The sequence below is a fragment of the Sphingobacteriaceae bacterium genome, assembly GCA_002319075.1.
Classification (GTDB): domain Bacteria; phylum Bacteroidota; class Bacteroidia; order B-17B0; family Aurantibacillaceae; genus Aurantibacillus.
The window spans coordinates 2,879,805-3,110,490 of sequence record NVQB01000001.1; the positions used below are offsets into that span (position 1 = coordinate 2,879,805).

Sequence of the window (230,686 nt, forward strand, 5' to 3'; positions counted from 1 at the left end):
CCAGGCTTATTTTTTTATCCTTGCTTATTTTGCTGGCAAGACTTCGAATTTTTCGCACGTACTCTAATCGCGAAAGTGTTCCTCCAGCTTCATCATATAAAATATACTCCCATTGAATGGGTAAGTTTTTTATGAGTGATAAGATTGTGTGTTGTTCTTTTTCGAGCCTGTCCTTTTTTTCGCATGATAGAATATGGATGTAAAAACCTTGAGAGGCAATTCCACATAAATACGGTAAAATCTGCGATTGCCCAAGTGGATCGCTGAGTCCGTCGAATGTGATATAGAGAGTGTTTTTGTGCAATGGCTTTAATTCGTTAAATTTATCAGAGAAAATGGACATTTTTGACCTTATATTACCACCGCTCTACTTAATTCTTGTTCTGTATTTCGCTCATAAATTTACATTAAAACGCATTAGAAAAGAGCCGATTTACAAATATTTTATGCGCGGTTTGTTGCTCAAAATCTTTGGTGCAATTTGTCTGGGGCTGGTTTATTTTTTCTATTACACCGGTGGCGACACTGTAAATTATCACTATACGGCCTCAGCTCTTATTACTCTTCTTTTTGAGCGGCCTTATGACTTTATGTACATCTATTTTGACGAGCCATTAGTTTCGGAGTTTTACCTGATGAATTCGAATTATGATTTTACGTATTGGGTAAATGATTCTTATGCGTTCTTTGTTTCCAAGTGTTTTGTTCCTGTTATTTTGCTCTGTGGAAAAAGCTATATGGCTAGTGCTATTGTCATCGCGTCGCTTTGTTATCTTGGAGTCTGGCGGTTGTTCCTGGTGTTTGTAAGAGAGTTTCCCCATCTTGAGAAGCAATTAACCTGGTCTGTATTATACGTGCCTTCTGTTATTTTTTGGGGAAGCGGAATTATGAAAGACAGCGTAACGTTCTCTGCAACTTGTTTCTACGTACATGGATTTTACTGGTTTTTCACACAGCGTAGATGGAGAATTAAATACCTGGTTTCTCTCATTATGGGAGTTTATTTTTTATTATCTATTAAGCCCTATATACTTTTTGCCTTACTGCCGGGGTCAATTCTGTGGTTTGTGTCTCTTAGGGTAACACGTATAAAAAATAATTTTGTGAGGATTATGATTACGCCTACGCTCCTGGCTTTGGGTATAGGAATTGCCTTGTATACCCTGGAGCAACTGGGAGATTCATTGGGCGTTTATTCCCTTGAAAAAGTTATTAAAACGGCTTCCGGCGCCCAGCAGGATCTTAAGCAAAGTTATTATGGAGGAAACACTTTTAATATAGGAGACTATGAACCTACTGTAGCCGGCATGCTTTCTGTTGCGCATAAAGCGATTTTTGCAACGCTCTTCCGTCCTACACTTATCGATGTGAGAAATTTTGTGATGGGTGTTTGTGCAATTGAAAATACGTTTATTCTTGTCTTTACCGTTTACCTTATTATCCGGTTAAGAGTTTTTCGTTTTTTCAGTCTTATTACTTCACATCCTTTGTTGATGTTCTCTTTTATTTTTTCGATCTTTTTCGCATTTTCCGTGGGTGTATCCATTTCAAATTTTGGAACGCTGGTAAGGCTTAAGATCCCCTGTATTCCTTTCTATCTTTCTAGTCTGGTTATTTTGAATAGCATGGTGGAAAGTAAAATTCAGCAAAAAGTTAAGCGCATAAAGATGCTGCCAACCTAGATCAATTCATCCACTTTTTATACCACATCTGGAACATCAATAAGTACCAGATTTTTTGCCCTAATTCTTTTTTTCCGTCGTAAAAATTCTTAAGTAGTTGAGAAACGTAAGATGCATGAAAAACTCCGGACCGGTTTATTTGTTCGGGACTTAAATATTCTGTGACCAAAGGTTTAAGCTCTTTACAAAGCCAATTCTCAAGCGGAATAGCAAAGCCCATTTTTGGTCTGTCGAGCATTTTTTTCGGAACGTATTTGTGGGTTATTTCCCGGAGAATATATTTCTTAATGCCTTTGTGGTATTTGAAATCATCAGGCAACTGTGCAGCATACTCTATGATGCGATGATCAAGAAAGGGCTCTCTTCCTTCTAGTCCAAATGCCATGGTAGCACGATCCACTTTCTGAAGAATATCATCCAGCATGTAAGTCTGATAATCGATAGCCATCATATAAGAAAGATCAGTGTAAAATTCTTTTTTAAGTTCCTGTGCATGGTAGGCTGTGTTTAACGCTTGGTAAGGATGAGAGATCAAATTCTTAAACTCCTTTTCAGAATATTGCGTACTCATGCTAAACATAAATTTTTCAGCAGAAGGATCTCTGAGAAGCATTTTAAGTTTCTCGTACCGGTTTGCAAAATTATAGCGTTTACCTACCACAGGTAATTTTTCAGCAGATATTTTTGACATAATTCCTGCAGATAAATTTCTGAGTGGAGCGGGAATCTGGTTTAGAAATTTTCCCTGCTTTAATAAAAAGTCGTATCGGTTGTAGCCTGCAAAAACTTCGTCGCCCCCGTCTGCACTTAATACCACTTTTACTTTGTCACGCGAAAGTTTGCTCACCAACATTGTAGGAATGGCGCTTTGATCGCCAAAAGGCTCGTCGTAAATAGAAGTCAGGTAAGGAATTAAGTCAAGCGCATCTTTTTCTTCGCAATAAATTTCCGTATGATCTGTGCCCAGGTAGTTTGCTGTTTCTTTAGCGTAGGGTGCTTCATTAAGGGAAGAATCTTTAATGCCAATTGTAAAGGTTTGTAATTTTTTGGAACTCCCAGCCATCAATAGTGCTGTTAAACAAGTACTGTCATAACCTCCACTTAAAAATACGCCCACTGGAACGTCACTTACCATGCGGTACCTGAAGGCTGACATTAAAATATCTTCTGTTTGGGTTTTTGCGTCTTCGAAAGATATGTTAAGTTTCGGTTTATTATAAGCGTTGTAAACATTCCAATACTGGTGTTCGCTGATGGTTATTTTTTCAGGATTTATTTTTAAATAATGTCCGGCTTTTAATTTATAACAATGATTAAAAATGCAATAAGGAGTTGGTACGTTCCCATGCTGAGCAAATGCTGCAACGGCGTCGAGATTTAGTTCTTTCTTGAAGCCGGGGTGTTGATGAAAAGCTTTGAGCTCTGAAGCAAAAAGAAATAAATTATTTGCAAAATAATAGAAGAAAGGTTTTACACCAGCCCGGTCGCGCGCGCAATAAATTTCATTTTTTGCAGAATCATAAATCACAAATACAAACATGCCAATGAATTTTTCCAGGCAGTTTATTCCCCAAGCGTCAAAAGCCTGGAGTATGACTTCAGTATCTGAATCGCTTTGAAAAAAATTTCCGTTTTGCTGAAGTTCTTTTTTTATCTCCTTGTAGTTATATATTTCGCCGTTAAAAGTGATGTGCAGGTTTTTATGCTGCATGGGTTGGCTCCCGTTATTACTTAGATCGATGATTGAAAGACGGCGGTGAGCTAAACCCAGCTGGAAATTACCTTTTTCCTGCAGGAAAGTTCCTGACCCATCTGGACCTCTGTGTGCGAGCGTATCAGACATTTTAGTGAGAATGTCTGGTGTAGATTTTTTATTAAAATCTATAAATCCTGCAATGCCGCACATACTATAAATTCAGAATTTTGGAATTGTTTTTAATGGCTACCAATGGCTATTTTGCTAAAATAAGGGTATCTTCTTTTTCTTCCTGAAACTCCTTTTGTTTCGTGCCAAAGTGAGCTTTTGCATAGAGGGAAATTAGTAGCAAGCCCAAACAAACAGGCAATAAGTAGGTGCAAACATTCATTGTTTGATGCAAAAGTTTCATGTTTTTTGCAGGAAGTTTATTCACTTCGCCATAGGAATGTCTTTCTAAAATTTTATCAAATAACGGTCTTGGTAAACGTTTTTCGTAAGCCTTATAGAGCAAATCCTTTTTTGTGAGATAATAATCAAGGCTCATGTGACTATCTTCGATTACTCCCCAATCTGGTTCAATGCTAACATCGTAAAGGTGCCAGCCTCCCTGGTAATGTACCTCACACAAATAGTGACCCGGACCCTCGTCAAATCCAAGTCCAACACTCCGCACGTTAATACCTTTCTTTTTAAGTATTTCCATAAAGACAGAGGTTTGCTGACTGCAAATGGCTTCAGAATGATTCAGGATATCATCAGATATCACTATAAAAGAAATGTGCGACCAAAGCGTTTTTCCAACTAACCAGGCTATCCAGTTTTCAGAAAATGAATATTTGAGATCTTCGTGGTAAAAACGTTTTTTAATAATTTCGCTTAAATTCAACGCGTACTCTGTTGTATCAAATGAAACAGTTGTTTTATTTTTTTCATAAGTGGCATCAGCGTAGGCAATCAGTTGATTTAAAGTAGAAAATTTTTTCAGCTCCGCCGAATATTTTTCATTTTTAGATCTGTTGGGTTCGGCAGGCGTCCATAATTTAGCAAGAAGTGGAATCAGGCTTAGGGCAAATAAAACAAGGACTAATCTTTGTTTATGAGATCTTGAAAGTTGTAACATGTGTCTAGATAGTTCAACAAATAGCACTAAGGTTTCTTATGAAATAACAAGGTGCAATATACTACAATTATTTGACTTACAGGGTCTTAATTTGCATTTAAGCATGTTGGCAAAAACAAAAGAATCTGAAAAATTGGCGATTAACCCTTTAAAAGTACCTGCGAAATAACCTTAATTGCCAGACGAAAATTTTTTATCAATAAAGACTCTGTGAAACTAATACGAAATGTTTTGAGCTTTAACGCTAATGCGTAACGTGATGGTACAAGTTTGTTTTCTACAACAAGTGCGTAAAAAAGCACAAGGTCTCTTATGTTTTTCGGACTTATATTTTTAGACATGCTTTTTGAGTGGATGCGGTATTTCAATTTACAATTGCCGTTAACCTGAATTCCTTTTCCAAGTTTATTTAATTGTAATAGAAAAAAGCGATCTGCAGAATTCGATAATTTTTCCTCGAACAGAATTCCCCGCTCTTTAAACTCCTTTCGGATGAGGTAATTTGAGGGACAAGAGCAATAATTTGACTTATAGGTGCAAATCTCAAGTTCAACATCGTCGCAAACGGGTGCATACTCTATCCCAAGCTCTTCTCCTTTTTCATTGATTAAACTTGCGGCCGAACAAGCAAATAGAATTTCTTTATTTTTATCAAGCTCCTCAACCCGTTGCTTAATAAAATCTTTGTCGAGCACATCATCGGCATCCACAAATAAATAATAATCGCCTGAAGCTACCGCGCAACCTTTATTGCGGGCTGCAGACACGCCCTTATTTTTTTGGAACAGGTAAGTTAAGTTTTCAGCTTTAAATTCATTTACAAGTTCTTTGCTGGCATCTGTACTTCCATCATCTACTACAATAATTTCATAATTACTATACGACTGTTCTTGTATTGACTTTAACGTATCAACGATAAAAGAGGAGGCATTATAACAAGGTATGATAATGCTTACTTTACCTTGCATATTGCGAAGAAGGTTTTACATGTTTTAATTTCAGACAGATCAGAAACGAGTTCGTAATCTTCTTCTGTTGGATACATAGGAATGCCTGATAGCGCCCTCATAACGTAGTCCTGAAATGCCAGGGGAAGTTTTCTTATACCCCTCAGGTAAAAAAACCTTTCTGTAAGTTGCGCAAGTTTTGCTCCCAGACTTTTACGGTGTTTGTAGCGCGTGTATTGTTGTCCCAGTATAGTTACCTGAGGATAAACAGAATTAAGAACGGCTTGTAATTCTTCGTAGTTCCACTCCTGTGTATGAAAAGGATTTTTGGCCGAGCCTTCGGGAGTATTGATAGTTCTGTTAGGCGTTGATAAAAAAATAATTCCCCCGGTTTTAATAGTGCGTTTGAATTCTTTCAGAACCTCCAGGTAGTGGGTTGTGTGCTCAATCGTTTCAAAAGAAACGATGGTGTCAAAATAAGTATCCTCAAAAGGAAGAGCCGTAGCATCTGCCTGAATAAAATTTAAATTATTGCGCTTAAAGCTTTTTTTACATTGCTTAATAGCTTCTTCAGAAATATCTGCTCCCGTAACCTGCAATCCATGGGAAGCCATTCTGTCTGCTCCAAATCCCGATCCACAAGCGATGTCCAATGCCACAACTGGGGTTCGAATATATTCGAAAACCATATTGTAACGGTGAACATGTTCACCCCACCAGGGATTGTCTACGCTATTTTCTTGTCTCTCTGAAGACATTATTGTAATAATAAGTTTAAGTGTTTATTTATAGTTTCGGGCGATTTATTGAATCGGTTAAAAACAGTCTCTTTTAATTTATCTCCCATCAACGGGGAACTTTTTCCGTCGTAAATTTCTTCAAGGCAGGTAATCATGCCAGGCAGAGGATTTTCACGATTAACCATGTATCCGTTTTCTGTGTTCACTATATAATCTGAAAAATCACCCACGCCTTCGCAAACAATTACTTTTTTAGAGAAAATTGCCGCCTCTTTCACGGTATTACTGCTGGCTTCCGTGTAGGATGGATGAATTAAAATATCACAAGCGGAAACATAATTCATAACGTTTGTGGTATAACCGATAAAAAAAACATTTTTTTCAAGCTTTTCATCTGCTACTATTTGTTTGCAGAAGTCTAGTTCAGGTCCCGCATCCAAGGCTAATAATTTTACATCTTTCCCTTGTTTTACCAATGCACCAACGGCTTTGATAGCAAGATCGTTTCTTTTTAAGTTTACAAATCTGCCACATAACAACACTAGCAGTTTTGAAGGGAATTTGGTCTTTATTTCGTTTGATTGTATTGTAGTAGTGGCAAATTTAGTAAAATCATAAACATAAGGAACAAGCTTCACTTTTTCCGGCTTCACTTTTTCTTCAAACACCATATGGTTATAAATAACAGACGAAGGAACAACAATTTTCTTTGCTAAAAAATTTATGACCCTGTCGAAAAAATTAGACATTTTATTTTGCTCTATCAGATGATGCCGGTATGCCACCACTTTAGATTTCATAAAATATTGCGCTACTACCGCAATGATATTAGCCTGCTGCAAATGCGATTGCACAGCGGTAATATTATGCGAGTTACAAAATCTGATGAGGTAACGGACATGTTTTAAATAATACAAAAAGGGTCTCTTCTTTTCGATGTTGTAGGAATGAACTTCCACATTATTTTTTTCAAGAAGCTGGTGAAGATCACCTTTTTTGTCATGCGTCAACAAGAACACCTTATGTCCACGAGAGGCGAATTCACAGGCCAGCGTTTCGGTGGCATTACTGCGATTGTTGGATGGATAATATATCAGTAGAGTTTCAGGCATTTTCTTTTTTGCACCAATGTCTTTGTAAACCAAATTCGTATTCAGATTCCAGTACCGAGAATCCACAGGTTTTTATCAGGGCTTTCATCTCTACCCTGTCAAACTCGGTAATGTGATCAGCATCTGTGTAGATGAGATCCAGGTGAAGATCCTGGCGGTAATGATTCATATACGTTTTATCGAAATCGGGAACTTCAATATACATATAATTGATAAAAGGTTTGATACACAAGATCATTTTTTCAGGATCTTCAATGTGCTCGAGAATATGAGAGAGAATTAAAACGTCAAATGATACAGAATTTTTGGCTAAATAACTTTCTATGTCGCTATGAATAAATACAAGATTGTCTTTTTTAAATCTTTTATTAGCGCTTTCTATTGCCTCCCTGTCATAATCAATTCCCACTACATTTTTTGCTTTCGTGGCGATGGTTGCAGTAATCTGACCTGCGTGGCACCCCATATCAAGTACCGAATCGCTTTCTTTTATCAAACCTAATATGTGAGCATTCGATATTTTCCGGAGAGGATGATTTTCTGTGCTGTAGTAGTCAAAAGATTTTTCATGCGCCAGTCTCTCGAAGATCCATTCCAGATTTAAAAACAATTTAAATTTTGAAGTACTGCTTAAGAATGGAAGTTTGCTCAACCTGTAAATAAAGGAGAGCAACAGATTACTGTTTTTCTTTCTGGCTAGTTTTATTCCCATTTTTAATTTTTTGGTAAAAGCTGCACGTCAAATAAGTCGGCCTGGGAACAGAATTCTTCCTTACTCATGTGTTTTGATTTAAAGAGAATGTCATAATTTATGGCCCTTACAAAATCATAGATTTCCTGTAAAGATGAATTAAAGTTTGATAAAGCATTAGGATGTAAAGCAAGGTTTACTATTGGCCTGTCCTTTTTAAGTGTTTCCGCGGAGCCTAATAATACAAAGTATTCGGCACCCTCAGCGTCAATTTTTAAGAAATTTACTTTTTGTATAGAATTTTCACTCACAAAAGTATCTACGGAAGTTACATCTACCTCGATTCCCGAAATAGTATGGTCGCGTTGTACGGCTGATAAACTATTAGCAGCATCAATGTCTACATCTGACACGTTAAAAGTAGCTTTTCCTTTTTTATCTGATACGGCTGCCTGAACAGGCTTTGCAATATGCCCAATTGAATTGAGTGCAATGGTTTTCTGAAGAATGCTAAACGTAAATGGAGTTGGTTCAAAAGAAAATACCTTACCGCCAGGGCCTGTGAGATCTGAAAAAAGTTTTGTCATTAAACCAATTTGCGCACCAATGTCAAATATCACGTCATTTTTCTTTATCGTTTTTTTGAAAAATGAAACATTGTCGGTTTCATAATCTTTTTCGTAATACCTGTAAAAACGAAAGGGAAGTTTAACGGTAATTCCGGAAATTACTGTCTGCACGCCGTTTCGGTAGATAACTTCCAGAAGTTTGTAAATTAATTTTTTCATTTTACCAGTTCGTCAAATGTTTTCCTGTAATGTTCAATGGCATTCACTTCAGTAAATTTTTCCGCAGCTTGTTTTTCTTTAACAGAAATTTCTTGTTTCTCAAGCAAAGATAATCCAAAGAACCAGATAATTTTTTTAGCTAAGTCTTCAGAGGATAAATTTATTATTAAATCCGGATTTACTCCTTTTAAAATTTGTTTGGTGCCGGTGTAATTTGATACTATAATGGGAAGTCCCGCATGCATCGCTTCAATCGTAGAGGTTGGAAAAGCGTCTCCACGGGCAACGTGAATATTCAGATCGCTGTTTTTTATGTAACTGTCTATATCAGATTGATGACCTAAAAAGAATATGGTTTTCAGATCTTCGGGGTTAAATTTTCTGGTTAAACTCTTTATGTCCTCTTCACTCCAATCGCCTACAATGTAATACTTTAAACCGGGAAGGGTTTTTTTTGCCTGTAAGAAGGCTTCTACCATTATATCAAGACCCTTGTAGTAAATGCGTGCCGCACTTGGTCCGGAAGCGATGCTGATAAGGTTAAAACCTTTAAACTCAGGTTCAATTGCACGTAAACTATGAACTCTGCCAGTTGATGGGCCGAGAAAAGTGCAAAGTAATTTTGTTTTAATGTCAGGTCTCAGTGTCTGAATAATTTCGCGGATCATTTCACCTTCACAAAAAATAGCGTCGTAATTATTTAACAACCACTTGTGCATTATTCTACTGTAAAAAGGAATTTGTTTCGCCAGCATAAAATAAGGAAGCTGGTTTCCCATGTGTGAGATTATTTTTAAATGCTTTGGAAGGACACCGAGTTTCCGTGCTATAATTGGACTAAAATGCAGACCGTCGACAAGAATAAATTCAAAGCCGGAATATTTTTTGTAGTTCAGTGCGTTTTTAATCCAGGCGTACAAGTTCTTAAGTGCGCCAAAGCCTTGATCTTGCCATCGTAAGTCATCATCCACGGGCTTTGAAATAACGCCTAAAGAATGTGCCAAAGTCTTGTGCATGAAGTGCGGTCCAGGACGACCGTGAAGATATAGTATGCGTGTGTTCAAATTAATTTAAAATTTTGTTGTAAACAGACTCCAGTTTTTTCAGACTCTCTGAAAAATTATATTCCGAAACTACTGTCTTTCTTGCCTCTTGACCCAGTGCGTTTGAAATTGCGGGATTCGTGACGAGGTAACGGATTTTATCAGCAAGGTCGGAAGAATTACTTTTTTTAAATACAAGTCCGTTTTTTGCATCAGTAATAATTGAGGTTAGTTCTGGAATATCCGACACAATAACCGGTAACGCCATGGCCATTTTTTCTAACAGTGAAAGAGGAAGGCCTTCTTTATGGGAAGGAAAAACTGCAAGGTTTGCTTTTTGTAAGAGAATTCGCGGATCTGAGATCGCGCCGGTAAATTCTATGTCTTCCATGCAATCAAGTTGCCGGGCAAGTTTTTGAATTTTACCATTTAAACCATCAGGTCCCGCTATGTAAAGTTTTTTGTCGGTAATATCTGATAAGGAAGCCCATGATTTAACTAAAGTTTCATGCCCTTTTATTTCTTCGATGCGCGATATATAGACTACTACAAGGCCCTCAGGTTTAGTTGTGTTTTCCTTCCTCTGGAAAAAATCAACATTCACGCCATTTAAAATAGTGTGAATAGGTGTTTTTTTGGAGATGATGCTTCTTTGATAAAGCGATTTTTTAATTTCCTCTGAAACAGCAATAATATGAAAGCCCTTGTATAATTTTCGAAAAACCACCGATAATACAGTGCTTTTTATAATGCCTAAATCTTTTTTTCCAATTCTTAGGAGATGATCTGTAAAGAGACAAGGAACTTTGAGATCAAGAAAGTTGCGGAGAATTAATTCACGGGGACTGGTATGAAAATGAATTAGCTTCGGATTTATTTTCGTGATTAACTCGTTGATGGATTGAAAATGTTTAAAGCTTTCTTTTTTTCTTGTGATAAAACGCAGGTATCCCGTGATAGAATAGTCGTTGTCAAATTCAAAATTAAAATAGTAAAGTTCTATTTTTGGATTTAGCGGCACCACTTTAAAAATAGATTTTTCGGGATCAAAGAGATTCAGAGAAATAAAAGAAACGGAATACTTTTCCGGATCAAGTGCGTTTGCGCAATCCACGGCAACCTTTTCACTTCCTCCAATGTTAAGTGAATTAATTATATAAAGTATTTTGATTTTAGTTTCCAGTGTAAAAGTTATTTTTCAAAAATACCAATGATCGTATGTCCTTTGATCCTTTTTCTGAACTTTTTTACTAAAGGTCTGAACAAAACTTGTATTCCCGTTTTCCAGATCAGCTTCATTAAAAATTCATTTTTAAAAACAAATTTTCCAAGAGTATTATAAATAACTACGTCAATATGATTATCCTGCAAAGGTTCCGTCATAATCTTACGAAGCTTTAAGTCGTAGAGCCTCGAAATACCCAGCAAAGACTTTTCATCAAAAAGATTGACGTGATGCGGCGGCATATTCAAGTATTTACTGGGGTGAATATTAGATTTAAACAAGGCGCCGTTATTGGGAACAGCGATGATCAGCAATCCTCCTTTTTTTAATGCTTTTACAGAATCGGTCATTGCAGAATGAATGGCAGAAATGTGTTCCATCACCTGAAAAGAACAAACAACGTCGTAACTGTTTGCTTTGTTAGCCACATGATGTTCTAATAATTCATTTGTCAAATGAATCCCTCGTAGTTTGGCTTTTTCAATGGCTAAAGGATTTAGCTCCAAACCTACATAGGAAATATTTTTTAAAGCTTTAAGCTTTTGAAGGAACACACCGTCTCCAGGGCCAATTTCAAGCAAGGATTTGCCGGATTCTATCCATCCCGCCACCGCCAGATGTTCCCAGCGGTCGACACTATAGTACCAATCTTTTAATGAAAGCTTTTCATAAAATGCAGCATCGCCGTCAAGATTAAAAGGATAGTAGAAGCGGAGACTGGTTAAAGGGCATTCACATAAATAAATAGTCTCAATATCTCTAAAACTGGAAGAAATATCGAGGTCATAAATCTTTTTGTAGGCAACAACTATCTCCGAAGTTTTAACGGTGGAAATAATTGTTGCTTCACTAGAAGTATCAAATGGAGAATAAGCCTGCATATATTTAATCGATGGCTGTTACTTTCCAGCCTACGTTTTTATAAAACACTTTGTTCAGTTCGGGTTTTGGAAATTCGGGCGCATGCGATTCGGCTCCGCGGTCTACGCGAATAACGCAACATTCTTTTAGCACCTCAAAATCGTTGTGCTCGTTTCCTAGATAGAGATCAACAAGATAATCACCAGCCATTAAATTTATTTCGGGAAAACTTATTTCAAACATGCCTGAGTTAAGGCTTTCAGAAATCACATTTCCAACGTAATGCTTATTATTTACTGCAATAAGGGATGTGCCGGTGTAGTCCTTAATTACAATACCCAATACCGGATAATGCAAAGGTTCTTTTGTTTTGAAGTAAGCTCTGAATTTCAGATCATCTCCCATATGAACCGAATCACTCAAAACATTATTACTGGTTAATTCGAGCTTATAAATATTTTTATTTTTTATGTGCAATTGTCCGTTTTGAAAGTGCGCTAGCTCCGCAAGTTCGGAAGTATAGTGTTTGATGGTTTCATCCATGGTATCATCTGCGCCAACCTTGCCTTTACTTAAAAATATGCCGCGCCTGCAAAGTTCTTTCACCGCGCTCATATTATGACTCACAAATAAAATCGTACGCCCATCCCTACTCACATCTTCCATTTTATTGAGACATTTTTTCTGAAATTCAGCATCCCCAACGGCTAGCACTTCATCAATAATTAATATCTCTGGCTCCAGGAAAGCGGCAACTGCAAAAGCAAGTCTTAGCTGCATTCCGCTACTATAATGCTTTAGCGGCGTATTTAAAAATCTTTCTACACCCGAAAAGTCAACTATAGCGTCGAGCTGTTTTTCTATTTCGACGCGTTTCATCCCAAGAATACTTCCGTTTAAAAAAATATTTTCGCGACCGCTAAGTTCCGGATGAAATCCTGTTCCAACCTCTAATAACGATGCAATACGCCCTCTTGAGATAATGCTTCCGGAAGTAGGAGGAGTGATTTTACTGAGTATTTTCAGCAAGGTGGATTTACCGGCGCCGTTTTTTCCAATAATGCCGATAGTGTCGCCGGGCATCACATCGAAACTCACATCGTCTAAGGCCCAAAATTCTTCTTTGTTCGAGGAAGGTTTTAAAAAAGAAAAAAGATTTTCTCTTAAGCTCAAATAAGGCTTTGTATTCCCATGAATCTGGTATTTTTTACTGATCCTTTTTATTTCGAGAATTGGTTTCAACGCGGTAAATATACATAAAAGAAGGGATTTTGCAGTAAAGATCTTCGGTAGTTGGGCGGTCTTAAGTCCTTAACTAACAAGGCTTACGAAGCGGCACTAAATTTTAGAATACTGAAACTTATTTTTAAGCCGTAAAATTGGCTTTTCAATGAAATACCACGAAACTACTGCCATCAGGTAGGTTATAAGCAGTTCGAAAAGGAATAATGGTATGGCATTGACCTGTAGTTTAAAATGATAAACGCAAGACGCGGTAATTCCGAAAACAAGTGCGTGATAGAGGTAAATACCGTAACTGATTTTTCCGGTAAATTGCAGAAAACGCATCCTGAAGACCAGATGGATAAAGCTAGTGGAGTTTTCCCGGGAAACAAACCAGATTAAGAAATAAGAAACAACGACTGCCACAACAGATAAAGTTGCCTTCGCGATCGCGAGAAATTTTGAATTCACAAAATCTATGTTGTTTGTTATAACTACAGCCACAAGTAAACATATAGAAGGGATGAAGATTTTCCACGGGAAATATTTCTGGTCAAAAAACGCTTTCTCTAAGCTTAAAAATCCAAGAAAAGATCCAGCCATTAAGGCATCCAGATTGCCAGCCAACGAGAGTTGTAATAGTTGACTCGTAAATTCATTATAAAAAAAGGAAAGTAAAATGATTTTATAAAGCAAGCAGGCAACACCAATGAAAATGATGAGCCATCTTATTTTTTGTGTCGGGATTATTAAGATAAGCAGGGGCCAGAACACATAAAAAATTTCTTCCGAGGAGAGAGACCAGGTATGATTCATAATGCCGTTGCAATAGTCTGGTAACACATTATTGGAAATTGTAAAATTTTGAAGGTAAATTAAAAAGAGGGGTAGTTTGCTGAGGTCGGCATTTACAAGCATGCCCCAGACCACCGAAATAAGTAAAGCGAGATAGTAGATAGGAAAAATGCGTAAAGCCCTTTTCAGATAAAATGTTTTTAGAAAATCCGGAGAGTTTTTTTCCTGGATAAGGATGCGGGTGATTAAAAAGCCAGATAGTACAAAAAACATAGGAACTCCAATCCACAAAGCGCTAAAGATTGGAAACATGGAATGAAAACACAAAATAAAAATGGCGGCTAATCCCCTGAAACCATCTAAGGTGCTAAAATACTCAGACTTTAGTGTATGGTTCTGTTCAGAATGACTCATTTATGCGGATGAAAATTATTGCGTTTGTTTGTCGAGAAAATCTTTTAGTTCGCTTTTGGTTTGATTGTAAGAGAAAACTTCAGCCACATTCATAAACGTTGATTTTTCAACACAATTAAAATAAAGCAGTTTTGCGGCATCGAGTTTTTCGCGGTCATGAATAAATTTGCTAAGAATTAAAGTTACCTGGCCCGTAGAATAACAAAGATCAGCATAGCCTTTTTTTAAGGCTTCAAACCTTTCAGAGTCTGTATTGTAACTGGCTAAACGTTCAACATAGCGGGTGATAAGCATTTCAGATGCAGCCACGCTGCACTTGTTGTTACCTGATTGTTTCATTTCCCCGGGATTATTGAGAAAATCGTTTAGGGTTTTTATCGAAGACTCGAACCTGAAACTTTTTTCGAGGTTTTTTTTATTTGCCGGATCAGTTATATGAGGATAGGCAATGCGGATCAGTTTCAGTTTTTCAATCTCATAATCGATATAATTTAAAAACGAGCCCAGTTGAGCAACACTCATGCAATTATTTCGGCAAACTGTTTCAACAACGTTAAATTTTTGATCCTGAACCTGAGCTTTCGCTACCAGCAAAGCGGTGTACCCTATGTAACTGTCTGGCATTGCACTAGTGCAGCCGCCCGATTTTGGCACGTTATTAAAGTAAATTGCTTTACCATCTTTAATCTCGCAAAAATGTTCGTAGATGCCTTTTTTAAGAACAGGCATGGTGTCTACAATTGGCTTGGCTGGAACGATCGGATTAGGTAAAGGAATAATATCGTACACACCTGCAAAATTCATTTTAAGCGTTACATCATTAAATTCAACTTTGTAATTAAATTCTTTGTTTTTACACGCAACTCCCTGCTCAAGCAGGTAAAGTGTGGACGATATTTTTTTCTTGTTTTCAAATTCGAGCTCAATAACCAAAGTATCTTTGGTAATTTTCTCCATGTAGAGATTGGCTTGCGGCACCGTATTCCATGTTTTTCCAGCGCTTGTTACTTTAAAGGTCTTACCGTTAATGGAAGTTAGATTTACGTTATTTTGAGCGCACAAAAAGCCGGCTACTAATAAAAAAGTAAATAGAAAATAAGGTTTACGCATGAGATATACTGTCCTGTGAGTTTTCTGCAGGCTTATGAAAAAAATCATAAACCAATTTTGCTTTTGAGTTACCTATAACTTTTTCTAACTCTTCAAGCGTAGCTTCTTTTATGAATTTTACGCTTTTCAATTCTACTAAAAGTCGTTCAGCTGTTTTATCGCTGATCCCTCTGATCTCATTGAGCTCAGTTTTAAAAGTTTCGCGGCTTCGTTTATTCCTGTGATGCGTGATTCCGAAACGGTGAGCTTCGTCTCTGATTTGTTGAATGATGCGTAAAGTTTCGCTGCGTTTATCGAGGTACAAAGGAAGAGGATCACCTGGAAAATATATTTCTTCCAGGCGTTTGGCAATACCTATTACCGCTACTTTTCCCATGAGATTTAATTTTCTTAAACTATGAATCGCAGCGCCAAGCTGGCCTTTACCACCGTCGATAACTATTAACTGGGGCATGGGCAAATTTTCTTCCAGCACACGTGAGTATCTTCTGAAAATGACTTCTTCCATAGTAGCGAAATCGTCGGGACCCACAACCGTTTTTACATTAAAATGGCGGTATTCTTTTTTGGCTGGTTTGCCGTCAATAAAAACAGGCATTGCGCTTACTGCGTGTTCACCACCGATATTACTATTGTCAAATCCTTCAATACGACGCGGCTGTTCTCTCATGCGTAAATCTTTCATCATCTGGTTCATGATGCGATCGGTATGCCTGTCGGGATCTGTTAATGCCAGTTGATTTTCACGCTCTTGTTTATACATTAAGGCGTTTTTGTAGCAAAGGTCTAACAATTGTTTTTTATCCCCGATTTTTGGAATAACATATTCGCAGCCCGGAAGTTCGATAGCCGGTGCAAATGGCACAAGTATTTCTTTGCTGTTGCTGTTAAATCGGGTTCTGAATTCAACCATCGCAAACAAAAGCATGTCCTCATCGCTTTCTTCAATTTTCTTCTTTAATTCGAGTGTCTGCGCATGAATGATGGCACCACTGATGATTTTAAAATAATGTACATAAGCGTTTTTTTCATCACTTATAATATTGATTACGTCGGTATTTGTTATCGAAGGATGTACAATGGTAGATTTACTTTGGTAAGCGCTTAAAATATCAATCTTGTTTTTTAAGATGTCTGCTTTTTCAAATTCGTATTTTTCCGCAGCGCTGTTCATTTTTTCTTTCAGATCGCGCAATGCAAAACCAATGTCGCCCTTAATAATCTGGCGAATCTCCGTAATATTTTGGTCGTACTCGGCAACATCTTGTTTGTTCACGCAGGGTGCTTTGCATCGGCCGATGTGAAATTCCAAACAAGCACGAAATTTCCCTTTGTCTATATTCTCCTGCGTAAGCTGGTAGCTGCATGTGCGCAAGGGATAAGTCTGACGAATGAGATCGAGTAAAGTGTGCATAAGTTTAACGGAAGCATACGGTCCGAAATATTCACTGCCGTCTTTAATTTGTTTACGTGTATAAAACAAACGTGGAAAACGCTCATTCTTAAGGATAATCCAGGGATAAGTTTTATCGTCACGTAAATTAATGTTGTAACGCGGTTTTAAACTTTTAATGAGATTGTTTTCCAGTAACAACGCATCCAGCTCATTATTAACTTTAACTGTTTTGATCTCATGAATTTTACTTACCATCACACGAAGCCTGCTGCTATCGTGGTCTTTAGTGAAATAAGAAGTAACCCTTTTTTTAAGGTTTTTTGCCTTACCAACATAGAGAAGCACATTTTCGTGGTCGTAGTATTGATAAACTCCCGGCGAATCGGGTAAGGTTTTTATCACGTTGCGAATATGCTCTGAAAAGTCCTCTGACATGGTGCAAAGTTAGGGTTAATAAAGGGAAAAATATACAAATAAATGTTGACCATTTTTAACTCAGCGCTCCTCAGATGCCCTCGCAAGGCATCTTTTAAAAGACTAGTTTCCACGCATGTGTTCCATTTTCCGTCGAACCTCTTACATTTTACATTTTCAGGAATATCTTCGTATCTTTCTCAAACACAACCCCAAAAAATAGACACATGAAAAATTTAGGTTTAATGTTTGCCTGCTTTTTAATGAGCAGCAGCTTGCTATCACAAGTTTCTTTAAAACCAACGGATGCTCTGCCACTTGATCCAACGGTACGAACAGGTGTATTGGCCAATGGCATGAAGTATTACATTAAATACAACGCGCGACCCGAAAAACGTGCAGAGTTACGCCTGGCAGTAAACGCCGGGAGTACAATGGAAAATGATGATCAGCAGGGTTTGGCACATTTTGTAGAGCACATGGCTTTTAACGGTTCTAAAAATTTCAAAAAAAATGATCTTGTAAATTACCTTGAAGGAATTGGTACCAAATTTGGACCGGATCTCAATGCTTATACGAGTTTCGATGAAACAGTTTATATGTTGCAAATTCCTACCGACAACCAGGAAATTTATAAAAAAGGATTTTTAATTCTGGAAGACTGGGCACACAACTTAAGTTTTGATAGTGTTGAAGTTGAAAAAGAAAGAGGTGTGGTCATGGAAGAATGGCGCCTTGGTCAGGGGGCGTTTGAACGCATGAGCAGAAAATACTGGCCGGTGATGTTCAAAGATTCGCGTTACGCAGAGCGGTTCCCGATTGGTAAACCAGAGATTCTCAAGAATTGTAAACAAAGCTTATTGAGAGATTTTTACCAGCAATGGTACCGTCCGGATTTACAGGCTATTATAGTTGTGGGAGACATAGATTTAGATGCGACAGAGAAATTAGTAAAAGAACAATTCTCTAAAATTCCTGCATCAAAAAATCCTAAACCAATTCAGTCATGGCAAGTGCCTGATCAAAAAGATTTACGTGTAAGTGTAGTAAGCGATAAAGAGTCGCCCTACAATGTTTTACAAATGATGTACTTCGATAAAGCAAAAAAAATACATAGTTACGACGACTACCGTGAACACTTAAAACGAGAGCTGTTCAATGGTATGATATCGGCCCGTTTAAACGAGCTTACAAAGAAACCGAATGCCAGTATTTTGTATGCGGGAGCAGGCTATTATGGCTCTGTAAGAAATAAAGATGCCTATACCTCTTTCGCTTTATTTCCGAATGGCAAAGTGGAAGAAGCGATCTTAACAGTTACACTTGAAAATGAACGGGTTAAACGTTATGGCTTTACATCAACGGAGTTCGAGCGGAGAAAAAAACAAATGCTAACGGAGTTTGAACAAAACTATAATGAGCGCGACAAGACAGAATCAAAAGAATTGGTTTCTGAATTCGTACAATTGTTTTTAGAGACTGAAGCAGCGCCAGGAATAGACAATGAATACCAATATGTAAAAACCTTGCTTCCCACAATAACGCTGGAGGAAGTGAACATACAGGGACAGCAGTGGATTCGCCCTAATGGGGAAAACGCCATGCTCGTGTTGATGATGACTGAAAATGAAAAAAATCCAATCATATCAGATGAGTCTGCTAAGACTGCATTTAGCAAGGCTGAGAAACAAACGTCCATTGGGAAGTATGAAGACAAAGTGATAACAACCCCGTTCATCACATCCAACCCGTCTCCGCAAAGAGTTTTTAAAACGGTAGATAAAGGTCAGGGTATTACAGAATGGACCCTGGGTAACGGTGCGCGTATTTTATTGAAGCCTACAAATTTTAAGGCAGATGAAGTACTATTTTCGGCGCATAGCTGGGGAGGAACAAATTTGTATTCAGATAAAGATTACAGATCGGCCGATGCCAGTAACGCTGTTCAGGAACAAATGGGCTTTGGTAAGTTTGATGCCACGGCACTTGAAAAATATTTGCAGGATAAAACAGCTTCCCTTTACGCAGGCGTGGGACCTTATAATGAGGTTTTAAACGGAAGAAGTAGTAAGAAAGATATTGAAACATTGTTGCAGTTGGTTTATGCTGACTTTACCATGGCAAGAAAAGATTCATCTGCTTTTGTCGCCTGGATCCAGCAACAAAAAGGATTTATTCAAAACGCTTCAGCCGATCCAGGTAAAATCTTCGGCGACTCAGTCAATTATATCATGTCAGGCTACCACCCGCGTGCAAAACCAGAAACAGAGCAAACTGTCAGCGAAGTAGATCTTGACCGTACTTTTCAAATTTATAAGGAGAGATTTTTAGATCCAAGTGATTTTGTATTTACCATGGTTGGAAATTTCAGCTTAGATTCTTTAAAACCTTTAGTAGAAAAATATATCGGTGGAATTTCTGCGCCTATAAAACACGAAGCCCGTAAAGACCTTCAAATGAAAGCTCCAAAAGGAAACTTAACCAAAACTTTCTATAAGGGACACGAGCCACGCACCAGTGTGCGCCTTATGTGGAACGGGGAAAGTCCTTACAGCAGAAAGAACCGTTTTGAAGCTCGTGCTTTAACCAACTTGCTGAACATTACTCTGCGCGAAAACTTGAGAGAAGATAAAGGTGGAGTTTATGGCGTAGGCATCTATGCGCAGTTAGAAGATTTTCCTAAGGGAACGTACAAAATTACTTGTCAGTTTTCATGCGCTCCCGACAATACAGAAAAATTAATTGCCGCAGCAAAAGAGGAAATAGAAAATGCAAAGAAAAACGGTTGCAACGAGATCAATCTTGGAAAAATTAAGGAAACACTTTTAAAAGAACGGGAAGTGCAACTCAAAGAAAACAATTTTTGGTTAGGCTATATTTCAAGTGCGGATATCTACAATGAGCAGCTCAGTGATATAGATCAATATAATAACTGGGTGAATGCACTGAAAAGCGATGATTTTAAAAGACTTGCGAATCTTTATTTCAATGAGAGTAGCTTTAAACGTTTTGTTTTAAATCCTGAAAAATAAATTTCTGATGAAAAAAACCGCATGGATCCTGTTAATCCTTTTTGTCAACGCCAGTGTGGATGCACAAAATGGAACAGACATACTTAAATCTGCTCACAAGAAGTATTACCAGGGTCCTTGTAAAATTTATACTTTCTCCCAAAAGAATACGCACTATAAAAACGATAGCATTTCCGGGCATTCAGAATGGCATGAAGCCATTGAATTTCCCGATAAATTTAGAATCGATTTTGGGGATCGTAAAAGCGGAAACTTTGTGATTTTTAAAAACGACAGCGTATTTAATTACAAGAAAGGAAATTTGATTAGTACAAGAGCAGACTCCAGCACCCTTCTATTGTTGCTTGGCGGAATGTTTTACAGAAAGCCTGACGATGTTTTCGCTCGAATTCGTGCGGCCAATTACAATACAAAAGTCCTTTCTGTGCAAAAATGGAACGGCCAGGACACCTATGTTATTGGTGCTAAAGAAAAGGACTTAAGGTCTAACCAGGTTTGGATCGATAAAAAAACTTTACGGGTGATGCGCATTATCGAAAAGATGAACGAGGAAGATACGATGGATATGCGTTTCGAAGCCCATCAGGATTGGTGCAAAGGCTATGTGGAGACCAAAGTATCTTTCCGCCGCAACGGCGTCTTAGAACAAGTAGAAGAGTATTTTGATATTAAGGTTGCAGATAAATTTCCTGAGTAACCAGTACTGCCGACATTTTGCATAATTAAACATTTAAATTCCTGATAATAGCAATTGGCATAGTACCTTTGCCCAAATGCGTTTTAAACCCATAAAGCAATTCAATGCCATCCTCACACAGGAATACTTTGAACCTACTATCAGCTGGGCTTTCAGAGTGGTACTTGCTTTAAACGTGCCTTTGATTGTACTCTCTCTGTGGAAAGGTTTTTCGTTCGAAGTAACATGGGCAGCCTTTGGTGGCTATATGATTTCACTCACAGACTACAGAGGGCTGCATTATAAAAAAATTGTGATCCAAAGTCTTGAAACTGTTTTAATTTTTATAAGTGCCATGCTGGGCATGTACGTGGCAGATTCTATGGTGCTATCGCTGCTCTGTATGTTTTTTGTTGGCATGTTTGCGGCTTTGGTTCGCAATTGGAGCGATTATGGTTCGAGCATAGGAGTAGCAGTTGGTTTTTTCTTTTTATTCGGACTCTCCTTTCCTGCACCGTTCCAGGAGTCATTACTTTCGGGCTTGTATCTTCTGGCAGGAGCAGGCTGGGCGATCATCATTACTTTGTTTTCTTTCCCCTTTCGTCCTTTAAATCCGGTAAAGCGTTCAGTTGCTAAGATCTGGAAGGCCAATACAGAATTGCTGGATGTCATCATTGAAGAACTGTCTTCGAAAGAAAATTTAGCGGGAGAAATTACCAAGAAGGAAATGGCTGTTAGATCTTCCATCAACGAGTCGATGGATCTTTTCGCAAGACGTGAGAAAGAAGCAAAAGTTAAGGCACAGCATTACGATATTATGATTGATCTGCGCCGGAGTTCTGCTTTATACAGTGCCGCGCTCATTTCACTTTATGAAGAACTAAGCAGCATTCATAAATCTACGTTCCAAAACATTAAAGACAGTACTTTGTATAAAACGCTTTCGGCTTTTGCGCAGGCGAGCGCGCGGCTTTCAATTCTAATATATACTTCTCGTCCCGAAGATCTTACGCTTGCTAAAGTGCGCATTAAAAGGTGCGAAATTGCTATTGAACTTTTTAAGGAAGCCATTAAAGATTTAAATACAAATCCTGCTGAACAAAGAGCTCTTAAGCACTTTACCGACACACTCGACAAAGCGTACAACGATATGCAGGTTACTATTGCATTGATTGAAACGAAATTAAATTTAAAGAAAAGTGACTACTTCGAAAGTTATAAATTGAGTTACACCAATTTTATGGCAGGGGTAGATAAATGGATCTTTCTTGATTTTTTAAAGAGCCTTGTCAATTTTAATTCCGATCAGTTTAAATACGCTTTGAGGGTTTCAATCGGACTTTGTATTGCCGTTTTCATTTTTAAATTCTTTCACATCGATCATGGATATTGGATTGCGCTGACGATGATTATAGTGATTCAGCCGTATTACGGAGCCACACGGAAAAAAGGTACCGAAAGAATTATTGGGACACTGGCTGGCGTGATTTTAGGGGGACTTATCATGCTTCTTCCTCTACCACATGAAGCTTTCGTTATTTTGCTGGTTTTTGTTTCTTTTTTTGTTGCTTATTTTTTACGTAACAATTATAAAGTAGGTGTGTTTTTTGTAACAATCATGATGGTAGTGCTGATGCAAATTTCTCAGCGCGGATCTTTGGAACTTATTGGGTGGAGAATTATCTCTACTTTGGTGGGCGCTGTTATGGCGGTGATTGCTGGATATGCTTTCTGGCCTGTGTGGGAGAAGAAACGTTTCCCGCCATTAATGAAAGACGCTTTGCTTCAAACAAAAAATTATTTACGCCAGGTAATCCGTTATTATCAAAAAGACTTGGCTGCGAATGAGAATTGGTTTCTTAACCGGCGTCTCGCTGAAGCTGCCAACAATCTTGTTTTTTCGAGTGTGGAAAGAATGTATGAAGAGCCAAAGCACATACAAGATAAAGTAGATATTTATTTTGCAATGGTAGGTGTAAATGTGCGTATGACCAGGGAGATCACATCAGTGGCACTTTCCATTCACGAAACTAAAAATCTTATTACTGTAAAATCTTTGTCAGAATTTTACGGGGAAACAGAAAAAATAATAGATCAAATCATTACTTATTTTTCCGGGGAAGAAATTCAAGTGCAACATCTCGATTTTGCGGCATTGAAAAAAAGTCTCGATTCGCATGAATTTCAATCTACCGAGCAGCTTCAATTTATAAAAATGGAATTTGAAAAAATTATTTTTGAGTTAGAAGCCATCGCAAAACTACTGCCCGTTAGAAAAGCGATTTCTTAAACCACAGGAAAGTAAAGGTTAAAAACAGAACCCACGTTCACTTCGCCTTCAGCAGTAATGTGACCACTGTGATTTTCCATTATTTTTTTACAGATCGCGAGACCAATGCCGGTACCCGTGTATTTTTTCGCACTATGAAGGCGTTTAAACACGTTAAAAATTGTTTGCGAATGATCGTTGTTAAATCCAATTCCATTGTCGCTGAAACTTACTTTATAATAGGTTCTACCCATCTCAAGACCTTGTATGTCTGATTCTACCTGTTCCTGGGTGGAAGTAATTTTTATATGCGGCCGAATGTCTGCTTTTGAAAACTTTAAAGAATTACGTATTAAATTCAGAAAAAGCTGGTGCAGTTGAAAGGAGATACCATTCACTTCGGGTAAGTCAGAAAACTCTACTTCCGCTGTTATTTCTTGTAATTCTTCTTTCAATTCATCCTGAACATTTTTTAGTAAACCATTAAGATCTACTTTAGAGAAAGCATCACTGGTGTCTCTTAGCTGCGAATAAGACATCAGATCATTTAAGAGTGTTTGCATGCGGCTGGCAGCATCATTCATTTTTTGCACAGACCCCATGGCAAATTCAGAAAGATTATGATTGTCGTCTTCAAGTATTTTGGAAGCGAAAACCTGAATTTTTCTAAGAGGCTCTTTTAAATCATGGTTACTGATCCAGTTAATATTTTCAAGTTCAGAGTTTGCTTTCTGAAGCTTTTCACTGAGCTCACGGTATTTGGTTTCTTCCCTGGTAAGATAAAGAACATAAGTTTGTTTTTGAAGGGCATGCGCAAATTTGGAAGCAGCAACTAATTCAGGTTCTTCCCACTCCTCACTTTGATGTTTTGTTCTTTCCTTCCACAATTCAAAAGATTTACGGGGCGATAATCCTTTTTCATTTTTAATAATAGCCTTGTTTGGATCACCCGCCCAGTTTACGGTTTTCTGAACCTCTTGCCTGAACCAAATAATACTATCATTTATAGGATTACCAAGGGCGTGAAATAAAACTCCTGAGGCGCATTCACGTATTTTTTCAGCACGCGGATATTCTTCAATTAATTTAGACGTAATATAAACTCCCGTTTCATGCTTAGCGGCGATCCATTTTACAAGGCTACTTATCTCTTTTTCCGCAGGAATCTGTCCAAAAGAGCGGAGCATTCCTTCACTAATCAAAACCGCTCCCGAAGAATTTGTAATCTTAAGCAGGTCCTCATTCATCACGTGATGAAAATTACCAGAAGATACCTCCGGTATATTTCGCATAAGGTTCTCAAGACTATTTGCAATAGATTGAGAAAGGTCAAATTCTTCAGCGACTTCACGCACGTTTATTTGCGAAGTCAGAAAGTGACCTTGCAGTTGCGCCGCAAGGCGGGTATAATGCGGTAAATTTTTTGGCGAATAATGATGACAGGCAATCAAACCCCACAATTTTTTATTGTGCATAAGCGAAATGGTCAGGGTAGCTCCAACACCAATGTTATGAAGGTATTCTATATGGATAGGAGAAACGCTTCGCAACACGGAATTACTCAGGTCAAGATTTTTATCTTTAACGTCATCAATCGTAAAAATCGGAACCGGCGTGTAATTTACATCCACAATAATACGCATGAGATTACGCATGTAAAGTTCTCGTGCCTGCACAGGAATATCGGTATGCGGATAATGTAATCCAAAAAAAGACTCTAGGTCGTCGCGTTTACTTTCTGCAAATACTTCGCCGTTATATTCTTTATCGAAACGATAAACCATTACACGGTCGTAGCCTGTAATACTTCTTGTTTCCTCGGCAATAATTTTACAAAGATCCTGCAAGGTTACCGATCTTTCGAGATGTGATACAAAACGTTTTGTCTGACTGTAAAGATCAGGCAGGGTTAAACTTCCATCTGGAAATGGTTCGAGATCAAGAATAAAATTTTCGCCACTTTTATGAATCAAAGTGTTGTAGGGAATGCCATTCCAATTAAAAACATGGGGTTTAGAGGCGTCAGACAGAGGATCTGCAACATAATCTTTAAGTTTTTTTCCTTCATCGTCTCCGAAAACTTCTTCAAAAGATTTTCCTAAAAGATCAGTGTGTTTTATTCCCGTGAAATCGAAGCTGTTTGCGGTACAAAAATCTATTTGGTAATTACTTTGTTTTACCGCTAATAAAAAACCATGTGGCTGTATGCTCCCTGGAATATGTATTGGCTCACTTTCGCAGTTTTGAAGGTTAACGAGATCGCGGTTAACAATATCTTTTATCTTCATATAAATGTTAAGCGTTTAAAAGATCAAATAAGAGTTTAAATGTGTCGTCTGCCCCCTGAATTATTTCTTTTTGGTTCGAGGTCTTAAGCGCATAGTTGCAAAATTGCTCCATAAAAGCAGACCATAATTTACCGGTTTCTGCACCGTAACCATTAAAGTACGAAGCTCCTGATTCAGCCGTTAAACCTAAAGTGGAGCTGATGTTTTTATAGATAAATTTCCCACCTAAAGTAGATCCTTCTAACACATAAAATGCACCCATTAAATAAGAAGTAGAACGGGTCGCAACAAATCTGTTGAAGAGAGATTGTTTTTCCGGAACTTTTACGCCCAGAAATTTCAAATCTTTTTCGAGTAAGTTTGTTTTAATGCGTTGATCAAGGTCTGAAAAATGCGGGTTGAGGATAGGAAAAATTTTTTTTTCAAAAGAAACCATTGCCAGGTACATTTTTTCAAGGTAGAGAGCATAGTCGCCAACAAGCAAGGTTTCACTCACAATAACTTTTGAAAGAGACGTCTCTTCTAATTTTTTATGAGCGGGTGATGTAACGGAGCGCAGATCCTTCAGAAAAGTATCCTTTTCGGTTGCCAGCGGCGTTTGCGTTGCATGAGGTTGCATATCAGGAAGCTTTTAGAAAGAAATTTTCTTTGGCAGGCCTTTCATAAGTTTTCCAATCTATGCGAAGACAAGTTGCAAGTAGTTTTTTTAGATCCGAATATTTTCTGGGCTTATTTACATATAAACTAGCTCCATAGTGGTATGTGAGATCAATGTCTTCTTTGCTGGAAGATGTAGACAAAATAATTACTGGGAATCTTTTTAATTCATCGTGCGACTTTATTTCTTTGAGTGTTTCCCGGCCATCTTTGCCAGGCATATTCAAATCTAAAAAAATAACATTTGGGGTAGGTGGAGGGTTATTCAGAGAGTCGATGAGTTCCTGCCCGTCTTCCACTGCTTTTAAATTATAATTATTATCACCTACCTCTTTCAGCGCTTGTTCAAAGATCATGATATCGTCTGCATCATCATCGGTATAAAAAATAGTACTCATTTTGTTGGATTTTACTACAGCAAGTTAAGACTATTTTGTTAAATAAGACGCGTATGATTTGGACGATTAGAATTAATTAACTCCGAATGGCCCGACAGTAAAGGACCTTGAAATTTAAAAGAATAGAGTGGGGAAATAAATGGACATGTTTAAATTGAAGTGGGCTCTTTCAAAAATGATGCCACGCCGTTTAATCTTGTTTTTAATTGGTGAGCAGTAAGATCTATTCAATTCTAAGATGAAAATTTTTCGTGTAGTTTTCAGAAGTCACCACGCACTGGTATAAACCAGTAGTTAACAGGCGGTTAGTATTGATTTTAACGAGACTTGATTCTTTATCCGAATTTTGCTGTTCTGAATGTACAACTTTTCCAAAACGGTCTATGATAGAAATGTCAACCCTTCTGGGACTTCCCAAATCGATGGTAAACTCACCATTATTAGGATTCGGAAATAATTTAGAAACATCTTCTTGTTTTTTATTCATGGAAACAACAATCACTTTACTGTAAGAAACGGTATTGTCATAATCAACTTGTTTTAAACGGTAGTAGTTATCTCCTTCCTGTGGAAAAAGATCATCGGTTTGATAAGTAAGTTTAGTGGAACTATTTCCGCCAATAGCTTTTGAATCTATTTTTCCAAGGCTTGTAAACAATGAACCATCTGTACTTCTTTCAATCTCAAAAAAACTATTATTCTTTTCACTTGCAGTAGCCCAATTAAATACAACCTGATTGTCTTGAAGTTGCCCCTCGAAGGTCAAAAGTTTTATTGAAAGTGGACTTGCCGTTATAGAGATGTTATCGATGATCATTCCTGAATTAATAGTTAAACCACTGCCAGGTGAAAAACTTATAGTGTGAAGAGTGCTTGTGGCTACGAATACAAATCCGCTTGAAACCCAACCAAAGGATGTATTTGTGCGGGTCACAGTACTTGAAAATGTGCCACCACTTACAACAACATCAACATTTGTAACACTCGGACTTCCGGCTACTGCCGTGGTGCGGCGGCTCGCATCGAAGGTTACGTAATAAGCGTCACCTATGGTTAAAGAAGACATTGACTGGCAAAGTCCTGCTGAAGCATCAACTTCTGAAACCGTGTTAAAAAGGTTAGATCCTCCATAAAATACTTCAGTCCCAGTTTCGGCGCTGCAGTTCCAATAAAGAGTGCCCCAGAAAAAAGTTCCATTGTTAATCATTTGTGCCTTTGTAATGGTTGTCAGAAAAGCTGATAGAATTACGAGGAAGAATAATTTTGTTTTCATGTTACTTAAACTACGAGGTAAAAGTAAAATGAAGTCAATGGATTTATTTTACATAACCCAGTCCTTTCTTACATATGTAAGGGGTTTATACTGATTACAGGTGTAAAACACGCAGGTTTTAGCGGATGATTAAGGGGAAGTTATGGGCTGTAGAGTGTGTGGACACTAGGCAATGGTAATATCCAGGTGCTAATTTGTCCTGAAGATCTATTTTAACATTTTCTGCCTCTGAGGAGATGAATTGCGTTTCAGAATGCACTAGCTCCTGTAGGGTAGTGTAGATGGATATACTGATTTTTCCGCTGATTTTAGCTGCGATGCTAAACGCGCCTGCATTTGGATTGGGGTAAAGAGCCTTCTCTTTTGTCAAAGGTGCGCCAATGCTTATAATTTTACCGTTGGAAAAAGCCCCGTCAAAATCTACCTGCTTTAAACGGTAATAACTAACACCGGTAAGCGGATTAAGATCTGTACTTGTGTAATGAAGCTTGGTAGCGCTGTTGCCATTACTGGCTTTTGTAGGAATTTGCTGCACATCAGAAAAGTCGCTACCGTTGGGGCTTTTTTCAATTATAAAATGAGAGTTGTTTTTTTCGGAGGCGGTAGACCAGGTAAAATCAACTTGTCCTTCTGAATAATAAGCATCAAAATGCAACAGTTCAATAGGTAAAGGACTGAAAGTAACAACAAAATTGTCCATGATCATACCGCATGTACTTCCTCCAAAACCAGAGCCGGCCGAAAAAGTAAGGGTGTGTGTAGCAGAGTTAGCTGTGAACAAAAAATAGTCACTGGTAAATCCAAAAGTGGTATTAGTGCGCGTAATAGTTGTTGAAAGAGCGCCACCACTAACATTTACGTCAATATTTGTAACCGAAGGACTGGGACAGCCTCCTGTTCTGCGGGAAGAACTAAAAGAAACAAGATAGGCGTTTCCTATAGTGAGGCCCGTTATAGTCTGACATAGTCCCGCCCCAGCATCCACTTCCACCACAGCATTAGAAGAGGAGCCACCATAGGTCGATTCTGTATTTACCTCTACACCGCATGCCCAGCCACTTGTGCCGGATGAAAAATCGCCGTTTGAAAGCACTTGCGAAAAACAGGTGTTTGAAAACAGACAACTTAGAACTGATAATAAAAGAAATTTTAGGTACATGGACGTTTGGGTGAGCTGTAAAGATAGACATTTCCAGGAGGAATATCCGGAGAGAGTCAGGAAATAGAGCATAAAAAAAGGCAAACCTGAAGTTTGCCTTTTAATGTATTGAAAATGTAAGTTACAAAGTCCCTCTGAGAGCCTGTTCTCTTTCGATGGATTCGAATAAAGCTTTAAAGTTTCCTGCTCCAAACCCTTTAGCACCCATGCGTTGAATGATCTCGTAAAATAAAGTAGGACGATCCTCCACTGGTTTAGTGAAAATCTGAAGCAAATAGCCTTCTTCATCAGCATCTACCAGGATAGACAATTTTTGAAGTTCTTTAATATCTTCCTTCATAATATCCATATGTACACCTAAACGTCTTGGAATATCATCGTAGTATGCTTGCGGTGGCGGTGGTAAAAATTCAACACCACGCGCTTTTAATTCATGCACAGTTTTAATAATGTCGTCGGTAGCAAGCGCTAAATGCTGCACTCCCGGACCTTCATAAAAATCGATGTATTCTTCGATTTGTGATTTTTTCTTTCCTTCGGCAGGTTCGTTGATTGGAAATTTAATACGTCCGTTACCATTGCTCATTACTTTGCTCATAAGGGCAGAGTATTCGGTTGTAATTTGTTTGTCGTCGAAGCTAAGGAAGTTTACAAACCCCATTACTTTTTCATACCATTCAACTGTAGCATTCATTTGATTCCAGCCCACATTGCCAACCATGTGATCAATAAATTTTAATCCTACCGGCGTTGGGTTGTAATCACTTTTCCACTCTTTGTATCCTGGTAAAAATGCTCCCTTATAATTTTTACGTTCCACGAACATGTGTACGGTTTCGCCGTAAGTATAAATGCCAGAACGTACAACTTCGCCATGTTCATCTGTTTCTACAGTAGGCTCCATAAATGGTCTTGCACCACGCTTTACGGTTTCTTCAAACGATTTGCGTGCATCTTCAACCCATAACGCTGTTACTTTAACGCCATCACCGTGTTTTTTTACATGTTCTCCGATAGGAGATTCACTGTTTAACGCGGTAGTAAATACCAAACGAATTTTATCTTGTTTTAACACGTAAGAAGCTCGGTCTTTTAAACCCGTTTCCAATCCAGCATAAGCGTGTGATTGATATCCAAAAGCAGTTTTGTAATAGTGAGCTGCTTGTTTAGCATTTCCCACATAAAACTCTACGTAATCTGTTCCTAAAAGCGGAAGAAAATCCTGAGCGCCTTCAAATATTTTTTCTAAACCGTATTCTACGTTTTTTATTTCTCTAGTTGCCATTTTTTAATTTTTTAGAATGAATAAATTTTATCTGATCTGCTGAAAACAGGATCAGAATTTTGTAAATAAGAAACATCTTATTTACTCCACATGGCCATAGATTGCGCCCTTAATATTTTTCTTCTCGACATCAATGAATGTCAAAAATAACGATTTTAACAGAGAGTATCAATGCAATTGAAGGCAATTGGGCAAATAATGCGTTAAAAAATCTAGTGTCAAAAACCAGCATACTTATTTTGATATCTTCAACCCCAAACGAGATGAGATTTTTCTAAAGATTATGCCAAAACATACCAAATAGTTAATCTTCCGGGGCAGGAAGTTCTTAAAGGAACTATTACTGGAAGAGAAACTCAAATTAATTTGGAGAATTTTCCCTATGGAATTTATATTCTAAAAGTATCTAATGAGAACTCAGAACGCTTCTTACGAATTATAAAAGAAACGCGTTAAACCAGCTTCCCGTACAAATCGAAATCGCTTGCTTCGTAAATTTTTACGGTTGCGAAATCGCCAACGCGTAAGTAAGTATCGTTGTCAGCTTTTACCAGTACTTCGTTGTCAACATCAGGACTATCAAACTCTGTACGACCTATAAAAAAGTCACCTTCTTTACGATCTACTAAAATTTTATAAGTCTGGTTTATTTTTTCCTGGTTAAGTTTATAAGAGATTTCTTGCTGAACAGCCATTACAGCATCTGCGCGTTTGCGTTTCACTTTTTCAGAAACATCGTCTTTTAATAGATGCGCATGTGTATTTTCTTCGTGCGAGTAAGTGAAAATTCCAAGGCGTTCAAATTTTGTTTCTTCTACCCAGCGCAGCATTTCTTCGTGATCTTTTTCTGTTTCCCCCGGATAGCCCGCAATAAGAGTAGTTCTGATTGCAATGCCCGGAACTTTATCGCGGATTTTATTTACAACGTCGATTGTTTTTTGCTTGGTAATACCACGACGCATGCTTGTAAGCATGTTGTCACTGATGTGTTGCAAAGGCATATCGAGGTACTTGTTTACGTTGCTTTTTGCATTCATTACATCTAAAACCTCCATTGGAAAACCACTCGGAAAAGCATAGTGCAAACGGATCCAATCAATACCTTCTACTTCACTCACTTTATCAATCAATTGAGCGAGCTCGCGTTTTTTGTAAATATCTAATCCGTAATAAGTAAGATCCTGTGCGATAAATAAAAGTTCTTTGGTGCCTTTGCTGGCGAGATTTTTTGCTCTTAATACCAGTTCTTCAACAGGAACGCTAATGTGTTTTCCACGCATCAAGGGAATAGCACAAAAACTACAGGGTCTGTCGCAACCTTCACTTATTTTAAAATAAGCATAGTGCTGAGGTGTAGTTAACAAACGTTCTCCAACCAGTTCATGTTTGTAGTCAGCCTTAAGTGTTTTTAAAATCTTCGGTAATTCCCTCGTTCCAAAGTAAGCGTCTACTTCAGGGATTTCAATTTCCAGATCTTTTTTATAGCGTTCGCTCAAACAACCGGTCACATACACTTTTTCAACCGCCCCTTGCTTTTTTGCTTCTACATAACGTAAAATAGTATCAATACTTTCTTGTTTTGCATTGTCAACAAAGCCACAGGTGTTAATGATCACGATTTGGTGATCGTCACTTGTGCCTTCGTGTTCTACGTCAAACTTGTTGGCTTTGAGTTGACCCATTAGTACTTCACTGTCTACAAGATTTTTACTGCAGCCCAGTGTTACTACATTTACTTTGTTCTTTTTAAGCGTTTTGGTTTTCATGAAGGGGGCAAAGATACTGAATTTTTGTGTTATTAAAGCCGGAATAGATGAGATAAGGGGCACCCGCACCCGGCGTTGCTTTCGGGGTAGCCTTGTTGGTAAGAAAATAGTGTTAAAAACAGCATTTATGCTCGTAAACAGCGGAAGAGGCACGAGTGTAATTATTGGAGCTACTGTTTGATTTCTAGGGCAGATAGTTTAAATACAGACCATTCTCTGTAAATAAACTATCATATGAAATTTTTAATGTGTCTTTACCCAAAATAGAAAGTAAGTAGGGATATTTTTCTTTTAAAGGAAACAGGGTTTCATTATTTAAGAGGATATACCGTGCCAGTGGCAAGTCGTGTTTAAAATATGCCGATGCGGATTCATTAAGGATAATATTTCCCCTATCGCGCAAAGCGATGCATAATTTATCTTTTTTTATTTTTCTTGACAAATGATTATGCAGCTGAATTACACAAGCTTTGCAGGAAATATCGCCCGTTATAATAACATATTGTTTGTTTCTGTTTGTTGTAACCAGCGACAGTATCATTGTAACTAATATAAGTTTGATCGCTGTCATTACCTGATTTTAAAGTAAAGAACTCTTAAGCTTAGAGCCTTGCTGTTATGCTGGCTCATATCAGCAAATTTCTGCAATGTTTGTGGAAACACGATTGACGAGCCACTCCAGAAAGTGTAAATGAGCTTCCCGTTTTCACAGCTGTATTTGCTTCCTGGGAAAAAATAAGGCCAGAGTTCTTCTTGGTTTATTGGTTCATCAAGTTTAAAATCAGATAGATCTTTTATCTGCGAAAGATGCCAGCCATCTTCTTTTTTTGTCCAGAGGTGATCAAAGAAGATCTGTCCCTTTTTTCCTGGAGCGCGGATGGAATTCCTTGTTAATCTTACAAATAAAGTGTTTTCGTCGATGTAATCAACCATCCATATGCGATCGAGTGTATCGAGATAAGAGCGCATACTGTCGAGATACTCAACTACATGTATACCCATATTCTCTGGATTAAAACGTTTGGAAAAAACCGCTGGATCAATCCCTCTGAACGATCCTTCCTTTAAATTAATGCTATCTTTTTGCTCATTGGAGTAAGAGTAAATCCGTAGTCGGTAACGGAAAGGATCGCAAATAACATAACCCTCATTTATGAAATCTATAAATTTATTCGGAGCAAGATGAGTTACGGCAATACCATCAAACGGAAGGGTAAAACACGTTTCTTCATTTGTTTCTATATTGAAAGTAGAATACCCCGACGCCAGCTCTTCGTCAATTTTTAAGTGGTCATATATGCTGTAAAAATATAAAGTCTTTTCTCTCATGAAAATATTTTTGCCGTACTTCTCCTTTAAAACAAGATGTCTTTCAAAAATAAATTTCCCGTCCGTATAAGAGAACAGGAAAACATTGAATCGGTTGCGAACAACAAGTTTACTACCTGAGAAATAATAGCCGCATTTATACGCGCTATTTAAATACCCTCTTTGGGTTTTATTTAAGAGTTTAAAAAGGTCGTATTCTACAGGCCCAGTTTTTTTTTGTGTAAACATTTTCACTTGCAACTGGTTAAACATAAATACCGTATCTCCACTAACAAAAGGATCGGTTGAAGATGAAAAGTATTCAGAAAAACCAATACCTGCGTAGGCAGCGATTTTTTCACAAATCAGATTTTGGCCGCGTACGGAAAAGCCATAAACTAGAATTGAAAGTGTAAATAATTGTCTAAGCATAATGAAAAAACCGGCCTCTCTATTTTGAGGCCGGAGTCGACGTTAGTTCGCAGTAATAGTGACGTTAAAATTGGTAGACCCAGGATTGGATTTACCCGTAGTACAGGTAAGAGTAATATAAATGGCGATAGTGCTATTGTCCGATAAAGTGGCCTGATAGTGTCTGATAGTCGAACCGTAAGGCTGACCATTCGGGATGTTGTTAGCCTCAACATCAATCATTAAGTCACTTAGTTTTGTGTCCTCAATGTTTTCAATTTCTAATTCACGGGCTGTTTTTCCTGCCGTAGCACGCAGCCTACAGGAAACAAATCCCGGATTTTCGCAAGTCAAATTCCATGCCTCGGCGCCATTAGGATAGTAACCAAGAAAATCCTGTCTGATATCGGAATAAAAACCGAATAGCCCGTTACTTCGGGAGACATTAACGATCCGTGGAACGTGGGCACAAGATGCGTACGCTAGCCCGATAATACAAAATAATAACAAAGCTGTTTTTTTCATAAGTGTTTGTTTTAATTATACATATTTCTTTAAATTTATATGTAGACAAATTTTGCGCAATAAGCTCTACAGGCACAAAATTAATTTATAAGGAACAAATGTCAACTACCTGATAGGGTAATTTTATATAATTCATTTGAAATGATGCAACAAAATTTTATATTTATGTATTATAAAATGATACACTTTTTATATGTCCAGTAGCCCATCATCTGCAATAAAAATTATGCTCGCTGATGACCATGAAAAATTCAGGAGGAGTATGATAGAGGAACTCAGCCAACAAAGCGATCGTTTTAATTTTATTGGAGAAGCTTCACATGGCCTTGAACTATTAAGTCTCATGGAAAAAAATATTCCCGATGTAGTTCTTCTCGACCTGGAAATGCCTGTGCTCGATGGTTATAAAACAATGGGCCTTATAAAAGAAAGATTTCCTACAGTAAGAACAATCATTTTAAGTTCGCACTATAATGAATTTTATATAGCCAGGCTTATCATTTCAGGAGCTTCAGGCTATTTATCGAAACTGGCATCTATCGAAGATATTCTTAAAACGCTAAGGAGAGTATATGAAGACGGATTTTATATTAGCGAAAAAATTTCGAGGATAATTTTTATGACCTTGCTGGACTCGAAAAAGCTCGCATACAGTGCGTCAGAAAAAATTTTAAAAGACCGCGAGGTAGAAGTCCTGAGAGAAATTTGCAATGGAAAAACCTACAAGGAGGCCGCAGGAAAATTGAATTTAAGTACTGATACAATTAAATTTTATATAAAAAATATTTATAAAAAAACGCAAACCAATTCAATTGCGGCGCTTGTAAAGTATGCAGTAAAGACAGGTATAACCAATGTTTATTAACATTCATGGCCTTATTTTATTAAACTTTGCCCCGTGCCAAAACAAAATACCTAAACCGGATCTACATCAATAGAAACCCTATACCGCCAGTTCTTGTAGTTATTCTGAAGATCATTCAATGCGTTATAAATAGTTTGGCGAATAGAAATCGCAGCTTGTTGCCGCGATGTTTTTATAAGAATGTGTTTGTGGTACTGGTTTTTAATTTTCGAAATCAAAGGAAACTCCGGACCTAAAAGCTGATCTCCAAAAGCCGGACGTAACAAGGCGAATAGCTCGTTAGATAAATGATTGACTTCATTCACATCTTTTGAAATCAGGGTCACTTCAAATAATCGGGTATAGGGCGGATAATTGAATTGTTTTCTTTCCGCTAAGGTCTCCTCAAAAAAAGAATGAATTCTGTTTTCTGTAATGTACTTAATAACATGATGTTCAACTTGAGTAGTTTGGATAAACACTTTTCCTTTTTCGTTGTTTCTTCCCGCACGTCCTTTTACTTGCGTTAAAAGTTGAAAAGCTTTTTCGAAAGAACGAAAATCGGGAAAATTTAAAATAGAGTCGGCATTTAAAACACCAACCACAGAAACGTTATTAAAGTCTAAGCCTTTAGTCACCATCTGAGTTCCAATCAGAATATCAATGTTGCCACCTTCAAAATCGTCAATCAATTGTTTGTAAGCGTATTTACTCCGGGTACTATCCAGATCCATACGTGCAATCTTCGCGCTCGGGAAAAGGATTTCGATATCTTCCTCAATCTTCTCCGTGCCCATACCTTTGTAGTGTAACTGATTGCTTCCGCAGGCGGAACAGGTTTTTGGAGGCGTAACGGAATAACCACAATAATGACAGGTTAGTTTCTGACTGTGTTTATGATAGATAAGCGAAACATCACATTGCACGCAGTGCGGTACGTGTCCGCATTGTTTACATTCAGTATAAGGAGCAAAGCCTCTTCGGTTTTGAAATAAAATGATTTGTTGTTTTTTTGCAAGAGCTGCCTCAATAGCCTCAAACAAAGGAGGTGTCAGGCTCGCCTTCATTTGATTAGTGGTTGTGTAATGGTTTACATCACACACTTCAATGTTGGTTCCACCACCCGAAACGAATTGATTATCCAATTTTACCAATTCATATTTACCCTGCTGGGCATTAAAAAAACTTTCCACAGAAGGCGTAGCGCTTCCTAACAGTACGTGCGCTTTGTGAAGCGTAGCCAGGTATAAGGCTGCATCTCTTGCCTGGTAACGGGGAGCGGGGTCGTATTGTTTAAAAGAATTATCGTGTTCTTCATCTACAATGATCAGCCCTAAATTTGAATAAGGCAGAAACAGAGAAGATCTTGCTCCTAAAATTATTTTGTATTCTTTAGAGATCTTTTGCACCCCATCTGGTAAATTGGATCCGGGATTTTTATTTTGTTTTCCCGATAAAACCGTATTCCAGATTTCTACACGCTCGTTTTCGCTGAAGCGGGAGTGGTATACACCAACAATTTCTCCAAACACGGCACGCAAGCGGGTGATAAGCTGTGTAGTTAAAGCTATTTCAGGAATTAGAAAAAGTACGGTTTGATTTTTTTCTAAAGCGTCTTTAACCAATTGAATATAAATTTCTGTCTTACCGCTTCCTGTTACGCCGTGCAACAATACGGTTTTATTTTTTTCAAAAGCAGCTTGTGTTTCTTCGTAAGCTTTATGTTGAGCCGCACTTAAACGCTTGTCAGTGTTGTTTCCTTTTTCAAATAAAAGTCGTCCAACTTCAAATTCCTGTTCCAGTAATATGTTTTTTTTGACCAAAGCGGCAATCGCACTGGTTTCTGCTTTTTTGCTTAAATCTGATTTTTTGACCCAGCCATTTAAACTGTTACCGCCACTTTTTTGTAGCATCAGAAAGCCCATCAATGCTTCGGCTTGTTTAAACGCTTTTTTTTCGAGGCCGTTTAAAGTTTCATGAAGTTTAGATTCAGCTTTGTATTCTTCACTGAGTCTTAAAAAAGACTGAAGCTTTGGTTTGTATTTATCCTTAACATCTTCATAAACAACAACCGCATTTTTTTTAAGCAGGTTATTTATAATAGGTTGTACAGATTTTATTTCGAGTATTTCTGAAAGATTCTCGAAACTTAAATTTGGAGTGGCATGCAGAGCATCAATAACTTTATGTTCGCGTTCTGTGAAAAAACGGTGCTCGGTTTCTTCGAAGTTAAATTCAGGATTTAATTGTATATGAGAAGTGCTGCTTAGTTTTAATCCTGATGGCAATGCGGCATTCATCACATCACCTGGGTTGGCACAATAATAAAAGGCAATCCAGTCCCAAAAAGTCAGCTGTAACTCCGTCACTACAGGTTCATCGTCAAGAATCCCTTCTACATATTTTGCCGAGTAGTCTTTAGGAGCAGTCTCATGAATTTTATAAATGATGCCTGTGTAGATTTTTGTTTTGCCAAACTGAACAAGAACACGCTTGCCTGTTTTTAGCTGCTCATTTAATTCAACGGGAACGCGGTAAGTGTATTTGTTTGGCACACTTAGTGGAACGATAACGTCTACAAAATATGTAGGACCTTGCATTAACTAATGAAATATGCTAAAATAATTCCACAGGCCATCACTATCACTTTTTTAATATTGTAACGGTGTTGATCGCTTGTTTCAAATAAAATGGCTGTCGAAATATGAAGGAAGATCCCGATAACTAAAGCAAATGCAGCCTGACTATACAGCTCATAATTTTGAAGTCCGAAGGATTGTAAAACGTAACTGCTTATAAAACCAATAGGTGTCATAATAGAAAATAAGCCTAATAGCAGCCAGTTTTTTCCGGTGCCCTGGTGTTCTTTTAAAAGAGATACAAAAGCTATAGTGATAGGCAAATTATGAATGGCAAGTCCAAGAACAAGTTGGTAGTTGACGTAAGAATTTTCCGGAGAGTTAGGATCATAAATAGGCAATCCTTCTAAAAAGGAGTGAAGTAAAAGTCCGATAATAATACCGTAGGGTAAATGTTTGGTGCAAGTGTGACTGTGAAGGTGAACATGGCCATGCTCTATACCGGTGCTGAAGGTATCAATCAACAATTGAAGTACAAATCCTAAAACAATAAATAAGCCGACAAATTTAGGATTTGAATTTTCAAAAGCTTCGGGCAGCATATGCATGATAGCGATCGCAAAAAGATAGGCTGCGCTAAAGGCAAGAATTAAGCGCAAACGTTTTTGATCAATTGAAATATTAAAAGCCACAATTCCTGTGATCAGAATCGGAGCTACTAAAAATACAATGGCTAATAATGGATTCATTATTTTTTAAAAATTAAAATAAGACGTTCTGAGTTTTTCTCGTCAAAGGGCTCCAATTGGTAGTTGCCAAAACAATTCTTTAGAGTCAATCCTGCCTGTTTTGCAAAGTCTTCAAAGTCGCTCTTGTGAAGCAGAGACACATACTCTTCAAAGTAATATTTTTTTCCTTTGTCACTAAATTCTATGCGTTTGATAATGATGTTATGAATGACTTTCTTTTTTATTTCAAAAGTAATATCTCCTCTTTGTTCGGTATATACCGTTTTAAAGGAACTCATAATTTTATTCGAATTAAAAAAGTCAATAACGAAAACACCTTCTTTTTTCAAAGCAAGTTCTACGTTTTTAAATACAGAGTAGTTATCGTTGAAATCTTTAAAGTAACCTATGCTGGTAAACAGATTAAAAACCGCATTAAAATAATTCACTTTAAACGGCTGACGCATATCATGAACAAAAAACTCGAGACGTGAATTTATGCATTGTGAAGCTTCGGTAATACTGTTTACAGAAAGATCTGTACCGATTACATGGAAGCCTTTGTTATTGAGTGCAATGGAGTGCCTGCCTTTTCCACAAGCCAGGTCCCAGATAGCAGAGTCTGAATCTAATTTCAAATGACCGCAAAGATTGTCAATGAAAAAATTGGCTTCCTTATAATTGCGGTTGTTATAAAGTAAATGGTAGTAAGGAGAATTAAACCAATCAACATACCATTCTGCATTTTCCATGCGCGAATTTACTAAAACTCAGAGAATAGTGCCACAGATTGCACTGATTTCACAGATTTTATATCCAGTATAAGTTTAATTAAGCTTGATAAGTTCGCAAGGGGTTACCGTTCAAAGAATACGGCTCGCAGGGCAGTCATTACTTGGCACGGGCCTTAACATACTGATGCTTCTCATATTTTTTACGCCCCACTTTCCAGTCACCACGGTATTTTGGCCCTCCTACCGTTGAGGTTCTTGCAAACTTGTATTTTGTTTTGTCAATACCTTTAGCTTCAAGCGAACTGCGAATAAGGTTTTCAAGGTTTTTACCTCGTATGGAAGCCAATCCGGCATTACCGCCTTTTGCACGACAAGGCACACGCGATGCACTTGATCTTAATGTAATTACCACAATTGGTTTTTTGGTGGTTAGGTCAACAATATTGTCAATAAAATTTATCCAGGTCTGATCGTTTTCATTAATCACTTTGCGACCATACTTGTAGTAAAATTCATAATCCGTAGCAGGAAGAACTTTTACAGTTTCAGAGGTGTGTGAGATAGCAGTTCTGGTGGCTACTGAAGTTGCTGTGTTTGTGGCCACTGAATCTTCAAAAGCAACGTAAAGAGTTTTAGAAATTGTTTTTCCGTCAGAGATAGCCCCGGTTGAGAAAGTTTCTACTTCGGAAATAAATCCATCTTTATATGCAACTACAAAATATTTGGTTTTTGGAGTTAACTCAATGCCTTTAGCAATGCCTTTAGCATCTGTTACAGTTTCGTATTTTACACCGTCGGCATCTGTAAGAGTGATGTTTGCATTAGGCGCTGGTTTTTTGCTTTTAGGATGTTTTACAGCAAGTTCGAGAAGTAATTCTTTAGAGGTAAATTTTTCAGCCTTGCCATCAAGGTAAATTACCTGGCTAATGACCTTTGCCGACTTTGTCCCCACAGTGCTAATCTCAACGGTTGCCGATTTTTTGCTTTCTGCTTCTGCAAATACTATGTAAGTCTTTTCAGGTTGTAAAGCTATTCCATCATATTTTCCTTCCGCGTTTGCATCGAATAATTGTGTACCGGCCCCCTGTTCAACGAGAGTGATTTTAGCGGCAGGAATGGGTTTTTTGCTCCGGCTATCTTTAAGAATAATGGTATTTAAAGTGATTGCTTTTGAGCTTACTTTTATTTTCCCCACTAACCTTACAGGCTCCAGAGCTACTTCACGTTTTATCTCCTGGTAAGAAACATCATTGGTTACAAAAACATCTTCATTATAAAACTCCTCCGCATTATCGGTTTGATAAGAAAAATTATATTCTCTGCCTGGAGGCAGAATTGTAGAAAATGTCCCATTTACAAGTTTCGGACGGTAAGTTCCAATAATCTCATTGCTCTGTTTGTCTGTTACAATAATCTGAATATTGTCTGGCAATGTTTCTCCTTCAGCGGGAATGATCTGCCCTTTAAATAATGCAAGGAAAGTTTCTTTCGATTCTGCAATGGAAATCCTGTAAATATCATTGTCGCCATATCCGCCCGCTTTTGCAGAAGAAAAGTAGCCGCGCTTCCCATCAGGGGAAGTCACATAAAAAATATCATCTTCCGTTGTATTAATCGGATATCCGATATTGGTAACATTTGTAAATTTATTATCTTCATTATTTAAAGTGGCAAACATAATATCGTAACCGCCAATAGATTTTGGGCCATTGGATGCAAAGAAAAAAGTCTGGCCATCAGGATGAATAAAACCACCATCTTCATCATATTCTGTATTGATGATTGGGCCCATGTTTAAAGCTTTACTCCATTTTAAATTGGGAAGTTTTATACAGCGGTAAATGTCCTTACCACCATATCCTCCGGGCCTTTCAGAAGAAAAGAAAAGAACGTTTCCGTCTGCGCTCAAACAAGCATGCGACTCCATGTAAATAGTATTTACATTAGATCCGAATTCTTTTAAAGGACTCCAGTCTTTACCATCAAAAGTGGTATAATAAATATTCCCATCACCTTCCGGATTTTTACTAGTCTTGGCTTCATTGCGGTAAACAATAAGTGTTTGTCCGTCGGGAGTTAAGTTAATAGAAGCCTCGTGACCTATTGTGTTTACATTTTGACTCAAGGGCACAGGCTTGCTCCAGTTACCCTTATCATCCATATACGCAATTACAATGTCCTCAAAATAACTTCCATTTTCAGTTTTTAAACCACCGGTGGTTGTCGGACGTTTTGTGGTATAAATAATGGTTCTTTCATCTGCGCTCAATACTGCGCTATATTCCGGGAACGGACCATTGATGCTGTCTCCAAGATTTGCTATCTGAACATTAAGAGGTTGGGCCGCCACATCTTTCGCAAGTTTTGTAGTAGTAACGCCCTTCTCCAGCATCTTTAAATATTCTTTATCCTTCGGATCAACGAACGTTTTAAATTTTTCGTAGCTGGCAAGAGCTTCATCAAACTTATAATTGATGTGCAACGCTTCTCCATAATAGAAAAGTGCCAGGGGAGGAGCTGCCTTTTCAGACGCGTCATCCGTTTTATAATTCGGGGAAATGTTTTTAACAGCTGCAGCTAAATAGGGTTCTGCCTTTGTTTTAAAAAGAGGATTTTGCAAATAACAAACGCCCACCATATAATTGATATTAGAAGAGCTGGAATCTAACTGGTACGCCAGTTCAAAATTCGTTTGTGCTTTGTCGGCATCCCCTTCTAATAACTGATACGATCCTTCTAAAAAATAGTCTTTATAAGTGCCTGGTTTAGTCTGGGAAGACAGGGAAAAACTGAGGGCAATGAAAATAAGACTATAAATAATTTTCATATGTTGTTGTTTAAGTATTTTAATTGTCATGTGCTATAGCCTGTTTAGTTGAGTGCTACCTGCTAAGGTAAAACAAGGCTATGTCAAGTTTTGATTAGTTTTTAGTAAATGGTAAGTGCTTATTCTTGTTAGTCAGGCTATTAGAGCGTTAAACCATTGATCTTAGCAAATATAAAATTTTATGCTACAAAACAAAATGGCCTTCTCAGAAAGTACTTTACAATGTTATGAACATTATAATTAGGTGTTTTAAGTCGTTCTGTATGCAGTATAATGGCGCTATTGCTTGTAACTGGCGGGAATTCACAGTTAGCGTTTAAATTTTTATCTTTGCGCCCATTAATTTTTGAAATGACATTTACTGAAGAAATAAAAAGACGCAGAACTTTCGCGATCATTGCTCACCCCGATGCTGGAAAAACAACTTTAACGGAAAAGTTATTGCTTTTTGGTGGAGCTATTCAAACTGCCGGCGCAGTAAAATCAAATAAGATTAAAAAGTCAACTACTTCCGATTTTATGGAGATTGAGAAACAACGTGGTATCTCAGTTTCAACTTCGGTAATGGCTTTTGATTACAAAGATTATAAAGTAAATATTCTCGATACACCTGGTCACGAAGATTTTGCTGAGGATACCTATCGTACACTTAGCGCCGTAGATAGTGTTATCATGGTAATTGATTGTGTTAAAGGTGTTGAACCCCAAACGCGCAAATTACTGGAAGTATGCCGCATGCGTAACACTCCCGTAATTGTTTTTATTAATAAAATGGACCGTGAAGGACAAAATCCTTTCGACCTTCTCGATGAAATAGAAAAAGAATTAAAAATAAAGGTGCGGCCTCTTACCTGGCCAATAGGCATTGGTAAGTCTTTTAAAGGCGTTTATAATTTAACGGAACATTCTCTCAATCTCTTTGAAGGAGAAAGTAAAACCACCCTGGGCGAAGTTCTCACCATCAAAGACATTAATGATCCTCTTATTGATAAACGCATTACACCTGATTTCGCAGCCCAGTTACGTGAAGATGTGGATTTAATTGATGGTGTTTACGACGAATTAAACGTGCAAAAATATTTGGATGGCCAAATTAGTCCGGTGTTTTTTGGAAGCGCTGTAAACAATTTCGGTATTCACGAATTGTTGGACTGCTTTGTAGAGATTGCGCCATTTCCTAAGGATAGGGAAACAGATGCCGGTATAGTGCATCCCGACGATGCAAAATTCAGTGGATTTATTTTTAAGATACACGCGAACTTAGATCCAAAACACCGCGACCGTATTGCCTTTCTACGTATTTGTTCCGGCAAATTTGAACGCAATAAATACTATTATAATGTGCGTGAGAAAAAGGATTTACGTTTCAGTAATCCAACCGCTTTTATGGCCCAACAAAAATCTGTTATTGATGAGGCTTTTCCGGGCGACGTAATTGGTTTGTACGACGCAGGTAATTTTAAAATCGGCGATTCACTTACTGAAGGAGCAAGTTTTCAGTTTAAAGGAATTCCGAGTTTTTCGCCGGAATTATTCCGTTATGTAACAAACATGGATCCTATGAAAACCAAACAACTTCAAAAAGGTCTTGAGCAATTAACCGATGAGGGAGTTGCACAATTATTCACTAAAAAAGTGGACGGGAGAAAAGTTATTGGAACTGTGGGAGCTCTGCAATTCGAGGTTATTCAACACCGTTTAAAATCCGAATATAATGCCAGCGCAAGTTTCGATCAGATCAATTTGTATAAAGCACTTTGGATCAGCAGCGATGATAAGAAAAAACTAGATGCTTTTATGCAGGATCGTAATGCGCACATCGCGTATGATAAAGAGGATCGTCCTGTCTTTTTAGCGGAGAGTCCCTGGTTATTACAAATGGCTCAGGAGAAATTTCCGGATATCAAATTTCACTTAAAGAGTGAGTTTTAAATTACAGCTAAAACCCAATAAAAAGTAAACCCCGGAAGTTTTATCCCGGGGTTTATTTTTTGACTTCATTATTTTTACGTCCTTAATGACCCTGCGTAAATAAACGTAATCATTAGGCCCATACTTGCAGTCAGTCTTTGAAGAACTTTCTTAGGACGGATAGCTGCATGATTATTTATTAGCAACAACCATTCTTTTAGAATCAACAATTTTATTGTCGGCAATAATAGAATAAATATAAATTCCAGCTGCCAGTTTTTCGGAAGTAATGGTAAGTGAAGATGTTTCTCTATCTGTGATTGGAAAAGTAGTAATCTGTTTGCCTGAGAGATCGTATACGATAAGGCTTGCTGTTTTCACCTGCTTTGGTAAAACATAGTTAACTACGGTTTCGCCATTAAACGGATTAGGTTCATTTTGTGACATGTTAAATCCGCCGGCGGCATTTATTTCGTTTAATCCCGTTGTATTCGCCATTTTCTGGGTAAGATCGTTAATCATTTCCCTTTGTTCGGCAATTTGCTTTTGTTGCTCCTGAACTGCCGATATCAAAACGGGAATGAGGCTTACATAATTAATAGTCTTAAATGTTTTACCACTTGCTATCACAGTTCCGTCTTCCGACCTTTCAGGCATAGCAGTCTCCTTTACAAGATCAGGAAATACCTCTTCCAGTTCTTGCGCAATTAAGCCCATTTGCTGAACGCGCGGAAGACTTAGCCCTTTAAAATCCTGGTATTTATAAACGTATGTACTTGGTTTTAACGACATAATTTTATCGAGAGCATTTTGTAAGGGTTTAATATCATTTTTAAGTTGTCTGTCAGATGGATAAAAGTTTGTGGTACTATACACGTCTCCTACAAAAAAGCCACCCCAGTTTGGACCTGCGCCGCCCGAACCTCCTGTGCTCCAGTCATCGCCGTAAACTCCGGTACATATGCCCGCTGAGTTAGCACCTGTAATAGGATTTAATTTTCCGTAGCATCCAATAGTTACACCGCCACTTCCAAAGGCATTGCCTGCGGTGAAAGCGCCTCCAAAATTGTTGGACCCGTTAAAGCCCTCATCTCTTACTCCAATAAGGTAATTTGCCATTCCATTAGGATCTTCAGCCCTACCGGTTAAAGTAATGTAGTCATTACCGCTCTGAGATGCCGTAAGTATAAAATAGCCACAGGTTGTATCGCTGGTTTCTATTACGTGAAAGGGATGCGACGGGAGCCAACTTGCCGGACCTCCGAAATTAATACCAACTCTGTCTTTAACGGTTGTTAGTTTGTTTACTGCAGGTGTAGTCCATTGCGCACTGGCAATAACAGTGAGTGCTAGAAAGCACATTAAAATTAATTTTGTTTTCATAATCGTTAGGGTTTTAGGTTTGTTATTTTTTTGAATTATACTTAAAGTCATATTAGGGTGATAAGCCCTGGCGCGTATCTGTCATTTTTTTTGTTACGTTTCGGGAACAAATATAGAGCGGCTTTTAACGGAATTATTGAAACCTAATCATTCGGTAGGCTACAACAGACTTGGCAACCAGCAAGTAAACCCCACCATCGGGTAAGTAAGAAAACCCTACTATTTAGTCAGGTTTATATATTGGTCAGGCTATTAATCGACTTAGTGCTTTTTTCAGGAGGGTTTATCTAATTTAACTTGATACGCGTCATCAAACCGATACCTTTAGTCTGGAAGTACGTATAAATATTATTTTCTACTACTTATGTCAAAGAAAATCAAAATAATTATCGCGGATAACAACTCTTTAATGAGACGCTCGCTCACGGCCTTTTTGTCGGACTATGAAGAGTTTGATGTAATAGGTGAATGCGCAAACGGGCGGGAATTACTCGATATGCTCAAGCGAATAGAAACAGATATTGTTTTACTTGATTTGGAAATGCCTGTGATGAGTGGATTTGAAGCGCTCAAAATTATGCAGGTTCGGTTCAGAAGTGTTAAAGCTGTAGTTTTATCCATGCATAATGATCTTCGGAGAATTCGCGAATGCTTGTCAGTGGGTGTTTGTGGCTATCTTTCAAAAGATTGTGTTCCGGAGCAACTTATCCAGACGCTCATAAACGTTCAATTGAAAGGCTTTTACATAGAGGACGATATTTATAAAAATCTCTTGCAGAATTTCGCGAATGACTCTCTTGACAAGCAAAAACTCAGTCGCAGGGAAAATGAAATTCTGAAAGAACTTCATGATGGCAAAACGGAAAAGGAAATTGCGGGACTACTTAATATTTCAAGGGGTACAGTACATTTTCATCGGATGAATATTTACAACAAAACAAATACTCATAATTTGGCCGAACTCCTTAAATACATTCATCACAATAATTTGATCTAACTCTGGCTCCCAAACCTAAAATATCAACTCGGGGCCGGTTTGCAGGAGGTTAATAGCACACTAGGCTTAAAATATCCAAAAACCCACATTTTCATTTGAATATATACCTTTTTTGTGGTATGTTTGTACTCTAATTAGATTTAGTCTAATTAACTTTATTCTATAATTCATTTAAAAACAAATAGTTATGATAACTGTAAGTGAAAATGCAAAGAATCATGCCATAGATCTAATTCAAAGAGAAAATCATCCTGAGAATACTTTTATTCGCGTGGGTGTTGATGGTGGTGGTTGTTCTGGTTTGTCCTATAAATTAGAGTTCGATCACAATTTAAAAGAAGGCGATCAGATGTTTGAAGACAAGGGAATTAAAATAGTGGTAGACAGAAAAAGCTTTTTATACCTCGTTGGAACTGAACTTGAATATACAGGTGGATTAAACGGAAAGGGTTTTGTATTTAATAATCCTAACGCGAGCCGCACTTGTGGTTGCGGGGAAAGCTTCTCTGTATAGGCATATGTTGGCAGTAGGCAGAGTTTAGTCTGCAGAGACTGGACCCCACTGCTTAAACTATCGACTACAAATATCAACTATTGACTTAAAAAATGGCAGAACAAAACGAAGTTCTAGAAGAACATATAAATAGCGAATACAAATACGGTTTTACAACGGATGTAGAGACCGATACCTTTGCACCTGGGTTAAACGAAGACGTAGTAAGAGCTTTAAGTAAGAAAAAGAATGAACCGGAATGGCTATTGGATTTTCGTTTAAAGGCTTACCGTTATTGGTTAACTATGAAGGCTCCCGATAACTGGGCGCATTTGCATTATCCGAAAATCGACTTCAACGATATTATCTATTATTCCGCTCCAAAACAAACGGCTCTTTTAAAGAGTCTGGATGAAGTGGATCCTGAACTTTTAAAAACCTTTGAAAAATTAGGTATTTCATTAGAAGAACAAAAACGTTTAAGTGGAGTAGAATCGAACATTGCAGTAGACGCAGTGTTTGACAGTGTTTCAGTGAAAACAACTTTCCGTGAAACGCTTTCTGAGAAAGGAATTATTTTTTGCTCGTTTAGTGAGGCTGTTCAGGAATTTCCTGACCTGATTAAAAAATACATGGGAATGGTTGTTCCTTATACGGACAATTATTACGCAGCTTTAAATTCTGCAGTATTCAGCGATGGGTCGTTTTGTTATATTCCAAAAGGCGTTCGTTGTCCGATGGAATTATCCACTTACTTCCGTATCAACGCAAAAGGTACCGGTCAGTTTGAAAGAACTTTAATTGTTGCCGATGAAGCAAGTTACGTTTCTTATCTCGAAGGTTGCACAGCTCCTGTTCGTGATGAGAATCAATTACACGCTGCAATCGTTGAAATCATTGCACATAAAGATGCTGAAGTAAAATACAGTACCGTTCAAAACTGGTACCCGGGCGATAAAGATGGTAAAGGTGGTATTTTTAATTTCGTTACCAAACGTGGTATTTGTCTGGAAGATAATTCTAAAATCAGCTGGACGCAGGTGGAGACAGGTTCTGCCATTACCTGGAAATACCCTTCTGTGATTTTAAAAGGGAATAATAGCACTGGTGAATTTTATTCTGTGGCTGTGACAAACAATAAACAAGAAGCCGATACCGGCACTAAAATGATCCACATTGGTAAAAATACGCGTAGTACAATTATTTCAAAAGGAATCAGCGCGGGCTTTAGTAACAACAGCTATCGCGGATTAGTTCAGGTGCGCAAAGGCGCAACCAATGCAAGGAATTTTTCGCAGTGCGATAGCTTGTTAATGGGCGATAAATGCGGAGCACATACTTTTCCCTATATTGAAATAAAAGATAAAACAGCAACTGTTGAGCACGAGGCTACAACCAGCAAAATTGGTGAAGATCAATTGTTCTATTGCAAACAACGGGGCATCGATATGGAAAAAGCAATTGCCTTAATTGTAAATGGCTATTGTAAGGAAGTTTTAAATAAATTGCCGATGGAGTTTGCCGTGGAAGCTCAAAAGCTACTGGCGGTGAGTTTGGAGGGAAGTGTCGGGTAAATTCAAATGTCAGAACTTTTCCTGAAATATAAATTCTCAAACTATTCGATTTTTTGCACGGTATTTTTAGCGATTGCAATCAGCTGGATATTTAAATGGAATTATTCGGATGAGGTGCCTGATTTTATGGGTGGCGATGCGAAAGATTATTATTCAGGCCTGGTTTCTACTTTTATAACCCACGATCTTACAAATCAAACTGGAAATGATTGGTTTTTATTAAGGACCGAAAGTGGAACTATCAATGTTCATTCGATTGGTGTATCCGTTTTACTCTTGCCGTTTTTTGCGTTAGCCTGCTTGTTTGCTTTTCTTTTTAATTTTCCTGTTGATGGTTTTAGTCTTCCTTTTCAGTTTTCAGTAGCCTCTGCTGCTTTATTTTACGTGGTTATCGGATTAATCTATCTCAAAAAATTATTTCAACTGCATACTATTGGCGATAAAACAAGCGCTTTAATACTTCTCCTTTTATTTTTTGGAACGAACCTGTTGCATTACACAGTATCTGAGGCAGGCATGTCACACATTTACTCCTTTAGCCTAATATCTGTTTTTCTTTACCACAGCTCTAAATTTGTTTTGCGTAGAGAAAATAAAAATCTGATTTCAACGTTTGCGATTCTTGGTCTAATAACCCTGGTTAGACCAAATAATGTTTTGATCTTATTTTCTGTTTTTATCTGGTTTAGAAGTCTGAATGAGTGCAAAGTATTTTTTAAAGATCTTTTCAGAAACAAAATTTTTTACAAAGCCCTTGCTCTTTCTCTGTTTATAGTGTTACTGCAAAGTGTGGTTTGGTTTATTCAAAGCAAAACCTTATTCCATAATACCTATAAGGCAGATGGATTCTACTGGTCAAATCCTCAGCTCTTAAAAATGCTTTTTGGCTTTGATGGGGGGTTCTTTATTTATACGCCTTTGTGTTTAATTTTTGTTTTGGGCCTTGGAGTGTTATTTAAGGAAAATAAATTTTCATTCCTGGCGTCGGTATTTTTTATTTTAGGGTTATTGTATTTTTTCGCAAGCTATTGGGCTTATACCTATTTTGACGGACTTGGCATTCGCGTGTTAGTAGATTATTATGCTTTGTTTTCTTTTCTCGGAGCAAAGCTTTTTGCGAATCTTTTAGGCAAAGCTGTTTTGTATAATTCTCTTGTATTTGTGGCTGGACTTTTTGTTTTCGTAAATCTTATTTATACTTACCAGGCCAATCGCGGCATTATGCTTCGTGCAGGCATGACATACGCAAAATGGAAATATATTTTCATGAGAACAGCTCCCGAATATCAAAACGTTTTGGGTGGAAGTAATGAACTCTTGCCATATTCATCAACCAAACAAGGTGTGGTTTTAAAAAAAGAAATTAAATTAGATCAGCCTTTTGATTACTCTCAAAAAGATTACGGACTATCAATAAATTTTGATTCGATCGGATTCCAGTCCAACCGCGTGCATGTAAAAATTTCATGCAGACGAACGGAACTGGAAACAAACAGTAGCTACGATGCCCTTGTAGTGCTTGCTCTGGAAGATGGCACAACACATCAAAATAAATCCCTCAATTCATTTCGATTAAATGAGGCGCCTTCTACAGAGTGTTGCGGTACAAGGGAATATGACTACACAGCCAATATAAGCGCGGACTTTAAACCAAATGATAAGTTTTCGATTTATTTATGGAACAAAAAAGTTAAAGCATTTTTAGTAGATAAATTTTCGGTACAAGTTTACAATTACGGATTTCAAATAAATTAAGCTCGAACCTATCGGGACACACATAGTTAAAAATAAAATAAGATGATCACAATTAAAAACCTCCATGCATCTGTTGATGGAAAAGAAATTTTAAAAGGAATAAATCTAGAAGTTAAGGCGGGAGAAGTACACGCTATCATGGGCCCCAACGGTTCGGGTAAGTCTACTCTATCAAGCGTTTTGGCAGGACGTGAAGATTATGAAGTAACAGAAGGAGAAGTAACTTTTCATGGAAAAGATCTTTTAGATATGCCTGCTGAAGACCGTGCGCGTGAAGGACTGTTCCTTGCTTTCCAGTATCCAATTGAAATTCCGGGAGTAAGTAATATCAACTTTTTAAAAACCGCTATCAACGAAATTCGCGCTTATAAAGGTCAGGAAGCTATTCCGGCAAAAGACTTTCTTGCACTGGTAAAAGAAAAGCAAAAGCTTGTAGAGCTTGATGGTAAACTTGCAAATCGCAGTGTAAATGAAGGTTTTAGCGGTGGTGAAAAAAAGAGGAATGAGATTTTCCAAATGGCTATGTTAGAACCAACACTTGCGATCTTAGATGAAACCGATAGCGGACTGGATATCGACGCTTTAAAGATCGTTGCGGGTGGCGTAAATACTTTAAAAAATGAGAACAGGGCGTTTATCGTCATCACCCACTACCAAAGACTCTTAGATTATATTGTTCCTGATTTTGTACATATTTTATACAACGGTAAAATTGTAAAATCTGGCGGCAAAGAATTAGCTCTTGAGCTTGAAGCAAAGGGATACGACGAAATTAAAAAACAATTCGAGAAGGAATCTGTTTAAGAAGGAGACGCCAATCGCACTAATTTGCACGAATTAAGTGTGTAAGTGGTCCCAATGAAGTTAGAAGAGAGTAAATAAAACCTTAGTGCTAATTCGTGTAATTAGTGTTAGATAGCATAAAAAAATGATCGCAGAAAAATCACATACAGCTCAGGATATCATCGAAAAGATTTCGTCTACAGCTGCAAAAGTCGGATTTATTCAGGATGACACGCTTACCAAAGCATTGATGTATCTTGAAAATACTGGCATACCAAATAACAAGCACGAAGATTACAAGTACTGTAATATGGATGCCATTCTTAAAAAAGAATTTAAGAATGTAGAACAAAAATTTATTAGTCTTGCGGATCTTAAACCTTATAAGTTAGAAGATACTGTAACTTTAGTAGTGTTAAACGGAACTTATTCAGAAAGTTTAAGCGACAAGATAATTCTGAATGGTTTGCACATTACTGCACTATCTAATTTGGATGCAGAGTCTAAAAAACTAATTGCTTCAGAAGCAAAAGTAGAAAGTGACGCATTCATTGCTCTTAATACAGTTTTTAGTTCTAACGGATTTCATTTGAAAGTAGAGAAAAATGCTGCTATCCAAATTCCGATTCACATTTTATACATTTCAGGTGCTGATTCAGAGGCGATTGTTAACACCCGTAATTTAATTCAGCTGGAGGAAAGTTCAGAGCTTACCATTATTGAAGAACAGATTGTTTTCGGTAAAGGAAAGATTTTCAGTAATTATTTGAGTGAAAAATTTGTTGCAGAGAACGCAAAATTAAATTGTGCCTTGTTTCAAAACGAAGGTCCCCAAGGATTTTCAGTAAACACAAACCAGGTTAAAGTAGCGCGTTCTGGTTATTACGACAATACAACTATCACTTTAAGCGGTCAAGTCGTAAGAAATAATCATAACGTTATTTTGGCGGGAGAAAATTCGGAAGCTCATCTAAATGGATTATTTTCTTCGAAGGGAAATCAGCTAATAGACAATCATACACTAATGGATCACCAGGTGCCGCATTGCGAAAGCAACGAACTTTACAAAGGCGTTATCAACGATAAAAGTACCGGCGTTTTTAATGGTAAAATTTTTGTAAGAAAAGACGCGCAAAAAACAAATGCTTACCAGAGCAGTAAAAACATTTTGTTGAGTGACGATGCAACTATCAATACAAAACCGCAATTAGAAATTTATGCCGACGATGTAAAATGTTCGCACGGAACTTCGACCGGTAAGATCGATGAAAGCGCTATGTTTTACTTAAATGCCCGTGGTATTGGAAAAGACAGCGCCAGAAAATTATTATTGAGCTCTTTTGCTTTGGAAGTGATTAATAAGATTGAGGTGGATAGTTTAAGAGAAAAAGTAACACAACTTTTTGAGAACGAAATTTAATTGTGCCAGATCTAACTAAAATACACGAACAATTTCCCATCCTGGATCAAAAAATAAATGGTTCAAAACTTATTTATTTTGACAATGGTGCAACCACGCAGAAGCCAGTTCGTGTTATTGACTGTGAAGCAAATTTTTATAGAACTACCAATGCTAATATTCACAGGGGTGTACACACTCTAAGTCGTCTTGCAACAGATCAATTTGAAGCTGCAAGAAAAACAGTTGCAAAGCACTTTCATGTTGCCAACGATCAACAGATTATTTTCACTGCAGGCACAACCGATGCTATAAATATTGTAGCAGAAGGGCTTTCGAAAAAATATTTACAAGAGGGCGACGAAATAATTTTGTCATCCTACGAACATCACTCTAATATTTTGCCCTGGCAGTTGTGGGCGCAAAATAATAAAGGACTATTAAAAGTTATTCCTCTAAAGGCCAATCACAGTCTCGATTACGAAGCTTTCGAAAAACTTATTACGCCAAAAACAAAATTAATTGCTATTGGACATGTTTCCAATACTCTTGGTGTTATTACAGATCTTGAAAGAGTAACCACAATTGCAAAAAAACATAACCTGATTGTTTTGGTAGATGGAGCTCAGGCAGTTCCTCACATGGCAGTGGATGTCGAAAAATTAGAAGTTGATTTTTATGTTTGTAGCGCTCATAAACTATATGGTCCTACAGGTGTTGGTGTTTTATGGATGTCTGAAAAATGGCTGAAAGATCTTCCCCAAACACGTGCTGGAGGCGGCACTATTAAAACAGTTTCTTTCGATAAAACAGAATATGTTGAAGGAGCTTTGCGTTTTGAACCTGGAACTCCAAATATTGCTGGAGTGATTTCTTTTGCTGAGGCTATTAAATTTGCAGATGAAATTGGCATGCAAACCATTTTTGATCATGAACACAACTTGGTTCAACACGCGCAAAAATTGCTGTTGGAAATTCCGGAGATCGAAATTTACGGTGTAGATAACCATAAGGCCGGAGTTATTTCTTTCAATGTCACGGGGCAACATCCTTTTGATGTTGGAACCTTACTTGATAAATACGGAATAGCAGTACGAACCGGACACCATTGCACCCAGCCGCTTATGCAGTGTTTAAATATTTTGGGAACCGTTAGAATTTCATTTGCAATTTATAATACGATTGAAGAAGTAGATTTTTTTGTCGAGAAATTGAAAAAAGTGATACGAATGCTTTCTTAGATTTTTAGTTGATCAATAAATTTAACAGCCGTCATTACGAACGTAGTCGGGAAAGACAGATAACCAAAAACAATGTCCATTCAGGAAATAGAAAAAGAAATAATAGAAGAGTTTGAGTTCTTCGGAGAAGATTGGGAATCGAAATACGAACATCTGATCGATCTTGGAAAATCTTTACCTCTTATTAAATCTGAATTAAAAACAGACGACCGAATTATCCAGGGTTGTCAGAGCAGGGTTTGGTTGAACGCTGAGGTTAAGGACGATAAAATTATTTTTACGGCCGATAGTGATGCTATTATTACCAAGGGAATGGTTGCTTTAATGATTCGTGTATTATCAGATCAAAAACCGGAAGATGTTGTAAAAGCAACTATGGGCTTTGTAGATAAAATCGGTTTGAAAGAGCATTTAAGTCCCACGCGGGCAAACGGACTTGTGAGTATGATCAACCAAATGAAAAAAGAAGCATTAAAAAGAATTTAAGATGAGCGCAATTATTATAACAAAAGACACGGAGTTAATGCAGCGTGTTATCGACGAAATTAAAACCTGCTTTGATCCGGAAATTCCCGTTGATATTTGGGAACTTGGCCTGATTTACGAATTAAACCTTGACGACGATCATAATCTCAGTATCGTTATGACACTTACATCTCCAAATTGTCCGGTAGCGGAAAGTTTGCCCGCAGAAGTAGAAAATAAATTGAAATTGGTTCCAGGGATAAAATCTGCCGCCTTAAAACTCACTTTTGAACCACCTTGGGAAAAAGATATGATGAGCGAGGTAGCCCAGTTGGAGCTTGGGTTTATGTAAGATTTTAAGCTTATTTAGACAAATTCTGAATTGATTTATTTGTATATTTGGTATCCCAGTAAGTAACATGGCAAAAGACACTACAATACGTTGCTCCCTTTGTGGACGTGACAAAAAGGAATCAAAAATTTTAATAGCCGGAATCAACGGGCATGTTTGCGATAATTGCGTAACACAGGCTTATGGCATTATTAAGGAAGAATCTGTTGGTGAACAAAAACAGCAGGTGCAACACGCCATCAATTTACTGAAACCAAAAATGATTAAAGAGAAGTTGGATGAGTACGTGATTGGTCAGGACGATGCAAAAAAAGTGCTGAGCGTTGCTGTTTACAATCATTTTAAACGTATAGCGCACGTTGCAAAAAATAACAAAGACGAAGTAGAGATAGATAAATCCAACCTGATTTTAGTTGGAGAAACCGGTACTGGTAAAACATTATTAGCGAGAACAATTGCTACGATGTTGAATGTGCCTTTTTGTATTGCCGATGCAACCGTTTTAACCGAAGCCGGTTATGTGGGTGAGGACGTTGAAAGTATTTTAACACGTTTACTGCAGGCAGCAGACTATGATGTAGCTGCCGCTGAAAAAGGAATAGTATTTATTGATGAGGTGGATAAAATTGCGCGTAAAAGCGACAATCCCTCTATAACACGCGATGTAAGTGGCGAAGGGGTGCAACAGGCTCTCCTGAAATTATTAGAAGGTACTGTGGTGAATGTTCCACCGCAAGGAGGACGTAAACATCCGGATGCAAAAATGATTGCGGTAAATACTAAAAATATTTTATTTATCTGCGGAGGTGCTTTTGATGGCATTGAAAAGAAAATCGCTAAACGTTTAAATACAACGGCAGTGGGTTATTCAGCAAGTGTTGATGAAGTTGAAATCGATAAAAGCCATTTACTCCAATATATTTCTCCGCAAGATTTAAAAGCATTTGGATTAATTCCCGAATTAATTGGACGTCTTCCTGTTCTTACATATTTAAAACCATTAGATAGAAGCGCTTTACGTCAGATCTTAACCGATCCAAAAAATGCTTTGATGAAACAATACAAACAATTGTTTAAAATGGAAGGCACCAAGTTAGAGATTGACGATGATGTTTTAAATTTAATAGTGGATAAAGCTATTGAATTTAAATTAGGAGCCCGTGGTCTTCGCGGTATCTGTGAAGCGATCATGACAGACATTATGTATTCCTTGCCAAGTGAAGAAAAACCAGTAAAACAATTTACGGTAACTTTAGATTACGCTTTGGATAAATTGAAAAATGCGCGATTGAGCCAGTTGAAAGTGGCTTAACCATTTAAATTATATCAGGCAAATCGTTTTTCATTTCACGCGTATATTCTCCAAAAAGTTCGTTCTGTATTAAATGAAATTCATTTTTTTCGTAAGTACGAAAAAGTGTTTTTTCTTTTAGATAATGAATTTGGTGACTAACGGTTAAAAGTGGGTCAAGTATATGAGAAGAAATGAAAACCGTTTTTCCTCTTTCATTCAGTATGCCAATAATAACTTCGAGTATTTTGTTGGTTTCAAGGTCTAATCCGTTAAAGGGTTCGTCGAGAATATAAAGCTGTTTATCTTGCTTAATCTGGCTCTGGAGAAATAATTTTTTCTTCATCCCCGTAGAGAAATCTTCCATAAAGCCAGCCAGTGGTAATTTAAAAAGAGCTGCAAGCTTCTCCTCGTTGTAAGTAGGATTAGTATTGGGAAAGACACTCAGAAATTCTTTTGCGGTCAGTTTTGGATAAAAAAATACATCTGCATCTATAAAAGCAATGTCTTTCTTATAAATTTTTTTGTTATCCTTTAAAAATACACAGGAATTATCTTTTATAAAACCGGCCAGAAGATTAAAAAAAGTTGTTTTGCCAGTTCCGTTTAAGCCAACAATACCATGGGTTTTTTTACTTTCAAATGTTTTATCCAGGTCTTTTAAAATAATTTCTTCCTTGTACCTAAACAAGGGAATTTTAGCTGTTATCATCTATGTAAGTTGAGAGGTTCTCTAATGCTTTTTGTTTATACGACCGGGCAAGTAGCAAAGAAAGAGGTAACAAAAAAGGAATGATGGTTGATGCGAAAAGCAAAAGCGAATCAATTTGAAAACTGAGCTCCGTGTTAGGTTTGTAATTGGCATATTTTAAATAAATAAAACAAGATGCAAGTACTAAAAAACCAGTCAGAAAACATGCGTTAAACCAGGTAACGTCCGGATGTAAAATAGAATTAAAAAGTAATAAAGGAGCATTTACGATCAAGAGAATTTTATGTGAAAATAATACTTTTCGTTTAAGGAACATCTCTGCATCAAGACCTTCAGGATTTAACATCGTGAGAGGTTCAAAGAAATTATAAAAACCAAGAAGAATACTATTAAGAAGAAACAAAGCAAGAACTCCAAAAAACTTTACCGGACTTAAAAATAATGCGATGAATAAAAGAAGAATAATCGCATAGAGGTTTTTTCTTGTACCAGCAATCCATTCAAATTGGTCGGGTGGAAGATATCTGCTTATAAACAAGAATTTTGGTCCACTGGCCTTAAATTTCGTAAAAGGTAGTAAACTCACCAGTAAGTGGATCGCCAGAGACAGGTAAAAGTAGGAGTTCAGTAACAAAGCTACTGTAATGGGTAAAGAGAGTAAATTGTAAGTTACAAGAAAATTTTTTTCAGCATGTTTAAAGTATTTTCCGATAAAATTAAAATCTTTGCGGTTGTTATGATAATTGAACAATAAGAAAATAAAAATACCAGCTATTGAGATAGCGTATGTTAAATGGTTTTCGGAAATTTCTTTTACAAGATAAAAAACAGCACCGGTTATTATAAATATCCAGTAGCTGAAGTCGCGTTTTAATTGCAAGTAGCGTAGCCTCAATAATTGCACGAATCAAAGGAAATAAAATAATGGATTGCAAGCCAGCAAATGATTGTTAAATGTATATTTTTCCTACATTTAATCTTCTATAATTCTTACATGTGAAAAAGCTGCCGCAACTGAAATTAAAAACTTCGTCACTTATCAAACAGGCGTTAGAATTGGTAAGCGCATCGCGTGGTCACGTGGTCCGGCAAACGAATGGGCTAATGGTATTTACTTATTTTCAATTAGGCCGTTTAATTGTAGAGCATGAGCAGCAAGGTACCAAGCGCGCTGCATATGGAAAGGAGGTTATCGTTCAAACGAGTGATAGATTAACCAGTCGATTTGGAAAAGGTTTTTCGGTAGATAATTTAGAAAACATGAGGAACTTTTATGAGGTGTTCAGATATAAGTTTACGGATAGTGTAATTTCCGAGACAGTGTCTCGGAAATCTCCTTCGATTGGAAAAGTGCGGGGAATGCCGGCAAAAATTTTAATTTCCGAGACACTGTCTCGGAAATCGTTTACCGAGATATTTCCATTGTCATGGTCGCATTATGTTCTTCTTTGTAAGATTAAAAACCAGCAAGAGCGGTCATTTTATGAAATAGAAACTATACAGGGCCATTGGAGTGTACGAGAGCTACAGAGGCAGTTTGACGGGTCGTTGTTTGAACGCTTAGCTTTAAGTAAGAATAAGAAAAAAGTTAGAGAGCTTGCAAAAAAAGGTCAGATCATCGAAAAACCTGAAGATATTTTAAAATCATCTTATGTGCTTGAATTCCTTGGCCTGGAATCTAAAAGTAGTTACACAGAAACAGATCTTGAAACGGCGATCATCAATAAAATAGAAACTTTTCTGATTGAAATGGGTAAGGGCTTTTTGTTTCAGGGAAGGCAGATTCGTTTTTTATTTGACGGCGACGAGTTTATTGTAGATCTTGTGTTATATAACAGGTTACTGCAATGTTTTGTTTTAGTAGACTTAAAAATCGGAAAATTAAGACATGAAGATATTGGACAAATGCAGATGTATGTGAATTACTATGATCGCTATGTTAAAACTGAAAAGGAGAAACCTACGATTGGTATTATCATCTGCAAAAACAAGAGTGATGCGGTTATAGAAATTACATTGCCAAAAAATAACAAAACAATTTTTGCCAAGGAATATAAATTATATCTTCCAAGTAAAGCAGATTTAGTAAACTTAGTAAACGAACCAACTGAATATTATACCAATAAAACAACTTAAATTTTATGAACTTTAAAGACTATAATTTTACTGTTACAGAGCGCTTCGTGCGTTATGCAAAAATTGATACACAATCAAATCCTGAATCTCCTACTTGCCCTAGTACAGAAAAACAGAAAGATCTTTCGCGTGTACTCATTGAAGAGTTAAAAGAGATGGGTATTAAGGACGCCGAGTTGGATGAACATGGTTACGTTTATGCCACCATCGAAAGCAACACTGCAAAAAAAGTTCCGGTGCTTTGTTTTTGCTCGCATGTAGACACTGCGCCAGATTGCACAGGTACAAATGTGAAGCCTGTGATTCATAAAAACTACGACGGAAAAGACATTGTACTTCCTGGTGATACGTCGCAGGTAATTAAGGTTTCAGAACATCCTGAATTACAAAATCAAATCGGCAATGATGTTATAACCACCGATGGAACAACTCTGCTTGGTGCAGATGACAAAGCCGGGGTGGCAGAGATTATGGACGCCGCCCACTATTTAATGACTCATCCGGAAGTAAAGCACGGGAAGATCAGAATTCTTTTTACGCCTGATGAAGAAATTGGTCGCGGAGCTGATAAAGCGAATATCAAAAAACTAGGCGCTGATTTTGGATATACCTTGGATGGCGGAACTGCAGGTTCCTTAGAGAATGAGACTTTCAGCGCGGATGGTGTGAGTATTAAAATAAAAGGTTTTTCAACGCATCCTGGATATGCAAAGGATAAAATGCAACATGCAATTAAAATTGCAGCGCAGATTATTTCGAAAATACCTAACCACAAAACACCGGAAACTACTGAGAAAAAACAACCTTTTATACATCCCACAGGTATTTCAGGTGGTCTGGAAGAAGTAGAACTAAAATTTATTATCAGGGCTTTTGATACGCCAACCCTTTTTGAATTGGAAGAAGAGCTACGCCAAATAGCTATTGAAGTGCTTTCATACTACGATAAAAGCTCCTACGAATTCACTGTAACGCAACAATACCGAAACATGCGCGAAGTGCTTGAGAAAAATCCTGAAATAATCGACAATGCTATGGAAGCAATTAAACGTTCAGGTCTTACTCCGAAATTAGATAGTATTCGCGGAGGTACAGATGGTTCACGATTCTCTTTTATGGGATTACCCTGCGCTAATATTTTTGCGGGAGAGCATGGCATTCACAGTAAGCAAGAGTGGGTGAGTACTCAGGATATGCAAAAAGCGGTAGAAACTATCGTAAATCTTGTAAACATATGGGAGGAAAATAGCTAATGGTAAGTGTGGAAACTTTTCGGAGTCTGGCCCTGGCCTTTGACGGGGTTGAAGAATTGCCCCACTTCGAAAAGACTTCCTTTCGTATCAAGAAGAAAATCTTTGCCACATTGGATCTTAAAAATAATCGTGGATGTTTAAAATTATCAGCAATAGATCAATCGGTTTTTTTAGCGTTCGACAGTACCATTATTTATCCTATTCCAAATAAATGGGGTAAACAGGGCTGGACTTTTATAGAACTAAAAAAGGTTAGAAAAGATTTGTTCGCAGATATGATCGCTTGTTCCTACAAAGAAGTCAGCAACCTAAAAAAGAAGAAATAATTTTCCTATTTAAAAAATTGTATGCATGAGAAATCTTTGAATAACGCATTAAAGTGCGGTCTTAAAATAGTTGTCGCACTGCTCTTTTTCTCCTGTAGTAATAAACAGGAACAAGGGAAGATGCTTAGTGGTGGTAAGGAGGCAAAACCCACAAGTTATGTAGAGGTTGGAAAGTGGATAGATACAGTAGCCACGCCTTATGTAATAGATATAAAAAGTACAAATAAAAGACTGGTCTTTATAGGCTGTGAACATCAACAGGATAGTTCGCATCCGCAATTTGGCATCATCGAGAAGTATTACAGGGAATTGAAACCGCAAATAGCATTTAATGAAGGTGGGCAAATTCCCGAGAAAAAAGATTTTTCATCCATGAACGTGGCTATAAAAGAAGATGGTGAAACCGGGGTGAATAAATATCTTGCTAATAGGGCAGGGATACCATTACTAAATGGAGATACACCGGATAGTTTAGAATTTGCAGTTAATGTAAAGAAAAACGATCCGAATAAATTGTTTGTTTACTACGTTGTTGAACGTATGGTGATCCCCTACCGCTACGGCGCTTACGGGGAGATCCCTTTTGAGCAGTTTTATAACAAGGCAATATATAAATGGTTTAAAGATTTTCCTCTTTCCAATCAGCAGAAAAGTTTAGAAAATTTCAAAGGGTCTTATAAAAAGTATATAGGTGCTGATTTTAAAGTGAGAAACCCACCCAGTACCTATGAACAAGATAATTTTAATGTAGAATTATTTGATTATGTAAATGATTCATGTGAGTTTTGTGAAATAGGAAGGAGTTCAAAAATACTCCGCGACAGTATTTTGATTCAGAAAATTAAGACGGCCTTTAAATCGTACGATAGAATACTCGTCACCTTCGGTCACGGTCACGCTTTGGCGCTTGAGCCTCAACTCCAACAGATTTTTAAATAAGCGTGGCATTTAAAGCCTTTAACATCGTCTGGGCTTTAAGCAAGCATTCTTCGTATTCCTTTTCCGGATCACTTAAGTAAGTTATCGCTCCGCCTACTGCTATACTCAGCCTTTTTGTTTTTTGATTGTAAAAAATGCTCCGGATAATAACAGATAGCGTGCAATCTCCTTTTTCATCTATAAAGCCCATCGCTCCTGAATAAGATTTCCTGTTAAAATCCTCATAAGTATCAATGAGGTCCATTGCCCTTTGTTTCGGAGCGCCGGTCATACTTGCCATGGGAAAGGTGGAGTCAATTATTTTTTCAAAAGAAGTGCCGTCTTTAATTTCACAGCTTACTGTACTCACCATTTGATGAACAGTTTCAAATGTTTCAATGTTGTAAAGTTTGTTTACAGTAACACTGCCTTTTTTTGCAAACATTGAAAGATCATTCCTGGCTACATCTACCGCCATTACATTTTCCGTGCGTTCTTTTATAGTGTTTTGTAATTCGTTTTTTAAAGCGAGATCTTCTTCTTTTGTTTTACCCCTTTTTATAGTTCCTTTAATAGGTTTTGTAATTAAATTATCCCCTTCTTTTTTTAAGAATAACTCAGGGCTCGCTGATATAATAAAATCATCACCTAGCTTCAGGATCTGCGAATAGGGTGCTTTGGATAATTCATTTAGTTTTAAAAATACATTCAGAGGGTCTATGTGCGCATTATCAGAATAGAATTCTATACAATAATTTATTTCATAAACATTTCCTTTTTGAATGTGTCCCTTTAGAGTTAACACATTTTTTAAATACTCTGCTTTTGAAGTCCTGCTTTTTAATTGCAAAGGAGACTCAATGTCTGTGAACTGCATGAGTGGACTAACATCTTCACGAATCACATTAAGAACTTTGTGGAAAAGGGGTTTCAGTTTTCCAGTTGCGGGATTTTTATAGGGAAGTAAAGCATAAGAATTAATGCAGTCCTCAACAGGTTCATCTGACAGGAGAAAAAGCATTCCGGAGTCGGCGCTTTTAGTCAGTTGATACATACAATTCCGGAATCTTTGAAAATTCATAAAAATATTTAATGAAAACAAATTTAAAGAGAAATTACCAGTAATTTCGGCTTATGCATATTGGTTTATTTTTCGGGTCCTTTAATCCTGTACATATCGGACATATGGCTCTCGCTAACTATATGCTCAGCTTTACAGAAATGGAAGAAGTTTGGCTGGTAGTTAGTCCGCAAAACCCTTTAAAAAATAAAAATCAGTTACTTGATCAGAATCAGCGTTTGGTGCTTGTGAATTTGGCCATCGACGATCATCCAAAAATGAAGAGTTCCAATATTGAGTTTGGTTTAACGCAGCCCTCCTATACTATTAATACGCTGGCACATTTAAAGGAAAAATATCCACAGCATACTTTTAGTTTAATAATGGGGCAGGACAATCTTCAATCTTTTCATAAATGGAAAAACTATGAAGAGATTTTAAAGGGCTTTCATATATACGTTTATCCCCGTCCCGATTGCGCACGAAGTGAATTTGATGCGCATCCTCATGTTCATCTCACGGAAGCTCCAATGATGGAGATCTCGGCAACCTTTATTCGAAGCGCCTTGCAAAATAAAAAGGATATTCGGTTTTTTCTACCCGCAAAGGTTTGGGAAGAAATTGACGCAATGAATTTTTATAAGAAGTGATCAGAGTGTATTTGTAAATTGAGTAATCAATTTAAAAACATCCACATATTCCGTGAGTGGCAATGTTTTCTCCACGTCATAAACATCGTGATAGAACGTCACACCACCCATGGTATAAATAAAGAAACAGGGAACGCCTTTTTCCGAAAACCAATAGTGATCGCTATTTGAGGCTTTACCGCGTTTTTTAATTTCTTTCAGAAGTTGTTGTTCGCTGTTGAGTTTAGTCAGCGTCATAAATTCTTTGCCGTAAACTGCTCCGTTTACAACCATTATCCCGTCATTACCTGTGCCCAGCAGATCAAGGTTTATGAGAAATTTTATTTTATAAATATCTATGGCTTTGCTCTCCACAAAAAATTTAGATCCCAAAAGGCCGGCTTCTTCACCTGCAAAAAACAAAAATACAGTTTTATATTTCGGTGGATGTTCTTTGTAGTAACGAATGAGATTAATCACAACACTCACCCCACTGGCATTGTCATTAGCACCGGGAAAAAAAGTAGATTTGCCAAGACCTCCCAAATGGTCGTAATGCGCTGAAAAAACAATCATGGAATCGGAAGCAGAGGTGCCATTTATAAAACAGCCAATGTTTTTACTTTCGAAATCTGAGATAAGTTTATTCTGAATGTCTATTTCGATTTCTTTAGGTTCTTCGTTAAATTTTTTTCGATCTATTTCCACTTCGCAAAATGTGTCAACGTCTTTTCCTACACTATAAGTCAGCTTGTTTTTCAGCGTTACAGAAATTTTTGTCTGCTCGCCAGAATAAATAAAATGAACAGAATCTACTTTTTGTAAAGTAAACTTCCCCTTCACTGAGCACGCGGAAGGGTCTGGTATAAAATCCTCTCCGGTTTTCAGAGGCTTGCCGTTAATACTGAGTTTACAGGCTTTTGGAAAGGTATTAACGGAGTGGTAAAAAGATTGAGTGAAATTTTTTTCGAATAAGGGGAATGTCTTTTGCTTTTTTAATTCAGCAACAATATATTTTTCTGCAGTAGACAGACCATTGTTTAAATACCCCCGCCCATAACATTTTTTAGAGGTAAGGAATTTTATAATTTTCCTTGCGTAAACAGTATCCTGGCAGTTTGCTGATGCAGAGAAAAATAGAACTGCAGCAAGTATAAAAAGAAAACGCATAGGTTTTTAGCAATGATATTAGTCGAAACGTTTTTTAACCAGCGAGTAAAAGTACTTCACTACTTCTTCTTTTGGATCCCACTCATACACATTCTTTAAACTGTTCAAATATATTTCTGCTTCATTCCAGTTGTTTACACTATTGATTTGTTCAAGGGCAATATTGTATTCAGAGGAGTTTTGCCCAAATAAATCATTCATAAAACGGAATTTATCATTCAGGCCTATTGCCAATGGAGGCTTAGGTTTGGAAGCGTCAAATGAAGTGGTTTCTGTTTTAGGAAAGGTAATTTGACCGGATTCGGTTTTTTGGGTTTCCATTTTTATACCGCGATAGTTATCAGGGTCTATTTTAGGTGGTTCTATTTTAGACTTTTCGTTTTCTTCTTTGTTTAGTGATTCAGGGGTTTGAAGTTTAGCTTCTTTTTTTTCTTCAGCCTCGAATTTTACCGTTTCTTTAATTTGTTGAAGATCTTCAGTGGTAGCAGGTGTTTTATTCTCAGTCTCTATCGCCTTGGCAACCTCCTTTTCGCCTGTGGCGGCTGAGAGTTTCGCGTGAATATTAAAACTTGGAGAAATTTCTTTGTTCAGTTTGTTGTATTTATAAATGGCGACATTCTCCTGAATACCCGTAAGTATTTTTTGAAATTGCTCACAGTCTGCTACCGAAGGTTGTATAGTATCGTCCACAAATAATTCCAGCGTTGGAGTCAGCTCATCTATTTGTATCTGTATTCTTTGAAGTATTTTATCAGTAGACATAATGTGAGCACAATTTTATAAAGAATGACTAAAATAATTTGATTTTATTAGTTCTTCAGCTACATTTAAATTTTGTTTTACACGCCTTTTAAACAATTGGTTTTAAGCGAAATGTAAACCTTATTCAAGTAAGAGAGTGGTTGAAATACAAACCACTTGCTAATTAACGAATTGCACTAATATGTACACGCTCCAGCAAATAGCCGAAATAACCAACACAAAATTTTTCGGAAAGAATAATTATAGTGTTAGTCATTACCTCAACGATAGCCGTGGACTTCATTCTGCAGAAGAAACTATTTTTATCGCTCTGAAAACCCAGCGTAACAACGGACATTTATATATTCCTGAATTAATAGAGAGCGGGCTGAAATCCTTTCTGGTGGCTGAAGGGGAATTTGATTATTCTGATTTTAAAGATTCAGATGTTTCTTTTATTGTTTCTGAAGACCCTTTACATACTATACAAATTTTGGCCTCTTATCACCGTCAACGCTTTTCTATTCCTGTTATTGGAATAACGGGTAGTCATGGAAAAACAGTGGTAAAGGAGTGGCTTTATCAACTTCTAAAAAATGATTTTGCAATTTGTAGGAGTCCAAAAAGCTATAATTCTCAGATTGGTGTGCCTTTAAGTGTTTTAAATTTGAATGAGACACATACGTTAGGCATTTTTGAAGCGGGTATTTCAAAAGAAGGTGAGATGGAAAGGCTAGCCTCGATTATACGTCCAACGCTTGGTGTGCTTACTTCTTTTGGCTCACCGCACGACGAAGGTTTTTTGAATCGTGAGCAAAAGATGGCGGAGAAACTAAAATTGGTTTCCTCGAGCGATAAAATTATTCTTTCAGGAATCACTAAAAATGATGCTCCACAAAATTTAAAGATCAAAGCCCTATTTATTTCTGAGCACGCGGACGCCGATCTCAAAATAAGTTTTGAATCTGATACACTTTATTTACAAAGTTCTTCTACGAACTATAAGTTTAAAATTCCGTTTACTGATCAGGCCTCCATTCATAATATTGCGACCTGTGTGGGAGTTCTTTTAACCATGGGATTTCAAGAACAGGTTATACAATCAAGAATCAGTCTTCTGCAACCAGTAGCATTGCGTCTTGAGATAAAAAATGGAATACAGAATTCGTTGCTTATCAACGATTACTACAATTCAGATCTTGATTCACTTAAAATTGCTCTAAATTATTTACAACAACAAAACCGTCGTCTCAAAAAAATTGTGATCGTTTCAGATATTGAACAGTCCGGCATTCCATCGTCGGCCCTATACCGCAAGCTCGCAGACCTGTTTCAACAAAATAGGATTGATCTTGTTGTAGGTATAGGAAATGAGATCTCAAATCATAGACCACTGTTTAAAGCAAACTCTTTATTTTTTAGAGACACGCAAGAATTTGCCAGTCAGTTTTATCTGAACAGCTTTCATTTCAGTGACGCGGGAATTCTTCTTAAAGGCGCGCGCAGCTTCGGATTTGAAAACATCAGTAAACTCCTGCAATTAAAAAGTCACGATACAGTGTTCGAAATAAATTTGAATAAACTAACGGACAATATAAATTATTACCGATCATTACTTGCTCCAAAAGTGCAGATGATGGGTATGGTAAAAGCTATGGGATATGGAAGTGGCAGTGCCGAGGTAGGCCGAACGCTCCAACACATGGGCGTAAATTACCTCGCTGTAGCCTATGCTGACGAGGGAGTGGAATTAAGAGCTTCTCATATTACACTTCCAATTATGGTTATGAATCCTGAAGAAGATGCCTTTGAAGATATCATAAACCACCGGCTCGAGCCGGAAATTTATCACTATAAGCTTTTAAAGACTTTTGTAGCCAAGTTGGATGCCCTGGGAATTACCGAGCCTTATCCAGTGCATCTGAAGATTGATACAGGCATGCACCGTTTAGGATTTGAAGAACATGAACTTATTGAATTGGCTGCTTTACTAAAACAAAACCCGCTCCTAAAAGTGAAATCGGTTTTTTCACACCTGGTAGGTTCTGACAATGCTGAATTAGATGGTTTTACGAAGGAACAGGTCCGGATTTTCGAAAAAGCATTTCAACTAATAGAAGAACAACTGGGATATTCGGTTATAAAACATCTTTGCAATTCCGGTGGTATAACCCGTTTTAAACAAGCGCATTACGATATGGTGCGTCTTGGAATTGGAATGTATGGAATAGGAGTTAATGCAGAAGAACAAAAACAGTTGCAAAACGTAGGAACACTTAAAACGAAGATTAGCCAGATTAAAAAAATTAAGGCGGGCGATACTGTGGGCTACAATCGTAACGGCAAGATCAGTCAGGATACAAGTATCGCAACCATACCAATAGGTTACGCAGATGGATTTAGCAGACAACTTGGAAATGCGAATCACGGTGTTTATGTAAACGGAATTTTTTGTAAGACTGTAGGAAATATCTGTATGGACATGTGTATGATTGATATCACCGGCATAAGTTGTAGTGAAGGGGAGGAAGTAATTATTTTCGAAAATGACAAGCAGATCGCAGCCATTGCTAAAGCAATGAATTCTATATCCTACGAGGTACTCACAAATGTATCTGGACGAGTTAAACGCATTTATGTTCAGGAATAAGCCATAATTTTTGTAAATGAAAAAACCACCGTTCAAAGAAGGGTGGTTTTTGCTTTGTCCAGTTCACTATTTTTAAGATAGCAAAATTGACTTATTAATATACGCCTTTCGGTTAGATTAGCGCTTATATCCTATAACGCTTAATAATATTCAATTTCAGGACCAGATATTTTTGCCTTTAAAAATCAAGCACTTAAAAAAAACAGGCTTTAGTTTTGTGCAAATAAATACTCAATTTGTGAATAGGCTACGGGATAATCCTAAACATATTAATCAACAATTAGAATCTTGCTTCTAAAATTTTTGCCCTTGGCAAAATAAACTCCTGGCTTTAGATCGTGAATTTTAAGAGTGTAATCGTTTTCGAGTGAAAGATCCACTTCTAAAATGGTTTGTCCGAGTGCGTTTACAATTACTATATTTTCAGCTTTATTACTCCTAAGAGCGAAGCTGCCATTATTGGGATTCGGATAAATCTCGATTTTAAAAAGTTCATTTTGCTTGTCAAAGAGTGAGGTTAGTTCGCAGACTTTAACGGTGAAATGAACAGTTGTAGTATCCTCACAGCCGTTTTGATCTTTACCGCTAACAGAATAGCTGATGTTTCCTGTTGTTTGTTGACTCGCTGTTGTGATCAACGAGCCGGTTTGCCCGCTAGACCAACTGTATGTTGTGGCGCCGGAAGCTAATAATGTAGCTTGCGAATTTTGGCAAATTACGCTAGTAGAAGCTGAGGCTGTTAATGTTGGATTGGGATAAACTGTCAGGATTTTTGTAAAGGGTGTTCCTGCGCCACCAGAATTAGAGCTTGTAAGAGAAATAGAATAAGTACCTGGCACTGAAAAAGTAAAAACAGGATTACTTTGAGTGGAGGCTGCTGAGACAGGCCCCGATACCTGCCAACTCCAAGCGGTCGGACTATTTGATGAAAGATCCATAGCCGCTAAAGATTTCCCCGCGCAAACACCCGAACCAGAAATCATAAAAGAAGTTTGTGGTACCGCAACGCTGTTAACATGGGAAACAGTGATATCGTCAATAATATTGTAGGCGTACACATCGCTCGTACTATTTTTATTTACAAGTGTTGTGTTAGCATCGCTATAATAATTTCCAAACGTGATATATTTATAGGCAGAATCTGCAACAAAAGTAAATGAGAAATATTTCCAGCCTGTGGTATCTAGCACTGTACTCATGTTGTAATGAGGAGTACGATTAATTCTTAAAGAATTAGATCCGTGCCATACAGCATTGTTAGTGAACAGCACGCCTATATTATTACTCACGTAAGAGGCCGATGTTAATGAACCGGTTGTTGCATAAAACGAGATAGAATAGGTTTGGCCTACCTGCATAGTTGTGGTTAAATTTGTACTAACGTATTCTCTAGCATCAACGTGATAACCATTATAGGTAACAAAACCGAGAACATTATTCCCGGAATGAGGTTGCACACAAGTAATGTATCCGCAAGGAAGTTGCGCAACGCCGCTACCATTAAGGCTTAAAAGATCAGGAGAACCCCAGGTACCCTGAGTGATATAATTTCCGTTGCAATTAGACCAACCATTTGCCAGGTTCAATTGATTATACCCAGTAGGCGATGATGATGTAATCTCTAGTCCTGGATTATTGACGAGGTTTTGAGCATTGAAGCTGCAAATACTTTGGAAAGTTAATAAGGTAAAAAGTTTGATTTTAAATAAGCGCATGGTTTTGGGTTTTAAATTATAAAAAGATAATAATAAAAAACAGATGTTTAAAATTACCAGGTTTATTATTTTACCTGGGGAGCAACAGTTTGTGAAATGTCTTTTAAACCTTGCACGAGAAAATCCAGATCTTCAATATTTGTGTAAACATTGGGTGTTACGCGAATGCCATTTACTTTCTCATGAATGATAGACACGGTGTGAATTTTGTAATGATCAAATAAATTTCCTTCAATCTGCTGCGCTTGCCAGCCTTCGAAACCAACATTAGCAATAGCACAGGAGTATTGCGGTTTTAAAGAGGTTGCAATCTTTACTTTAGGTAATTTGGTGACTTTTTCTGTCCAGTAATCTTTCAGATATCTTAAACGGGCTTCTTTTCTTTTGGCACCTATAATATTATGAAAATCTATAGCTGTTCCAATAGCCATTTCTGAAGCAAACGAACGCGTTCCAAGGTTCTCAAATTTTCTAATATCATCACCGTCTGGTTCCGCGCTTGATAACAAAGCCCATATATTTTTGATTTTTGTTTTGCGTATATACATTAGCCCACTGCCAAAAGGCGCGCCAAGCCATTTATGCAAGGATGTAGCAAAATAGTCAGCGCCGGTATCTTCGATTTTAAAATCGAAATGTGCAAAAGAATGTGCTCCATCAACTATTACTTCGCAGCCTTTTTTGTGAGCCATGTCGGCAATGGCTTTGCAAGGCACAATGTTACCGGTCCAGTTAATGAGGTGTGTAATATGAACTATTTTTGTTTGAGAAGTAATGGCATTCTCATACAATTTGATAATAGTAGCGTCGTCTTCCGTTGGTTGAGGAATGGTAACCCAAACCAGTTTTATTTTATCTCGCTTTTCCCTTTGTTTCCATGCATTCATCATGTTGGGATAATCAAAAGTGCTTAACACAACTTCGTCCCCTTCTTTTAAATTTAATCCAAAGATAATACTGTTTAAGCCTTCCGTAGCGTTCCTGTTAATAGCAATTTCATCTGGTAAAACCTCGCAAAGATTTGCCAGCTTGTTCCGTAAACCCTCTCTTTGCTGATCGAGAATTCGCCACATGTAATACGAGGGGGCCTCGTTTGAAAGTTGATAATTGCGAATGTGTGCTTCCTGAACCACTTTAGGTTGTGGACTCACACCGCCGTTGTTCAGGTTAATTAAATTTGCCGATATGGTGTAACTTGATCTTACCCATCCCCAGAAATCTTCATTTTCGATGGATGCATCAAAGCTCTGATTTTCGAGTATTGATAAGTGCTTTTCAAGATGCGTTGAAAAATTTTTATCGAGTGTCGAAAACATTTCAAGCGCGCTGAGCGTGCCTGCAGATGTGAGTAGAAAGTTGCGTCTATTCATTTTTCAGGAGATTATAATGTTTAGGAAGGAATCTAAATTTGGGAGGCATATTAAAGATAATAAAAGATACTAAGCAATTATAGAAAATTAACTAGTTCCCCAACAACTTTCTGATGAATTGTAACTTGATGTCTGCTAAAATCTTGATCCTAACTGCAAGGTGATATGAGTGCCATTTATATAAAGAGAACTAGCAGAATAATCGCTCTCAAAATAATAAGGAGAAAATCCATAACGGCAATTCAATTCCACAAAAAAACTTCCTTTCGAATTACTTAAACTGTTCTTCTGCCAGCCTATGCCAAGACTTACAAAAGAATTTATTTTATTGTAGAGTAATGCGTTCTTAAACTTTAAGTCAGGACTGTCGTCTTTCACAAGTTGCCCATTCTGTTTTATTTTAAGTTTAGAAGGTAATAAATACCGTAAATGGTAGCCGGCTATCAGGTAGGCACTGAACAAACTGTTATCTGCACGCTTAAATAAATATTTAGCTTGCAAAGGAATATCTATCTCATGAATAAAAAGCGAGTAATTGTAAGCAAAAGATTTATCGTAAATTTTAAGTGTATCAGGATTAAAATAGTACGATTTGAAATTAAGCCCATGAAAGAAATATTCGGCGCCGAAAAGTAGAAAAGTTCTGTAGTCTCTTCCAATTTTCTGTTCGCGTTTGTAGCCGATCACTGCGCTTATTTTTTGATTAGCGTTAATCGCATGGTTCTTATTTATTTTATATAAACCTATAGCAGGCGCAAAATAAATACGATTACCGTTCCCCGACTTCTTTCTGGAACTTTGACAAAACAAAAAGGCAGGTAAGAGAAAAAATAAAATAAATGTGAGGACCGTATATTTTATTTTCGACATTAGAATTACTTGCGGATTACATTCGTTGCACTGGCTTGCATGGTTGGCATGATGAGTATATCGTTGATGTTAACGTGTGCTGGGCGGGAAGCAATCCAGAAAATAGTTTCTGCAATATCTTCAGGTTTCAGAGGTTCCATGCCCATGTAAACTTTTTTAGCACGCTCTTCATCACCGTCAAAACGCACCACGCTAAATTCCGTTTCTACCATACCGGGATTTACCGCGGTTACCTTTATGTTATGAGGAAGAAGATCAATACGCATGCCCTTGTTAAGCGCGTCTACAGCATGTTTTGTTGCGCAATATACGTTGCCGTTAGCATACACTTCTTTACCTGCAACAGACCCTATATTTATAATATGACCTTTTTTATTTTTGATCATAAGATTTGAAATTGCTTTTGTTGCATACAGAAGACCCTTGATATTTGTGTCAATCATCCTTTCCCAATGTGAAAGAGATCCTTCCTGGATAGAAGATAGTCCTGCAGCGAGGCCGGCATTGTTAACCAGTATATCAATGTTTTTGTTTTCTGCCGACAAAGCATTTATGGCGTTTTCTACTTCTTCAGAAATACGAATATCAAAACAAAGATCTGTGACTTTTATTTTATAAGCACTTTCAAGCTCTGATTTAAATTCTGTTAAACGTTCTTGTCTTCTGCCTGTTATAATGAGGTCATACCCGTTTTTTGCAAAAATTTCTGCAGTACTTTTTCCGATTCCCGACGTTGCTCCTGTAATAAAAACTAACATACTTATGTGTTTGAAGGCTCTAATTTACTGTGCCTGCGGCCGTAAACAAAATAAATAATTAAACCTATTATTAACCAAATTCCAAAGTACAACCAGTTCTTGTGGCCAAGCTGCGATAGCATATAAAAACAACTCAACAAACCGAGAGAAGGAATAAGGGAAAAATTGTACTTAAACGCCATTACCGAAAAAATGCCGAAGCCTAAAAAGAAAAAATACAAAGGGATTTTTGTAAAAAAATCTTCAGCACCTGAGAACCCAAGGTAGGAATCTATGCTCTCTTTATCTTTCAGGATAAATACCAGCATAAGAAGGAATAAAACAGGAACTATGTATTTCGAATTCACATATGGGGTTTTAAATTTCGATGGCGGCGCATTCGGATCCATTCTAAGCTTAAGTACACCTCCACATACCAGGCAGAAAGCAAAAAGTGTGCCCGCTGAACAAATGTCGGTCACCATATTCATGTCCACAAAAAAAATAGGGACAGCCACTAACAAGCCGGTGATTATTGTAGAGAATGAAGGTGTTTTATATTTAGGATGAATTTTGGAGAAAGCCGGAGGTAACAAGCCGTCTCGACTCATGCTCATCCAAATACGGGGTTGACCGAGTTGAAAGACCAACATTACACTCGCCATAGCAATTACAGCACTGATAGCTATAACCCCGCTTAACCAGTGCAGATTTTGTATTTTTTCAAACACATAAGCTAATGGATCGCCCACTTTTAATTCCGAATAATTTACCATGCCGGTTATAACAAGCGCAATGGCAACATAAAGCACCGTGCAGATTACTATGGAATATAAAATTCCACGCGGTAAATCTTTTTGGGGATTCCTGCATTCTTCTGCTGTGGTAGAAATGGCATCAAACCCAATATAGGCGAAAAATACAGCACTAATTCCTTTTAATAATCCGCCAATACCGTTTGGCATAAAAGGATTCCAGTTTTTTGTGTCAACATAAAATGCACCAACAAAAATAACCACCAGCACTACAGCAATTTTTATGAGCACCATAATGTTGCTGGCATTACGACTTTCTTTAATACCTCTGTAAACCAACATGGTTATTAAAACATTGATAAGTAAAGCGGGGAAATCGAAAACTATGGGTGTGCCGAAAAGAACCGGGGCGGTTTTAAAAGCAGTATAGCCTTCCAGCAGTCCTGCTGTATCAGGATTCGCAGCAATAGCGCTTAAAGTTTGCCCTTGAGTTAAAAGTTCAGAGGCTAGTTTAAAATTTTGTTTGGCTGTAAAATAATCCAAACATAACCAATCGCTGATATGGAGGTGAAAAACGTTATTAACGAGCGAACTAAAGTAATCACTCCAGGAAATTGCAACAGTTACATTGCCTATTGCATATTCCATAATCAGCGCCCAACCTATGATCCAGGCGAATAATTCTCCAAAGGCAACATAACTATAAGTATATGCACTTCCGCTCACGGGAATAAGAGAAGCAAATTCTGCATAAGCAAAAGCTGCAAAGCTACAGGCGAGCGCCGTAAAAATAAAAAGGAAGATTACCCCAGGGCCGCCATCCGCACTGGCCTTTCCAATAGTTGAAAAAATTCCGGCGCCAATGATTGCAGCTATACCAAATGCGGTAAGATCTTTTACCCCAAGATGTTTTGCTAATGAGCCATGAGAATTTTCGTCTTCTTCGCGTCTTTTTAAAATAGACTCAATTGATTTTTTTCTGAAAAGGCTCATATTTTTTGATAGCTACTAAATATACAAAGTATATTTTATACAGGATAAGTTTCAAACGGTTTAATTTCCATGAATCGCCCGGGCTCTGCTAATGGGGTGAACCCAAATTGTGCATATAAACCATGAGCGTCTTTTGTGGCAAGCATAAAACGCCTGAATTTTGTAACTGGTTCATAATTCATAATAAACGCTATAAGTTCTTTTGAAAGTCCTTTTCCTCTGTGTTCTTCCAGAACAAATACATCAGCGAGATATCCAAAGCTTGCAAGGTCGGTAATAACCCTTGCAAAACCTATTAGTGCATACCCTTGATAAATTCCAAAACATTCACTTCCTGCAATCGTTTTTTCTACGAGCTCTATAGAAATATTTTGCGCCCAATAACTTTCTTTACTTAAATAAGTGTGTATAACGTCAATCTGCAGTTTTTTCTTGTCGTTACTAAAAAGATAAGCGCCTGATTTTTTTTCGTAAAGCATGAAAAACAGTTTTAAAGATTGTTGACTACTACGAGGTATTTTGTTTTGGGATCAAAAGCAAAACGGGTTATTTTCTTAATTTGAAAAGAGGCCAGATCAAATAGTAAAACCCACTGCCCTTTGGACTCATCGTAACGCAGGAGTTTTGTTTCCTCTGATTTTACAAGCCCCCACAGAGGATGCCATACGATGTCTTCGTTGGCAGAAGGATAGCTTGCATAACGACTCGCTTTGCGCAAAAGAAAATCATACTTATAAAAATGCACCTGCGTTGAATCTTTTAATCCATAAATAAAAGTATGACGGTTTAAAGCTTTGAACGTTCTGATAGGAGCATTTCCCAGCCATTTATCTTCATTGGTGCTCGTTACATAATATCTTAAAGAATGCGGATCTGTGAGTTTGTAATAGATAACCGTGTCTGTATTCAAAAATGTAAAATAACCGACCGAATCCATCTCTAACTTGTTGTCATCTATGCCACTCACGGTATTGATAAAATGAATGCGCTGAGCACTGTCTGCTTCCACAACTACTGAAGCTATGAAACCACCATTATCTGTAAGCGTAGGCGAATACTCACTTAGTTTGGTTTTGGTGAAGGGAAGTGTTGTTTTATTAGTTATCTCGTAATAATAGATATCAGCTTGTTTGTCTTCTTTTATGCTCACGTAATAAATCCGCTTTCCATCTCCCGAAAAAGAAGGTTGATTATCGTAACCCTCGCGATTTGTGATGTTCAGGGGATTTTTTAAAACGGTTTGTTTTAATTTATCGGTTTCAATTTTAAAAAGCCATAGATCTGTGTTTGGTACTTGCCCACTCACCACTAACGACAAAATAAAAAATAAACCACTAAGCTTTTTGCCCATCGTTTTTAAAAAAATAAGAGTTCATGAATTTGTAAATCAGTATTCCGAAAAATAATCCCGCCAGCATGCCGGTAAAGACATCACTGGGATAATGCACGCCGAGATACATCCGGCTGTATGCAACAAGGGCCGGATAAAAAAATAAGAGCAGTTTATAACGTCGTTGGATCCAATTGATGAAAAAGAAAATATACGCCACCAGCCCGAAAGTGTTCGCAGAATGGCTGGAGTAAAAACCATATTCACCACCTTTATAATCGCGCACTGAGTGAATGTCAGATTTAATTTCAAGGTTGTGACTGGGACGATACCGTTTTACACTATGCTTGATGAGGTTAGTAGAAAGATCAGCGCAGGCAACAACAATGGCACAGCCTAAAAGAAACTCAAGCATTCTTCTTGGAGTTGATTTTCTGTAAACGGCATAAGCAACAATGGCTACCAAAAAATAAGTATGCCACGATTCACTCATGTACCACATGAATGTGTCTAACAAAGGTGTGTGAAGGGAATTTATTTTCAGCAGCAAATGCCTGTCAAGCATTTTAAGAGAATCAATCATGCTTAAAAATACTAAAAATAGAACCAGTAAGATACGACTATTTATTAATGTGATATTCTACCAGGCGCAATGTATCTTTTAACGGAAGAAGTTTCTCTGTAACAACGAGACCAATGTCTTTAGTATAATAGCTTTTACTTATAAGGATAGGAGTGCTCTCAGGATTGCCATAGCCATAAGTACCAACTACAATAGTAGGATAGTAAGTCTTACCATCAATCACAATCGCTGTATCCTTTTTCAGAATTTTACATCCCGTACCCGCATTACCACTACCGACAAAGCTTGTACTCCTCCACTCCCTGCCCTCGACAAAATTATCATCGACTATTGCTACAAGATCGGCAAGTGGCATAGTACGGTACTTAATATGACTATGAGCGTAGCCGTTCCATATAAATATATTATTGTACTTAGGAACATATGCCGTTGTAGTTTTAGTCACGGTTCCCTGGCTGTACTCGTTAACCTTATCTTTTTCATAGCCTGCTGACGTCCTATGTGTTAGAGTGTCGCCTTGCTCATTCATATATTTCCAATACGAGCCAGGAAATGCAGGAAAATAAGAAGACGGTTTTATAGTGTCAATTTTCTGAGGAAGTTCGGGCTGCGGTTGCTGAGGGTCTGGCTGTTGAGGATTTGGTTGTTCTGCTACTTGTTTTTTAGTACAGGAAATTAAAAGAATAAAAGCGATGCCAATGAAATACTTCATAAATTTTGGGTTTAAAGTATAAATAGTATACGCTGATTTTTGGCATCGGGTTGGGTAATTGTTCAATAAATTAAGAAGCAGTACTGCTACAAGCAACCGTGGCAATGTCTTTTTGCGCAGCATCAAGTTTACTGATCGCACCATAACCACCTTGTACATCCGTAAGATTTGTATAGCCCTTCGCTTTCAGAATAGAAGCCGCAATCATACTGCGGTAACCGCCGGCGCAATGAACCATATAAGGATGTGACTTGTCTAAAGTATCAGCCCAATCGTAAATAAAATCAAGAGGCTCGCTGACTGCATTTTTCAAATGTGTAGATTCGTATTCGCCGGGTTTACGTACGTCTAATGTTTTGTAGCCTTTTTGATACTGCTCTAAAAATTCAGTAGCAGGAATACTTTTGATAGTTTCCATTTTTTTGCCGGCAGTTTTCCAGGAATCAATCCCTCCTTTTAAATAGCCGATGCAATTATCATAACCCACGCGCGACAACCGCATCACCGTTTCTTCTTCTCTGCCTTCTGGGGTTACCAATAAAATGGGAGCGTTGATATCGAGAATCACAGTTCCCACCCAGGGGGCGAACTGACCATCTAATCCAATATAAAGTGAATTCGGAATATGACCACCCGCAAATTCCTGCGGTTTTCTAACGTCCAGTACCAAAGGGCTTAAGCTCTTCATCACTGTTTCAAACTCATCTGCAGATAAAGCTTTAGATCCTTTTTCAAGGATAGCGTTATAATTTTGGTATCCGGATTTATTTAATGCTGCATTCTTAGCGAAGTACTGAGGTGCAGGTAAAATTCCGGTTGTAAGTTCTTTAATGAATTCTTCTTTTGAAATATCCCTCAAAGCATAATTTAATACTTTCTGACTGCCAAGTGTATCAAAAGTTTCTTTACTCATGTTTTTACCGCAGGCCGAACCTGCACCATGAGCGGGATACACGATTACATCATCCGGAAGAGGCATAATCTTGTTTCTTAAACTATCGTAAAGCATGCCGGCAAGATCTTCTGTTGTTAAGTCAGATTTTATGGCAAGGTCAGGACGCCCCACATCACCAATAAATAAAGTGTCTCCTGTAAAAATGCAGAGTGGTTTTTTAGTTTCGTCCAGTAATAAATAAGTTGTAGATTCTAATGTGTGGCCCGGAGTATGCATCACTTTTAGGGTGAGTTTACCTATCTTAAATTCTTCGTTATCTTTTGCAATATAACTTTTGTAATCTGTATTTGCATTCGGACCAAAAACAATGGTTGCTCCGGTTTCCTTTGCCAGATCTACGTGTCCGCTAACAAAATCAGCATGAAAATGTGTTTCAAAAATATGAGTGAGCTTATCGTTATTCTGTTTTAAAAGATCGAGGTAAGGTTTTGTTTCACGCAAAGGATCAATAATTACAGCTTCTCCGTTGTTTGAGATATAATAGGCGCCCTGAGCCAGGCAGTTCGTATAAAGTTGTTTTACGTTCATAATTCAAAATTACAATTATAATGTGGTTTGTTAAACGCTTTTATTAATAGAATATAGTTAAATTTGCCTTTTATAAATATGGAAAATTCATCGAAAATAGAATCGTCTAAAGCCCCGGAACCAGTGGGCTTATACCCACATGCGAGACGCGTTGGAAATTTATTATTTTTAAGTGGGGTAGGTCCGCGAGAACGTGGTTCAAAAAAAATTCCCGGTGTTGAACTAGATGAAAAAGGACAAATTGTTAGCTACGATATTGCTCAACAATGTCACAGTGTTTTTCGCAACATCCGTTATATTCTTGAAGACGCCGGAAGCAGCTGGGATAAAATTGTGGACGTCACTGTTTTTTTGACAAACATGAAAGATGATTTTCCTATTTACAATAAGATTTGGGCAGAATATTTTAAAGAAAATCCACCCTGCCGTACAACTATCGAAATAATTAAATTGCCTACCCCGATTGCCATAGAATTAAAAGTTTTGGCAACAGTCGAGTAGATTTAGCAACAGTCGAGTAAAAAGTTGAAATAAATAGTTTTTTCAGAAGCAATGCGATGACTCTCAAGAAGTTATATCAATTACCTAAATCGTTTTAGTTTAGGAATAACTATCCTAAACTGCAACCTTTTGTCTTCAAGTTGGTATAACTACACGAAAAAGTCTGGAATTCTCAAAAAATTTTAACATTTCCGTATTTTTTTATAACTTAGAACAAATATAATCATATGATAATTAAGGAAAACCAATCGATTTTAATCCCAGTTGATTTTTCCAAGCAATCTTATATTGCTGTTAAACAAATTTATACCCTAGCTAAGTTTACAAAATCCAAACTCATTTTGATGCATGTTTCGCCAACGAGTGAAACGGATCGTAAAGATGAATTGGACAGTCTCGCGCAATCTACCCGTACAGAAAGCGGCTTAAACGTTGAAGTGTTAGGCGTGAAAGGCGAGGTTTATGAAATGACCAATAAAACAGCCACAGAACTTGACTGTTCTCTGATTGTGATGGCATTAGATGAAAATACAAAATTTAAAACAGGGCTTTTTGGAGGCGGTATTACCGCTACAAAATTTCTTGCAGCTGCACCGTGTTCTGTTATAACTATCCGTTCAACGGAAAAGCGTGAGGGCTTCAAAAATATAGTGATGCCTTTTGATCTTAGTCCTGAAAGCCGCGAAAAGGTTGGTCTTGCAGTTCAACTAGCACATTATTATAAAGCAGATATTCGTATTGTTTCCGTTTTTAAACCTAACGATGACGAATACGAAAATAAATTATTGCCTTATTTGCAACAGGTAAAAAAATTCATCAAACAAGAAGGTGTAAATTGTACGAACCGTTCTTTACCTAGTACCACGCCTGCTGAAGCTATTATCGAATACGCTGTTAAAAATGATTGCGACCTTATTGTTCAGATAAATCAAAAAGATGTTTCCCTTGGCGAGCGCCTGGGTGGCGGAACTATCGGTCACAGGGTTGTAGAGTTGAGCCCAATTCCTGTATTAAACGTGCAACCCATGAAACGCGAGAGCATGAGCCATTTCAGCAGTGGCATGTAAAGAACAACTCACTTTTTCCTAGTAGTCATTTAATTTACAACCGGATTTTATATCCGGTTTTTTTATTCCCAATGCCTTAATTTCTTAAGTTTTTTAACTTATTTCTGCCAAGGAAAATCCCGCATTTATTAGTAAATTCGCTCCTCTTTTTTCTGTGAGGTTTTTCACCAGTTGAAAAGAAAAGAAATAATAGATTAGATAATTACTCTCAGTGAACTCTGTTTCTCTGTGGTAAAATCTCTGAGACAAAAATAGTATGAAGAAGTATCCTGAATATAAAAAGCTTGATCTCGCGCAGATCTCTGCAGATGTTTTAAAATTCTGGCAAGAAGATAAAACGTTTGACAAATCTATTTCTACCCGCGATGAAAACAAGCCCTGGGTTTTTTATGAAGGTCCGCCCAGTGCGAATGGTATGCCCGGCATACACCACGTTATGGCGCGCGCGATTAAAGATATTTTTTGCCGCTTTAAAACTTTGCAAGGTTACCAGGTAAAACGTAAAGCAGGTTGGGATACCCATGGATTACCCATTGAACTTGGCGTTGAAAAGCATTTAGGAATTACAAAAGAAGATATCGGGAATAAAAATTCTCCGAAATATATTTCTGTTGAAGACTACAACAAAGCTTGTCGCAAAGAAGTAATGAAATACACTGACAAGTGGGAAGAAGTAACTTCTATCATGGGCTACTGGGTAGACATGAGCGATCCATACATTACTTACGATAACAAATACATTGAAAGTGTTTGGTGGTTATTACAGAATTTATCTAAAAAAGATCTTTTATACAAAGGGTTTACCATTCAACCTTACTCCCCTGCAGCGGGAACAGGATTAAGTTCTCATGAATTAAATCAACCCGGCTGTTACAGAGATGTGAAAGACAGGACGGCTGTGGCGCAATTTAAGGTGAGCAGCGGGCAGAAAGCAGTAGCAGCATTGCATCAACATGCAGATACAGATCTTTATTTTTTAGCATGGACAACTACACCATGGACTTTGCCTTCAAATACTGCTTTAGCAGTTGGAAAGGATATTGATTATGTTTTTGTACGTTCTTTTAATCCACTTACCGGTGCACCGCAAACTTACATTCTTGCAAAAGAACTGGTGAATAAATATTTTTCAGAGAAGCATACAGACATTCCTTTCGAGAACTATAAAGCCGGTGATAAAGAAATTCCTTTTAAAATTGTGGGACATTGCAAAGGCTCTGACCTTGCAGGAATTGCTTATGAGCAGTTGTTGCCTTTTGTACAACCACAAGACGGAGATGCGTTTAAAGTAATTACAGGAGATTTTGTTACAACCACTGATGGTACAGGTATAGTTCACATTGCCCCTAGTTTTGGTGCAGATGACTTTAGAGTGGCCAAACAAAATGGAATTGGCTCTTTAACATTAGTAGATAAGCGTGGTAAATTCTCACCAGAAATAAAAGATGGTATTTTTCTTTTTGGTGAAGAGTATGTGAAAGAGGCTTACCTAACGGATGACGAAAAGAAAGCAGAATTTGAAAAACAAAAACAAGTTCTCGAAGCAAATCATAAAATAAAAGAGCTTAAAGTTTATTTGAGTGTAGATGAACGCATAGTTCTGAAATTGCAGGAAGAAGGGAAATTATTTAAGAAGGATAATTACCTGCACAGTTACCCCCATTGCTGGAGAACAGATAAGCCGGTGCTATATTATCCGCTGGATTCCTGGTTCATTAAATCAACGGCCATGAAAGACCGTATGATGGAATTGAACAAAACCATCAATTGGAAACCGGAAGCTACTGGTACAGGTCGTTTCGGTAACTGGTTAGAAAATTTGAACGACTGGAATTTATCGCGTTCACGTTTCTGGGGCATTCCGATTCCTATCTGGACAAGCGAGGATAAACTAGAACAACTCGTTATTGGAAGTGCAGAAGAATTAAAAAAAGAAATTGATAATTCTGTTTCAAAAGGATTTATGAAATCCAATCCTCTTGAGAAATTTGTTCCGGGAAATTTTAGTCCTGAAAATTACGGGACGTTTGATTTGCATAAACCTTACGCAGATACGATCGTTTTGGAAAAAAACGGGAAACAATTATTCCGCGAGCCTGATCTTATAGATGTTTGGTTTGATAGTGGCGCTATGCCTTACGCACAGGTACATTATCCTTTTGAGAACAAGGCATTGATCGATGAGAAAAAATATTTCCCGGCAGATTTTATTGCTGAAGGAGTAGATCAAACACGCGGTTGGTTTTTTACCTTGCATGCTATTGCTACTATGAATTTTGATTCGGTAGCTTATAAAAATGTTGTTTCTAATGGACTCGTTCTTGATAAAAATGGGAACAAAATGAGCAAGCGTTTGGGCAATGCGGTTGATCCTTTTATCACCATAAACAAATACGGAGCAGATGCCACGCGTTGGTATATGATTGCCAATGCAGCGCCATGGGACAATTTAAAGTTTGATGAAGAAGGAATTGCAGAGGTTCAAAGAAAATTATTCGGTACGCTTTACAATACTTATGGATTTTATGCTTTGTATGCTAACGTAGATGGATTCGTGCCCGGTGAAAAAATACAAGTGCCGGTAGAAAACAGAATTGAGCTCGACAAGTGGATCATTTCTGAACTACAAACCTTGATTGAAGAAGTAACGTTACGGTATAATGAATTTGAACCGCACCGCGCTGCCCGTGCTATTGAAACTTTTGTGGACGAGCATCTAAGTAACTGGTACGTGCGTTTAAGCCGCCGTCGCTTCTGGAAGGGAGAGATGAGCCAGGATAAAATTGCAGCTTATGAAACTTTGCATACCTGTTTAAAAACAGTGGTTCAATTAATGAGTCCAATCGCCCCCTTCTTCGCAGATTGGATGCATCAGAATTTAACGCTGTCACAAGAATCAGTGCATTTAACAGACTTAGTAACTGTTCAAAAGAATTACCAGGATAAAGCTTTGGAGGAACGCATGGAATTGGCACAAAAAATTTCTTCCATGGTTTTATCTATCCGTAAGAAAGAAAATTTAAAAGTTCGTCAGCCTTTACAAAGAATTCAGATCCCGATCTTGGATAAAGAATTTCAGAAAAAAATTGAGGCCGTTCAGGATTTGATTCTTGGCGAAGTAAATGTAAAGGAAATAGATTTTGTGGATGAAAGTAAAGCTCAGATCGTAAAAAATCTGAAACTAAACTTCAAAACACTGGGTAAAAAATGTGGTCCACACATGAAAGCCGTGCAGGAGTTTGCTAAGGAAAAAGAGAACGCGAACAAAATTATTTCGGGCATTGAAAAAGAGGGTAAATACACGGTGTCATTAAAAGATGCGGAAATAGTTCTGGAATTAGAAGACGTGGAAATTATACCTGTAGATATGCCAGGGTGGAAGGTTGCTAACAGTGGATCTTTAACCGTGGCACTGGACGTAAATCTTTCGGAAGAGCTTAGAAACGAAGGATTGGCGCGGGAAGTGGTAAATCGCATCCAGAACTTAAGAAAGGATAAAGGATTTGAGGTGACTGATAAGATTTTGGTTAAAATTCAGCAAAATTCAGATTTGGATAACGCTATTAAAAACAATTTAGGTTATATTTGTTCTGAAACTTTAACGAGTGATTTGCAGTTGGTTCAAACCATAGCCTCTAACAACGCAACGACTATTGAAGTTGACGAGTTAATTAGCACTTTAATATCAATTGAAAAATTAAATTAAAATTAGTTATGGCTAAAAAGAAAGAAACTAAAAAAGCGGACAAAAAAGCCAAACCTGCTGCAAAAAACATCGCTAGCAAACCAGCTCCAAAAAAAGGTGCACCGGTTGCTGCTAAAAAAGTAAATAAACCTGCCTCTAAATCTGCTCCATCAAAAGCAGTAAAAGCAGCCAAACCAGCTAAAACGGTTAAACCTATAGCTAAAAAAGAAGAGAAAAAAATGACGAAGCCGGTTGCTAAGACTAACAAAAAAGAAGAGACTAAGAAAGTTGCGAAACCTGAAGTGAAAACCTCGACAGCCAGCGCTGGCAAGAAGGCTGGAAAGCCTATTGAAGCAGTTGCTAAAAAAGGAAAAGACAAAAAATCTGAGAAAGTTCTTTCGAAGAAAAAAGGAAAAAAAGGCGATGACGATGAAGAAGAAGATATTCCTGCTGAAGAGGAGGAAGATGATTCTGACGTTGACGTAAAAGATGATTACGAAAAAAATGACGACGATGATGCTGCAATCGTAGAAGACGCGGGTTTGGATGAAGCAGGCATGATCGATCTTGAAGGCGTAAGCACTCCTGATGATGATGACGATGATGAAATTCCTGAAAAACGTGGACGTGGACGCAGAAAGAAAAATGAAGGCAAGTCAAGCGGCGGAAGCATGGAAGCTTACATCCGTAACCGTCCTTTGCAAATTGACATCAATAAACCTTTAATTAAAAAAGGAAATACTCCTGCGCCAAAACCTTTTGTAAATACAGAAGATAAACGCACGCGTTATTCAGATAAAGAATTAGCAGAATTTAAAGAGCTAATTCTTGAGAAATTAAAAGAAGCACAAATGGATTACGATTTGCTTAAACAAACTTTAAGCAATGAAGATAATCATGGTACGGATGACACATCTCCTTCTTTCAAGTTATTAGAAGACGGTAGTGATGTTATGAGCAAAGAAGAAACCGCTCAGTTAGCTTCCCGCCAGGAAAAATACATTGTGAATTTAAAAAATGCATTGATCCGTATCGAAAACAAAGCTTATGGTATTTGCAGGGTTACTGGAAAATTAATTCCGAAAGAGCGTTTACGTTCTGTGCCTCATGCTACTTTAGGTATCGATGCAAAATTAGGTCAATCCTAAGTTGTTTGGTATTCAATTTAAAATTGCCTTCCTATTTTTAGGAAGGCAATTTTTTTAATAAGCAGATTGAATGTATAATTGGATTGACCAGGAACAAGGGATAAACAGTAAACACTGCCTTTGATTGCTAAAAGTTTTTTAAAATAAGTATCTTTACAAACTTAAAAATTAAATGCTCAAACATTATAAAATACCACTCATTACTGTCTTCTTAGTATTGCTGATCGATCAGTTTATTAAGATCTATATTAAGATGCACTATCCTTTGGGTGAGGTTGGCAAACTGGCTGACTGGTGCATTATACACTTTACCGAAAATCCGGGTATGGCCTTTGGTTTTGAATTTGGTGGCGAGTTTGGGAAATTAGCTTTAAGTATTTTCAGAATCCTGGCTTGTATCGGGGGCGCGTTTTATATCCGTTACATCATTAAACAGAAAGAACATCCTGGATTTATTTTTTCAGTGTCACTTATTCTTGCTGGTGCCTTAGGAAATATTTTAGACAGCGCTTTTTACGGTTTGATCTTCGACAGGGGAACGGTTTTAAATCCGGACTTCCAGGAGTATGTGCCCTACGATGGTATTGCCCAGCTTACAACTCACGGTTATGCAAAAAGTATGTATGGCTGCGTGGTGGACATGTTTTACTTCCCTATGATCGATGGACGTTTCCCGGATTGGGTTCCTGTTTGGGGCGGTGAAGACTTCCAGTTCTTTCGTCCGATTTTTAATTTTGCAGATGCTTCTATTTCTGCCGGGGTTATTATCATTATTCTTTTTCAAAAACGTTTTTCAAAAAAAGAAGAACTGGTTCCAGTGTCGGAAACAGGTTCGGAGCCTTATAAAACGGAAACTGAAAATAATACTGCGGCAGATCTAAACACAAATCACTCTTAAGTGTTATCCTTTAATGAAGAAAGCGGTTTTACTTATTAATCTTGGTACTCCCGACGCTCCCAGTGCGGGAAAAGTTGGAAAATACCTGACGGAATTTCTAAACGACAAACGTGTTATCGATATTAACCCCGTTGGACGTTTTATCTTGGTGAATTTGATCATTGTTCCGTTCAGAAGTTTTAAATCTTCAAAACTTTACCAGGCCATCTGGACGAAAGAAGGATCACCCCTTTTATTAAACAGTATTTTACTAAAAGAAAAACTTCAGGCGAAATTGGGCAACGACTATATTGTGGAGTTAGCCATGCGTTATCAAACACCTGGTATTAAAAGTGTGTTAGAGAAATTAAGAGCGCAACGTCCCGAGAAGATCCATGTTCTGCCTTTATATCCGCAATACGCAAGTTCAAGCACAGGCAGTACGCTGGAGGAAGTGTTTGATAAGATAAAAGGCTGGGAAGTAATTCCGAATTTAAATATCATCAGTAAGTTTTACGATCACCCTAGATTTATTGAAGCCTTAGTAAGCCAGGCAAAAAAATACAAGATCGAAGATTACGATCATGTTTTGTTCAGTTACCATGGTTTGCCCGAAAGACAAATTCGTAAAGGTTCAGCTCATTATGGCGGAGACACCTGTCAGATGGGGGCTTGCTGCAATAGCATTACAAAAAACAACCAGTACTGTTACCGTGCTAATTGTTTTGAAACCACACGTCAGTTGGTTAAAGCATTAAATATTCCCGCAGATAAACATACTACGGCATTTCAAAGTCGTCTCGACAACAAATGGCTAAAACCCTTTAGCGATAAAGTGGTAGAAGAGCTCGCCAATAAAGGCGCTAAAAAAGTACTAGTATTTTCTCCAGCTTTTGTAGCCGATTGTTTGGAAACCATTTACGAAATTGGAACCGAATACCAGGAAATCTTCGAGCACCATGGCGGCGAAAAAATCACTTTGGTAGAAAGTCTGAATGCCAGCGACGAGTGGGTAGAGGCGGTTCGGGGGATGGTTACAGAAGGCTAAGTCTTTTTTATTTAAATTTTTTTCAGGGTTTATAGCACAAAAGGATTTTGGCACTATAATTGTCAATCTATAAATATGAGAACAACCCTTAGTCTCTTCATCCTGATCTTTTTTAGTCTGATTGCAGCTTCTCAAAACGAAACCAGACACTGGTATTTTGGAAACAAGGCTGGACTTGATTTTACTACTAGTCCTCCGACATTGGTCAATAATAGTTCTATGCATGTTAGCGAAGGATGCAGTACTGTTTCGGATACATCCGGAAATCTTTTATTTTACACAGGCGGAGATACTATCTGGAATAAAAATCATCAAGTAATGGCTAACGGTGCCGGATTATTCGGAGACGGATCTTCATCGCAGTCTTGTATTATTGTGAAACAGCCCGGAAACGCAGGTATTTATTACGTTTTTACGGTGCAGGGCGGAGTTGGTTCTGCAGGAGTATATTATTCAGTTGTTGACATGAGTCTTGCAGCGGGAATGGGCTCCGTGACTGTAAAAAATTCTCCGATCGCCGGACCCAGTGAAGAAAAAATAACAGCTATTAAACATTGCAATGGAAAAGACTATTGGATTGTTACTACTTTTAATAATTTCTATCAGACCTACTTCCAGGTTTTTTCTTCCTACCTCTTAAGTTCAACGGGAGTAACTACCTTAGCAGCAACTTCGATTGCCACTGTGCAGGGAGGTTTCAGGAGTGCCCCGAAAGGCTCCTTGAAAGGATCTCCTGATGGAAAGCGTTTAGGTTTAGCTACAAGTTACGCAAGTGGAAAAGCGTTTTACTTGATGGATTTTGATAACACGACCGGACAAGTTTCAAATCCTTTATCTTTAGGATATCCTGCGGGATATGGCTGTGAATTTTCTTCCGATGGAAAAAAGATCTATGCGACTTTTCCATGGGCTGCAGGTATGATTGTCCAATGGGATCTTTCAATACCTACAAGTTCCGCAGTTGTTGCATCTGAAACGGTTATAGGTACATTTAATTATATCGGTGCCATGCAATTAGCTTCCGACGGCAAAATATACCTAGCGACTAATCAGCATAGTTTACTCGTGATAAATAATCCTAATGCCTTGGGAGCTGCCTGTAATTTAACTGTAAGCAATTTATCATTTCCTCCTGGAGGCTTACAATTAGGTCTGCCCAACTTTCCCGCCGATTATTTTTGGAACGGCTCATCGCTCGCAATTACAACTAATAATTCTTTAACACTTTGTAAAGGGCAAACAAAAACACTCACAGTTGCAGGAGCCAATAGTTATAGTTGGAATATCGGAGGTACAAGTCCCACAGTTGCTGTAAGTCCAACTATTACAACTAGTTATTCTGTTGTCGGCACAACCACTGCGGGATGCGTTTATAAAGGGTACGCTACAGTAACGGTAAACAACTGTACGGGGTTTAGTGATTTTGAAAATGGTGGTATGACGATGCGTTTATTTCCAAATCCGGCGAACGACTATTTACAACTTGAGTTTTCAAATGGAGACGAGAATAGTTTCAAAAAGTGGAGTATTTTTAATCAGCTAGGGCAACTTGTTGGCGATCAAAATATAAGTCTTACCGATCATAATAAAATAGAATTAGTAGACTTACCCGAAGGCGTTTATTCTCTTGTTCTCAAAAGCGACGATTCCAGAACCCTTAGTAAGCGATTCGTGATTTCGCGGTAAGATTCTAAAAAAACCGAAAATTTATATGAAAAAATCGCAGCTAACTTTTCTAAAGTTTTTTTGAATTCAGATAAGTTTATCATCCGCCATACGCGAATCTAAAGCGTCGGGAAGACCATTGCCTACCATCATAAAAAAAAGTACCAAGATCATGATGGCGATGCCTGGTGTGAAAGCCAAAATAGGCTTTGTCCATTCGGATATAACCGTAATGTGCGTTGATCATTTTTCCCGAGGAAGGAACAGGAGGTTGAGCGCCGATACCCAAAAACTCAAGCCGGTTCTAAATTCTTAACTAAACTTTTGGGTGACGCATTAATCGGCTAAAAGGTTAAGAATATCGGCCGTCAAGGCATACGCTTTTTTTAATGTCACAAGCAGGGATTGAGAATATTTTCTTTTTTACGAGCTGTTAACGAATGTTCCGGTCTTATGATTAGTTGATTAAAAAAAGTAAAGAACTGTTAAATAGGGATTAAAAAAAAACCGAAGCTTGGCGCCTTTCGTAGTTAGTTAAGTTAAACTTAACGACAAAAAACTATGAAAAAAATTACTCCACTGAAAAAATTTGCGGCGGTTCTCTGTCTGTTGCTTAGTGCTGCAGCTACAGAGGCACAGGTTATTTACGGAACCGTAAATAACAACCAACTAATTTCCTTTAACGCGGCCAGTCCAGCAGCGATTTCCTCATCTCTTGCTATTACAGGTATTTCGGCCGGGCAAACAATTGAAGGTCTGGATTTCAGACCCAATACCGGACAGTTGTATGCCTTTGGATATGATAAGGCAACTACTATGTATCAACTCTACACACTTAATTTAACAACTGGTGCTGCAACTTCTCTAAATACGGCAAGTACTATAGCTTTGGGAAGCGGGCCCATAGGTTTTGATTTTAATCCAACCGTTGACCGTATTCGCGTGACCTCGGCAAATGGGGCTAACTTTCGTCTGCATCCCGTAACAGGTGCAATTGCTTTTACTGACGGGAATCTTGCTTTTGCAGCCGGGGATGTGAACGTTGGAGCTAGCCCTAAAATTGTAAGCGGTGGTTATACCAATAGCTACATTGGTGCTTCTACGACTGCCCTTTACAATTATGACAATTTATTGAATATCATTACACTTCAGAATCCACCTAATAACGGATCGCTTACTACAGTTGGTTCTACAGGATTAACTACAAATACAGTAAATCCGTTAGTAGATATGGATATTTATTATGATAATGCTACGCTTTCGAACAAAGCTTATTTGGTGGCGAATAGTCAGGCATCTCCCTCCACTGATGAATTGTATTCGATCAACCTTACTACGGGGCAGGCTGTTTTGATTGGTGCTATTGGCGAAACAAACCCGGTAAGCAATATTGCCGTTCTTATTAATCGCACGCTGCCTAACGTTATGGGTGAGATTGCCTGGGCACTTTCAGGAACAAATTTAATTTCGTTTGATACACAAAATCCAAATTTTATTAGAAACATTTATGCGGTTACGGGAGTTACTGCAGGACAAACCCTTGTTGGCATGGATTTCAGACCTGCAACAGGAGTTTTGTATGCTTTGGGTTACAATTCTATTACTAACGAAGGGCAGCTTTATACACTCAGTTTAAGTTCGGGAGCGGCTTCTGCTGTAAATACGAGTCCGATAGCTATAACGCTTGGAAGCGTGAGTGTGGGTTTTGATTTTAATCCAACGGTAGACAAGATCCGTGTGGTTAGTAATAACGATATGAATTACCGTCTTGATCCTTTATCGGGCACAATTAGTGCAACGGATAGCAATCTGAGTTTTGCTTCAACTGACGTCAATGCTGCAGCAAATCCCAACGCAGGGACAGTAGCCTACAGTAATAGCTTTAACACCAGCACAGCAACAGTATTATATAATTACGATGAAACGTTGAACATCTTTACAACTCAAAGTCCACCTAACAATGGCACACTCAATACCATAGGCAGTTCCGGAATTACAGTGAATTCTGTCGATCCAAGTGTAGACATGGATATTTATTATGATATTTTTAGTTCAACCAATAGGGCTTACCTGGCGGCAAATATTAACATGGAGACTAACGATAATTTTTATTCTATAAACCTAACAAGTGGAGCCGCAAGTTTGATTGGGAGAATAGGGTTTGGCGTTCCGGTGCGGGATATAGCAGTTCATATGCCGACGCTTATTACTGGAATCTCTGATTACAAAAAAAACTCAGAAAAAAGTTTAGCGACAGTTTTCCCAAATCCACTTTCCGAGACTTCAATAATTCGAGTTTACAATAATTCAGATGTGGAAATTACTATTTTGGATGTGTCTGGCAGGGTGATATCTGTTAATCCACTAAACGGTGGAAATTCATCCGACTTAGTATGGAATACAAGTGGTTTGGAAAAAGGAATTTATTTTGTTCGATTGACAACTCGTTCAGGCGAACAACAACTTATTAAAGTAATTAAATAAGAAAGCAACCATTACAAAAGGCTGTCTCGAAAGGACAGCCTTTTTTTTGCAAATTAGATTATCCTGATATTGAATAGCGCTAAGCAATCGGCTTATCATCCGTCATACGCGAATCTAAAGCATCGCGAAGACCATTGCCTACCATCATAAAAGAAAGTACCAGAGTCATAATGGCTATGCCCGGAGTAAAAGCCAAATAGGCTTTGTCCATGCGGATATAACCGTAATGTGCGTTGATCATTTCTCCCCAGGAAGGAATAGGCGGCTGAGCGCCGATACCCAAAAAACTTAAACCTGCTTCGGTTAAGATAGCGCTTGCAAAATTGCTGGCAGCCATTACAACAACGGGACCCATCACGTTTGGTAAAATGTGCCTGAAAATGATTCTGCCGTTTCTGAAGCCTAAGGCTCGTCCCGCTTCTACAAATTCTTTTTCGCGGATACTAAATATTTGTCCGCGCACAATCCGCGCTACTTCCACCCACATGGTGAGTCCAACGGCTATAAACACCTGCGTGATGCCTTTTCCAAGAACAAGAGTGATTGCTATTACTAACAGAATAGTAGGAATGCTCCAAACCACATTAATGAACCAGGAAATAACTACGTCTACACTGCCTCTGAAATAACCTGCCAGTGAGCCCAGCAGGATACCGATAAACACGGAGATCATCACAGAGATTAATCCTACCGCTAAACTAATACGTGTTCCAATTAATAAACGACTTAATAGATCGCGCCCTAAAAGATCGGTGCCAAGCGGATAGGTTTTGGCAATAATGTTTTTTTCTTTAACGGTGTTTTGTAATTCACTGAGACTTTTTACGATTTTTTCTTCATGATCTGTTTCATAAAAAGAGAATTCGTTTTTTAGTGAATCAAAAACAAATGGTTTTACCTTATCAATGTTATAAACCACGTCGGCAACATTGAAGTTCGTTATAGCACCATTGTTAGGTGTGTTGCCGGTGTATTCTTCTGCAAGAATTTCATTTCCTTTAAACGTATAATTATATAAGGTGTAAGTGGCAAAAGGATCATTCTGTCCGAACAACATCGTACTGAACCAATTATTGTCTCTTGTTTCGCCGTTACGTTTTACCTGCAACAGTTTTACACTAAAACCAGGAGACTTTATATAGAGTTCTGGTTTTTGATCGTTGGCGTAAGGTGTTTTATCGGGAGTGATGAGGTATCCTAAAATAGAGATGATGCAGGCAATAGCAATGACAACAAGTCCGCTAACCGCCAGTTTATTGCGTTTAAAGCGTCGCCAGGTAGCAGCGCTCAGCGATTCAGATTCAAAATTTATTGTTTTCTTTTTAAACAGCACTAATTTTTATTTCCACCGGGGTTTTACAAAAAGAGAACTTACTCCTACAATCACTGCGTAAACTGGATACACAAGGCTGACCGGGAAACTCCACCACAAAACATTTTTGTTTTTTATAAAACCTGAAGCTAAAAATAACAACAAAATATCAATAAACAATTTAAAAAAGATGAACACAAAACAAGGAAATCTGTAAGCAGGACTATTCATGCAAAAGAAACAAATTACCCAAACGAGATTAACGCTAAAAGTGATAAATGCCAGCAGGAGATTCAGTTTATTTGAGTTCACTTTAAATTTGGAGGCCCAGCGTGTTTTCTGCAGGATCAATTCTTTGAAAGAAAAAGTAGGATAGGTATAAACAAGCGCATCTTTCGATTTGAGATAAGCAACCTGAGAGTGGTTTATTTTTTTTACATCTTCCAGAAAAAAAATATCGTCGCCGGAAGCAATATTTATGTGTGATGAGTAACCATTTGTTCTTGCAAAAATTTCTCTTGTGAAAATAAGATTGGCGCCACTACATAGAAATGCTTTATTGTAAAATGCACTACCACCTGCTATCACAGAAAGAATGTTATTTTCGATGGCCTGCAAGGCCCAGAACAAACCACTGTTGTCAGCAATGGCTACAGGTGCAATAATCAGATCTGCTTTTGTGTTTTGGTAGAAATCGGAAATACTCTGTAGCCATTTTGAGGAGCGTGTAAAGGTATCTGCATCCCGTAAAACAATCAAGTCGTGTGTTGCAAATTGCATGGCATAAGTAATGCTTTGTTTTTTTCCTTTTTGCTCTGCATTGGAAATAATTTTGTAATTGATTCCTGAAGCACTTAAAATCGCTTCAGCTTGTTGAACTGTGCTGTCGCTGCTGGCGTCATTGATCAGAATAAGTTGAACTTTGCCGTGTACGTACTCTTGTTTTAATAAGGAATTCAAACACAAAGCGATATTTTTTTCTTCATTTCGTGCACAGATAATCAGCGTTAATGGAAGCTGTAGATTTTTAGTTTCAGGAACGAAATACGTGGTCCGTGCGAAACCCAATGCAAGCCAAAGCAAAGTTAGCGTGTAACAAAAAAGCAGAGCAAACAGGATATAAATAACCAGGCTCATTTTTTGGTTTTAAATAATTTGAAATTAAAATTCTGACGCAGTAAAATAATATAGCCAAAAATGCTTGGTACAATTATATTCACCAACCAGATCAGTAAAGAAGACAAAGCAAGTGCAGAATTATCAATTCCGGAATCTTTAAACACTACCAGGGCTACGGCAGCTCTTATAGCGGCTTCAAGAACACTGATCATAGGAATAGTGGTAGTAATTAAAAAGTACAAAGCAATCTCCGGAAAAATAGCCATACTAATATCACGGTGAAACAAGAAGATCAACAAAAAAAACTGCACGAAAAAAACAGAGTAACGAAGTGCCGAAAAACCAAATAATTTTAGGAGGGACGTTGGTGTGAATTTGTAGTTAAAATCTTCTACCTGACTTTGTTTGCTGATTTTCTTTGATATGAAATTTAAGAGTGTGTTTATTTTTGCGATACAAAGCACCAGTAAAAGCAAAAGAATAATACCTATAGTACTTGTAGTATAAGTCATCCAGGCAGAGTCCGCACCAAAATGATTCAGCATTTTGATCAGGGCCACGAATCCACAAATAATAGTAATAGAAAGCTGGAACATGCCGCCCACAAAATGCAACACTGTAATCTTCGGACGGTTTTCAATTTTGAAAAAAATAATTTTCGCTAAAAATTCGGTTGCGCGTCCCGGAGCTAAATTACCCAGACAGACACCGGCGTAAACAGATTTAGTCGCGGTTTTATAACTCACCCATTGAATGGGAGCGGTAATTAATTTCCATTTGTAAGCTTCAATTCCCCAGTTAAGTGGAATAAGCAAAAGACAAGTGATAAAACAAAAAATACCAGTTGATGAAAATGCGGAAGAGTAGAGCAGATCGAGTTTTTCGGAAGTGAAATCGCTTTTTAAGCGGATATATATGATAAGAAAACTACCTACACCTATTAAAAGTTTTATAAGTAAGGAAAGTATTTTTTTTCGTGTTTGCAATTAAGGCCTAAATTTACAGTTTATAGTGGAGCTCATGCCTGTTAACGACAGAATTATTTTAGGAATTGACCCGGGAACCATTGTAATGGGTTACGGCTTGCTGCATATAAAAAACAATGCTTTGAGCCCGATTGCCATGGGTGTTATTAAGCTGGATAAATTTGAGGATCATGCGATTCGTTTAAAAATGATTTTTGAACGTACCGTTAGTATCATTGAAGAATACAAGCCCGATGAATTAGCGATTGAGGCTCCGTTTTTCGGAAAGAATGTGCAGTCCATGCTAAAACTCGGCCGAGCGCAGGGAGTTGCTATAGCGGCGGCACTTAGCAAAAATGTTCCTATTACGGAGTATTCTCCCAAGAAGATAAAAATGAGCATTACCGGAAACGGGAACGCGAGTAAGGAACAGGTTGCTGCTATGTTAGCGCAAATACTGGGATTAAAAGCTGAGAGTGAGTATTTGGATGCAACGGATGCTTTGGGAGCGGCGCTTTGTCATTACTATCAGAATAAAAATGTGAGTGTTGGTGGGAAATCGTATTCTGGTTGGAAAGCTTTTTTGACGGATAATCCGAAGAGGAAGGTGTAGAAGTTTATAGTTTATAGTTAATAGATGGTGTTTACCACTAAGACACTGAGTTCACAAGAGGCACTGAGGCTATAGTGAACAGATGATTTTTACCACTAAGACACTGAGTTCACAAGATGCACTAAGGCTGCAGTTAATAGATGAAGTTTAGCACTAAGACATGATTTTACAAAATGCACTAAGGGTATTTTTAAAGCATGAAGATTCGAACTTAAGTCAAGTATTCAACTTTTCTAAGTTCCCCTATGCGTGTTTAATACCTTAGTGGTTTATTTCTTGAGAGAGTTCAACTTACGGTAACCAATCAACTGATCGTAGTAAGTCCCGAACTTACGATGGTAGACAAGTACATAATAATCATTTTCTGTATCCCAGAAATTTCCTTCCATCACTGTCTCGTCGCCGCCTTTTTTTGTGTCGTCACTTAGCACGTACATATAATTGTAATATCCCTGTTTTAAACGGAGACGTGCTTCGTATCCAAAGCGTGTGTAATTGTAAGTCATTTTGCTATTCTTGTTCATGCGCCAATCGGTAAGTTTGCCCATGATGTAAAAATTTCCGGAAGAAACGGGATTTGCATAAGGCACGAAAAAATCAACGTACACGTACTCCGCTTCTGTATCCATATTTGTTAGGGCTTCACGATTTTTTATCAAAAAGTTTCCATTAAAATCGTTGTAAAACAAATAAGGCTTACGCACTCTCGATTCATCGGCATATAAAACGGCATGACTTTTATATCCGTCTTTTTCATCCCTGTAAATGTTCTGCACTTTCTCTGTTAAAAATTTTATGCTACGGATATCAAAATAGCGAAATTCATTTCCACCATTAAATACCATAGCGTCGTTAAGAGAATACACAAATTGATTTCCATTCATAAATGAAGGCTTAATGTCTGTTACAGCATTGTCCCAGCGGTTATTCTGTGTAATAACCACCTTCATGTCTTTAAAAGGATTTGTGAGGTCGTAACCGGCTCCTGAAATAGTTAATTCTATTTGTTGTTTGCTGTATTGTTCACCCCCTCCAACAGTTTGTCTCATGTTTGCTGCAACGCCAACCTTGTCGTCATAAACTAAAAAGCGCCTGCTTAGCACAATGTCTTTATTGTCGCCGTTCGCGTACACGTACATGATATAGTTCCCGCTTTTGGTAAACTGCGTGTTCTGTTGTGTACCCGGTAAAGGAAAAATCAGATTGTAGTGCGTGTATTTTTGCGTGGTGTTTTGCGAGAATTCGTAGTTTAATAAATTGAGATCATAAAAACCCTGCAGGTATTCGCTTACCATAAGATCGCTGGGAGTCCAATCGGCGTTACAATGCACGAAGGTAACGGTATACATTTTTTTATCTCCGTCAAGATCATCAAAAGCCAGTTCTAATTGTTCGTTGCTGTTAAATTTAATAATGGGAGCTGTGTATTCCCAGCTGACTTCGTGAAACTGAACGGTTTTAATATTTGGTCTATAAACGTAATCGTCGTAACGCAAGACATTATCATTCACATAATCTTCTTCCTGATCTTTATCCTGTGCAGAAAGTAGAAAAGACGAAAATAAAAGGCAGGTAAGAATGAATTTAGAAACCATGAATTAAAAATAAGAAATAAGCTTCAAACAAGATAAGGTTTATACTCAAAGTAAAACGTTTGAAGCTTCGTAAATATTGCTAAATCACTTAATGGTGTCAGTGTTAATTTGATTTTGCGCCGAGCCTGACAGGTTGGTTTGTAATTTATTTTTTTACAGGAAACAAATGCACCTTTGACTCTTCGTTTTTAAGAAGACGCTTTATGTTTTTGCGGTGAGTAATGATTAGAAGTGCAGCAACAATGATGGAAAAAACGGTAAGAATTGGATTGGTGTTATGTAAGGCAATGTTTAAGAAAAGAGGAAACGAAACGCCGGCTACCATAGAAGATAAAGACACAATCCGGGTACTGAATAAAACCAGTAGAAATACACCCAGGGCACAAGCACAAGCTAAAGGCAGAATACAAATAACAACCCCCAGTATAGTAGCAACTCCTTTTCCACCTCTAAATCCAGCAAAAACCGGGAAAATATGACCAATAAGCGCTGCCACACCAAGACCGAGTTGTAAATCTATAAATTCGTTACTATGGATATCGAAATCGCTGAAATAAGCCAAAGCTACGGCCAGTGTTCCTTTTAGAATATCAAGAATAAGTACGGGAATTCCGGCTCTTTTACCTAAAACACGGAAGGTATTGGTAGCACCTGCATTACCACTTCCGAATTCGCGGACATCGATATTATAAAAAAACTTACCTATCCAAACGGAGTTAGGAATCGACCCTAATAAATACGCTATGAAAACGAATATTGCTATCAATGTTTCTTGAACGTTAAATTAATATTAGCAAAACTAACAATTATTTTAAACAAAAAAAGCACCTAAACTTTTTTTAATCAAAGTTTAAGTGCTTTATAATCAGTTTATTAACTCTTTTAGTAAGCGCCTTTTAATTTAACACCTTGCTCTAATTTTTGAAGAGCTGTGATATAAGCTGCAATTCTCATACTTGTTTTAAAGTGAGAAGCGTTATGCCAAACTGCTTCAAAAGCAATGTCCATTTTAATGTCATGTCTTTGATTTACTTCTTCTTCTGTCCAGTAGTACCCGGCTTTATTTTGAACCCACTCAAAATAACTTACAGTAACACCACCCGAGTTGGCAAGAATATCAGGAACACAAATAATTTTTTTCTCGTTTAAAATTGGATCAGCTTCCGGAGTTGTTGGTCCGTTAGCACCTTCCACGATTAATTTGGCTTGTATTTTATTTGCGTTTTCTTCGGTAATTACATTTTGTAAAGCAGCAGGAACCAATACATCACATTTGCTGATCAGTAATTCGCTGTTCTTAATTTCAGTAGCACCTTTAAAACCTTTTAAATTTCTATCGTTTTTTGCAGCAAACTCAATAGCTGCATTTACGTCAATCCCTTTTTCATTGTAGAAAGAAGCGCTGTGATCACCGATCCCAACAATTTTTACTCCTTTTTCAGCTAGCAAACGCGCAGCATGAGATCCTACATTTCCAAAACCCTGCACTACCGCAGTAACGTCCTGAGCTCTTAAACCCATTTTTTTAAGGGCAGCTAAAGTATTAACCATAACTCCACGACCTGTTGCAGCATCACGGCCTAATGAACCACCCACTGCAATTGGTTTTCCGGTAATAACACCCGGACTATCTTCTCCTGTATTTTTATTGAATTCGTCAAGAATCCATGCCATCTCACGTCCGCTTGTGCCCATATCCGGAGCCGGAATATCTTTGTTTACACCAAAAACGTCTTTCATAGCTACTGCATAAGCACGGCTGATACGCTCTAATTCTCCAACACTGTGTGCGCGGGGATCTAATTTAATACCACCTTTTGCGCCACCGTAAGGTAGATTAGCAACAGCACATTTAAAACTCATCCACGCAGCTAAAGCCATAACTTCATCTGCATTAACATCCATCGCATAACGAATACCACCTTTACTTGGACCAAGGTGAGTGCTATGCACGGTGCGGTACCCTTCGAACACCTGAATTTTTCCAGAGTCCATCATAACGGGTAAACTTACTTTAACTTGTTTACTTGGATTTTTCAAAACCAGGGCAACTTCATCGCTAAGGTTCATCAATTTAGCCGCTGCATCGAGACGAGCTAACACTGCTTCAAACATACTTTCTTCGTGTGCGTGAGGCGCTTTTACTGTTTGTGTTGACATAGTAAATTTTAGTTTATTAACTGGGGCCCAAAATTACACAAAATATATTAATTAACCGTGTGGCCGTGGAAATTTGGGAGATTAAACCATAACTTGGCAGTAGTATTAGGCCTATTAAAAACGTTTGTTAAATTTACAACGTGTCATGACTCAATTTTTAAAGATTCTTTCTGTTTTTCTAACCTGTTCTTTTGCCTTTAAAGTTGGATTTCCAACTACTTTTTTTGTATTTGAGCACGATTTCTTAATGGTTATGCTGGTTTCGTGTGGTGGAGGTATTGCGGGAAATATTTTCTTCACCAATTTAAGCGCTGTTATTATAAAGTGGATTCACACATTCAGAGCCAATCGCGGATTGATTAAAAAAAAGAAAACCTTTACCAAGTTTAACAGACGCGTGATGACGGTTAAGCAAAAATTCGGACTTGCCGGCATCGCTTTTATTACTCCTATTTTTTTGTCGACACCTGTGGGGGCCTTTTTAGCAGAACGTTTTTTTAAAGACAAAAGAAAAATTATTCTTTATCTGAGCGCGGCCACTGTGCTATGGGCGCTTGCTTTGTATTTTATTCTCCTGTTTTTTCAGGGTGGCATGAGCGGATGGCTAACCTAAAACATAAAAAACATTTATTTTTTGATTTTGACGACACACTGTGGGATTTTCAAAAGAATTCAAGCCGTGTTCTGGAAGAATTGTACCAGGAATATGAATTAGAATCAAAACTTAAAGCGAACCTGCCGGATTTTCTTGCGGCTTATAAAAAAACAAATTTGAATTTCTGGTCGCTCTACACAAAACGGGAAATCGATAAGCAGTTTTTGCGCAATCACCGCTTTAACGAAACTTTTAAGATTTTTGGTTACGATAATTACGATGAAAATCTTTTGATAACGGATCAGTATCTAAAGCGCGCACCGCAAGGGAGTTGTGTGAAAGAGGGATGTGTGGAAACGTTGGAATATCTGAGGCAAAATTACAAACTTCATATTATCACCAATGGATTTAAGGAAGTGTTCGGCATAAAAATGAACGCCTGTGGGATAAGAAATTATTTTGATCAGATCATTATCAGCGAAGAGCATGCTTTAGTTAAGCCTGACGAAAAAATATTTCGTTTGGCCGAACACTTTGCCGGTGCAAAAAAAGACGACTGTGTGATGATCGGCGATAGTTTGGAGAGTGATATAGAAGGTGCGCTAAATGCCGGTTGGGAAGCGATCTATTTGGCGGAAGATGAAATGCATGGTTTTAAAGGCAGAAGTATTTTGAGACTCGAGGAATTGAAAAATATATTTTGATCTTTTAAGTATAACACACACTACCATTTGTTATTCCAGTTTTTAGAAAGGTTCAGTGCGGTTATTTTTTCGCGTAAACCTTTTCCCCGTTAATATAAGTTGCTAAAACTTTTGTGTTCAAAATTTCTTTTGCATCACATTTCATCAAATCGGTGTCAAGAATCACAAAATCAGCCACCTTATTTTTCTCAAGACTGCCTTTTTCTTTTTCTTCAAAAGCTGCGTATGCAGCCCAGATGGTCATACCTTTTAATGTTTCTTCTCTTGACAAAGCGTTTTCTTTTTGAAAACCATTTGCAGGGTAGCCCTTGCTGTCTTGTCTTGCAACTGCAGCGAAAAAAGTTTTAACAGGAGAAATATCTTCTACCGGAAAGTCTGTACCGAGTGCAATTTTTCCGGTTGTTTCTAAAAGTTGTTTGTAAGCGTAGGCTGTTTTAATGCGTTCTTTTCCTACACGGTCTTCTGCCCAATACATATCGCTGGTGGCGTGTGTTGGTTGCACAGAAGGAAGGATCGTAAATTTCTTAAAGAGGTAAAAATCATTTGGATTTAGCACCTGCGCATGTTCAATGCGCCAGCGACGGTCATTTTGTTCCTTTAAAACAGAGCCATATAAATTCAGTATGTAACGGTTAGCACTATCACCAATGGCATGTGTGCAAAATTGAAAGGGACTATTTATCAAAGCATCTGCAATTTTTTTCAAGCGCCTTTTATCGGTCAGCAAAAATCCCTTCCAATGCTCTTTATCACTGTATGAGTCAAGTAAACAAGCGCCACGACTTCCCAGCGCGCCGTCTGAATAGATTTTAAAGCCTCCAACGGTTAAACGTTCGGTTTTGTAAATTCCTTTTTTTAGCCAGCGCTCATAGTAAGTCGAATCATCACTTAACAAAGCGTAAATCTTCATTTTCAAATCTCCTGATTTTTGTGCCTGATCAATAAGGTCAATGGTGTGTTCTGTTACACCGCAATCATGAACTTCGGTTAAACCATAACTAAAACATGTTTCCTGCGCGGCCTTGTAGTAAGCCTTTGCAAGACTATCATTTATCATCGGAATTTTAAGATCCACCAGGTCCATCGCGTTATCAATTAAAATGCCGGTTAACTTTCCATTTTTTAATTCTACGAGTCCGCCATTTACTTTCGTTTTTTCGGTAACGCCGGTTAACTCCAAAGCTTTTTGATTTGCTAATGCAGCATGACCATCTACACGTTTTAGAAAAACCGGGCGATCAGGAAACAACTTATCCAATTTTTCTTTTGTAGGGTAGTCTTTTTCGCTCCAGTCATTTTGATCCCAGCCACGCCCGTAGATCCAGAGCATTGGCGCTTTTTCGCTGTAGGTTTTTATTTTATCAAGAATCTCCTCAAATGACTTCGTTCCGGTCAGATTACATTTCCACATATCAGTGGCGTACCCTGTGAAATGACAATGGGCGTCTATCAACCCCGGTAAAATGGTTTTTCCATTTACATCGTTTATCTCTTTAGCCGCATATTTTTTCAGAATTTCTTTCGAGGAGTTCAGCTCTAGAATTTTCCCGTCTTTAATGGCCATAGCTTCAAATGTAGCAAAGGCCGAATCAACTGAATAGATAAGCGCGTTATAAATGATGAGGTCTGCGCTTTCTTTTTTCTCAGAACAAGAAAAAGCTATTGCTACTATTAAAATAAAAACGTTTTTTAGCATCGCGAATTTTTATCAAATATAACCATGATTTCACAAGCTAATAAACAAATTGCTCTAAGTTGGTTTGAGGCATTTAATGAACACGATCTTGAAAAATTATTGTCCTTATACGATGATAATGCCGAGCATTTTTCTCCTAAACTTAAAATACGTCTTCCGGCTACGCAAGGGTTGATAAAAGGAAAAGCGGCGCTGAGAAGCTGGTGGCAAGATTCTTTTGATCGGTTACCGAGTTTAAATTATGAGGTGTGGAAATTAACCGCAGATGAAGAACAGGTCTTTATGGAATATATCCGTCACGTGTTGGGCGAAGAAGATTTACGTGTTGGAGAAGTGCTTGAAATAAAGGACGGGAAGATTGTTTTTTCGAGGGTTTATCATGGATAAGAAAGTTTATGATCAATAGTTAATAGTAGCGCGCAGTGTGTCCTGTAAATTTGAGATAGGTAGTCTTAATTTGTAACGAACGCTGTCGCCGCCTGAAGGTAAAAATGTTGTGTAGTTTACTACAAAAAAACTATCAGCAAAAAATTTATTTCCCGTGAACGTTGTGCTAAGCAGAACCTGTTTTGTACTGCCTTTTGCGAATGTATAAAATTCATTTTTCGCAAGTGTTTTGGCCAGCTGGGCGCTTGAATCGGATACAGAATGCATAGTGAGTTTGCAATAAGCCGTATGCTTTCCTGAAAAATAATTGCCGATGTTTTGTTTCTTGTCAGAGTTAAAACTCCTTCGTTCAAGTACAGTTGATCCCATATGAAGCGCATACATGCCTCGCGAATAGCGGGAGACAATGACACTAAATGTGCCGTCTTCGTGTGTATCGGTTTTGGCAAAAAAAACAGAGCCTTCTGTTTGTTCTTTTGCTGAAAGGACATCGTCTCCGAAAACGCTCACGGTTGTTCTTAACGGCTTTCCATCCTCATAATTGAGCACACGACCGGAGATTTCAAATTGTTGGGCTCCTCTTTGGCAGGAGAAGTATACTATTAGTGAACTTATAAAGAGGCTGGCGATCAATTTTTTTTTCATCTTTTATTTGGTTGTAGGAAGTTGTAAATAGTAAAAAATTAAATGTCTGGAATCACTAGAGTTTAATGTTTAATCCAATTTGTCCAATGGGATGCACGTCAAAAGATTTCGCTTCATCACTGTTTAAAAAGTGCATGCCCCATGCAAAATTGGCATATAATTTTTTCGTCATTTTTAATTTAATAAAGTAGGTTAATTCATAACTAAATTGTTGCCTGGCGTAATTTACTTTTTCATAGTAAACGTAAGTTGCCTTGCGGTAATGATTGTCCATAAAATTAATTTTACCTGATATCCCTGAAAAACTTTCGTGGCTAATCCATCGATAGGCAGCGTAATGCTGAATGAAATATTTTTCAGTGCGGAATTGAAGATTTTCGAGCGGAGTATAGGCATCACCAGAGTACCATATCCTGTCCCAATTTGTTAATCCCCGCCCGTAGCCAACCGTTAACCCAAGAATGGTTCGCTTTGCAGGCAGATATCCGCCGACTCCAGCTTCCAATTGGTTGTTGAATACAGAGGCAAAAGGTGAAGAGAGACTGCTGTAGCCGCTCACTTGTAAGGAAAGATAGTTAAGTGGAGAATATGCAAGGTTCAAATTGGCACCGTTTAAATTCAGACCAATATTTCCTTCAAATTGTTTCTTACCGGTAAAGCAGGGTGTATTATGGGTAGGTGTCACGTATTTCCAAATACAAGAGGGTAAAGTAAACATTACACCGATCAGAATACTATAGGACAGACGTGAAACGTGAAACTTCTTAGGCATTTTGTTTTTTCAGTAAAAGTTCTTTAATAGAAAAACAAATCCTTTGACAAATATCAAAAAGCTATTTCTGCCCCCTGATTCTACTCAAAGTTTCCTGGGTAATTCCAAGATAAGAGGATATTATTCCTAAGGACACACGTTGTAAAATTTCCGGATGTTTAGAAGTGAGCACATCGTAGCGTTCTTTAGCAGACATGGAATGAAAATCGTCGAATTTTTTTTCAAGTACCGACATACCGTAATTAGCAAAGAGCCTGCCCATGCGTTCCAACTCTTTAGAATTGGCGTAAAGGTTTTCAAGTTTGTCGTAATCAAAAATCCAAAGCGTGCAATCTTCTAAAGTCTCTACATGTTTATTACTGGGAGTGCGCGAAAAAAAACTGGCCATCGATCCAACAAAATCATTTTCAGCCGCCAACCAATAAGTAACTTCTTTTCCGGCTTTATAATAGAAAGTTCTCGCTACGCCTTTTTCAACGAAATAAAGTTGATTGCAAACTTTTCCCTCTTCACTCAAGAGTTCTTTCTTTTTGAATTCTTTTTTTACGATGCTGTTTGTGAAAATCGCTTCTGCTTCTTTAGAGAGCATGGCCATTTCACCGAAAGATTCAATTAGCTGTTTCATTTTATTGGGTTCCTGAATGGCGCTAATATATAAATTATTTCTGCTGCTGAATGTTTCAAATTTGAAAGGTTTAGTTAAATAAGCGTGTTTTAAAAAGGGCGTATTTCACCCCAAACAGGGGATTTACAGCAGAAGCAACGCTCATAAGACATAAATTACTAATTTCACCAAACAAAAAATTACACCATGAAAAGAATTGCTTTTTTATTTCTAATTATTCCCGCATTTGTTTTTTCGCAACAAAAAGTTACCCTCGAAGATATTTGGGTGAAGTACGCTTTTTATCCAAAGTCTGCTCAAGGTTTTAATGTTTTAAAAGACGGATTAAACTACGTAGATATTGAAAAAGTAGGTGAGGAAAGTGGAATTTATAAGTACGAATTAAAAACACAAAAGCGTTCTAAACTGCTTGTAAACGCCGCCGACGTTAAGTTTGAAGGTCGCCTGCTGGATCTAAATTCCTACAAATTAAGTCCGAATGAAGACAAATTGTTATTGAGTGAAAGCGTGGAAAACGTTTACCGTCATTCACCGAAAGCAAATTATTTTGTTTATGATATTGCTTCAAAAAAGGTAACTCAGCTAAGCGATAAAGGCAAACAACTCTTCCCGACCTTTTCGCCGGATGGAAAAAAAGTGGCTTATGTAAAAGACAATAATCTTTTTATCAAAAATCTGGAGACTGGTGCGGAAACAACCGTTACAACAGATGGACAAGACAATAAAATAAAAAATGGCTGGGGCGATTGGGTTTATGAAGAAGAGTTTTCGAAGGCAGAATATTTTGATTGGAGTTCAAACAGCCAGTATTTAGCATACGTGCGTTTCGATGAGTCGCGTGTAAAAGAATTTACCATGGATTATTATAAGGGAGAATTATATCCTGAAAAGTATACATTCAAATATCCTAAGGCCGGTGAAGAAAACTCATTGGTTTCTGTCCGCATTTTCGACGAGCTTTCTAAAGCCACCGTTACTGCTGACATTGGCACTGAAACAGACATTTATATTCCCAGAATTGAATTTACGAATGATTCAAAAACGCTTTGTATTCAGCGTTTGAACCGTTTACAAAATAAATTAGAGTTTTTATTTACCGATGCAGCTAGCGGAAAAGGGAAAGTAGTTTACACAGATGAAAGTAAAACTTACATCGACATAACAGACGATTTAAGATTTGTTGGCAACAAAGGCTTTATAGTTTCGAGCGAAAGAGATGAATACAACCATTTGTATTATTACGATTTAAACGGAAAGCTGGTAAACCAAATCACTAAAGGTGAATGGGATGTTATGGAGTTTAAAGGGTTTAATGAAGCTACAAACACTTTGTATTATTTGTCTACCGAAATGGGAGTAATTAACCGCGATATGTACAGTGTAAAATTAGATGGCAAAGATAAAAAGCGCTTGTCTACAAAAGCTGGTCAAACAAATTTTGAATTCACCAACGGATATAAATATTATATTTCTAATTACCATAACTCAACAAGTCCGCCCTTGTTCGAGCTTTACAGCATAGATGGCAAGCTGGTAAAAGTCTTAGAAGACAATAAAGAGCTGGTAGATAGAATGAAAACTTACAATCTTAGTGCGAAAGAGTTTTTAAAGTTCAAAAATCCGGAGGGAGTAGAATTGAATTATTGGATGATGAAGCCGGCGAATTTTGACGCTTCAAAAAAGTATCCGGTGTATATGTATGCCTATGGAGGTCCCGGTAGCAACGAGTGTAACAACGGCTGGGATGGTTTTGATTATTTTTGGCACAACTTACTTTGCCAGGAAGGGTATATTGTTGTGTGCATGGATAATCGCGGAACACAAGGCCGCGGACGAGAATTTAAACACAGCACCTATTTGCAACTAGGAAGATTGGAAACACTTGATCAGATTAATTTTGCGAAATATCTGGGTGGAATGAACTATGTAGATAAGACGCGCATTGGATTCCAGGGTTGGAGTTTTGGAGGATATATGGCCTCTTTGATGATTTCAAAAGGAGCGGATGTTATTAAAACGGCTATTGCTGTGGCTCCCGTAACTAATTGGAAATATTATGACAATATTTATACGGAAAGATTTTTACGTCAGCCGAAAGACAACAAAAGTGGGTATGAAGATAATTCTCCAACCAATTTCGTCAAAAATATTAAAGGACCTTTTCTATTGATTCATGGAAGCGCCGACGATAACGTACACATGCAGAACAGTATGGAGCTGGCAGCGGCTATGGTAAAAAACAACATTCCTTTCGATTATATGATTTATCCCAATAAAGCCCACGGAATTAGCGGTGGATACACACGTTTGCATATTTACTCAAAAATGCTGAAGTTCGTAAAAGAAAATCTTTAGCGACGAATGCCAGGAAAAAAGAAGTTAGTTGTTTTTACAGGTGCAGGCATTAGTGCGGAAAGTGGAATTAAAACTTTTAGAGATTCCGGCGGACTATGGGAAGAGCATAAAATTGAGGACGTAGCTACCTTCGATGCGTGGACTAAAAACCAGGCATTGGTTCTTGATTTTTACAATAAACGCCGCAAGCAATTGTTGGAGGTTAAACCCAACGCAGCGCATTTACTGGTTGCTGAACTACAAAAACAATTTGATGTTCAGGTTATCACTCAAAATGTAGATAATCTGCATGAGCGTGCGGGTAGTAAAAACGTTCTGCATCTTCATGGCGAGCTCATGAAGGCCAGAAGTACTGTAGACCCTAATCTTGTATACGATCTAAAAACTTACGAAATTAAAGCAGGTGACCTTTGTGAAAAAGGGTCTCAATTGCGTCCACATATCGTGTGGTTCGGTGAATTGGTACCCGCCATGGAAACCGCTAATGCTATGGCTGCGGAGGCTGATCTTTTTGTGGTTATTGGGACTTCATTGAATGTGTATCCGGCCGCGGGAGTTATAAATTTTGTTTCTCCTTATGTGCCAATGTGGTTGCTTGATCCAGGCGAGTTTAACCTGGATTATATCCGAGAATTAAAACACATTAAGAAAACTGCCGTAAATGGGGCGGAAGATCTTAAAAGGGAACTGCTCAAGAATAGTTAGACGTGAATTTTACTAAGTGAAATGATTTCGAAATAGAGCAATGTTAGCGGTACTTTATTTCGCGAACCTAAATAGGCACTAAAACTGATTTGTGTCCTACTTCCTTCCCGGACATTTTTTACAGCGGTCGCCTTTCTTGAAGTTTTTACAACAGTCTTTTTTCTTTTTACAGCAATCTGTGTAAACGCTTAACGGACAATTGTTTTGAAAGAACAAAATAGTAGGGCTCTTTTTTTCTGTCTCAATGTTCATGGATCAAAACTAATTAATATAGGTTATTTTTTTAATACCGTAAAAGCGGTAATTTTCATGTCGCAAACCTTATGCCGTTTGCGGTCTTTATATGCAATTCGAATCTTTAAATACCTGGTTACCGGCTGTAGCCAGTCCTTTGTTAATAGCAGGTCCTTGCGGGGCCGAAAGCCCGGAGCAGTTAATGATTACAGCCAGGGGACTTAAAGAAACCGGCAAAGTTTCCTTATTTCGCGCCGGGGTATGGAAACCACGCACACGTCCCAATGCCTTTGAGGGTATGGGCGAGGAAGCTTTAAAATGGCTGGTGGACGTAAAAAAAGAATATGGATTTAAGATCACGGTGGAAGTTGCTAATGCCCAACACACCGAACTGGCGCTGAAATACGGCATTGATGTTTTGTGGATTGGTGCCCGGACTACTGTAAATCCTTTTAGTGTCCAGGAGATTGCGGATGTGTTAAAAGGAGTGGATATTCCAGTGATGGTGAAAAATCCGGTGCATGCAGATCTACAACTTTGGATTGGAGCGATAGAACGCATTTACAATAGTGGCATACATAAAATTGCGGCAATTCACAGAGGCTTTCACTTTTACGGAAAGACCAAATACCGTAACAAACCCTTATGGCAATTGCCTATAGAGTTGAGGACCTTATTTCCTGATCTCCCGATTATTTGTGATCCGAGTCATATTAGTGGAAACAGGGAACTCATTCCATCTGTTGCGCAAAAAGCTTTAGATCTTGGTATGAATGGATTGATGATCGAATCGCATTATGATCCTTCCATTGCTTTGAGTGATGCTGCACAACAGCTCACTCCTCAAAATCTGAATCAATTGATTTCTAATTTGGTTATTCGAAAACAAAGTTCTGATAATCCCATTGCGACCGACAAACTATTGGAACTTCGTAAACTGATAGATGAAATTGACGATGAATTGATGAACGTTCTTAGAAAAAGAACGCAGGTAATTGAAGAAATTGGCACATACAAAAAAGAACATCACATTACCATTTTTCAACTCGGGCGCTGGCAGGAAATTTTAAAAACACGCGGTCAGTGGGCCGATAAGATGGGACTTTCACGTCAACACATCGAAAAAATCTGTCAGCTTTTACACGAAGAAAGTATTCGAATTCAAAATGGATTGATGAATACTTAAAAGCATTAATCCGTTTTAATTAATTTCAGATTTGACGAATAATGCCCGTCATTTATTTTTAGAAAATAAATTCCACTGTTATAATTGGAAAGGTCGAGTGTATTATGGCCTTCATTTATTTTACTTTGTAAAAGTATTTTTCCCAAACCATCTAGAAGTGTAATAGAGACGTCTTTTTTGCAGGCAATAGTTAGTTTTCCACTCGTAGGATTTGGATAAACTGAAATCAGACCATTCAGGCTTAACTCTTTTAAGCCAACAAAATTGCAGTCGGAAGTACTAACGGTTATGGCTTGTGTGCTACTGCAGGAGGCTAAAGAAGTTGTTCCCGTTAAAGTGTAAGTTGTATTAGTAGTCGGTGTAACCACAGTCATATAAGAAGTGCTTCCATTGTCCCAGTTATAGAAATATGCGCCAATAGCGATAAGTGTTGCAGACTGGCCTGGACACAACAATGTATTTCCAGCGATGCTAAGTTGCGGATAAGGCACTACACTGAGTGTTATTACCTCAGAGTTCGAGCAGTTTGTTATCAGAGAATTTCCTTCGAGGGTGTAATTTGTAATAACACTTGGACTAAAAGTTGTGTAAGGAGTAGTAGATCCATTGCTCCAGCTGTAAGTATCGGCGCCACTTGCTAACAGGGTTGTGGACTGCCCCTCACAAAAAAGAGTATTGCCCGAAATGGAGATTGCAGGAAGCGGATTAATTACAAAAGATCCCGATGATACTGCTGAACAAGGTCCAATAGAATTTGTGTAATAAAAAGTGTTCAGGCCAGGAGTCTGCAAGCCCGGATCGAATGTTCCACTCGAATAATCAATTGCATTTGACGTGCCATTTGTAAACGAACCACCGCCAGGTACTACACTGACAGTATATTGCGCAGCGTTAATGCACAATGGGGGTATCGCTGAAATCGTTGGAGTTGAAGGATTTGCAAAGGTAAGGGATATAGTTTTTGACTGAGGACAATTAATAATAGATGGAGTTATTACAACAGTGTAAACGATCGTGGTAACTGACCCAGATTGTACGTTCGGAAAAATAACCGTTGTACGTGTATTTGTGCTACTTAGAAAAGTGCTTGGTGACCAGGAGTATGAATATTGTGTTAGAGAAGGTATGCTTGTAAATGTAACGGATGCCATTTGACTGCCTGGGCATAAAGTGCCTGATGTTGGAGTAGTACTGAAGTTAAACGCAAAACCGTTGACAGTAAAGTATGTGGTATAAGTGCACGCTCCGTCGAAAGCACTTATAGTGTATTGTCCCCCGCCGGATAGACCACCAGCGGTGTAAATCTTTGAAGCCGTTGGATTTAAACTACTACTAAACGCCGCTGTTGTGCCGGTTGATGTTATGAAAAAGGAGTTTAGACCTTGCGGAGCGTCGCTGACCGGATTTAAAGAAAGGGTAATCATCGCGCTTGATGCTCCCTGGCATACTGTTGTATATTGAGAAACGGAAAGTGTACCGGGCGTAGAAGAAACAAGAATTGTTATAAGGGAATCACGACATCCCAGAGGACCATCAAAAGCAACTCCAAAAATATCGTTTGTTTGTGCTGGATTTACAATGTATTCCTTGTTTCCTCCACCCGCTGTAAAAGTAATTGCTGTATTTAAGTGATACCATTGATAATTTGTCGCTTGAGGGGCGCTTAAGTACGCTACCGTTCCGCAAAAAGGCTGAATTACGGTTGTGGGAGCAAGTATGCCAGAGTTGATTGTTACCACAGTGCTGGTAGCATTGCAGCCTAAAGCGACGACTGTATAATTTCCTGCAGCAACATTGCTAATAACCGAACTCGTGCTAATAACTGACCCTGTAGAATTACTCCAGCTATAGGAAGAAGCATTTGAGAACACTGTAGCAGATCCTGCACTTCCATTTATACAAGTAGGTTTTGTTCGGACATAATCTATAACGGTTGGCGTGTTACTAAAAGTGTAAACAATTGTTTGAGGGCAGCCATAGTTTTGATCCAGATAGAGTGTATACGTTTGCCCGGAATAAACTGCCTGTGCGTAAATAATTTGCTGTTGACTTCCCCATGCATAATTATACGGTATTCCTCCTGTATTCCAACTGTAGGTGATGTGCCCCAGAGGCGCCACAATAGTAGCAAAGCCTAAGGAATTACCCTGACAATAGCTAATCGGCGGGGTTACATATGGAAAGTCAGCGTCAAAAAATAATGTACCGAAATGATCTCCAAATTGACAGTCACCACAGGATATTTCTATTGTAACAACTGTATTTATATATTGGCTTAAATCTACTGTGCGCAACTGCCAATTACTCCAATGAGCAGTGGCGCTTGAAGAAAAGCTCATGTTTGAAGTTTGATTACCAGGGCCGGGTGCCAGACTTTGAGTAACACAAGATACAATATTACCATACTGATCTGTAATGTTGAACTTAAAAAAGGACTCGGAACAAAAATAATGGTTTCCGCCTGTCCACACTCCGGCAAAAGCGAATTGGAAAGAAGAATTAGAGCTTGTTACAGAATATGTTCTCGATAATTTTGTTGTAACACTATTGGATATAGAATTATTAAGCCGTGCCACATTTGTGCCGCCTAACGGAGATTGCAAAATGTTCCCTATTTCAGGAAAAGCGGCAATTGGTGTCGAGACTATAGAGAATTCAGGACTTCCTGCTGTCCAAACGGTATTTCCGCTACATCCTACAAGAGTGCCATTAACCTGGCTGGTTATAGCCCAGCCATTCACTGCATTTGCAGTTGTATAAGTTCCAGCGGGAGTTGATTCAAAGTCAATGTTTGCGGTTTGTGAGTTTAAAACAGCACAGCAAAATAAAAGTAAAATGAGAGCAAACTGTTTCATTGGGTCTGGTTTACATTAAAAGTAGAGTAAAGCTTTAGCCAAAACAATTCCCTTGCTCATTCAAAAGCTCAATTCACTAAATTGTTAATCAGTCTTTATCAGTTTTAGTAATTTAGTTTCCTTTTCGTAGTAAACTTTTAAAAGGTAAACGCCGTTTGGATAATTGCTAAGATCAACAGCGAAATTTTTCCCTGGTGTTTTTTCTTCTCTGAGCAATCTTCCTAAGGCATCGTGTACACTGAAACGGATATTAGCAACTGATTCAAGAATTATTTTCCCATTTGTAGGATTTGGATAAACTGAAATCAGACCATTCAGGCTTAACTCTTTTAAGCCGACAAAATTGCAGTCGGAAGTACTAACGGTTATGGCTTGTGTGCTACTGCAGGAGGCTAACGAAGTTGTTCCCGTTAAAGTGTAAGTTGTATTAGTAGTCGGTGTAACCACAGTCATATAAGAAGTGCTTCCATTGTCCCAGTTATAGAAATATGCACCAATAGCGATAAGTGTTGCAGACTGGCCTGGACACAACAATGTATTTCCAGCGATGCTAAGTTGCGGATAAGGCACTACACTGAGTGTTACTACCTCAGAGTTCGAGCAGTTTGTTATCAGAGAATTTCCCTCGAGGGTGTAATTTGTAATAACACTTGGACTAAAAGTTGTATAGGGAGTAGTAGATTCATTGCTCCAGCTGTAAGTATCGGCGCCACTTGCTAGCAGGGTTGTGGACTGCCCTTTACAGAAAAGTGTATTACCCGAAATACTAAGAACAGGAAGAGCGTTAATGACGTAAGTCCCCGAAGATTTCGCGACACAGGTTCCTACAGAATTGGCGTAAGTAAAAGTATTAACGCCGATGGTCTGCAGCGATGGACTAAAAACACCACTTATAGATCCAATCCCAACAGAGGTGCCATTTGCAAAAGAACCACCGGCTGGATTTGCGCTTATGGTATAGTCACCTGCATTTGCACAAAGAGGAGGGATTGAAGAAATAGTAGGGGTTAATGGATTAGCCGAAGTTATCGAAATTGTTTTTGTTTGTGGGCAATTAATCACAGTTGGTGTAACCACTACTGTATAAATAATTGTGTTTACCACGCCTGGGCCCACAGTAGGGGATAGGATCGTATTTTGAGAAGAAGTTCCTGCCAGAAAGGTACTTGGGGTCCACGAATAGGAGTATTGACCTTGCGCCGGTGCTGCTGAGAAACCAATGCTTGTTATTATACTGCTACCATTACAAAGGGTAGCAGTTGAAGGACTAACGGTATAATTAAAAACATAAGGAGTTATCGAAAACGAGGTGCTGTATTTACAAACACCATCAAACGCTACAACACTATATGCGCCACCAGCCGATAAGTTAGAGGCAGTGAAAGTATTCAACGGAGTGGGATTGATTGAGGAACTGTAAGCGGTGGTAGTTCCGGTGGAACTCACAGAAAAGAAGTTCGTGATAGTCGATACAGTTGAAGCGGGCGTCATAGAAATGGTTACGATGCCGTTGGTAGAGCCAGGACAGGCAAGCAAACTACCGAGGGTAGAGAGGTTTCCACCTGGAATTGAAACCAATACATAGTTTAACGAATCTCTGCATCCGTTGTTAGTATATGCTACAGTAATGTTGCTCAAATTGACAGGAGAAGAAAGAGTAAAGGAAGAAGAAGTTCCGCCCAGGCTTGCTGTAATTGGGGTCAGATTGGAAGTATACCATTGGTAGTTCGATCCATTGGAAGGCTGCAGGTATGCCTCATTACCGCAAAAATACTTTAGATAAGTAGAAAGACCAGGCGTGCCAGTGTTAACAGTGACAGCGGCTGTGGAAGTACCACAACTTAGACTAGTAGCACCAGCAGAAGTAACACTTATGGTATATGTACCTGATAATAAATTATTCGCAACTGCATTTGTTGCCACCACTGAATTACTTGCGTTAATCCAATTGTAAGTGTAACCCGAACTGCTTCCGGCGGGCACTACCGTTGCCGAGCCAATATTTCCGCCTATGCAGGTAGAGGAGGATCCTGTCGCTACAATGTTGACAGTGCCGTAAGAAACTGTGTAGGTCTGCGTATAAACGCAGCCGGACTCAGCTACTAAAAACAAAGAATATGTGGCGCCGGGTACAGGGCTATTGATAGCCAATGTGCGTGTGGTGGCGAGAGGGAAATTAATAGATGACGTATTGTTTACCCATGTGTAAGAAGAATAGCCGGGTGGACCTTCCGCCAGGGCTTGTGATGAACCTGCGCAAAAATAAATTTGATTAGAAGAGGGATCGACCGTGGATAAACCCTGACCGAGCAGAGGCGAAACTATACGGGAGTCAAAAAAAGCAGTGCCATAATGACCGGGCCACGTGCAGTCGCTGGCTGAAATTTCGATAGTAACATTTGTATTTATAAAGGCCGAAAGATCGATGAACTTTACTTGCCAGTTTGTCCAGTAAACGAAGCCATTAGCGGCAGTTGAAAAAGTTGATCCTGAACTCTGACAGCCGATGTCGGGGGACATTGTGTAAGAGAAACAGCTTTGCAGGTTTCCGTTTTGAAAAAGCTCTGCTTTAAAAAATGCCCCTTCACAACAGGTGTGGTTACCACCTTCAACGATTGCTGCATAAGCATATTGAAAAAGTAGATTAGATGATGTTACTGAGAAAGTGCGTGAAAGTTTTGTCGCGTATCCTGTTCCCGCGGTGTTATTTAATTGTACTATTTGTGTTCCGCCAAGTGGAGAATGTGCAAGACTTCCGATAACAGGAACAGAAGCAATAGGCGTTGCAAGCACAGCAAACTTAGGACTTCCAAGATTCCATGTAGTTGATCGTGGACAAGAAGACAGAGCCTGACTTGTTACAGACCATCCGCTTACGGAATTAGATGTAGAGTAGGTTCCTGCAGCAGTCGATTCAAAATCCATGTTGGCTACTTGCGCTTTCAAAAAAGTTGCAGTAACTAAAAAGATGGCGAGTGTGGTAAAGAATTTTTTCATTGGGTTAGGCTTTAGTTAAAAGTATAGCGAAATCTTAATCAAAACTATTCCTTTGCTCATCCAAAAGGCCTGCTCACTAATTACTTAATCTCCTTTTAGCAGTTTTAGAGTTTTTATTTCGTTCGCCTGGTCAACTTTTAAAAAGTAAATGCCACTTAGGTAATTACTTAAATCGAAAGTCAATTTATTAATTCGACTGTTCCCGAAAAAATATCCTGTTATAAGTCACACCTTCCCCCGCAATAACTCCCAAAGCACGATTCCTACACTCACTGAAATATTAAAAGAGTGTTTGCTTCCCGCCTGTGGAATTTCAATAACCCCCTCGCAGGCATCTATAACGGTTTGCTCCACACCGTAAACTTCGTTTCCAAATACCAGGGCGATTTTTTCGTTGGAATAAGAAAATTTATTTAAAGGAATGCTGTTTTTTGCCTGTTCTACGGCATATACTTTGTACGCTTTTTGTTTCAGGTAGTCGAGGGCTTCCGCTGTTGATTTAAAGTGTGACCATGCAACCGTTGATGTTGCACCCAAAGCCGTTTTTTCTATCTCTTTATTTGGGGGTGTGCCGGTAACGCCGCACAAAAGAATCTCTTCAATTAAGAAAGCATCTCCTGTTCTGAAAGCTGAACCCACATTGTTTAAACTTCTTACATTGTCAAGCACCACTACAACTGGCTGTTTTTCCGCATTTTTAAAGGCTTCCACGCTCAATCTGTTCAATTCTTCGTTTTTTAGTTTCTCCGTCATAAAGGCATTTTAACTGAATAAAATTACTTATATTTATGCGTTAAAACGTAATACTTTTTTGTGAAATTATCTAAGGAATTCAAAATAGGTATAGTGGTGGTTCTTGCCATTGGTGCTTTTATCTGGGGAGTTAGTTTTTTAAAGGGCGCTAATATATTTTCAGATCAGTATTTTTTATACGCTGTTTACCCGGAAATCGACAATCTGATCCCTTCTAATCCTGTTCAGATTAATGGTTATAAAATCGGACAGGTAAAATCTATCAGCCTTATTGAAAGAGGTGGCAAAAATCAAATTCTCGTAAAGTTTGTCATTACAGAGGATGTGAACATTCCCAAAAACTCAATTGCCCGCGTAACGAGCACCGATCTTCTCAACAGTAAAGCCGTTGAAATTATTTTCGTTGGTAAAGAAAATGGTTTTGTGCAGAATGGTGATACACTCGTTGCTGAAAATGCAGAGGGTATGAAAGAATCGGTAGTGCGAAAACTTGAGCCTTTGCAACGTAAAGTAGAAAGCCTGATCAGTAGCATGGATACGGTAATGGATGTAGTGAACAAAGTTTTAAATTATAAAACGCGCGAAAATATCAGCCAGTCTTTTGAAAGTGTGCGTAAAGCGATTTTTAGTCTGGAACAAACCGCATATAAGCTTGATGATTTAATGGCGACTGAAAAACCTAAAATCTCTTCCCTGCTCACAAATCTTAACGGTATTACATCTAACCTCAATAAAAACGAAGTTAAGATTACAAATATCCTCACTAACTTCAGTAACCTTTCAGATACACTTGCTAAGTCTCAGTTAAAAAGTGCTGTCAGCAATGCAGATAACACTTTAAAAGAGCTTAATGCGTTGTTATCGAAGATTAACCAGGGACAAGGAACTTTGGGTAAACTTGCTAAGAACGATTCTCTTTACAACAACCTGAATAACTCGGCAGCCGATCTTGACAAGCTTTTACAGGATCTAAAAGCGAATCCGAAGAGATACGTACATTTCTCTTTATTCGGCGGAAAAAACAAACAATCTAAAACAAAATAATATGATCGCTTCTATTATTTTTTGCATTCTATTTATTGGCTCTGGCGCTTTTTTTTACATCAACGCGAAAAAAATCCGGAGAAATATTTTTATTGGAAAAGATTTTCCTATCACCGACAACAAAGGCGAGCGCTTAAAAACAATGGTGCTGGTGGCGTTGGGACAGAGTAAAATGGTGACGCGTCCCATAAGTGCGATCCTTCATATTTTTGTTTATGTGGGATTTGTGCTTATCAATATCGAAGTTATGGAAATGTTTGTAGACGGTATTACCAACTCGCACCGTGCCTTCAGTTTTTTGGGTAGTTTTTATAATTTTTTGATCGGCTTTTTTGAAATTCTTGCGCTTCTTGTGTTTATTGGAGTGGTTGTTTTTTGGTTGAGAAGAAACGTGGTAAAAGTAAAACGGTTTTTGAATTCTGAATTAAACGGCTTTCCAAAGTTAGATGCCAATGTTATTTTAATAACGGAAATGGTTTTAATGACCGCCCTGATGTTGATGAATGCAGCCGATCAGAATTTACAGTTACGCGGTAACGAACACTATCATGCGGCCGGAAGTTTTCCGGTGAGTCATTTTTTTGCTCCTATGTTAAGCGGATTATCTGATGGCTCTTTAATCATGATTGAACGCACTACATGGTGGTTGCATATCATCGGTATCTTCGCGTTCTTAAATTACCTTCCTTATTCAAAACACCTTCACATTCTTTTAGCTTTTCCGAATACCTATTTTTCTAACCTAAAACCAAAAGGACAATTTAATACTTTAGACGCTGTAACGGATGTGGTAGCTCCAAACTTTGATCCTGCATACGTTGCCAAAACCGATCCTAATAATCCGGTGCGCTTTGGGGTGAAAGATGTTCAGGATCTCGGTTGGAAAAATTTAATGGATGCTTATTCCTGCACTGAGTGTGGAAGATGCACTTCTGCCTGTCCGCAAAATATGACCGGCAAAAAATTATCTCCTCGTAAGATCATGATGGATACACGAGATCGTATGGAAGAGGTTGGTCGTAACATGGATGCGAATAAAGGCGTGTTTGTTGATGATGGTAAATCTTTATTAGGCGATTACACAACAGCAGAAGAAGTGTGGGCTTGTAATACGTGTAATGCTTGTGTTCAGGAATGTCCTATAAACATTGATCCCCTGGCTATTATTTTAGAGATGCGTCGTTATCTGGTGATGGAACAAAGTCAAAGTCCTTCTGAATTAAATGGGATGTTTACTAACATTGAAAATAATGGCGCTCCGTGGCAGTTTTCTCCGGCAGATAGAGCGAATTGGACGAACGAGGCATAAAAACCACTAAGACACTTAGAACACGAGAAGCACTAAGATGATCATTACTCAGAAATATATTAATGAGATCTCATATGAAATTGTTGGGGGAGCGATTGAGGCGCATAAACATGTTGGACCTGGACTGTTAGAGTCGGTATATCATTCATGTTTGGCCGAAGAATTGGAAAGCAGCGGTTTGATAGTTGAATCGCAGGTAAAAGTTCCTGTGAGTTATAAAGGAAAAGATATTGGGGGTCTATTAAGGTTAGACATGTTGGTAAATAATTTGGTTGTGGTAGAGTTAAAAGCAGTGGATGTAATGATATCTCTTTACAAAGCCCAGCTGCTGTCGTATTTGAAATTGGCTGGAATGCCTAAAGGATTGCTTATTAATTTTCATTGTGAAAATATAACAAAACACTTAGTTCCTCTGGTCACGGAAGATTTTGCCTTATTACCAAAAGATTAAATATAACTTAGTGCTGCTCAGTGCCCTTAGTGCCTTAGTGGTTAAAATATAGAGAATATGAGTTTAATAAAAGTTTATACAATGGCAGAGATGATTGCCAAAGGCGAGACACCAGAAATTCTTTTTTGGGTAGGTTGTAGCGGAAGTTTCGATGACCGTGCTAAAAAAATAACCAAAGCCATTGTTAAGATTTTAAATCATGTAAATATTAAGTTTGCCATTCTCGGTTCTGAAGAGGGCTGTACCGGCGACCCGGCAAAGCGTGCAGGAAATGAATTTTTATTCCAGATGCAGGCAATGCAAAATATTTCTGTGTTAAACGGTTACGAGGTAAAAAAAATCGTAACGGGTTGTCCGCATTGTTTTAATACCATTAAAAATGAATACCCGGCTTTAGGTGGAAATTATGAAGTTATTCATCATACACAACTAGTGCAGGGACTTATAGACTCTGGTAAATTAACTGTACAGGGCGGAGAATACAAAGGCAAAAAAATTGTTTTCCACGATCCCTGTTATTTGGGAAGAGGAAATAACATTTACGAAGCACCACGCGAAGTAATTCAAAAGCTGGATGTGGAATTAATGGAAATGAAACGCAGCCGCGCTAAAGGTCTTTGCTGTGGTGCAGGCGGCGCACAAATGTTTAAAGAGGCTGAAAAAGGTACCAAAGAAGTAAACAACGAACGCGCCGAGGAAGCACTGGCATTAAATCCGGATGTTATCGCCGTAGGTTGTCCGTTTTGCAATACCATGATGACGGATGGTGTGAAACATTTCAATAAAGAAGATAAAACCAAAGTACTCGATGTGGCTGAGCTCATCGCAAATGCCAACGATCTTTAAGCTATGAACAAAATTATCTTTCTTTCCGCTTGTTTTCTTTTGTTTTTTATAGTGCCTTCCTGCAGTGAGCATTCGGAAGTGGAGCAGTCGAATAAAAAAGCAGACAGCCTCAGCATCAAATTAAATTCGCCGGAGCTAAAAGCAGTAAACGCTGAACTTATAAAAGATGCTTCAAATGCCGGACTTTACGACAAGCGCGCGAAAGTGTATTTGAATCTCAAACAATTTGTGGAAGCAGAAAATGATGCGAAGCGCGCTATTAAAATAGACAGTACTCAGGCCCCTTACTACATTACTTTGGTAGATATTTATTTTAGTGAGAACAATACACGAAAAGCGAAGGAGTTATTAGAGTCTACAGCAAAAAAATTTCCGGATAATATTGAAGCTTTATTAAAACTAGCTGAATTATATTTTTTAGTGCAGCGTTACCAGGATGGCATAACTTATGTAAACAACGCACTTAAGATAAATGAAAATCTTGCAAAAGCCTATTACATAAAAGGAAGTATTTACAGGGAGAGTGGCGATACAAGTCGTGCCATCTCAAACCTGGAGACAGCGGTGGAGCAAGACAATAAATACATAGATGCTTATTACGATTTGGGAGTTTTGTATGCAGCCCGCAGAAATCCTATTGCACTTGATTATTACAACAACGTTTTAAGCGTAGATCCTAATCATGCAGAAGCAACTTATGCAAAAGCTAAATTACTGCAGGATTTGGGCAAAATAGATGAAGCCCTGGCTCAATACGAATCTATTATTGCTAAAGATAAGAACTGCGAAAACTGCTACTATAACCGCGGCGCCATTTATCTTGAAATAAAAAAAGATGGTAAAAAGGCAGTGGAAGAATTTACAAAAGCAATTGAGATCAATCCTAATTACGTGGAAGCGTACTTTGCGAGAGGGTATGCGTATTCTAAATTAAAAGATAAAGAAAGTGCTAAAGCAGATTATAGAATGTGCCTTAAAATAAAACCCGGTTACGAACCGGCAGTAGAAGAACTGAATAGCTTTTAATTTATAAGCTCAGACGGAATACTAAATTTACAATTCAAAAAAACGGAAACTATGAAGTTAGAAAAGAAACAGGTATGTATCGCCTTGCAAGGTGGGGGAGCTCACGGAGCATTTACCTGGGGAGTATTGGACAGACTTCTTGAAGAAGATGCCATCGTTGCTGAAGCTATGTGTGGAACAAGTGCGGGAGCAGTAAACGCAGTAACCTGTGCTTACGGTTTACACATTGGGGGTCCTGCAAAAGCAAAGGAGCTCATGGAAAAACTCTGGCACAAAGTTGCACTGAGCGGAAGTTTTTTGTTTAAACCGAGCATGTTTGATCAATTGTATGGCGGCGGCGACATTCATAATAGTCCGGGCTTTATGATGTTTAACACTATCACGCAATTTCTTTCTCCCTATAATTTTAATCCTTTAAATTATAATCCTCTACGCGATGTATTAAATAGCCTGATCGATTTTGAGGAATTAAAATTATATAACAAGAAAAAATTATTTATCTGCGCCACAAACGTAAAAACCAATCGCGCAAAAATTTTTACGAATAAAGAAATTACCGTTGATTCTGTGCTTGCCTCGGCTTGTTTGCCTTTTTTATTCCAGGCTGTGGAAATCGACGGCGAATATTATTGGGACGGAGGTTATATGGGAAATCCACCGATATCGCCTTTGATTACCAATACAAATATTCGCGATATTGTTTTAATTAAAATTAATTCTATAAACATCAATTCTGTTCCAACAAGCGCGCGTGATATTGCTGATCGTGTGAATGAAATTTCCTTCAATAGTAGTTTGATAAACGAAATGAAATTGATTCACTACAGGAACGAATTAATACGAAATGGCATTTTAAAAACAGACAATAAAACTAACCGTGAGATTTTCGTTCACACTATTAGCGGGTATGAAGCATTGAGCCAAATGAGCCAGAGCAGCAAAATGAATATTTCGTGGGAATTTTTGTTGAGCCTCAAAGAAAAAGGCAGACAAATTGCAGAGAAGTGGATCCAGACCGACTATCAGAATGTGGGCTTAAAATCTACTTTTGACGTGGAAGAACATTTTTTCGATAAATTATAACATTAATTAAAGTTCCGCGACTTTATATCCTCAGATCTTTAAATTCAGATAGGTAAAATTTTAGTAGTTTTACCCTTTATCGCGAATTAAAACACCAGGCTTTAATGTTTCACAGTTTCAAAAAGGTAAGTATTGTCAGAGTGGTTAAAACACTCTGCCTCCTTTTTTTAATTCTTTTTTGTTTGGAACATGATGCCCAGGTTTTTTATTCTGTTAATCCAAAGTATTTAAGAAGTAAAACAGAACAAAATAATCTGCTTTCAGATTACAAATACACTTACCCGGATACTTCCATTACGGAGCAGAGCAATTATTTTCCCCGCAACTTTATGGGGAACATGGGACTCGCTTCTCCTGATTATATTTGGCGATACGGAACAGAAGATCTTGGCTTTCGCCTTGTTCAAAGTCCGCTAACTAGTGATAAGATAAGTGAAAGCGAGGTTAAGTATTTCAGAACTATGGGGCCCTATGCCAGTTTAAATGGTATTGCCGGCAGTAAAGAGTTCCAGATCTTCAGAATGTTGTTTACACATACCTACAAAGATAAAGTAAACGTTACGGTGGGTTTTAACCGCTACACTTCCAAAGGGTTTTATAACAGGCAGCAGACTTACACCAATAATTTTTACCTGAGTAGTAATTACACCAACAAAGAAAAAAGTTCTGGCTATTATTTTTATATCATGAACAATGGTAATAAAAATAATGAGAGCGGAGGTATTAAAGATGGTGTGTTAACTGACTCAAGCATGGTTTTTGACAAAGCGCTCTTTGCTAACAGGCTTACGGAGGCCAGTCGCGATAACCGCGAATTAAAAGTAATGGTGAATCCCTGGATAAGACTAAACAAGATTGACTCCACTTCAAAACTCAACCAGTATGTTCAGTTGAAATCGAAATTTTCAACGCAATCCTATCGCTATAAAGATGCCTACCCTATAAAAGATTCTTTTTACACCGCTATATTTCTAGATACATTAAAGACGCAGGATAGTTCGCACGTTATGAAAATCTCCAACGAACTTTCTTATTCTCTTTTAAGTACTGATAACAAATTTGGTTTTTCTGTGGGATATAAAAATGAAGTGAACAAGGTTTGGCAAAAAATTGACAGTGTTTTTATAAATCATTTTTTACAATCTGATCTTGTTTACCGCACCGCCTTAGTTCCGAAGGATTCTACAGACAAACGTGTGAGATTTTTTGACAGCCGTGTTAATTTTCAATTCGGATTTTTAGGTCCTGCAAAAGGAAATTTAAAACTCGAAGGGAATTCAGTTTTTACGTTTAATGATCTTAAAAAAAGGGCAGTGTTTTTTAATTTGCTTTTAGAAAACCGAAGTCCTGATTATATCTATAACAACTGGGTGAGCAATCATTTTTTGTGGTTCAACAATGGCTTCAAAGATCAGCAGCAGGTACAGGCTAAACTGGGTGTAAATTTAAACAGGTTTTTTCAGGCTTCTGTTTTTTTTCACAGTACGGCTAACTACTTATATTTTGACCAGGAAAATAAACCGCAACAATTTTCAGGACCCATTAATAACGTTGGGGTAAATTTGAATTTTACAAAAATATTTTTTAAACACCTGGGTATCGGTTTAAATCACATTTATCAAAATACCCCGGAGCCAAAAATAGTAAGAGTTCCGGCTAATGTTTCTACCATCAAGTTATTTTACAATGGCAGTCTCGCTAAAAATAACCTGCAATTGCAAATTGGAGCGCAACTACAAGTCTATGAGTCTTTTTATGCATTGGCATACATGCCATCTACTCAAACATTTTATTTACAAGACCAGTTTAAAACAAGTACCTATCCTTATTTAGATGTTTATCTGAATGCAAGAATTCGCCCTGTTAATTTTTTCTTAAAAGTGGAGAATGTTTTGCAGAGTCTTGCCGGACCGAACTACTCTTTTGTTCCCGGTTACTACCAAACAGATCTGGCTTTCAGATTTGGATTGACGTGGATGTTCTTCGATTAGTTTGTTCTCAAAATTTTTACCACTCAGAACACTCAGAACACTTAGATACACTAAGATTTATTTTTTCTCAGTGCCCCTTCGTGACCTAAGTGTCTTAGTGGTTATTGGAAAAATACCAATTGAAAAATTTGTTTGATTTATCGCTAAGGATTTTTACCACTGAGGCACTTAGAACACTTAGTTACACTAAGATTTATTTTTTCTCAGTGCCCCTTCGTGCCCTTAGTGTCTTAGTGTTTAGCGTATGAATTTTAAATACTAATTGAAAAGTTTCTTTGTTTGATTTAGCGCCAAGGAGTTTTACCACTGAGGCACTTAGAACACTTAGATACACTAAGGCTTATTTTTTCTCAGTGACCCTTCGTGCCCTTAGTGTCTTAGTGGTTATTTTGGCCGGATGAAATCAAGATTCCGTTTCAGTCCCTTATACTTCGTTCGCTTAACAGCTGAATTTTTGAAGACCAATTGAAATGTTTCTTCGGTCATATCACTCCATTCTACTTCTGAAAAATTTAGAAAAGAAGAATTAGTAAACAAGGGTTCTTTGTGCGGCATGCTGAAACTGTTCCACGGACAAACATCCTGGCAAACGTCGCAACCAAAAGCCCAGTTATCCATTTTTGTTTTAAACTCTTCGGGAATAGCTTCCTTTAATTCAATGGTGAGATAACTAATACATTTACTGCCATCAACCACGTAGGGCGCTACAATGGCTTCGGTGGGACAAGCATCAATGCATTTTGTGCAAGTGCCGCAATAGTCTTTAATCGGCCCATCGTACTCCAATTCGAGATCAACTATTAATTCGGCGATAAAAAAGAAAGAACCTTGTTGTTTGCTGATGAGGTTTGAATTTTTTCCAATCCAACCGAGTCCGCTTTTTTTGGCCCAGGCTTTATCAAGTACGGGAGCGCTATCTACAAAAGCGCGTCCACTTATTTCTCCGATTTTTTCTTTTAGAGTAGAAAGAAATTCATGCAGCTTATTTTTAATCACTTCATGGTAATCTTGTCCGTAAGCATACTTACTTATTTTAGGAGAATTAGTGGTTGGAGTCTGCGATGGATAATAATTATATAAAAGAGAAACAACAGACTTTGCACCTTCTACCAATAAACGTGGATCGAGGCGCTTGTCAAAATAATTTTCCATGTAGGCCATTTGTCCGTGTTTGGACTCTTTCAACCATTTTTCGAGTCGCGGGGCCTCTTCCTCTAAAAAATCCGCTTTTGAAATTCCACAAAAATCAAAACCGAGCCTTTTGGCTTCAGACTTAATGAGGGCAGTGCGACTATAGATAAGACTTTGCAAGCCCTAAAGGTACTAAATCCGACAGATCAGTAAAAACGATAGTCTTTTCTAAATCGTGCGGATAGGCAATTTTTCATGTTTTAACAATTTAATGATGTAAAGCGCTAGGATTCAATGCTCTGAAATTTGTATATTTGCATCAAATTATGAAAACCACGTGTAAAAAACTGAAAATCAGTAATTTACATACAAATACGTGATTAACAATAATTTAACGAAAGAATAATAAACCGGTAAATCCTGAAAAATCAGCGGTTTATCACAAAAAAGAAAAAAATGAAAACAGCAAACCCAGTAATCGACACCCTAGTAGAAAGCCAAACACAATTCGTAAACAATTGGATGGATTCTGCAAAAAAAATGCAATCAGCTTTTACAAGCGGAAATATTACTACTGAAGGTCAGTCGTTATACAAAGAGTATTTCGATAAACAAATGGGAATTTTAAACGGGATGCAAAATTCTTCTGCAAACATGTTTAATTCAAATAACGAAAACAATCCACAGGAATTTTTCAAAAACTGGTTCAACCAACAAGCTTCGTATGCTAAGCAAATGGCTGACTTTAACCAGAGCATCAATAACAGCTTTTCAAGTTTTGGCAAGCCTGCACAAGACTATATGTCAAACTTTGGTCAAAGCAACACTGTTTTTACTAACATGTACAATACATGGTTAAACACATTGAATACTTCTTTTGATTCGATGAGTAAAAACATGGGGAATACATTTAACAAAGATGTGTTTACTAACTTTATGCAAGGTAACCGTGTTTATGCAAGCATGCAGGAATTTTTCCAGCCAATGGCTAACATGTTTAAAAACGGTCAGTTTAACATGGATGCATTCAAAAATCAAATGACTGCTGACATGTACACTAACCTTACAAAACAAATGTTTGGTAACATGTTCAACACAACTTCTGTTCAGGAAGTTTATGATAACGGAATTAAACAATTGCAAAACTTTTTCGCTAACCAAAATAATTTAGGAAAAGAATATTACGCTCAAATGCAGAATATCTCTAAAGACTTTCCTAAACTTTTTGGAAACAACGAAGTTCTAACTAACATGAAAGAATTCTCAGGTCAGTTTCACAATGTATTTGGAAAAACTTTTGAACCTCTTTTAAAATTAGTTAACGCCGGGAAAGAAAAAGAAAATGCTGAGGCGGTTATTTCTTTAATGGACAGAATGGGCGAATACAGCCTTAAACAAGCTGAATTACAATCTTACTTACAAACTACTGCTAAAGAAGGTGTAGAAAAAATTGCAAAACAATACGCTGAAAAATATGCAACTCCTGAAGCTTTAAAACAATTACCTTCTCCACAGGAAATGTATGCTGAGTGGGTAAAAGTAAATGAGAAATTATTTACTGATTTATTCGCCAGCGAAGAATTCAGCAAAGTAAAAGGTGAAGCACTTAACTTAAGCATGGATGTAAAGAAACATTTTGAAAAACAATTCGAAAGCACTTTCTCCAGCATGCCATTAGTTTTTAAAAGCGAAGTAGAAGATCTTCAAAAAACTATCTACGACCTTAAAAAACAAGTAAAAGAATTACAATCAAAGATCAGTGCGCAACCAGCTCACGAATCTGACGAAGATAAAAAAGCGAAAACGCACAAGAAATAATCTTGCATAATTTTAAAAAGGCCGTTCATTTTTATAGTGTGAACGGCTTTTTTATTTAGTAGATTTAGCTAAAATTTCATCAGACAATCTTCCGTTTTTGAATTGGTTTAAGAACATATACAACAGGATCTTTTTCGGTTTCCTGCTTTCAGTACTTGTAACGTTTTTTTATGTCCGACCTTTAAACTCGCCCTGGCATAAATTTATAGCCGGCGATGGACTCGGTTATTATTCTTATCTCCCAGCAAAGTATATTCACGGAGATCCCAACTATGATTTTAAGTGGTTCAACAAAGTGCACAATGCCAACTACATTTACAGCGCTTTTGATAATCCTGAACAAAATCTGTTAGTAGAGTACAAAGGCAAACGCATCAACAAATATTACCAGGGACTTTCCTACATCTGGTTTCCATTTTTTGTGATGGCTCACGTTAGCGCTAAAATTTTGCATTATCCGGCAGATGGTTTTTCACAGCCGTATCAGCTTTTTATCGGACTCGCTTCTTTATTCTATTTGTTTCTCGGCTTACTTTTTCTTAGAAAATTAATTTCAAAATTATTTGCTAATCCTCTCGCTGCAGTCTGTGTTCCTATTGCTGTTTTTTATGGCACCCATTTGTTTACTTATGCTATAAGTGCCAATTCACTGTCGCATAGTTATTCCTTTACATTTATTACGCTTTTTATTTATTTCCTTGTCTCTTATTTTAAGGATGAGCATAATCGTCTTCGTAATTTTTTACTCTGTATGTTATGCCTGGTCATTACAGGTTGTATAAGACCGCTAAACGGACTTATCATTTTTTTAATTCCCGCTTTTATTCCTCAGGGATTTTTTAAGCAGGGCCTGCGCTTTGAGAGAATAAGAATTTTAGATGGGCTCATTATTTTACTGGCACTTCTGGCCATTTACCATCAGTTAAGTATAACTTATATTCAAACAAACTCTCTGATTGCTTACACTTATACGGACGAAAAATTTTATTTTGCCGACTCAAAATTCTTTGATGCTTTAGTTAGTTATCACATTGGTTTGTTTGTATACGTACCTGTGATTTTCATTTCTTTGTTTGGTATTCCATTTCTTCCTCCACGTAAACGCATTATTCTTCCTCTTTTCTTTTTCTTTATTATTTATCTGTACGGTGCCTGGTGGTACTGGCCTATCCTTAAGCGCGCACTTGTAGATTTTTATGTCCTTCCCGGCATTTTTCTGGGAGCTTTAATTGCGGCCATTAGTAAGCGCAAATGGAAGATCACACTTTTGAGTTTGATAGCTGTGAGCCTGGCATATTTTCAGTTAAAGACTTATCAAATGAACAGTGGTATTCTGGACGAGTACACCACTTACAAAGAAGTTTACTGGCGTAATTTTTTCAGAATAAACAAAGCAAATATGTATTTGGTTCCGCCTTCAACTATTCTTAAAGAGGAAAAGTATTTAGAAGATTTTGAAAAGAATACTTTTAATGGAAATGTTACTTCTGAGAAAAAACAAAGCGGTAAGTATTCTCTTTCTTTAGGTCCTAAGAATTATATCTGTAGAACAGGCGAATATAATTTTCCCCTTGTATTCAGTTCTAAGGGATGTAAGAAAATCCGGTATTCTTTTAAGTGCTATTTTGAAAAAGGAGTAAAAACAGTTCACGCCTTCCTGCAGTTCTTTGACAAAGACAAAAAAATGATCTTGGAAATTCCTTTCTATATGGATGAAGCGCATTTGCTGACCGAAAGTTGGGATTACAAGGAATTTGGGTACGAGATTACAGACAGCGAAGGATTAAATGCCACAACCGTAGACAAAATTGCATTTACGATATGGAATGTAGACGCTAAAAATGAAATTTACATAGACGATGCGCAAGTAGAATTTTTACTTACCGACAGAAGCTTTGAAACAGTTAAATAATAGCTTAATTTTATAAAACAAAACCCTGCCATGGAGAACAAAATTGTAGAAGAATTCACCAACATGAGCTCTAAATTATTAAAGAGCTACACAACCCTTAATCAAATTGATAAAGTGGAAATTGCAACCAGTCCCAAAACGGCTGTTTACCATGAAGACAAACTCACGCTATACCGTTACGACAGGGACACAGAACCGACTTTTAAAACACCGGTACTTATTGTGTATGCACTGGTGAATACTTATAAAATGCTGGATCTTCAACCGGATCGCAGCTATATCAAAAATTTGTTAGATGCGGGCATGGACGTGTATCTTATCGATTGGGGTTTCCCGTCGGGCACCGACCGTTACCTGAGCATGGACGACTATGTAAATGGCTACATCAACAACTGTGTGGATTTTATGCGTAAAAAACACCGTCTCGAAAGTATCAACATCATGAGCATTTGCCAGGGTGGAACTTTAAGCGTGATCTACGCGTCTTTATATCCCGGTAAAGTGAAAAACCTTGTAACGCATGTTACGCCTATTGATTTCAGCACAAACGACGGACTTCTTTTCCGCTGGAGCAAAGACATGGATTTTGATTTGTTAGTAGATGGCAACCGTGGCCTTGTTCCGGGCAGTTTCTTAAATGAAGGTTTTGACATGTTAAAACCAATGATGAAAGTTCAAAAGCAACAAGCACTTACTAATTCACTCGATGATAGAGATAAACTTCTTAATTTTTTAAGAATGGAAAAATGGATCGCTGAGAGTCCTGACCAGGCTGGAGAATGTTTTCGTCAATTTATGAAAGATCTTTACCAGCAAAATAAACTGGTAAAAGGTGAATTAGAAGTTGGTGGAAAAAAAGTAAATCTTAAAAATCTTGTAGCTCCGTTACTAAATATTTATGCAACCGAAGATCATTTGGTGCCACCTGCTGCAACCAAACCTTTAAATGATCTGGTAGGAAGCAAGGACAAAGAATTGTACAGTTTTAAAGGCGGACATATTGGCGTTTTTGTAGGTGGAAAGTCGCAGAAAGAATTAGCTCCGGCGGTTGAGGCCTGGCTTAAGAAAAGGGACAAATAGAACGGCACTGTACCTTGTATGTTGTACATGGTACATTGTCTGTATGTGTGAAGCGGAGTGCCGCTTTTACCGCTAGACAAGTTACATGTTACAACCGACTATTAATAGAACGAAATGAAAGCCGCCAGTCTCAACGAACTGAAAAAAGAACTGATAGAATTGCCTCCGAAGCAATTGGCAGATCTGTGCATTGCGCTTGCCAAGTATAAAAAAGACAATAAAGAATTTCTAGGGTATTTACTTTTTGAGTCTCATGATAAACCCGCCTTTGTGGCGGAAATTAAATCAGAGATCGATCACCATTTTTCAGAACTGCGTGGACAATCCAATTTGTACTACGTGAAAAAAAGTCTGCGAAAATTATTACGCATCATTACAAAATACTGTAAATACATAAGCGACAAAGCTATCTCAGCAGAGTTGCACATTTATTTTTTGATAAAAATAAAAGAATCAGGCATTCCTTTTCGCAAAAGTCAGTTATTGGTGAATATGTACGAGCAACAAATAAAAAAAATAAATAGTTTTATAAAAACTTTGCACGAAGACATTCAAAGTGATTATGCTTCGGATCTTGAAAAAATAAGTTTTTAATGGAAGGATTAAACCCGCAAATACTTTTAGACCTTGTAACTAAACCCATGCCTTTTGGGAAATACCAAGGTTGGCTTTATTACCGTTTACCCGTTGAATACCTCGAATGGTTTAACCGCAAGGGATTTCCTCCGGGAAAAACAGGCATGATGCTTTCCACGATTTATGAAATCAAATTAAACGGTTTAGAGTTTTTACTAGAACGTATTAAAAAAGAACAAAAATTATAGTAAATGAGTAAGATTAAAAAATTAAAAATTCCGGAAGACCAATTAGAATTATTAATTGATAAAGTCGCTGGGTGTTTTGCAACTAATAAGATCACTGTTGAAGGCATGCCTGTTGGTTTTATGTACCGCGAAGAGCAATCTGAGGCAATTGATAGTGGATGGCGTTTTTTTTCCGGTACAGAGAGTCAGGACTATGTAGATGATAAAAGGAAAAGCGACTTTTATCCGCTAAATACAATTGCCAACTATGATCCGGCAATCATTCCTTATCTTGATATGCCTGAGGGAACGGAGTTGGAGAGAAATGAGGATGGTACTTTTTCTCCGATTGAATCTTAATAGACTAGCTCGCAATCTCCATTTTTACTTTTTTGTTTTTTATTCTTTCGTCGCGCACGAGATTTAAAGTTTTTACGATTTTGTCGCTTTTGATGGCGGCGTAAGAAGAGTGATCTAGCACTTCAATTTTACCAAGCTCTTCTTTTTTGAGTCCCCCCTTTTGTAAAAGCATTCCTACAATATCCATTTTATTTACTTTGTCTTTTTTTCCTGCAGAAATGTAAAGTGTTTTCCAGAGACTGGATTGTGGGGACACGATTTTTTTAGGAAGCTTTTCTTCTTCTGGTTTTATTTGTAAGAATGGGGGCAAATAATCTTCGCCTTCCAGCATAAAATACACGGTGCCATCTGCATGCATCCGTGCTGTGCGCCCGTTGCGGTGAATCATGGCGTCTTCGGTAAGAGGCAACTGAAAATGAATAACTGCTTCGATTTCCGGAATGTCGAGGCCTCGCGCAGCAAGGTCGGTGGATATTAAAAGATTAATACTTCCATTCCTCAATTTGATGAGCATTTTTTCACGATCGATCTGCTCTAAGCCACCGTGATAAAAACCATGTGCTATTTTTAACCTGCTTAACTCTTCCGAAATCCGGCTAACGGCTTCGCGGTGATTGCAAAAAACAATGGTGGACTGAGAATTTATTTTGCCCAATAAAAGAAGTAAGGCATTTAATTTTTCATCCTGTTCGCATTTAACGGACTTGTAATACAAAGTTCCTTTACCTTGTTTTTCTTCGGTAGTAAAATTTAAAACTTTCGGTTCTTTAATACCCACAAAAGAAGGAATATCAGAAATAGAAGTAGCCGAAGTTAGAATGCGTTTTTTAGGATTTTGAATAGTTTTAATGATGAAAGACATCTCATCCTGAAAGCCTGATTCAAGTGATTTATCAAATTCATCAAGAATTAAATAATCTGTTTTAGAAAGAAATAAATTTTTCTTGCGGATATGATGTGATAAACGTCCTGGTGTACCAACCAATACGGCGGGTGCTTCTAATAAATTGTTGCGCTCAATCTGAGTAGAGTGCCCCCCGTAACAACAGGAAATTTTAAAGCCTGTTCCCATTTGTTTAAATACCGTTTCTATTTGCTGGGCCAGCTCGCGGGTGGGCACGATGATAATTGCCTGCACACCTTCTTTATTTTTATCAAGCAGTTCTACAAAAGGAAGTAAAAAAGCCAGCGTTTTTCCCGATCCTGTAGGGGAAATTAAGACAACATCTTTAGAAGTTGAGACAGCCTCTAAAGTTGCTTTTTGCATGTCGTTTAAAGAAGCTATATTGAAATTGGAGAGAATTTGCGCGTAATCCATGTTTTTATTTTAAAATTTTCCCGGTCAAAAAAAAGCACTCCCGGGGGAGTGCAAATATACGCTTATTAAGGGAAGGAAAGGCCTTGTAACTATCTTGACAAAGTTAAAAAGCTATGGCATTTTGTAGATAGTGTTTGAGATTTTTCTTGTTCTCCGAATGTTTGATTAGAAGCTGTTACGTTATAAAGTTCTTTTTTCATTAGGTCAGAATATTGCACGTTGTGTTCGAAGGATTCTGTTTGGTAGTTGTAGCTAACCAAAGCAATAGGAGCGCTTGCCAGATTTTTATTAAGTTTAGCAATTTCAGTGTCTTTCAGCAAAGAAAGTTCGAATTCAAAAAAATGAATTTCGGTTTCCAAGGTGAGTATATGAGTGCTTATAGCTACGGTTTTATTGAGGTACCCTTTTTTAGAGATGCGGATAAGATAGTCGGAATTCTTTTTAAGAATAAATTCAAATTTTTCATTACCCTGTGAAAGCATAACTGTATCAATAGCTTTGTCTGGTCCTATAAGCTCAACGATGCAATCCTGATAATCTTCATCGCTATTTACAATTCCTGTTACATGCAGGCATGAATTTTTATCATAAACAGCTGTTTTGGATCCTCCGTCTGCTTTTGCATTTGAAAAGCAAAAAATAAGGGTTGTTGCGAGTAATAATAATGTAGATTTCATGTGTTTAGTTTTTAGGGGGTTATTAATTCAATCTTGGGGCAAATTTGTTGTTTTGATTTTTATTGTAAGTGCTTGTTAATTGTGCAGGCTGTGATCCGGGTCCTGTATTTTTGGAAGCCGGACTAGTACTGCAGAATATTTTTTCGTAATCAAAATTGTCCAGGTCATCCATTTTGTGAAGTGTGTGGTTGCTTGAAATCTCGATTACTGGGAAATTCTTAGCAGAATAAAGCGTAATAGTTTTGGGTTTTTCAGGAACTGTTCCCGATTTAATTCCTAAGCGTGATCCGCAAACCATTCCGTTTGTTTGTGATGATAAGGTGGTAATATTTAAGATAAGGATAACAAGTATGCTTACTGTTTTAAAACTTATAGATTCCAGTCCGGTAAAAAAAGACATTTTAGAAGAAGCGTCTTTTTTATTTGTGAGTGTAGTTGTCATGTTCTTTGTTTTTGAAATTACTTTAAGTGCTGATTTCTGAATCAAAGTTAGGCAGGTTTTCGCCGATTTATTTTTCGTTAAGGTTTTACATGTTTCATATGTAAGATTGTTTTAGTATTTGTATAACCTTCAGATTTGATTTTTGAGGTCAAATGCCCTGTACGGCCCTAAATTCAGCCTTTCAGAGGTTATTGTTTTTTTTGATAAAGTAGAAAGTGGATTGGGGGAATTTAGCTGGTGCCGACAGATTACCGGGTCGCCTGGGGAATGTGCAGCGCGTTTTCGGGTTCAACAACCTTCTAATTGCTTTCAGCTGCAAAATAAAATAGAACTCAGCTGCAGTTTTGCGGGAATCTGCTTATGGTTTCAGATGGGTAGTGCTTGTATTGCAACTACTAAAAGTAAACTAGGGAATTTTAATATGGACTTTTTTGAAACGGAGCGTAAATAAGGTGCCTTCATTTATCCTACTGTCAATGTCGATAGAGCCACCCATAGCTTCTAATTGCGATTTAACAAGAAAAAGCCCAAGGCCTTTTCCTTCTGTGTTATCATGAAACCTCTGATACAATCCAAAAACTTTTTCTCGGTGAAGTCCAAGGTCCATCCCACGTCCATTATCCTTATATTTTACAATTACATCCTCGCTGGTTTCTTCACTACTGACGTCGATTAGCAGAGGTACTGATTTTAAACGGTACTTAATGGCATTGGTAAGTAAGTTGGAAAAGATACTTTCTATATAAGCTTTATTAAAGAAAACGGTCTTAGCTTTCGAAAAATCCCAGATTACCTGAGCCTTGCTTTCGTCCAGAAGAATCCTGCATTGTTCCAGTGTTTTACAGTGAATTGTTTCCAGCTCGATATTTTCCTTCGGTATAGAAGGACGGTCTTTTATATTCAGAACAGTAGAAAGATCTTTAATAGTTTCATCAAAATTGGAAGCGGCTTTTTTTATGCCATCCATGATCCTAGAAAGGGTAGGATCTTCTACTTTATACGTGTCTAATAAATTAGTAAGCCCAAGAAGGTTAGCAATGGGACCTCTGAGATTGTGTGAAGTGATGTAAGAAAATTGTCGCAGGTCTTTATTATTTTGTATCAGCTCAAAAATAAGTTTTTCCCTTTCCTGTTCCTGAACCTTGCGGCTGGTGATGTCCCGCTCGATCGCAATCATATGCGATGTTTTCCCGCTGATATCGGTTACAGGGGCAATGTCTATACCTGTCCAATAAGACCTTCCATCTTTAGACTGCTTGATAATTTCAGAACTAAAATGCTGATGATTTTTAAGAGCAACTTTCATTTTGGTTACTTCTTCGCTATCTGTCCTTGGCCCAAGAAAGATATCAGGCGACTGTCCTATTATTTCTTCCTTAGAATAACCTGTTATCTTAACCATAGCCTGGTTCACGTATATTATTGTAGAATTGTTTTCGCCTGGTTCCAAAATCATCACCGCATCATTGGCATGAGTAATGATGGATTCGAGTAATTTTAACCTGTATTCTTCTTCTTTACGTTTAGTAATATCATTTATCGCTCCAATGATCCGCACAGGCGCTCCGTTTTCGCGAATTATAAAAAGTCTGTCGTTAACATAAGCATAGCTCCCGTCAGATTTTTTGAAGCGGTATTCGTACTGAATTTGTTTCTCTGCGGCATTTTTTATAAAGTCATCGAGTTTCTTTAAGGTTTCTAACCTGTCTTCGGGATGTATGTTATCTTCCCAAAATTCTTTTTCAACGAAAGCGTTCACCACCTTGTAACCAAAAAGGAATTTAAAGCCTGTGCCTGCGATATAGATTTTTCCACTATTGATAGTGTGGTCCCAAATGGCGTCACTTGTTGCTTTTGAAACAAGGTTGTAACGGTCGTTACTTTCTTTTATCTGCAGTTCGACTTTTAACTTTTCTGTAATATCATTTGAGATTACCAAACGTGCACTTTTACCGGAAAATTTAAGCGTATTACTTTGAATATTAACTTGAATAAGCTCCCCGTTTTTTTTATAATGCTGAAAGGTGCCTTCATAATAATTAGAAGTGTTTTTATTTGACTCTACAACTTTCACCATCCTTTGGATATCTTCTGCGGGCCATAATTCTTTGATCGTCATTGCGAGAAACTCCTCACGTGTGTAGCCATAGTGACGACAAGCAGCGGCATTAACATCCAGAAAACAGTAACTGTCAGGATCATAAACCCACATCGGTATAGGACTGGAATAGAAAAGGTTTCGGTATTTTTCTTCAGATACTTTTAATTCACTGTTGATCTTGTTTCTTTCTTGTATTTTTCCTTCTAGTCTGGTATTTAATTTCTTTAATTCCAGTTCCGCTTTTTTATTTCTACTAATATCCTGTGTAGCACCAATCATGCGGATAGCTTTTCCCTCTTCATTCCGAATAATAAATCCCTTGTCGTATACATACGCGTAGGTGCCATCTGCTTTCTTAAACCTGTATTCCTGATTGCAATAGTTAGCCTTAGGGTCGAGAAGAAGATTTTTCAATTTAGCATAACATATTTTGTAGTCTTCAGGATGAATACGATCAGACCAGAAATTTTTTTCCGCTTCTGCTTCCTTTGGGTCATATCCAAATAGTGTCTTAATACCATCCCCTGTTCTGAATGTTTCATTTTTTACAAGGTCCCAATCGTAAATCGCGTCATTGGTAGCTTTGGCAACAAAATCATAGCGTTCTTTTGAAATCCTGATTTCTTCGTTAACAAGTTTTCGTTGGGTGATATCCTGCATCGCGCCGATCATCCGCTCGGCAGTTCCTTTTGCACTACGAATAACATAGCCCCTGTCAAGCACGTCAGCATAAGACTTATCGGATTTAGCATAGCGGTATTCTTCTTCCCACTTTACTTCCGAATCGGAATGAATGACCTTTAGAATGCTTGCGGCAACCCTTTCCCGGTCTTCCGGATGAATCTGGGATCTGAACTGCTCTATGGTTTCAAAGTCTTCAAGTACCTCATGTCCGAATAAGTTTTTAAATCCCTCGCCACATTGTAACTTATTGTTTTTTAAATCCCAGTCCCAAATAGCTTCGTTGGTAGCTTTTGTTACAAGGTCGTATCGCTCTTTGCTTACGCGGATTTCTTCAGCGCTTATTTTACTTTCTGTAATATCCTGAAGGTAGCCGTACCAAATAGTGCTATGAAGTTTTCGGGTTGGCCTTGAGAAGCCATGCAGCCATCGAAAGGTATTGTCGGGGAGCATCATCCTGAATTCCAAAGACCAGTCGCTTAACTTAATCCGCGAATCTTCAATGGAATTCATTAAGGTTTCAACATCTTCGGGGTGTATCGCTTCAAAAATAGTGTCTGCATCGTAACGGAGGTTTGAAATATCAGCATGTGGCACAAATTCGAGAATGGCTTTACTCATAAAAGGAAAAGTCATTTTTCCATTATCGTTTAACTCAAATTCGTAAATGGCTACCGGTACTTTATCCGTTAGTTTTTGCAAGAGTTCGTGACTTTTTTTTAGAATTTCTTCAGCCTCTTTTTGGGCAGTCCTGTCGTGAACAATTCCATACAGACCAATAGGATTTTTGTCGCTATCAAACTCAAAACGGCACTCTAATACTACATGTCGAACCGAACGGTCAGTTCTAATAATCCTGTGTTCGTGCGAAAAATCTGAAAGAGAAGAAAAAGCGCTTTCCATTTCATTTTCAAAAGAAGCAATTTCTTCAGGGTGAATAAATTCTTTTAACCGCTCGTGTGAAAAATCGCTGGTTAAGGGTTCCAGGCCGTATATCCTGTAAATTTCATCAGACCAGGCGGAAATATTTTCTTTAAAATTTACCTCCCAGTGTCCTACATGAGCAATTGCCTGTGCCTGTTTTAATCTCGCCTCTTTGTATTCAAGTTCCTTTTCGATCGTTATTTTTGCACTAATGTCTCTAAAATTGGCAACAATTGCTTTGATCGCTTTATCATGGAGCATGTTTGTCATGATCCTTTCCACCCAAACAAAATGTCCTTTTTTGTGTTGTGTTCTGAAAATAATGGGAAAAGAAACGCCGGGGTTTCTTAATACGTTGAGGTGGTTTTCTTTTACTTTTTCAATATCGTCGGGATGCGTTTTGTCGGCGAAGTCTTTTCCAAGTTTATCTTCATCTGTCCATCCTAAAATTCTTTCAGCAGAGGCGCTGCTATAAATAATAGAAAAATTTTCATCCCTTAAAACTATTCCGTCATAATTATGTTCGATGAGCGTTTTAAAGCGTGTTTCTCCTAATTCGATCTTTTCGTCTGCAATTATTTTTTCAGTTACATCTTTTAAATTTGCGACGATGGCCTGCACATTTGGATCATCGAGGAGATTCGTAGTTATGCCTTCAACATGCATATAGGCGCCTGTTTTGCGGTTTAAGAACACGTTTTTTCTGGCAATGGGCATGCCAGGATTATTAAGAAGCTCTGTAAACATTTGCCGGGCTTCCTCATGGTAATCAGCATGCATAATATCGAAAGCAGATTTACCTTTCATAGTATCGGAGCTGAAGCCGGTTATTTTTTCAAAACTGGGACTTAAATAAAGTATTTTGCCTTCACGGTCGGTAAGTGAGATCATGTCTCCGCTATTTTCAAGCAATGCGCGGAAACGTATTTCGCTGAATTGTAATTGCCTCTGGACTATTTTTTTGTCTGTGATGTCGTTTATAGAAACAAAAGCTCCTATGATGGAATTAGTCTCATCAAAAGCTGGTTTGTAAATGACGGAAAAATGAGTCGGAACGGCATCCTCGTTGGTAAGGTTTAATTCTGTTTCACGCGATACACCACCTAATACGTCTGAATATATTTTTTTAAGTTCGGGGATAGATTTTTTTTGAGAATAATCGAGTATGGAAGCGCCTCTTAAAATCTGGCGACCGAAATATTTTAAATACAAGTTTTCAAACTGATTGTTGAAGGCTACGATTACCAAATCTCGATCTACCATGATAAATGGTTCCTGAGTATTTATTATCAAGAGCTTCAGTTTTTGAGCCAGATCGTCGGAAGAAGGAAATGATTTGCCATTTTCTCTATCTAATGTGCCAGGGTAGTTCATGCTTTTAGTAGAAACGCAGGAATGTGTATTTAAGATTTCAAAGTTAGAATACCCTTCCAGTATACAACCTACATTAATGGTTATTTTCTTACATTAAGTTTTAAGTAGAGGGAGGTTTAGGGAATCCGTGTTCATGGCTATTCCTGAAACTCTAAAACAAAAGTGGTGCCTTTGTTTACTTCACTGGCCACGCTTATTTTACCGCCAAGTATTTCAACCTGCGTTTTAACCATATAAAGCCCCATACCTTTGCCTTCCACATGTTTATGGAATTTTTTGTAAAGCCCAAAAACATTGTTTCCATGAGCATTAAGGTCTATTCCCAGGCCATTGTCTCTGAATTCGATGATGAGTTTATTATTCACTCGTTTACTCTGCACGTCTATAACTGTGCGGTTATTTGGATTACGGTATTTAATACTGTTGTAGATCAGATTAAAGAAGATGCTGTATAAATAACTCTTTAATGTAAAAAATTTATTGAAGGTAAAGTTTGTATTAATGAGAATGTTTTCTTTTTCTATAATACCACTGATGCTGGTTTTAATGTCGTTTATAATTTCCGAAAAACTCACAGATTCTTTTTTCTCATTTATTTCACGTCGGGTTTGCAGAATATAATTTAAGTCCACGATCACGTTATCCAGCTTTTTCACAGAAAGGGTGAGTCCGGCCATGCATTTTTCGAAAGACACCTTATCCATGTCGGGAGAGTTTTCAATCAACGCTGAGAGTCCAAGAATGTTGGCTACCGGCGAACGTAAATTATGCGATATAATATAAGCGAACTGCTCCAGATCTTTGTTGTGTTGCACAATATCTGTAAGCATTTTGTTGCGTTCAAGTTCAATGATTTTACGTTTAGTGATATTTTCGCTGGCGATAATAAATCCCAGGAGGTTTTGGGAATCATCACGAACTGCAAACATGTTTACATTATACCAGTGAAAACCACCTGCAGGTTGCAAAAAGCTGAGTTCATAGGTAACTTTGTCTCCGCGCAGTGCTTTTTCAAAACGGTCGCGCGAGGGCGGCTTTCGTTCATCGGGAATGTAGTCTAATAAACTATCTCCTTCTTTTATCTCTACCTTAAACTCTTTACTGTAGGTGTAAGAGGCACTAGAGTTAAAAGAAATAACTTTAAAATTTCTATCTGAGAGAACATAGGAAACCGTGGTGTTATCAAAAATAGTTCTAAGGTTGGCTTCTGATTTCTGAAGGCGCTCTTCAGAAAATTTGCGCTCAGTAATATTTCGGTAAGTAAATATAATGGCCTTGATGGTTGCATCGTGAATAAAATTCGTGATAGTTCCTTCTGCCCATATGAACGAACTGCGCTTTTGTCGCAAGCGGTAAGATGTAGTGAGTGAAACTCCCGGCTTAAGAATAGCTTGTTTAAGATAGCGTGTTACTGTTTCGAGATCTGCCGGATGTATAAATTCAAAAATAGATTTCCCGATAGCCTCAGCAGAAGGAAATCCGGATAATCTTTCGGCGGAGGGGCTGTGGTAAGTTATTGAGCCTTTTATATCCAGCAATAGAATTGCGTCTGAAATGTTTTCAATAAGGGTTTGTGATTTTTTCTCAACATCAATAACTTCGGCATGTTGCTCCTGCAGAGCCTTTTCGGACATTGATTTTTTTACGGCATTTAAAATTACCAAAGGCAAACGTTCCAGGCGGTCTTTGAATAAAAAATCAGAGGCTCCACTCTGTGCCATTTGCCTTGCGATCACTTCAGAGTACGTGTGAGCAATGAGAATTAAAGTATAAGGTTTCTGACTTTGACGCGATACGGGAAAATTTCTTACCGGCACCTGTTGTAACAGATCGTAATTTGAAAAAACAATATCGGGTGCAAAACGAATAAGTTCTCTTTCAAACTGAGGCCGGTCTTTTACCCGCAGGTAATCAGAAATAAAATCTGTTTTTTTTAGTTCTTCTCGGAGTAAACGGGCACTTACATCTTCATTTTCAAAGTGCAGTATTTTAAGAGAACCAATCATTTGATCGTAGCTTTTGCTGAGATTTACTAATCTACTATTATTCTTCTTTATTTTTTAAAGAATGGAACCAAAATTTAGTAATGATGTAAGTTTTCAGTGAAAAATGTAAATTAATTTTTCGCAGCGCCTTGAAAACTGTTTATTTTGAGGAACCTAAATAGTATCCAGCATGGCTTTAGTAAGGGGTTTATTTAGAAAAATAATATCCTGACTAATTGCGTTTGCTTTTTGCCGGTCTTCGTTATACACCGATGAAGTAAGAATTACCAATTTCGGTTTCTGTAAATGTTGCTCAGAAGACTTTTTGTAATTATCAATAAATTGAAATCCGTCCATCATCGGCATGTTGATGTCGATGAAAATTATTTTGGGATATACTTCCGAGTATTCAGATCCCATAGTTACCAGATTATTCAAGAATTCAAGGGCGCTTTTAGCGCTGGTGTGCACGTAAACTTTTTTAGCGAAATGATTTCCTTCCAGCGTCTTTTCATTTATGAAATTATCCAGCTCACTATCGTCAATCAGCATTACGTTTGTGTAGGTGTATTTAGGTTCTTTTAGTTTCATTCTAAAAAAGTTTAGTTAGCTGTATTTCTTTTTAAGTTCAAATTCAAGATGATTTAGTAATTTACTTTCATTTACGTTCCGAGCCTGGAATAAAATAAAATCATCTTTTTGTTTCTCAGTAACTTTGCCGTTTTGTTTTATATCTGCGTTAAAAATTTTGATGAGATCGAGAACGTTCGTATAACCCGTCATTTCTTCTGATTTTATTTTGCGATAAATGTTTTTCAACAGACTATCCGCAAGGTCATATTCTTTAAGCGTAATGTAAACAAATGCCAGCGTTAATTTTACATCGGTATTGATATGAAAGTAGTCTTTAAAACTGTTAGTGTTTATAATATCATTTAAACGAGACGCAGCCTCTTTGTAATTTTTTCTGTAATAAGAAACCATTGCGTTGTAGATTCCGAGCAATACACTGGCATGCATATCGCTGGTATCTAAAAGCAGTGTTTTTTGTTCTTCTGCCAACAAATCATCTATTCTGTTTTGCTCCTGCAGGTAACAGATCTTAGAGATCAGAAATCTTGATGTGAGGCAAATGTTGGTGTAAAGTAAAAGCGTTTCTGCTTTGGCGTTAGTTTTCTCAAAATATATGGAAGCCTGATTTGATTGACCGGTTCTTCTATAATGTTCGAAAGAAAGGTAATCAAAAACGGGTAGCCAGTTTTTATGAGTAGAAGATTCGGGCAGATCGTTAATGATTTTTACAGCTTGCGCCAATGTTTCGCTGACATTAATTTCAGCTGACGGCGCTTTGTTAAAAAGAACAGGAAGTTGAAGTTCCATGATCTTATTAATGAGTTCAATTTGTCGTGAATTATTTAATGAGAAGTGATCCGAAACTTCTTTCGTTAAAAATAAGAGTGGCTCAAATTGTTTGGGAAGTCTTGAAAAATTATATTGCGCAAGTGCCCGGTTGAAGCTTCCCAGAATTTCTTCACATTTTTCGAGGGAAATATTAAAAGCCGTATGCTTATTATAGAGTTGGGAATAATGAAAATATTTGTCAGAATATAAATGTATTTTTTTCAGGGCACTGTAAACCACTAATAGTTCGTTGTGCATATCAAAAAGCAAAAGATCTTTTTCGAGTTTTTGCAAAAAGGCTGTCGCTACTTCTCTTGATGATCCAAAACAAATTTGTGGAATCTGATGGAGTTGCTTTAGAACATCTTCTTTGTTCGAAAAAATGTCTCCCGAAAGATGTTCCTGAATGCGGTCGTTGAGTCTCGATTTAAGAACATAAAGCGAATTCGAGTTAATACTTAAAGATTCTGCAATTTCAGAGTCTTTTAAATTCTTAGTTCTGTAAGTCTGTAATAAAAAAAGAAAGTTTTCTGCCTTGTTTTTTATTAACGATTCTTCAACCGTTTTATAAACATTTTCATCTAAATCGGCAACTATTTTTTTGAGTTTAATCATTAGGGTGTGAATTAGAATTAAACTTAGTTTACAAGCGGTCTTAAAATCAAATAAACAAAAAACAGGAGTTAGTGTCAAAACGGTAAATGAATAGTTTTTTTACATCGACAAAGTACTGTTTTTTATCGACGAAGCTCCAACATTTAACATTTAGGTAACTATGGGCCCTGTTTGTTTAAACTTTACTAAACAAAAATACTAAAGTTAATTTAGTAAGCAATAGGTTGGTTGTTTTTAATGAGGCTATTTAAATAAACTGTAGAACTATTTTCTCAAGCCTATAAATGGGGTAACTCTTGTTAAGCTTTGATCACTAACAAGTCAAATTTTCTTCCAGGGTATCGGACTAGTATTTGGCGGGTATAAAATTTGAAGAAGAGTACTGAGGTAAACCCCTAATAAACTAAAATTCACTATTATGAATACTAACAGACTTTCTAAAACGCTGGAAGCAGCCTTGAATGAACAAATGACCAAGGAAGCACATGCTTCACAGATTTATTTATCTTATGCTGCATGGGCAGATAGCGAGGGTTGCGGGGGAATTGCAAATTTTCTTTTTCGTCATGCCAACGAAGAACGTAATCACATGATGAAAATTTTAGAATACATTCTGAAAAGAGGTGGTAAAGTAAAAATCACTTCCATTCCTGCTCCGCCAGAAGACCCTAAGAGTATATACAATTGTTTTGAAAAAGTATTCGAGCATGAAGTTGATAACACACAAGCTATTTACAGAGTTGCAAAAATGAGTCACAATGAAGAAGATTGGGCTACATGGAATTTTATGCAATGGTTTGTGAAAGAGCAAACAGAAGAGGAAACGCTTGCGATGAGTTTAATTGATAAGATCAAAATTGCCGGTGGAGAACACGCCGATGCCGCTTCTCTTTACTCACTTGACCGCGACCTTGAAAAGACACCTGATGACGCGCCTCTTGCACAGGATGCCACTGCTGCAAATCCGATATAACCAGAAGATTTTAACGTTACTATTTAAAATTGAAGCATGCTATGCAGGAACAACATAGTAAGAGGTAGATGTCGTGTTAATTGGGGAGGAATTTGCTACACATAGAGCGCTTTTGAAAGAACTCGATGCTTTCAAGTTTTGGCGAATCATTGTCTGAAAATGAAGCACTCTGTTACGAGGCACGCAAACAAAGTGCTTCAAAATGACATCTGAAGTATTTTGAAAAAGAAAACTAGTTTTATTTTCCGATCAGTTTAGGATTTACCATATTGTCGAATGAATAGACTTCATCCCATTTTTGTTGTGTAATTAATCGGCGTTCATTTACAACAATGGTGTGTACTGATTTCCCGGTGTCAAGCGCTTCTCTTGTTATAGCCGAACAGATTTCGTAGCCAAGAATCGGATTTAAAGAAGTAACAATGCCAATGCTATTCATTACAAAATCGGTACAAACTTTTTCGTTTGCCGTTATTCCATTAACGCATTTTACAATAAGTGTATTAACAGCGTTACTCATATATTCTAACGAAGTAAATAAACTAAATCCTATAACAGGTTCCATGACATTTAATTGGAGTTGACCAGCTTCTGCAGCCATGGTTATTGTTACGTCAGCGCCAATCACATAAAAAGCAGTTTGATTTACCACTTCCGGAATAACGGGATTTACTTTTCCTGGCATAATAGAAGAGCCGGGTTGCATAGGTGGAAGATTTATCTCATTGATGCCGCAACGTGGTCCGGAAGACAATAAACGCAGGTCATTACAGATCTTCGAAATTTTGAGAACACTGCGTTTTAAAGTTCCGGATAGCTGCACATAATCTCCAGTGTCTGAACTTGCGTCAATTAAATCTTCTGAAAGTGTAACGGGAATGCCACTAATGTCGGCAAGATATTGGGTTACCATCACAGGATAGTCTTTGGGTGTGTTTATTTTTGTTCCGATGGCAGTACCTCCCATGTTACAGGTGGTTAAAAGGGCCTGGGCTTCTTTTAAGCGTTTAATGTCCTGATCGATTGTATTTGCAAAGCCATCAAACTCTTGTCCCAACACCATAGGCACGGCATCCTGAAGTTGTGTTCTTCCCATCTTTAAAATGTGGTTAAACTCTTTTCCTTTTCTTAAAAAAGCTTTTTCTAATTCTCCTATGGTGGAAGTATAGTGATGTATTTTTTCGTAGAGGGCGAGACGTAAAGCGGTAGGGTAAGTGTCGTTAGTAGACTGCGAACAGTTTACGTGATTGTTGGGATGAAGAAAATCGTATTGGCCTTTTTGGTGTCCCAAATATTCTAATCCAATATTGGCAATAACTTCATTGGTGTTCATGTTCATGGAAGTGCCTGCGCCGCCCTGAATCATATCAATCACAAACTGGTTGTCGAATTCGCCGGCAATGATTTTATCGGCGGCGAAAATAATAGCCTCTGCCAACTTTGGATCGAGAATTCCGCAATCGCGGTTTGCCATAGCGGCCGCTTTTTTCACCCATCCGAAAGCTTTAATAAAAAGGGGCTCTTTAGAAACGGGAATGCCTGTAATGTTAAAATTCTCCAGTGCTCTGGCTGTTTGCACGCCATAATACACGTTTTCTGGAATTTCTTTTTCGCCGATAAAATCATGTTCGATACGGCTGGAATTATTTATTTTCATACTCTTTAGAGGATTAAAGATTTATGTTAAGGTAGGCAAATAGAATTAACAGAGAGGGCAGAAAAAAACTTGCCATGATTTATTTTGCGAGGGTTTCAAATTTTGCAGTTATCGAAATTCCATTTTCATCTAAGAGCATGAGTTTATGTTTTCCAAAAGAGGGATTTAATGCCAATTGGTGAATTTCTTTCGTTTCGCCTATAAAGTTATCATCGAGGTGCCAGTATATTTTTGTGCCGGTATTTCTGTGGGTAGCTTCAAAAATGGTGCGACCGGCATTTCCGTCTATTTCTATAGGGACATAAATGCTGCTGTTGGGGCGCGGATATAATAAGGTCATAGAACGTTCGCTGATCTTTGCCAGGCATTCTGGTTTAAAATCAGGAAGCGATTGATAATTGGGATGATTAAATTTATAGTAACGTTCAATAAGCGGTGGGAGAATGAACCAACTCACATGCTTCATATTGTATACAGCTTCGCATTCACTATCTACACGGTAAAAATTATTCTTTGTTAAGTGAACTAATTGATGATAAAGACAGGCTGTAGTGTTCAGGCAATTCGCGGGCATCTTTGCAAGTTCTGTTTTTTCGCACAAGTCAGAAGCCCTATGACCGCTTTCTGAACAAATTAAAATTTTTGACATTCCGGTAACCGGTTCACTGAACCAGGAAGAAGATTTGGGAAGCTGTGCGAACAAATCAAATAGCAGTGGAGCTGCAGCTTTAATGCCGGTGAGTCCGGGGCGACCTTCTCCGTCAGCATTTCCTATCCAAACTGCCACAACGTAGTCTGGAGTTATACCAATGGCCCACGCGTCGCGAAAGCCAAAGCTGGTGCCCGTTTTCCAGGCAATTTTTTGAGCGGAGGCAAAAGCTCTCCAATTGCCATCTTCATCTGGACGGTTAACGTCTACCATAGCCTGAAAGGTGCTGTAAATGCAGGCACGGTTTGTTTTTACACGGGCACTATTTTTGGATGTTGGGCTTTTCTTTTTGTGTTCTACAAGTAATATTTCCCTGCTTTTTCCAAAGGAAAGTTCTTGCGCCATTTGTGTATAAGCTCTGCTTAATTCATCAAGCCTTGCTTCCGCGCCGCCGAGTATCAGAGAAAGCCCGTAATGCTTTGCAGGTTTATGTAAAGTGCTGAGACCATAATTTTTTAGATCGCGGTGAAATTTTTCAAGCCCATAGTCATTTAACAGGCGTACCATGGGAATGTTAAGACTTCTAGCAAGCGCTTTATTCGCGGCTACGGCGCCATCGTATTGTTTCGTAAAATTTTTTGGAGAAAAACTTCCGTACTGTGTTGGAATATCTGGTATAAGCATGCAAGGAGTAATGATGCCGTCTTCCAGGCATTTGGCATATAAAAAAGGTTTTAGTATGCTTCCTGTGCTTCTTGAAGCGGTAACGCAGTCCACATCATTGCCGTGCTCATTATCTGCTGATCTTGTGTTGCCAACGTAGGCCAGAATTTTCCCGGTTTTTACAGAGGTGATTATAACCGCACCATTGTATATTTTATTTTCGATTAACCGTTCACTATGACTTTGGAGTAACTGAGAACTTTTTTGCTGAAGTGAATTATCGAGTGTGCTTGTAATAGTTTTACCCATAAACCCCTGCTTTATTAATTTCACTAAAATGTGAGGCGCAGTTTGCGGAAGAGGCAAAGGCTTGTGAGGCAGTGGTTCTGACACTGCAAGAAGATAGCTGGTACTATCTATTTTTTTTACATCCAGTAGACGTTTTAGAAGGCGGTTGCGTTTTTCTAAAAGTTTTTTGTGGTTTTTTCCGGGATATATTAATCCGGGCGCATTAGGAAGCACCGCGAGCGTAGCATTTTCAGCCCAGCTTAAAGATCTTGGATCTCTTCCGAAATAACGCCAGGATGCAGCTTCCAGTCCCACAACATTATTTCCAAAAGGGGCATTTGAACAATAATACTGCAGTATTTCTTTTTTTGTAAAACGGATTTCCATTCGCGTGGCAACGATCATTTCCACTATTTTTTCAGGAAATGTCCGTTTAGGATTTTTGAGCATAATTCTTGCCAATTGCATACTAAGGGTACTACCTCCACTAACGACCCGCCGGTATTTAATATTTTGAACCATTGCTCTTCCGATCCCACGGCAACTAATACCACAGTGCTTGTAAAAATTCCTGTCCTCAAATTCCAGAAGGCAGGATTCAAATTTAGCAGGAATGCTGTTGCCGGGACTGAATCGCCACTGACCATCCGCTGCGATTCTAGCTCCTAACAAATGCCCATCCTTGTCCATTAAAACGGTAGAAGTGCTTCCGTGGAATAATTCATCTGGCAGGCACACCCAGTACCAGCTAAAAAATAAAAGGCAAAGAAGGAGCAATGTTCTCAGGCTCCATTTTTTTAAAGCAATCTTACGTCTGGTTTTTTTGAGCAACTGCAAGTTCATTCGCCAAATGTAAACTGTGATTTAGAGAAATTTCTCGTCTTTTATTATTCGCAGTCTTTTTAATGGTAAGTGTTTTTTATCTTTGATTAATTGAAATCTCTTTTCCTATAAAAAATCTCGGTTTATACTTTGTTTTTTTTGTTCTTCTTTTCTGTAAAGGAAAAGCTCAACAATATAATTTTCATAATTATTCGGTAAAAGAGGGTGTTGCACAGTCACAGGTGTACGCCCTTTTGGTTGATGCGCGAGGCTATTTGTGGTTGGGGACGCAAGGGGGTGGGTTGAGTCGTTTTGATGGTGAACATTTTAAAACTTTTACTGTAAACGACGGTCTTCCCAATAATTATATTTTGAGTATTAAAGAAGATACAGATGCCAATTTGTGGATCGGCACTATGAATGGAATTTGCAGGTTCAATGGAATAGATTTTAAAAATTATAAAAGTTTGCAGGATTCTGAACAGCTTACAATTCGTGACCTTTCAATAGATGCGAAAGGCAGAAAATGGCTGGCCACTAACCTGGGAGTGATGCTGCTGGAAGGCGGGAAAATTACTAACCTGGCGAAGACTTTAAGGGAACGCCCAACTGTAGTAACTTCTGTTTTGGTGGATAGGGAGCAAGCAGTATGGTATGGAAATTCGGAAGGACTTTATAAATTAATTAAGAGTGAAGGCGGATTAAAAAAAATTAATTTTGGTAAAGAAAGCGGTTACAAACCAAATTCGATTACTTGTATCAGGCAGGATAAAAAAGGAGATGTGTGGATTGGAACCTATGGCGATGGTGTATATGTTTACCAGGGAACAAAATTTAAGAGAATTGATCTGAACCTGGAGCTTTATAAAAAAACAGTTCTGGATTGTTATTTTGATGAACATGACAATGTATGGCTGGCGACCCTAAACGACGGAGTAGCGCAGTATAATTCAGTTTCGAAAACGTTTTTGTGGATTACCGAGAAGGAGGGTTTGAGCAATAACCATGTTAGAAGTATCACGCAGGACAGGAGTAAAAATTATTGGTTTGGAACTTCTGGTGGCGGAGTTTGCAATTATTTTGGAAAACAATTTACGGTTTATGATAAATCTTCGGGGCTAGGTGGGAATTTTATTTACAGTATTTTTCGTGACAGTAAAAAGCGTTTATGGATAGGTACTTCTGACAAGGGGCTTAGCGTACTGGATAGCAGTCGTTTTTTCAATTACAATGCAGACAATGGTTTCGCGGATGTTAAGGTTAGGGCTATTGCGGAAGATGATAGTGGCAAAGTTTATTTCGGAACTGATGGTCAGGGAATTATTTATACAGAAGACGGGACGACCTTTAAAGCGATTGAGCAACTAAACAAAAAGTATATCCGGGCCATTGAAAAAGACAAGAACGGTGATCTTTGGATTGCAACGGCAGGGATGGGGCTTTATAAAATGGCTTTTAAACCTGTTTGGAAGCTTGAAAATTTTAATGTCAAAGACGGACTCTTACACCCCCGATTAACCTGCCTTCACTACGATAAACAGGGTCGCCTATGGTACGCTACGGAAAATAACGGCATTGGATATGTTGAGAATGGTGAATTTAAAAAGCCTGAGTTTAAGGGTTCAGATTATTTCCCCACGAGCGCAATCCGGTGTTTTACAGAAGATCAAAGTGGGTATCTCTGGGCTGGCACCGGAGGCGAAGGCATATTAAGTTTTCCTTTGTACCAGGGCGATTTAAAATTAAAATGCTATACTCACAAACAGGGTTTAACTTCTTCAAACATTTATCTTCTTGCAATTGATCAGAATAATAATTTGTTTGCAGGAAGCGAAAGCGGCCTGGATTATATTTCTTTGGATAAAGAAAGAAAACCCACTCAGATTAAACACTACAGCAAGGGCGAAGGTTTTACGGGCATAGAGACATGCCAGAATTCTGTTTTTGCAGACAAAGATGGAACCATTTGGTTTGGAACCATTAATGGTCTTACAAAATATAATCCCGCTAACCAGGTAAAAAATAAAAACGAGCCTGTGCTTAATATCAACGATATAAAATTATTCAATGTCAGCATCTCAAATACAGAGTTCAAAAAATTTGCCGGCGACTGGAATAAGATTGAAAGACTGGAGTTGCCTTACGATCAGAATAATTTAAGTTTTGAATTTAACGGGATAAATTTCAGCAATCCCGAAGCTGTGAGGTATCAATGGAAACTGGCTGGTGCGGATAAAAATTGGTCGCCATCAAGTTCCCAGAAAACTATAAATTATTCGAATCTGGCGGCGGGCCACTACACTTTTACGGTGAAAGCCTGCAATGAAGATGGGGTTTGGACTAAAGTACCGATCGAGTTTAAATTTTATATTTCGCCGCCTTTCTGGAAGCGATGGTGGTTTATCAGTTTATTTGGCGGTGTACTGGCAGGTTCTGTTTTTTTAGTTTTTAAATGGCGGGTAAATCGTATTCGTGTTAATGCAGAAGAAGCGCAAAGAAAAATTCAATTGGAGAAGGACGTATTGGAACTCGAACAAAAAGCGTTGAGACTTCAAATGAATCCGCATTTTATTTTTAATGCATTAAATTCAATTCAGTCGCAAATTGGCACTGAGAACGAGCAGGCAGCCCGTTATTATCTTGCTAAATTTTCGCGGCTTATGCGACAAATCCTTGACAATTCACGAAGCACAAGTATTAGTCTGGAAGAAGAAATAACTACTCTTGAAAATTATTTGCTAATTGAACGATTTTGCAATGGCGACCGTTTTGATTATACTATTAAAGTAAGTGAGACACTTGAAAAAGACTACATCCAGGTTCCACCTATGATACTGCAACCCTTTATTGAAAACGCGATCAAACATGGCTTGAAATCTGTGGAAGGAAAAAAAGGAAGCATCGAAATAGCTTTCAGGGAAACGGATGGCCTTTTGGAATGCTCTGTTACGGACAATGGGATAGGAAGAAAAAAGGCGGGCGAGTTAAATAGGATGAGTAAAGAGACTTATCACAAATCGACTGCTTTGTTGGTGACACAGGAACGTCTGGATCTTTTAAGAGAGGGAAGAGCTATGAAAACATTGGAGATCATAGATCTTTATGATGAAAGCGGCGCGGGAAATGGAACTAAGGTAATTGTACGAATTCCGATGAGTTAATTTTTTTTGATCTCTTCTTTGATTTTTTTATATAATTCAAACATTTCATCCTCGGTAAAACCACCGGCAATTTGTACAGACTCTCCCGTTATTTTTCCTGCAATCTTCGGAGCAATAATCACTTCATTGTCTACTACAATAGCAAGTCTTTTTCCAGTATATTTTTCAGTGGCTTCAGTAAACGCTTCTTCCCCCCGCTTGTTAAAATAAATATAGAGACTAAATCCGTCTCTGTTTGACATTTGCACATCTACAATTTGATTTAAATTAACCAGTGGAACAGGCTGCAGATAAATAACATCGGAGGAGCCGCGGGTAATTCGACTATATTTTGTTGGTGTTTGGGTAACAGCGTAGCAGCCGGTTTCAAGATAGTCATTTGTGTGGATCGAAATTTCTGAGTCTTGACTTGTTGTGCAAAATTGCTGAAGGACAGCCAGGATAAAAAGCAGGAAATGTTTTTTCATGAAAGTTTTAAGAGTTAAGTGAACGAGCGTGAACAACTATTTTTAGTAATTTTAGTTATTTCTTATGATCAAAGCAATTATCATTGACGATATAGAACAAGCCCGTGCAACCTTAAAAAAAGATTTGCAGGTTTACGCGCCGGATATCACAATTACCGGTGAAGCGAACGGAGTAGTGGAAGGCGCAAAACTTTTAAAAATACAACAACCTGATATTTTATTTCTTGATATTCAAATGCAGGATGGTAGCGGCTTTGACTTGCTTGATATTCTGGGCCGGATAAATTTTAAAATTATTTTTATAACGGCATCCGACGCCCATGCTATTAAAGCTTTTCGCTATGCTGCAATCGATTATTTAATGAAACCTGTTGATCCGGATGAGCTTATAAGTGCACTTAAAAAATACCGTGAGCAGAAATTGAATGAAAACGACAAGTATCAGCTACTTAACGACTCTTTAAAAAATACGAACAAACACCACCAGCGACTTGCTTTACATACACAGGATAAAATTCATATCGTCAATATTAATGATATTCTACGTTGCGAAAGCAACGTAAATTACACTGAGTTTTATTTTGCTAACAATAAAAAATTATTGGTAACAAAAACGCTTAAAGATTTTGAAGATCTGTTAAGTGATCAGGGATTTTACCGTGTTCATCAATCCCATTTAATAAATACGAAATTTATTAAAGAGTTTGTAAAAACAGATGGCGGTTATCTTATGATGACTGACGGCTGCAGTGTTCCGGTTTCTACACGCAAACGTGCGGATGTTATGAAAATGCTCGAGGAACTTTAAGGTAGCAACACATCATTTATATTTATTTTTTCAAAATAATTTCTTCTTTTGCCGCCCATTGAGTAATATCTTGTTTGCTGAGTGCCGCTGCCATGAGGTCAGGAAATTTGTCTGGTGTACAGGCAAACACAGGTACCTGTAAAGAAGATAAAAATTGCGCATTTTGATGATCGTAAGACGGAGCGCCATCATCACTTAACGCAAGCAGCACAATTAATTGTACGCCGGATGCGATAATTTCCGTGGCTCGCAACAGCATTTCTTCTTGGTTTCCTCCTTCATAAAGGTCAGTGATCAAAATCATCACGGTGTCGTTTGGCTTCTTAATTAACTGCTGGCAGTAGGTTAGCGCACGGTTGATATCTGTTCCACCACCTAACTGAACTCCGAATAACAATTCAACAGGGTCTTGCAGCTCTTCTGTAAGGTCAACTACGTTAGTGTCAAATACCACCATCTTGGTCTGAATTGCAGGGATGGAAGCCATTACGGATCCGAAAATACCTGAGTAAATAACAGATGTGCCCATAGAACCGCTTTGGTCAAGACAAAGAATCACATCTTTTAAAGAGTTTCTCTTTTTTCCATAGCCAATTTTTGTTTCGGGTATAATGGTTTTAAAATCTGGTTGGTAATGTTTTAGGTTTTTAAGAATAGTCGTGTGCCAGTTGATCTCGTTGTGGCGGGGTCGTCGGTTACGCGTTGAACGGTTAAGGCTGCCAGTGATAGCTTGCTGTGTGGGATTGCTTAATTTTTTAAGCAGCTCATCTACAACTTTTTTCACTACCTGCCGGGCTGTGTCTTTTGTTTTGTTTGGTATCATACGACTAAGCGTCATGAGGGTTGCTACAAGGTGCACATCGGGTTCTACATTTTCAAGCATTTCCTTCTCCATAAGCATGCTGGTAAGATTCAGGCGTTTTAAAGCATCTTGCTGCATCACTTTTACAACTGTTGATGGAAAAAATGTACGAATGTCACCGAGCCATCGATTAACGTTAGGGGCTGAGCCACCTAATCCACCTTTTTTATCTGAATCATACAATGCGTTCAAAGCTGAATCAATTTCAAATGCCTTTTTATCGAGTGATACGCCAGTGCCATCATTTTGGTCACTACCAAGTATCAGTCTCCATCGTTTTAAAGTTTCTTCGTTTTCCATTTTAATGAATATTTAGCAAGTGCATGATAATGGGCAAGGCTTTCATGCCACCTTCATGATCGATCTCAAAAACAAGCTGTTTGCGATGATTTGAAACTGTTGAGCTTTTTGCTTTTTCTCCAAGTTTGCGTCTTTCGGGACTAGAGAATTGCGAAAATGTTCTTCTCATTAAAGGGAGCACTTCAATAAAGTGTTGTTCTGAAAGTTGTTTTACCCATGTCTCGACCAACAGCCATAGATTCTCATCAATCAGGAGAATCGTTCCGCTTCCTTTCAGGAATCCTTCAAGCCAGGCTGCTGTATGTGCATAAGCGTTAACAGACGAAAGGGCATTAGTGAAAAGCGTTTGCAATTTCTCACCTGCCAGTAATTTAAAATCGTACAAAAGTCTGGTAGCGTACCCCGCTAGTAACGTTGCAGTGTTCTTATTTTCAGAAATAATAACCAACGTTTCCTGCCATTGTTTAAGCTGATCTTCGTTTTGTAAAAGTGTTATGGAATCGTTGAGCTGAAAAAAAAGATCAAGTAGATGTTGGGCTGCATCTTCATCAACCGCCTGACAGGCTCCTGGAAGACTTATGCTAATACGCGTGATCATACTTTCGACAATTTGTGAAAGTACCGCATTGTCCATTCGTCTCACATTACCGTACCGAAGTGCATTTACCAGGGGAGGAAGCGCTTCAATCAATTGTATTACGTCTCCTGAAGCGGCTGCCAGTGCATGAATGCGCTTAAGCAATGTTTCTGTGGCTTGTGGAAGATTCGATAACAAAGTGTCGCTAAGCAAAACAGATATAGTCTGTAGCGAATTCTCAGCAGTAGCTTTGGCACTTAAAAAATTATTTCCTGCCTCTTCCACTGAATTGCCCCAGAGAGCTTTATCTATTATATCAATTGCGAAAGCCGGGTCCCAATGCAGAACCCATGCTTCTTTGAAGGTACCTTTACCAGAGACACTCTTTTTTACTCCCCACTTGATCCCCATTAAAGCGAGTCTGTGAAGGAAAATACTTTTTTCCAAATCGCGCTCTTCTCTTAAGTCGAGTGCAATTTCTTTTTCATCTTCCGTTAAAGGAAGTCGTAGTTGCTTCTGCGTTTTTTCGATATCGACCTGTAAGGGTGTTTTGGGAGCATCAATAGGAACATATCCTAAGCGTGGGCTGACAATAAGTTCTTTATGAATAATGGATAGCAAAATAGCATCACCCATACACATAACGCTATTGGTTGCTTCGTTTAACTCTTCGAGACCTGGCACAGCTAAACCACGCAGAGAAGACAATGTTTCCGCAAGTCTCACCGTTTCTATAATATGTGCTGAAGAGATATCTATTTGATTCTTGCGAAACAGTCTTGCTACTTTAGTGAGCCATTTAATACTAATATCTTTTTTTGTTTTCCAGATGTGGTGGTACCATCCCGGTGAATTTATCCCTGCGCCATATCCACTTGTGAAGGATAATCTACTGTAGGTCCAGGGTACCCAGGTGCATTCAACTTTTACTTTCGGCAGATTTTTTAAAAGATTTGTATCTTCTTTATCTTTAGGTATATTTTTTAATGCAGGAACATGCCAGGCGCCGCAAATGACAGCAATGTCATTATACATTTCTTTTTCGGCCTGCTTTAGCATTTTACGCATCCAGGCTTCGCGACATTTTTCAATAAAGCCTGGCTCATCTTTTAACTGCTCACGTAAATTGCATACCGCTTCACTTACAGCATCGAATACTGCGTTATTATTTTCGCGGTATTCAAAATTATTTTCCCACCACTTTTCAGCGTCTGTATATCCAGCAATTTCAGCGAGGTAAAGAAAAGGATCCTTATTATTTTGAACCATTTCACCTGGGGCTTCTGATTCAATTTCTTGTTCAACCGAATTTCCTTGTATAGCTAATTTATGAGCCACTGGAAGATCCATAAAGCGCAAAGGAATTTTATTTTCAAGAGCATATAAAATCGCCTGCCATTCGGGTGAAAATTCAGCAAATGGATAAAACAATGCCTGTTGTAAATTATTAGGAACATATGCAAGAATGGCAACAGGCGGTTTCATTTCTTTGTGCCCGGCCCAATGTAAAATGGCTTCCGCTTCGGGCGGACCTTCAAGCAAAATGATGTCAGGCCTTATTTTCTCAAGATAAAGTTTAACATTTTTCGCAGACCCGGGTCCGTGGTGTCTTATGCCTAAAAGATGAATACTCATAGCTGCTTAATAACCCAGGTCACGACATGCACGATAAATATCTTTCCAGTCGTCGCGTTGCTTTACAACAGTTTCAAGATATTCCTGCCAGACAATTTTATCCTGAACAGGATCTTTCACAACAGCACCAAGTACACCTGATGCAAGGTCGGAGGCGGTAATCCGTCCGTCTCCAAAATATGCTGCCATTGCCATACCACTGTTCATAACTGAAATTGCTTCGGCTGTGCTGAGAGTTCCGCTTGGAACCTTTATTTTCGTTTTTCCGTCGGCAGTGATACCACTTCTTAATTCACGAAAAATAGTAACAATGCGTTTTATTTCCTGTAACGCGGGAAGTTCTGCAGGTATATCCATGGCTTTACCGAGACTCTCCACGCGACGTTTTACAATATTCATTTCTTCTTCCATGCTGTCGGGCACCGGAAGAATTACCGTATTGAAACGGCGTTTAAGTGCGCCTGAAAGCTCATTCACACCTTTGTCGCGGTTGTTTGCTGTTGCAATAATATTAAAACCTTTAATAGCCTGTATTTCTGTATTTAATTCAGGAACTGGTAAAGTCTTTTCAGAAAGGATGGTTATTAATGTATCCTGTACGTCGGCGCCAATTCTCGTGAGTTCTTCAACACGCGCAATTTTCCCTTCTTTCATAGCGCGCATAATAGGTGTTTCTACTAAAGCTTTTTCGGAGGGACCTTCAGATAATAAGCGCGCGTAATTCCATCCATACCTTATGCTTTCTTCACTGGTACCGGCCGTGCCCTGTATAATGAGGCTTGAATTTCCGGAAATGCCTGCAGCAAGATGTTCAGATACCCACGATTTAGCTGTGCCCGGCAGGCCATATAAAAGCAGGGCACGGTCGGTAGTTAAAGTAGCTACGGCAATTTCTATCAGTCTCTTATTACCTATGTATTTGGGACTGATTTCAAAACCATTTTTTAATGTTGCCCCCATAAGATAGGTCACTACTGATTGTGGTGAAAGAATCCAGTTAGGCGGGCGCGTTCCACTATCCTGTTTTTTTAGTTCCTCGAGTTCTTGGGCAAATTGGAGCTCGGCATGCTGCCTGATAACATTTTTCATAATTAAAAAGATTGATTAATGAGGTGTTTGATTGAAAGCATTTTTTTTAGATCTGAAATTATACTATCGTGATAATCTTTTTTAGTAAAATCAGGTTGCTCAAGAGCATCCAATTTAGATAAAATGCTTACGGGAATATGATGTACTATGTTCTTATAAAAATTTCTACCATACCTGTAGGGGTCCTGTGAGGTTTTCAGCAGCAGGGAAAGTACAAATTGTTCTGACCATTCTTTTTCTTTTCCGGGAAGTAGCGTGTAAAAATCTAAGGTCTGGTTGCCCCATACTTCCAGCGCAACCTCCTCCTGCAATGGTCGTTCGAATTGATCTACAACATCGAGGCATAATTTTTTGTACTTAGTATAAAGAATAAGCGCCCATTCAACATTTTTAAAAGTGTTTGCAGCGGAAGCAAAAGAGGAAATAAATTTTTCTGTGTTTGTTTTCTTGTGAAAAAGATCCAATATCTGAGCCGCTTTCATTTGAAAGTGATGTTCCCAAAAAAATAAGGGAATCATGCCCATCATCTGGCTCATAGTAAATTCTTTTTCAGAATAAAGTTTATTTGCGTCTATATGACTAATGCCATAGGACCTGAATTGTAGCGGGATTTCGAAAGATAAATTAATGTGGATACTTTCTTTACTTACTAGACCCAACATAGAGCTTTCTTTTTTAATCGTAACAAGTGGACTCACGAAGTCCCAGATTTCTTTCACCACAAATGAAGTCGGTAGTTGTTTCAGGAGTTTCAGTGCTACATCTTTTACCTTCTGACTTTTTTCTTTTAAAACATCTTTAAGAAAAGATTCATCTGCAGTATTCAGGTTGTTTTCTAATAGAGCAAGAAAGTCGGCCTTCGTGGCAGCTTGTTCCTCTTTCCATGTTTTTATAAGTGCTTCGCGGGCTTCATCAGCTGCGATTAGTCGCCAAAGTGTAAACGCTTTTTTCCTTTCTTCGGGTCTGCCTCTGTCAAATTGATCGCTGATTGATTCCTGCTTTGAAAAATTCCACTTAGAATTAAACGTAGCCAGCCATTCGCCTCGCTTACCGCAACACGCTAAAATCATGTCCCGCAGCTCTGTGTTTATTTCAGCAATTTTCATCAACGTTGGAATGTATTCAGGATTTACAACTAAGTTATTTTTAGTGCAGAACAATAGCCACCAAAAAAGCAACGAATTATTTTCTTCACCAAGAACTGCCTGCAGCGATGCCAGGGTTTGCGAGTTTATATAGCTCTTGTGTTCGGCAGGGCAAGGGGGTAAATTTGGTACCGACGCTTTTGAAACCTGAAAACTGCCCTTTCTATATCCGCGAACCAGAGATGTGAGAGCCAGGAATTGCGACTCTTTATCTCCTCTGAGTTTCAGTTGACCTACCATAGAAATAAATTCTTCGGGCAACACCGCAGTGTTTACCTGTTTCTTTTCAGTTCCAATAATAGCCGTATGAAGTATTTCCTCCCAGATTTTTATCATAAGATCGCAAAATTAGAATTCAATAAAATACCTAGAGGTTCATAACGTCCTTCACCACCCATCATTGCAAGGTTAAATGGATTGCCTCCTGATACCGTTAAAATTTTATACAATTTTTCATGGTCACATAGTACTGGAACCAGTTGGTTATTAGTATCACTTAAATACCAAGCATCGCTGCTGCCGGCGAGTCTTACGGAGTTGATAAAAAAAGGAAAATAGGAAACAAAAGGAGTCTTTGCATAAAGTTCTTTTTCAAATTTTATAAGTGCGTCCCAGTTTTCAAAACCTTTAATATCGGCCGCTGCAGAGACGGTTCCTGTGCTTTTTACAATAGCTCTGAAAGGATTTATACTTTCAAAAAAAGAGAGCTCTGCTTCTATAACAGTGCCTGGACTAAGATTAAACTCCGGAATTTGAGTACGCACATAAAACTGAAGAACGAGTGCATACTTTCCGGTAGAGGTGCCCAATAGCCAGTTACGCTGAACAAAGAGCTGGTCCTGCTGTTCGGTCTCTTTTGCAAGCACAAACCATTTATCTTCGATGCCCTTTTGTTTTTTTAATTCTTCTGTACTTTGTGTAAAACCAATTTGTGAACGCACTTCGTTGGCAAGGTTTTCAGAAAGCTCTCTATTTGAAAAAGCTGAAGTCACTAAATAAATGTTTGCCAGCTGGTCCATAAAACGGGTCTGCCATCCATCGCTGAAATAATTCATATCGGCCAGACTTCGTGTCATCATTGCAAGACCCGGCGCCTGTGAGTCTACCATACGTTTTGTGAGATTTGTAAATAATGTGGAGCCTTTTTCAGGCATGTTTAAAATCCCATTCCTTACAATGTCTTTAAGGGTAAGTTGGAGTTCCTCAATTCCACCATTTATTTTTTTGAGACGTTGTTCCTGCCTTTTAGCTTGAGCTTCAGCATCTACCGGCTTATCAGTTTTCTCTTGTTTTTTTTCCTGTTTTTCTTCACGCTTATCCAGCCATTCCTTAACCCAGGTTGGAGACTCATTCGTGGGAAATAAATTTTTTTGGCGAGTATAAAGTAAAAGTATGCCAAGGCCGTGTTTACAGGGAAATTTTCGACTTGGACAGGAACATTTGAAGGCAATGCTGCCAAGATCAACCTGGGTGCGGTAAGGATTTTTCCCGCTACCCTGGCATTCTCCCCACAATGCTTTTTCATTAATAGAAGTGTTTGTCCATTTAGAAGGATTGGCAAGCTCTTTTCCTGATTTTTTTGAGGCATCGTCAGGGGCAAGAGATAAGATCTGCTCTTCGTTCAACAGCATATTGGGTTTTTTGCTAAATTAAAGAAGAATAAACCACTTTGGAAAGTGTTGTGAAAAAGTAAAAGAAAATTTTATTTTCCCGCCACTCTAATTTCTTCTTTCACTACCTCTACCCAACGTCCAGGCACGCGGGCACTTATTGTATTGTCATACATGGCTTCGCTATAAACCGTTGGAAGATAAAATCTACCAAGATAGGTGGCGTTTAAATGAATGATAAATGTCTTAGATGTATTTTCGGCGAGGTCGTAATAACTGTAAACCCTGTCGTCGCGAATGTCCTGGTAACGTGCTGAATTCGTTCCTTCCGTTCCATCCATTCTGCTATTATGAATTTCCCAGCCTGAAGGAAAGATTTGACTTAATGCCATCTCTTTCAAAAAGCCTTTTGTGCCGGGATTAGACATAAAAACTTCCGCTGTAAATTCAGTGCCCTGAATCAATTTATCCGGTTGAATTTCTTTTCCTTTCATATCCTTGTATTTAATGCTCATCGTCAGATCTTTGGAGTAAGCAGATTTATCACCGGTTAAAGGAATGCCCTCTACAATTACCTTTGCAAATAAAACAGATTTACCGTTGTTTTTTATAGTTACACTTGCAGTTTTTGCAAAATCAACATCTGAATAGTGCATTTGATAAATGGTTTTTTTGGAACTAACGGTTTTTTCATCGGATGCCACATGAGATGAAAAATGTAGTTCACCTGAAGATTCCTTAACACCCACGTAGGCGCACATAGCTAAAAGTCCGTAAGCAGTTTCTTGTGTGCTTAACCAGTGCGCTGAACTTAATTCCTTAGCAAGCTCTTTTGCTAATGGCCAGGCTTTTGTTTTTTCATTTAGCAAACTTAGTGTTTCAAGAATCATAGCTTCATCCCGTGTATCAGAACCGTAGCTGTACGATAATTCTTTATAAGTTTGAACCGTGGTTGGCAGATTTTTGATCAGGGTAAGAGCTACTTCTGTTTGTCCTACTAATTTATATGCAGCGGCAAGTCTCCATTTAGCAGTAGCAGAAAGATTTTTTTCTTCACGTAAACGATTCATCGCTCCTATTTCAGCATTATTACTTAAGGCTAATACAAACAAACGGTAAGCCTGAATTATTTCATGAGTTTCATTTCCATGCGGGTGCGAATAGGCGGTTGAATTAGCAGACCAGTTACGCGCTTGTTGCTGCTGATAGTTGATCCATCTTGCTTTTAAGTTTACAGGAAGATTATAACCCTGGTTTTCTGCTTCAATCATAAAGTGTCCGGCATAATTGCTGCCCCACTCGCTGTCATAGCCTTCTCCAGGCCAGTAGGAGAAGCCTCCGTTAGATGTTTGAAATAATTGCAAACGTTTTAATCCTGCTTTAATATTATAACTTACTTTTAATTTTTCAGCCTCTTTCATAGAGATGAGATTCATAACATACAGTTGTGGAAAGACAGAGGATGTAGTTTGTTCAATGCAACCGTGTGGATATTGAATGAGGTAAGCTAAACGCTTTTCAAGACCAAGAGAGGGTATGCCAGACAATTCGATAGTAGCCTTATTGCTTCCGGAGATGCCTTTAAAATTAATTTCCGTAGTCCAGTCTTTGCCGGGTTCTAACACAAACTCTGTGCCTTCGCTAACTTTTGGATTTGCTGCACGCACATCGAGTTCAATGTTCTGCACAGTTTTTTCTTTACCGCTTGTTGCTGTTATTTTTACTTTCGCTATGCCAAGTTTGGTCGCGACTTTTAATTTAAAGTTTATGACTTCATCGCCTACCTGAGTAAAGTGGGTGTTTTGAATTTTACTTCCGTCCGCTTCTAAAAATTCATTTACTTCTATTTCCACTTTCACATCTTTCACATGGTTTTCCATGGCAAAAATATTTACCGGCAAAGAAACGGACTCTCCTGGACCCAACACTCGCGGTAGTGTTGCAAGAATCATCAATGGTTTTCTAACCGCTACAGCTTTTTCAGCATTACCATAAGCACCGCCGTTTTCTGCTATTACCATCACGCGCACAGAACCAATGTAATTAGGAATGGATAGGGTATGAAATTTTTCCTGCCCAGCTTCTAAAACAAAAGGGCCCATAAATTTTACCATTGGCTTAAAGCGATTGGCCTTTACACTTTTGCCTGCGCCCCCGTCTCCATCTCCGCCTATACTTAATAGTTTATCCAGTTTGCCCGCATAGGCCCCTATAACAGCGTCGTAAAGATCCCATGTTTTTACACCCAAGGCTTCGCGTGCATAAAATGTGTTCCAGGGTTGTGGGGTTTTAAAACGGGTAAGATCTAACAGACCTTCATCGACCATTGCAAGAGTGTAAGTCATTTTTCTTCCTGTCTTTTCTTTCACTTTAATTCTGGTAGTGGATTCTGGTTTAATAACATCTGCCATAATAATTTCAGGATTCAAATGCGTTAAAGGTTCGTCGACTAACACGGGAACTACGCCGTACATACGAATAGGTAAATCGTTTTTTGTATTGGCATGGGGTTGAAGTAATGTAACATGAATATAGGCATTGGGGGCCATTTCAGAGCTCGCTGCAAACTGATAGACAGTTTCGCCTTTTTTGGTAGGTATCCAGAATTTTTTTACGACTTTGTTCCCGGTCTCAATACTCACCAGCGCAAGGCCTTCAGCAGGTGAAGGGAACGATAATTTAATGTTTTCACCAGAAGTATATTTTTCTTTATCACAAGCAAAATTCAGCATGTTCGCATTTTCGTTGGTTGTTCTGTTAGCTCTGTTCCAATAGGGCCAGTCTACCGTTACAACTTTGCCCGTTTGATGTCCTCCTTTTAAATCGCTTACCGTAATTAGATACCGGCCGTATTCGGGATAGTTGACTTTAAAGTTAAATCCACTGCGCCCCTCGCCGGCATTTATAAAAGTGTCTTTTAAGACAATTGTGCCGCTGCGTGAAATATAATGGGAGAGGTCTTCTTCATTTTTTTCATACCACCAGCGCCATTGTACTTTATATATTTTGACTTGCAATTTCTCTGTTTTTACTAAGTTTCCTTTTTCATTTACACTTACAACATCGAAGTGATAGTGTTTTCCTGTTTCTAAACTATTATCGTAATTTTTTGTCTCCGGCGTAAAAAGACCAATATAAGTTTTGTAAGGAGAGTAGGGCACGCTATAGCGGTCAATGCTAAAGTCACCGCCCTCCTCAAAAACCTTAGAGACATAAGTAGCACGGAGCATTCCTGGCGCGGTTTGACCTACATGCAAATAGGTGTTTAGCTGAGCTTCTCCTTTTTCATTTAAGTTCCCATCAAAAACTGCTTCCGACTCTGAATAGTAATTTCGAATAGGCGAATCAAATTCATACGCTTTAAATTTTTCGAAGACGGTTTTGCTTTGGTTGACACTAACGTTAACTAAAGCATGTAAATTTTTTGCGTTTGCTCCGTGCAGCCATTTAACCGAAAGCTTAGCTACGCTATCATTTATTTTGCCTTTTTCAAAGTCAAGATAAATTTTTAAGCGATTCGGTTTTACAGTTTCAATTTTAAAAATTTGTGAGAAGTTTCTGTTACCAACCCACGCTATACCCTTGTAATTTCCTGTAATGGCCTCGGTACCGGTGGAGGTGCGAAAATCATAAAGTCCATTTAGATTTTTAGTTTTTGTAACCTGATAAACTACAGTTCCATTGGGATCTTGTAATTCAAACTTTACAGGGTGGTTTGCCGGTAAGCGTTTTTCTTTGTCCTGAAGTATAAAATTAATGTAGAGAGAATCGCCCGGACGCCAGACGCCTCGTTCTCCGTATAGAAAACCTTTCACACCTTTCTGAACTATTTCTCCTTCCACATCAAATTTGCTTAAAGAATTCGCATACCCATCCAGTAATTTTAAATAGCCACGTTGTTTGCCATTTTTTGCCAACATCAAAAAAGGTTTACTTTTTAACTGGAGATCCAGCATGCCATTGTTGTCTGTTATACCTTGTGCAATAAGCTGTTTTGTGTAATCGTAATACTCAATAGTTGTGTTGGCTAAAGGTTTTGCGGTTATAAGGTTGCTTACAAAAGCATGCGACAGTTTGGAGTCGTCCAGCTTATAGATTAAACCAATGTCTGATGCCAGAATGTTTCTGCTTACTGCTTTTCCATTGTAATAGTAATTATCACAAGAGCCATAGTCTTCGTTGTAATAGTTCCAGCTATCGTATCCATCAAAACCATAATAGTCCCAGTTGTTTTCACTCCAATTCTTTTCTTCTTTCTCGAAAGTCGTTTCCAGCGAATGCACTTCGTTTTCTTCCGCAGATCCTTCACAATCACACAAGGCGTATTTTTTTGAATACCGTATACTTACGCGGTAGAGTGCACCAGGGTCGGGAGTTATAATCTTTCCAAGATCAATCACATGCATGTTCCATTGTTTTAGATTTAGTTTTTTATTATCATCCAGGCGAATCGTTTTTTCAGCAACAATTTTTCCAACGCGTGTCAGGTTATCATCACCATCTAAATTATTGCTTTGTAAAAACTGGTGTATGTTGTTTTCAAAAATTTTTATAACGCGAACATCTACTGCTTTTAGGCTTACGGCTTCAAATGGAAAAATAAGTCCATTTGAATTTGGTAAAATACTACCATGACCTTTGATGCGCACTAACGGCTTAGGCTCCTCAAACTCAAAGACCTCGGAATAAGCATAATTCATTTTGTACCCTTTAAAATTTTTGATGCCATTGCTTACAGTGACACGTTTATTGCCAATAATTCGGTTTGACAGAAATACCTTCACCACGTTGTTTTCAACTGCATAGCTGAGTTGGTCAACACCTTCTATAGTAATGATACCTTTCAGGTTTTGAGTATAGTCTATTGGATCGCTGAAGGTCAACTCCAGATACTGGTCTTCTTTATCTATAACTTTGGCCTGAGAAACAGAAAAATCGCCAAGAGCAGGAATTGTAACTTCTTGTTGGCCTTTGCCGGAAACTCCTATAGATTCTCCGTTCCATGTTACGATTAATTTACCAGCCTGTAATTTGCGCTCGATACTGTCTATATAAAAATAAAATTCGTTGCCCTGAGTGGTGGTGGTAATTTTAACCGGTAAAACTTTTCCACTTTGCGTAACAGTCAGAACTTTTCTGATCTCAAGAGAATCTTCAAAATCCGAGCAGCTTAATTTGCCGCTTAATTTTTGCCATTCAATGTTATAATCATCATATGTTCGCAAACCGTCAATGTTTACAAAAATGTTTTGAGGATAGGTAGAAACCTGGAAAGTAAAGTTTTCGAGATCATCTTCTACTTTTGCAACCTCCTTTAATTTAAAATTTACTGTGTAAAATTGGTTTACGGGCATAATATCTGTTGGAATAAATTCAATTATGCGATCACTGATCCAAATTGCTTTTCCCTGCAGCGCAGGCTCAAACTCGAAAGCATCTTTAAGTAAATTGGAATCGGGGAGCTGACCCATTACTTTCGCAGAGCGCAAAGCCTGCAATGCGGCGGTATCATTAATACTTGTAATGGCTATCCTTTCTTCGTTTGGACTTTGCGAAAGTTCGATACGGATATTTGATTTCCGGGAGATCATACCAGAGGTGTAACCGGCAATATATTTTCCAAAAGAAGGATTTACAGCTTTAACCTTAGGACGCGTTTGCGAGCAGGCACTAAACATGAAAGCCAGAAATCCAAACAAAGCAAAAAGCAAGAAGAGCAGGCTTATTTTGTTAAGGATTTTGTTTTTTAAAAGAAGAGAATCTGATGTTTCGGGTTTCATTGGTTTTAAATTTATACCGCAAAGATCTGATGATTAAAAACAATGGGTCCTTTGCTTTTATAGGCCGTGCCTATTTATTTATTAAGTGCTGGTTTTTTGCGATTATTTGATTGGTTAGGGATCCATAAAATCACTTAACAGATTTTAGCGTTTGTTCTGTTTAAAACTCGACTCATAAGATTGACCGAAGAAAATTAATTTTGATTCTCATCAGTGATAACTTTAATGTATGCAAAACACTCAAACACCTCCACCGAATAGCAACTTTATTAAGTCGCTTATAAAAATTGCCAATCCAGACTGGACGGCCGAACAAATAGAAGCCGCAGCGCAAAAAAAATTAGCTGAAATGGCAAATCCTGTTAATGATGACAATTGCGAGTATTGCTCTAGTTAAGATGGGATCACGCCAAATCAAAAAGCCGTCGCGTTTTATCGTGACGGCTTTTTTTATCTAAAATTGCAGGCTGTTTAATTGATCTCTAAAACAATTTTACCATTTATACCTCCGTTTGAAACGAGGTCCTGTGCAATAGCTGCGTCTTCTAATTTCATTACGCGCGCAATGCCTGGTTTTAATTTTCCTTCTTCCACAAGTTGTTTTCCGGAATCTAATTTTTGATAAGAAGGATTTGAAAAAACAAAGAGCGAAATTACGCCAGCTTTTTCAGAAAGTTCTGAAGAGAGAGCACTGACAATGCTTAAGAGGCGACCTCCCTTTTTTATTACCTCAAGCGATTTAAGCTGAGTTTCTCCACCAACGGTATCAGCAACCAGGTCTATGTTTTTTACAAGTTTTGTAAAATCCTGTGTTTTATAATCAATCACTTCGTCGGCGCCCGATTTTTTTACAAGCTCCACGCCAGCGCCTGATGCAGTGCCAATTACGTAAGCGCCTGCCAGTTTAGCCAATTGTACAATACTATTTCCAACAGCGCCTGCAGCACCGTGTACCAGCACCCTTTGGTTTTTTTGCAGATTACCTTTTTCGAATAAAAGCGTATTGGCTGTGTTGATAGGAACGGCCAGCGCCACAGCATCGTTATACGATATGCTTTTTGGTTTTAGAGCTACCAGACTTTCTTTTACGGCTGCATACTCGGCGTAAGTTCCACCAAAGGTTGTACCAAAAACTTCGTCTCCGTTTTTTAGTCGCGTCACTTTAGAGCCAATAGCTTCTACAATTCCAGCCAGATCAGAGCCCGGGATAAATGGAAAAGTAACAGGACTGGATTTTTGCATCAGTCCTGAGCGTACTTTCATGTCAAATGGATTAACGGTAGTTGCCTTTAGCTTCACGAGTACTTCATCTTCTTTTAAAATTGGTTTTTCGACTTCTGCTAATTTTAAAACGGAAGAATCGCCGTAAGTTGAAAATTGAATGGCCTTCATAATTTATTTTAATTTTTCGGTGAGGTACAAATAGCGTTCAATGCCGTGATTTAACCAAATTTGCTCCGGCTTTGTCGGAAACAGGTTTCTGTATTCTTCATCGGCGTAGAGAACAACTGTTGTTCCTATGCGCACATAATTATTGGTTTCATAATAAACTGGCTCTTTAAATTCTATAAGATTTTTTTTCACTGCTATAGAAACCATGTCGCCTAAATATTTTTGATAGTCTCTTTGCGCTTTAAGAGCGGGTTTGCTTAGTTTTTTGTAAACGTGTTTTAAAACGATCCTGGTTCCGAATTTCTGTTTCTTCATCATAGGTTTTACATTTTTAAAAGGATTTACATCTGTAAAATCGTTTACGGTTTGTATAGAGAATGGAACTTCTGGAACCCAATCGGCTGTGCTCACAGAATTAAAAGCCCAGTCTCGCGTGAGAGCTTCATAGGTATAGGCGTAATATAAATTACCTGCCTTTGGTGAAGCGCTGGAGTAGGTTTTAAAACGAATATCTCCGGGTATTCTATTTTTTGTTTTCATATCCTCGAGATAAGAAGTTAAAAGGTAGGTAATGGCACCGCCCTGGCTGTGGCCTGCAATAATAAATTCTTTAATGCCTTTTTTATACAACGAATCTATTTTAGGAAGTATGTCACGCGACAGATAGCCTGTAGAAACGAGAAAGCCAACATGCACGGCAGCTTTATCATCGTCGCTTAAATGGTAATCAAAAATAAAGTTCTTTTCCAACTCTAATTTTCCTTTAGCTGGAACCATAGCTGCGTAATAATTCACCAGCCAGCTTACGGGATTTGGTTTTATATCCGTTCCACGTATATTTATAACTGCAATGGGTTCGCTTTGGTTAATCCAAAGGTCCCACATGTTCTGCAGGCCAATCAAGGGAGAACGGTAGGCAAATTTATATTTCTGATCCAATGCAGGAATAGTACTTGGGTTTTTCCATTCAGAAGTATCAATGGCAATAAGGTAATCCATTTTAAGAATTTCAGCAAATTCTTTTTTGTCATAACCTGGTTTAAGATGCTGTGCTTTGCCTGAATAGAAAAAAAAGGCCGCAACTGTAAGGAGTAAAAATTTATTCATACCTCTATTTTTGGATAAGATAAAGGTATAATTAAAACATTTAGTGTTTACTTTTTGTGTCAATAAAATGAAACCAGCATTTTATGGCTCTGCTTTCTAATTCTTCAGGCTTGCCGCTTGACCCTTGCACTATAATGTACCTGGCTTACAGGGTGATTAATATTTCAGATATAATTTGTTCTAATTTAGAATAGCTTGTTGGCTTAACATAAAACCCTCTGGCCCCAAAGTCCAGCGCCTTTACTGATTCTTTTATAGAGCGTGAGGTGGTAAGAACATAGGCGGGGATACCTTTGAAAAAAGCATTGGCTCTTAGTTTTTCCAATGTTTCCAGACCATTTAAAATTGGCATATTTAAATCTAAAATGATAACGTCGGGGGGAGATTTATGCAAATTTTTTTGAGTGTTAAAAAGATAGTCAATAAGTTGCGAACCGTTATAAAGCGCCGTTAAACTACAACTGAAGTAAACTCCTTTCAGAGCTTCTTTAAAAAAAAATTGATCATCGCGATCGTCATCTACCATAACGATAGAATAATTGGTTTTCATTTGTGCCGGTCGTCAAGTAAAAGTAAAAACGTGTAGTTTCTTTATCAGTTAAATGGAAATTAAAATTTCTGCAATAATTTGAGGAAGTTTGCCGGCCGTTCCAGGTTTGCCATAGTAGCCCAGAGCTCCCATATCAATAGCCTTTCTGGAGTCCTTTGGATTATCTGAAGTAGACATAACAAAAACCGGAATATCACTTAAAAGACTATTTGACTTCATTCGCTCGAGTGTATCAAAACCAGTAAATGAAGGCATATTTAAATCTAATATGATAAGATCAGGACTCGGTAAAAGATTGGCACTGTAATCCTCTTTCTTAAGCAAGAGATTCAGGAGTTCGATGCCAGAGTAAACGGATGTAAGTTCGCATTTAGCATTTATTTTTTTTAAGGCCTGTTGGAAAAAAAAGTGATCATCGGGATCATCATCCACCAGGATAAGCGAATAATTTTCTTTCATATTATTCGTTTAAGTGTTTGTAAATGTAATCTAATCGACGACAAACTACTAGTTAAATTATTTTTAAAGCAAAGCTTGGAGAGTTTGAATGAAACTTTAACAGTCGTATATGTTATTGGCTAGTAATCTCGTCTTATTAGGCTTACCTTTATTAAAATAATCTCCATGCCGCTCATATCTTCTTACCACAACAAGCTTGCAACCGAAACCGTTTATCACAATCACAGTGATTGCGAAGAGGGAAATAAAATTAAGAAAGAGAACAAAGCGCAGGGTACCGGAAATCTTTTATGGTGTAAGAACTGTTCAAGATTAGTGAACAGCCGGAAATAAGATCACGAATCCACTTTTATTCCCCAAACTGGGATTAATCCATACATGTTTTAATTAACTAAAATAGTTTTTAGTTATTCAGCTAAAGTTGGGTATTAAAGAGTATCTTTCCTCTATTAGCGAGGGTACACAAAAATCTCTCCCATTTTTTTTTCAGAGATCGCAACATAACCTGGAATAGTCTTAGCAACATTGTTTCGCAATTTTTTATAAAATGACAGAACAATTTAATTTTTTGCTTGCTGACGACGACACGGATGATGGTTTTTTCTTTACCAAAGCCTTGAAAACAATCTTATCTTCAGCAGAGCTGAATATAGTTGAAGATGGTGATAAATTAATGAAGTATCTCGATACTCATTTGGAGAATTTGCCAGATGCCTTATTCCTCGACATTAATATGCCGAGAAAGAACGGCGCTGAGTGCCTATTCGAAATAAAAACCAATGAGAGATTAAAAAACCTTCCTGTAATTGTTTATTCTACATCCATGCATGAAAGCATGGCTGATAAACTCTACAAAAGTGGGGCTCATTATTATTTCCAGAAAACCAACCTCACAGAACTGGAGACAAATCTTCAAAATCTTGTAGGCTTAATGAAAAATAAAACATTCATGCGACCTATGCGGAAAGATTTTGTTCTCAAAACAACTGGCGCTTAGAAGCTGGATTTTTTTTTCTCAAAATGACTCAAAAAATTAAAAAATTACCGGTAAAGGGATTGAAAAAAGCGGCTGTCAAAAATAAGCCTGCTCTAAATTCTTTCCCAATAGTGGCTATTGGGGCTTCCTCGGGTGGACTGGAAGCAGTTTCTGCTTTACTGCAAAATTTAACGGTGGACACAGGCATGGCATTTATCTATGTGCAGCACTTAAACCGTGATCACAAAAGTATGTTAGCGACGCTATTAGCGCGGGCTACGAAAATGAAAGTGCAGAAGATTGAGAACATGGAGTTGATTAAACCAAACAATATATATGTCATTCCGCACAACAAAGGTATTGAAGTAACAGATGGACATATTCAATTGCTCCCGCGCCCGGTGAGTAATACTACAAACCTTTCTGTTGATATTCTTTTTTCGTCATTAGCCGAAACGCATAAAGAAAATGTTATTGGAATCGTTCTTTCAGGCAACGGCAGCGATGGCACAAAAGGATTAAAGGCAATCAAAAAAGCAGGCGGATTAACGTTTGCACAAGATACAACAGCTAAATATCCAAGTATGCCTGAGTCAGCCATTAATGCGGGTCTAGCAGACTACGTGTTATCTCCGGAAAATATTGCTGAGAAGCTTATTGCGTTTGGTAAAAAAGGAGTTTTAAACCGCGCGCGTAAAGAAAAATTGAAAGAAGATACTACTTATGATAGTAATCCTGATCTCAGCTCTGTTTTTGAAATTCTTTATAAAAGTAATGGGGTAGATTTCAGTCACTATAAATTATCCACCATTAAACGCCGCATTCAAAGAAGAATACTCAAGAATAACACAAAATCGATTAAAGATTATACAAAACTTCTTGTTGCTGATGAAAAGGAAACGAGTCTCTTATATGCAGATCTTCTTATAAATGTTACAGGTTTTTTCAGAGATACAGAAACGTTCAGGTATTTAAAGTCTACTTTGCTGCCAAAGCTGCTCAAAGACAAAAAAAAGAATGAAACGCTTAGGATTTGGGTAGCAGCTTGTTCTACGGGGCAAGAAGCCTATTCGATAGCCATGCTTATTTCTGAACTACAGGCAAAAGTAAAAGATAAGATTCAAGTGCAGATTTTTGCTACAGATCTTAGTGAAGCGGTCATCCAAATGGCGCGTACAGGCGAGTATGCAAAAGCTGATCTTAAATCGGTAAGCCAGTTACGCCAGGATAAATTCTTTGTCAAAGTAAAAAACAAATACAAAATTCATCAGGATTTACGTGAAATGTGCGTGTTTGGAACCTCTCATAATATTTTAAAGGATCCACCTTTTTCACGAATGGATTTTATCAGTTGCAGAAATCTTCTTATTTATTTTGATCCGCCGGCTCAAAAAAAGGTGCTTACTACTTTACATTTTGCGTTAAATGATAAGGGTTATTTAATGTTGGGTAAGTCGGAAACTATTGGATCTGCTTCCACTCATTTTTCGCAGCTTAACACTAAATTTAAAATTTATTCCCGTAAAAAAAATGCAGGAATAAGGAAAGTAACTGAGCTTACTCCGCGTTATCCTAAAACAAATATTGCTGATAGAACACATAAACCTTTTCTGCCAAAAAGCATAGATTTAGATTCAGGTAAACTCGACAGTGTTATTAATTCTGTTCTGCTTTCCAACTATATGCCGGCATGCGCTATCATCAATAAAGAGATGGAGATCTTACAATTCAGAGGCTCAACTTCTTTGTTCCTTACGCATCCCTCTGGTAAAGCCAGTCTGAACATCTTAAAAATGACGCGTCCTGAATTTACCTTTGAATTACGAAATGCCATTTTACAATCTATTAAATCAAAGCAGGCTGTTATTAAAGGGAATATTGAAATTAAGATCAATGATGCTTACCAAATGATGTCTCTTGAAGTATCGCCAATTAAGTTTGATTGGGACGAGCCTTTGCTGATGATCGTATTTACTTTACAAGAGCAATTAGAAAAGTATGCGGGCAGTTCAAATAACGAAAAAAATAATTCTTTACAAAAAGATCAACGGATAAAACGTTTAACAGAAGAACTGAGTCATGCGCGGAAAGAAATTCATTCTGTCATTGAAACACAGGAAACAGCTTATGAAGAGTTGCAGACAGCTAATGAGGAAATAGTTTCCAGTAATGAAGAATTTCAAACTCTAAATGAGGAGCTGGAGAGTACGAAAGAAGAAATTGAAGCCGCCAATGAAGAGCTTATTGCAACGAACGCGGAATTAAAAAAACACAATGATCTTCTTGAGGAATCGTATAACTATTCGCAAACTATCATCGCCACCATTCACGAACCAATGGTTGTTCTCACCAGTAATCTTCATGTTAAGTCTGCAAACAAATCTTTCTACAAAAAATTTAATGTCAATAAAGAAGACACGGAAGGAAAAACCCTCTTCGAACTTGGTAACAAACAATGGGATATCCCAAAGCTTCATGAGCTCTTAGAAACTCTGCTTTCAAAAAATTCTAATTTTGAGAATTTTGAAGTAACGCATACTTTTCCCGGTATGGGTGAAAAAATTATGTTACTTAATGCAAGTCGCATTATACAAAAAACACATCGTGAAAAGTTAATTTTACTGGCCATTAAAGATATCACCGAAAGGGCAATTCGGCAAAAAGTAGCGGATGATAAGATTGAACACGATATCAGGGGTCATAAACAAGATAAACTGGAGCTTGAAAAAGTAGTAAAGGGCAGAACAAAAGAACTGGAATTAAAGAATCTTGAACTGGAGACTGCAAACAAAGATCTAATATCCTTTAATTATGTTTCCAGCCACGATTTACAGGAACCTTTGCGGAAGATTCAGACATTCGCAACTTTGATTTCTGAAAGTGAACGAGATAACCTTTCTGAAAAAGGAAAAGAATACCTCGATCGTATGACCCAAACCGCAACAAGAATGCGTTTTTTAATCGAAGATCTGCTTTCCTATTCCCGCACAAAAAGCGACGATCGTGTTTTTGAACAAGTAGACCTTAATACACTTCTGGAGGACGTAAAAAAAGATTTTGAAGATGTTATGGAGAAAACAAATAGCTCAATAGAAGCTAAAAACCTTTGTGTAGTGAATGTAATTCCTTTTCAATTTCGCCAGTTAATGCATAACTTAATAAGCAACTCACTTAAATTTTCTAAAGAGGGATGCCCGACTTTAATAGAAATTAAAAGTAAAATAAGTCTTGGCAAGTTTTACGGCGACAAAAGATTTATTCCGGAAAAAAAATACTGTCACATTGCTTTTTCGGATAACGGGATTGGATTTGACACACAGTATGCTGAACGTATATTTGAAGTTTTCCAGCGCCTGCACTCCATAGCTGAATTTCCGGGCACAGGAATCGGTCTTGCAATTTGTAAAAGGATTATCGAGAACCATGGAGGTTTTATAACAGCGAGTGGTGAGCAGGATAAAGGGGCGCGTTTCGATATTTATATACCTTCAAATTAATTTAAGAAAAAGAACCTATGAATAAAAATGGTCCAGTTGTAGTAATTGAAGATGATGAAGATGATCAGTTCATGCTCAATGAAGTGTTTAAAAAATTAAATTATAAAAATGAGGTCGTGTTTTTTAACGATGGAAATAAAGCCCTGGACTATCTTAATAAAACGGAAACTGTTCCGTTTTTAATTATTTCTGACATCAATATGCCCATGATCAATGGTTTTGAACTTAGGAGTAAAGTATCTGTCAATGAAAAACTACATCTTAAATGTATTCCCTATCTTTTTTTCACCACTTCAGCAACCAAACAATCCGTAATAGATGCTTATGCTTTAACGGTGCAGGGTTTTTTCGTAAAGCCTAATAGTATGGATAAATTAGAAAGCAGTCTTCGTAAAATAATGGAATATTGGAAAGAGTGCATTGCTCCCAATGAATATTAATATTCCTTAAATTTGGAAATGAACTATGCTACTGCAATAGCAGCTTCTCTTGTGGGAATTTTAATTGTTTCCATCCTTTATGCAAGATGGAAGAGAAAAAAAGAGCTTGGTAAAAGTTTGAGCGAGCCTTTTCCTGAAAAATGGACAAGCATTCTGGAACAACAAATAGTCTTTTATCAGGAGCTGGACGAAACGGATAAAAAAGTTTTTAAAAAAAGGGTTCAGCTTTTTATTGCGACAAAAGTCATAAAAGGCGTAGACATTGAAATAAGTGATGAAATAAAACTGATGGTAGCTTCCAGCGCAGTGATTCCCACATTTGCTTTTACTGATTTTAATTATCCGAATGTACATACGGTTTTAATTTATCCTAACAGTTTTGATTCCAAATTCCAAACCGAACGGTATGAGGGACACGAAGAAAACATTTCAGGGATGGTGGATGGAAGCTTCAGCAACAGCACTGTCATTCTTTCTAAACCTGATCTGGTGCAAGCTTTTGACGGACTTCCACACAAAGAGAATGTAGGCATTCATGAATTCGTTCACTTGCTCGACAAAGATGATGGTGTTATAGATGGCATACCCGAGTTGCTTATAAACAAGGCATTTGTGGCGCCATGGTTACATCTTATAAAAAATGAGATCACAAAAATTGAGAAAGGAAATTCCGATATAAATCCCTATGCCCTGACTAATAATTCAGAATTTTTAGCGGTGGTCGGCGAATATTTTTTCAATAATCCGGAGAAATTTAAACGGAAACATCCGGAGCTTTTTGAGGCCATGAGTAAGATCTTTAACAGGAAATAACCTGGGCGTTTCTCTAAGATTGCACTCTCCCAAAAATCTTCTTTGCCAAATTTTATCAGCTGATCTAAATCCTCTTGTTAAGGGAGTATTATTCGATATCCGCGTTTTAATGGCTATTTAATAATTTCAGATTGTGGAATATTAGTGTATATTCAAATTCATAATGAAACCCGTATGAATAATTGTTACCCGCTTGCCCGTCTTATCAGACACATCAGTTTAGTTTGCTGTTTTCTTTCTTTGTCCTTATCAGCACAAAAAAGTATGCTGGATTCTCTCAGGTTAGAAATTCAGACAACAAAACAAGATACTATACGCGCATGGTGTTTGAATGATGTAGGGGAACTGTTGTACGCACAGTATCCGGATTCGGCAATTATTTTCTGGCAAAAATCGGCGCAGTTTTGTAGCGACAAGCTCAAAACAGCGACAGATAAAAAAATAAGACACGCGTTTTTAGCAGCACAGGCAAGAGCCTGGGTGAATTGTGGCACCTATTATCAAGCAAGTCTTGGCCCGGATGAAGGTCTTAAATATTTTAAGAAGTCGATGGACGTGAGCACTCAAATTGCAGACAAGGACGGAGAGGCAATTTGTTTGTTAAGTATGGGTAATGCTTATCTGAGAAAGGGAGACCTTCTGCAAGCGCTCGAATATTATCACAAAGCTTTAAAAATTTTCGAAAAAATTGACTCTCCCAGCAATATGGCTTATTGCCTCGGCAACATTGGTAATCTGTATGCAGAACTCGACGATATTGAGAACGCATTGAAATACACGAATCGTTCGGCGAAAATTTATGAAAAGCTAAACAATCAGCCCGGACTGGCATTTGCACTGAGCGGCGTCTCTGCCATTTACAGAGATAATGGAGATCCGGAATGCAAGGACTTGCCTGCGGTATGCGATTCAAAAAGTAAAAATAAATCACTGCAGGGCTATTTGAAAGTTTTGGATATTTGGTCAAAAGCAGGTGAACCAAGCGGCATTGCAAATGCAGCCAGCAACATTGCCGCCATCTACCGTATACAAGGCGATCTGGTAAAAGCTTTGCAATACGCCACCAGCTCTTACACTTTGTACGAATCTCTCAACAACAAACAAGGCATAAGTGCTTCTGCTAATGTGTTGGCTCGAATAATGGAAGACAAGGGTGATTTTAAAGCAGCTGAAAAATATGCTGCCAGGTCTTTGGCCATTGCGAAAGATATTGGGAATATGAGAACCATGAGCGCTGTTCCACTGATTTTAAAGAGAATTTACGAAAGGAAAGGCGATTACAAGGCTGCTTTGGAAATGAATGAACTATCTGTGAGAATGCGGGATAGTATCAGTAATGAGAATACACGGAAAAAAAGCATTAAAAAGCAGTTTGAAGTTGAATACCAAAAACAGGCAGAAAAGGATAGTATTCTGAATGTCATTAAAATTGAGAAAGCACAACTTAAGCATGAACAGGCAATTGGTCAGCAACGGATCTACACATTCGGGGGTATTTTTGGTTCTGTTTTGATGTTGATTGTGGCGCTGGTTTCTTTCAGAGCATATAAAACGAAGCAAAAAGCTAACACCATTATCTCAAAACAAAATGCTCAAATTGAAATATCAAATAAAGACCTTCAAAGACAACACATGTTGAATCAAAAAATATTTTCAGTGATCTCTCACGATTTTAGAGGCCCAATTCTTTCACTTAACCTGGTGCTAAACAGATTTAAGGACGCCAGCACCAATGAAAAATTGAATGGCTATTTAAAGGACATAGGAACCTCCGTTCATAACGCCAATACTGTATTAAACAATCTTTTAAACTGGGCCAAAACGGAGATAGCTTTAGAATCTTTTGACAAAACAGATTGTTCAATAGAAGAGGTAGTTGAGAAAACGGAAAAAGAGTTTGCAGAAAAACTGGATGAAAAAAACATTGAAATTGTGCGCCATATTCCCGCCGGCGCAATGATCCGTCTCCCGCATGATATTCTGCAGATTGCCATCCGGAATTTAATTTCTAACGCGATTAAATTTAGTCACGGGGGTGGTAAAATCGAAATCGTTTTCAATGCTGATAAAGAATCATTAGTAATTAAAGATTTTGGTACGGGCATGTCCGCCGAAAAACTGGCACAACTTTTTAATAACCAGGTAAACGCTGCTGTTGGCACTAATAAAGAAGAAGGTTTTGGCATTGGACTTTATATAGTTTCGGAATTACTGTATAAATACGGTTTCACTATCAGCGTAGAAAGTGTACCAGGAGAAGGAGCTGCGTTTCAGATAGTCGCGCGCTGATGGCCTCTAACCCCTATATTTAGAAACTACTTATTTTAGATTTATGGTAACAAAAATTGTTTTGGGAATATTTGACGACCACTCCTTTTTCATAAAAGGTCTTAGAGATTTTCTTGAGCAACATGAATTTATTAGTATCAAATTCACCGCAACTACAAAAGAGGCCCTGGAAAAAGAATTGGAGACTCATTTACCCGACATTTTAATTATGGATGTTTTGGCACCTGACGTTACAGGCCTTGAGTTATATCTGAATGCTTTAAAACAATACGATTCACTAAAAATAATTGCCTACACTTCCTTGCGAAGCGAGATATTAATTGATAGTTTATTAAGTATCGGGGTAAAAGGGTACGTGAATAAAAATCAAACTCCCGAAGATTTGATTGAAGCTATAAAGGATGTGCACTATGATTTAATATCTGTACCCGACGAATACAAAGCGCTTATTCCTGAAACAACACATGTAAAAGCCATTTTTACGGTGCGGGAATCCGAGATAATGAGACTCATAGCTATCGGACAAACTTCGGAGTTCATCGCTAAACAATTGTCTGTCTCGCTTCGTACCATTGAAAATATTAAGGTTAATTTATTTAAGAAACTCGAAGTGAAAAACGCTGCAGAGCTTATTCTTGCAGCCACCCGCTTGGGCTATCTCTCCTGAGAACGTTTTTATCCCTTTTCTGTAATTTGCACAAAACTACTATTGTTTTCTGCTTCTCGTGATTCTATTATTGTTGTGGTTAAAAAATGCTAAACATAACCCATTTATGGCATTCAAAAAAACCTGAATTAAAACAGAATCCCATGGAAAAATTATTGAGTCTTAAAGGTTACCTGCAGTTAAATAAAATTGCAAAAGCCTTGTATCTAACCCTTCTACTTGCCGTTTTGAGTACTAAATCCTTTGGATACGGTATCGATCAAACCAGTTTCACGATTGATAAATGTACAGGATATATCACGATAATTTACGCGGTACAAAACATCGGTTCCAGTGATGATGACTGGCTTACAGCTGGAAATCTTTTCTACAAAGATGTGAATAACAACTGGGTTCTTTTTCACAGTTATACAAACAATTGTAGCTCTAACAGTTGCTCAGGCGGGGGATCGGCAGGAGCAATAAATTATTTTTCAGGAGGGGTAACCCGCTTTAATGTTTCTTCGAGACCAGATGTTTATTTGAATCGGGTAGTTTTATATAACCGTCCTTCTGACATCAAGTACCCTTATGAATTCAGATTCGATTATTCATGGGAAAACCATCAACAAACAACGCCCGACCAAACCGATAACAGTCCTTCCCATTACTCTTCTCCTATCTACCAGCAAACCATCGAAAAGCCCGATAACCTCACGGCATCAAACAATGTATGCGGGCAGGTAGATCTGGAATGGGAAAATCCATTTCAAACCTGGGAGGTTACCAATAGCTGCACAAATCAGACTTATCAGAATTTAATTTATAAAAACAATGTACTAATTGCCACGCTTCCTGGAGGTTCAACTAGTTTTACCGACTATACAGTTGCTGTTAATACAACGTATGACTATAAGGTGAGGGCAGCTAACGTTAAAACTTTTTTTAGTATTTATAGTCTCTATTCTTCTATTGCAAACGGCGGATCAAAGCCATCGCCTCCGGCACCGAATAATTTTGTTGCCACAGATAATTTGTGCAATAGCTCAATTGAATTGACCTGGGACTTTAATTATACCAGTCCAAAGGATTTTCTTATTAAGAGAAGTCTTGCATTAAATGGAGTTTATACTACTATAGCCACCGTTTCTGCCAACGACAGATATTATTTAGACAATACCAATGTAACACGAGGTGTACAGTATTATTACGCGATCACCTCGAGAAATACCTGCGATTACGAATCTGGTATCATCAAGACAAATGGCATTTCGCCGGTAGATCCCGCTGTGGCAACTAACCTGGTTCTTACTGCGGATGTGATCAATAATCAGTTTTTATTAAGCTGGACCGACAATGCTACCAACGAAGTTAAATATCAGGTGGAGAGACGTGATGATCAAAGTAACTCTGTAACATTTGATTTGAATGCAAACGCAACCTCTTATATCGATGATAATGTTTCGGCCTGTAAGGCTTACAGATATTACGTAAAAGTATTTTCCGGTTGCGTTCCTTCGGGTTTGGCTTCTGTGCCTACCGCCACGGCATCATTGCCGGTCCCCAACCTGAATACAACTTTTAACTCTGCAAAAAAACTTACTTGTTCGAAAGGCTATTTTGGAAATAGGGTAGAGCTGAGCTGGAGCAATAACAATGCTATTAATATTGACTTATTTAAAGTGTACAGGAAACAATTAGGAACAACGTTAGATTCTGTGTTGATAGCTACATTACCAAGTAGCAGCGCGCTGTATATTGATAATACCGGCGATGCCCGTGTATTTTACCGTTACACGATTGTGGGAGCAAAAAATTGTTTGAATGTTGAATCCCTTACGAATATTTCCAGTGACATTGGTTTCCGCGATCCAACTGGTTTGGTAAGTGGTCATATTGAATACGCCGGTGGAATTGCAGTGAGCGGAGCAAAAGTTTTTGTACAACAAAACGGCCAGTCGAGCGGAAATTCCTTGAGTTTTTCCGGTGGCTTGTTAACCGTTAGTGATAATGCCAGGTTAGAGCCGGGCGCACAAATGCGGATGGAGTTCTGGCTCAAACCCGATGGAAATAATGCTTCCTTTGTGGATAAGGCTAACGCTTTTTCATTTATAAAGTCAGGAACTAATTACCAGGCACAGGTATTCATTGGTGGTACGGCCAAAACTATCACAACAACAGCAGTCACTTCAAATCAATGGAACCACGTGGCGATGGTATATGACGGTACTGCTTTAAAATTATTCGTGAACGGCGTCCTCTCGGCAACCGTGGCTGCGAGTGGTGATGTTACCGACAATTCCAGCAACCTTGTTTTTGGAAATGCTTTGTCTGCTTTTTTATTGGACGAGTTTCGTCTGATTGGCCAGGCGGCGAGCGATTCAGTTATAGCAGCGGAAGCTGGCAGGATTTTAAACGGTAACGAGACGGGATTCAAATGTAATTTACATTTTGATGAAGGCGTAGATTATTATGCTTATGACCCCTCAAAAGTTGGGAATGTATTTAATGCGAATCACGGTGTGATGACAGGCTCTGTTGCGTGGAGTACTGATAAACCCACCTCTTCCCAATTAGGTTACTTCGGTGTAACGGATGCCCTGGGGAATTATTACGTGTCGGGTATCAGATACACAGGTATAGGGGAAAATTTTAGTTTGGTTCCTTCTTTTCAAACGCACTCCTTCGCGCCAAATTCACGTTCGGTTTATATCGGCGACGCGTCTTACATTTATAATAACCAGGATTTTATTGACAACTCCTCTTTTCCCGTATCAGGAAGATTATTTTATAAAAATACTTCTTGTCCGGTACCAGGAGCTAATTTAAAAATTGACGGTTCGGTAGTTATTTTAAATGGCCTGCCTGTTGTAACTGACGCCGCCGGCCTTTTCAGTATTACGGTGCCTATCGGAAATCACTTTATAACAGTAGAAAAAACTTCGCACGATATGGAAGATGGACGCTACCCGCCAATCGGTACTCATAATTTCCAGGCATCGGTATCCAACATCAATTTTGTAGATAGTACAACCAGAACACTAGTTGGTCGTGTGGTTGGTGGCTTAGTAGAAACCGACAAAGCACCGGGAATGGGACGCTCTGTTAATAATTTGGGCTCTGCCCGCATTAAGCTGGTGTCGCCCATTGCAGGAATTCCTTGCTTTTCAATTGTGGTGCAAACAAATAGCACAACGGGAGAATATTCGGCAAACATACCTCCTTTACAGTACCGGATCGATTCCGCTTATGTAGTTACTAACTCTGTTGTTATCAATAAAAACAACTTAACCAACGCTAACAAGGTAATTGATCTTACACAGGTAGGTGCCAGAACCACCGAGGTAGATACGCTTTTAGACAATCTGGGTGGTATTGTAAGTATTGATTCGGTTAAGTTTCACAGGCGCCTCGACATGACTTACCGTATTGCTCCCTCAATAAATGTAACGAGGTTAGATGGCTCAACTTTTATTGGTGAAGACTCATTGTCTTTCGGATCGACGCGTTACAGTATAAAGCCAGTAGGTGCAGGCTGGGGAGATTTTGGATTTCCGGTATTTATGCAAGGCAAAACCTACAAAGCAAAAATACATGGAGCAGAAATTTACACCAATTCAGATAACGGCAATAAAGACACCGTAAGATTAAGCGGAAATGTTTTTGTAACTAATAATTTGGTTGACGGCGCAGATCCAAATCCCGTTGCACCAATGACCAATGGTGTGGCCATCTACACATTTGTTTGTGGTGAGCCAAACAATGCTACAAACGCGCTTTTTCCGGCCTTAGATTATACCAAAGATATTCAGATGGTTTTGGTTCCAGGCGGAGCAGCTTCTGTGGTATGGCGCCCGAACGCAGTACCCAATTCAGATTATCACGCTTATGTTTATGGACAAAAAATAACAGGAACAGGCGTTTCAACACAGGGCCCTGAAAAAGTAGATTTTATTTTACGTGACCCTCCTGGCTCCGGAAGCTCCTCAAAATGGGGTACAGGAACTACCGTTAGTAACGTATCCAGTTATTCGAGAGGTGTTAGCCAGGAATCTGAAACTACAGTTTCTGTTTTGTTAGGTAAGCGGGCTTTAACCGGTGCGCTGGCTTATTATGAAGCCATTGAAGTAGATAATACTGCCGGACTGGGCTTTAGCAATACTTACGCAAAAACAAAAGACAATACCTACACGGAAACCATGACTACCTATAACACGGTTTCTACAAGAGATGATGCGAATCATGTGGGTGCTCCCGCTGATATATTTATTGGACGCGCAAAAAACTGGCTCGTCGGACCAACTAACAATATCGAACTAAGAACTTCTGCAGCGTGTGCAGTAAGCGGTGCTTGTTTTGGGAACGTTGTAAACGGCTACCAGCTTGCAAAAACAGTAGGGTATGCCATTGCTCCAAATGGTGTAAGAACTCGTTTTTCATATACACAAGAAGAAATTGAAACCATTGTGATTCCAACTCTGGAAAGTATTCGTACTTCGTTTTTAGTAAACAACACTTCTAAATATACAACGCATCTTGCGGCAAACCATCCATTATTTGGAATAAATAATGATGATCCTTTATTGACAGTGAGATCCACAACAACGCCTGCTATCTACGATCTTAGTGACACAACTGGAACTTCCTATACTGTGCGATGGTCAATTAGCAAGGATCTTACAAAAAATACAATTGACTCAGTAAGGGTGCTTAATACACAAATAGCTTTATGGAAAAGAGCGCTGGCTCAAAACGAGCGTGAAAAATATATGTGTAAGAATAACGCCACAGGCGCAAGTCTTATTGATAATTTCACCCTGGGCTCAGCTGTTGTTACAAGCGCCTATTCCGTAAATATGGATAACACAACTACCGAAACCTACGAACTGGCTCTCGGCTCTAATGCGAAAGCTACGCTGGGTGCAGCTATCGGCGGCATAGGTTTTAAAGCAGATATTTCTTTAAGCGTATTTGAAACAAAAGGAGATGCCACTTCCAATGGTGTCACAACGTCTAATACGTTTGATTATACTTTAACGGATGGGGATCCTGGTGACATCATGAGTATTGATGTTTACAAATCTCCTGAAGGAACTGGAAACGTTTTTATTACAAGAGGTGGACAAACGATGTGTCCTTACGAGGATGCTGTTAACCTGCACTATTACAATCCTGCTAGTCCCAATGCAGAAATCGGTTCTCACTCTTACAATGCGGCTGGTTACTATGTGTTGGCAAATGCTACCGTACAACGTGAAATGCCCAACATTGTCATCACTCCCGCTATCCAGTATAATATTCCTTCTGCACAGGCTGCGTCTTACCAATTATTGCTTTCTAACCAGAGTCCTCTAACAGTTAACAACGATCTTAATTTAACTATTCGTGTGGCAAGTCAGAGTAACCCGAATGGGGCAGTATTAAAAATAGATGGCAACGATGCAAATACTACAGTAAACATTCCTTCTGGTGGTTCAGTTATTAAAACATTAACCATCGAACGTGGTCCTATCGAAATCGAATACGATAGTATCATGGTTATTTTTAGTTCAGTATGCAGCCAGGATATAGCAGACACGGCTTATGTAACGGTTCATTTTATTCCAACCTGCACAGACTTGTCATTAATTAATCCAAGCAACAACTGGATCCTTAATAACGGTAACAACAATGTTGCCGATATACAGGTCTCCAATTATAATTACAATTACGGAACGGCTTCTTACATCACCGGTACAACTACAACTATTTTAGGACTTAATAAGATCGGTATTGAGTTCAGACCGCTCAATTCTAATGTATGGACAGAGTTTAACTCCTTCTACAAATATCCCGCAAGTGCTTTGCAAGACACTATTCCCAACAATCAGATTTATAGCGATTATAAGTGGAACATCTCCACCGTACCTGACGGCAATTATGAATTGAGAGCGCTGTCCTATTGTTTAAATAAAGATGCAAGCTTCTCAACCGTATCCTCGCCAATATTCGCCGGGATCATGGATCGTATCAATCCTTCACCCTTTGGAACACCAACCCCTGGTGATGGTATTCTTGATCCTAACGATGATATTTCCATTCAGTTTAATGAGCCTATAGATATCAGCAGTTTATCGGCGCTGAACTTTGACATAAGAGGAGTTTTAAATGGAGAAGCCATCAGGCATTCTGAAAGTCTTAATTTTAATGGTATATCAGGGTATGCTGAAGTTTCAGGAGGTGTTAGCATACAAAAACGCGATTTTACAATTGAGTTTTGGGCAAAATTAAATGCAACGGGTAGCGATCAGGTTGCCATAAGCCAGGGTGGAGATCCTGTGCAAAACATGACCATTGGTTTTGATAATTCTGATAGATTCAGATTCACATTAGGAACGCAAACAGTAACCTCTGCTTCAGCTGTTTCCTTGCCGGGCGACTGGCACCATTATGCAGTAGTTTATGATTATACAGGAACAGATGCAAGTGTTTATATTGATGGGGCATTAGCAGGAACCAACTCTAACTTTACAATTGATTACACAGGATCAGGAAAGTTGGTTTTTGGCAAAGCGATTCCGGCAAACAACCGTTTTTTAAACGGCAACTTGCACGATGTACGTCTTTGGAACAGGGCACGCTCTCTTTCAGATATTGTCATTACTATGAATAAAGTACTCAGCCGTAACCAGTCTGGTTTAGTGTATAACTGGAAAATGGATGAAGCAGACGGAGTAATTTCAGCGGATCATATAAGGTCCAGGAACGCTTCTGTTGTTGGCGCAACGTGGGAGGTAAATCCTAACGGAAATGCCGCACAATTTGATGGTAGCGACGATAACCTGCAAATATCTTCCGGAAATATTACGCTCAATAAAGAAATGGATTTCACTCTCGAATTCTGGTTTAATTCTACACAATCAGGCGCGGCAACTTTATTCTCTAACGGTAAGGGCGATGGTGTAGGGGCAGATTCAACGGATTCGTGGAACATTCAAAAAGATGCGTCAGGTAACATTCACGTGTATCATAACGGTTTGGACTTTGTTGCAACTACCACAAATTATTTCAATGGCACCTGGCATCATTTCTCTTTAGTATTACAAAGAGGTGTTAACTTGTCGTCGTACATTGATGGTAATCTTCAAAATTCTGTTCAGGCAGCACCATTCAAAAACTTATCGGGTTCTTATATGTATTTGGGAGCTCGTGGGTATTTTGCCAGCAACGTTATTAACTATGATAATTTTTATAACGGAAAGCTGGATGAATTCAGATTGTGGAACATATCCCGCAGAGCCGAACAGATTAAACGCGATAAACAGAACCGCATGTTGGGAGACGAATTTGGACTACAGGCATTTGTTCCATTTGAAAGTTATGCCATGGTTTTAGGAACGCCATCGCTAACCGCTACGTTTAATGACCAATCGGTGAATTCCCTTACTGTAAATGCACAAAACGGTGTGCAATCAATTAGTCAGACGCCAACAATTAAATTGCCACGTCCGGTACAGTCGGTTAACTATACCTGGTCTTTAAACAGCGATAAGATCATCTTAACCACAACTACTGCACCTGAACTAATCGAGAATGTAACCCTGGATATAACTGTGAAAAATGCCTACGACATGCATGCTAACAGAATGCAGTCTCCAAAAACATGGATTGCATACATTAACAAGAACCAGGTAAAGTGGCAGGATGATCACTATGATTTTCAAAAAACAGTGGATAGCACGATCACCTTTGTCGCACCAATTGTAAATACCGGTGGCGCATTAAAATCCTTTACTATTGCTGGTCTTCCGCTTTGGATGACAGCAAGCTCTAACAGCGGAACCATAGCGCCTAACAGCGTACAATCTATTACTTTTACAATTCCTGCAGGTGGAAGCATTGGCGATTTCAATACAGACCTGACTGTTACAACCGACTTTAATTATGCGGAGGTTTTACAGATCAATTTAAAAGTAAGAGGCATCGTTCCTTCCTGGTCAGTGAATCCTTCAGACTTTCAGTATTCTATGAGCATTTTCGGGCAAATGAAAATTGATCATGTGATTGCTACGAATCCTGAAAATAAAATCGCAGCTTTTATCAATGGTGTTATCTGCGGTGTAGCCGATTTACAATATGTTCCAGCTTACGACAGATATGAAGTGTTTTTAAGCGTTTACAGTAATACTATTACAGGCGACTCTATACGCTTCAACATTTATGATGCGGCAAGCGGTTTAACTTTTGTGAACGTAACGCCATTAGTAATGTTCGTTGAAAACGATGTGGTTGGTACAATTACAAGTCCAATTACTTTTACCGCAAATACGGAGATTTTAAGAAAAATTCCTCTCAACGCGGGATGGACCTGGATTTCATTGCCTTTAGAATCTGCAAAATTACGCACGAGCAATTTATTGATGGCGAATCTTCAATCCTCAACGGGTGATATAATAACAGGCACTTCCGACTATGATCAGTTCGATGCAAGTTCGGGATGGCTGGGGAATATTACACAGGGCGCAGGTTTTTTTAATAACCAGTCTTATAAAATGAAAACAGCAAATGCCGATACGCTCATTCATATAGGAAGCCGTATTAACCCAGACTCAGCCTTAGCTACGATCAATGTTGTTCCGGGCTGGAACTGGATTGGGTATGTTTCAAATAAAAATGTGTTGGTAAATGAAGCTCTGGGAAATTACAATGCAGTTACCGGCGATTTAATTAAGAGTCAATATCAGTTTGCCTACTATGATAACTCCATCGGCTGGACGGGCAGTTTAACCCATATGAAACCAGCAATGGGTTATATGCTTCAGTCAGGTGGCATCAGTACATTTCATTATCCACTTTCAACATTTGTTGGAAGGCCGGTTTCAGAAAGCCAAATCATTGAACAGCAAGTTTTTCCTTTCACGCCTGAAGTATACGCAAACACTATGTCTGCAATACTTACAGGTAACATTTGTGCCGAAGCTTTAGATCAAAATAATCTTGTTATAGGAGCATTCGATGCTACTAATAGTTTAAGAGGGTATTCAAGCCCTGTGTTCAATGCTGCAACTGGTAAGTATAATTTTTATTTAACCCTCTATAGTAACACCGAGGGTGAATCTTTAAACTTAAACTATTTTAATGTAACGGATGGTTCCGTTTTACCAACGCATGAAGTTTTAACCTTTACTTCGAATGCTTTAAAAGGAAAACCAACAGCTCCTGTACTGGCAAACGTCGCAGACTCTCTGGCCTGCAGAGTGTCTGACATCACGGGTATAAGCGAGGTAAGTAGTGCTTCCGGAAACATTGGAGTCTACCCAAATCCTTTTACGGATAACCTTACTGTTAGTTTCAATACAAGTGTTTCTGTAAAAGTAGAAGTGCTGGATGTATTGGGTAAAGTAGTTTATGTTACGAGCATAAAAAACAAACAAGAGCATACTATTAGTTTAGGGTCGGGTAACCCTATGTCTGCTGGTATGTATCTCCTGCGAATATCCGGTGATGTTAACAAGCAAGTCAAAGTAATTAAAACAAAATAATTTTTAGTACCATTTAATTATGAAGACCATGAAAAATTTAGTTTTAATAACATGTTTAATGATCTGCGGAAAAGCGATGGCGCAGGTGCCTTCGTCCTGGACGGTGAATGCTGCCGCTTATCAGTACCAGATGTCTATGACCTGCAAAGCGAATGTTGCCTGTGTGGAGTTGGCAGATACCAACAACTATATTGCGGCATTTGTAGGTACACAATGCAGAGGAGTGGCAAAAACAAAAGTGCTTTTTGGCAGCTCAAAATTGGGATTGCTAACCATTAAAAGCAATAGTGTTACCGGAGAAAAAGTAAAATTTAAGATTTACAAAGCTACCGGCAATACCATTTTTAACAGTGTTGATTCCGTTATCTTTAGTCAGGGAACACAAACCGGCGCGCTGGCAAGTCCATTTGTTTTGTACACGAATCATGCTCCTACAGATGTTTCTATTTCGACTTCTACAGTTGCTGAAAATTCTTCGCTCGCTGCATCCATTGCTACTTTAACCACAACCGATCAGGATGCCGGAAGTACATTCAATTATTCTTTAACTACCGGTCAGCCTGAAAATACGCAGTTTTCAATAACAGGAAATCAATTGCTTGTGAATGCCAGCTACGATTATGAAACAGACTCCGTTAAAATCATTGAAATTCATTCTGATGACAACGGCGGATGTTCTTATACAGAAACTTTTACCATAAGTGTGATTAATAAAAATGACGCACCTGTAGCTTTGTCGTTAAGCTCGCCTTTACTTAGTGATCACCAGCAGTTAGGAAGTTTTATGGGTGAGTTTACAACAGTAGATCCCGATTTGAACGATACGCATAGTTATACGCTGGTTGCCGGAGTGGGAGGCGCAGATAACGCGCAATTTTATGTTCAGAACGACACCTTATACAATATCTTTCAGTTGGATTACACCGCGCAATCCATTTATCATATACGCGCACGAACAACCGATCAAGGCGGATTGTTTTTTGAGAATACATTTACATTAACTGTTTCCAATGTAAATGATGCACCAAGTGATGTGCTGATTACTAATTATTTGATCGATGAGAACCAACCCTTAACAACGGCCATTGGCACCTTAACGGTTGTAGACAACGATCTTGCCGACACACATACCTTAACCATAGAGTCAGGCCTTGACAGTGCACAGGTATCTTTGTCAGGAAATGTACTGCAAACGAATGCAGGCTATAATTTTGAATTAAAAGATACCCTGTATGTAAAAATTAGAGCTACCGATCCCTACGCAGCTTATTATGTAAAAACTTTCACCATAGTTGTCAGAGATATAAACGATGTTCCTACAAATAGTGCTTTGTCAAAAGACAGTATCCAGGAATTATCACCGGTGAATACGGTAATCGGTGCTTTCTCTTCAACCGACGAAGATGCAGGCGCGACCCATGTTTATGCATTAACAGCGGGAGCGGGAGATACAGACAATAATTTGTTCCTGATTTCGGGAGGTCAATTATTATCGAATTTAAGTTACACCTATACAGATCAGACTTACACGCTCAGAGTGCGCACCACAGATAATGGAGGACTGTTTTTTGAAAAGATTTTTCAGGTAAAAATTTACAACAGAAATGAAGCGCCTTTAAGCATCATTTTAGACAGTATCGCAATTACCGAAGACAATGCCACATTTTCGCACGTAAGTAAAATTCGTACAGTAGACAGAGATAATCCCGATGCTTTTACTTATGCCTTGGCATATGGCTCTGGCGATGAAGATAATTCGGAGTTTGAAATTAAAAACGACAATCTCGTAATTCTGGGTAAAACAAATTACGACGTAAAAGATGTGTACCATATCAGGATCAGATCAACCGATCTCGAAGGTTTAAGTGTTGAAAATGCTTTTGAAATTACTATAGCGGATATCAAAGGAAATACAATTCCGTTGCCATCAACGAACTATATTTCTCCTAACGGTGATGGAAAAAATGATTTCTGGAAAGTAGAGAACGTGGATATTTATAAAGAATTCGCATTAAAAATATTCGATCAGTTCGGACAAGTAATTTTTGAAACGGCAAATAATTATAACAACGAATTTGATGGCAGGTACAAAAGCAACGCACTGCCTACAGGAAACTATTATTACATTTTTAAGAACCAACGCATTAGTTACCAGGGAAACATCACTCTTGTAAACTAAAACCACATTATAAAAATTCACACAATGAAAAAGCTTGTTTACATAGTACTTTTTTTCTTTACGGTAAGCGCCCGTGCCCAGGTCTTATCATACGATTTTTATTCTTTCAGGATAAATAACATGTTTAACGTGAATCCTGCCTATGCCGGCAAAGAAGATGGGTTCGATATTACTTTAAGTGCGCAAACGCAAAACAAAGGCGTATCCTATGCAAACAAAAACTACATGTTTGGCATTGATGCAAAAATATCAAAAAAGCAAGCCTTGGGTTTAAAAGTCATTTCAGATTCAAGAGGGGCATTCCAGGTTTTGAAAACAGATCTTTCCTATGCCTACATAGCTAAGCTGGCAAACGATTCTAAATTTACTTTGGGATTATCCGGAGGCCTTCTAAATAACAGTCTGATGGTTAACCGGATTGAAAATTTTCAGTCGCTCGACCAATCTGATCCCACACTCACAAAATCTTATTATAATACGAATCAGTTTGTAGCCGGTGCAGGATTTCTCTACACTTTTAAAGACCTGGAAGTGAGTTTTTCCATGCCACACATCATATCCACCAATCAGCCTTTAAATGGATACGTTAACGCTGCGGTCTTTTATACTTTGAAAACAAAAAATGAACAATTTAAGTTCACCCCATGGATCTGTTATCAGAATATTCCGGTTACAAAAGATCTGGCTTCGGTGTTTCTTAAATCTATGTATGATGACAAGGTGTGGGTGCAACTTGGCTACCAGACAAACAAATCATTTTGTGCCATGTTTGGTGTAACGGTTGAGAATTTAAATATTGGCTATGGTTACAAAACCAGCAACCGCGAGTTTAACGCAGTAACATCGGGGCTGCACGAAATCACCTTTATCTTAAAAATTAAAGACTGGCATGGTATAGGACATGTGTTTTAGACATTTGCCCGGGAAGATATTCTGAACCATTCTGCACAGCGTTCAATTTTAATTTACTCCTTCACAAACTTTTTCACGTATAGTGTTTTAGTTGCATCTGTAAGACTGATGTAATATACTCCCGCAGCCAGTTCGCTTGCTCTTATTTTTGTTTCACCAGAACTGAGCTCTTGTTCTAAAACAATTTGCCCCAAGGTGTTTATCAACTTCAAAGTCAAGTGGGATATCGAAGTACTGGAAATTACAAATTCATCCTGGAAAGGATTTGGAAAAACGCTTACATCTGAAGCATTCCCTTCCGCATTGGCAATACCACTGCAATCTGAAACATTCTGAACAATGGACGCAGTTTGCGTACAACCACTCAGGTTAATTCCGGTAACAACATAAGTACTGGTAGTTACTGGAGCTACAGCGTAATTTGCGCTCGCCGGACCTTGCTGCCAGTTATAGGTGTCGGCACCGCTGGCAGTCAGTAATACAAATTCGCCTGTGCAGGTTTGAGCCTGATCACTTGTAACGCTTATTACTGGGAGACTTACAACGCTTACCGAACTCACCACAAAAGATGTACTTGCACAACCAAACGAACTCGTTCCACTTACAGTGTAAGTGCTGTTCGACGAAGGGCTTATGTTAAAGCTTCCGCCGGTAACCGTGTAACTTCCGTTAGGCCCGGCACCGTTAGGGCTTATTACAAAGGTCTGTCCTGTGCAAACTGATCCGCTATTTACAGTAATGGTAGGCAGAGGGTTTACGTTCACACTGCTCACAACTGAATTGGAGTTACATCCCGGAACATTCGATCCTACAAGAGTATAAGTTGTAAAACTCAAAGGTGAAACAACAAAGCTATTACCACTTACGGTATAGTTGGTGGCTCCAGTGGGAGTCAATGTAAAACTCGAACCATAACAAACATTTCCACTGTTTACACTAATAACAGGCTTCTGGTAAACCGTTACAACGGCTACTACCGGCTGCTGCGAAACACAGCTGAATTGATTTGAACCAATCACGGAATAGCTGGTAGTGGCAGAAGGCGATACGATATAATAGCCATTACTAAAAGTATAGCTCATGGCCCCGCTTGGATTCAGCGTAAACGACTCCCCGCTGCAGATGGAACCGCTACTTATAGAAATAGTTGGTGAAGGATTCACGGTTATTGTGGTAACCGCTGTGTTAGTCGAAGTACAGCCTTCTGCGCTCATTCCTGTCACAGAATAGTTGCTTGTTACAGAAGGTGAAATAACCGGTGAGCTACTGCTAAAACTATACGAAGAGGCTCCCGATGGAGTCAGAGTATAAGAGTCGCCGTTACAAATAATGCCGCTGCTCACCGTCACTGTTGGTCTTGCAAAAACAGTTACCGTGGCAAGCGCCGTATTGGAACTCACACAGCCCAAAACACTACTGCCTGTTACCGAATAGCTGCTTGTAATAGTCGGCGATACTTGTGCTGAACCGCCGCTGATAGTGTAAGTGTTTGCACCTGTTGGTGAAAGTGAAAAGGATTGGCCGTTACAAATAGTACCACTGCTCACCGTAATACTTGGTTGCGCAAATACGGTTACCGTTATAGCTGGACTATTGGAACTTATACAACCCAGGGCGCTCGATCCGCTAACCGTATACGTGGCAGTTTGGTTAGGACTAACCTGGGCCAAGCCAGAACTATAAGTATAGGTGCTGGCTCCAGATGGAAGGATAGTAAAAGTACTGCCTGCGCAAAGTGTACCGCCATTTACACTAATAACCGGCGAAGGAGCCACACTGATGTTCGCGATCGCGGTCGACGTGCAACCTTCGGCATTGATGCCTGTAACCGTATAATTTGTGGTCGTATTCGGATTTACTACCGACGAATTTCCGCTGATAGAATAAGTTAAAGCGCCATTCGGAGCTATATCAAAATAATCTCCAGGACAAATAGTTCCATTGCTAACTGTAACAGTTGGACTTTGTGCATATACCACATCGAGCGTAAGATTTGGACTTGTACCACAGGAGTTGCTGGCGGAAATGCTCAGCGTTCCATTTTGATTTGGATTCACAGAAAAAATATTTGCCGAAATTGCAGTGTTGGTCCAAGCTGGCGGGAAAGTCCATGTATAAGCAGTTGCCGTTGCAATAGCAGCGATACTATATACGTGTTGGGCCAGGCTCGAGCATGCAAGTGTTGTGCCCATAATAGCCGTAGGAATCGCCGGAGCGCAATCATTAAATTTTACAAGAAAACCATCGTCCACCGCTGTTCCACCTATTGAAGTTTGAAAAGCACTACTGGTGGCAATCGCGGTTGCACTGCCGGTGGTAGCATGTGTTTCACCTGCCACATAATAACGGCCGGTAATATCTCCCGCACAGGCGAAGCCTACATCATCGCCTGTTCCACCATAATAAGTGCTCCATTGCCTTTGACCAACGCCGTTGAATTTAGTAAAAAACGCATCTCTGTTTCCTGCATGGATATTTTGATGCGAGTTGGGACTGCTCATGATAGAACTTGTGGAGGTGGTAGTTAAGCCTGAAAAGTATAAATTTCCGAGCGTATCATTAAAACACGAAAGCGCGATATCAAGTCCCGATCCGCCATAATAAGTACCCCATTGTCTTACCCCCGAAGCATTAAACTTGGCAGCAAAGGCATCTGTAGTTGTTGTCGTGTTAACACTCTGATAGCTGTTGTTTGAAGCTATACTCGTGTCTCCTATACTGCTGCTTTGGCCAACTATAAATACATTGTTATTTTTATCAACCGAACAGGCGTAACCATAATCCTCACCGCTACCTCCGTAGTAAGTGCCCCACAAACGAGAACCATTTGCATCAAATTTCACAAGGAAAGCATCAGATGAACCGCCGCTGCCAGCCTGGTGAGACCCTGGCGAAGCAACAACAGTTGCCTGGTTAAAGCTCCAGAAAAAAGTGCGGCCCGTCATATAAACATTGTTAAGAGTATCTGTTTTACATCCTGATCCTACATCATTGTAATTGCCGTAATAAGTGCCCCATTGTCTCACGCCCGATGCATCAAATTTTACAAGGAAAGCCGTAGTACTTCCTATCAAGCCCGTTTGAAAACCTCCGGAAGTAGCAATATCAGAGCCGCTTGACGTTTGTCCTGACATGTAGATATTTCCGAGTTTATCTGTAGAACACGACAATCCGGTGTCAAAGCCGGTTCCCCCATAATACGTGCCCCATATACGCACTCCGGCGGAAGTGAATTTTACCAGGAAAGCATCGCCGTTGCTGGTAGTACTCGCGCTGTGAACGGTTTGGTGAGCCCCCGGCGTTGCAATAGATACCGTACCTGTAGACCATGTTTCTCCTGCCATGTAAATATTTCCTGAAGCATCAACGGTACACGCATGTCCGAAGTCGTCCGCGGCACCCCCGTAATAGGTAGACCATGTTCGGCTTCCCGCCCCGTTAAATTTTACCAGAAGCGCATCTCTGTAACTCGCCAAGGTTGTTTGATGCGCGCCAATGGTGGCCATACCGCTGCTTGCAGACTGTCCCACAGCGTAAACAACGTTTGCGCCATCTGTAACAACTCCTTCAAAATTATCTGTTCCACCTGCTCCATAATAGGTGCCCCACACTCTTGTAGGTGGATCTATTAAAAGGGGCAGCGAAGGATTGTAATTTTGAATACTAAAACTTAAAACATCATTGTCTATTTTCCACTTTGCTTTCAAAGCGATTCCATTCTGGTACACAAGTGGTGCGCCTTCCTGGATGGCTCCAAGCGGCGTTTTCAAAAGAAGACTGCCATCAGATTGAATTTCGATATCCGCTCCTTTTATTTGTAATTTTATCTGTTGGTAATCGGTATTTGGCTTTACTACATAATCATATTTCAGCACACCGTTTTTATAATAATAATGCAGGTCAATATTCTTATAAATATTTTCAAGAGTTATATCCCCATAGCTCTGTACGTTTAAAACAGGGTCATTGCTGTAAGAGAGGTAATAATTGTTATATCCAACTAAAGGGAGCCCCTTTTTTACACTAACACCGCTGTTTGTACCAAGCCATTTCACATCCACACGATAAACCGTGCTGCTTGCGGGAGTACTGCGACTAAGTAAAGTCTTTGGATCAATCTGTTCTTTCCGGTTTTCCACCCGCGACAATTGATAACTAATGCCTTGCGCCCCAATGTGAAAATCCATGCGCCCGTCGAAGCCGCTAAATAAGATATCAGGACGCTGACTAAAATGCTGGTCATGAATCTGGCCCTTGTTTTCGGTAAAACCACGATTTTCATTTCCGGGTTTGGTTTCAATAGCAAAAAGACTTTGGCTGAGAACGAGCAGACTCGCTAAAATAGAGTTCTTCATAGAGTTGGGAATACCAGATAAAAATAACAAATTCCACCCTCTCTTTTTCCACTAAGAATCAACAATCCTTTGTCAGTAATACAACCGTAGTGGCTTTAGCACAGGAAGATGCCATACAACTGCTTTAAAGAGGACTAAGAAAAGTTGAGGGCCGGAAAAAGATATTTCAGGCTAAGTCATTAAAAGCTTAGCGCAGCAGCTTGACGTAATTAAAATGAAAGCAATAAAAGCCGCTAAAGATCAGATGAATAATGAACCTCAACCATAGACTCATTTAGGTACAGCCGTTCAAATAAACCAAGTTATACAAATCTTTCAGATTATCCAATGCCGCTTTTTCAAAAAAAATGCTTTTGTTAGTGGTAATTAAACAAAGCGATTAACACTAAATAGTGCCTTAAAAATTATGTTTTCAGTCATTAAAAAAACCTTTGCCAAACGCACCACTATTTCAGAGAAAGATGTAAAAAAAATTCTTTCTGCGCTTGAGGTGCGCCTGGTAAAACGCAAAAAGAACATACTTGATGCAGGTGATGAACCAGACTACATGTTTTTTTTGAACAAGGGTTTATTTCGTGGTTACATCTACGATGATCAGGGCGATGAACAAACTACCGATCTGATCTCGGAAGGCAATTGGTTTGGCGACCTGAAAGCTTTTACAACGCAGAAAAAAGCAACTTTGTATCTGGAAGCACTCGAAGATAGTCAGGTGTTTTTACTAAGCAGGAAAGATATCTATCGCTTTTACGATGAAATTCCAATGTTCGAACGCTCGGTAAAACAAACTATGGAAAGCTATTATGTTAAGGCAATTGACAGGGCAAGAAAAATAAATTACGCCGGGCTGCATGCGCAAGACCGTTATAAAGAATTTGTGATGAAATGTCCTACACTCGAAAAACGCGTACCGGCCCTTTACCTCGCCTCTTATCTTGGAATTAAACCTGAGACATTGAGCCGTTTACGACATCCGCACGAAAAAACGCAGGAATCTGCCTTAAATCATGAAAAAAAATTGAATGATGATCTAAAAAAGCAGGCATAATGTGCTGGATGCGCTCTGTTAAGGCGATTCAACGGGTTTAACCTCTTAGTAAATTAAAAATTGACTTGATAAATATCAAGAACTTAAGTGCGATTAATCAATCAATTTATTGCCTTCGGGCTTTTATATTTGAAACCACACACTGCAAACGGACCATCTTTAAACCTTTATGAAAAAAAAATCTACCCTTAACTTTTTCATCATAATTCTTTTTCTTGTTTGTGCACAGCAGTTCAAGGCTCAGGAAGTTACGGGAATTTTAAAAGATGCAAAAACAAATGAACCTGTTATTGGCGCTGTAATTGTTATCAAAGGAACCACGCAGGGAACCACCTCTGATCTGGAAGGTAAATTTTCTCTTATAGCACCTACGCTTCCTTTTACTTTAGCCATTACAAACATCGGTTACATGACGCTGGAATATCCGGTGACCTCCCTCAACAAACCTTTGAATATAAAATTAAAATCGGATGAGGTTAACCTGGAGGAGGTGAGTGTTGTGGCACGCGGACTCACCGAAAAACAAAAAGAATCGCCTTTAACGGTGGAAGCGCTCGACGCCAATGCCATCAAAGCAACTTCTGCCGCCAATTTTTATGAAGGACTGGGCCAATTAAAAGGCGTGGATCTTACTGCAGCCAGTATAGGTTTTCGCATTATTAATACACGCGGCTTTAATAGTACTTCGCCCGTTCGCTCTTTGCAAATCATCGATGCGGTAGACAATCAATCACCAGGCTTAAATTTTTCGTTAGGAAATTTTTTAGGGGCATCAGAACTCGACGTACAGAAAGCGGAGATCATTGTGGGTGCCAGTTCGGCTTATTACGGCCCTAACGCCTTTAATGGCGTAATCAGTATGGTCACCAAAAGTCCCTTTATTAAGCCCGGCATAAGCGCTTCCATAAAAGTGGGAGAAAGGAATTTGTTAGAAACTGCTATTCGTTACGCGGAAGTTTTTAAAAATAAAAAAGGAGTTGAAAAATTCGCTTTCAAATTCAACGTTTTTTATATGCAGGCTCACGATTGGGAAGCAACAAATTTAGATCCTATAACAGGTTCGGTAGATGGCAAAAATAATTGGGGTGGATATAATGCAGTAAACAGGTACGGTGACGAGATTGTTTACCGCGCTGTCTCTTCGGGTCAGCAAATTAATTATCCAGGCTTGAGAAATTTTTACAGAACAGGTTATGAAGAAAAAGACCTGGTAAACTACGATACTAAGAACATAAAGTTAGGCGCTGCTCTACATTATAAACTTAAGCCGGAAACAGAACTCATCTATGCCTTTAATTTTGGAACCGGTACAACGGTGTATCAGGGTGATAACCGTTATAGCCTCAAAGACATCTTATTTTTTCAGAATCGCATAGAATTAAAAAAGGCAGACAAATATTTTATTCGCGCTTATTCTACAAACGAAGACGCGGGTAATTCTTACGATGCGGTTACTACTGCTATCCTGCTTCAGAACCGCTCACGAAGCAACGCCGAATGGGGCGACAAAGCCTACCGGAATTATTACGCGTCCAATATCGTCTCCCAGGTAAAGGCACTTCCTGGTTTTCCTAAAATAGGTCCCTTTATTAGTCCGGGCAATCCAAACAATTATTATTATGATTATGCTGCAGCCGATGCGGTGATGGAGGCAAACTCTGATCTGATGCAGCAATGGCACAACCAGGCCAGGGCAAGTGCTGATAACGGCAGCGGTAGCCCATACCTTGTTCCCGGAACTCCTGAATACAAAGAAGCATTTAACGATATTACTTCAAAACCCCTGGGGCAGGGCGGTTCAAGACTCATAGATAAGTCCGGACTTTATCACATACATGGTGAATACAAGTTTACGCCCACGTTCATGAACATCACCACCGGCGCTAACTTCCGTTTATACACTCCAAAATCGCAGGGAACTATTTTTAGCGACACGGGCAATGTAGTCATCACTACCTACGAGTATGGCTTCTACGCGGGACTTGAGAAAAAAGTAATGCAGGACAAACTAAAATTGAACCTCACGGGAAGAGTTGACAAGAACAAAAACTTTGATTTTATAGTCTCACCTGCAGCTTCAGGAGTTTACACGTTCAACAAAAATAATATCTTACGTCTCTCCCTATCGGCCGGCATTCGTAATCCAACTTTACAGGATCAGTACCTTTATTACAGTGTAGGTAACGCTATCCTCCTCGGAAATTTGAATGGCTACGATTCTTTGGTGACCATTCCATCCATACAGGATTATTATAGCAATGTAACAGTGGATAGAAACAAACTTTCCTATTTTAATGTTGCTAAAATAAAACCGGAGAAAGTAAAGTCTATAGAGCTTGGATATAGAACGACTATTTTTGACCGCATATTTATTGATGGAAGCATTTACTACAGTTTCTACCAGGATTTTTTGGGTTACCAGGTTGGTGGCGATGTTAAATTTAATCCGGGAAACACTAACGAAATTTCAAGCATCCAGGTATACAGGATCGCTGCCAATGCCACGAACATTGTTACTACGCAGGGTCTGTCCATTGGAGCGACTTATTATTTCAAAAAATATTTTTCTTTTTCAGGAAATTACAGCTACAACGAATTAAATAAAAAAGGAACCGACGATCCCATCATCCCTGCTTTTAATACGCCAAAGAATAAATTTAATATCGGTATTAGTGGGCGCGAAATAAAAGCAAGGATCCGGACTTCTTCAAAAGGCAAAGAAGAGCCTAAATATATTTCGCTTGAAGATTTTGGATTCAGCATCAATTATAAATGGGTGGAAGCTTATGATTTTACAGGTTCACCGCAGTTTTCGGGTTATGTTCCTACCTACGACATGCTCGATGCGCAGATCAGCAAATACGTTCCTAAAATTAAATGCACCTTTAAATTAGGAGCCTCTAATCTTTTAAATAACCAGAAGTTCCAGGTTTACGGTGGTCCGAAAATTGGAAGAATGGCCTATTTTTCTGTTTTGCTTGAACTCGACAGAAAATAGTTTTTTTCCATTTTAAAATTAATTTTTTTATCCGCCTGACGGAGAAAATCGAAAATACTCAACAAGAGAAGTACTTACAGCTTGTTTTGCTTAAAAAAGGGGAATGCCATTATTGACAAATGTCAATAAGCAGACTGGTATTTGTCAATCAATTTATTCTCTGTTGTGAATTACATTTGAAAAAAGCAAGTACTCACTCAGTTGCGTTATAAACCATCTAAACATAAAACCATGAAACAAAAACTACAAATTTTCGCTTTACTTTGCGGTCTGGCAATTTCTACCAATTGTTTTTCGCAACGTTACTTATCAGAGATCTTTACGGCCGTAACTGTTTCTTCAGGTGTTACCTATGGAAATAATATTTCGGTATTAACCGGAACACCGGCGTCGCAACCCCTGGTGATGGATGTTTACCAGCCAACCGGAGATGTGCAGACTACGCGCCCTTTAATAATTATTTTACATGCCGGAAGTTTTCTTCCTGCGGTAGCCAGCACTCAGGCAATTGGTAAAAGAACAGACAGTGCCGTTGTAAACATGTGTATGAGATTTGCCAGACGCGGGTATGTGGCCGTATCGGCAGATTACCGTTTAGGATGGAATGCCCTTTCAACCAATCAGGACATTAGAACGGGAACGATTCTGAATGCTGTGTACCGCGCTGCCCAGGATGCAAAAACCTGTGTGCGTTTTTTTAGAGATGACGCAGCCAATGCAAACACTTACAAAATTGATCCCACTAAAATTGCTTTAGGCGGTTTTTCAGGAGGCGGCTATGCTGTGTTAGCGGCAGTTTCTTTAAATAAGGCTTCCGAACTTCAAATCACAAAGCTGATCGATTTTACCCAAAATCCGCCCGCTCCCTATGTAAACCAGGCGGTAGCAGGTAATTTTGATGGAACAGATACTACACCGCTTAATACACCAAACTATGCTTCTTACAGTTCTTCGGTAAGCGTTGTGTTTAATATCGGCGGTGCTATTGGAGATACCAGCTGGATGGAAGCAGGTGAACCTCCTATCATCGGTATGCATTGTTACAAAGATCCGAATGCTCCTTACAAAACAGGAAATGTAATTGTAACGGCAACAGGTCAATTTGTTATCGAAGCTTCAGGAAGTTATGACATTGTAAAAAAAGCACAAAGATTGGGTAACAATGCTATTATTAACAACGCTACTTATTCTGACGTTTACACCACCAAAGCAAATGTGAACAATGCAGGCATCAAAGCTTTGTATCCTTTTATTACTCCAGCTCCGGGAGCAAACCTGTCGTGTACAGGAGCAAATGCTAATGCACAAACAGAACAAGGTACACCTTGGGACTGGTGGAACGAATCGGTGTTTATAGCTTCGTATAACGCTTACAGCAGTACTACTAATGGACCAGTAGTGAATTGCCTGGCCAAACTTAGTAATCCTAACATGTCAGCAACACAAGGCAGAACTTACATCGATACCATTCAGGGATATTTAAATCCACGTTTGGTTTGTGCTATGGGACTTGCCGGTTGTTTATCGACTGTTGGCTTAAAAGAATATGCTTATTCAGGAAATTTAAACGTATTCCCGAATCCTGTTACATCGGAAATTAACTATTCAGTTTCTGGTGGAAACACAATCAGCCGTGTTACTTTGTTAGATGCAACAGGTCGCCTTGTGTTAAGCGCAAATAACCTGAATGAAACATCTTTTAAACTGAATAGAAATAATCTCAGCGCCGGTTTATATTTTACAACCATTGAGTTAGGAAATAAAACGGTAGTTACTAAGAAAATAGTGATCGAATAAATTTTTGATCTTTAAATGTTAAGAGAGCCGTCAGTGTACGGCTCTTTTTTTATGGCTGAGAGAAAGCACCGCAAGAATATCAGGACGCATGTTCCAGCATCTGTTTCAGCTTTACACCTAATAGCTGAGCCCAGCCATCTACAAACCTCTGTCTTGCAAAATGTGCATCATCGGGAAATGTCTCCAAACCTTCATGCGTTAATTTAAGCCGGGTTTTAGCACCTTCTTTAAACAACTCGAAGGTAACTTCTGAAAGCCCAGGATACCCTTTATAAACCCACGTATGGGCAAGGGTCTGTCCCTTAATAATTTTCGTCACTGTCCATTCTTTTTGAAACCGCGAACCATCATCTTTAAATTTAAACTCAAATCCAACTTCTGGCACAAATTCAATCAGTTGAGGAAAATACCATTCTTTCATTTTGTCTGTTTCAGATAGGTGCTGCCATACTTTCTCGATTGGTGCACTGTAAAGCTGTTCGGTTACAAAGGGATGATTCATTGGGGAAGTTTAAGAGCACAAGTTAAACCTTTAGCCTGATTGATTCGTTTTTTTGGATCAGGTCCAAAAGGAGTGGTGTAAAACTCACCAGCTTTATACCAGCTCCCTGGTTCCTTGCACAATACTCCCTACTTACCCCGTACATATCCCGTCTTTTAGTACGAAACACATCCATTCACTCAGCTTCTCATACACCTTCCCTCAGAGGTCAAGGCACTCTTACTCATTCGTCCCATTTTTCGTCCAATTTCCAGCTATCTTTGTATATGGCATTTCAGGTCGGTGATATAAAACTCTCAGGTACTGTATATGGTATTTCTTTTTACCACAGTGTCTTTGGCTGGCTGGCCAGGTGCAAAGGCGGGCCAAGTCGCAAACAATTCAAAACCTCACCGGTATTTGTCCGATCAAGAGAGAACAGCGAGGAATTCACAACTTGTGCACGGGCTGCTGCTGCTCTGCGCCGCCTGGTAATAAAACACACTGCTCATAGAGACAAAAGCCTTTACCACCGGCTCATGAAGTTGATGCGCCTGCTCGCAGATAACGATAAGGACTCTCTTCGTGGAAAGCGCGATCCAATGAAAGGGATGCAGACAATAGAAGCCAGGGCACTTTTAAAGGAATTCAAAATAAGCGAAAATCTTTGCCTGTATGATCTTCTGCTCATAGAAGGGCTGATTAAAAAATCTCATGATAAAGTGAAGGCATCCAAGACACCTGCTATCCCGTCAGCAGCTATTAAACGAAGACGAACCAAAAAGCTATCACCTTTTTATCCGCTTCCCAAAGCTCTGCCGGCACACCTGTCTTTACGCCAGAGCCAGAAGCAAATACAGGTTAACACCGCTTTCGGTTAAAGGGGCAGATAGAAAGCTATTTATAGGTTTAGCATCTACACTGCAAGAAAACTTTATTCTCTTCCCCACAACTTTTGCGCATGATCCGAAAATTCTGAAGTGGCCCCGAAGTAGAAATCACTTCGTGCTTTCACTTCGGGACACCACTGAAGTGAAAAACCCCTCCCGAAATAAATCGAAAGGGGTTTTCTACTTCAGTGGTGCCTCCAGGAATCGAACCAGGGACACAAGGATTTTCAGTCCTTTGCTCTACCGACTGAGCTAAGGCACCCACTCACTTTAATTTACCCTCACTGTTACCAGTGCAAATAAATTTAGAGGTTGCAAAAATACGGTTTTTATCCATCCCACAAAATTTTTCTCAAAAAAAATCTTAATTAAAATTTCTCCTGACTTTAATAATCTATCTTTATCACCCATGAATTTAGTGCTTGATTTCGGTAATACACGCATCAAAACCGCTGTGTTTGAAGATACTACGCTTAAAGAGCAGCGTGTTTTTACCAGCGAAAACGAATTACTGGCTAATCTTGATTCTTTTCAAACTATTAAAAATTGTTTGATTGGTTCTGTAACAAATGACCACGCTAAAGCGTCTGAGTTATTGTCATCAAAATTTCAGACCATCGTGTTTAAAGCCAATACCCCAATTCCTTTAAAGAATTCATATAAAAGTGCGTTGACCTTGGGTTCAGACCGCATTGCGGCTTCTGTAGGGGCCTGGGCGCTTTATCCTAATCAAAACGTTCTTACAATTGATGCCGGTACCTGTATTAAATACAACTTTGTAAACACCGATAATGATTACCTGGGAGGAGCCATCTCGCCGGGAATCCCAATGCGTTTAAAGGCTATGAACTATTATACACAGGCTTTACCGCTTGTGGAAGTAGACAAAAATTATGAAAAACTCATAGGTCAGACTACTGCCGAATCTTTATTGGGAGGAGCCTTATTGGCCTCTGCCTGCGAGGTAGATGGCATGATCGACCGTTATAACAATCAGTATAAAAATCTGCAGGTAGTGGTTACGGGTGGTGACGCTGATTATTTGTGCAAACAACTTAAAAACCGTTTCTTTGCCGACCAAACTATTTTGCTGAGAGGCTTAAACACTATATTAAACTACAATCTTGAAAAATAAGGCAAACATATTCCTGGTTTTTATCGCATTACTTCCGTTTTTAAGTCAGGCGCAAAACAATACTTTTAGTCCTTATTCCCGTTACGGTTTGGGAGAGCTTTCGCAGCCTACCTTTGCACACAATACAGGTATGGGTGGCGCGCATATTGCCTTAAAGCCCGATTCAACGATGCCGATTTTTATAAATGTGGGCAATCCTGCGTCTTATGCCCTCATTCGTTTAACCACACTGGAGGTAGGAGGAAGTTTTTTACACTCTACATTTAAAGGAAATAATAATACGAGTCTTACAAAATGGGGAACCAGTTTTGCCTATGGAGCATTGGGTTTTCCGGTAAGAAAAAACGGTGGCGCTGCTTTTGGCCTCATGCCTTTTAGCAGTGTGGGTTATGAAACGAACACTACCATTAACCAGGAAAATATCGGCGCTGTTCAATACAAGTATTATGGCAACGGTGGCTTAAATAAAGCTTTTATAGGGTACGGCATATTACCTTTTAAAAACAAGTTAGCGAATTTCCGTTCTAAATATTCTTATTTGCCGGATTCTATGAGAACTCTTACCCGCGCGCAATATGTGCGTCGTCAACTAGTGAATAAACTGGTGAGTGATTTATCTTTGGGATTTAACGTCAATTATATTTTTGGAAATGTGTCTAATAGCACCCGTATTGTTTATCCTAACTCTTTAACTTACAACAACACTTACCGCGATCGCGTATTAACAGTGGGTGATTTTACCGGCAACTTTGGTGCACAAACCGGTGTTACTATTGACAGTACCCTGGATCACAAAGGCAGAAAAGCCAGGATCGCAGCCGAACTAAAAGTTCTAAGTGATCAAAACATGTATTCGAAAGCTAAATTAAAATTTATGGAAGATAGCATTGCTAGTGTCACTAGATTCGATACGACTCTGGATAAAAAAGGCAAAAAAGCCAAAATTGCATCTGAAATTAAAATTTTAAGTGATCAGAATATTTATTCGGAAGCGCAATTAAAAATGAAACGGGATAGTCTGGCGGCTGTGACGCCCTTATACCGCAGGGCCTACAAACAAAAACCTAAGTTCACTTTCGGGTACTTTATGAATCTGAATAATGGTTTGAAATCAGATTATGTTACCGGTGTTTACAATTATGTGCTGAATGGTTCTGGCCAGGAAATTTTGCGCGATACTGTTTTATATCCTGTAAGCAAAGCCGGTACTATCCGTCTTCCACTTGAACAAGGTTTTGGCATTGGATTTAAAAAAGGAGAACGTTTAAACATGGTGGCAGATTTTGCTATAACCGACTGGACAACCTTTAAATACCTTAACGATCAAAATGATTTTAAGAAAAGTTACAGAGTTTCTGTGGGCGCTAATTTTGTTCCGGAGAAATACGCTGCAGGTAGAGGTTCTTTTGGCAGAAAAGTAAATTACCGCATAGGTGCTTCTTATCAAACCGGGTATTTAAGTATTGAAGACAATCTTATTTCTGATTATTCTGTGTCGTTGGGAATTGGTTTACCGGTTGGCATTAATCGTATCTCATCTATGGTGAATGTGAGTGCCCAATATGGTTTTATGGGTTCAAGCGATCCTAGTATACTTAAACAAAATTACTGGCGCGTTAATTTCGGTTTTACTTTTTGTGACCGATGGTTTCAGAAATACAGAGAAGATTAATGATTAAGTCTTTGCGCATAGTTCTTTTTTTCTTTATCCCGGTAAGCATCGGGATTTTTTCTTCTTGCTCAAATGATCTTAAAGATGTGATGGCTCTTCCACGTAACGAGTTAAGTCCCTCTACTATTGGCGACAGTGTTACGATGTTATATTCAGATACGGCACAACTAAAAATAATGCTTACGGCCAACCGTATGTTGTTTTTTGATAAGAATGTAAGCGAGCCTTTTAAGGTAATGCCAAAAGGATTTTTCGTAACTTTTTTTGATAAAGATGAAAAAGTTTCTGCTACTTTGCGGGGTAATTACGGTGTGAGTTACGATGTGAGCAACAAGATGGAAGCCAAATATGCGGTAGAGGTTGTAAATAAAGATGGCGTGAAACTAAATACAGAAAAGCTTATCTGGAATGCCAATACCCAAAAAATTTATACCGACGCTTATGTGGTTATTACTACGGCAACGGAACAAATTACGGGCTATGGTTTAGAAAGTAACCAGGATTTTACCAAATACAAATTAAAAAAGATCAAAGCAATATTACAATTAAAAGACAATGAGCAGCAATAATGAGTTTCAAAACAAAGCCTACGTTTTCTTAGAACGTCTTTGGTTAGTAGCAGCTATACTGGGCGTGTGTCTGGTGGTTTATTTTCTAATTATGAAAGATAACGACAGCGCCTTGTTCTTTTTTGGATTTTTTATTTTGTCAGCACTTCTTTATTTATTGCGAAAACGTCAACGTGTTAAGTTTCAAAAGTTTTTGGAAAACAAAGACGAATACGTGCCTGGTAAGGATAAAAAATTCTAAAGTTTGTTCTTCCCTTAAAAACGGAGAAAAGAGTACATTTGCAGGAACGCTCGTCCCAAACTTAAATTAAGCATCTTAGCTCATCAAAACTTTAAAGGCAATACTCCGTCATAACACAGCGTTTGTTCTGCTGCTGATCTGCTTTGTTATAGCGCTTTTTTCTTTTCACTATTACGGTGCTTCCTGGGATGAGGTGATGCAGCATTCTATTGGTGAAATTGCCTGGAACTATGTGGTGGATGGTGACAGGTATTTGTTTAATTATGTCGACGGCGACCATGGAGTGGGATTTGAACTTCCTCTTATTATTTTAGAAAAACTATCGGGTTTAAAAGATCCGCATGATATCTGCCTGATGCGGCACCTGGCGACGCATGTGTTTTTTCTCCTGAGCGCGTTTTTTTTCTATAAACTTTGTTTTCTTTTATATAGCAGCAGGTTTTTAGGTGTCGTAGCATTTTTGCTTTTCGCTTTTCACCCGGTACTTTACGGGCATTCTTTTTTTAATACGAAAGATCTTCCTTTCTTAAGTCTGTTCACTATCTGTCTGTATCTGGCGGCAAAATTATTTCAGAATAAAAACATACTCAACACTGTTGTTCTGGGCATTTGCCTGGGTGTACTGGTCAATATCCGTATGATGGGTTTGCTATTACTTTTTTCGGTTTTATTCTTTCTGAGCATAGATGCCATTCGCGAAAAAAAATATTTCGATCGTCACGCGCTGATTTTACTTTTTGTAGCTGTCCTGGCATTGTATGGTAGCTGGCCATACTTATGGGAACATCCTATAGAAAGATTTATGGTAGCATTTAAAAGTATGTCGCACTACGCATGGACAGAGACCAATTTGTACGACGGGAAAAATGTGCCTGGTAACCAGATTGGCTGGGAGTACATTCCTTTATGGTTTGCAGTTACTACACCGCTTCCCTGGTTGCTTGCCGGATTGTTTGGGATTGGGGCTTTTGTAAGCTGCATTATTAAAGAGCCGTTTTATGTTTTTGATTTACAGGGAAAGATGAACGTTCTGTTCCTGATTTGTTTTTTTGTTCCCATACTTGCTGTGATAGCTCTGCATTCTGTGGTGTATGATAGCTGGCGGCATTTATTTTTTATCTACCCTTCCTTTTGTATGCTTCTTTTGTTTGGTTTAAATTACCTGATGTTGAAGTATAAAAAAATAATCAGGCTAGGATCTGCCCTGAGTTTTAGTTTTGTTATTGGTTTTACGATTTTTAATTTTCCTTTCGGGCATGTTTATTTTAGTCCGCTTGTTTCTTTGCATTCCCAACCTGAATATCTCCGTAAACACTACGACATGGATTATTGGGGAACATCGTATAAACAATCTCTGGAGTATATTCTCGCGCATGATTCATCGGCCCTTATAAAAGTATTTCCTGAAAATTACCCCGGGAATTTGAATGCTGCCATGTTACCGCCAGAGCAACGCAAGCGCATTTTAATTGTTCCAAACCTGGATGAAGCTACTTATTTTGTTACCAACTACCGTTTTCACCCACAGGATTATGCTTTTGAAGATAAAAAAGTCTACACTATAAAAGTTCTCAATAGCACTATTAATGCCGTTTATAAGCTCCGTTAAATTTCTGGGCTGAAGTGTAAATTTACTTAGCGAGCAAATGCAGTCCCCCTAAAATTGCTAAGATGATCGCGGCTATTACTCCTGCAGCGAATACCAGTTTAACTACAAAGCCTCTGTTACGAATATCGTAGCCCGAATTTAAAAGGGTGAGTTGGTTTAATAGGACAGTAATTTTGTTCATCGTTTTGAATGTTAGGGAATCACTGGATTACTTTTCCAAAGGTATTCTAAATCCTGAAGAACCTTTGGAGGGTTTATGAAAGCCGCCATTTACTTTTCCAGAGTTAAGGCTGCATAACCGCTCATCCGAAAAGTAGATCCTGAAAATGAATTTGACGTAACTTTAACGCATGCTTTTTATCCTCTTTAAAGAAAGTTTATTATTTGCCTGGCAATCGCTGGTAGGAAATAAGCTGCGTTCTTTTTTAAGTTTATTAGGTATCACCATTGGCATCTTTGCCATCATTCTTGTTTTTACCATTGTTGACGGCCTCGAAAGTAATATTCGTGGAAGTGTGGAATCTTTAGGCAATAACGTGGTGTATGTTCAAAAATGGCCATGGACCTTTGGTCCCGATTACCCCTGGTGGAAATACATTAACCGTCCAACTCCCCAATATTATGAGCTCGATGAATTACAAAGGCGTTGCAAAACCACTGAAGCCATCGCCTACCGCATAGGTGCAAGAAGAACCATCAAATACAAATCCAACAGTATTTCTAACGCAGTAGTAGGGGGCATTTCGCATGAATTTTACAAGATTAAAAGTTTTGATTTAAGCTCTGGAAGGTACTTTACACAAAACGAAACCGATGCCGGGTATCGCATGGTTCTGATAGGAGCCGAAATAGCGGCTGGTCTTTTTGGAAACGAGGATCCTTTAGGTAAACAAATAAAAATAGCGGGACAAAAAGCAACGGTTATCGGCGTCATTAAAAAAGAAGGCGAAAGTTTACTCGGAATGAGTTTCGACTACCAGGTTATTACTCCTTTTAATTTTGCGCGTTACATGATCGATACCCGGGCAGAAAGTTCAGATCCTACCATTTATGCCAAAGCAAGGCCAACTATCAGCAATGCAGAGATGATGGATGAATTAACAGGGGTGTTGAGAGGTCTGCGGAAATTAAAGCCAGCCGCCGATCCAAATTTTGCCTTGAATGAAACCAGTTTAATCAGTAAAGCCTTCGATGCTTTATTTGACATTATTGGAACCGCAGGATGGATCATAGGTGGCTTTTCTATCCTCGTAGGTGGATTTGGAATCGCGAACATTATGTTTGTCTCGGTAAGAGAAAGAACCAACTTAATTGGCATTCAAAAAAGTTTGGGTGCTAAAAATATTTTTATCCTTTTCCAGTTCTTAAGTGAAAGTGTCTTGTTGAGTTTTATAGGCGGTTTTTTCGGACTTCTGTTAACCTACATAATAACTGAACTGGGAAAAGGAGCCATAGGTATGGATATTAGTTTAAGCAGCACGAATATCATACTGGGTTTTACCATCTCTATCCTGATTGGAATCATTAGTGGCTTTATTCCGGCTTATAGTGCCTCTCAATTAGATCCTGTGGAAGCGATTAGAACAAATTAATTTTGAACTGCCACTTTAATTCCTGATCTTTGGTCGAAGACAGCTTTTATTATCCAAATTTTAACCCTAACCCCACAATTACGAAAACAAATCGATTTCTAGCCTTAGTTGCTTTCTGTGCATTATTTATAATGAATTGATGCCAAAAGAAAAGTAATGATTCACTTAATTCTAATAATTTATCAGGAGTAGGAAATCAAAAGTCTAAATGCATATATACTCAAGAACAGATTATGGGTGCAATTACTAAATTTAAGGGTCAAACTGCAATTTCAAATGAAGCTAATTCAAAATTGATTTCTGCAGACAGTATTCCTCTCGATTCTTCGGTTTGGGTGGTTGAGGCAACTCTAAATTATGACTTTGACCACATAACAGCAAATGCAAATAAATCTGTTTATAGATACAAAACCTTTGAGTTGAGTGTACCGTTAAAGGGCGATCTTAACATTGACAGTGACGTTATTGAAGATTTATATGATCAAATAGGTGATACTATTAATGGATTCTTGGGTGTAAATGATAGAATCAAAATTATCGACATTTCTGCATCAGTTAACTCAAGTGGAACTCAAGCTACTATAAAAACATATGCTATATCTTATTTGTTAAACTTTAGCTATTTATGTTCTCCATTAAGTCCTGGGAATACAATTACAAAATCCAATAATTTATTCTCTTGTATAGCAACTATCGATGGCTCTGCGCTTTTCGAAAATCAAGTCAATACGTGTTATTTTTATTTACCTTATAACTGTGCAAGAAATTTCTTTACTGATGTTCAATCCTTGATTTTTTGGGGATATGATTATCCCTCATGCCTTTATTATAATACTTTTGGACCTGCTACGTATAATGATTGTAATCCCATAAGTTACAATGGAATTAATAATTTTGCGTCTAATACAAATGTTCTATGTAATACTAACAAACCCAATTTCGGGCACATTCCTACTCATGCTTTTGTTTTATGGTGGCCACATTATAGCGGTGTATCTGCGGGAGCTATAGATGAGGCTTATTGGATGCTCCAAACAACTTATGGTGTACCATATTATTACTGTTATTAAACATGGTTAAGGGATTAGTTAGAATAGTTCAAACAATTATGACACTTTTAATTGTTGTGTCGTGGTTAAATGGCCAGGTTTTATATAGCAAACAAGGACTGCAAAACAACTACTTCTCTGGGATAACTGAAGAAATTTCGGGAAACTTTTTATTTGTTAACCATAACGAAACTCAATCTGCGAATGGATTTGAAGTTAGAGAACAACTGATTCGATTGTCGCCATTTGGACAAGTAATTGATACATTAAACCTTGAAGATAATTTCAGTTGTCTAAAACCTCCAGTTTATTTTCAAGGGAATTATTTATTTTTCGGGACCCTTTTTCAGTCTTCTTCATCGACTGTGTCCGCAATGCCTTTACTGTTAAAGTATGACCAAAATTTTAATCTTGTAGAGCGAAAGGAGCTTTTTTCTAATTCAAGTTCGAATGTATATGCAACGAAAATGTTAACTGCGCCTGGCAACTTTTATTTTGCAATCAATCTAGATGGTAATCCAAAAAAGTCCATAATTTATACAACAGATTTTCTTTTTAACATTCTAGATTCTTCACTTATAGACGGAAATATTCAAGACATAATAGTGCATAATAACCATTTAGTCGCATCAGGTTTTTTCTTTTCAGCGAATTCTGGAGGTTACTGCCAGACTGCGGAACTTGACTCTTCTCTTCAAATTCTAAATGTTTTAACACTTAATAATTTATCATATATCCCTGAATGCGGAATACAGGTGGGAATAATGGGTTCTACAACATTAGTAGATATTGATGAATTAAAATATTTGGTCACAGGTAGTGGGGTAGTAACTAACACTAATTGCTCTACAGGGTTCAGAAAAAATATCTCAGCGATAATTCATAATACAGCTTCTATCTTCAGTTCAAATTTGATTGGCCTCGAAAACGTAGATAATATGAATTTTCTTCCGGGATTATTTACTTCAAAATATTTGAAGCAAGTTTATTCGGTTAGTTATGTCATAAGAAGCTATATTCCTGCACCAGACCCTCGAAACGTTACCACAAAAATAGCTATTGCGAAGATGGATACCTCGGGAGCACTTCAATGGTTAAAGCACTACGGAGAGGATAAATACTACCTGCCAATTTCAATTTTTGCAACTTCTGATGGTGGCGCAATATTAACAGGGTTGCGATATGATACCGTCAATCCTGTGGTCGCGAATGTTGGGGAGGGTTTTGTAATGAAAATAGATAAGTCGGGTAATGAAATATTTGTAGGTCTAATTGATAAAAATGCACCTAACATTAAATTTCATAAGTGTTTCCCTAATCCGGCGTTAGACGAAATTAAATTTGAATTGCCCCTTGAAAAAAGTGCCACTATTTCCATATATAATGAACTTGGTATCGAAATAGATATTTTTTTAGATTACCATAGCCGTTCATCCATTAGTACGGTCCATTTATCGAGTGGACTGTACACTTATAAAATAAAAACAAAAAGCAGTGTTTATTCGGGTAAATTTGTGAAAGAATAAGTCGTTTGTCGCGTCCCCGCATTATATCTATTATCTGTATCATTGGCTACCTGGCGGTGTTATTTACATTTCCGCAGGTATTTTCGCCTCCTATAAAGAAGCTGGGCATTTTTATGCCGGCGGTGTTCGGAATATTGGTCTCGGCGCAATTTATTGCCTGCGTGGGCGTGTGGTATTATAAGCAATGGGGTGTAGAACTTTACCTCATAGCCTTTTTTGCCAAGACCATTTTCTTCTTAACTACGGGTCAAACCGGGTTCAGCTTTTATTTTGGGGGACTTATCTCATTGATCTCTATCATTTTACTCCTGAAGTATTACAGGCGAATGAATCCAAACCTTTGAAAAAACGTGTCTTTCTTTGTGAGCGATTCACCTCGTTTTACGCGCCAATCACCGAAAAAATCGTTAGTTTTTCAAAAAAGTTTGTTTCATGAAAATAAAATTGTATATCTTTAAATAGGAATTAAAAAATGAGTAAATTTTCATTCCCTCACTAGAACGTACATTTTAATCACTAGAACACATGGTTGGCGAAGTAGGAACAACAGAAATCCTTGACACACTAAAAAGCTTTTTTGGCTTTGACGGATTTAAAGGGAACCAGGAAAAAATTATAAAAAACTTATTGAATGGCAAAGATACTTTCGTGATCATGCCCACTGGTGGAGGGAAAAGTTTGTGTTATCAGCTGCCTGCTCTTATGAGTGAAGGAACTGCCATCGTAGTGTCGCCTCTTATTGCTTTAATGAAAAACCAGGTGGATGCCATTCGTGGTTTCAGTAAAGAAAACGGAATCGCCCATTTTCTTAACTCTTCCTTAAATAAAAGTGATATTACGCAGGTTAAAAGTGATGTTTTATCCGGAAAGACCAAGTTACTATACATAGCGCCTGAAACTTTAACCAAAGAGGATAATATCGCCTTTTTTAAAGAATTTAAAATTTCGTTCTTCGCTATTGACGAAGCACATTGTATTTCAGAATGGGGACATGATTTCAGGCCTGAATACCGCCGTTTACGTCCTATTATCGACGCCGTGGGTTCAGTTCCGGTAATGGCTCTTACAGCAACCGCTACTCCTAAAGTGCAGCAGGATATTCAAAAGAATTTGGGTATGATGGCTGCCGATCTTTATAAGTCTTCGTTTAACCGCGATAATTTATACTACGATGTCCGTTCAAAACAAAACGTCATTAAAGAGATTATTAAGTACGTTAAGGCAAATTCGGGCAAAAGCGGTATTATCTATTGCCTGAGCCGTAAAAAGGTAGAGGAAATAGCAGAAGCCTTAAAAGTTAACGGAATTAAAGCGGCGCCCTATCATGCCGGTTTGGATGCAAAAGAAAGGGCCAAAACCCAGGATGGTTTTTTAATGGAAGATCTGAATGTGATTGTTGCTACAATTGCCTTTGGAATGGGAATTGATAAGCCGGATGTACGTTTTGTAATTCACCACGATATTCCAAAATCATTAGAAGGGTATTACCAGGAAACGGGCCGTGCGGGACGAGATGGAGGAGAGGGAAAATGCGTGACTTTTTACAGTTACGACGATATTATGAAGTTAGAGAAGTTTATGAAAGACAAACCGGTTGCCGAACAGGAAATCGGCAAACAAATGCTTTCTGAAACTGCCTCTTTTGCTGAAACCAGCAGTTGCCGCCGTAAGTTTTTACTTCATTATTTTGGAGAAGAGTTTGATGAGGTAAGATGTAATGGTATGTGCGATAATTGCCGTCATCCAAAACAAAAGTTTGAAGCTAAAGATGATCTTGAACTGGCATTAGAATGTGTGACCGAGATCAAGGAAAAACATAAAATTAAGGATGTTATTAATGTCCTTATGGGCACATTAACAGCTACTGCTAAAACCTATAAGCATGATCAGATTGAAACCTGGGGTAAAGGGGTAGATCATGATAAAGATGATAAGTTCTGGCAGGCCGTTTTGCGTCAGACCATTGTAAACGGATTTTTGTCAAAAGACATTGAAAATTATGGGTTATTGCGTTTAACAGAAAAAGGTAAAGCCTTTTTGAAAAAACCGGTAAGTATTAAATTTGCGAGAGACCATGATTATGCAAATGGTGATCATCCGGGTAATGACGATGATATTGTGTTAGGCGGAAAAGGCGGTGGCAATGCAGCTGATGAGGTTTTGTTCACTTTATTGAAAGACCTCGTTAAAAAAACAGCGAAAGCGAAAGGCTTACCTCCTTATGTTATTTTTCAGGAGCCTTCTTTAGAAGAAATGGCCATTCAATATCCTATCACCATGGATGAAATGACCAAAATTAGCGGTGTTGGTTCGGGTAAAGCTGCAAAATTCGGGAAACCTTTTGTAGACCTTATTAAAAAATACGTAGAAGAAAATGAGATCGATCGTCCGGTGGACATGGTCATTAAATCGGTTGTAAATAAATCGGGTTTAAAAGTTTATATCATTCAAAATATTGACCGTAAGATTGGGTTAAAAGAAATGGCTAAGAGTAAGAATCTTACATTGCCAAACCTCTTAAAAGAAATAGAAACCATCGTTGAATCTGGAACCCGAATAAACATCAATTATTACATTGATGATTTGATGGACGAAGAAAAACAAGATGAGATCATGGAATACTTTAAAGAAAGTGAGACGGATAGTGTTGAAGCTGCTTTAAAAGAACTCGGAGAGAACGATTATTCAGAAGAAGAAATTCGCGTGATGCGGATTAAATTCTTGTCTGACTTCGGAAACTAGACACAAATTACACAAATTACACTACTAAAATCCCGCTATGGCGGGATTTTTTGCTGGCTGATAATTAAAAATTAGTTTAGACTGCGCCCGGACTAACACCTTGACCGGTTTTAAAAAAAGTGTCACTTCGAGCGTAGTCGAATGTCACTTCGAGCGTAGTCGAATGTCACTTCGAGCGCAGTCGAATGTCACTTCGAGCGTAGTCGAATGTCACTTCGAGCGTAGTCGAATGTCACTTCGAGCGTAGTCGAATGTCACTTCGAGCGTAGTCGAATGTCACTTCGAGCGTAGTCGAATGTCACTTCGAGCGTAGTCGAATGTCACTTCGAGCGTAGTCGGATGTCACTTCGAGCGTAGTCGGATGTCACTTCGAGCGTAGTCGCATGTTACTTCGAGCGTAGTCGAATGTCACTTCGAGCGTAGTCGAATGTCACTTCGAGCGTAGTCGAATGTCACTTCGAGCGTAGTCGAATGTCACTTCGAGCGTAGTCGAGAAGAGACTGATAGAAAAAAAATTCCCGCTTGGGCGGGAATTTTTTATGTAGATCAATGATGCCTAATTATGGGTCGAGTCTGTATAAAGTTCTAACAGAATTATTTTCTGATACTGCGAAAACAAATATTCTGTGCGTTAACAAGCGAATCACAACAGAGTTTCCGGTGGGCAATCCGGTAGTTACCGGTGTCCATTTAATAGCTTCGTCTCCGGTAATGTAAACATTATTTCCAGCTGCGGCGTAAATCGACCCTAGGTTTTCTGTGAAGGCTCTGGCCGGTACATTTAATAGATTGTTATCGGTAATATTCTGCCATTGCTCCCCATTATTAAATGACAAATAATTCCCTGTCGCTGATCCTAAAAACAATTTAGTCCTAAGATTTTTTACGACATACGGATTTGAAAAGGGAGGATCGCCGGCGTAAGAAAAAGCGGACATCTCTTCATCCCAATAATATTGTTTTGATGTTAGTGAATCATAAATTGAAACGCCTACTTCGCTCACCCACATAGATGTGGGAGTGATTGAATTTGCAAGGGTTAACTTTGTCCACTTACTTTCGCTATTGGATTTTCGATATATTTCTCCGCCCGTTAGTACATACACATTTTCGTTGTAGGCAGTCATGCCAGTAATCCTGAGAGAATCCAGACCTGTGTTGATCTGTTGCCAGTTAGAGCCGATATCTTTGCCATAAAAAACACCTGCATTTGAAGTTCCCACATAGATATAATCTTCATTTTGGACCAGATGACGGGTTTTCTGATTATTCAAACTTGACGGCATCCAGGATTTTCCATCATATATACTATAGTAAAGCCCGTTAGACTCTGTGCTTGCGTACATTACTGATTCCACCGAAATCAGATCATTGATCTTACCGGGTACTTGTTGGTTTAATGTCCAAATCCCTTTCGTATGAAATATCAGCTGCATGCCATAACTAGTACCTGATGCATTCACTATATACGATCTAAGATAATACACTGTACTGTTTTTTAAATTGGTGAGATTAACAGCGTGTATTCCAACTTCTACATTAACATTGATTTTATTTGAGGCAGTGGTGGGATCTGGCGATTCGCTCCAGCAGATCCCGGCTTCAGTAACAGTTTCAGAGCCAAGCTGTGCGATGTAAATACCGGATACCGCAGAATTGTTAGTTATGTCTTTGGCACCCAATGCAAGAAAGGAAGTGTTAACCACAACTGGTTCGCCGGAAGCAGTGGGTTCAGGATCATTTTTCCTTTCTTTTTTACAAGAAGACAAAATGAACACCGTACATAGCGTTAAACAAAAACCTAGTGTAGTTTTCATGATAAGGTAGTAGTTAAAGATTATAAATGATTTTTGGGCTGGGCGAAAGTAATTATTTTAATTGAAATGAATAATTTATGCGTGTTTTTTTCGTTTCTTTAAAACGCATTGTTTTCTGAAAAAATACATAGATACATTTTCTTATTCGGTCTGTTTGGCCTGGGCTTTGGTATGATGATTGGCGCGGTTCCAACAAGTGTTCCTGAGATTATTTTAGGAGCTAACTGGTTGCTCGAAGGTGATTTTAAACGTAAATTCAATCAACTAAAGGTCAATAAAGTATTCTGGGTTTTAATTGCTGTTTTTTGCCTGCATGTTTTAGGGTTGCTTTATACTAGTAATCTATCTGCAGGTAGTGAAGATGTCAAGATTAAACTGCCTTTGTTTATTCTTCCACTTTTTATTTTTAGTGCAAAACCACTTACGCAAAAAGAATTTTATGCTACTCTCTACTTTTTTATCCTGGGCTGCGTGGCTAATACTTTATGGTGCCTGACCTACAGTTTTGTGCTACATAACAACGAAGTAATACGCAATGCTTCGCGTTTTATGAGCCATATCCGCCTCGGACTTTACCTGAATGTGGCGATTGCTTGTTGTGTGTATTTTGCCTGGCGTTCGGAAGCGTTTCTTAAAAAATTGTTGTGGGTGGCTCTGGTTATTTATTTTGTTTTTGTGCTTTATGCTCTTGGTCTTGCCTCCGGACTTATAAATTTCGCCATCCTGTTTTTACTTGCCATTTGCTTTTTTATTTACCGGCAGAAATTATGGGTAAAACTCGCCGGTATTTTAGTTGTGCTTGGATTTATTACCATGGGCATTTATTATATTATGGACATTAAGAAGTCGCAGCTAGATGTACGTTCAGACAAAACAAATGAACCGCAAAACTATGCACCTTCAGGTCGTCCCTATTTGCACTATGGCAAGGGCGGACAAAAAGAAAACGGAAATTATATTTATATAAATGTTCAGCCCGAAGAATTACAAAGAGCCTGGAAAAAGGAATTTGCCGCCGATAGTTTTCACTATGAGTCAGAAACTAATCTTCAGCGCTATGTAGTTCTTGTGCGTTATATGGCTAGTAAAGGACTGAATAAAGATTCTGTAGGCTATACCAAATTAAGCGATGCTGATAAACAAAACATTCAAAAAGATATTGCGAATTTTGAATATCCCTCCTGGTCGTATCTTCACAAACGCACTTATGAATTGGTAAATGAATACGATGAATTTTTAAACGATCGTTTTGTAAATGGACATTCCTTAACTATGCGTCTTTATTTTTGGGATGCAGCGCTTCATGTAATAAAAAAGAATTTTGTATTTGGGGTGGGTACAGGAGATGTGCAGGATCAACTTACAAAGACCTATAGAGAAACAAAATCTCCATTAAATGAAGAGTGGTATAAGCGTCCGCATAACCAATTTTTAACGATTACTACAGCGCTTGGAATTTTAGGATTAGGTGTTTTTTTACTGGGTTTACTATATCCTGCATCAACACTAAAAAATGAGCTTCCGAAATTGTTCTGGCCCTTTTTTCTCATTGCGGTGCTTTCTTTTTTCATTGAGGATACGCTGGAAACACAGGCGGGTTGTACGTTTTATGCCTTCTTTTCAGGTTTGTTTCTTTCCGTTGGGTGGTGGCGAAAATTAAAACACATAGAGACATAGAAAGGATAGAGAGGCCTGGGATAGAACTATTCTTACCGCACTCCCTAAAAAACCTTTGCGTGCTTAGCGTCTTTGCGCGAGAAAAAAAAAACATAGAAACATAGAAAGGATAGAAAAGCCTGGGATAGAACTATTCTTACCGCACTCCCTAAAAAACCTTTGCGTGCTTAGCGTGTTTGCGCGAGAAAAAAACACATAGAAACATAGAAATGATAGAAAAGCCTGGGATAGAACTATTCTTACCGCACTCCCTAAAAAACCTTTGCGTGCTTAGCGTCTTTGCGCGAGAAAAAAAACACATAGAGACATAGAAAGGATAGAAAGGCCTGGGATAGAACTATTCTTACCGCACTCCCTAAAAAACCTTTGCGTGCTTAGCGTCTTTGCGCGAGAAAAAAAACACATAGAAACATAGAAAGGATAGAAAAGCCTGGGATAGAACTATTCTTACCGCACTCCCTAAAAAACCTTTGCGTGCTTAGCGTCTTTGCGCGAGAAAAAAAACACATAGAAACATAGAAAGGATAGAAAAGCCTGGGATAGAACTATTCTTACCGCACTCCCTAAAAAATCTTTGCGTGCTTAGCGTCTTTGCGCGAGAAAAAAAACACATAGAAACATAGAAAGGATAGAAAAGCCTGGGATAGAACTATTCTTACCGCACTCCCTAAAAAACCTTTGCGTGCTTAGCATTTTTGCGCGAGAAAAAAAACACATAGAGACATAGAAAGGATAGAAAGGCCTGGGATAGAACTATTCTTACCGCACTCCCTAAAAAACCTTTGCGTGCTTAGCGTCTTTGCGCGAGAAAAAAAACATATAGAGACATAGAAAGGATAGAAAAGCCTGGGATAGAACTATTCTTACCGCACTCCCTAAAAAACCTTTGCGTGCTTAGCATCTTTGCGCGAGAACTCTAAGTTTAAAAGGCCACAAATTCCTGCGGATTAATAGGAGAGCCATTAAACCACAATTCAAAATGAAGATGAGGTCCGCGGCTTTTTTCGCCGGTATCTCCTACCACGGCAATGGCTTCACCGGACTTAACACGGTCGCCCATTACTTTTAAGAAGGAGGCGCAATGTTTGTAAATACTGATGAGGTTATTGCTGTGTTGCACTTGTACCACGTTACCATCGCTGGCAGAAAAACCGGTGAATATTATTGTTCCATCCAGTGTAGATTTTATCGTCTCATCCTGTTTGGTAACAATGTCCACTCCAAAATGATCTTCCGTTAAATTAAAAGACTCGGTTATAATTCCTTTTACGGGTGTAAAAAAAACCGCTTCAGAAAGTCCGGTATATTTTAATTTCGCAAGGCTACTATTAGTGTTTCCTTTATTTTCTTCATACTCTTTGCGAAACTCGATGTCATTTGAGCTGGGTTGCGTATTTACCTTCGCATATTTCCCGGTAGTATCTTTTCCCGGTTTTGGCGTCTTGGTTTCCACCTTTTCTTCCACCGCTTTTAGTACCGTGCTTAAATAAACGTCACGTGACCCAACGGCTTGTTCTAAAGAATCGGCTTTTATATTCAGATCGAGGATTTGTTTACGCTCTGCAATATCTCCGTACCCAGGAATATACTCTCTCAAAGGCGTAAATGCCACCAGACTTATTACCAGAGTGGTCATAACAATGGTTATTGCCGCCATTCCTATAATAATACCAGCAGGAGACAGGCGGAGAGAGAATTTCTCACCAAAAGTAGTGTCGTTTAGTATCACCAGGCGGTATTTTTTGCTCAGAAAACGTCTGAATCTTTTCCACCGGGTTGGTTTTGGAGTCTCCATAAAATGTAAAGATGCAAAAAATAATAATTTCGTCAGGAAACTTGCAAGACAATTAAAGTTTCCGTAGTTTTGTGCCCGAATTTAAGATAAATGGAGCCACAAGAAAAAATATTAAAAACGTCTTTAGGATTGTTTTTTAAATATGGCATCAAGCATATTACGATGGACGACATCGCCAAAGAGCTTGGTATGTCTAAGAAAACAATTTACCAGTTTTATAAAGAGAAAGACGATTTAGTGAATCAATTATGCAACAATGAACTAAACACTCAGGAAGCTCACTTTGAAGACATGAATAAGTCGGCCAAAGATCCTATTCATGAAATAATGTTAATTTCTGATAAAATGAGGAATATGATGCAAAACATTAATCCAATGTTTTTTCTCGACTTGCAAAAATTTTATCCTACAGCTTACCAAAGATTTATTTCGTTCCGCGAAAACTGCGCCTATAAACTTGTTATTCTCAATATTAAAAAAGGCATTGAAACGGGCGTTTATCGTCCTGACCTTGATCCTGAACTTATCTCCCGTTTAAGAATGGCGCAGATCGACATGTTGATGTTTGGAAATTATTTCTCTTACGAAAAAACAAGTTTTGCAAAAACACATACTGTAGTGCTGGATATTTTTATTTATGGGATCTGCACCATAAAAGGGCATAAGCTATTTAATAATTACAAAAAAATAAACGAAGAAGAATAACTATTATGAAACACCTAAGTAAACTTACACTCATCCTGGTTTTAGTGATGACGATGTATCAAACAGAAGCTCAGGAGGCTAACAAAACAAGTTTCAGTCTGCAGGAGTCTATCGACTACTCACTAAAACACAGTCCTAACTATTTAAATGCGGAACTGGATCTGAAGAGTGCAGATTTCAGACGCAAAGAAATTACGGGTATGGGACTTCCACAAATTGCCGGAAGTATTGATTTTAAAGATTATTTAAGCATTCCAACATCTTTGCTACCGGCGCAAATTTTTGGCGGACCAGAAGGAACTTTCTTACCCGTTAAGTTTGGTACGAAATACAATGCAACAGCAGGGTTAAGTGCCAACTGGAATATTTTGAATAGCGATTATTTTTTCGGCTTACAAGCTCAGAAAGAATATATGAACCTATCTAAAATTAGTGTAACAAGAAGTAAGGCAGATTTAGTTTCTCAGGTAACGAAAGCTTATTATACGGTTGTGATAAGCCGTGACCGATTAAAATCTCTTGATGCTAATATTGTAAAATTGAAAAAAACATATGATGATACCAAGGCTACAAACGCACAGGGTATTATGTTTGAATTGATCGATGTGGAACGTCTGGAAGTACAATATAATAATCTATTGACGGAACAGGAGAAAACTCTAAGACTTATTGAGATCTCTGCGTCCTTATTAAAATTTCAAATGGGTTACGCAGTAAATGATCCTATTACTTTAACGGATAGTTTAAATGTGGAGAGTAACTTTCAGGAGTTAAGCAAAACGGTAGACGTAACACAACGTCCTGATTACAAATTATTAACGTCACAACAAACACTTTTAGATCTGGATGTTAAAAGGTTAAAATATCAATTTCTTCCGTCTTTAACACTTTATGGATCTTACCAATACAACGCACAGCGTAACGAATTTAATTTTTTTGAGGCGTCAAACGGTGATCCCTCAAAAAAATGGTTTAAAGTAGCTCTTGTAGGTGCAACCCTTAACCTCAATATTTTTACAGGATGGCAGCGTATGAACAGGATTGAACAAACCAAGATCACTGCTTATAAAAACCAGAATACGATTAAAAACCTTGAATTAGCAGCTCAACTGGAAGCGAGCACTGCAAGTGTAAATTATACAAATGCATACTCGAGTTTATTGCGTCAGAAAAAGAATCTTGAATTAGCGGAGCATGTTGCTGAGGTGGCGCGCAAAAAATATCAAAGTGGCATAGGTAGCAATATTGAAGTTGTTACAGCGGAGTCAGATTTAACAAGTGCCCAGACAAACTATTACAATTCTGTGTTCGATATGATTGTAGCTAAAACAGATTATTTAAAAGCAACAGGAACATTGGTAAAATAACATTCAAAAATTAAGGAAATGAAATCAAGAAATAATACTAACACCACTACAAAAAATAAAGTTATGATCAAGAATTCTACATTAATGCTTCTGCTAGCCGTTATAATGGTAGCTTGCGGTGGCGGTGGTTCTGATAAAAAAGCAGAACTCGAAAAATTAAAAAAACAAAAAGCTGATCTTGAAGTGAAGATTGCTGCATTACAGGAAGAAGTTTTAAAAAGCGATACCACTATTAAAGAAAAAATAACAGACGTTGTGGCAATACCGGTAACCATTGCTCCTTTCAAAACTTACATTGAAATTCAAGGACGTATTGATGCAGATGAAAATGTATTTGTTTCCTCTGAAATGCCAGGAACTATTACAAAAATTAATGTAAAAGTAGGCGACCAGGTTTCTAAGGGAACTGTTCTTGCAGAAACGGATGCACGAGCTACCCAACAGCAAATAGCAGATTTAAATACAAATCTCGAACTTGCCAAACAAGTATACGACAAAACGAAAAGTCTTTGGGACCAAAAAATTGGTACGGAAATTCAATACTTACAAAGCAAAAACAACAAAGAAAGTCTTGAAAATAAAATTGCAACAATGCAGGAACAAGTGCGTATGAGCAAAATTATTTCCCCTATCAATGGAACTGTAGATAACATCAGTATTAAATTAGGTCAGTCTGTTGCCCCTGGTATGCAAGCTATCAGTGTAATTAATTTTTCTAACTTAAAAGTAAAGGCAGAAATTGCAGAAAGTTATGCAGCGCGCGTTAAAACCGGCAACGAAGTACTTGTTCTTTTTCCTGATACAAAAGATACAATTGCTTCAAAAATTAACTATGCTTCAAGAGGCATTAACGCTTTAACAAGAACATTCGGTGTTGAGGTGTATTTAGATACTAAAGGAGAATACCACCCAAATATGGTAACTAAATTAAGAATTAACGACTACACTTCTCCAAAACCAGAGATTACTGTACCGGTTAAATTTATTCAAAAAGGGGCCACAGAAAGTTTTGTGTTAGTAGCTGAAGGTGGAAAAGCGGTAAAGAAGATCGTGAAGATCAATCATGAGTATGCTGGCATAGCTGAAGTAACTGAAGGGCTAAAAGAAGGCGACATGATCATTACAGAAGGATACGACCTTATTAATGATGGCGACAAGATCGCAGTTGCTGCTCCGGCAGCTAATGAGGCAAAAAAATAATTTTCATAATACGAACACGAAAATAAAGTATCATGTTAGATAAAGTAAAAGAATTTAAACCCTCCAGTTGGGCCATAGATAATAAGGTAGCTATCTATATAGTTACGATCATTATCTGTATCATGGGGATCAGAGCTTATAACTCGCTCCCTAAAGAACAGTTTCCGGATATTACGGTTCCTACTATTTATATCAATACCATTAATGGTGGTAACTCTCCAACCAATATCGAAAACACAATCACCAAACCGATAGAAAAACGTTTGAAAGGAATTTCTGGTATTAAGAAATTTAATAGTACTTCCCTTCAGGACGTTTCGGTAATTGTGGTGGAGTTCCGTACCGATGTAAAAGTAGATATCGCGAAATCAAAAGTAAAAGATGCTGTGGATGAAGCGCGTGCTGATATACCACAAACATTAACACGCGAGCCTATCATTAAAGAAATCGCCTTCTCTGAGATCCCGATCATGTACATTAACATTGCCGGTAACTACGATTTAAAACTCCTGAAAAAATATGCTGAAGATCTTCAGGATAAAGTAGAAGGTTTAAAAGAGATCAACGAAGTAAAATTGGTTGGTGCTCTGGAGCGTGAGATCCAGGTAAATATTGACGCCTATAAATTACAGGCTGCTCAGTTAACAATGGACGATGTATCGCGTGCCATTTCTTCTGAAAACCTTACTATTTCAGGTGGTAATATCCCTTTAAATGGGATGAAGCCAACGATCAATATAAAAAGTGAATTTAAAGATCCGAAAGAAATTGAAGAAATTCTTGTAACCTCTGCAGTAGGTGCGAGACTTAAGATTAAGGACTTTGCAACTGTAGTGGATGGTTTTGAAGAAAAAGAATCTTATTCAAGTTCAAGTGGAAAAAACGTTATCACCTTAAACGTTATTAAACGTTCGGGAGAAAACTTAATTAACGCTGCTGATAAAATCAAAGCCACGATCGAGGAAATGAAAAAGACAGAATTTCCTAAAGGACTTGAAATTACTATCAGTGGTGACCAAAGTAATAAAACGAAGGTTACTTTACAGGATTTAATTAATACCATCATCATTGGGTTTATACTCGTAACGGTTGTATTGATGTTCTTTATGGGAGTAACCAATGCCTTATTCGTGGCGCTTTCTGTACCACTTTCAATGTTCATTGCCTTTTTAATTATGCCAAGCATTGGATTCTCATTTAATATGATCGTGCTCTTCTCCTTCATTCTCGCCCTGGGGATTGTGGTGGATGACGCCATCGTAGTAATTGAAAATACGCACCGTATTTTTGATAATGGTAAACGCGATATTAAAACAGCCGCTAAGATGGCTGTTGGTGAAGTATTCTTACCGGTACTGTCAGGTACCATCACAACACTTGCACCTTTTATTCCATTGGTTTTCTGGTCGGGTATTATTGGTAAGTTCATGTACTTCTTACCTGTTACTTTAATTATATCCTTATTAGCGTCCTTATTTGTTGCCTATATTATTAATCCTGTGTTTGCGGTTGACTTTATGAAGTCGCACGACGAAGAAAGCAAACAACATGGTAAAATAACAAAGGCTGCACGTTTACAATTAATGTTGTATGCTTTTATCGCTATCTGTTCTTATGCAAGCGGACATATTGCTATTGGTAACTTCACAGCTTTCCTGGCGGGTTTCCTTGTACTAAATCGTTTATTGCTTTACAAAGCTATCGAAGCCTGGCAGTTTAGAATCTGGCCTGGTTTTGTAAACCGTTATGTGAAAGTTTTAGAGTGGTGTTTACGTAAACCATGGAGACCATTGGCTTACACATTTATAATCTTGATTTTCTCTTTTGTTTTATTTGCAGTGCGTTCGCCAAAAGTGGTATTTTTCCCTAGTGGAGATCCAAACAACGTTTACGTCTACGTAAAATTACCTGACGGAACAGATCCGAAGATCACCAACGATTTGATGCGTAAAGTGGAAGCGAAAGTAGAAACGGTTCTTGGAAAAAATAATCCTCTCGTTGAATCCATGATCACCAACGTAACTATTGGTACAACCGATCCGCGTGATGGAGATCAAAACTCTTATCCTAACCGTGGTAAAATTGCGATCGCTTTCGTTGAATTCGAGCACCGTCACGGGACTTCTACAACAGACTATTTACAAAAGTTACAGAGCCTGAAGTGGGACCTTCCAGGTGTGGATATCGTTGTGAATAAGGAACAAAGTGGTCCGCCAACTCCTAAACCAATCAGTATTGAAATTATTGGCGAGGATTTTGCTGAGTTAACGCAGAATTCGGAAGACCTTAAAAAATTTATTACTAAAGCTGGTGTTGCCGGGGTTGACAATTTAAAATCGGATTTTGTGAGTAACAAACCTGAAATTGTATTTGATATTGATCGCGAACGTGCTTTAAGAGAAGGTATTTCTACGGCTCAGGTTGCTATGGAAATTCGTAACGCTGTTTATGGTAAAGAATCTACAAAATTCAGAGACGTGGATGACGAATACAAAGTAATGCTACGTTACCAGTTAGATCAAAGAAGCGATATTGAAACTATTCGTAATCTTAAACTCACTTACCGTGATATGAACATGGGTGGAGTAGTAAGAAGTGTGCCTATTTCTGCGGTAGCCAACGTGCGTTACGATTATACTTATTCGGGTATTAAACGTAAAAACGATAAACGTGTTATCACTTTATCATCAGATGTGAAAGATGGTTACAACGCGAATGAAGTAGTTGCTAATTTACAGACAGTGATGAAAGATTATAAAAAGACCGGCGATGTAATTGTGAAATTTGCAGGTGATAAAGAGGAACAACAAGAAACAATGGGCTTCCTTGGAAATGCCATGTTAATTGCTGTTGGGTTGATGTTATTGGTTTTAGTGAGTTTATTCAACTCGCTTGGTAAACCTTTAATCATCTTATCTGAAATTGTTTTCAGTATTGCGGGGGTGCTTATCGGCGTATCTGTCTTTAAAATGGAAATGAGTATTGTAATGACCGGTGTAGGTATTATTGCTCTTGGTGGTATCGTTGTAAGGAATGGTATCTTACTTGTGGAGTTTGCCGAGTTTGCACGTGAAGGTGGAATGAATCTTTACGATGCAGCTATCGAGGCTGGCAGAACGCGTATGACTCCTGTAATTCTTACAGCTACCGCAGCAGTATTAGGTTTAATTCCTTTAGCTGTGGGTTTCAATATTAATTTCGAAACTTTATTTGCAAGTGGAAGGCCTAATATTTTCTTTGGTGGTGATAACGTTGCTTTCTTCGGTCCTTTGAGCTGGACCATGATCTTCGGTTTATTATTCGCAACAGCCCTTACTTTATTATTGATTCCTGCTATGTATTTGATCACTGAAAGATTAAGACGCAAATCAGTAATCATTCTAAAACATTTCGGATTACCTGTAGCAGTAATGTATGTGCCATTTTTAGTTGCCTTTTTACAACTCTTACTTTTTATACAGGGTAAGAAATTAGATTACGGTAACTTAGATTACTAGACTTAAAAGCTCCCTTTAACGAGGGAGCTTTTTTTTTAAATTTGAAATATGAAACAGCTCTTATTTATTTTTCTGACAATTTGTATTTATAACACGGCACTCTATTCGCAGAAACCGGTGGTTACGGTGCCTCAGAAAACAGTTTTACTTGAAACAAAATACTACAGCTTTCAGAGCAATCCACAATTAAACGCACATCTGTACCTGTACAACAGAGCTATGGGCTGCAAATTTAAAAAGGTGCATGAAGATTCTTTAGCCTATTATTCTTTTAAGGACAAACTGAAATTAGTAAAACCCGCAGATCTTAAAACTTTAAACGCGGTGCTGATGTATTACCGCGATTCTTTAACGGCAAAAGATTTATTGCTTGATAGTTTGATGCGTGATTTTACGGATAGATTAAGTCAGGGCACCACACCAACTCTGGCCTGGCAGTTGCGAACACTCGATCAAATCAAGATCTTTCAGCCCTATTTTAATAAGTTGTACTGGAAAGAGCTGGACGCTGAAAATAAAAAGTGGATTCTCGCTACAAAAGATCAGCTGGTAAAACAAGAAACAGCGGTCGTTCCTGAATTGGAAAGAATTTATCAGACACAGTTACCGCAAAGTAAAAAAATAACCGTTGATTTAACTTGTTACGCCACCTGGGCGGGAGCTTATACTTACCATGACCTTATGCCTCACATTATTTTTGCTGCATCACGCGGTTCAAATAAAGGTGAGCTGGCAACAGAAGTTGTTTTTCACGAGACTTCTCATTTTTTGGTAGATAAAGTGGAGGGCAAAATAAAAGTTCTTGCTAAAGGGAAAGATATCCGCAAAACCATTAACCTTTGGCACAACATGATTTTTTACACCACTGGCAATGTGATGGACAAACAGTGGGCAAAAGAAGGCAAATTAATTTTCCCCTATTATGTACAAATGAAATTCGAAGAAAAATTTCCTGACTTTAAAGCCACAGTGGAAGCCTGTAAAGAGTATTGGGATCCCTACATAAGCGGCCAGTCAGATTTAGACGCAGCACTTAAAGCTATTGTAAAATATATCCAGGAAAAAAAGTAAGGAGCTATTTTTAGTGTTTTATCAATTTGATTACTGCATAGTTTTTAGGCCCGTAGCTCAATTTCAGGAAATATATACCTTGCGGATAAATAGCTAAAACGAAATCCGTCTGATTAAGTTCCATTATTTCTTTTTCAGCAAGGAGTTGTCCCAATGCATTCACGAGCATCACTTTTCCACTAAATGGTTTTCCGAAGTCTACTGTTATTTTATCGTTAGCAGGATTTGGATACACGTTAAAATTCATAGCGGCATTTTGTTCTGCGATACCATCGCAAATAGTCACATTCACCAACACATTGTCAAGTGTTGAATAACATCCCTGGAATGATCCGATAATTGTATAGGTGGTAGAGGATGTTGGAGTTACAAGTACCAATGATCCGGTTAAATTACCCGGTTGATAGGTATAGGCGGTTGCACCGGAAGGGAGAATGAGGTTTGGCTGACCAATGCAGATATCCTGGCCATAAATTGCTGTAATAGTCGGTGATGGATTTACAGGAATGGTGATGATGCTGGTTGTTGTTCCGCAGTTCTGACTGCTTCCATCGATAGTGAAAGTTATGTAGCCGGAAGGAATAACCGTTTGAGATGCGCCGGTAAGATTTCCGGGGGTCCATGTGTAAGCGTTGGAGCCTGTTGCTGTTAATGTAGCAGTTGTGTTAGTGCATAAAGGGCTTTGAACAGGACTAACGTTTATGGACGGTTTAGGTATAACGGTTAACGTAATGTTGCTCTCGGAAGAGCATCCGGAATTTGTGAAGGTTCCTGTAACCGTATAGATAGTGGTGGAAGAAGGATTGAAGCTGACAGTGCTTCCGGAAATGTTTCCGGGTTGCCAGTTATAAACGTCAGCACCAATTGCATTTAAGAATAAGGAGTTGCCGGCACAGAGGGTGGTGGTTCCGGGATTACCTAATATTAAGTTAGGAGCTGGATTGACAAAAACCTGCAGGGAGCTAACCGCATAACAAGGGCCATTCATAACAGTAAAATTATAAATGGTGTTAACGGTCGGACTAACAACTATACTTGATGAAGAGGAAGCAACCTGGGCCCAGGTGTAACTTGTTCCTCCAAATAAACTAAGCGTAGCCGACTGACCAACACATAGAATACCAGGCGTAAAGCTTGCATACGCGTAAAGTGTGTAAACTGCAACTCCAACAGTTTCACTGTTACTGCAACCTAAAGAAGAAGTGCCGGTCACAGTATATATCGTGCTAACGGAAGGAGTTATGGGAATGGACGCACCTGTGAGGTTACCAGGACTCCAAATATAGGTTGATGCACCACTTGCAGATAACGAAGCAGGAACACCCGCACATACGCTCGTTTGTGAGGCAGTGGCAATTAATGAAGGCAAAGGCGAAACACTAAGTGGAACAACGGAAGTAGTTGCGCAGCCAGTTAACAGACTTCCCTGCAATGTATAGGAAGTTGAGCTTGCTGGACTAGCGGTTATCATACTACCGCTTGAGGCGCCTGGCAACCATGTGTATGAATTCGCACCACTCGCTGTAAGTGTAGCCGTTTGCCCGGAACAGATACTTGCGTTTAGAGGCGAAATTGTAAGAATGGGAACCGGATTAACCTGTAATAAGACAGTCGTTGTGTTTATACACGTGCCATCAGACACAGCAACTGTGTAGTTAGTGGTAACGGTAGGATTTGTTATCGGACTTGCGCCAGTCAGACTGAATCCGGGAACACCATTCGTCCAGGTATAAGTCATTCCTCCGGCGGCCGCAAGGCTTGCATTTGATCCTGCACAAATAACAGTTGGAACAACAATGGCAAAAACTACCGGTGGAGAATAAACCGTTATAGCCAGCGTATTTGTAGAAGAACAAGCGCCGGTTGTTCCTGTTATGGAATAATTAGTACTTGCACTTGGACCTATTATCTGAGCCGAGCCGGTTATAATGCCTGGGTTCCAAACATAGGTAGCCGCGCCACTTGCGGTGATAGTTGTGGTTTGGCCCTGGCAAAGACTTGTGGGTGAAGCACTGATGTTTAAAGTTGGAGTGGGTGCAACGGATATAGTAATTGCAGTTGTGGAGGTGCAGCCACTGGTAAAACTACCTTCTAATAGACAGGTAAAGGTAAGGGGCGGAGTAACGGTTGTGATACTACCGCTTGATAAAGTCTGTGGCCATAAGTAACTGGTGGCACCGCTTGCCGTTAATGTAGCGGATTGTCCTGAGCAAATACTTAAACTACTGGCTGTGATAGTAAGTGTGGGAACCGGGTTAACCTGAATTAAAACAGTACTTGTAGTCGCACAAAGGCCATCAGATCCTGTTACAGTATAAATAGTTGTGGTGGTTGGAGAGGCGATTGCATTACCGGAATTCCCTAAGCCGTTACTCCATGAATAACTAATCGGACCCCCACTTCCACCTCCGCCTGTAGCCGTGAGAGTTGAGACTTCACCCGCGCATAGGAGTGTGGGAGAAGAAATTGAAAATAGAGTGGGTAGTGGGGCAATGGAAAGGGTGGCCGTAATGCTAGTTGCGCATCCCGAAGGATTGGTGCCTGTTACAGTGTACACAGTGGTAGCAGTGGGATTTAAAGTTTGACTTGCGCCGCTTAAAAATCCCGGGTTCCAATTATAGCTTGAAGCGCCACTTGCCGATAGTATTGCAGTACTACCCGAACACGCGGACGTAGAATTTACGCTCACCACAGGATAAGGATCCACTTGTACAGAAATGGTAGTGTTTGCAATACAAGTGCCATCGAAAGCGGCAACAGAGTAAAGTGTATTTGACAGCGGATTAACGGTGGGACTAGCACCCGTGAGGCTAAAGCCGGGCACGCTGTTCGTCCACGTATACGTCATGCCACCAGCGGCGGCGAGCGTTGAAGTATTTCCCACACAAATAGTTGCTGGTACTGCGATAGCAAAAACAGAAGGTAAAGCATATACACTTACTGCACTTGTATTTGTATGCGTGCAAGAACCATTTGCCCCAACTACTGTATAATTGGTTGTAGATAGAGGAGTAAAGGTTTGCGAATTTCCGGTTAAGCCTCCGGGAAGCCAGGTGAAACTTGTCGCGCCGCTGGCGGTTTTGATAGCAGAATTTCCGGCGCAAAGGGTGGAAGAAGCAGAAACAAGCACGGTAGGTGTGGTGGTAACAAACACAGTCACATGCGATATACTTGTGCAGGTGCCGATAGCTCCCGTGATAGAATAGATAGTTGTAGCGGTGGGACTAAGAGCAGTTGCAGAGCCGCTTAGATTACCTGGCATCCATGTGTATGTGCTGGCGCCACTTGCTATAGATGTGGTAGAAGTACCTGAACAAATGCTCGCATTAGAAACGCTCAAACCTGGAGTGATATTAACGTATAGTGTAAACAGAGAAGCTGCCGTACACAAACCGTTAGCACCCGTTACCGTATATATAGTTTGAGCAGTGGGATTCAAATTTTGAGAAGCCCCTGTTAAATTGCCCGGGTTCCATGTGTAAGAGGTGGCGCCACCCGCGGCTATTAACGTAGACGTGCCTGAACAAATAGTTGCATTGGGAACGCTGACCGTTGGAACATTTGTCACGCTGATCGTAAAAACAGCAGTGGCCGCGGCAAAACACGAACCATTTGCTCCAGTCACCGTGTAAACAGTTGTAACCGTGGGATTTAAATTCTGCGATATTCCGGTAAGATTTCCCGGATTCCAGGTGTAAGAGGCAGCGCCGCCCGCTGTTATTAAAGTAGAACTACCGTTACAAATACTTGCATTGGGAACGGAAATAGTCGGTGTGTTGATAACCGTTAGTGTGCTGCTTGTAGTTCCGATACAACTGCCATTACTTCCCATAACTGTATAGATAGTTGTCGACGCCGGGTTTAAGGTTTGTGTGCTTCCCGTTAACGCACCGGGATTCCAGGTATAACTCGTAGCGCCCGTTGCTGTTACCAGCGTTGAATTTCCTGAACATAAACTTGCCTGAGGAATTACTACAACAGGCGTGGCCACTACCGTTATAGTTTTTGTTAGTACCGTGGATGTACCAAAAGCATTAGCTACTGCTAATGAAACAGAGTAATTGCCGGCCGAAGCAAAAAGAACAGAGGTATTTTGAACAGTGGAGCTTGACGGACTTCCGCCAGTCATAGTCCACGACCAGGAACTGGGAACGTTCGTAGAAAGATCATTGAGGGCAACTGTCTGTCCGGCGCATACCGACGAAGTTAAAACAAAGGAAGCTACGGGCACAGAGAGCAGGCAGTTAGTTGCGGTCAAGGCTGTCATTACAGAATAGCCACAAACCGATGCAGTGGTGTTTCGTGACATCACGTCATTACCTGCATTCAAATTTTGAGCAACCAGGTTGCGGTTATTTTGGGCATTGGCTAAAGCATAATGCATAACATCGTTAGAATTGATAACGTGTGAGAGCTGGTGACCATGTCCTAATTCATGAAGGGCACAGGACTCAAAATCATATTGCGAACCGCTCGCCGCCGTGGGACCAAATTGCCAGGTGATAACGCTTGTAGAAGGTTCGTCGAAACAAATGTCCAATTCGCTTACATACCAATTAACAACGGTGCCGGTGCTACAGCCGCTGAAATAGCTGGTGCAACGGCCGAGTACGCCATTAGGTAATTCAGAACCAATATCAAAACGCACAACACTTACTCCGTCCAACGCAATAACATTTGTAGTTGTAGTACTGCCGGTTAGCCAGTTAATATGGGTAGCACAACGCCAGCTTTGAAGGGCTCTGATAAAGGATGCTTTTGCTGAGGCATCTGAATCGAAAGCATTATACATTTGCCAGGTGATGCCTCCATTGCCATTGAGGTTAACATGTTGTGTATTGTAAACTTTGCCTGTAGTACTGTAGTAAAGGTTTAATTCGCCATAATCTACAGTTAATGTTTGAGCGCTTAATGTAGAACTCCCCAAGACAGTAACACGCACAAGCCCGGTCCCTGCCGTGCCTGTACCCGATCCTGAGCGGGTAGGCACAATCACCTGAATCTGGGTATTGCTCCAGGAAACATATTGCGAAGCATCTGGCTGGATAAATGTTGAGCCGCCATCGTCGGCATTGCTGAATTCAACAATAGAAGTACTCTGCGTTGTTCCGAAGCCGGATCCACTGATGGTAAGAACACTAAATGTTCCGGCGGTAATAGTAAGGGGCGACATTCCCGTGATGGAAGAAATCGTAGAAGGATTATAACCTTTGCCTGCGGAGCCGGAATAGGGAGTAAGCGTGGTGCCAAGGATAGTGGCCAGTTTCTGATAGAGATCGTTGCCGATGCTTGTATAGTTTCTAAAAGGGGCGTGAGCTGATCCATCAACAGCTTCGTATTTAATAAATCCTTGCTGGTCTGCATAAGGACGAAAAGTTGCAAAGCCGAACTGGGATGAGACTTCTTCAAAAGCGTTTAAGGTAAAGATTCCTTCATCACCTATATTTAACTGCAGAGAAGGTTCTACAAGTTGTTTTTTAAAGTCTATTTCTCCACCTTCGGTTATAACTTCTAGAGTCGAGCTGAGCAAAGATCCCTTCATAAGCTGGGAAATCCTCACCAGGTTGGACGTGTATATGTAATTTCCCTCCTGGTTCCAGAAAGATTTTTTTGAAATGATTTTGCCTTCTGCAACTGTGGAACTATTGTTTATTGTCTC

General features: G+C 38.5%; 169 protein-coding genes and 1 tRNA gene (2 of these 170 only partly in view). 85 read left to right on the plus strand and 85 right to left on the minus strand.

The window, feature by feature from the left end; translation table 11 throughout:
• A protein-coding gene (locus CNR22_12505; protein PBQ32556.1) for a hypothetical protein crosses the window boundary here: on the minus strand, nucleotides 1–343 show its 5' end (the start). The gene continues 914 nt to the left of window position 1, outside the view; the window shows 343 of its 1,257 coding nt (coding positions 1–343); its start codon is at nucleotides 341–343; its stop codon lies beyond the left edge, outside the window.
• On the opposite strand from CNR22_12505, the gene CNR22_12510 reads away from it, so the two are divergent.
• The gene (locus tag CNR22_12510; protein PBQ32557.1) at nucleotides 336–1,682 is read left to right on the plus strand and encodes a hypothetical protein; all 1,347 of its coding nucleotides are present in this window, start codon (nucleotides 336–338) and stop codon (nucleotides 1,680–1,682) included. The two genes, CNR22_12505 and CNR22_12510, sit on opposite strands and share 8 nt — an antisense overlap.
• A 1-nt stretch (nucleotide 1,683) precedes the next feature.
• Here the strand turns inward: CNR22_12510 and asnB are convergent, their stop codons facing one another.
• The 14 genes from asnB to CNR22_12580 all read right to left on the minus strand — a co-directional run bounded on the left by asnB (nucleotide 1,684) and on the right by CNR22_12580 (nucleotide 17,282).
• Entirely contained in the window at nucleotides 1,684–3,588 is a 1,905-nt protein-coding gene (gene asnB, locus CNR22_12515; GenBank protein ID PBQ32558.1) for an asparagine synthase (glutamine-hydrolyzing), read from the minus strand.
• Nucleotides 3,589–3,634: 46 nt separating this feature from the next.
• Nucleotides 3,635–4,501: a hypothetical protein gene (locus tag CNR22_12520; protein PBQ32559.1), complete on the minus strand. Its 867-nt coding sequence runs from the start codon at nucleotides 4,499–4,501 to the stop codon at nucleotides 3,635–3,637.
• Nucleotides 4,502–4,641: 140 nt separating this feature from the next.
• Nucleotides 4,642–5,469 (minus strand): hypothetical protein, encoded by an 828-nt coding sequence (locus tag CNR22_12525; GenBank protein ID PBQ32560.1) that lies wholly within the window; start codon nucleotides 5,467–5,469, stop codon nucleotides 4,642–4,644.
• Nucleotides 5,454–6,206 (minus strand): hypothetical protein, encoded by a 753-nt coding sequence (locus CNR22_12530; protein ID PBQ32561.1) that lies wholly within the window; start codon nucleotides 6,204–6,206, stop codon nucleotides 5,454–5,456. Before CNR22_12530 ends, CNR22_12525 begins: the two co-directional genes overlap by 16 nt.
• Entirely contained in the window at nucleotides 6,206–7,300 is a 1,095-nt protein-coding gene (locus CNR22_12535; GenBank protein ID PBQ32562.1) for a hypothetical protein, read from the minus strand. Before CNR22_12535 ends, CNR22_12530 begins: the two co-directional genes overlap by 1 nt.
• Nucleotides 7,293–8,012: a hypothetical protein gene (locus CNR22_12540; GenBank protein ID PBQ32563.1), complete on the minus strand. Its 720-nt coding sequence runs from the start codon at nucleotides 8,010–8,012 to the stop codon at nucleotides 7,293–7,295. The genes CNR22_12535 and CNR22_12540 overlap by 8 nt, the downstream gene beginning before the upstream one ends.
• Nucleotides 8,013–8,014: 2 nt before the next feature.
• Nucleotides 8,015–8,779: a hypothetical protein gene (locus CNR22_12545; GenBank protein ID PBQ32564.1), complete on the minus strand. Its 765-nt coding sequence runs from the start codon at nucleotides 8,777–8,779 to the stop codon at nucleotides 8,015–8,017.
• The gene (locus CNR22_12550) at nucleotides 8,776–9,795 is read right to left on the minus strand and encodes a hypothetical protein (GenBank protein PBQ32565.1); all 1,020 of its coding nucleotides are present in this window, start codon (nucleotides 9,793–9,795) and stop codon (nucleotides 8,776–8,778) included. The genes CNR22_12545 and CNR22_12550 overlap by 4 nt, the downstream gene beginning before the upstream one ends.
• Before the next feature lie 49 nt (nucleotides 9,796–9,844).
• A complete protein-coding gene (locus tag CNR22_12555) occupies nucleotides 9,845–10,936 on the minus strand; it encodes a hypothetical protein (protein PBQ32566.1) in 1,092 nt (363 codons plus the stop codon).
• A gap of 77 nt (nucleotides 10,937–11,013) precedes the next feature.
• Complete coding sequence (locus CNR22_12560) at nucleotides 11,014–11,928, minus strand: hypothetical protein (GenBank protein ID PBQ32567.1); 915 nt, start codon at nucleotides 11,926–11,928, stop codon at nucleotides 11,014–11,016.
• A gap of 4 nt (nucleotides 11,929–11,932) precedes the next feature.
• Entirely contained in the window at nucleotides 11,933–13,150 is a 1,218-nt protein-coding gene (locus tag CNR22_12565; protein PBQ32568.1) for a hypothetical protein, read from the minus strand.
• A 96-nt stretch (nucleotides 13,151–13,246) separates the two neighbouring features.
• Nucleotides 13,247–14,341 carry a hypothetical protein gene (locus CNR22_12570; GenBank protein ID PBQ32569.1) on the minus strand — a complete coding sequence of 365 codons (1,095 nt, stop codon included), beginning with the start codon at nucleotides 14,339–14,341 and terminating at the stop codon, nucleotides 13,247–13,249.
• 15 nt (nucleotides 14,342–14,356) lie between these two features.
• On the minus strand, nucleotides 14,357–15,499 hold the full coding sequence (locus CNR22_12575) for a hypothetical protein (GenBank protein PBQ32570.1): 1,143 nt from the start codon (nucleotides 15,497–15,499) through the stop codon (nucleotides 14,357–14,359).
• Nucleotides 15,444–17,282, minus strand: coding sequence for an excinuclease ABC subunit C (locus CNR22_12580; GenBank protein PBQ32571.1), 1,839 nt, complete (start codon nucleotides 17,280–17,282; stop codon nucleotides 15,444–15,446). Before CNR22_12580 ends, CNR22_12575 begins: the two co-directional genes overlap by 56 nt.
• 206 nt (nucleotides 17,283–17,488) lie before the next feature.
• Between CNR22_12580 and CNR22_12585 the strand changes: the two genes are divergently transcribed.
• The 3 genes from CNR22_12585 to CNR22_12595 all read left to right on the plus strand — a co-directional run bounded on the left by CNR22_12585 (nucleotide 17,489) and on the right by CNR22_12595 (nucleotide 23,259).
• Nucleotides 17,489–20,293, plus strand: a complete 2,805-nt coding sequence (locus CNR22_12585; GenBank protein ID PBQ32572.1) for a peptidase M16 — start codon at nucleotides 17,489–17,491, stop codon at nucleotides 20,291–20,293.
• A 7-nt stretch (nucleotides 20,294–20,300) separates the two neighbouring features.
• Entirely contained in the window at nucleotides 20,301–20,990 is a 690-nt protein-coding gene (locus CNR22_12590; protein ID PBQ32573.1) for a hypothetical protein, read from the plus strand.
• A 76-nt stretch (nucleotides 20,991–21,066) separates the two neighbouring features.
• A complete protein-coding gene (locus tag CNR22_12595) occupies nucleotides 21,067–23,259 on the plus strand; it encodes a hypothetical protein (protein PBQ32574.1) in 2,193 nt (730 codons plus the stop codon).
• Here the strand turns inward: CNR22_12595 and CNR22_12600 are convergent.
• The 6 genes from CNR22_12600 to hppD form a co-directional block, all read right to left on the minus strand.
• Nucleotides 23,256–25,526, minus strand: coding sequence for a histidine kinase (locus CNR22_12600; GenBank protein ID PBQ32575.1), 2,271 nt, complete (start codon nucleotides 25,524–25,526; stop codon nucleotides 23,256–23,258). The genes CNR22_12595 and CNR22_12600 overlap by 4 nt on opposite strands.
• A 7-nt stretch (nucleotides 25,527–25,533) precedes the next feature.
• A complete protein-coding gene (locus CNR22_12605) occupies nucleotides 25,534–26,145 on the minus strand; it encodes a heme oxygenase (protein ID PBQ32576.1) in 612 nt (203 codons plus the stop codon).
• A gap of 1 nt (nucleotide 26,146) precedes the next feature.
• On the minus strand, nucleotides 26,147–26,581 hold the full coding sequence (locus tag CNR22_12610; GenBank protein ID PBQ32577.1) for a response regulator: 435 nt from the start codon (nucleotides 26,579–26,581) through the stop codon (nucleotides 26,147–26,149).
• 223 nt (nucleotides 26,582–26,804) lie between these two features.
• Nucleotides 26,805–27,854, minus strand: coding sequence for a hypothetical protein (locus CNR22_12615; protein PBQ32578.1), 1,050 nt, complete (start codon nucleotides 27,852–27,854; stop codon nucleotides 26,805–26,807).
• A gap of 118 nt (nucleotides 27,855–27,972) precedes the next feature.
• On the minus strand, nucleotides 27,973–29,013 hold the full coding sequence (locus tag CNR22_12620) for a hypothetical protein (GenBank protein ID PBQ32579.1): 1,041 nt from the start codon (nucleotides 29,011–29,013) through the stop codon (nucleotides 27,973–27,975).
• 121 nt (nucleotides 29,014–29,134) lie between these two features.
• Nucleotides 29,135–30,298 carry a 4-hydroxyphenylpyruvate dioxygenase gene (gene hppD, locus CNR22_12625; GenBank protein PBQ32580.1) on the minus strand — a complete coding sequence of 388 codons (1,164 nt, stop codon included), beginning with the start codon at nucleotides 30,296–30,298 and terminating at the stop codon, nucleotides 29,135–29,137.
• A gap of 300 nt (nucleotides 30,299–30,598) precedes the next feature.
• Between hppD and CNR22_12630 the strand changes: the two genes are divergently transcribed.
• Nucleotides 30,599–30,754 (plus strand): hypothetical protein, encoded by a 156-nt coding sequence (locus CNR22_12630; protein ID PBQ32581.1) that lies wholly within the window; start codon nucleotides 30,599–30,601, stop codon nucleotides 30,752–30,754.
• On the opposite strand, the gene rimO is transcribed toward CNR22_12630, so the two are convergent.
• The gene (rimO, locus tag CNR22_12635; GenBank protein PBQ32582.1) at nucleotides 30,751–32,064 is read right to left on the minus strand and encodes a 30S ribosomal protein S12 methylthiotransferase RimO; all 1,314 of its coding nucleotides are present in this window, start codon (nucleotides 32,062–32,064) and stop codon (nucleotides 30,751–30,753) included. The two genes, CNR22_12630 and rimO, sit on opposite strands and share 4 nt — an antisense overlap.
• Here rimO and CNR22_12640 point away from each other — a divergent pair.
• Nucleotides 32,063–32,245, plus strand: coding sequence for a hypothetical protein (locus CNR22_12640; protein ID PBQ32583.1), 183 nt, complete (start codon nucleotides 32,063–32,065; stop codon nucleotides 32,243–32,245). The genes rimO and CNR22_12640 overlap by 2 nt on opposite strands.
• 3 nt (nucleotides 32,246–32,248) lie before the next feature.
• Here CNR22_12640 and CNR22_12645 read toward each other — a convergent pair whose 3' ends face one another.
• Genes CNR22_12645 through CNR22_12655 form a run of 3 tightly spaced genes read right to left on the minus strand, consistent with a single transcriptional unit; the run spans nucleotide 32,249 to nucleotide 34,308 of the window.
• Nucleotides 32,249–32,635, minus strand: coding sequence for a hypothetical protein (locus tag CNR22_12645; protein PBQ32584.1), 387 nt, complete (start codon nucleotides 32,633–32,635; stop codon nucleotides 32,249–32,251).
• Entirely contained in the window at nucleotides 32,635–33,804 is a 1,170-nt protein-coding gene (locus tag CNR22_12650) for a hypothetical protein (GenBank protein ID PBQ32585.1), read from the minus strand. The genes CNR22_12645 and CNR22_12650 overlap by 1 nt, the downstream gene beginning before the upstream one ends.
• A gap of 42 nt (nucleotides 33,805–33,846) precedes the next feature.
• The gene (locus CNR22_12655; GenBank protein PBQ32586.1) at nucleotides 33,847–34,308 is read right to left on the minus strand and encodes a hypothetical protein; all 462 of its coding nucleotides are present in this window, start codon (nucleotides 34,306–34,308) and stop codon (nucleotides 33,847–33,849) included.
• A gap of 193 nt (nucleotides 34,309–34,501) precedes the next feature.
• On the opposite strand from CNR22_12655, the gene CNR22_12660 reads away from it, so the two are divergent.
• Entirely contained in the window at nucleotides 34,502–35,173 is a 672-nt protein-coding gene (locus CNR22_12660) for a hypothetical protein (GenBank protein PBQ32587.1), read from the plus strand.
• Between the two features lie 50 nt (nucleotides 35,174–35,223).
• Here CNR22_12660 and priA read toward each other — a convergent pair whose 3' ends face one another.
• The 4 genes from priA to CNR22_12680 form a co-directional block, all read right to left on the minus strand.
• Nucleotides 35,224–37,752, minus strand: coding sequence for a primosomal protein N' (priA, locus tag CNR22_12665; GenBank protein ID PBQ32588.1), 2,529 nt, complete (start codon nucleotides 37,750–37,752; stop codon nucleotides 35,224–35,226).
• The gene (locus CNR22_12670; GenBank protein ID PBQ32589.1) at nucleotides 37,752–38,480 is read right to left on the minus strand and encodes a zinc/iron permease; all 729 of its coding nucleotides are present in this window, start codon (nucleotides 38,478–38,480) and stop codon (nucleotides 37,752–37,754) included. The genes priA and CNR22_12670 overlap by 1 nt, the downstream gene beginning before the upstream one ends.
• Nucleotides 38,480–39,211, minus strand: coding sequence for an SAM-dependent methyltransferase (locus tag CNR22_12675; protein ID PBQ32590.1), 732 nt, complete (start codon nucleotides 39,209–39,211; stop codon nucleotides 38,480–38,482). The genes CNR22_12670 and CNR22_12675 overlap by 1 nt, the downstream gene beginning before the upstream one ends.
• Nucleotides 39,212–39,350: 139 nt before the next feature.
• Nucleotides 39,351–42,050 carry a hypothetical protein gene (locus CNR22_12680; GenBank protein PBQ32591.1) on the minus strand — a complete coding sequence of 900 codons (2,700 nt, stop codon included), beginning with the start codon at nucleotides 42,048–42,050 and terminating at the stop codon, nucleotides 39,351–39,353.
• Between the two features lie 321 nt (nucleotides 42,051–42,371).
• Between CNR22_12680 and CNR22_12685 the strand changes: the two genes are divergently transcribed.
• Entirely contained in the window at nucleotides 42,372–43,952 is a 1,581-nt protein-coding gene (locus tag CNR22_12685; GenBank protein ID PBQ34894.1) for a peptide chain release factor 3, read from the plus strand.
• Between the two features lie 171 nt (nucleotides 43,953–44,123).
• Here the strand turns inward: CNR22_12685 and CNR22_12690 are convergent, their stop codons facing one another.
• On the minus strand, nucleotides 44,124–45,365 hold the full coding sequence (locus CNR22_12690; GenBank protein PBQ32592.1) for a hypothetical protein: 1,242 nt from the start codon (nucleotides 45,363–45,365) through the stop codon (nucleotides 44,124–44,126).
• A gap of 313 nt (nucleotides 45,366–45,678) precedes the next feature.
• Between CNR22_12690 and CNR22_12695 the strand changes: the two genes are divergently transcribed.
• From CNR22_12695 to CNR22_12740, 10 genes are all read left to right on the plus strand, one after another.
• Complete coding sequence (locus CNR22_12695; protein PBQ32593.1) at nucleotides 45,679–46,311, plus strand: DNA-binding response regulator; 633 nt, start codon at nucleotides 45,679–45,681, stop codon at nucleotides 46,309–46,311.
• A 187-nt stretch (nucleotides 46,312–46,498) separates the two neighbouring features.
• On the plus strand, nucleotides 46,499–46,825 hold the full coding sequence (locus CNR22_12700; protein PBQ32594.1) for an iron-sulfur cluster assembly accessory protein: 327 nt from the start codon (nucleotides 46,499–46,501) through the stop codon (nucleotides 46,823–46,825).
• Between the two features lie 92 nt (nucleotides 46,826–46,917).
• Nucleotides 46,918–48,378, plus strand: a complete 1,461-nt coding sequence (locus CNR22_12705) for a Fe-S cluster assembly protein SufB (protein PBQ32595.1) — start codon at nucleotides 46,918–46,920, stop codon at nucleotides 48,376–48,378.
• Nucleotides 48,379–48,384: 6 nt separating this feature from the next.
• Nucleotides 48,385–50,133, plus strand: coding sequence for a hypothetical protein (locus tag CNR22_12710; GenBank protein PBQ32596.1), 1,749 nt, complete (start codon nucleotides 48,385–48,387; stop codon nucleotides 50,131–50,133).
• A 42-nt stretch (nucleotides 50,134–50,175) separates the two neighbouring features.
• Nucleotides 50,176–50,937 carry a Fe-S cluster assembly ATPase SufC gene (sufC, locus tag CNR22_12715; protein PBQ32597.1) on the plus strand — a complete coding sequence of 254 codons (762 nt, stop codon included), beginning with the start codon at nucleotides 50,176–50,178 and terminating at the stop codon, nucleotides 50,935–50,937.
• Nucleotides 50,938–51,061: 124 nt separating this feature from the next.
• Nucleotides 51,062–52,336, plus strand: a complete 1,275-nt coding sequence (sufD, locus tag CNR22_12720; protein PBQ32598.1) for a Fe-S cluster assembly protein SufD — start codon at nucleotides 51,062–51,064, stop codon at nucleotides 52,334–52,336.
• 2 nt (nucleotides 52,337–52,338) lie between these two features.
• Nucleotides 52,339–53,556, plus strand: a complete 1,218-nt coding sequence (locus tag CNR22_12725) for a cysteine desulfurase CsdA (GenBank protein PBQ32599.1) — start codon at nucleotides 52,339–52,341, stop codon at nucleotides 53,554–53,556.
• Nucleotides 53,557–53,628: 72 nt separating this feature from the next.
• Nucleotides 53,629–54,042 carry a Fe-S metabolism protein SufE gene (locus tag CNR22_12730; protein PBQ32600.1) on the plus strand — a complete coding sequence of 138 codons (414 nt, stop codon included), beginning with the start codon at nucleotides 53,629–53,631 and terminating at the stop codon, nucleotides 54,040–54,042.
• Nucleotides 54,043–54,058: 16 nt separating this feature from the next.
• Complete coding sequence (locus CNR22_12735) at nucleotides 54,059–54,373, plus strand: FeS assembly SUF system protein (GenBank protein ID PBQ34895.1); 315 nt, start codon at nucleotides 54,059–54,061, stop codon at nucleotides 54,371–54,373.
• Between the two features lie 67 nt (nucleotides 54,374–54,440).
• A complete protein-coding gene (locus CNR22_12740; protein ID PBQ32601.1) occupies nucleotides 54,441–55,685 on the plus strand; it encodes an ATP-dependent Clp protease ATP-binding subunit ClpX in 1,245 nt (414 codons plus the stop codon).
• A gap of 4 nt (nucleotides 55,686–55,689) precedes the next feature.
• On the opposite strand, the gene CNR22_12745 is transcribed toward CNR22_12740, so the two are convergent.
• Together CNR22_12745 and CNR22_12750 are read right to left on the minus strand one after the other, a co-directional pair.
• Nucleotides 55,690–56,376, minus strand: coding sequence for a hypothetical protein (locus tag CNR22_12745; GenBank protein PBQ32602.1), 687 nt, complete (start codon nucleotides 56,374–56,376; stop codon nucleotides 55,690–55,692).
• Entirely contained in the window at nucleotides 56,363–57,256 is an 894-nt protein-coding gene (locus tag CNR22_12750; protein ID PBQ32603.1) for a hypothetical protein, read from the minus strand. Before CNR22_12750 ends, CNR22_12745 begins: the two co-directional genes overlap by 14 nt.
• A gap of 134 nt (nucleotides 57,257–57,390) precedes the next feature.
• Here CNR22_12750 and CNR22_12755 point away from each other — a divergent pair, with 134 nt between their 5' ends.
• The 4 genes from CNR22_12755 to CNR22_12770 are packed head-to-tail and all read left to right on the plus strand — an operon-like array spanning nucleotide 57,391 to nucleotide 61,030.
• Nucleotides 57,391–58,512, plus strand: a complete 1,122-nt coding sequence (locus CNR22_12755; GenBank protein PBQ34896.1) for a hypothetical protein — start codon at nucleotides 57,391–57,393, stop codon at nucleotides 58,510–58,512.
• A 5-nt stretch (nucleotides 58,513–58,517) separates the two neighbouring features.
• Entirely contained in the window at nucleotides 58,518–59,765 is a 1,248-nt protein-coding gene (gene pepT, locus CNR22_12760; GenBank protein ID PBQ32604.1) for a peptidase T, read from the plus strand.
• Nucleotides 59,765–60,091: a hypothetical protein gene (locus CNR22_12765; GenBank protein PBQ32605.1), complete on the plus strand. Its 327-nt coding sequence runs from the start codon at nucleotides 59,765–59,767 to the stop codon at nucleotides 60,089–60,091. Before pepT ends, CNR22_12765 begins: the two co-directional genes overlap by 1 nt.
• A 21-nt stretch (nucleotides 60,092–60,112) precedes the next feature.
• Nucleotides 60,113–61,030 (plus strand): hypothetical protein, encoded by a 918-nt coding sequence (locus tag CNR22_12770; GenBank protein ID PBQ32606.1) that lies wholly within the window; start codon nucleotides 60,113–60,115, stop codon nucleotides 61,028–61,030.
• Here the strand turns inward: CNR22_12770 and CNR22_12775 are convergent.
• Entirely contained in the window at nucleotides 61,023–62,090 is a 1,068-nt protein-coding gene (locus CNR22_12775; protein PBQ32607.1) for an aminodeoxychorismate synthase component I, read from the minus strand. The genes CNR22_12770 and CNR22_12775 overlap by 8 nt on opposite strands.
• 53 nt (nucleotides 62,091–62,143) lie before the next feature.
• Here CNR22_12775 and CNR22_12780 point away from each other — a divergent pair, with 53 nt between their 5' ends.
• Complete coding sequence (locus CNR22_12780; protein PBQ32608.1) at nucleotides 62,144–62,719, plus strand: nicotinic acid mononucleotide adenylyltransferase; 576 nt, start codon at nucleotides 62,144–62,146, stop codon at nucleotides 62,717–62,719.
• Here the strand turns inward: CNR22_12780 and CNR22_12785 are convergent, their stop codons facing one another.
• Together CNR22_12785 and CNR22_12790 are read right to left on the minus strand one after the other, a co-directional pair.
• A complete protein-coding gene (locus tag CNR22_12785) occupies nucleotides 62,720–63,784 on the minus strand; it encodes an aminopeptidase (protein ID PBQ34897.1) in 1,065 nt (354 codons plus the stop codon). It lies immediately after the preceding gene.
• 102 nt (nucleotides 63,785–63,886) lie between these two features.
• Nucleotides 63,887–64,630 (minus strand): hypothetical protein, encoded by a 744-nt coding sequence (locus tag CNR22_12790; protein PBQ32609.1) that lies wholly within the window; start codon nucleotides 64,628–64,630, stop codon nucleotides 63,887–63,889.
• Between the two features lie 181 nt (nucleotides 64,631–64,811).
• Between CNR22_12790 and CNR22_12795 the strand changes: the two genes are divergently transcribed.
• Entirely contained in the window at nucleotides 64,812–67,259 is a 2,448-nt protein-coding gene (locus CNR22_12795; GenBank protein ID PBQ32610.1) for a bifunctional UDP-N-acetylmuramoyl-tripeptide:D-alanyl-D-alanine ligase/alanine racemase, read from the plus strand.
• A gap of 269 nt (nucleotides 67,260–67,528) precedes the next feature.
• Here the strand turns inward: CNR22_12795 and CNR22_12800 are convergent, their stop codons facing one another.
• The 10 genes from CNR22_12800 to CNR22_12845 form a co-directional block, all read right to left on the minus strand.
• Nucleotides 67,529–68,974 (minus strand): hypothetical protein, encoded by a 1,446-nt coding sequence (locus CNR22_12800; protein ID PBQ32611.1) that lies wholly within the window; start codon nucleotides 68,972–68,974, stop codon nucleotides 67,529–67,531.
• 65 nt (nucleotides 68,975–69,039) lie between these two features.
• On the minus strand, nucleotides 69,040–70,344 hold the full coding sequence (locus tag CNR22_12805; protein PBQ32612.1) for an aminotransferase: 1,305 nt from the start codon (nucleotides 70,342–70,344) through the stop codon (nucleotides 69,040–69,042).
• Nucleotides 70,345–70,479: 135 nt separating this feature from the next.
• On the minus strand, nucleotides 70,480–71,154 hold the full coding sequence (locus CNR22_12810) for a hypothetical protein (protein ID PBQ32613.1): 675 nt from the start codon (nucleotides 71,152–71,154) through the stop codon (nucleotides 70,480–70,482).
• A 65-nt stretch (nucleotides 71,155–71,219) separates the two neighbouring features.
• The gene (locus tag CNR22_12815; GenBank protein PBQ32614.1) at nucleotides 71,220–71,972 is read right to left on the minus strand and encodes an NAD(P)-dependent oxidoreductase; all 753 of its coding nucleotides are present in this window, start codon (nucleotides 71,970–71,972) and stop codon (nucleotides 71,220–71,222) included.
• A 2-nt stretch (nucleotides 71,973–71,974) separates the two neighbouring features.
• Entirely contained in the window at nucleotides 71,975–73,699 is a 1,725-nt protein-coding gene (locus CNR22_12820) for an amino acid transporter (GenBank protein ID PBQ32615.1), read from the minus strand.
• A gap of 35 nt (nucleotides 73,700–73,734) precedes the next feature.
• Entirely contained in the window at nucleotides 73,735–74,178 is a 444-nt protein-coding gene (locus CNR22_12825; protein ID PBQ32616.1) for a GNAT family N-acetyltransferase, read from the minus strand.
• An 11-nt stretch (nucleotides 74,179–74,189) separates the two neighbouring features.
• Nucleotides 74,190–75,050: a hypothetical protein gene (locus CNR22_12830; GenBank protein PBQ32617.1), complete on the minus strand. Its 861-nt coding sequence runs from the start codon at nucleotides 75,048–75,050 to the stop codon at nucleotides 74,190–74,192.
• Entirely contained in the window at nucleotides 75,034–75,612 is a 579-nt protein-coding gene (locus CNR22_12835; protein ID PBQ32618.1) for a phosphatase PAP2 family protein, read from the minus strand. The genes CNR22_12830 and CNR22_12835 overlap by 17 nt, the downstream gene beginning before the upstream one ends.
• Before the next feature lie 37 nt (nucleotides 75,613–75,649).
• On the minus strand, nucleotides 75,650–76,324 hold the full coding sequence (locus CNR22_12840; protein ID PBQ32619.1) for a hypothetical protein: 675 nt from the start codon (nucleotides 76,322–76,324) through the stop codon (nucleotides 75,650–75,652).
• Between the two features lie 70 nt (nucleotides 76,325–76,394).
• Nucleotides 76,395–77,807 (minus strand): MBL fold metallo-hydrolase, encoded by a 1,413-nt coding sequence (locus CNR22_12845; protein ID PBQ32620.1) that lies wholly within the window; start codon nucleotides 77,805–77,807, stop codon nucleotides 76,395–76,397.
• Between the two features lie 78 nt (nucleotides 77,808–77,885).
• Between CNR22_12845 and CNR22_12850 the strand changes: the two genes are divergently transcribed.
• The 8 genes from CNR22_12850 (at nucleotide 77,886) to CNR22_12885 (ending at nucleotide 90,282) form a co-directional block, all read left to right on the plus strand.
• Nucleotides 77,886–78,308, plus strand: coding sequence for a 2-aminomuconate deaminase (locus CNR22_12850; protein PBQ32621.1), 423 nt, complete (start codon nucleotides 77,886–77,888; stop codon nucleotides 78,306–78,308).
• 227 nt (nucleotides 78,309–78,535) lie between these two features.
• The gene (locus CNR22_12855) at nucleotides 78,536–79,375 is read left to right on the plus strand and encodes a hypothetical protein (protein PBQ32622.1); all 840 of its coding nucleotides are present in this window, start codon (nucleotides 78,536–78,538) and stop codon (nucleotides 79,373–79,375) included.
• Nucleotides 79,376–79,631: 256 nt separating this feature from the next.
• Nucleotides 79,632–83,081 (plus strand): isoleucine--tRNA ligase, encoded by a 3,450-nt coding sequence (locus CNR22_12860; GenBank protein PBQ32623.1) that lies wholly within the window; start codon nucleotides 79,632–79,634, stop codon nucleotides 83,079–83,081.
• A 704-nt stretch (nucleotides 83,082–83,785) separates the two neighbouring features.
• Nucleotides 83,786–84,208 (plus strand): molecular chaperone DnaK, encoded by a 423-nt coding sequence (locus tag CNR22_12865; protein ID PBQ34898.1) that lies wholly within the window; start codon nucleotides 83,786–83,788, stop codon nucleotides 84,206–84,208.
• A 172-nt stretch (nucleotides 84,209–84,380) separates the two neighbouring features.
• Complete coding sequence (locus tag CNR22_12870; protein ID PBQ32624.1) at nucleotides 84,381–85,106, plus strand: lipoprotein signal peptidase; 726 nt, start codon at nucleotides 84,381–84,383, stop codon at nucleotides 85,104–85,106.
• Between the two features lie 13 nt (nucleotides 85,107–85,119).
• Nucleotides 85,120–86,133, plus strand: a complete 1,014-nt coding sequence (locus tag CNR22_12875; GenBank protein ID PBQ32625.1) for a ferrochelatase — start codon at nucleotides 85,120–85,122, stop codon at nucleotides 86,131–86,133.
• Between the two features lie 75 nt (nucleotides 86,134–86,208).
• The gene (locus CNR22_12880; protein ID PBQ32626.1) at nucleotides 86,209–87,819 is read left to right on the plus strand and encodes a hypothetical protein; all 1,611 of its coding nucleotides are present in this window, start codon (nucleotides 86,209–86,211) and stop codon (nucleotides 87,817–87,819) included.
• A 540-nt stretch (nucleotides 87,820–88,359) separates the two neighbouring features.
• On the plus strand, nucleotides 88,360–90,282 hold the full coding sequence (locus CNR22_12885; protein ID PBQ32627.1) for a hypothetical protein: 1,923 nt from the start codon (nucleotides 88,360–88,362) through the stop codon (nucleotides 90,280–90,282).
• 79 nt (nucleotides 90,283–90,361) lie between these two features.
• Here CNR22_12885 and CNR22_12890 read toward each other — a convergent pair whose 3' ends face one another.
• The 3 genes from CNR22_12890 to CNR22_12900 are packed head-to-tail and all read right to left on the minus strand — an operon-like array spanning nucleotide 90,362 to nucleotide 93,699.
• Nucleotides 90,362–91,594, minus strand: a complete 1,233-nt coding sequence (locus CNR22_12890; protein PBQ34899.1) for a peptide transporter — start codon at nucleotides 91,592–91,594, stop codon at nucleotides 90,362–90,364.
• Between the two features lie 27 nt (nucleotides 91,595–91,621).
• Nucleotides 91,622–92,731 carry a hypothetical protein gene (locus tag CNR22_12895; GenBank protein PBQ32628.1) on the minus strand — a complete coding sequence of 370 codons (1,110 nt, stop codon included), beginning with the start codon at nucleotides 92,729–92,731 and terminating at the stop codon, nucleotides 91,622–91,624.
• A complete protein-coding gene (locus CNR22_12900; GenBank protein ID PBQ32629.1) occupies nucleotides 92,728–93,699 on the minus strand; it encodes a hypothetical protein in 972 nt (323 codons plus the stop codon). Before CNR22_12900 ends, CNR22_12895 begins: the two co-directional genes overlap by 4 nt.
• 34 nt (nucleotides 93,700–93,733) lie before the next feature.
• Here CNR22_12900 and CNR22_12905 point away from each other — a divergent pair, with 34 nt between their 5' ends.
• The gene (locus CNR22_12905) at nucleotides 93,734–94,291 is read left to right on the plus strand and encodes a crossover junction endodeoxyribonuclease RuvC (GenBank protein ID PBQ32630.1); all 558 of its coding nucleotides are present in this window, start codon (nucleotides 93,734–93,736) and stop codon (nucleotides 94,289–94,291) included.
• Between the two features lie 269 nt (nucleotides 94,292–94,560).
• Here the strand turns inward: CNR22_12905 and CNR22_12910 are convergent, their stop codons facing one another.
• The 3 genes from CNR22_12910 to CNR22_12920 all read right to left on the minus strand — a co-directional run bounded on the left by CNR22_12910 (nucleotide 94,561) and on the right by CNR22_12920 (nucleotide 98,046).
• Nucleotides 94,561–95,886: a hypothetical protein gene (locus CNR22_12910; GenBank protein ID PBQ32631.1), complete on the minus strand. Its 1,326-nt coding sequence runs from the start codon at nucleotides 95,884–95,886 to the stop codon at nucleotides 94,561–94,563.
• 145 nt (nucleotides 95,887–96,031) lie between these two features.
• A complete protein-coding gene (plsY, locus tag CNR22_12915; protein PBQ32632.1) occupies nucleotides 96,032–96,652 on the minus strand; it encodes an acyl-phosphate glycerol 3-phosphate acyltransferase in 621 nt (206 codons plus the stop codon).
• Nucleotides 96,653–96,768: 116 nt separating this feature from the next.
• Nucleotides 96,769–98,046 (minus strand): amino acid dehydrogenase, encoded by a 1,278-nt coding sequence (locus CNR22_12920; GenBank protein ID PBQ32633.1) that lies wholly within the window; start codon nucleotides 98,044–98,046, stop codon nucleotides 96,769–96,771.
• Nucleotides 98,047–98,191: 145 nt separating this feature from the next.
• Between CNR22_12920 and CNR22_12925 the strand changes: the two genes are divergently transcribed.
• Both CNR22_12925 and CNR22_12930 read left to right on the plus strand, forming a co-directional pair.
• Entirely contained in the window at nucleotides 98,192–98,659 is a 468-nt protein-coding gene (locus CNR22_12925; protein PBQ32634.1) for a hypothetical protein, read from the plus strand.
• Nucleotides 98,593–99,345, plus strand: coding sequence for a noncanonical pyrimidine nucleotidase, YjjG family (locus CNR22_12930; GenBank protein PBQ32635.1), 753 nt, complete (start codon nucleotides 98,593–98,595; stop codon nucleotides 99,343–99,345). Before CNR22_12925 ends, CNR22_12930 begins: the two co-directional genes overlap by 67 nt.
• A 61-nt stretch (nucleotides 99,346–99,406) precedes the next feature.
• Here CNR22_12930 and CNR22_12935 read toward each other — a convergent pair whose 3' ends face one another.
• The gene (locus CNR22_12935; GenBank protein ID PBQ32636.1) at nucleotides 99,407–101,041 is read right to left on the minus strand and encodes an amidohydrolase; all 1,635 of its coding nucleotides are present in this window, start codon (nucleotides 101,039–101,041) and stop codon (nucleotides 99,407–99,409) included.
• A gap of 24 nt (nucleotides 101,042–101,065) precedes the next feature.
• Here CNR22_12935 and CNR22_12940 point away from each other — a divergent pair, with 24 nt between their 5' ends.
• Nucleotides 101,066–101,428, plus strand: coding sequence for a hypothetical protein (locus CNR22_12940; protein ID PBQ32637.1), 363 nt, complete (start codon nucleotides 101,066–101,068; stop codon nucleotides 101,426–101,428).
• Nucleotides 101,429–101,440: 12 nt separating this feature from the next.
• Here CNR22_12940 and CNR22_12945 read toward each other — a convergent pair whose 3' ends face one another.
• The 3 genes from CNR22_12945 to CNR22_12955 form a co-directional block, all read right to left on the minus strand.
• Entirely contained in the window at nucleotides 101,441–102,073 is a 633-nt protein-coding gene (locus CNR22_12945; protein ID PBQ32638.1) for a hypothetical protein, read from the minus strand.
• A gap of 55 nt (nucleotides 102,074–102,128) precedes the next feature.
• Nucleotides 102,129–102,758: a hypothetical protein gene (locus CNR22_12950; protein ID PBQ32639.1), complete on the minus strand. Its 630-nt coding sequence runs from the start codon at nucleotides 102,756–102,758 to the stop codon at nucleotides 102,129–102,131.
• 148 nt (nucleotides 102,759–102,906) lie between these two features.
• Nucleotides 102,907–103,470 carry a hypothetical protein gene (locus CNR22_12955; GenBank protein PBQ32640.1) on the minus strand — a complete coding sequence of 188 codons (564 nt, stop codon included), beginning with the start codon at nucleotides 103,468–103,470 and terminating at the stop codon, nucleotides 102,907–102,909.
• Nucleotides 103,471–103,656: 186 nt separating this feature from the next.
• Here CNR22_12955 and CNR22_12960 point away from each other — a divergent pair, with 186 nt between their 5' ends.
• From CNR22_12960 to CNR22_12970, 3 genes are all read left to right on the plus strand, one after another.
• Nucleotides 103,657–105,825, plus strand: coding sequence for a S9 family peptidase (locus CNR22_12960; protein PBQ32641.1), 2,169 nt, complete (start codon nucleotides 103,657–103,659; stop codon nucleotides 105,823–105,825).
• A 6-nt stretch (nucleotides 105,826–105,831) separates the two neighbouring features.
• Complete coding sequence (locus tag CNR22_12965; protein PBQ32642.1) at nucleotides 105,832–106,530, plus strand: NAD-dependent protein deacylase; 699 nt, start codon at nucleotides 105,832–105,834, stop codon at nucleotides 106,528–106,530.
• A gap of 343 nt (nucleotides 106,531–106,873) precedes the next feature.
• A complete protein-coding gene (locus CNR22_12970; protein ID PBQ32643.1) occupies nucleotides 106,874–107,950 on the plus strand; it encodes a 3-deoxy-7-phosphoheptulonate synthase in 1,077 nt (358 codons plus the stop codon).
• A gap of 5 nt (nucleotides 107,951–107,955) precedes the next feature.
• Here CNR22_12970 and CNR22_12975 read toward each other — a convergent pair whose 3' ends face one another.
• From CNR22_12975 to CNR22_12985, 3 genes are all read right to left on the minus strand, one after another.
• The gene (locus CNR22_12975) at nucleotides 107,956–110,805 is read right to left on the minus strand and encodes a hypothetical protein (protein ID PBQ32644.1); all 2,850 of its coding nucleotides are present in this window, start codon (nucleotides 110,803–110,805) and stop codon (nucleotides 107,956–107,958) included.
• An 84-nt stretch (nucleotides 110,806–110,889) separates the two neighbouring features.
• Nucleotides 110,890–113,802, minus strand: coding sequence for a hypothetical protein (locus CNR22_12980; GenBank protein PBQ32645.1), 2,913 nt, complete (start codon nucleotides 113,800–113,802; stop codon nucleotides 110,890–110,892).
• A 225-nt stretch (nucleotides 113,803–114,027) separates the two neighbouring features.
• Nucleotides 114,028–114,555 (minus strand): RNA methyltransferase, encoded by a 528-nt coding sequence (locus CNR22_12985; GenBank protein PBQ32646.1) that lies wholly within the window; start codon nucleotides 114,553–114,555, stop codon nucleotides 114,028–114,030.
• Between the two features lie 60 nt (nucleotides 114,556–114,615).
• On the opposite strand from CNR22_12985, the gene CNR22_12990 reads away from it, so the two are divergent.
• The 7 genes from CNR22_12990 (at nucleotide 114,616) to CNR22_13020 (ending at nucleotide 122,305) form a co-directional block, all read left to right on the plus strand.
• The gene (locus tag CNR22_12990; GenBank protein ID PBQ32647.1) at nucleotides 114,616–115,599 is read left to right on the plus strand and encodes an ABC transporter permease; all 984 of its coding nucleotides are present in this window, start codon (nucleotides 114,616–114,618) and stop codon (nucleotides 115,597–115,599) included.
• Nucleotide 115,600: 1 nt separating this feature from the next.
• Nucleotides 115,601–116,908 carry a Fe-S oxidoreductase gene (locus tag CNR22_12995; protein ID PBQ32648.1) on the plus strand — a complete coding sequence of 436 codons (1,308 nt, stop codon included), beginning with the start codon at nucleotides 115,601–115,603 and terminating at the stop codon, nucleotides 116,906–116,908.
• 37 nt (nucleotides 116,909–116,945) lie between these two features.
• The gene (locus tag CNR22_13000; protein PBQ32649.1) at nucleotides 116,946–117,359 is read left to right on the plus strand and encodes a GxxExxY protein; all 414 of its coding nucleotides are present in this window, start codon (nucleotides 116,946–116,948) and stop codon (nucleotides 117,357–117,359) included.
• 57 nt (nucleotides 117,360–117,416) lie between these two features.
• A complete protein-coding gene (locus CNR22_13005; protein ID PBQ32650.1) occupies nucleotides 117,417–118,205 on the plus strand; it encodes a CoB--CoM heterodisulfide reductase in 789 nt (262 codons plus the stop codon).
• 3 nt (nucleotides 118,206–118,208) lie between these two features.
• Nucleotides 118,209–119,231 (plus strand): hypothetical protein, encoded by a 1,023-nt coding sequence (locus tag CNR22_13010; protein PBQ32651.1) that lies wholly within the window; start codon nucleotides 118,209–118,211, stop codon nucleotides 119,229–119,231.
• A 51-nt stretch (nucleotides 119,232–119,282) separates the two neighbouring features.
• Nucleotides 119,283–120,314 (plus strand): alpha/beta hydrolase, encoded by a 1,032-nt coding sequence (locus CNR22_13015; protein PBQ32652.1) that lies wholly within the window; start codon nucleotides 119,283–119,285, stop codon nucleotides 120,312–120,314.
• A gap of 104 nt (nucleotides 120,315–120,418) precedes the next feature.
• On the plus strand, nucleotides 120,419–122,305 hold the full coding sequence (locus CNR22_13020; protein ID PBQ32653.1) for a hypothetical protein: 1,887 nt from the start codon (nucleotides 120,419–120,421) through the stop codon (nucleotides 122,303–122,305).
• Between the two features lie 384 nt (nucleotides 122,306–122,689).
• On the opposite strand, the gene queG is transcribed toward CNR22_13020, so the two are convergent.
• Complete coding sequence (queG, locus tag CNR22_13025) at nucleotides 122,690–123,616, minus strand: tRNA epoxyqueuosine(34) reductase QueG (protein PBQ32654.1); 927 nt, start codon at nucleotides 123,614–123,616, stop codon at nucleotides 122,690–122,692.
• A gap of 276 nt (nucleotides 123,617–123,892) precedes the next feature.
• On the opposite strand from queG, the gene CNR22_13030 reads away from it, so the two are divergent.
• The 6 genes from CNR22_13030 to CNR22_13055 all read left to right on the plus strand — a co-directional run bounded on the left by CNR22_13030 (nucleotide 123,893) and on the right by CNR22_13055 (nucleotide 129,409).
• Nucleotides 123,893–125,254 (plus strand): hypothetical protein, encoded by a 1,362-nt coding sequence (locus CNR22_13030; GenBank protein ID PBQ32655.1) that lies wholly within the window; start codon nucleotides 123,893–123,895, stop codon nucleotides 125,252–125,254.
• A gap of 97 nt (nucleotides 125,255–125,351) precedes the next feature.
• Nucleotides 125,352–127,166, plus strand: coding sequence for a hypothetical protein (locus CNR22_13035; protein ID PBQ32656.1), 1,815 nt, complete (start codon nucleotides 125,352–125,354; stop codon nucleotides 127,164–127,166).
• A 30-nt stretch (nucleotides 127,167–127,196) separates the two neighbouring features.
• Nucleotides 127,197–128,246 (plus strand): class III poly(R)-hydroxyalkanoic acid synthase subunit PhaC, encoded by a 1,050-nt coding sequence (locus tag CNR22_13040; GenBank protein PBQ32657.1) that lies wholly within the window; start codon nucleotides 127,197–127,199, stop codon nucleotides 128,244–128,246.
• A 114-nt stretch (nucleotides 128,247–128,360) separates the two neighbouring features.
• On the plus strand, nucleotides 128,361–128,840 hold the full coding sequence (locus CNR22_13045; protein ID PBQ32658.1) for a hypothetical protein: 480 nt from the start codon (nucleotides 128,361–128,363) through the stop codon (nucleotides 128,838–128,840).
• Nucleotides 128,840–129,070, plus strand: coding sequence for a hypothetical protein (locus tag CNR22_13050; protein ID PBQ32659.1), 231 nt, complete (start codon nucleotides 128,840–128,842; stop codon nucleotides 129,068–129,070). The genes CNR22_13045 and CNR22_13050 overlap by 1 nt, the downstream gene beginning before the upstream one ends.
• 3 nt (nucleotides 129,071–129,073) lie before the next feature.
• The gene (locus CNR22_13055; protein PBQ32660.1) at nucleotides 129,074–129,409 is read left to right on the plus strand and encodes a hypothetical protein; all 336 of its coding nucleotides are present in this window, start codon (nucleotides 129,074–129,076) and stop codon (nucleotides 129,407–129,409) included.
• Nucleotides 129,410–129,413: 4 nt separating this feature from the next.
• Here CNR22_13055 and CNR22_13060 read toward each other — a convergent pair whose 3' ends face one another.
• The 3 genes from CNR22_13060 to CNR22_13070 form a co-directional block, all read right to left on the minus strand.
• Nucleotides 129,414–130,727 carry a helicase gene (locus CNR22_13060; GenBank protein PBQ32661.1) on the minus strand — a complete coding sequence of 438 codons (1,314 nt, stop codon included), beginning with the start codon at nucleotides 130,725–130,727 and terminating at the stop codon, nucleotides 129,414–129,416.
• Nucleotides 130,728–130,816: 89 nt separating this feature from the next.
• Nucleotides 130,817–131,404, minus strand: a complete 588-nt coding sequence (locus CNR22_13065) for a hypothetical protein (protein ID PBQ32662.1) — start codon at nucleotides 131,402–131,404, stop codon at nucleotides 130,817–130,819.
• A gap of 22 nt (nucleotides 131,405–131,426) precedes the next feature.
• Entirely contained in the window at nucleotides 131,427–131,891 is a 465-nt protein-coding gene (locus tag CNR22_13070; GenBank protein PBQ32663.1) for a hypothetical protein, read from the minus strand.
• Between the two features lie 97 nt (nucleotides 131,892–131,988).
• On the opposite strand from CNR22_13070, the gene CNR22_13075 reads away from it, so the two are divergent.
• A complete protein-coding gene (locus CNR22_13075; GenBank protein ID PBQ32664.1) occupies nucleotides 131,989–132,297 on the plus strand; it encodes a hypothetical protein in 309 nt (102 codons plus the stop codon).
• Here the strand turns inward: CNR22_13075 and CNR22_13080 are convergent.
• The 4 genes from CNR22_13080 to CNR22_13095 form a co-directional block, all read right to left on the minus strand.
• Nucleotides 132,253–136,926 (minus strand): hypothetical protein, encoded by a 4,674-nt coding sequence (locus CNR22_13080; GenBank protein PBQ32665.1) that lies wholly within the window; start codon nucleotides 136,924–136,926, stop codon nucleotides 132,253–132,255. The two genes, CNR22_13075 and CNR22_13080, sit on opposite strands and share 45 nt — an antisense overlap.
• Before the next feature lie 137 nt (nucleotides 136,927–137,063).
• Nucleotides 137,064–138,932, minus strand: coding sequence for a hypothetical protein (locus CNR22_13085; protein ID PBQ32666.1), 1,869 nt, complete (start codon nucleotides 138,930–138,932; stop codon nucleotides 137,064–137,066).
• 153 nt (nucleotides 138,933–139,085) lie between these two features.
• Complete coding sequence (locus tag CNR22_13090) at nucleotides 139,086–139,502, minus strand: hypothetical protein (GenBank protein ID PBQ32667.1); 417 nt, start codon at nucleotides 139,500–139,502, stop codon at nucleotides 139,086–139,088.
• Between the two features lie 15 nt (nucleotides 139,503–139,517).
• Nucleotides 139,518–140,927, minus strand: coding sequence for a hypothetical protein (locus CNR22_13095; protein PBQ32668.1), 1,410 nt, complete (start codon nucleotides 140,925–140,927; stop codon nucleotides 139,518–139,520).
• A 418-nt stretch (nucleotides 140,928–141,345) separates the two neighbouring features.
• Between CNR22_13095 and CNR22_13100 the strand changes: the two genes are divergently transcribed.
• Entirely contained in the window at nucleotides 141,346–141,900 is a 555-nt protein-coding gene (locus CNR22_13100) for a dolichol kinase (GenBank protein PBQ32669.1), read from the plus strand.
• Nucleotides 141,901–142,138: 238 nt separating this feature from the next.
• Here CNR22_13100 and aspA read toward each other — a convergent pair whose 3' ends face one another.
• The gene (aspA, locus tag CNR22_13105) at nucleotides 142,139–143,557 is read right to left on the minus strand and encodes an aspartate ammonia-lyase (GenBank protein ID PBQ32670.1); all 1,419 of its coding nucleotides are present in this window, start codon (nucleotides 143,555–143,557) and stop codon (nucleotides 142,139–142,141) included.
• Between the two features lie 79 nt (nucleotides 143,558–143,636).
• Complete coding sequence (gene pbpC, locus CNR22_13110) at nucleotides 143,637–146,000, minus strand: penicillin-binding protein 1C (protein ID PBQ32671.1); 2,364 nt, start codon at nucleotides 145,998–146,000, stop codon at nucleotides 143,637–143,639.
• Nucleotides 146,001–146,281: 281 nt separating this feature from the next.
• Between pbpC and CNR22_13115 the strand changes: the two genes are divergently transcribed.
• Nucleotides 146,282–149,140: a hypothetical protein gene (locus CNR22_13115; protein PBQ32672.1), complete on the plus strand. Its 2,859-nt coding sequence runs from the start codon at nucleotides 146,282–146,284 to the stop codon at nucleotides 149,138–149,140.
• Here CNR22_13115 and CNR22_13120 read toward each other — a convergent pair.
• Nucleotides 149,137–149,607 (minus strand): hypothetical protein, encoded by a 471-nt coding sequence (locus CNR22_13120; protein PBQ32673.1) that lies wholly within the window; start codon nucleotides 149,605–149,607, stop codon nucleotides 149,137–149,139. The two genes, CNR22_13115 and CNR22_13120, sit on opposite strands and share 4 nt — an antisense overlap.
• Nucleotides 149,608–149,671: 64 nt before the next feature.
• On the opposite strand from CNR22_13120, the gene CNR22_13125 reads away from it, so the two are divergent.
• Nucleotides 149,672–150,415, plus strand: coding sequence for a DNA-binding response regulator (locus CNR22_13125; protein ID PBQ32674.1), 744 nt, complete (start codon nucleotides 149,672–149,674; stop codon nucleotides 150,413–150,415).
• 22 nt (nucleotides 150,416–150,437) lie between these two features.
• On the opposite strand, the gene CNR22_13130 is transcribed toward CNR22_13125, so the two are convergent.
• The 10 genes from CNR22_13130 to CNR22_13175 form a co-directional block, all read right to left on the minus strand.
• Nucleotides 150,438–151,577: a hypothetical protein gene (locus tag CNR22_13130; protein PBQ32675.1), complete on the minus strand. Its 1,140-nt coding sequence runs from the start codon at nucleotides 151,575–151,577 to the stop codon at nucleotides 150,438–150,440.
• A gap of 1 nt (nucleotide 151,578) precedes the next feature.
• Nucleotides 151,579–153,789: a hypothetical protein gene (locus tag CNR22_13135; GenBank protein PBQ32676.1), complete on the minus strand. Its 2,211-nt coding sequence runs from the start codon at nucleotides 153,787–153,789 to the stop codon at nucleotides 151,579–151,581.
• A gap of 6 nt (nucleotides 153,790–153,795) precedes the next feature.
• A complete protein-coding gene (locus CNR22_13140; protein PBQ32677.1) occupies nucleotides 153,796–154,878 on the minus strand; it encodes an ATPase in 1,083 nt (360 codons plus the stop codon).
• 2 nt (nucleotides 154,879–154,880) lie between these two features.
• The gene (locus CNR22_13145) at nucleotides 154,881–156,359 is read right to left on the minus strand and encodes a hypothetical protein (protein PBQ32678.1); all 1,479 of its coding nucleotides are present in this window, start codon (nucleotides 156,357–156,359) and stop codon (nucleotides 154,881–154,883) included.
• The gene (locus CNR22_13150; protein PBQ32679.1) at nucleotides 156,356–157,654 is read right to left on the minus strand and encodes a hypothetical protein; all 1,299 of its coding nucleotides are present in this window, start codon (nucleotides 157,652–157,654) and stop codon (nucleotides 156,356–156,358) included. Before CNR22_13150 ends, CNR22_13145 begins: the two co-directional genes overlap by 4 nt.
• Before the next feature lie 71 nt (nucleotides 157,655–157,725).
• Nucleotides 157,726–163,413 carry a hypothetical protein gene (locus CNR22_13155; GenBank protein PBQ32680.1) on the minus strand — a complete coding sequence of 1,896 codons (5,688 nt, stop codon included), beginning with the start codon at nucleotides 163,411–163,413 and terminating at the stop codon, nucleotides 157,726–157,728.
• Between the two features lie 471 nt (nucleotides 163,414–163,884).
• Complete coding sequence (locus tag CNR22_13160; protein PBQ32681.1) at nucleotides 163,885–164,805, minus strand: NADPH quinone reductase; 921 nt, start codon at nucleotides 164,803–164,805, stop codon at nucleotides 163,885–163,887.
• A 3-nt stretch (nucleotides 164,806–164,808) separates the two neighbouring features.
• Entirely contained in the window at nucleotides 164,809–165,912 is a 1,104-nt protein-coding gene (locus CNR22_13165; GenBank protein PBQ32682.1) for a lipase, read from the minus strand.
• 145 nt (nucleotides 165,913–166,057) lie between these two features.
• The gene (locus CNR22_13170; GenBank protein PBQ32683.1) at nucleotides 166,058–166,462 is read right to left on the minus strand and encodes a response regulator; all 405 of its coding nucleotides are present in this window, start codon (nucleotides 166,460–166,462) and stop codon (nucleotides 166,058–166,060) included.
• Nucleotides 166,463–166,510: 48 nt separating this feature from the next.
• Complete coding sequence (locus tag CNR22_13175) at nucleotides 166,511–166,921, minus strand: histidine kinase (protein PBQ32684.1); 411 nt, start codon at nucleotides 166,919–166,921, stop codon at nucleotides 166,511–166,513.
• A 547-nt stretch (nucleotides 166,922–167,468) separates the two neighbouring features.
• Here CNR22_13175 and CNR22_13180 point away from each other — a divergent pair.
• From CNR22_13180 to CNR22_13220, 9 genes are all read left to right on the plus strand, one after another.
• Nucleotides 167,469–167,918 (plus strand): response regulator, encoded by a 450-nt coding sequence (locus tag CNR22_13180; GenBank protein PBQ32685.1) that lies wholly within the window; start codon nucleotides 167,469–167,471, stop codon nucleotides 167,916–167,918.
• Between the two features lie 23 nt (nucleotides 167,919–167,941).
• A complete protein-coding gene (locus CNR22_13185; protein ID PBQ32686.1) occupies nucleotides 167,942–171,394 on the plus strand; it encodes a hypothetical protein in 3,453 nt (1,150 codons plus the stop codon).
• A 17-nt stretch (nucleotides 171,395–171,411) separates the two neighbouring features.
• On the plus strand, nucleotides 171,412–171,834 hold the full coding sequence (locus CNR22_13190; protein ID PBQ32687.1) for a response regulator: 423 nt from the start codon (nucleotides 171,412–171,414) through the stop codon (nucleotides 171,832–171,834).
• A gap of 18 nt (nucleotides 171,835–171,852) precedes the next feature.
• A complete protein-coding gene (locus tag CNR22_13195) occupies nucleotides 171,853–172,647 on the plus strand; it encodes a peptidase (GenBank protein PBQ32688.1) in 795 nt (264 codons plus the stop codon).
• 144 nt (nucleotides 172,648–172,791) lie between these two features.
• Nucleotides 172,792–174,936, plus strand: coding sequence for a hypothetical protein (locus tag CNR22_13200; GenBank protein ID PBQ32689.1), 2,145 nt, complete (start codon nucleotides 172,792–172,794; stop codon nucleotides 174,934–174,936).
• A gap of 43 nt (nucleotides 174,937–174,979) precedes the next feature.
• Complete coding sequence (locus CNR22_13205; protein ID PBQ32690.1) at nucleotides 174,980–175,603, plus strand: hypothetical protein; 624 nt, start codon at nucleotides 174,980–174,982, stop codon at nucleotides 175,601–175,603.
• A gap of 86 nt (nucleotides 175,604–175,689) precedes the next feature.
• The gene (locus tag CNR22_13210; protein ID PBQ32691.1) at nucleotides 175,690–185,103 is read left to right on the plus strand and encodes a hypothetical protein; all 9,414 of its coding nucleotides are present in this window, start codon (nucleotides 175,690–175,692) and stop codon (nucleotides 185,101–185,103) included.
• A 19-nt stretch (nucleotides 185,104–185,122) separates the two neighbouring features.
• Nucleotides 185,123–187,282, plus strand: coding sequence for a hypothetical protein (locus tag CNR22_13215; protein ID PBQ32692.1), 2,160 nt, complete (start codon nucleotides 185,123–185,125; stop codon nucleotides 187,280–187,282).
• Between the two features lie 24 nt (nucleotides 187,283–187,306).
• Complete coding sequence (locus CNR22_13220) at nucleotides 187,307–188,194, plus strand: hypothetical protein (protein PBQ32693.1); 888 nt, start codon at nucleotides 187,307–187,309, stop codon at nucleotides 188,192–188,194.
• Between the two features lie 53 nt (nucleotides 188,195–188,247).
• Here CNR22_13220 and CNR22_13225 read toward each other — a convergent pair whose 3' ends face one another.
• On the minus strand, nucleotides 188,248–192,549 hold the full coding sequence (locus CNR22_13225) for a hypothetical protein (GenBank protein ID PBQ32694.1): 4,302 nt from the start codon (nucleotides 192,547–192,549) through the stop codon (nucleotides 188,248–188,250).
• Between the two features lie 406 nt (nucleotides 192,550–192,955).
• Here CNR22_13225 and CNR22_13230 point away from each other — a divergent pair, with 406 nt between their 5' ends.
• The 3 genes from CNR22_13230 (at nucleotide 192,956) to CNR22_13240 (ending at nucleotide 198,392) form a co-directional block, all read left to right on the plus strand.
• On the plus strand, nucleotides 192,956–193,597 hold the full coding sequence (locus tag CNR22_13230) for a hypothetical protein (GenBank protein ID PBQ32695.1): 642 nt from the start codon (nucleotides 192,956–192,958) through the stop codon (nucleotides 193,595–193,597).
• 169 nt (nucleotides 193,598–193,766) lie between these two features.
• Entirely contained in the window at nucleotides 193,767–196,595 is a 2,829-nt protein-coding gene (locus CNR22_13235; protein ID PBQ32696.1) for a TonB-dependent receptor, read from the plus strand.
• A 201-nt stretch (nucleotides 196,596–196,796) separates the two neighbouring features.
• Nucleotides 196,797–198,392, plus strand: coding sequence for a hypothetical protein (locus tag CNR22_13240; GenBank protein ID PBQ32697.1), 1,596 nt, complete (start codon nucleotides 196,797–196,799; stop codon nucleotides 198,390–198,392).
• Between the two features lie 79 nt (nucleotides 198,393–198,471).
• Here the strand turns inward: CNR22_13240 and CNR22_13245 are convergent, their stop codons facing one another.
• On the minus strand, nucleotides 198,472–198,894 hold the full coding sequence (locus CNR22_13245; protein PBQ32698.1) for an ATPase: 423 nt from the start codon (nucleotides 198,892–198,894) through the stop codon (nucleotides 198,472–198,474).
• A gap of 266 nt (nucleotides 198,895–199,160) precedes the next feature.
• On the opposite strand from CNR22_13245, the gene CNR22_13250 reads away from it, so the two are divergent.
• A complete protein-coding gene (locus CNR22_13250; protein PBQ32699.1) occupies nucleotides 199,161–199,754 on the plus strand; it encodes a hypothetical protein in 594 nt (197 codons plus the stop codon).
• Nucleotides 199,755–199,952: 198 nt separating this feature from the next.
• Here CNR22_13250 and CNR22_13255 read toward each other — a convergent pair.
• Nucleotides 199,953–200,025, minus strand: a tRNA-Phe gene (locus CNR22_13255).
• A 147-nt stretch (nucleotides 200,026–200,172) separates the two neighbouring features.
• Here CNR22_13255 and CNR22_13260 point away from each other — a divergent pair.
• The 10 genes from CNR22_13260 to recQ all read left to right on the plus strand — a co-directional run bounded on the left by CNR22_13260 (nucleotide 200,173) and on the right by recQ (nucleotide 211,898).
• Nucleotides 200,173–200,898 (plus strand): pantothenate kinase, encoded by a 726-nt coding sequence (locus tag CNR22_13260; GenBank protein ID PBQ32700.1) that lies wholly within the window; start codon nucleotides 200,173–200,175, stop codon nucleotides 200,896–200,898.
• Complete coding sequence (locus tag CNR22_13265; GenBank protein ID PBQ32701.1) at nucleotides 200,888–202,570, plus strand: hypothetical protein; 1,683 nt, start codon at nucleotides 200,888–200,890, stop codon at nucleotides 202,568–202,570. The genes CNR22_13260 and CNR22_13265 overlap by 11 nt, the downstream gene beginning before the upstream one ends.
• Nucleotides 202,543–203,139 (plus strand): LPS export ABC transporter periplasmic protein LptC, encoded by a 597-nt coding sequence (gene lptC, locus CNR22_13270; GenBank protein PBQ32702.1) that lies wholly within the window; start codon nucleotides 202,543–202,545, stop codon nucleotides 203,137–203,139. Before CNR22_13265 ends, lptC begins: the two co-directional genes overlap by 28 nt.
• Nucleotides 203,126–203,380: a hypothetical protein gene (locus CNR22_13275; protein ID PBQ32703.1), complete on the plus strand. Its 255-nt coding sequence runs from the start codon at nucleotides 203,126–203,128 to the stop codon at nucleotides 203,378–203,380. Before lptC ends, CNR22_13275 begins: the two co-directional genes overlap by 14 nt.
• A 196-nt stretch (nucleotides 203,381–203,576) precedes the next feature.
• Entirely contained in the window at nucleotides 203,577–204,989 is a 1,413-nt protein-coding gene (locus CNR22_13280; GenBank protein ID PBQ32704.1) for a hypothetical protein, read from the plus strand.
• Between the two features lie 350 nt (nucleotides 204,990–205,339).
• Nucleotides 205,340–206,581: an ABC transporter gene (locus CNR22_13285; GenBank protein PBQ32705.1), complete on the plus strand. Its 1,242-nt coding sequence runs from the start codon at nucleotides 205,340–205,342 to the stop codon at nucleotides 206,579–206,581.
• A 233-nt stretch (nucleotides 206,582–206,814) separates the two neighbouring features.
• Nucleotides 206,815–207,651: a hypothetical protein gene (locus tag CNR22_13290; GenBank protein PBQ32706.1), complete on the plus strand. Its 837-nt coding sequence runs from the start codon at nucleotides 206,815–206,817 to the stop codon at nucleotides 207,649–207,651.
• 2 nt (nucleotides 207,652–207,653) lie between these two features.
• Entirely contained in the window at nucleotides 207,654–209,156 is a 1,503-nt protein-coding gene (locus tag CNR22_13295; GenBank protein PBQ32707.1) for a hypothetical protein, read from the plus strand.
• Nucleotides 209,157–209,161: 5 nt separating this feature from the next.
• On the plus strand, nucleotides 209,162–209,500 hold the full coding sequence (locus CNR22_13300) for a hypothetical protein (GenBank protein ID PBQ32708.1): 339 nt from the start codon (nucleotides 209,162–209,164) through the stop codon (nucleotides 209,498–209,500).
• A 181-nt stretch (nucleotides 209,501–209,681) separates the two neighbouring features.
• Nucleotides 209,682–211,898 carry a DNA helicase RecQ gene (gene recQ / locus CNR22_13305; GenBank protein PBQ32709.1) on the plus strand — a complete coding sequence of 739 codons (2,217 nt, stop codon included), beginning with the start codon at nucleotides 209,682–209,684 and terminating at the stop codon, nucleotides 211,896–211,898.
• A gap of 560 nt (nucleotides 211,899–212,458) precedes the next feature.
• On the opposite strand, the gene CNR22_13310 is transcribed toward recQ, so the two are convergent.
• Nucleotides 212,459–213,715 (minus strand): hypothetical protein, encoded by a 1,257-nt coding sequence (locus CNR22_13310; GenBank protein PBQ32710.1) that lies wholly within the window; start codon nucleotides 213,713–213,715, stop codon nucleotides 212,459–212,461.
• A 171-nt stretch (nucleotides 213,716–213,886) separates the two neighbouring features.
• Between CNR22_13310 and CNR22_13315 the strand changes: the two genes are divergently transcribed.
• Nucleotides 213,887–215,392, plus strand: coding sequence for a hypothetical protein (locus CNR22_13315; protein ID PBQ32711.1), 1,506 nt, complete (start codon nucleotides 213,887–213,889; stop codon nucleotides 215,390–215,392).
• A gap of 922 nt (nucleotides 215,393–216,314) precedes the next feature.
• On the opposite strand, the gene CNR22_13320 is transcribed toward CNR22_13315, so the two are convergent.
• Nucleotides 216,315–217,187, minus strand: coding sequence for a peptidase M23 (locus tag CNR22_13320; protein ID PBQ32712.1), 873 nt, complete (start codon nucleotides 217,185–217,187; stop codon nucleotides 216,315–216,317).
• A 90-nt stretch (nucleotides 217,188–217,277) separates the two neighbouring features.
• Here CNR22_13320 and CNR22_13325 point away from each other — a divergent pair, with 90 nt between their 5' ends.
• From CNR22_13325 to CNR22_13345, 5 genes are read left to right on the plus strand one after another with little or no spacing between them, the layout of a single operon-like run.
• Nucleotides 217,278–217,892, plus strand: coding sequence for a TetR family transcriptional regulator (locus tag CNR22_13325; GenBank protein PBQ32713.1), 615 nt, complete (start codon nucleotides 217,278–217,280; stop codon nucleotides 217,890–217,892).
• Nucleotides 217,893–217,897: 5 nt separating this feature from the next.
• On the plus strand, nucleotides 217,898–219,259 hold the full coding sequence (locus CNR22_13330) for a transporter (GenBank protein PBQ32714.1): 1,362 nt from the start codon (nucleotides 217,898–217,900) through the stop codon (nucleotides 219,257–219,259).
• A gap of 18 nt (nucleotides 219,260–219,277) precedes the next feature.
• A complete protein-coding gene (locus CNR22_13335) occupies nucleotides 219,278–220,459 on the plus strand; it encodes an efflux transporter periplasmic adaptor subunit (GenBank protein PBQ32715.1) in 1,182 nt (393 codons plus the stop codon).
• A gap of 32 nt (nucleotides 220,460–220,491) precedes the next feature.
• A complete protein-coding gene (locus tag CNR22_13340) occupies nucleotides 220,492–223,956 on the plus strand; it encodes a copper transporter (protein ID PBQ32716.1) in 3,465 nt (1,154 codons plus the stop codon).
• Between the two features lie 48 nt (nucleotides 223,957–224,004).
• Nucleotides 224,005–225,027: a hypothetical protein gene (locus CNR22_13345; protein PBQ32717.1), complete on the plus strand. Its 1,023-nt coding sequence runs from the start codon at nucleotides 224,005–224,007 to the stop codon at nucleotides 225,025–225,027.
• A gap of 10 nt (nucleotides 225,028–225,037) precedes the next feature.
• On the opposite strand, the gene CNR22_13350 is transcribed toward CNR22_13345, so the two are convergent.
• Nucleotides 225,038–230,686 carry the 3' portion of a hypothetical protein gene (locus CNR22_13350; GenBank protein ID PBQ32718.1) on the minus strand. It continues 132 nt past the right edge of the window, so the window shows 5,649 of its 5,781 coding nt (coding positions 133–5,781); its start codon lies off the right edge, out of view — the gene reads right to left on this strand; the stop codon is at nucleotides 225,038–225,040.

Excerpts from the sequence above, each read along its gene's own strand:
- CNR22_12510 (PBQ32557.1), top strand. The coding sequence starts at position 336 with ATGGACATTTTTGACCTTATATTACCACCGCTCTACTTAATTCTTGTT.
- asnB (PBQ32558.1), bottom strand. The coding sequence starts at position 3,588 with ATGTGCGGCATTGCAGGATTTATAGATTTTAATAAAAAATCTACACCA.
- CNR22_12520 (PBQ32559.1), bottom strand. The coding sequence starts at position 4,501 with ATGTTACAACTTTCAAGATCTCATAAACAAAGATTAGTCCTTGTTTTA.
- CNR22_12525 (PBQ32560.1), bottom strand. The coding sequence starts at position 5,469 with ATGCAAGGTAAAGTAAGCATTATCATACCTTGTTATAATGCCTCCTCT.
- CNR22_12530 (PBQ32561.1), bottom strand. The coding sequence starts at position 6,206 with ATGTCTTCAGAGAGACAAGAAAATAGCGTAGACAATCCCTGGTGGGGT.
- CNR22_12535 (PBQ32562.1), bottom strand. The coding sequence starts at position 7,300 with ATGCCTGAAACTCTACTGATATATTATCCATCCAACAATCGCAGTAAT.
- CNR22_12540 (PBQ32563.1), bottom strand. The coding sequence starts at position 8,012 with ATGGGAATAAAACTAGCCAGAAAGAAAAACAGTAATCTGTTGCTCTCC.
- CNR22_12545 (PBQ32564.1), bottom strand. The coding sequence starts at position 8,779 with ATGAAAAAATTAATTTACAAACTTCTGGAAGTTATCTACCGAAACGGC.
- CNR22_12550 (PBQ32565.1), bottom strand. The coding sequence starts at position 9,795 with ATGCACAAGACTTTGGCACATTCTTTAGGCGTTATTTCAAAGCCCGTG.
- CNR22_12560 (PBQ32567.1), bottom strand. The coding sequence starts at position 11,928 with ATGCAGGCTTATTCTCCATTTGATACTTCTAGTGAAGCAACAATTATT.
- CNR22_12570 (PBQ32569.1), bottom strand. The coding sequence starts at position 14,341 with ATGAGTCATTCTGAACAGAACCATACACTAAAGTCTGAGTATTTTAGC.
- CNR22_12575 (PBQ32570.1), bottom strand. The coding sequence starts at position 15,499 with ATGATTTTTTTCATAAGCCTGCAGAAAACTCACAGGACAGTATATCTC.
- CNR22_12580 (PBQ32571.1), bottom strand. The coding sequence starts at position 17,282 with ATGTCAGAGGACTTTTCAGAGCATATTCGCAACGTGATAAAAACCTTA.
- CNR22_12585 (PBQ32572.1), top strand. The coding sequence starts at position 17,489 with ATGAAAAATTTAGGTTTAATGTTTGCCTGCTTTTTAATGAGCAGCAGC.
- CNR22_12590 (PBQ32573.1), top strand. The coding sequence starts at position 20,301 with ATGAAAAAAACCGCATGGATCCTGTTAATCCTTTTTGTCAACGCCAGT.
- CNR22_12595 (PBQ32574.1), top strand. The coding sequence starts at position 21,067 with ATGCGTTTTAAACCCATAAAGCAATTCAATGCCATCCTCACACAGGAA.
- CNR22_12600 (PBQ32575.1), bottom strand. The coding sequence starts at position 25,526 with ATGAAGATAAAAGATATTGTTAACCGCGATCTCGTTAACCTTCAAAAC.
- CNR22_12605 (PBQ32576.1), bottom strand. The coding sequence starts at position 26,145 with ATGCAACCTCATGCAACGCAAACGCCGCTGGCAACCGAAAAGGATACT.
- CNR22_12610 (PBQ32577.1), bottom strand. The coding sequence starts at position 26,581 with ATGAGTACTATTTTTTATACCGATGATGATGCAGACGATATCATGATC.
- CNR22_12615 (PBQ32578.1), bottom strand. The coding sequence starts at position 27,854 with ATGAAAACAAAATTATTCTTCCTCGTAATTCTATCAGCTTTTCTGACA.
- CNR22_12620 (PBQ32579.1), bottom strand. The coding sequence starts at position 29,013 with ATGTACCTAAAATTTCTTTTATTATCAGTTCTAAGTTGTCTGTTTTCA.
- hppD (PBQ32580.1), bottom strand. The coding sequence starts at position 30,298 with ATGGCAACTAGAGAAATAAAAAACGTAGAATACGGTTTAGAAAAAATA.
- CNR22_12640 (PBQ32583.1), top strand. The coding sequence starts at position 32,063 with ATGAAGGGGGCAAAGATACTGAATTTTTGTGTTATTAAAGCCGGAATA.
- rimO (PBQ32582.1), bottom strand. The coding sequence starts at position 32,064 with ATGAAAACCAAAACGCTTAAAAAGAACAAAGTAAATGTAGTAACACTG.
- CNR22_12645 (PBQ32584.1), bottom strand. The coding sequence starts at position 32,635 with ATGACAGCGATCAAACTTATATTAGTTACAATGATACTGTCGCTGGTT.
- CNR22_12650 (PBQ32585.1), bottom strand. The coding sequence starts at position 33,804 with ATGCTTAGACAATTATTTACACTTTCAATTCTAGTTTATGGCTTTTCC.
- CNR22_12655 (PBQ32586.1), bottom strand. The coding sequence starts at position 34,308 with ATGAAAAAAACAGCTTTGTTATTATTTTGTATTATCGGGCTAGCGTAC.
- CNR22_12660 (PBQ32587.1), top strand. The coding sequence starts at position 34,502 with ATGTCCAGTAGCCCATCATCTGCAATAAAAATTATGCTCGCTGATGAC.
- priA (PBQ32588.1), bottom strand. The coding sequence starts at position 37,752 with ATGCAAGGTCCTACATATTTTGTAGACGTTATCGTTCCACTAAGTGTG.
- CNR22_12670 (PBQ32589.1), bottom strand. The coding sequence starts at position 38,480 with ATGAATCCATTATTAGCCATTGTATTTTTAGTAGCTCCGATTCTGATC.
- CNR22_12675 (PBQ32590.1), bottom strand. The coding sequence starts at position 39,211 with ATGGAAAATGCAGAATGGTATGTTGATTGGTTTAATTCTCCTTACTAC.
- CNR22_12680 (PBQ32591.1), bottom strand. The coding sequence starts at position 42,050 with ATGACAATTAAAATACTTAAACAACAACATATGAAAATTATTTATAGT.
- CNR22_12685 (PBQ34894.1), top strand. The coding sequence starts at position 42,372 with ATGACATTTACTGAAGAAATAAAAAGACGCAGAACTTTCGCGATCATT.
- CNR22_12690 (PBQ32592.1), bottom strand. The coding sequence starts at position 45,365 with ATGACTTTAAGTATAATTCAAAAAAATAACAAACCTAAAACCCTAACG.
- CNR22_12695 (PBQ32593.1), top strand. The coding sequence starts at position 45,679 with ATGTCAAAGAAAATCAAAATAATTATCGCGGATAACAACTCTTTAATG.
- CNR22_12700 (PBQ32594.1), top strand. The coding sequence starts at position 46,499 with ATGATAACTGTAAGTGAAAATGCAAAGAATCATGCCATAGATCTAATT.
- CNR22_12705 (PBQ32595.1), top strand. The coding sequence starts at position 46,918 with ATGGCAGAACAAAACGAAGTTCTAGAAGAACATATAAATAGCGAATAC.
- CNR22_12710 (PBQ32596.1), top strand. The coding sequence starts at position 48,385 with ATGTCAGAACTTTTCCTGAAATATAAATTCTCAAACTATTCGATTTTT.
- sufC (PBQ32597.1), top strand. The coding sequence starts at position 50,176 with ATGATCACAATTAAAAACCTCCATGCATCTGTTGATGGAAAAGAAATT.
- sufD (PBQ32598.1), top strand. The coding sequence starts at position 51,062 with ATGATCGCAGAAAAATCACATACAGCTCAGGATATCATCGAAAAGATT.
- CNR22_12730 (PBQ32600.1), top strand. The coding sequence starts at position 53,629 with ATGTCCATTCAGGAAATAGAAAAAGAAATAATAGAAGAGTTTGAGTTC.
- CNR22_12740 (PBQ32601.1), top strand. The coding sequence starts at position 54,441 with ATGGCAAAAGACACTACAATACGTTGCTCCCTTTGTGGACGTGACAAA.
- CNR22_12745 (PBQ32602.1), bottom strand. The coding sequence starts at position 56,376 with ATGATAACAGCTAAAATTCCCTTGTTTAGGTACAAGGAAGAAATTATT.
- pepT (PBQ32604.1), top strand. The coding sequence starts at position 58,518 with ATGAACTTTAAAGACTATAATTTTACTGTTACAGAGCGCTTCGTGCGT.
- CNR22_12765 (PBQ32605.1), top strand. The coding sequence starts at position 59,765 with ATGGTAAGTGTGGAAACTTTTCGGAGTCTGGCCCTGGCCTTTGACGGG.
- CNR22_12770 (PBQ32606.1), top strand. The coding sequence starts at position 60,113 with ATGCATGAGAAATCTTTGAATAACGCATTAAAGTGCGGTCTTAAAATA.
- CNR22_12775 (PBQ32607.1), bottom strand. The coding sequence starts at position 62,090 with ATGAATTTTCAAAGATTCCGGAATTGTATGTATCAACTGACTAAAAGC.
- CNR22_12780 (PBQ32608.1), top strand. The coding sequence starts at position 62,144 with ATGCATATTGGTTTATTTTTCGGGTCCTTTAATCCTGTACATATCGGA.
- CNR22_12790 (PBQ32609.1), bottom strand. The coding sequence starts at position 64,630 with ATGTCTACTGATAAAATACTTCAAAGAATACAGATACAAATAGATGAG.
- CNR22_12795 (PBQ32610.1), top strand. The coding sequence starts at position 64,812 with ATGTACACGCTCCAGCAAATAGCCGAAATAACCAACACAAAATTTTTC.
- CNR22_12800 (PBQ32611.1), bottom strand. The coding sequence starts at position 68,974 with ATGCGCTTATTTAAAATCAAACTTTTTACCTTATTAACTTTCCAAAGT.
- CNR22_12805 (PBQ32612.1), bottom strand. The coding sequence starts at position 70,344 with ATGAATAGACGCAACTTTCTACTCACATCTGCAGGCACGCTCAGCGCG.
- CNR22_12815 (PBQ32614.1), bottom strand. The coding sequence starts at position 71,972 with ATGTTAGTTTTTATTACAGGAGCAACGTCGGGAATCGGAAAAAGTACT.
- CNR22_12820 (PBQ32615.1), bottom strand. The coding sequence starts at position 73,699 with ATGAGCCTTTTCAGAAAAAAATCAATTGAGTCTATTTTAAAAAGACGC.
- CNR22_12825 (PBQ32616.1), bottom strand. The coding sequence starts at position 74,178 with ATGCTTTACGAAAAAAAATCAGGCGCTTATCTTTTTAGTAACGACAAG.
- CNR22_12830 (PBQ32617.1), bottom strand. The coding sequence starts at position 75,050 with ATGGGCAAAAAGCTTAGTGGTTTATTTTTTATTTTGTCGTTAGTGGTG.
- CNR22_12835 (PBQ32618.1), bottom strand. The coding sequence starts at position 75,612 with ATGATTGATTCTCTTAAAATGCTTGACAGGCATTTGCTGCTGAAAATA.
- CNR22_12840 (PBQ32619.1), bottom strand. The coding sequence starts at position 76,324 with ATGAAGTATTTCATTGGCATCGCTTTTATTCTTTTAATTTCCTGTACT.
- CNR22_12845 (PBQ32620.1), bottom strand. The coding sequence starts at position 77,807 with ATGAACGTAAAACAACTTTATACGAACTGCCTGGCTCAGGGCGCCTAT.
- CNR22_12850 (PBQ32621.1), top strand. The coding sequence starts at position 77,886 with ATGGAAAATTCATCGAAAATAGAATCGTCTAAAGCCCCGGAACCAGTG.
- CNR22_12855 (PBQ32622.1), top strand. The coding sequence starts at position 78,536 with ATGATAATTAAGGAAAACCAATCGATTTTAATCCCAGTTGATTTTTCC.
- CNR22_12860 (PBQ32623.1), top strand. The coding sequence starts at position 79,632 with ATGAAGAAGTATCCTGAATATAAAAAGCTTGATCTCGCGCAGATCTCT.
- CNR22_12870 (PBQ32624.1), top strand. The coding sequence starts at position 84,381 with ATGCTCAAACATTATAAAATACCACTCATTACTGTCTTCTTAGTATTG.
- CNR22_12875 (PBQ32625.1), top strand. The coding sequence starts at position 85,120 with ATGAAGAAAGCGGTTTTACTTATTAATCTTGGTACTCCCGACGCTCCC.
- CNR22_12880 (PBQ32626.1), top strand. The coding sequence starts at position 86,209 with ATGAGAACAACCCTTAGTCTCTTCATCCTGATCTTTTTTAGTCTGATT.
- CNR22_12885 (PBQ32627.1), top strand. The coding sequence starts at position 88,360 with ATGAAAAAAATTACTCCACTGAAAAAATTTGCGGCGGTTCTCTGTCTG.
- CNR22_12895 (PBQ32628.1), bottom strand. The coding sequence starts at position 92,731 with ATGAGCCTGGTTATTTATATCCTGTTTGCTCTGCTTTTTTGTTACACG.
- CNR22_12905 (PBQ32630.1), top strand. The coding sequence starts at position 93,734 with ATGCCTGTTAACGACAGAATTATTTTAGGAATTGACCCGGGAACCATT.
- CNR22_12910 (PBQ32631.1), bottom strand. The coding sequence starts at position 95,886 with ATGGTTTCTAAATTCATTCTTACCTGCCTTTTATTTTCGTCTTTTCTA.
- CNR22_12920 (PBQ32633.1), bottom strand. The coding sequence starts at position 98,046 with ATGTCAACACAAACAGTAAAAGCGCCTCACGCACACGAAGAAAGTATG.
- CNR22_12925 (PBQ32634.1), top strand. The coding sequence starts at position 98,192 with ATGACTCAATTTTTAAAGATTCTTTCTGTTTTTCTAACCTGTTCTTTT.
- CNR22_12930 (PBQ32635.1), top strand. The coding sequence starts at position 98,593 with ATGGGCGCTTGCTTTGTATTTTATTCTCCTGTTTTTTCAGGGTGGCAT.
- CNR22_12935 (PBQ32636.1), bottom strand. The coding sequence starts at position 101,041 with ATGCTAAAAAACGTTTTTATTTTAATAGTAGCAATAGCTTTTTCTTGT.
- CNR22_12940 (PBQ32637.1), top strand. The coding sequence starts at position 101,066 with ATGATTTCACAAGCTAATAAACAAATTGCTCTAAGTTGGTTTGAGGCA.
- CNR22_12945 (PBQ32638.1), bottom strand. The coding sequence starts at position 102,073 with ATGAAAAAAAAATTGATCGCCAGCCTCTTTATAAGTTCACTAATAGTA.
- CNR22_12955 (PBQ32640.1), bottom strand. The coding sequence starts at position 103,470 with ATGAAACAGCTAATTGAATCTTTCGGTGAAATGGCCATGCTCTCTAAA.
- CNR22_12960 (PBQ32641.1), top strand. The coding sequence starts at position 103,657 with ATGAAAAGAATTGCTTTTTTATTTCTAATTATTCCCGCATTTGTTTTT.
- CNR22_12965 (PBQ32642.1), top strand. The coding sequence starts at position 105,832 with ATGCCAGGAAAAAAGAAGTTAGTTGTTTTTACAGGTGCAGGCATTAGT.
- CNR22_12970 (PBQ32643.1), top strand. The coding sequence starts at position 106,874 with ATGCAATTCGAATCTTTAAATACCTGGTTACCGGCTGTAGCCAGTCCT.
- CNR22_12975 (PBQ32644.1), bottom strand. The coding sequence starts at position 110,805 with ATGAAACAGTTTGCTCTCATTTTACTTTTATTTTGCTGTGCTGTTTTA.
- CNR22_12980 (PBQ32645.1), bottom strand. The coding sequence starts at position 113,802 with ATGAAAAAATTCTTTACCACACTCGCCATCTTTTTAGTTACTGCAACT.
- CNR22_12985 (PBQ32646.1), bottom strand. The coding sequence starts at position 114,555 with ATGACGGAGAAACTAAAAAACGAAGAATTGAACAGATTGAGCGTGGAA.
- CNR22_12995 (PBQ32648.1), top strand. The coding sequence starts at position 115,601 with ATGATCGCTTCTATTATTTTTTGCATTCTATTTATTGGCTCTGGCGCT.
- CNR22_13000 (PBQ32649.1), top strand. The coding sequence starts at position 116,946 with ATGATCATTACTCAGAAATATATTAATGAGATCTCATATGAAATTGTT.
- CNR22_13005 (PBQ32650.1), top strand. The coding sequence starts at position 117,417 with ATGAGTTTAATAAAAGTTTATACAATGGCAGAGATGATTGCCAAAGGC.
- CNR22_13010 (PBQ32651.1), top strand. The coding sequence starts at position 118,209 with ATGAACAAAATTATCTTTCTTTCCGCTTGTTTTCTTTTGTTTTTTATA.
- CNR22_13015 (PBQ32652.1), top strand. The coding sequence starts at position 119,283 with ATGAAGTTAGAAAAGAAACAGGTATGTATCGCCTTGCAAGGTGGGGGA.
- CNR22_13020 (PBQ32653.1), top strand. The coding sequence starts at position 120,419 with ATGTTTCACAGTTTCAAAAAGGTAAGTATTGTCAGAGTGGTTAAAACA.
- CNR22_13030 (PBQ32655.1), top strand. The coding sequence starts at position 123,893 with ATGAAAACAGCAAACCCAGTAATCGACACCCTAGTAGAAAGCCAAACA.
- CNR22_13040 (PBQ32657.1), top strand. The coding sequence starts at position 127,197 with ATGGAGAACAAAATTGTAGAAGAATTCACCAACATGAGCTCTAAATTA.
- CNR22_13045 (PBQ32658.1), top strand. The coding sequence starts at position 128,361 with ATGAAAGCCGCCAGTCTCAACGAACTGAAAAAAGAACTGATAGAATTG.
- CNR22_13050 (PBQ32659.1), top strand. The coding sequence starts at position 128,840 with ATGGAAGGATTAAACCCGCAAATACTTTTAGACCTTGTAACTAAACCC.
- CNR22_13055 (PBQ32660.1), top strand. The coding sequence starts at position 129,074 with ATGAGTAAGATTAAAAAATTAAAAATTCCGGAAGACCAATTAGAATTA.
- CNR22_13060 (PBQ32661.1), bottom strand. The coding sequence starts at position 130,727 with ATGGATTACGCGCAAATTCTCTCCAATTTCAATATAGCTTCTTTAAAC.
- CNR22_13065 (PBQ32662.1), bottom strand. The coding sequence starts at position 131,404 with ATGAAATCTACATTATTATTACTCGCAACAACCCTTATTTTTTGCTTT.
- CNR22_13080 (PBQ32665.1), bottom strand. The coding sequence starts at position 136,926 with ATGAACTACCCTGGCACATTAGATAGAGAAAATGGCAAATCATTTCCT.
- CNR22_13085 (PBQ32666.1), bottom strand. The coding sequence starts at position 138,932 with ATGATTGGTTCTCTTAAAATACTGCACTTTGAAAATGAAGATGTAAGT.
- CNR22_13090 (PBQ32667.1), bottom strand. The coding sequence starts at position 139,502 with ATGAAACTAAAAGAACCTAAATACACCTACACAAACGTAATGCTGATT.
- CNR22_13095 (PBQ32668.1), bottom strand. The coding sequence starts at position 140,927 with ATGATTAAACTCAAAAAAATAGTTGCCGATTTAGATGAAAATGTTTAT.
- CNR22_13100 (PBQ32669.1), top strand. The coding sequence starts at position 141,346 with ATGAATACTAACAGACTTTCTAAAACGCTGGAAGCAGCCTTGAATGAA.
- aspA (PBQ32670.1), bottom strand. The coding sequence starts at position 143,557 with ATGAAAATAAATAATTCCAGCCGTATCGAACATGATTTTATCGGCGAA.
- pbpC (PBQ32671.1), bottom strand. The coding sequence starts at position 146,000 with ATGAACTTGCAGTTGCTCAAAAAAACCAGACGTAAGATTGCTTTAAAA.
- CNR22_13120 (PBQ32673.1), bottom strand. The coding sequence starts at position 149,607 with ATGAAAAAACATTTCCTGCTTTTTATCCTGGCTGTCCTTCAGCAATTT.
- CNR22_13125 (PBQ32674.1), top strand. The coding sequence starts at position 149,672 with ATGATCAAAGCAATTATCATTGACGATATAGAACAAGCCCGTGCAACC.
- CNR22_13130 (PBQ32675.1), bottom strand. The coding sequence starts at position 151,577 with ATGGAAAACGAAGAAACTTTAAAACGATGGAGACTGATACTTGGTAGT.
- CNR22_13135 (PBQ32676.1), bottom strand. The coding sequence starts at position 153,789 with ATGAGTATTCATCTTTTAGGCATAAGACACCACGGACCCGGGTCTGCG.
- CNR22_13140 (PBQ32677.1), bottom strand. The coding sequence starts at position 154,878 with ATGAAAAATGTTATCAGGCAGCATGCCGAGCTCCAATTTGCCCAAGAA.
- CNR22_13145 (PBQ32678.1), bottom strand. The coding sequence starts at position 156,359 with ATGATAAAAATCTGGGAGGAAATACTTCATACGGCTATTATTGGAACT.
- CNR22_13150 (PBQ32679.1), bottom strand. The coding sequence starts at position 157,654 with ATGCTGTTGAACGAAGAGCAGATCTTATCTCTTGCCCCTGACGATGCC.
- CNR22_13155 (PBQ32680.1), bottom strand. The coding sequence starts at position 163,413 with ATGAAACCCGAAACATCAGATTCTCTTCTTTTAAAAAACAAAATCCTT.
- CNR22_13160 (PBQ32681.1), bottom strand. The coding sequence starts at position 164,805 with ATGAAGGCCATTCAATTTTCAACTTACGGCGATTCTTCCGTTTTAAAA.
- CNR22_13165 (PBQ32682.1), bottom strand. The coding sequence starts at position 165,912 with ATGAATAAATTTTTACTCCTTACAGTTGCGGCCTTTTTTTTCTATTCA.
- CNR22_13170 (PBQ32683.1), bottom strand. The coding sequence starts at position 166,462 with ATGAAAACCAATTATTCTATCGTTATGGTAGATGACGATCGCGATGAT.
- CNR22_13175 (PBQ32684.1), bottom strand. The coding sequence starts at position 166,921 with ATGAAAGAAAATTATTCGCTTATCCTGGTGGATGATGATCCCGATGAT.
- CNR22_13180 (PBQ32685.1), top strand. The coding sequence starts at position 167,469 with ATGACAGAACAATTTAATTTTTTGCTTGCTGACGACGACACGGATGAT.
- CNR22_13185 (PBQ32686.1), top strand. The coding sequence starts at position 167,942 with ATGACTCAAAAAATTAAAAAATTACCGGTAAAGGGATTGAAAAAAGCG.
- CNR22_13190 (PBQ32687.1), top strand. The coding sequence starts at position 171,412 with ATGAATAAAAATGGTCCAGTTGTAGTAATTGAAGATGATGAAGATGAT.
- CNR22_13195 (PBQ32688.1), top strand. The coding sequence starts at position 171,853 with ATGAACTATGCTACTGCAATAGCAGCTTCTCTTGTGGGAATTTTAATT.
- CNR22_13205 (PBQ32690.1), top strand. The coding sequence starts at position 174,980 with ATGGTAACAAAAATTGTTTTGGGAATATTTGACGACCACTCCTTTTTC.
- CNR22_13210 (PBQ32691.1), top strand. The coding sequence starts at position 175,690 with ATGCTAAACATAACCCATTTATGGCATTCAAAAAAACCTGAATTAAAA.
- CNR22_13215 (PBQ32692.1), top strand. The coding sequence starts at position 185,123 with ATGAAGACCATGAAAAATTTAGTTTTAATAACATGTTTAATGATCTGC.
- CNR22_13220 (PBQ32693.1), top strand. The coding sequence starts at position 187,307 with ATGAAAAAGCTTGTTTACATAGTACTTTTTTTCTTTACGGTAAGCGCC.
- CNR22_13225 (PBQ32694.1), bottom strand. The coding sequence starts at position 192,549 with ATGAAGAACTCTATTTTAGCGAGTCTGCTCGTTCTCAGCCAAAGTCTT.
- CNR22_13230 (PBQ32695.1), top strand. The coding sequence starts at position 192,956 with ATGTTTTCAGTCATTAAAAAAACCTTTGCCAAACGCACCACTATTTCA.
- CNR22_13235 (PBQ32696.1), top strand. The coding sequence starts at position 193,767 with ATGAAAAAAAAATCTACCCTTAACTTTTTCATCATAATTCTTTTTCTT.
- CNR22_13245 (PBQ32698.1), bottom strand. The coding sequence starts at position 198,894 with ATGAATCATCCCTTTGTAACCGAACAGCTTTACAGTGCACCAATCGAG.
- CNR22_13250 (PBQ32699.1), top strand. The coding sequence starts at position 199,161 with ATGGCATTTCAGGTCGGTGATATAAAACTCTCAGGTACTGTATATGGT.
- CNR22_13260 (PBQ32700.1), top strand. The coding sequence starts at position 200,173 with ATGAATTTAGTGCTTGATTTCGGTAATACACGCATCAAAACCGCTGTG.
- lptC (PBQ32702.1), top strand. The coding sequence starts at position 202,543 with ATGGTTTCAGAAATACAGAGAAGATTAATGATTAAGTCTTTGCGCATA.
- CNR22_13275 (PBQ32703.1), top strand. The coding sequence starts at position 203,126 with ATGAGCAGCAATAATGAGTTTCAAAACAAAGCCTACGTTTTCTTAGAA.
- CNR22_13280 (PBQ32704.1), top strand. The coding sequence starts at position 203,577 with ATGCAGCATTCTATTGGTGAAATTGCCTGGAACTATGTGGTGGATGGT.
- CNR22_13285 (PBQ32705.1), top strand. The coding sequence starts at position 205,340 with ATGCTTTTTATCCTCTTTAAAGAAAGTTTATTATTTGCCTGGCAATCG.
- CNR22_13290 (PBQ32706.1), top strand. The coding sequence starts at position 206,815 with ATGGGTGCAATTACTAAATTTAAGGGTCAAACTGCAATTTCAAATGAA.
- CNR22_13295 (PBQ32707.1), top strand. The coding sequence starts at position 207,654 with ATGGTTAAGGGATTAGTTAGAATAGTTCAAACAATTATGACACTTTTA.
- recQ (PBQ32709.1), top strand. The coding sequence starts at position 209,682 with ATGGTTGGCGAAGTAGGAACAACAGAAATCCTTGACACACTAAAAAGC.
- CNR22_13310 (PBQ32710.1), bottom strand. The coding sequence starts at position 213,715 with ATGAAAACTACACTAGGTTTTTGTTTAACGCTATGTACGGTGTTCATT.
- CNR22_13315 (PBQ32711.1), top strand. The coding sequence starts at position 213,887 with ATGATGATTGGCGCGGTTCCAACAAGTGTTCCTGAGATTATTTTAGGA.
- CNR22_13320 (PBQ32712.1), bottom strand. The coding sequence starts at position 217,187 with ATGGAGACTCCAAAACCAACCCGGTGGAAAAGATTCAGACGTTTTCTG.
- CNR22_13325 (PBQ32713.1), top strand. The coding sequence starts at position 217,278 with ATGGAGCCACAAGAAAAAATATTAAAAACGTCTTTAGGATTGTTTTTT.
- CNR22_13330 (PBQ32714.1), top strand. The coding sequence starts at position 217,898 with ATGAAACACCTAAGTAAACTTACACTCATCCTGGTTTTAGTGATGACG.
- CNR22_13335 (PBQ32715.1), top strand. The coding sequence starts at position 219,278 with ATGAAATCAAGAAATAATACTAACACCACTACAAAAAATAAAGTTATG.
- CNR22_13340 (PBQ32716.1), top strand. The coding sequence starts at position 220,492 with ATGTTAGATAAAGTAAAAGAATTTAAACCCTCCAGTTGGGCCATAGAT.
- CNR22_13345 (PBQ32717.1), top strand. The coding sequence starts at position 224,005 with ATGAAACAGCTCTTATTTATTTTTCTGACAATTTGTATTTATAACACG.